Here is a 197117-nt window from a genome sequence, read left to right as displayed (position 1 = left end):
GCTATGGCACCAGGGCCAATGTGCTGCTTGGCAAGGCCGCATCCATGGCCGATCTCGGCAGGCATTTCGGATCGGATCTCTATGAGGCCGAGGTGCGCTATCTCATGCAGAACGAATGGGCCTTCACCGCCGAGGATGTCCTCTGGCGGAGAACGAAGGCCGGATTGCACATGACGACGGAACAGATGCAGACACTGGAGGAGTACATCGCCGCCCTGCCCGCGCAAATGGCCGGATAGAGCGGCATGTGGTCCCCGTCTTGAGGAGGCACGGGAGCCGGAATGCTGGAACTGCGCAATGCCGCAAAGATGGTCGGCGGTGAGTATCACATTCACCCGACCAACCTGACTTTCGAACGGGGAACGCTGAACGTCCTGCTGGGGCCGACGCTGTCAGGCAAGACGTCGCTGATGCGCCTGATGGCCGGCCTCGACAAGCCGACCAGCGGCTCCGTCTATTTTGACGGCGCCGACGTCACCGGCATGCCGGTGCAGAAGCGCCAGGTGGCGATGGTCTACCAGCAGTTCATCAATTACCCGGCGCTCTCGGTCTATGAGAATATCGCCTCGCCGATGCGAATTGCAGGTCATGACGCAAAGACCATCGACGCCGAGGTGCGCAAGGCGGCCGAGCTGATGAAGCTGACGTCCTATCTCGATCGCACCCCGCTCAATCTCTCCGGTGGCCAGCAGCAGCGCACGGCTCTGGCCCGCGCCCTCGTCAAGAATGCCAGCCTGGTGCTGCTCGACGAACCACTCGCCAACCTCGACTACAAGCTGCGCGAGGAACTGCGCGAAGAACTGCCGCGCATCTTCGCCGCATCCGGAGCGATCTTCGTCTATGCAACGACGGAGCCGTCTGAGGCGCTGCTTCTCGGCGGCAACACTGTCACCCTCAGCGAAGGCCGCGTCACCCAGTTCGGCAAGACGATCGAGGTCTACCGCCGCCCGGCCGATCTGATCACCGCAAAAACCTTCGCCGACCCGCCGCTCAACTTCATCGAGGTCACCAAGCGGGGGGCAAGCTTCCAGCACGCCAGCGGCGCGGAAATACCGGTCCCACAGCATCTCGCCGGCATGGCGGATGGCGTCGTGACCATCGCCTTCCATCCGCATCATCTGGCGCTTTCGCAGCAGACGACAGCCTCGCCGAAGCTCACGGCGCGCACGCTGATATCGGAGATCACCGGGTCGGAGAGCTTCGTCCATCTGGATTTCAACGGCGTGCGCTGGGTGATGCTGGCGCATGGCATCCACGACATCGACCCGGACACGGAGGTCTCCGTCTTTCTCGATACCCGCCATCTCATGGCCTTCGGGCCGGATGGCCGGGCGATCGCAACCGGCAACCAGGCGGCTTAGGAGGTTCACATGGCACGCATCACGCTCGACCATATCCGCCACGCCTACGGGCCGGATCCGAAATCCGACAAGGATTACGCACTGAAGGAAGTCGATCACGAATGGACCGATGGCGGCGCATATGCGCTGCTCGGCCCTTCCGGCTGCGGAAAAACCACACTTCTCAACATCATATCCGGGCTTCTTCAGCCATCGCATGGACGCATCCTGTTCGATGGCAAGGATGTCACCAACCTATCGACCCAGGCGCGCAACATCGCCCAGGTCTTCCAGTTCCCGGTCATCTACGACACGATGACTGTCTACGACAATCTGGCCTTCCCGCTGCGCAACCGCGGCGTCGCCGAGCCCGAAGTCGACAGGCGCGTCCGCGAAATCCTCGATATGATCGATCTCTCGGACTGGGCAAAGCGCAAGGCGCAGCGCCTGACGGCCGACCAGAAGCAGAAGATCTCGCTCGGCCGCGGCCTTGTTCGCAACGACGTCAACGCCATCCTGTTCGACGAGCCGCTGACCGTCATCGATCCGCATATGAAATGGGTGCTGCGCTCGCAACTGAAACGGCTGCACAAGCAGTTCGGCTTCACCATGGTCTATGTCACCCACGACCAGACCGAGGCGCTGACCTTCGCGGAAAAAGTCGTCGTCATGTATGAGGGCGAGATCGTCCAGATCGGCACGCCGGCCGAACTGTTCGAACGGCCGAGCCACACCTTTGTTGGCTATTTCATCGGCTCGCCGGGCATGAACGTCATGCCGGCCAAGGTTTCCGGAAACGCGGTCAGCGTCGGCGAACAGACCATCAATCTCGACTACGCGCCACGCACTGACGGGGCATCGAAAGTGGAGCTCGGCATCCGCCCCGAATTCGTCAGGCTCGGCCGCGAAGGCATGCCGGTAACGATCTCCAAGGTCGAGGATATCGGCCGCCAGAAGATTGTCCGCGCCCGCTTCGCCGGGCAACCGCTGGCGATTGTCGTGCCCGAGGACGGTGAAATTCCGGAGGATGCCAGGGTCAATTTCGATCCCGCAGCCATCAGCATCTACGCCAATTCCTGGCGCGTCGGCAGGGAGGCCTGATCCATGGAAAAGACCTGGAACAACAAAGCCTGGTTTCTCGTCCTGCCGGTGCTGGTGCTCGTCGCCTTCTCGGCCGTCATCCCGCTGATGACCGTCGTCAACTATTCGGTTCAGGACACGTTCGGCAACAACGAGTTCTTCTGGGCAGGCACCGACTGGTTCGTGCAGACGTTGGAATCGGACCGCTTCTGGGCGGCGCTGCAGCGCAACCTCGCCTTCTCGCTGATCATCCTGGCGATCGAAATCCCGCTCGGCATCTTCATCGCACTGAACATGCCGAAGAAGGGGCTCGGCGTCCCGGTCTGCCTGGTGCTGATGTCGCTGCCGCTGCTCATTCCGTGGAACGTCGTCGGCACCATCTGGCAGGTTTTCGGCCGTGTTGATATCGGGTTGCTCGGCCATACGCTGGAGGCGATCGGGCTCGATTACAATTACGTCCGTGACCCCGCCGATGCCTGGATCACCGTCATCGTCATGGATGTCTGGCACTGGACCAGCCTCGTCGTGCTGCTGTGCTATGCCGGCCTCGTCTCGATCCCGGACGCCTATTATCAGGCGGCGAAGATCGACGGCGCCTCGCGCTGGTCCGTCTTCCGCTACATCCAGCTGCCGAAGATGAAGCGCGTGCTTCTGATCGCCGTGCTGCTGCGCTTTATGGACAGCTTCATGATCTACACCGAACCCTTTGTCGTCACAGGCGGCGGGCCGGGTAATTCGACGACGTTCCTGTCGATCGACCTCGTGAAGACGGCGGTCGGTCAGTTCGACCTCGGCCCGGCCGCGGCCATGTCGATCATCTACTTCCTGATCATCCTGCTGCTCTCGTGGATCTTCTACACCGTGATGACCAGCAGCGACGAAAACGCCTGAGAAAGGAGAGGACCATGGCTCAGACAATGAAATACAAGCCCGCCGGAAACTTCTCCTGGGTGGTTTCGACGCTCTATATCGTCTTCCTGCTCCTGCCGATCTACTGGCTGGTCAACATGAGCTTCAAGGAGAACTCGGAAATCACCGGGGCCTTCTCGCTCTGGCCGCAGAACCCGACGCTCGCCAATTACACGGTCATCTTCACCGATCCGTCCTGGTATAACGGCTACATCAACTCGATCGTCTATGTCGCCATGAACACGGTGATTTCGGTTCTGGCGGCGCTGCCTGCGGCCTACGCCTTCTCGCGCTATCGGTTCCTCGGCGACAAGCACCTGTTCTTCTGGCTCTTGACCAACCGCATGGCGCCGCCTGCCGTTTTCGCCCTGCCCTTCTTCCAGCTCTATTCGGCCTTCGGGCTGATCGACACCCATATCGCCGTGGCGCTGGCGCATTGCCTGTTCAACGTGCCACTGGCGGTCTGGATCCTCGAAGGCTTCATGTCCGGCGTGCCGAAGGAAATCGACGAGACGGCCTATATCGACGGCTATTCCTTCCCGCGCTTCTTCGTGAAGATCTTCATGCCGCTGATCGCCAGCGGCGTGGGTGTCGCGGCCTTCTTCTGCTTCATGTTCTCGTGGGTGGAGCTGTTGCTCGCCCGGACGCTGACGACCACGGCCGCAAAGCCGATCTCGGCGATCATGACGCGAACGGTCTCGGCGGCCGGCATGGACTGGGGCGTGCTTGCGGCGGCCGGGGTGCTGACCATCGTGCCCGGCGCGCTCGTCATCTATTTCGTTCGAAACTACATCGCCAAGGGCTTTGCCCTGGGCCGCGTCTGAGGAGGAGACGGAAATGAGCTTTTCCTGGATGGCCTGGACACTACCGACGGCGCTGTTCTTCCTGACGATCCTCGTGCTGCTCGCAGGCATGAGCGTCTGGGAATATTTCGTGCCGGGGGGCTCTCCGCGCACCGGCCTGCTGCGCTTCGAGACGACGCGCGGCGACCGTCTCTTCATCTCGCTGCTGGGGGCGGCGTTCATTCATCTCGCATGGCTGGGCCTTGTCGGACCCGGCCTGTGGTGGGCTCTTGGCATCTCCGTGATCTACGCCATCGGCGTGTTCCGTTACGTGTGATGCCAAGTTTAGACAGATGGCCGGGGGTACTGGCCGCCTGAAACGTGAAGACTGCAATCGCTAACCCTGGGAGGATATTATGCGACGGCATCTATTTGCGACGACAGCAGGCATTTTGCTGGCAATGACGGGCTCTGCCTATGCCGGCATGGACGAGGCAAAAGCCTTTCTCGACAAGGAAATCGGCGATCTCTCGTCGCTTCCGCGTGCGGACCAGGAAAAGGAGATGCAGTGGTTCATCGATGCGGGCAAGCCATTTGCCGGCATGGACATCAAGGTCGTTTCCGAAACGCTGACGACCCACGAATATGAATCGAAGGTTCTGGCGCCCGCCTTCACGGCAATCACCGGCATCAAGATCACCCACGACCTGATCGGCGAAGGCGACGTCGTCGAAAAACTGCAGACGCAGATGCAGTCGGGCGAGAACATCTACGACGCCTATGTCAACGACTCGGACCTGATAGGCACCCATTGGCGCTACCAGCAGGCCCGCTCGCTGACCGACTGGATGGCCAACGAAGGCAAGGACGTTACCAATCCCGGCCTCGACATCGACGACTTCATCGGCACCAAGTTCACGACCGCTCCGGACAAGAAGCTCTATCAGCTTCCCGACCAGCAGTTCGCGAACCTCTACTGGTTCCGTTACGACTGGTTCAATGACGAGAAGAACAAGGCCGACTTCAAGGCGAAATACGGCTACGATCTCGGCGTTCCGGTCAACTGGTCGGCCTATGAGGACATCGCCGAATTCTTCACCGGCCGTGATATCGGCGGCAAGAAGGTCTTTGGCCACATGGACTACGGCAAGAAGGACCCGTCGCTCGGCTGGCGCTTCACCGACGCCTGGCTGTCGATGGCCGGCAACGGTGACAAGGGCCTGCCGAACGGTCTTCCTGTCGATGAGTGGGGCATCAAGGTCGACGAGAATTCACGTCCTGTCGGTTCGTGCGTTGCTCGTGGCGGCGACACGAACGGCCCGGCCGCCGTCTATTCGATCCAGAAATATCTGGACTGGTTGAAGGCCTATGCACCGCCGGCGGCACAGGGCATGAACTTCTCCGAATCCGGCCCGGTGCCGGCACAGGGCGAAGTGGCTCAGCAGATCTTCTGGTACACGGCCTTTACGGCTGACGCCGTCAAGCCAGGCCTGCCTGTCGTCAACGAGGACGGCACGCCGAAATGGCGCATGGCACCCAGCCCGCATGGCGTCTACTGGAAGGACGGCATGAAGCTCGGCTATCAGGACGTCGGTTCCTGGACGCTGATGAAATCAACCCCCGATGACCGCGCCAAGGCCGCATGGCTCTACGCGCAGTTCGTGACGTCGAAGACCGTGGACGTGAAGAAGAGCCATGTCGGCCTGACCTTCATCCGCGAGTCGACCATTCGCGACAAGAGCTTCACGGAGCGCGCTCCGAAGCTCGGCGGCCTGATCGAGTTCTATCGCTCGCCGGCCCGCGTTCAGTGGTCACCGACCGGCACCAACGTTCCTGATTATCCGAAGCTGGCACAGCTTTGGTGGCAGGCCGTGGGTGACGCTTCTTCCGGTGCCAAGACCGCGCAGGAAGCCATGGATTCGCTTTGCTCCGAGCAGGAAAAGGTGCTCCAGCGCCTCGAACGCGCCAAGGTGCAGGGTGATATCGGTCCGAAGCTCGCCGAAGAGCACGATCTTGAGTACTGGAACAAGGATGCCGTCGCCAAGGGCAACCTCGCTCCGCAGCTGAAGATCGAGAACGAGAAGGAAAAGCCGGTTACGGTCAATTACGACGAACTGGTCAAGAGCTGGCAGTCCAACTGATCATGACTGCAGGCAGGCCGGAAGATACGAGGCTCCCGGCCTGTTTGATTCAGCGCTGCAGGATATGCTGGCGGACCAGCGCCTTCAGGCTTTCGACATCCCCGGCCGCAATCGCATCGATCATCTGATGATGCTCGCGGCCGGATTGTTCGACCCTTGCGCGGGTGCGCCATTGCGAGACCGGCGCCGAGGAGGTCCTCTGGCGGATTTCGGTAATGAGGTCGACAAGTTCGAGATTGCCGCCGAGCGTCAGCAGCTGGCGATGGAAGGCCAGATTGGCTTCGTAGAGCTCCAGCATCGTTCCATTCAGCACCATCAGATCGAAATGATCGGCAAGCTTCCTGAGCCTTGCGATCTCGTCTGCCGCAGCATTTGAAACGATCGTTGCCGCGATCGCGGTTTCGAGAATGATGCGAATCTCGCTGACTTCCTGGGCGCGGCGGCCATCCGGCTCATAGACGTGGTAGCCGCGGTTCGGAACATGCTCGACAAGGCGCTTCTGCGCCAGGCGGTCGAGCGCGCGGCGTACTTCCGGACGCGTGCATTTGTAGCGGCGCTCAAGATCGATCTGCTTTAGCCATGTTCCGGGCAGCAGCACGCCGGCGAGAATGTCCTGCAGGATGAAGTCCGTTACGTCGCGTGCTTCTGCCGCTTCCGGCCCCTCTTCCATCACGACGTCTGCCATTCGCAATCCCCTGTTTTTCATCATCGATAGCACGCCTGTTCCAAATTCTGTAGGCGTGGCAACCGCTTGAGTTTGTCCAAAATTTATTCATGCACATGGATTGCGCAAAAAATTTTTGTAACCTAAATTGGCGCCAATTTTGGATACTATGCGAAACGAAGCCGTTTTGAAAGTCATGAAAAACATCGAAGCCGTTTGGGATATCGTCGAAGCCAAGAGCGCATCCTTCGCTGCGCTCAGTGACCGCATCTGGGATATGCCGGAGACGAATTACGAGGAATACCGCTCGGCCGACGAGCATGCGCGCCAGCTGGAAGCCGAGGGCTTCCGCGTCGAGCGCGGCATTGCCGGGTTGCCGACCGCCGTCATGGGCGAGGCTGGCGAGGGCGGACCCGTGATCGCCATTCTCGGTGAGTTCGATGCACTTCCAGGCCTCAGTCAGGTGGCCGGGCTTGCCGAAAAGCGCGAGGCCGAAGTGAACGGTCACGGCCATGGCTGCGGCCACAACATGCTGGGTGCCGGCTCCATGCTGGCAGCCTCCGCCGTCAAGGATTTCCTTGCTGCGAATGGTCTCAAGGGACGCATCCGCTATTACGGTTGCCCGGCTGAAGAGGGCGGCTCCTCCAAGGGTTTCATGGTTCGCGCCGGCGTCTTCGATGACGTCGATATCGCCATCTGCTGGCATCCGGCAGCCTTTGCCGGCGTCAACAATCCGCTGTCGCTTGCCTGCAACGAGCTGAACTTCCACTTCTCCGGCCGCGCCTCGCACGCTTCGGCCACCCCGCATCTCGGCCGCAGCGCGCTTGACGCCGTCGAGCTGATGAATGTCGGCGTCAACTACATGCGCGAGCATATGCCGTCGAGCGCCCGCATTCATTACGCAGTCACCGATACCGGTGGCTCGGCGCCGAACGTGGTTCAAGCCAAGGCGACCGTCCGTTATCTGGTCCGCGCCCGCAATCTGCCTGAACTGCTGTCGCTCGTTGCCCGCGTCAAGAAAGTTGCCGAGGGTGCTGCGCTGATGACGGAAACATCGGTGCGCAGCGAAGTGATCAGCGGCGACGCCAATCTGGTTGGCAACGTGCCGCTCGAAGATCTGATGTTTGCCAATCTCCAGCGTCTCGGCCCGCCTGTCTTCGACGATGCCGACCGCGAGACGGCCCGCAAGTTCCAGGCGACGATGAGCCCTGAGGATATCGCCTCGTCCTATGCCCGCTTCGGCCTGAAGCCGAAGAAGGATCAGCCGCTCTGCGAAGAGATCTTCCCGCTCTATGCCGGTGACAGCTCTATCGTCGGCTCCACCGATGTCGGCAGCGTCAGCTGGGTGGTACCAACCGTGCAGATGCGCGGCGCCACCTATGCGATCGGCACGCCCGGTCATTCCTGGCAACTTGTCGCCCAGGGCAAACTTCCGGCTGCCCACAAGGGCACGGAACACGCGGCTAAGGTCATGGCGAGCACCGCCATCGATCTGATCCGCAACCCTGATCTCATCGAGGCGGCCAAGGCGGACCTTAAGGCCCGCCTCGATGGGACGCCGTTCGTCAATCCGATCCCCGACGACGTGCTGCCGCCGCTTCCCGAAAGGCAGGCATGATGAACCAGCCGGGCATCCTCGAGCTTATCAGCTTCGGCCCCGACGGATGGGGCAAGGCGCTGCTTGCAGGCGCGTGGATGACCGTTCTCGTCGCGCTCGCCGGTTACTCGACCGGCGCCGTCATCGGTTCCTTCGGCGCCTGGGCGAAGATATCAGGCGGCCGCGGCCTCAGGATCGCCGCTGACACCTATACGACGGTGCTGCGCGGCATTCCCGATCTGCTCGTCATCTACCTCTTCTATTTCGGCGGCAGTGCCGCCGTGACGGCGATCGGCCAGCTCTTCGGGGCCGAAGGCTTTCTCGGGTTTCCGGGCTTCCTCGCCGGCTCGCTCGCCGTCGGCGTCACCTCGGGCGCACAGTTCACCGAAGTCTTCCGCGGCGCCTTCAGGGCCGTGCATCCAGGCGAGATTGAAGCGGCGATCGCCTGCGGCATGGGCCGCTGGCTGCGTTTCCGCCGCATCATCGCGCCGCTGACATTGCGCCACGCCCTGCCCGGTCTCGGCAATGTCTGGCAGGTGGTGCTGAAGGAATCCGCTCTGGTGTCAATCACCGGCGTCGCCGAACTCTTGCGCCAGACGCAGATCGCCGCCGGATCGACCGGCCTGCCCTTCGATTTCTACGTCATTGCCGGGGCGATCTATCTCGTCATTTCCACCGGCTCAGGCCTGTTTCTGCGGCGTGCCGAAAAGCACTTCTCGCGCGGCGTGAGGAGAGGCTGATGGACTGGCAATTTCTTTCCGAGACCTTCGTCAGCCTGATTTCGGCCATCCCGCTGACGCTGGAATTGGCAGCCACCTCGATCGCTCTTGGCGCTATTCTGGCGCTGGCGATCGCACTCTGCCGCCTGTCCGGCAACAAGGGGCTTGAGTGGTTTGCCCGCGCCTACGTCTTCGTCTTTCGCGGCACGCCGCTGCTCGTCCAGATCTTCCTGCTCTACTACGGTCTCAGCCAGTTCCCGGCCGTCCGTCACAGCGTCTTCTGGCCCTTCCTGCGCGACCCCTACTGGTGCGCGGTGCTGGCACTGACGATGAATACCGCCGCCTATGCCAGCGAGATCATCCGCGGCGGGCTCCTTTCGGTCCCCTTCGGCCAGATCGAGGCGGCGCGCGCCTGCGGCATGCCACGGCTGATGCAGTTCCGGCGCATCGTGCTGCCGCTAGCGATTCGCCAAGCTCTGCCCGGCTACAGCAACGAGATGATCTCGATGGTGAAGGCGACCTCGCTCGCCTCGATCATCACACTGATGGAAGTCACCGGCGTTGCGGCGCGCATCATCTCCGAGAGCTACCGGGCGATCGAGGTCTTCATCGTCGCCGGTGCGATCTATCTGGCGATCAACTTCCTGCTGACGCGCCTCGTCCATCTCTTCGAATACTGGCTGAGCCCGCATCTGCGCCAGCCCGTGCCCTATCATCCGGCAGACGTGTCTGCTCCCGCACTTGAAGGAGAGGCCCGATGACCCCCACCCCTTCCCCGATCGCGCTCAGCGTCAAGAAACTGCACAAGAGCTTCGGCAATGTCGAAGTGCTCAAGGGCATCTCGCTCGACGCGCACGAAGGCGACGTCGTGTCGATCCTCGGCTCGTCAGGCTCTGGAAAATCGACATTCCTGCGCTGCATCAACCTGCTGGAAACGCCGAATTCCGGCGAAGTGACCGTTGCCGGCGAAACAATCCGGATGGTCCCTGACGCCAAGGGCGCAAGCCGCCCGGCCGATCGCAAGCAGGTCGATCGCATCCGCTCGCAGCTCGGCATGGTGTTTCAGAGCTTCAATCTATGGTCCCACAAGACCGTGCTCGAAAACGTCATCGAGGCACCCGTCCATGTGCAGGGGCGCAATCGCGCCGAATGCATCGAGGAGGCCGAGGCACTGCTTGCCAAGGTCGGCATTGCCGAGAAACGCAATTTCTATCCGGCCCACCTTTCGGGTGGTCAGCAGCAGCGTGCAGCGATTGCCCGGGCGCTGGCGATGCGTCCGAAAGTGATGTTGTTCGATGAGCCGACATCGGCGCTCGATCCTGAACTGGTCGGCGAAGTTCTCCGCGTCATGCGCGCGCTCGCCGAAGAAGGTCGCACCATGCTGGTCGTAACCCACGAGATGAGCTTCGCCCGCGACGTCTCAAGCCGCGTCGTCTTCCTGCATCAGGGACTCGTCGAAGAAGACGGCAAGCCACAGAACGTTTTTGCCAATTCACGCTCGGAACGCTTCCGGCAGTTCATCAGCAAATAAATCTCAGCCCAAACCAAAAAAGGGGAGCTACAATGACAATTCTTTCGCGGGTTCTGACCGCAGCCGCTGCGACGGCGGTTATCGCTACGGCGGGCATCGCCCATGCAGAGGACAAGAAGTGGACGACGGTGACGATCGCCACCGAAGGTTCCTTCAAGCCATACAACTTCACAAAGCCTGACGGTACGCTCGACGGCTATGAGATCGAACTCACCAAGTATCTCTGCGACCACATGAAGGTCGAGTGCAAGGTCGTCGTCCAGAATTTCGATGGCATGATCCCGGCGCTGAACGCCGGCAAGTTCGACGCCATCATCTCCGGCATGTCGGCGACCGCCAAGCGCGAGGAAGTGATCGCTTTCAGCGATTCCTACGGCTCCACCGGCCAGGCCTTCGCCACCGCGAAGCAGAGCGATCTGGCAAACCTGCCGGAAAAGGGCCAAGTCTTCTCGCTCGCCAGCGATGAGGCCGGCGCCGCCGCCGAAATCGACAAGATCAAGCCTGCCCTGCAGGGCAAGACGATCGGCGTGCAGACCGCCTCCACCGCTGCCGCCTTTGTCGACAAGTACCTGAAGGGCGTCGTCGAAGTCCGCGAGTACAAGACCACCGAAGAACACGATCTCGACCTCAAGGCTGGCCGAGTCGATCTGGTCATGGCCTCGATGGCATACCTCACGACCGCTTCGCAGAAGCCGGGCAACGAAGACATGACGACGACCGGTCCGCGCTTCCAGGGCGGCTTCCTCGGCCGTGGCAGCTCGGTTGGCCTGCGCAAGGACGACACCGAACTGAAGGCGATGTTCAACGACGCGATCGCCGCCGCCAAGGCTGACGGCACGATCAAGACGCTGTCGGAAAGGTGGTTCGGCTTCGACGTCACGCCGAAGTGAGCCTCTGATCACGGTCATTCTTGAAGCCCGGCGGACAATAGCTCCGCCGGGCTTTTCGTTTTCCACCTACAAGCTGTAGTGACTTGTAAAGCAGCTCATACTATAAGGCTTCCAGCGACTCATGAAGGAGGATCGTCCGATGAGAAATTTCGGCACATTTCAACGCTGAGCAGCGGTGCCGATTTGGCGCGTCTGCTTGGCCCGCTTCCCATCCAACGATCCTGACAAATACTGCCCCGGAGGGCATTCATGTTTCGTCGCTTCTTTTCCTATTATGCCCGCTACAAGCGGTTGTTCTTCCTTGACTTCGGCTGCGCCGTTCTTGCAGGCCTGCTGGAGCTCGGCTTTCCGCTGGCCGTCAAGCTCTTCGTCGACGAGTTGCTGCCCGGCCGCGACTGGGGGCTAATCGCTGCCGTCGCCGCGGCGCTGCTCGCCATCTACGCGATCAACACGGCTCTATCGGCCGTGGTCAACTATTGGGGCCATGCGCTCGGCATCTCGATCGAGTCGGATATGCGCCGCCAGGCGTTCGATCACATCCAGAAGCTGTCGTTCCGCTATTTCGACAACAACAAGACCGGCCACCTGATCACCCACGTCACCAAGGACCTCGAAGAGGTCGGCGAGGTCGCGCATCACGGCCCCGAGGACGTGTTCATCGCCATCATGACCTTCATCGGCGCCTTCCTGCTGATGTTCTCGGTCCACTGGAAGCTGGCGCTGATCACCACTGCGATCGTGCCGTTCATGACCTGGCTCGTCAGCCGTTACGGCGCCAAGATGACGGTGACCTGGCGCAACTTGTTCCGCAAGGTCGGTGACTTCAATACCCGCGTCCAGGAAAGCGTCGGCGGTATCCGCGTCGTCAAGGCCTTCGGCAACGAAGGCTACGAAAGCGAGCTCTTTGCCCGCAACAACGAAGGCTACAAGGAAACCAAACTCAACGCCTATGCCTACATGACCGCAAGCATCGCGCTCAGCTATTTCAGCACGCGCCTGGTGCAGCTGATCATCATGGTGGCCGGCACCTGGTATGTCGTATCCGGCGAGCTGACCTATGGCGGCTTCGTCGGCTTCCTGCTGCTGGTCAATGTCTTCTTCCACCCGATCGACAAGATCACCTCAGTGCTGGAGATGTATCCGAAGGGCATTGCCGGCTTTAAGCGCTTCATTTCGCTGATCGACACCGAGCCGGATCTCGCCGACCGGCCGAATGCGATGACGGTCAACTCGCTGCGGGGCGACATCGTCTACAACGACGTCTCCTTCGGCTATTCGGACGACGGCAAGGTCTTCGAGCATCTGAACCTGAAGATATCGGCGGGCGAGACCGTCGCTTTTGTCGGCCCCTCGGGTGCGGGAAAGACCACCATCTGCTCGCTGTTGCCGCGCTTCTACGATGTCACGTCGGGCGCCATCACCATCGATGGCATTGATATCCGCGACATGACGCAGGCGTCGCTGCGCAGCCAGATCGGCATCGTCCAGCAGGATGTGTTTCTGTTTGGCTCGACCATTCGCGAGAATATCGCCTACGGCCGTCTTGGTGCGTCCGATGCCGAGATCATGGAGGCCTTGCGCCGTTCGTCGCTGGATGAATTCGTGCGCTCCCTGCCGGCAGGGCTGGATACGCCGACCGGCGAGCGTGGCGTGAAGCTCTCGGGTGGCCAGAAGCAGCGTTTGGCGATTGCCCGCATCTTCCTGAAGAACCCGCCGATCCTGATCCTCGACGAGGCCACGTCGGCGCTCGACACGGCGACCGAGTATCAGATCCAGCAGGCGCTTTCTGAACTTTCGGAGGGACGCACGACGCTCGTCGTCGCCCACCGTCTGGCCACGATCCGCAATGCCGACCGCATCGTGGTGATGGGGCGCGATGGCATCGACGAGGAAGGCACCCACAAGGAGCTTCTCTCCCGAAACGGTGCCTATGCCCGCCTGCATAACGCTCAGTTCGGCGCCGTCGCCTGACCCGCAAATATCCGACGCGCTTCAGGCCATCTGCTGCCTGAAGCGCGCCGGCGGTACTCCGCGCCTGGCCTTGAAAGCCTTGCCAAAGGCCGCCTCGGAGTCGTAGCCGACCTCGGCAGCGATATCGGCGACCGTCCGGCGCGTGCGGATCAAGAGATCGCTGGCAAGTGTCATACGGAGATCGGTGAGAAAGCCCGCCACGGTCATTCCCGACGTTTCCTTGAACTGCCTGGCATAGGTGGCGCGCGACATGGCGCTGAGCGACGCCAGCCGCTCGATCGTCCAATCTTCCGCCGGAGCGGCGATCATCGCCTTCAACGCTCGGGAGAAACGCGGATTGGCAATCAGCGCCAACAAGCCCGCGGTACCGAGCGCCGCACTGTTTCGCGACCGCAGCGCCATCGTCAGCAGTGCGAGGCAGATTGCCGTGGCAATCGTCAACGCACCGGCTTCCTGATGCATCGCCTCGTCACGCAGGATGCCGACCAGAAGCTTCAGGGTTTCCTCCGACTGCGCTCCGGCTAGCGAGGCATGGAAGACGTCAGGCAAGGTATCGAGCAGCAGCGACGATGAACCGGCTGCGGCGTCGAAGTGCCCGCAGAGCAGATCGACATCAGGCGGACCATCACCATTCGCCCTCACCGGAAGCATACCGTCATGTGAGACCCTGACGGGCGATGGCCGGGCACCGGTATCGCGGCCGACAATCAGATGCGCCTCGCCGCGCGGTAGCAGGAGGAAATCTCCTGCCACCATTTCGAAGGTTCGCCGATCAGGTAGCCGCAGACGGCAGCTACCGGAAAGGACGACATGAAACGGGATCACCCCGCGGCCAGCCGGTTCGTGGTCGATCTCGAAGGCGCCTTCGAGCCGGCAGCGAATGTCGAGACTGGTGCGCAGCCCGGCAAGATCTATAAGGCGGCTGAGGATATCCATGAGACGATCGCGCTAGAATTTGACTTTCCGAAACATTCATCGGATCGCCATAAAAGTCCATATTCCATTTCAACAGACAGCGACAAAGCTGCTGCAGATGATGGAAAGGCAAGACCATGTTGAACTGGAAAGAATACCGCAGCCAGCTGATCGCCCGGATCGGCGAATTCGGCAAGACCGTGCCTGAGACGGTGAAGGGTTACCAGACCCTCTCGACCGCCGGGCAGAAGACCAATTATCTTGATGCCAAGCAGCGCGAACTGATCGCGCTCGCCGTTGCCGTGACGGTCCGTTGCGACGGCTGTATCGCGGTCCATACGACGGAAGCCCTTAAGCAGGGGGCGACCAAGGAGGAAATCTCCGAGGCGCTCGGTGTTGCAGTGGCTATCAATGCCGGCGCCGCCATGGTCTATTCGGCCCGCGTCCTCGACGCCGCCGAGGCGATCGCCGGTTAAGTGCATTCTGCGACGCGGAAGGCGCGCAGCCTTCCGCTCCCCTGTTGAAGCGAGGTCATGGCAATGCAAGCTGCAGACATGCCGGCAAGGGCCGGTTTCCAGATGCCGCGCATCCCGGCATCCTTCTTCGGCATGGTGCTCGGCATTGCCGGGCTCGGCAACAGCTGGCGGGCGGCGGCTTCCCTATGGAGCCTGCCGGCAGCCCCCGGCGAAATCCTCAACCTGCTGGCCGTGGCCGTCTGGCTCGTCGTCAGCATCCTCTACGGGCTGAAATGGCTGAACGCCCGGAGTGAGGCGCTGGCGGAACTGGAACATGCCGTTCAATGCTGCTTCGTCGGCCTCGCCGGTGTCGCCACCATGCTGGCTGGCCTTGCTCTCCTGCCCTATTCTCGGGCGGCCACCGAAGTCCTCTTCGGTGCCGGGGTCGTCTTCACCTTCGCCTTCGCCCTGTGGCGGACAGGCGGATTGTGGCAGGGCGGCCGTGATCTGACAGCCACGACACCGGTCCTTTATCTGCCGACGGTCGCAGGCTCCTTCGTCTCCGCCATCGTTCTCGGTGCACTCGGATATCACGAACTCGGCCAGCTTGCCTTCGGCGCCGGTTTCTTCGCCTGGCTGGCAATCGACTCGGTGTTGCTGCACCGCCTGCTGACGGCGTCGGAGCTCGCCGTGCAACTGCGCCCGACGCTGGGCATCCAGCTCGCCCCTCCGGCGGTCGGCAGTGTCGCCTATCTCAGCGTCAACGGCGGGACGCCCGACATGCTGGTTCATGCGATGCTCGGCTACGCCATCCTGGAGGCGGCTGTCCTGTTGCGTCTCCTGCCCTGGATCATGAAGCAGCCCTTCGCCGGTCCCTACTGGGCCTTCACCTTCGGTGCGACGGCCCTTGCCACCGCCACGATCCGCGTTGCCAGCCGTAGCGACGACGCGGCGCTCCAAGGTCTGGCCGTGGTAATCTTCATCGCCGTCAATGCCGTGGTCGGCCTGATCGCGATCGGCACGCTATGGCTGATTGCCCGCGGCAAACTTCTGCCCACCGCACAGCCAAAGACCAGCTGAAACAGCGAACTGTCGCAGATCTGCGACAGTTACCGTGCGGCATGGAACAGGCTGCTTCCTTAAGCAGAATTGCAATGAAACGGCATTTGCCCCAGACTGCGGTCTACGTTCCGTGGGAGGAGCAGATGCACGAATTCACAGCGCATGCCGACCATGTCTACACGTGGGCGCAGCAGAACTCTGCTGCAGCCAGCTCCCCGATCGTTGCCTCCTGGCGCCGCTGCATGGACAAGCATCAGCTGACTCCTGAAGAGAAGCGCACACCCCTGCGCCTGACCGAGCAGGAATTCCGGCTTGCCCGCGAACAATCCGAACAACTGATCCGCGACGCAAGCGATGAGCTTGACCGGCTGTTCCTGACGGTCGGCAAGGCAGGCTGCTGCCTGCTTCTGACCTGCCGCGAAGGTGTCGCACTGGAGCGCCGCGGCGCCAGTGCTGACGACAAGGAGTTCAACGACCTCGGCCTCTGGACCGGATCGGTCTGGACCGAAGCGAGCGTCGGTACGAACGGCATCGGCACGGCCTTGGCCGACGAGCGCTCAGTCTCGATCTTTCGCGACCAGCACTTCCTCTCCTCGAACATCAAGCTCAGCTGCACGACCGCGCCGATCCGCGACCATCGCGGCCAGCTGGCTGCTGCGCTCGACATCTCGACCTGCCGCGACGACGTCAACGAGATGACCTTGTCGATCCTCGCGCAGGCTGTTCGCGACGCGGCAATGCGTATCGAGCTCAATATTTTCCGCAGTGCCTTTGCAGGCTCCCGTTTCCTGATGGTGCCCTCAGGCACCAATTCCGCTGCCGCCCTGCTCGCGGTCGACCGTCACGATCTGGTGCTTGGCGCCACGCGTGCCGCCCGGCTGGCGCTGAAACTCGACGACCGCCGGATCGCCGCCGGCATCCCCGCGGCCGATGCCCTGCAGGAAAGCCGCCCGGCGGATGGCGAAGAAGCGCTGATGGATGCCGAGCGAGCCGCATTGATGCGGGAGCTGACACGCACCAACGGCAATATCTCGCAGGCCGCCGCCAATCTCGGCATGAGCCGCGCCACGCTTCACCGCAAGATGAAGCGGCTCAACCTGCACTGAGCTCTCAAGCTTGTCGCAACGCTGCGACACTGTGCAGTGCGGCATTGCCCCGGGCGGGTATTTCGAAAGCCAAAAGACGCGCAGATTTCCTCCACTGGTTCGTTCCTGAACCTGGCATCATCAAGGGAGGATGACATGCTGCATCAGAAGATCGTCGAATCTCCGTTCAAGCTGAAATACGGTAACTATATCGGTGGCGAGTGGCGCGAACCGATCGGCGGGAAATATTTCGACAACATCACGCCTGTCACCGGCGGCAAGCTCTGCGAAATTCCCCGCTCCGACGAGAAGGACATCAACGCAGCGATCGACGCGGCGCATGCCGCCAAGGACAAGTGGGGCAGAATGGCGCCTGCCGAGCGCTCCAACATCCTGATGAAAATCGCCCAACGCATGGAAGACAAGCTGGAGCTTCTGGCACAGGCCGAAACCTGGGACAACGGCAAGCCGATCCGCGAAACCATGGCCGCCGATATTCCCCTGGCGATCGACCATTTCCGCTATTTCGCATCCTGCATTCGCGCCCAGGAAGGCTCCATCGGCGAGATCGACAACGACACCGTCGCCTATCATTTCCATGAACCGCTCGGCGTCGTTGGCCAGATCATTCCCTGGAACTTCCCGATCCTGATGGCCGCATGGAAGCTTGCTCCGGCGCTCGCCGCCGGCAACTGCGTCGTCATCAAGCCGGCCGAACAGACGCCTGCATCGCTGCTCGTCTGGGCGGAAATCATCGGCGATCTGCTGCCTCCTGGCGTCCTCAACATCGTCAACGGCTTTGGCCTGGAAGCAGGCAAGCCGCTCGCCACCAGCCCGCGCATCGCCAAGATCGCCTTCACCGGCGAGACCTCGACCGGCCGGCTGATCATGCAATATGCCAGCCAGAACCTCATTCCGGTGACGCTCGAGCTCGGCGGCAAGTCGCCCAACATCTTCTTTGCCGATGTTATGGCCGAGGATGACGACTTCCTCGACAAGGCGCTCGAAGGCTTTGCGATGTTTGCGCTCAACCAGGGCGAGGTCTGCACCTGCCCGAGCCGCGCGCTCATCCAGGAATCCGTCTATGACCGCTTCATGGAAAAGGCCGTCAAGCGCGTCGAGGCGATCAAGCAGGGCAACCCGCTGGACAGCGCGACGATGATTGGTGCGCAGGCATCGAGCGAGCAGCTGGAAAAGATCCTCGCCTATCTCGATATCGGCCGCCAGGAAGGCGCCGAGGTTCTGACCGGCGGCGCCCGCAACGATCTCGGTGGCGAGCTTGCGAGCGGCTACTATGTCAAGCCGACGATCTTCAAGGGTCACAACAAGATGCGCATCTTCCAGGAGGAAATCTTCGGTCCCGTGGTTTCGGTGACGACCTTCAAGGATGAGAAGGAAGCACTGGAGATCGCCAACGACACGCTCTATGGCCTCGGCGCCGGCGTCTGGACCCGCGACGGCAACCGCGCCTACCGCTTCGGCCGCGAAATCCAGGCCGGCCGTGTCTGGACGAATTGCTATCACGCCTACCCGGCGCACGCGGCCTTCGGCGGCTACAAGCAATCCGGCATCGGCCGCGAGACCCACAAGATGATGCTCGACCACTACCAGCAGACCAAGAACATGCTGGTGAGCTACAGCCCGAAGGCGCTTGGGTTCTTCTGAGAGTAGCGTTTGCGGGAGGAAGAGTCCCCTCCCCAACCCCTCCCCACAAGGGGGAGGGGCTTACCTTGAGGCACCCGCTCGTTCTTCGGCAACATCAATGCGGATGAGACGGTGTTGCGGACAGGAAGGGCGCAACAGACTAGCCCCTCCCCCTTGTGGGGAGGGGTTGGGGAGGGGTTTCCTCTCCTCACCCACGGGAGGAACCAAATGGAAGAAACAATCGAAGGCGAGCCTCGCGTGCTGGCCACAGACGCAGCTCTCGAACTGATCGGCGAAATCCGTGCCGATCATCCGAATATCCTGTTCCACCAATCCGGCGGCTGTTGCGACGGCTCGTCACCGATGTGCTATCCGGCGAACGAATTCATGATCGGCGATAACGACGTCAAGCTCGGCGAAATCGGCGGCGTGCCGGTCTATATCAGCGGCAGCCAGTTCGAAGCCTGGAAGCATACGCAGCTGATCATCGACGTCGTGCCAGGCCGCGGCGGTATGTTCTCGCTCGACAATGGACGCGAGAAACGCTTCCTCACCCGCTCGCGCATCTTCGGCGGCGGCGAAGCCTGTGCCATTCCGGATATCGGCAAACGCGCTATTTGAAAGACAGATCGAGCGCCCTGCCCTCGAACAAGCGGTCGCGCGACCCTTCGAGGTGGGTTTGCATCAGATTGCGCGCATCATCGGCGCGCCCTTCGGCGACAGCCCTGTAGATTTCGTTATGCTCTTCATAGACCTGCTCGAGACCCTGGCGCGGACCGAGCAGCGACAGGCCGTGCAGATGCATGCCGACCGCGATATGCGGCTTCAGCGCATCGAGCGAGGCAGTGTAATAGTGATTGTTCGCCGCCTCGGCAACGCAGCGGTGGAAGACGAAATCCGCATCGCTGCGGTGCAGCTGGTGGCTCGTTGCTTCGCGCAGATCCGACAGCGCCGAGGCGATCTTCTGGATCGCCGGCTCATCGCGCCGCTTGGCCGCGAAATAGGCCGCCGCAGGCTCGATCGTCAGGCGGAATTCATAGCAGCGCTGGATATCGGCGATCGTCTTGACTGGCGAGTAGGCAAGCTGCGTCGTCGGCGAGCCGTGGGCGCTGACAAAGGTGCCGGCGCCCTGGCGCGCGTAAACAGTGCCCTGCTCGCGCAGCTTCGCCAGCGCATCGCGAACGATCGGGCGCGAGACGCCGAGCATCGAGGCGAGCTCATGTTCACCAGGCAGACGCGAATCCGGCGGATAGTTGCCGGCGCGGATGCGCTCGAGGATCTGATCGAAGACGCGATCGACGAGCTTCACGGCCTTGCCGCGTTCCGGCTTTGCCGCCGGACCGTTCCCCGCATTCAGCGATGCGCCATTTGCTTCATCCACGCCCATTCTCCCCGTCGGTCTCATGCTCAAGCCGCCTGATTCCGTGGAACCAGTCTTAGCAGACTCTCGGAATTGCCGAAGCCCCCGGATTTCACCGCACACCGGAAATGCCGTCCATCAGCAGCCGCAACATCGAACCACGGCACACCGGCCTCGATCTCACCCTTCGGCATCAATGTGCGGATGCCAAGTTCGCGAAAGACCGCAAGCGCGGTGTCGCCGCCGCCAATCATCAGCATGTCGGGCTTGGTGTCGTCGATGACGGCCTTGACGCCGCCAGCGAAACGCCGGGCGACAGCAGCGCCGTCTCCGGAGATTTCGCCGCTGCAGCGGAGCAGCACGGGAAGAGCAAGGCCCTCGCCGCATTCGACGGTGCCCATCGGCGCATCAATCGTGGCGCGCAGGGTGCCGGAGGCTTCCAGCCGGTTCATCTGTGCCGACGTGATCGGGTCACGCGATCCAAAGGCAAAGAGCGTGCGGCGCGATGCTTCGAACGGTAGCGGCTGGCCACCGCTCCGGCCAAGCTTTCGGGCAAGCGCCGAGCCGAGGCCGCGTGCGCCGACTCCCAAGACCAAAGCCCAATCGTTGGCGAGCACTATATCATCGAGATCATAATCGCTTTCGGCGTCGGCAACCGAGATATCGAGTTCGCGCCCGGCGAAGAGATCCGCAACCGGAATCGGCTTTTCGACACCGCGGCCGACGACAAATCCGCGATAGGTGGTCCGGTCCTGATCGGGAATGGCGGGGGCGACAACGATCCTGGCCAAGCCGAGCGCGTCCGCAAGCGCTGCCGATTCCGCAGCGACATTGCCCTTCAGCCGCGAGTCGATCTTTTTCATCACGATACCGGGCTGCCGGGCGCTCAGCGCCTTGGCTGCAAGCCGCACACGCCCGGCCGCCTCGTCCTCGGACAGAGCGCGCGACGCCGTGTTGATGACCACAACATCCGTTCCGGCGGCAAGCGCCTCATCGGCGGTCTCGACATCGATCGCCACCGCCACCGAAAGCCCGGCATCCACGAAGGGCGTGCCGGTATCCAGCGCGCCCGTCAGGTCGTCGGCGATGATGGCGGCTTTCAACGTCATGCAGTCTGTCCCGTGTTGACGGCGTGGCAGGCGACCAGGTGACCCGGCCTGGCTTCCTTCCATTCCGGAATGACCTTCGAGCAGACGTCCATGGCCACCGGGCAGCGCGTGTGGAAACGGCAGCCGGACGGCGGGTTGAGCGGGCTCGGAACGTCGCCCTGCAGGATCTGCCGCTGGCGGGTGCGTTCATGCTCCGGATCGGTTTCCGGAACCGCCGAAAGCAGCGCCTTGGTATAGGGATGCAACGGATTGTCGAACAGTTCCTCGCGGCTCGCGAGCTCGGCCAGACGGCCGAGATACATGACGCCGACGCGAGTGCTGATGTGGCGCACAACGGCAAGGTCGTGGGCGATGAAGAGGTAGGTCAGGCCGTATTTGTCCTGCAGATCGAGCAGCAGGTTGATGATCTGCGCCTGGATCGACACGTCGAGCGCCGATATCGCTTCGTCGCAGACGATGAATTTCGGCTGGCAGGCGAGAGCGCGTGCAATGACGACGCGCTGGCGCTGACCACCGGACAGTTCGTGCGGATAGCGCTGGGCAAAGCGGGTCGGCAGGCCGACATCGGTCAGCAGCGCGGCGATCCTGTCCTTCAGCTCGGCCTTGGTGCAGAGCTTGTGGAAGAGGATCGGCTCGCCGATCGCTTCGCCGATCGTCATGCGCGGGTTGAGCGTCGAATACGGGTCTTGGAAAACGATCTGCAGGTCGCGGCGGAAGGGCCGCATCTGCTTTTCGTCGAGTGTCGCCAGATCCTGGCCCTTGTAGACCACGCGGCCTGAAGTCGCCTTGTAGAGGTTGAGAATGGTGAAGCCAGTTGTGGACTTGCCGCAGCCGGACTCTCCAACGAGGCTCAGCGTCTCGCCTTCCATGATGTCGAGGTTCACATTATCGAGCGCATAGACCGTCGCCGAGCGGTCGCCGAAGGCGCCGAGCTTGACGTGGAAATGCTTGACGAGGTTTTCGACCTTGAGAAGCGGTTGAGCACCCATCACGCAGCCTCCTGCATTTTCTGGACAACGAAACAGGCGGCGCGGTGATTTCCGGCACCGGCGACGGGCTCGAGCTTCGGCACCCGCTCGTGGCAGATGGCTTCCGCCAGCGGACAGCGCGGCGCAAACGGGCACCCCTTCGGGCGGCGGCCGGGCTCCGGTGGTGTTCCGCCAATCGAGGAAAGCCGACTCGTCGGCGCATCCGAGAGCTTCGGGATCGAGGCCAAAAGGCCACGCGTGTACGGATGGCTAGGACGGGCATAGAGCTCGTCGACGGGCGCGTCTTCAACGACGGTACCGGCATAGAGCACGGCGACGCGATCGACGAGACCGGCGATGAGCGCCAGGTCGTGGGTGATCCAGACAACCGACATGCCGAGCTTGGCGCGCAGATCCTTCACCAGATCGACGATCTGGGCCTGGATGGTGACGTCGAGCGCCGTTGTCGGTTCATCGGCGATCAGGAGCTTCGGATTGCAGGCAAGGCCGATGGCGATCATCACGCGCTGGCGCATGCCGCCGGAGAGCTCGTGAGGATAGGCCATCAGCCGCTCTTCCGGGCCGGGAATGCCGACGAGGCGCAGCAATTCGATGGCACGGGTGCGTGCTTCCGCCTTGCTCATCTTGCGATGATAGATCAGCGGCTCGCAGATCTGCGCTCCAACGCGCATGACCGGGTTCAGCGAGGTCATCGGATCCTGGAAGACGAAGCCGATATCACCGCCGCGCACCTTGCGCAGTTCGGAATTCGACATCTTCTGCAGGTCGCGGCCATCGAAGGCGGCGCTGCCCTTGGTGACCTTGATCTTGTTCGGCAACAGCCGCATCAGCGAAAGCATTGTCAGGCTCTTGCCGCAACCGGATTCGCCGACGACGCCGAGCGTCTCGCCCTTATTGACATAGAGATCGATGCCATCGACGACGACGGCCGGGCCGTTGCGGCCATCGATCTCGACGGTGAGATCGCGGACGTCGAGAAGGCGTTCTGATGTCTTCGTGTTCATCACTTGTTGCCCCGCGGGTTGAGCGCGTCGTTGAGACCGTCGCCGAGGAAGCTGAAGGCAACCGAGGCAAGGCCGAGCACGGCCGCCGGAGCGGCGAGTAGATGCGGATAATGCTGCCAGACGCGCAGACCGTCCGAGATCATGTTGCCCCAGCTGGGGGTCGGCGGATTGACGCCGACGCCGAGGAACGAGAAGGCGCTTTCCAGAACCATCGCGGTGCCGAGACCGGCGCTGACCGAAACGATCAGCGGACCGAGCGCGTTCGGGATCACGTAACGCTTGATGATGACCCAATTGGAAAGACCGAGTGCCTGCGCGGCGGTAATATAGGGCCGGCTGCGGATCGACAGCACCTGGGCGCGGACGAGGCGTGCATAGGGCGGCCAGGAAATCAGCGCCATCGAACCGAAGACCAGCAGGAAATCGACCCAGATCGTCTGGCGGTAGAAGGGATTGAGGGTCGCCTGATACTGCGCCTCCATCCAGTTGGTGATCGGCGACTTCAGCGATGCGTTGATGACGACGACCAGGAGCAGGTTGGGCACCGACATGGTGACGTCAGTCAGCCACATGATGACGCGGTCGAACGGATTGCCGAAGAAGCCCGCGACGGCGCCGAGCGTCAGCCCGATCAGCACGGCAATGAAGGTCACGACCACGGCGACAAGAAACGCCGTGCGCGTGCCGAAGACGACGCGGCTGAAGACATCGCGGCCGAGATCGTCGGTTCCGAACAGATGCGCCATGGACGGGGCGGCGTTACGCGCCTGCAGATCCTGGCTGAGATAGTCGTAAGGCGTCAGATAGGGACCGAAGATCGCGGCGAATGCCAGGATCAGGACGACAGCCAGGCCGAAAACAGCAAGCTTGTTGCGCTTCAGGCGGAACCAGGCGTCACGCCACAGGCTGACCGGCGGTTCATCGGCTGTTTCGATTGTCGAGAGAGGGATGGCGGACATGGTCAGCGGCTCCTTCTTGCGTCGTTGGCACGCGGATCAAGCATCGGATAGAGCACATCGACAAGCAGGTTCGAGACCATGACGAGGAAGGATCCGATCAGCGTGATCGCGAGAATGACGGGGTAGTCCGAGTTGGTCAGCGCCTGCACGGTCAAGCGCCCAAGGCCGGGCAGCCCGAAGACCAGCTCGACGAAGATCGCGCCGTTGACGATGGTGATCATGATCAGGCCTAGCTGGGTGACGACAGGCGTCAGGACCGGCCGCAGAATATGCTTCAGCGCCACGACCAGTTCAGGAACGCCTTTGGCCCGGGCAGTACGGACGAAATCTTCCGACAGCACCTCGATGACGGCGGCGCGTGTCTGGCGCACGATCAGCGCGATCGGCTGGAAGGACAAGACGATCAGCGGCAGGATGATGCGTACGTCGAAGACGCCACCCCAGCCATAGGGCACCTTGATCATCGGCAGGAGCACGATGAGGCCTACCATCAGCAGCGGACCGGCGACATAGGCCGGAATCGCCCAGAGGAACAGCGCCGAGCCGATGATCGTGTAGTCGATGCGGGAATTCTGGTTCAGCGCGGCGATCATCCCGAGCGGGATCGCAACAACCGCCGTCAGGATGATGGAACAGAGCGCCAGCTTGAAGGACACAGGCGCGGCAGCCGAGACCATGGCCCAGACCGAACGGCCTGAGGTCAGCGAATTGCCGAACTGGCCATGCAGCAGGTTCCAGATGTAGTAACCGAACTGCTCGATGAAGGGCTTGTTGAGGCCAGCACTTTCGCGGATGGCTTCGATGCGCTCCGGATTATAGGCGACGTCGCCCGGCGCACGAAGAAAGATCAGCTTGATCGGATCGCCGGCGCCGTAGAATGCCATCGCATAGACGGCAAGCATGACGACGAGAACCGACGGAATCCAGATGGCAAATCGCGTTAACACGTAGCGAAGCAAGGCCACCTCCCACCTGTTGTCAGGAACGTTCTCCGCAAACTGACGCGGACCGCACCTTTTCTTGAAACTTGCGCGAAGACCCTGAGGCCTTCGCGCGGTTGCTTGGGGGCTGGAGAGACCGGCTTTGCCGTCTCAATCAGCCGACCGATACGTCCCAGGGAGCGACGACCTGCCAGTCGAGGTTTTTCTCCATGCCCTTGACGTCCTTGGTTGCCCAGCGGGACATGGCCTGAGAATACCACGGAATGAACGCCCAATCGTCACGGAATGCCTTCTGGGCATCCTGGGCGAGCTTGATGCGGTCAGGATCGTCAGCAGCCTTGGTGGCCGCTTCTGCGAGAGCCGCATCCACCTTGTCGTTCTTGTAACCGCCGAGCTTGTTCTGGGCGTTGGACGAGGTGGAGGCGATGCAGCCCGAAAGATAGGACACGGCATCCGGCACGCGGGTGCCGACGTCGTCGCGGAAGATCTGGACAGAGTTCTGGTCCGGACCGGCATAGGAGTCCTGCTGCGGCTTCATGTCGACGGCGGTGATGCCGAGGTTCTGGCGCCACTGTTCGGCGATGAACTGGGCAGCGGCCTGAATGGCCGGGGCCGAGATGCCGACGAACATGATCTTCGGGAGACGGTCCGGGCCGCCGTAGCTGGATTCTGCGAGCAGCTTCTTGGCGGCCGCAGGATCGTAGGGATAGGGCTCGAAGCCGGAATTGTCGGCACCCGGGACCGAGTTCAGGATCTGGTCGGCCTTCTTGTGCGGACCATCCGGGTACGAAGCCTTGAACAGGCCGTCGCGGTCGATCGCCATGATCAGCGCCTGACGAACCTTCGGATCGTCCATCGGCGCGCGCTTGACGTTGAACCAGAAGTGCTGGCTGGTCGGGATGATCGGGCCGGCGGAGAATTCCGGGCCGAGGTCCTGGATGATGGTCGAGGTGACCAGCTCGGTATGGGCGTTGTATTCGCCCGACTTGATGAGCTGCGTTGCGGTGACGTTGTCTTCGATCGAGGCGATCTCGATGCGGGCAAGCTTCGGCTTGGTGCCGAAGAAGTTCTCGTTCGGCTCGAAGGTCAGTGTGCCGGCGTCGATGTCGAGCGCGGTCAGCTTGAACGGGCCGGAATAGACGGCGCTGTTGTCGGGCTTGTACCAGTCAGCCACTTCCTCGCCATCGCTGCCCTTGGACTGCGAAGCCTTGGTGATCGGGATGATGTGGTTGGCAAGGCGCATGAAGAAGATCGGGTCGGCTTCCGTCAGCGTGACGACGACGGTACCTTCGTCAGGCGTGGCAACGCCCGAGATCTCGGTGGCCGAACCGCCGGCGACGTCCTTGTAACCGTCGACCTTGCCCATGACCTGGTCGGCGCGCTGGCTCTTGGTGTTCGGGCGGGAAGCGACTTCCCAGGAACCCTTGACGTCGGCCGCGGTGATCTTGCTGCCGTCGGAGAACACAGCCTTCGGGTCGATCTTGAAGGTCCAGACCTTCTTGTCAGGCGACTCCCAGCTGGTGAAGACATAGGGGTTGAGCTTGCCTTCGGCGTCGAAATACATCGGCGAGGCCCACCAGAACGAATTCCAGCGGAACGTACGGCCACCGCCGCGCAGCGGCGACCAGTCCTGATCGAAGGCCGGGTTGATGGCCTTCAGCACCTGGCCGTCCTCGGCCATGACGATGCGGGCGCTCATGCCAAACAGCGTGAAGCCGACGCCGGCGGCGAGACCGAGCTTCAGCGCGTCGCGGCGCGAAACCGTGGAAGCATTCTTGTCATTGCGGTCTGTCATACATTCCTCCCATGGGCAAAACAGCGCGTACTCGAAAACCCTCCCCGAGCCGGACGCCTTACAATGCCCCTGAGATTTGCGCGATAATGTAAATCTGTCAATCCAAATTTGCCGTTTTCAACTTTCAAATCCACGCAAAAAATTTTTATCATTTAATTTCATATAGATAAAATACCAACGTCATTCTGACGCAGCTTGTAAGATTGACAACAACTTATCATTTCGAGGAAAAGTCACGCACGGCAAGTGCCAGGAGCAGCATCACGCTGCAGAGGAGGATGCTTTGAGCAATCACAAGATCACCGGCGTTTTCAGCGCCGCCACCACGCCCTTGAACGCCGACGGCAGCCCCGACGTTGCGCTCTTCACCGAGCATTGCAAGCGCCTGCTTGATGAAGGCTGCCACGGCGTTGCCCTGCTCGGCACGACAGGCGAAGCGAACTCCTTTTCGATTGCCGAGCGCCGGATGCTGCTCGAAGCCGCGCTGAAGGCCGGCATCTCGCCTGACAAGCTCCTTCCGGGCACCGGCGTTGCCGCCATTCCCGAAACGATCGAGCTGACAAAGCATGCGCTTTCGCTTGGCGTCACCAAGGTCGTGATGCTGCCGCCCTTCTACTACAAGGGCGTGACTGACGACGGTCTCTTCAACGCCTATTCGGCGATTTTCGAAGGCATCAACGACAGCCGCCTGCAGGTGATCCTTTATCACATCCCGCAGGTCTCCGGCATTCCGCTGTCCGTTCCGCTGATCGGCCGCCTGATCGAGGCTTTCCCTGACACGGTCGTCGGCATCAAGGAATCTGCAGGCGATTTCAACAACATGCAGGCGATCATCGCCGCCTATCCGGATTTTTCGGTTCTCTGCGGCGCCGATCCGCTGCTGCTGCCGCTGCTCAAGGCCGGCGGCGCCGGCTGCATCACGGCGACCTCCAACCTCGTCGCCGACTCGCTGCGCGCCGTTTACGATCACGTCCATGACGAAGCGCAGGCAGACAAGGTCGAGAAGGCCCAGGCCCGCATCAATGCCTACCGTACGCTCTCCAACTCCTACGTCCAGATCCCGACGATCAAGGCGATGGTCGGCCTGAAGACCGGCAATGCCGCCTGGAAGCGCACCCGCCCGCCGCTCGTTGCCCTCAGTGACGCCGATTACGCCGCCCTTTCCGAAGGTTACGCGCAGCTGCCGTGAGGAGGATGTCATGAGCTTTACCGCGCTCCCGCCGGAAGCCGTTCCGGCGCTGATGAACGGAAAGATCGGCCCCAATCCGGCGCAGTCCGGCCGGGCCGACGCCTACCTTCCGTCACCCTGCATCCAGAACCATGCCGCCAACCTGGCCTTTCTGCCCGATGGCACGCTGACCTGCGTCTGGTTCGGCGGAACGATGGAGGGAATGGGCGACATTTCCGTTTACATGTCGCGCCTCGCGCAGGGGTCGGATCAATGGTCGGAAGCCGAAAAACTCTCAGACGATCCGGCGAAATCCGAGCAAAACCCGCTGATTTTCAAGGCGCCCGACGGAAAAGTCTGGCTGCTTTACACGTCGCAGACATCTGGTGACCAGGATGGGTCAATTGTAAAGTGCCGCATCTCCGAAGATGGTGGCAAGACGTTCGGATCCGTCCGTGTTCTCTGCGATCTGCCCGGCACTTTCGTGCGCCAGCCCGTCATCGTCAACTCCGTGGGAACCTGGCTTCTGCCGGCATTCCGCTGTGTGAGCTTGCCCGGCCAGCGCTGGAGCGGCGATGCAGACACGGCAGGCGTTCTGGTATCGCGCGATCAGGGCGAGAGCTGGACGATGATCGACGTGCCCGACAGCCTCGGCGCCGTCCACATGAACATCATCCCGCCCAACGGAAGTAAAATGGTTGCTTTCTTCCGCAACCGCTTTTCCGAACATGTTCTCTCCTCGGCATCGGATGACAATGGCGAGAGCTGGTCAGCGCCGAAGCCGGTCAATCTGCCGAACAACAACTCGTCGATCCAGGCAACCAAGCTGGCGGACGGGCGGATTGCGATGGTCTACAACCACAGCAATGCCGAGACATCGGATGCGCGCCGCGAGTCGCTCTACGACGAGATCGAAAGCGACAAAGGCGAGGCGAAAGCCACAGAAAGCGCAGGAGAAACAAGGCGAAAGGCCGTGTGGGGCGTTCCGCGCGCACCGCTCAGCCTGGCTATCTCCACCAATGGCGGCAAGAGCTTCGATAGCCATATCGATCTCGATACCGGCGACGGCTATTGCCTCAGCAACAACTCCAAGGACTCGCTGAACCGCGAATTCTCCTATCCCTCGATCACCCAGGGGCCGGATGGAGCATTGCACATCGCCTACACCTATTATCGCCGCGCGATCAAATATGTTCGCCTGCCAAGCGATATAGCGGTTTGAGCCATCCAATCAGCCGATCCCGTGCCCTCTGGCATGGGATCGGCCTCTCTATTTACAAGTGATTTCGCGGGCACAGAGAATGGCCTTGATCTGCGACATCACTGTTGATGGCGCAGGATGGAGGCCATCAACATACTGATTTTATGGTTATTTATGCTACTTTATCGGATCCATCTCAGAACGTTTCCGCAAAACTGCTGAAAAACCATCGCCTCGCTTATTGCCAGAAACGTGCAGTTGATATAACAACTTTACATCAATAACGGCTTTGGCCGCATTTATGGAGGAGCCGTGTTCATGGTCAGTCTGGATTCGCCCATCACGGTTGTCAGGCCTGAAGTCATCGAGTTTGGCGTCGGCACCGCCGGCAAGCTCGGCAAATGGGCGGAAGGCAAGGGCTATACGCGCACGCTCGTCATCTCCGATGCGTTCAACGCGTCGCGTGTTGATGTGCTGGAACTGCCGGGCCACGTCGCCGTTTTCGCCGACGTCACCCCCGAACCTGACATTGCCAATCTCGACAAGGTACTGGCCGCCGCGAACGCGGCCAATGCCGAGCTGATCGTCGGTTTCGGCGGTGGCAGCGCCATGGACCTTGCCAAGCTCGCCGCCGTTCTCGCCGGTTCGCCGCAAACACTGCGCGAGGTTGTCGGCCCCCACAAGGTGACCGGCCCGCGCAAGGTGGCGCTAGCACAGGTTCCGACGACATCCGGCACTGGCAGTGAGGCTGGCACCCGCGCCCTCGTCACCGATCCCGCGACGCAGGCGAAGCTTGCCGTCGAAAGCCTTTACATGCTGGCCGATATTGCGGTCATCGATCCCGGTCTCACCTTCACCGTTCCTGCCCGCACGACGGCGGCAACCGGTGTCGATGCCATGGCCCATTGCGTCGAGGCCTTCACCAACCGCAAGGCCCATCCGATGATCGATATCTACGCGATCGAAGGTGCCCGCCTCGTCGGCAAGTATCTTGCCCGCGCCGTCAAGGATGGTGCCGATGCCGAAGCGCGTGCCGGTCTGTCGCTTGCCTCGCTCTATGGCGGCTTCTGCCTCGGCCCGGTCAATACCGCCGGCGGCCATGCGCTTGCCTATCCGCTCGGCACCCGCTGGCATGTCGCCCATGGCGCCGCCAACGCGCTGATCTTCCCGCATGTGCTGGCCTTCAACACGCCATCCGTTCCGGAAAAGACCCGGGCCGTGATGGCCGCCCTCGGCCACCAGACGTCCGATGACGTCGGCTCGGTCTTCGACGCGGCCTATGCCTTCTGCGCCGATCTCGGCATCGAGATGAAGCTGTCGGGCCTTGGCGTTCCTTCCGATGATCTCGATGCCATGGCGGACGATGCCTTTGCGATCCGCCGCCTGCTCGACAATAATCCCCGCGAACTCGCGCGTGACGATATCCGCGCCATTTACCGGGCTGCTTTTTAAGGGAATTTGACGATGACGAAGAATGCAAAAGTGGCGGTAACGCTCGGTGATCCCGCTGGTGTCGGCCCTGAAGTGATCGTCAAGGCCCTGGCGGCGATGCCGGCTGGCGAGCGCAAGGATTTCGTCATCGTCGGCAATACGGAAGCGCTCGTTCGCGCCGACCGCGCCACCGGCACCAACCTGCGCTTCGGCCCCACTGCCTCGGAAGACGGCTCGACAATCGCCGTCGACGAAGTGGAACTCGGTGCTCCCCTGCCTGAAATCGGCAAGGTCAGCCCGGTCGCAGGCGACGCCTCGGTGAAATACATCAGCCGCGCCGTCGATCTCGCCATGTCGGGCGAAGCCGACGTCATCGTCACCGCGCCGATCAACAAGGAAGCGATGAACCTTGCCGGTCATCATTTCGACGGCCATACCGGCCTGCTCGCGCATCTGACGGGCTCGAAGAGCTCCTTCATGCTGCTCGCCTCGGAGCGCCTGAACACCATCCACGTCTCCACCCATGTGTCGCTGCGCGGCGCCATCGAGCGCGCCAAGACCGAGCGCGTGCTGGCGACGATCGAGGCTGGCCATAATCACTTCATGCGTCTCGGGATGAAGCCGCGTATCGCCGTCGCCGGCATCAATCCGCACTGCGGCGAAAACGGCCTCTTCGGCACGGAAGATAGCGAATTCCTGGCCCCGGCCGTCGAGCTGGCGCAGGCCAAGGGCATCGATGTCGTTGGCCCGATCTCGGCCGATACCGTCTTTGCCCGCGCCTATAACGGCGCTTTCGATCTGGTCATCGCCCAGTATCACGATCAGGGCCATATCCCAATCAAGCTCGTCGCCTTCGAGACCGCCGTCAACGTATCGCTCGGGTTGCCGATCGACCGCGTTTCGGTCGATCACGGCACGGCCTTCGACATTGCCGGAACCGGCAAGGCCAATCACGTCAACATGCTCTCGGCCATCGCTTATGCCCGGCTGATGGCGCGCTCGCCGCGCAAGGCGGCGTAGCACCCGGCGGCGCAGATGAGCCGCTTTCCGGGAGGAAATGAGGAGGCAGGCATGCAGAGAACCGTTCTCGTTCTCGGAGGAGAACTCGCGCCCGAAGGCCGCGAAGTGCTGGAGAAGGAAGGCGTCAACGTCGTCCAGACCAAGCCCTATATCGACCGCGCTGCGGTGATTGCCCTGATGAAGGAGCACCGGCCCCAGGGTGCCATCATCCGCCTGCTCGCCGATGTCCTTGGCCCCGAGGAAATGACATCAGGCGGCAACCTCCGCCATATCGCCAAACACGGCGTCGGCACCAACGATATCGACGTCAAGGCGGCCGCCGAGCTCGGCATTCCCGTTTCGATGACGACAGGCAGCAATGGCATTTCTGTCGCCGAGCACGCGCTGGCGCTTATCATGGCGCTGGTGAAGGATTTTTCCCGGCAGGATGCGCTGATCCGCTCCGGCACCTGGGACAAGGGCCAGTATCAGGGACGCGAGCTGCGCGGCCAGCGCCTCGGCATCGTCGGCTTCGGCTTCATCGGCCAGACGCTGGGCAAGATGGCGAAGGCGCTCGGCATGGATGTCTCCGCCTTCGATCCGCATGCACCTGCCGAAGCCTTCGACGGCGTCACCCGCGAGACTGATCTCGATGCGCTACTCGCAAGCGCCGACATCGTCAGCCTGCACTGCCCTCTGACGCCCGAGACGCGCGACCTGATCGACGCCAGGCGGCTCGGCCTGATGAAGCGCGGCGCTTACCTCGTGAATACGGCACGTGGCGAAGTCGTCGACGAAGCGGCGTTGATTGCGGCGTTGAAGAGCGGACACCTTGCCGGCGCTGGTCTCGATAGCTTTGCCGTCGAGCCGCCGGAAAAGGACAACCTGCTCTTCTCGCTACCGAATACCGTCGTCACACCGCATGTCGCCGGCGTCACGCTCGATGCCAAGCGCGCCATGTCGGTCATCGCGGCCGGGCATGTTCTGGCGACCTTGCGCGGCGAGACCCTGCATCCGCGCTTCCTCGCCCGCTGAACAACAACGGAGGCTGACATGGCCGATACGACAGACAAACGCTATCCGGCAGAGGCGTTGCGCGCCTTCGCAACGTCGCTGTTCTCCGCCGCAGGCCTTGAGGATGACAAGGCGGACGCCGTTTCGCGCTTTCTCGTGGAAGCCGACCTGCTTGGCCATACGACACACGGTCTGGCGCTTGCAGGCTGGTATCTGCAGAGCGTTGCCGACGGTGTGATGACGGTTTCGGGCGCTCCCGATGTCATCTCGGATCGCGGTCCGGCCATTGCCTGGAAGGGCAAGCGCCTGCCCGGCGCCTGGCTGACGTCCGAAGCCGTCAAGCTCGCCAGCGATCGCGCCGCGCAATATGGAACGGCCACCGTGACGATTGCCGACAGCCATCATATCGGCTGCCTCGCCGCCTATCTGACGCTTGCTACAGACCGTGGCTATATGGTCAGCATCGCCAGTTCCAGCCCGTCGGGCGCGCAGGTCGCCCCCTTCGGCGGCACCAAAGGCGTCTATACGCCGAACCCGATCGCCCACGGCATTCCGACACCCGGCGATCCCATTCTCATCGATATCAGCGCCTCGATCACCACTGTGAACATGGCCCAGCGGCTGGTTCGTGAAGGCAGGGAGTATGAGCACGACTGGCTGCTCGACGAGAACGGCAACCCGAGCCGCGATCCCCGCGTCATCGAGCGCGGCGGCACACTTCTTCCGACCGGCGGTCTCGACCACGGCCAGAAGGGTTACGGCATGGCGCTACATGTCGAAGCCTTCACCCAGGGCCTCGCCGGCTATGGCCGCGTCGATCAGCCGAAGGGGACGAATGCGGCGGTCACCGTTCAGGTCTTCGATCCCGATGCCTTCGGCGGCCGCGACGCGTTCCTGCGCCAGGCCGGCTGGCTGGTTGACGCCTGCCACAGCAACCCGCCCCGTCCCGGCGTCGCGCGCGTCCGGCTTCCCGGCGAGAATGGCCTTGCCCGCAAGCGCAAGGCGCTCGAGGATGGCGTCGTGCTGTTCCCCGGCATCATGGAGTCGCTCAAGCCCCACGCCGAGCGGCTGGGTGTCGCGCTACCTGCCTAAAATGTCAGCTGCACCTTGCAGGCGGCACTCCTGTCGCCTGCCAGCAGGAAGGCAGCATCGGCCTGCGCAAGCGGCAGGCTGTGGCTGATGATCGGGCGGACGTCGATCGCCCGGCTTGAGATCAGCCCGACCGCCGTGGCGAATTCCTCGTGGAACCGCTGCGTCCCATGGATATGCAGCTCCTTGGCAACGATGGCATTGAGCGGCACCGGGACCTCACCCGACACACCCACCTGCACTATCGTCCCGCGCGGCTTCACCGTCGCGATCGCGCTGCGGATCGCCGGGGCCGCCGCGGAGCATTCGAAGACCAGATCGAAATAGCCCTTGCCGGCCTCGAATTCCGCGAGTGTTCCCGCACCCTGCGAGACATTGACCGCACGCGTTGCGCCCATCGCCATGGCACGCTCCAGGGCAGCATCCGCAAGGTCGGTGACGACGATCTCGGCCGCGCCATAATGTTTGACAACGGCAACCATCAGGGAGCCAATCGGCCCGGCGCCGGTGACCAGAACCCGCTTGCCCCTTATCTCTCCCGCCCGCGAGGCGGCATGCAGGCAGACGGACAAGGGTTCGCTGCAGGCGGCCTCCGCCGCACTCGTTCCCGGCCCGGCTTCGAAGCACTGCTTGGCCGGCACTACCAGCCATTCACGGAACATCCCCTGCTCGTGCGGCAACCGCATGGCACTGCCCATGAAGCGCATTTCCAGGCAATGGATCGGCATGCCCTTTTGGCAATATTCGCAATGGCCGCAGGGCTGGCTCGGATTGACCGCGACGAGCGTACCCGCCTTGAGCTCGACGCCTTCGCCCGCCTTTTCGACAATTCCCGCCGCTTCATGCCCCGGAATAATCGGCTCCCGAACCCTGACGGGGCCGAAGCCGCCGTCCTGATAGTAATGCAGGTCGGAGCCGCAGATACCTGCGGCGGCCATTTTCAGCAAAACCTCTCCCGGTCCGGGTTCAAAAACCTCAGCCGCCTCGATCCTCAAGTCACCCTTGGCATAAAGCCGTGCCAGACGCGTCTGCATTCCGATCCTCCTAGCGCAACAGGCCGAGCTGTTGCGGCAGCCAAAGAGATATAGACGGCACAAAGGTGATCAAGATCAATGCGACGAAGAGCGGCACCAGCCATGGCAGGATGGCGATCGTCGTCCGCTCCACCGAGAGCTTGGCCACGCGCGAGAGCACGAACAGCACCATGCCGAGCGGCGGATGCAACAACCCGATCATCAGGTTCAACGTCATGATCAGGCCGAACTGCACCGGATCGATCCCGAACTTGGCAACGATCGGCAGCAGGATCGGCACCAGAATGGTGATCGCCGCGATCGTATCCAGGAAGCAGCCGACGAAGAGCATCAGCAGGTTGACCAGGATCAGGAACACCCACTTGTTGTCGGTGATCGACAGGATCGCGTCCGACAGCAGTTGCGCGGCCTGACTGACGGTCAGAAGCCAGGCGAAGACAGAGGCGGCCGTGACGATGAAGAGCACCGAAGCCGTCGTCTCGATCGTATCGAAACTCGCCTTGGCCAGTGTCGAGAATGTCATCGTCCGATAGCGCACCAGACCGAGGAACAGCGACCAGAGCACGGCCGCGACGGCCGCTTCCGTCGGCGTGAACCAGCCCATGGTCATGCCGCCGATCAGGATGACGGGGGTCATCAGCGCCATGACGGCGGAGAAACCGAAATACCAGTCGAGCCCGAGCAGCGCCAAGAGCGCGATACCGGCAGCGGCATTCATCGACAGTCCGGCAAGCATCATCAGGTAGATCGACAGCGGAACCAGCAGTACGACAACGATTTCCATGCCGGCCGAAAGCAGCTGCCTGACGTCGAACGGTGCGTCGGAGCCCCAGCGTTTGACATAGGCGAAACCGGCAACGGTGACCATCATCAGCAGCGTCATGACGATGCCTGGCAGAACGCCGGCCATGAACAGCGCGCCGATAGAAACATTCGCCATCATGCCGTAGATGACGAAGGGCAGCGACGGCGGAAAGATCGGGCCGAGCGTCGCCGAGGCGGCTGTGACGCCGACAGCAGCTTCAACCGGGTAGCCATGGTCCTTCATCGCCTTGATCTCGATCGTGCCGATACCGGCGGCATCGGCGAGTGCGGTACCGGACATGCCGGAAAAGATCACCGAACCGATGATATTGACCTGCGCCAAGCCGCCCTTCATCCAGCCCACGAGGGCCACCGCGAAGGAATAGATGCGGCCGGTCACGCCTGCCGAGTTCATCAGATTGCCGGCGAGGATGAAGAAGGGAACCGCGAGCAGCGGGAAACTCTCGACGCCGGCGATCATCCGCTGCGCCACGATGATATCGGGCGCAACACCGTAGAGAACAATGTAAAGCACCGAGGCGACGGCCATCGCGATAGCAACGGGCACGCCGATCAGCATCAGCACCAGAAAAGAGCCAAGAAGCAGCAGCATTGGATCAACCCTCGACGGTCTGGAATTCTTCGGGGCGCTCGAGAACCGAGTAACCGCGGCGCATGTTGGCGATGAAGACGATCACCGCACGGATCAGCATCAGCACGAAGGCGACGAGCACGCTGTAGAAGACGATGTTGCGCGGCAGGTCGATGGTGACCATCTGCTCGTCGGCAACGACCTCCACATAGCGCCACATCAGGTGGCAGGCGTACGCGAAGAAGCCGATGCGGACGATATCGACCACGGTCGCGAGGACGCGGGCCAGGCGCGCCGGCATATAGTGATAGAAGACGTCCACCTGAATGTGGCGCGAGGTGCGCACGCACATGATTGCGCCGAGGAAAACGACGCCAATCAGGCAGTTGATGGCAATTTCCTCGGTCCAGGCGTAGCTGTCGTTCAGCACATAGCGGGTGAAGAACTGCAGAAAGACACAGCCCGCCATCAGCCAGAAGACGATCAGCGTGATCCAGTCTTCGATGGCATAGTCGGAAATGTTGGCGGTCGGCGCGTGGCCTTCGAATTCCTGACCGATCTCTTCGGCGGTCACCTGCGTATGAATTTCTTGCGTCATGAGCGGCGTTGATCCCCTGCGGAAAGAATGGACGCGGCGTCCGGAGACGCCGCGCCGCGGGTTTACTGAATCGCGCGGATCGCTTCCCAATCGGCCTTGTCGTAGCCGAAGTCCTCGAACTTCACCTTGTCCATGACGGTCTTTTCGAAATCGGCCTTGTCGATCTCGGCGACGTTCAGACCCTTCTCCTTGAAGGTGGCGATCAGGCTGTTTTCCTTGCCTTCGATCGTCTTGGTGGTGCGCTCGGCGGCTTCCTGCATGACGTCACCGAAGATTTTCTTGTCTTCGTCCGAAAGGCTCGCCCACAGCGTCCTCGAGACCACCGTGTTGAGATGGTCAACGATGTGGCCGGTCAGGATGATGTTCTTCTGAACCTCGTAGAACTTCTTCGCCTCGATCGTCGTCAGCGGGTTTTCCTGGGCCTCGACCGTACCGTTCTGCAGCGCCAGATAGACTTCCGCGAATGCGATCGGTGTCGTGTTGGCGCCGCAGGCGCGCGGCATGGCAAGATAGGCCGGCACGTCAGGCACGCGGATCTTCAACCCCGCCATGTCGGCGCATTTGGCAATCGGCTTGTTGGAGGTCGTGTGGCGGGTGCCGTAGTAGCTGACGGCGGCAATGTGGTTGCCGGTCTTGTCCTCGTAGCCCTTTGCGAGACGCTTGAACACGTCGCTCTTGGTATAGGCGATCAGGTGTTCCGGGCTGCGGAAGATATAGGGGAAATAGGTGACGCCGATCGGCTTGTAGTCACGGGCCGCGAAACTTGAGCCGGAGATGATGATATCGACTGTGCCGAGCTTCAGGCCCTGATTAATGTCGGCTTCCTTGCCGAGCTGCGAAGCCGGGAAAACGTCGATCTTGTAGCGGCCATTGGTACGCTTGTTGATCTCGCCGGCGGCCCAGACAGATTCCGTGTGGAAGGGTTCCGATGTCTCGTAGACATGGGCCCATTTCAGAACCGTCTGTGCATGTGCCATTGCCGTCGATGCCATGATCGCCGCAGCCGTGCAGACGATCGTTGCCAGTTTCATTTTCATCGCTCTCTCCTCCTGAGCTCTGTTTAAGTAACTGCAATTCCCTTTTTCGGCCCGGCCTTCTGGCCGCGCCCCTCCTCTCCCGAAAACTCCTCCCCGAAGCTTTCGGAAAATCTCTTCTGCGACATGGTCAGATGTGCGCGCATCGCAGCCTTCGCGCCCGCTGCGTCGCCAGCGGCGATCGCATCGCGTATGGCACGGTGCTCGTCCACCGCAGAGCGCCAGGTGACCGGCCCCTCGAAGTGGCTCGCCAGCTTCTCAAAATAGGGCGTCAGGCGCATGTCGAACATTTCGCCGGTGACCCGGATCAGCGTGGAATTCTGTACGATTGCGGCGATGCCGGTGTGAAAGGCACGGTCGGCGGCAAGCACCGCACTGGCATCGTTGACCACGCCGCTCATGCGCTGCAGTGTCTCATCGAGACGCTCGATATCCTCGGGCTTTGCAGTCCTGGCGGCCTCTTCGGCAATGGCGCATTCGATGATCGCGCGTGCCTGCAGCAGCTCGAAGGGTCCCTCGGCTGGCTCCCGCTCGCTACCCGTGCTGCCGACGGCATGCTGGCGCACGACATAGATGCCAGAGCCCATGCGGATGTTGACGAGACCTTCAACCTCAAGAACGATCAACGCTTCGCGCACCGTCGGCCGCGACACCGAGAGTTGTTCGGCAAGGTCGCGCTCGGCCGGCAACCGGTGCCCGACGGCAAGGTCGCCGCGGGTTATCATAAGACGAATCTGATCCGCCACCTGCCTGTAAAGGCGGCGTGACTCCACGGCCGAAAACATGGCTGCCTCCCCTGACGCGCCTCCTCAAGCGCGCAATCGGTCAAATGGCCTGACCAATTGAATCAGACGTACCATCGGCAAAGTTGTGCGTCAATCCGCCGCATGACGTCAAATAGGCGAGTTCACAGCATAGTCCGCGGCGAGCTTGCGGAAGGATGCGGCGGTCACCGGATCGATCGTGACGCCCTCGCGCCCCCGGCGCTCCGCCACCGCCCACTCCCGGTCGCCGGGTGCCATGACATTGAAGCCATCGCGCGCCGGCGAATTGCGCAACGTCTCGACATAGCGCGTCATGGCGACGTCGAAAGTTTCGATGTCGAGAAACGCCGCCGGATTGAGCGCGAGGACGAAGGCGCCAAGTCCGCGTGGCGTCGAGAAATCGGGGCCTGGCATTGGTGCGATGTCGAAACTCAGCCTCATCCCCGTGAGCACGGCGCTGAGGATTTCGGAAATGCCGGCGAGCCCGGCGCCCTTGAAGCCGAATTCACCGCCAAGCGGCGCCAGCATATCGGCGATATCGGGGTCGGTCGTATCGTGGCCGCGCTCGTCCGACGCAACACCGGATGGAAGGTCGCGGCCGAGGCTGCGATAGAGCTGCACGCGATTGTAGGGAACCGCGCTGGTCGCCATATCGAACAGCCAGGGGTTTTGTCCCTGGACCGGCACGGCGCAGGCGATGGGGTTGGTGCCGTGAAACCGCATCGCGCCATCATGCAGCCGGACAAAACTGTCGGAATTGCAGAAGGCAAAACCGATAAAACCCCGGCTTGCGGCATCCATCGCATAGGCGCCGGCCGGGCCGAAATGCGACGAGTTACGCACCGCGACGGCGCCGATGCCGAACTCGCCCGCCAGCCGGGTTGCATGCTCCATGGCGGTATAGGTCGCCAGCGCGCCATGGGCATTGTCGGCGTCCAGCGAGGCGATCGCGCCAAAGGCGCTCGCCAGTTTCAGCGCCGGATTGGGATTGAGCCGCCCTTCAGTCAATCCTTTCACGTAGTGAGCCAGCAGCCGCACGCCGTGACTGTCTATGCCGTGGCGGGTTCCGTGCATCATCGCCCTTGTGGCGGCCTCTGCCGTCGACTGGCTGGCGCCCGATGCAATCAGCACCCGCTCGCAAAATTCCGAGATGGCAGCAAGCGGCGCCGAGATATCAGTGGAAGCAATGTTGTCGCCGGCCATATCGCTCGATCCGCTCCTGAACCCTGTTCAGAAGAACTAAGCGAGCTTCCGCTGCGCGTAAAGCGGCATGCGGATCATGCGAGGCGCTAGGCGAGCTGCGCGCGTGCGCCCAGTCTTGCAATCATCGTTCGGAATTCGGCCGTCATCGCCAGCGCTGCGGAGGCAACGGCCGGAGACAGGTGCTCGCTGCGCCGCGCCGCCCGGCCGATCTTCAGCAGGCCTCTAAGTTCTGCACGTTCCCCGGAAAGCTGCGGAAACCGTTCGGCCAGAAGATGCGGCAGTGTTTCGGCATCATCCTGAGACGGCTGCGACATATCCTGATCAAGCTGCAGTAAAGAACGGAGCTCCACCTCCAGCTCCGCCGCTGCGCGGGCGATCTGCGCGATCACATCAGACATCATCCTCAACTCCTCCTTGGAAGCAGCGACGATACCGAATCGTTGCCGCTCAACCAGGGCGGGTTATGTGCTCATTTAAGCCGCAGCGATATCCCACTTTTTGGGGATATGCGCCGGTTTCGCACAGAAGAATACCACGCGTGGTTCAACCTGACGTAACGGGACGCGCAGCACCTTCGGCAAATGCCTCAAGTTCCGGATCGAAATCGATCTCCACGACGTTGTTGAAGACCGCCGTCGCCAGCATGATGCCTGCAAAGGCGACGAGATCGACGAGCACCTTTGCGGGATAGAGCTGCTTGAGCCGCTCCCAGATCGCCGCGGGGATCGCGTTCGAGTCTGCAACGATCGCGGTGCCGAAATCGGCAAGCAGGCGTTCCCTGTCTGAAAGAACCAGCGCATCCGGATCGAAGCCGGCATTCATAAGCGCACGGCGGAAGAAGGTGATGGCGATCTTCGAGTTGCAGGATTTCGAGATTGCGTGCGAGAAGATCCAGATTTCCCGGTCGCCAACAGCAGGATTGAGCTCGGCGCGCAGGGTGAACCATTCGGCATAGATGCGGTGCGCGGCAGGCGAATGCAGCAGCGTTCTCTTCATATTGGTCATCCGGCCGCGCACCCGGACTTCCTCGTCATGGGCCTGGCGGATATCGTCGGATGCGGTGTCGTAGTCGATCTGCGGGATGTGGCTCATGGCATCATTCTCGTTTCTTCCGTCGCGACGGAGATAGCAGTCCGGGCTCTCAAACTCCATCGCCGATCTCGGGTAAGTACCTCTTGCTTCGCCTGCGCTATCCCGGGCACAATTGCCGAAGAGGAGATTCACGATGAGCCATGACCACGACCATTCCGGCGATCACACGCACGGCCCTATCGATTGGCGCGAGCACGGCGTGAAGGTCATTCCGGGCAATGCGCTCGATCCGAACACGGCCCAGACGCCCGGCATGAACAGGGCAACGGCGATCAACAATGCCCGCGCTGGGGCCGAGAAAATCTGGGCAGGTACCGTGACGATCCATGCCAATGCCAAGACCGGCGCCCATCACCACGGCGATCTCGAAAGCATCATCTACGTCGTCAAGGGCAAGGCCAGAATGCGATGGGGCGAAAACCTGGAATTCGTCGCCGAGGCCGGCCCCGGCGATTTCATCTTCGTCCCGCCCTACGTTCCGCACCAGGAAATCAATGCCAGCCGCCACGAGACGCTGGAATGCGTGCTCGTCCGCTCCGGCCAGGATCCGGTGGTCGTCAATCTCGATATCGAGCCGGTCGAGAAGCCGGAGGAAGTGGCCTGGGTCGATCCGATCCACAAGGCTTAAGAACCGGCGTTAACTGGTTTTGCAATCTCGATTTTCCCGGGCTCTTGCCGGTTGGCGATCGCTCTATAGTTATGGCGATATTCATGGGCAGTTTCCCGATGGAAACGCGGGTCGGACAAGATGCATCAAGCCAGCATACACGGTCATTCCTTCCTGAAGAGAGGAAGCGAGGCCGCTGAGATCATTGCAAACTTCGACTGGTCGGCAACCTCGCTTGGGCCGATCAGCGGATGGTCGCCGACGCTGAGAAGCGTTTGCAGCCTGATCCTGAACTCCCCCGTGCCGATCGTGACGCTCTGGAACGAAGACGGCGTGATGATCTACAACGACGCCTATTCCGGTTTCGCCGGCCGCCGCCATCCCAATCTCTTTGGTTCGAAGGTTCGCGAGGGCTGGCCTGAAGTCGCCGACTTCAACGACCATGTGATGAAGGTCGTGCTGGCTGGCGGGACGCTTGTCTATGAAGACCAGGAGCTGATGCTCTATCGCCGCGGCACCAGCGAGCCGGAGCGGCTGTGGACGAAGCTCGATTATTCGCCGATCTGCGACGAGACCGGAAAACCGGTCGCGGTCATGGCGATCGTCGTCGAGACGACGGCCAAGGTGAAGGCGGAACGCCAACTCAGGGCCGAAAAGGCGCGGCTGCAGAAGATGTTCGAACAGGCGCCCGGCTTCGTGGCGACGATGAGCGGCGCGGATCACCGGTTCGAAATCGCCAATGCGGCCTATCAGCAGCTTGTCGGCCACCGCGACGTCGTCGGAAAGACGATCCGCGAAGCGCTCCCTGAAGTCGAGGAGCAGGGCTTTGTCGCCCTGCTCGATCAGGTGCGCCGCACCGGCATCCCCTATATCGGAAGCGAACAGCTGGTGAAGCTGCAGCAACGGCCGGATGCCGAACTGATCGACCGCTACCTGGATTTCATCTACCAGCCGCTGACCGGCGATGATGGCGAAATCGGCGGCATTTTCGTCCAGGGCTACGATGTCACCGAGCGCAAGGAAGCCGAGGACGCTGCGCGCGAAAGTGAATCGCGCTTCCGGCTGGTCGCCGAAAATGCCCCGGTCATGCTCTGGATGAGCGACGAGGCGATGCACTGCCTTTATCTCAACGCCTCGATGCGGCAGTTCTGGGGTGTGGCGGAGCGCGATATCTCTACATTCGATTGGAACGCCACGATCCATCCCGACGACGTCCCGCCGCTGATGGACCAGGTCACAAAAGCCGTCGCCAGGCGCGAGGCCTTTGCGGTCGAGGCGCGCTATCGCAACGACGAAGGCGAGTACCGCCTCTTGCACACCGACGCCCGGCCCCGCTTCGGCGTTCGCGGCGAATTTCTCGGCATGATCGGCGTCAACAGCGACATCACCGACGCACGGCACGAGGAGGCGCGCCGCATCGCCCTGATCGATCTCGCAGACTGCATCCGCCAAACGACCGAACCGACTGAAATTGCTTATGCCGCGGCCGAAATCCTCGGCCGGGCCATGCACGTCACCCGGGCCGGTTACGGGATCATCGATCCGGTTGCCGAAACGGTGACAATCGAGCGGGACTGGAACGTTGCCGGCAACCCGAGCATTGCAGGCACGCTGCATTTTCGCGAATACGGCACCTATATCGACGACCTCAAGCGCAACGAGACAGTGGTCTTTGCCGATGTCGACGAGGATCCGCGCACAGCTGCCACCTCCCATGCGCTGAAGGCGATCGGCGTGCACTCTGCCGTCACGGTTCCCTTGAGCGAGAACGGCCAGATTGCTGCCGTTCTCTTCCTCAATAACGCAGTGCCCCGCGAATGGCCGCAGGTGGAGCTCGATTTCATCCGTGATTTTGCCGAGCGTACCCGCACTGCCGTCGAACGCCGCCGCGCTGAAGAGGCGCTGCAGGAATTTGCCGCATCACTGGAGAAGAAAGTCGCGGAACGCAGCGCCGAACTCGACCGCGTCTGGCGCAACGCGGGTGATATTCTCGTCGTCATGCGGCCCGATGGCGAAGTGCGGGCGATCAATCCGGCATGGTCCGGGCTGCTCGGCCATCGCCGGAAGGAAGTCGCGGGTCACCGCATGTGCGAGTTTCTGGTGACCGGCGACGCAGCGGCCTTCGATACCGCCCTGAAGCAGGCCGTTTCCGGCGGCGAATTGCAGGGCGTCGAGCTGCGGTTCAACCATAAGCAAGGCGGCCAACGCACTGTTTCCTGGCGGTTTTCTTTCGAGCAGGAGATGGTCTATGCCTATGGACGCGATGTCACGGCCGAAAAGGAACAGGCCGCGGCACTGCAGGAAGCCGAGGAACTGATCCGGCAAACGCAGAAGATGGAAGCAATCGGCCAGCTAACCGGTGGCGTTGCGCATGATTTCAACAACTTGTTACAGGTTGTTGCCGGTAATCTCTATCTTTTGAGCAAGGATGTCGTCGGCAACGAGCGCGCCCAGAAGCGCATCGATCACGCGCTTGCCGGTGTCAATCGCGGCTCGAAACTTGCGAGCCAGCTGCTCGCCTTCGGTCGGCGCCAGCCGCTTGAGCCGAAGGTCGTCAATGTCGGGCGATTCGTCGCCAATATGGGCGAGATGCTGCGGCGGACCATCGGCGAAGCCATCGAGATCGAGACGATCCGCGCCGGAGGATTGTGGAACACCTTCGTCGATCCGGTGCAGATCGAAAACGCCATCCTCAATCTGGCGATCAATGCCCGCGATGCGATGGATGGAAGCGGCAAGCTGACGATCGAGGTCGGAAACGCCTTTATCGACGACGACTACGCACGCCGGCATGCCGATGTCAGCGCCGGGCAATATGTGATGCTGGCGGTCAGCGACACCGGGTCCGGCATGCCACCCGAGGTCATTGGCAAGGTGTTCGAACCGTTCTTTTCGACCAAGCCTGTCGGCAAGGGAACCGGCCTCGGCCTTTCGATGGTCTACGGCTTCGTCAAGCAATCCGGCGGCCATGTGAAGATCTATTCGGAGATCGGACAGGGCACCACCGTTCGTCTCTATCTGCCGCGCACTCTGGGCGAAGAAGATCTGCTGACTGAAGGCGACCATGGCCCGGCGACCGGTGGCCAGGAGACCATCCTTGTTGCCGAGGACGACGAGGAAGTCCGCGCCACCGTTGTGGAGATGCTTGCCGATCTCGGCTACAGCATCCTCAAGGCCAAGGATGCGGCCAGCGCGCTGACGGTGATTGAAAGCGGCATTCCGATCGATCTGCTATTCACCGACGTCGTCATGCCCGGCCCGCTGAAAAGTGCGGAATTGGCGCGCAAGGCAAAGGAGCGCCTGCCCGATGTCGCCGTGCTGTTCACATCCGGCTATACGGAAAACTCGATCGTCCACGGCGGGCGGCTGGATGCCGGCGTCGATCTCTTGTCCAAGCCCTATAGCCGTGAAGCCCTCGCCCGCAAGATCCGCCACGTTCTGAACAACCAGCGCCAACGCAATCTGGCACGCGCCGCGCAGGGCGAGCGCCGGAGCACCACGGCTGCGGCGCCGGCGGCGGCTCTGCGGATTCTCTATGTCGAGGACGACGATTTCATCCGCATGGACACGGCCGAGATGCTGCAGCAATCCGGGCACCGCGTCAGCGAAGCAGGCAGTGCCGAAGAGGCGCTCGCGAAGCTGTCACCCGATAGTTTCGACCTGCTGCTGACCGATGTAGGGCTGCCCGGCCTCTCCGGCGCCGAACTTGCGAAGAAGGCACGCGCCCTCGATCCCAAGCTCCCCGTGATCTTTGCGACGGGCAATACGTCTGTCGCAGGCTTCGAGGCAGATCAAAGCGCGCTCGTTCTTCTCAAGCCCTATAGCCAGACCGATTTGGCCGCTGCAGTCTTGAAGCAGACGCGCCCGCGTTAGCGGGCGCTGACCTGCCGATCGGCATCAGCCCTTCTGCAGTTTCCAGGTCCGGATTTCGAAGGGCATGATGTCGGCAGCACCTTTCCGCTCCATCGGTTCTTCGAGGATGTTCAACGCGCCGGATGCCTTCCATCCGGAGGGCAGCGACAGTGAAAGCTTGCCGCGGCGCCCGGCCGGCTCGTAGAGGCGCAGCACCAGCCCCTCGCCCTCCTCTGCAGGCTTCATGCCCGAGAAGGCCACCGGCGTGCCCGTAACGCCGACAGGCGACAGCGTTCCGGTTGCCAGTCCGCTTGCCTCGACCGTCATCAGCGGCTGGTTGAGATCGAGTGCCTCGTCGAGAACGCCGCCCTCATGCCAGGCGCCTTCGTGCGGCATCAGTGCATAGGTGAATTTCTGCGCGCCTTCATCGGCAAGCGGATCGGGATAAACAGGCGCGCGCACGATGCTCATGCCGATGACATTGCCGCGGGCGCTGTGGCCATACTTGGCATTGTTGAGCAGAGCCACGCCGAAGCCCGGCTCGCTGATATCGACGAAGCGGTGGGCGGCCGCTTCGAACATTGCCTGTTCCCAGGAGGTGTTCGTATGGGTCGCGCGCTCGACCACGCCATAGGCGCATTCGAACGTTGCCTGCCGGGCGCTGACGGCGACCGGGTTCAGGGTACGCAGCATCGTGCGGCGGTCGTGCCAGTCGATCTCGGTCTCGATATCGAGGCGCTTGGCATTGGCAGTCAGCACATAGGTGTTGGTGACGCGCGAATTCCTGTAGCGGTGGACGACGCGGATCGCCGCCCGAGACGGACCGCTCTCGACCAGCTCGATGCTTTCAGGCGTATCGAGGCGTATCGCCTTGGCGGTATAGTCGGCATCGACATCCCAGGCATCCCAGTTGCGTGGCTTGTCGGCCGGATAGACCCAGAGCTGATTGGCCGATCCATCGACCGCCTCGCGGCCGCTTGCCTTGTGGATCAGGCTCGTCACCGAGCCATCCGTGCCGATTGTCACAGATAGATGTTCGTTCTCGAGCGTCTGCCTGGCTGCCTTCAGGCCGCTGGCAGGCTTCAGAGCGCTGCGATCGAAAACCACGACGGAAAGCGGCGCGACGATATCGGCAGACGAGATAGCTGTTCCATCAGGCAGCGTGGCGTTCAGCTGCCGCGCCGCAAGCGACGGATTGACCACCACGAGGGCAGATGATGCCGCGCCCCTTGGCAGGACAGAGGCGAGTGCGGTCAGGCCTGTCGCCTGCTCCTGGCGGGCATTGCCGATCACGCCGTCGAGCTCATGTTCGGCGTCGGCATAGACCTCGCGGATGCTTGACCCCGGCAGGATGTCATGAAACTCATTCTTCAACACCACACGCCAATCGCTTTCGAGGCTCCTCGGCTTTTCCGCACCCAGCATATGGGCGAGCGAGGCAATGGTCTCGGCGGTGATCAGCGCACGCTCGGCCTGACGATGCTTGCGCTTGACTCCGCTCTGCGTCGTCAGCGTGGCGCGATGCAGTTCAAGATAGATTTCCCCATCCCAGACCGGCAGCTGCTTTTCCGCCGCGGTCTTGTGCGCCTGTTCGTAATAGCCTTTCACCGTGCCCCAGCGGGCCTGCGGGATCGCCGGGAAGTCGCGCAGCTGCACCTCGCGCTCGACCATTTCAGGCGTCACGCCGCCGCCGCCGTCGCCATAGCCGACGGCCAGAAGCGAGGTCTCATGCTGGGTCTTGCCGCGGAAGTTCTTCCAGGTCGGTACGAAGCAATCCGGCTGCACGAAGCCGTTATAGCCATGCATCGGATTGTCGAATGTATGGGTCAGCACCTGGCTGCCATCGAGGCCCTTCCACCAAAACAGATCGGAGGGAATATGGTTGGTCTCGCTCCAGTTGACCTTGATGGTGAAGAAGCTGTCGATGCCGCCAAGCTTGAGGATCTGCGGCAAGGCGCCTGAAAAGCCGAAGCAATCCGGCAGCCAGCAGACAGTGTGGCGGATGCCGAAAGTCTTTTCGAAATAGCGCTGGCCATAGAGAACCTGGCGGACCAGGCTCTCTCCTGTCGGCATGTTGGTATCCGGTTCGACCCACATGCCGCCGACCGTTTCCCATTTGCCCTCGGCGACCTTGGCCTTGATCCTCTCCAGCAGCGCCGGATCATCCTCTTCCATCTGCGCATAGTAATGGGCAGTGGATTGGTTGAAGCGGAAATCGCCGGAGCGCTCCATCAGCGACAGGGCGGTATTGAAGGTCCGGCGCATCTTCCGGCGCGTCTCGTTATAGGGCCACAGCCAGGCGAGATCGATATGGGCGTGGCCGGTCAGAAGCAGTTCGCCATTCGGCGGGAAGCGCTTCTGCAGTTCCTTCAGCCTGAGCGTCAGCGCATCGAAGGCCGCATGTGCCGAGGCGCTCTGCTGGTCGTCGAGCCCGGCTGGGTTATCTTGAAGTTCCGGCAATTCCCAGATCTTCTGCTGCATGACCGCTCCCGACGTGCGGGACACATAAGCGGCCGTATCCGAAGGCCAGTCGAGGCCGCGGAGCGCTTGTTCGGCCGCCTCGATGATATGCGCGACAGCTTCGTGCCCGTCGAGCACATCGACCGCCTCGATGATCTGCCGCAGCAGCAGATGCAGCCGGTGGACCGGCTCGTCCAGCCAGATCAGCCGCGCCCTATTGAGCCGCGGCGAACGGTTCGGCTCGCCGAAGGGGAAACGCGCCACACTCTCCGTCGAGATGGAAAATTCGCGGCCCCTGACCGGAAACTCCTGATGATAGGGGTCGAGCCCGAACCTCTCGGTCTCCTCACCGCCGTAGTTCAGCGTGATCAGACTTTCGCCACCGAGATCGAGCTGCAGCCGGATCTTGTCCAGTGGCCACGCGCCCGGCGCCTTTGCCGAAGCGGCGAAATGGACCGTCCCCTTGCGGTGCGGCCAATCCTGATGATGGGCAATCGGCTCGCGGTCGAAGGTCCAGCCGTCGATTTGGACGCTCTGCCTGTCGCGCCAGTGGGCGAGTTCGGCGGTGCGTGCTTTCAGGCTGTCAAGACGCTGGGCAATGGTGAGAGACATGGCGTGTCCTATCGAATGATGTCGAATGCTCGAGCGGGGAGAATGGAATGACGCGGACGAGCCGCCGGCGGCGCAGTTCCGTCTCCTCCAACAGATCGCGCGGCCCCTTTAGATTAAGTAACTTTGTTTTCACGTCAAGCACACAAGAAATCGGTTGCGAGAGTTTCGTGTCGATGTTGAGAAACCCATCCTAATCCTGGCCAACGCGGGTTAGTTTCGACCAAAACCAAAGCTAAATCTGGCCATCGCGCGATTCCCTATGATTTCGTTGGTCGAACCGAAGCGCCGCTGAGGCGTTCTTGGCCCATGACAAACAAAGCATCTGCCAACCTCCGCACTCTTCCCGCTGACTTTCGTGCCATCGTGATCGGCGCCAGCGGCGGCATTGGAGGTGCTCTGTGCGAGCAGTTGAGCCGCGAGCCCGGGCTTGGCGAATTGATCACGCTGTCGCGGAGCAACGACGGGTTCGACCTTCTGGAGGAGGCGACGGTGGCGGACCATGCCAGTCACCAGTCCGGCAAACCTATCCACCTTCTCGTGTGTGCCACAGGCGCATTGACCCTGAATGGACATTCGCCAGAGAAGTCGCTTCGTCAGCTCGATCCGGATGTCATGGCTGCCCAGTTCAGGATTAACGCCATCGGCCCGGCACTGGTAGCAAAGCATTTCCTGCCACTGCTTGATCGAAAGACCAAAACGGTAGCTGTGTTCCTGTCGGCCCGTGTAGGCTCAATCGGGGACAATCGTCTTGGCGGGTGGATCTCATATCGTTCGTCGAAGGCAGCTCTGAACCAGATTGTTCGTACCGCTTCAATTGAAGTGGCGCGAACACATCCTCGCGCGGTGGTCGCGGCACTCCACCCCGGCACCGTTCGGACGAACCTCTCGGCTCCTTATTCCACGGGGCATCGATCGAGCAGCGCAGAGGAATCTGCCTTTTCGATCTTGCAGGCGATCGATGGAGTTCAGACAACGGGCTCGTTCATTGCCTATGACGGATCGGCAATCGAATGGTAAGGCGAGTTTGTTTCGCCCGCTGAGGGTGAAGGCAGATTGGGTGCGGTCTTGAAGCCTACCTACCGATCCGGACAATCCGATTCAGAAGGTCCCGGGTTCGAAGATCCCCAAACGCATCAACTTGGTTGGCTTCGGAGGCGCATGGTCAGTCCGCCTGATCCCACCGGACGAAAATGCGTCCCAGAGGCATGATTTGTCATCATATTCGCGATAGATATGCGTCCGGCGAAAAAAACCAATTCCGTTCAAGCAAGCTCCACAGTGCCCTTTGGCAGTTCATCGAGCTGGACCAGGGCGCGGTCGAATCGGCATCCACCAACCCCCGCGCCGCGCTGATTGGTGAAATCCGCTCGAGCACCATTTCCTCGGTCGCTAATTCATCGGTTCAGGGGGTTGCTGCTTCGAGGAACCGTCGCGCCGCCCTGCGCTCCCGAAGTAAAGTCAAGCCCGATTACATCAACGCAAAGCGCCCGCAACCGAGGTGATGCCCGCAACATTCTGCTTCGCCATGCTCTTCGGATGGCTGATCATTCGGTCGACATTCCATTTCGCGACGGCGGCGTTGAAATCGGAACCGTCGTGGAAGTTCGCCCTCACTTGGATGCGTGCACCGGCCGCCAGCATGGGCGGTTGGCTGCTTGAGGGAAACAATAATTTCACACGCAACCGGCACCTTTCACCTTGCGAGCAACTCGGCCTCGCCGAATATCTCCTCAGGGCGAAAAAATCCTTTAGCCAGAACCGCATCCTTGGCCGCCACGACGTCCCCCACGAACATAACGACGGCTAGATCTCGGATGGCGCGCGAACAGCATACGTAAAATAATCGACGCGTTCGCTCGATCACCGAGTCTTTGCCTTCCGCGATATTGTCGTGGTCGGCCTTCGACAGTTCGGTGATCCCGAAATACTTTCCGTAGGAAAAGAGCGTCTGCTTCTTGCCCTCCTCATCGTCGAGAATAACCATGACCCTTTCGAATTCAGCGCCCTTGACGCCCTGCTGAGTAGCGAAAGGAGACAGGTCCTCGATGTAGACCCGGTAGTTCCAAAGTTCACTTGCCGGACAAGAGAGAAACGCCTTCATGGGAAGGTGCTCCGGATCGAGTTCGTCTGCGGGATCCAACGGGAGTGCGAGATGTCGACCCATTCGCTCATCGACGGTCATGAGCGTGGCGTCGACTGCGAACGACAAAAGCTGCCTGATGGTTGTAGCAGGATCCGAGAAAAGCCGGTTGAACTCAATGGTCGCGGCATGCAAACGCTTTAGCACCTCAATGAAGTCCCCAACTGGGTTCAAAGGAGCAAGCGGCCCCTTGTCCCGCAACAGGTTCATGATCTCGATCTCGTCCTCCGCTCTCACAGCGGCTGCCAAGGGAAGGAGAAAGTTGATGAACGGCCTCAGAGGCCATGCTGTCCCATCGACGAGTCCTTCTTTCAGGCTATCGGGAGCATCATCATTCAACGAGGCATAGAGGTTCGGGAAGCCAAGCCTTGTTGCGGCCATACGATGGACAACTACCAGCATTCGGACGTCGGCATCGTCACTATCACTTAGCCAAAGAGTATCTGCATTTGCCTTGGCAATATACTCTCGCACCTGACCGACGCGTGTCGTTCGGTGTTCGTCTGCTGGCAGTATGAAGATCCTTGCGGTACCCTCTGGACTGAAGTCGCCATCACCCTGGCCCTCAATTCGGCCTGCGATTTGTTGAAGACCATCTCCTTCAGCGCGGATTGCATTCACGACCTTCAGGACGCTCTGTGAACTACGAAAGTTTTCCGGCTTCCGAATGTCCGCCCAACCATTGCCAACGGGCACTGCGCCCGCGCCTGTGGTATAGATCTTCTGCATCGGATCACCGAAGAACCCCACGCAAAATTTATGCTTCACGGTCTCCACGACCGCGCGAAGGACATCGACGAAGGCGGGTGTTGTATCTTGGCTCTCATCGACAAAAAGAACGGGGTAACGAGCGGCAAGAAGGTCTCGGAGAAGTTGCTTTTCTGCGAGTATGGCTGGGACCATCTTAATGATATCAGAGTGTCCCAGTACTCCATGTCCGTAATCGCTGCCAGTTCCATATGTAAACCTCTCCAGTCCTCCCACTACCCCTTTCTGCAGCTGATACCTGGTGATGGCTGCCTCGATTTTTGGAAAAGATGCCGCACGCGTTCCCGGCTTCGTAAGCCTCTCGCTTTCTTTCGCAATCTTCTCATCCAGGCGGGCAAGGATCCACTCGCGAATGTCAATTTGGAAAGGCTGAACGAGCGACCATAGGAAGCTGTGGATCGTGGAGATGCGGCAAAGAGGATCGTCTCCAACATCGCTCCGAATTTCGTTTACTGCCACGTCAGTATAGGTAATGCACGCGACCTGTTGACCACGGACGCGGAACTCCTGACCTCTGGTTGTCGAAAGATGTGCCAGAGCTTTGATCAGCGATGTAGTTTTTCCGGACCCAGCTCCCGCTACCATTACGAAGTTTTTTGGGGGCTGCTTGTCGAGCGCGATACGTAGATCGACGTCCGCCTGTGTATCAGGTTTACCGATGCGGCTCGCCATCAAAGGAGTTCCTCAAAGACCAAAGCTTCCCCGCCGAGGTTACCGTTGTCACCGTCCGGATCGGGCGGGATAATTTCACTTTCAAGCCATCTGAGTCCTTTTGCTATGTAGTCAGGAACCGACCAGTGCGAAGGGTTCTGCTCCAGCAGCGCCAGTGCGAAGTCAGTCTTGTGGAAACTCGCTCCGGCGATCTTTTTGTGCAAACGCTGAGTGATGGCCGCAAGATCGAGCTTTGCCGCGCCCCGAATTCGAAGTTTGAGGTTTTTCCTATACTTATCCTGTGACCAAACAAGATTTTCGAGTGCGAAAGCCTCCTCCAAGGTCCGTCCCGCGAGCATAGCTGTCTCTTCGTTCCACTCAACATCGACGGCGGTCTGATAGGCAACCCGGACAAGTGCGGTGTTCGCACTTCGGACTTGAATGCAGTCACTTTCGTCAGCGGCAAGCAGCTCTACGATCGCCACCTTGCCGGGAAGCCACTTGATTAGGGTCTGGTTCGAAGTCACCGCGCCATCGACGGAGACCAAGCAAGCTGTTCCAGGGCCGGGCTCATCTTCCTCGCCTTCAGGTTCCTCCTCTTCATCCGCTGCGGCAACACCTGGAAAGTCTCCTTCATTTGGGGGCAGCGGTTCCGGCGCATGGGCGTCGCCAGGAATCTCGATGACCTTCTCATCCACGTCGTAATTAGGCACGGCACCAGGGAGAACACTGTCGATATCCGTTATGATCAGCGTTGTGATGCCTAGAAAGTCGACAAGACTTTTAAACCGATGCCCGAACGCACCACCGATTTCGAGAACGCTCAGATATGCTGAACGGAGGCGCGGCGCCGCACTAGCTATCATCTGGGGCAGGAGCAGGCGTTCGACGTTACCTTCGACCAGCACTGCCGCATCCGCGAAGAAAAGATCGCAATGAGTCAGCTTGAGATATCTCTCCAAGAAGTTTCGGGAAGGTGACGAAGTGTCGTGGTAAAAGGCCGATAGGTTGAGGACCTCCGACGTGTGAGAGTTTGGGTCGGCGCTGCGTCGAAAGTATCGAATGGGACGAAACCCGCGCTCATACAAGATGTGCGACGAGTGGGTCGAGATCACAAGCTGACTGGCATAGTACGGCGCATCCGCGCCTTCAATGCTCAATATATCGAGAACCTTGCGGACGAATACCTGCTGAAGCTGAACATGCAAATGTGCTTCCGGTTCCTCGATGAATACTAGGTGTAGGGGAGGCCTGCTCTCCTCCACTTCGAGCCATCGCGCGTGCAAATCGAGCAATTCAACGACCATGTAGATGAGATTTTTGAACCCAAGTCCATTGTAGCGGTCGGGCAAAGTCGGCAGGATCCCATGCTGGTTCGCATCGCCAAGCGCATAATGTACGCGCGTGCCGTCCTGAGAGTTCATAATCGTAGCGGGGTTCAAAGCCGTCTTGATGAGCAGGCGTGGATTTCCCAGACCCGGATAGCCAAGCTCCGCAAGCCTGTTGAGGGTTGGCCCAAATACCCGATCAAGATGATCATTGAGCATCGATTCCGAATCCGCCAGAGCTCTCTGGGCTTCGAAATCCGCGGACCGTTGCTCGAGATTTCGCTGATAGAACCTTCCAAGCACCCGAGACAGCTCTTCTGCGCGGGTCCCACCCGAGGAATCGGAAAGGTGACGCTGTGCGTGCAGAAAATCCACTCTAACCAACCCGGCGAGGATATCCCTCCCGCTGCGGCCCCTGTCGCCAGAAATCTGGCGGGGCACGTAGCCAGGAAGTTCGCGTAGGTCGTCGTCGAAACGAGGTCGATCCAGAACATAGTAGCGAAGCTCGAACGCTCTACGCAGTCTTATTCCGTTCTCGTCGCGCAGATAGTCGCACAAGGTTCTTGGAGACGGATGGTAGTCCGGCGCTCCGTGTTCGCCGGCGCGAGCGTTTGCAGCGGCAAGAGCGTGCGCGGCCTGAAAATCGCTCAAGAGCACAGTAGGATTCGAGGCCGCGAATTCCACTCTCATGCCGACCGTATTTCCCGTGAAGGAAAGACTTGGAAGAAGATCGACAACTCTGTGCAGGTTCGCTGGCTCCACGTTGAACCAGATGTCCATGGAAATTGCGGGAAGCACGGCCTCGGCAACGCCTTCACCGAAACGGTCGATCGCGTCCCAGCATTCCGAACTGAAGTCGTGGATAGAAAAGCGCTCACGCGAAGCCGCGGTGAAGAGCTGAAGGGCATGAGTGGCGGAGGTTTTCCCGCTGTTGTTCGCCCCCACAAAAATCGAAATGTCTGAAGCAAGATCGATGCGAACGTCTTGGAGACGGCGAAAGTTGCGAATGCGTATTGATTCGATGTGCATGAAAAATTCCGGCGGCAATACTCTCAGTAATTGCACTCTAGCCAGAGACCATGTGATTCGTAATTGCAAGAATTGCGATCGTCGTCGGAAGATCGTAACCGTCACAGACGACTGTTGCGTGTCCGCTCACGGAGCTCGAGAGGTCTATGACTGCCACCGCAATCTCGCGTTACCCGAGCATGACGGGGTCGTACTTAGTCCAGTGTCCCACACGGACTGACCGTCTTCGCCGCGCCCGCGCGACCTGTACGGTTAGAATTGCTCCTCGCGCTACGGTTCAAGCAACTTCTCCGCTTTCGCGCTCACTTTTCGAAATCCGTCGCCCTAATAGTATCTGATCGGAGCAGCCGGTCACGAAATTGCGAGATGACCTGAAAGAACAACAACGATAAAAGCCTAACTGCCCCGAGGTGAGGATCCGCCGTCATGCCGAAAACTATCAGCATCCTGATCGCATCGTCGATTGCCGCGATCGCCACCACAACAAGCGCCTACGCGCAGATGCCCCCGCAGCAGCCCGATCATAAGGCCTTCAAGATCGGTTCGCTGGACGTCATCGCCCTACACGATGCCCAGTTCGTCAGACCGAACGACGGCAAGATCTTTGGCGTCGGTCATTCGCCGCAGGAAGTGGGTGACGTCCTGAAAGCCTCCGGCGCTCCGACAGACACCATCACACTGAGTGTCGATGCGCTGTTGGTAAAGGAGCCGAAGCACGTGGTCCTGATCGACACCGGGGTCGGGGGCGCACTTCAACAATCTCTGCAGCAGGCGGGGATAAAGCCAGAAGAGGTCACGGACGTTCTCATCACGCATTCTCATCCCGATCACATGGGCGGCCTAGTTAAGGACGGCAAACTCGCCTTCCCGAACGCGACGGTCCGGATGTCATCGGCGGAATGGACCTTCGCCAAAAAGAACACCCAGCTTGCCGACGTGGTGGAGGCCATCGATTCACACGTGAAGACATTCAAGCCGGGGGCGACGGTTGTCCCACAGATCACATCAGTCAGCCTCAAGGGGCACACGCCGGGCCACGTTGGATATCAGATCGTCTCCGGCAAGGAGAAGCTTTTCGACATAGGTGACACGGTGCACAGTTCGATTATTTCGCTTGCTAAGCCCGAATGGGCTGTCGGCTTCGACACCGACGAGAAAGGTGGCGAGAAGAACCGCATCGCCACTCTTAAGAAGCTCGCCGCTGACGGAGAACTCGTCTTTACACCACACTTCCCCTTCCCCGGGATTGGCCACATCAAGGCAGAAGGTGACCATTTCGCGTGGGACCCAAGCGTTCCCGCGGCCAACTAGCGCCAACACATCATCGCCAGCTCATGGGAACGAACCGACTTATCCCTACGCTTGCTCTAAGTCAGACGGAGGCGCAGCTTCTGGTGTTATGGTCGCCGCAGACGAGTGATCCATGAAGCTCGCGACGATCCGCACAAGGCCACTAGCATCAATCTCACCATCGACAAGTCTGACCGAAAGTGCCGCGGCATCCGAAACAGGTTGCCTGACGAACTGCTTCCCCTTCAAGGATTCAAGCTGCCTTTCGAAAGTTGGGCGTGGCACTTTGCTGGTAACGAGATAGACGAGTGAATGGCCTAGCCTCACGGCAAGCGAGGCGGCGGACCAAAATTCGCCGCCTCACCTGCAGAAGCTAAACCCCGGTCTTCGCTACCCCAAAAACCAGATAGTTAAGGTTCAATGCCTTCGTCTTGTCGCCTTTGGGCAGCACTGCGCCGGACGAGGCATCCCAGACGAAATCGCCCCAGTTCCATTCTGTCTCGTCTGTCTGCACTACGACATAGGATCCGAGTTTCAGCTTTGCAGTCGTCCGGCTTTCAGAAAAGTCGAGCCCGAGAGCGAACTTGAAGACCTCGCGGTTCTTGTTGCGGTTTAGGACGGACGTCACGACACCTTCGGCAAGTTTAACGAACGGCTTGAGGACGGGCTGTGCGGTGGTCAGCAGAGACAGTCCGTCGCGGAACGTTGCATTCCCCAGGGCGTCGAGCATCATGTCGTCATCTTCGCTTCTGACGTTGACGGTGCGCCCCTCGAACGAAAGCCCGTCTTTGCCGACGTTGACACCGACGAATATCGGGTGGCCGATATGGGCGGCAAAGCTCTTGTCATTCGCGGCGACGGTCAACGCGAACCGCATCGCCTCGGATTCCTTCTGCGTCTGGTTCTTACCACTGAACTCGCAGAGGATGCGGTGCTTGCCGGTCCCTGGATAATTTTGGACGTGAAAGACGTCTAGGCTGATCTTCAGTGCCTGATCCTTCAGGGAATCGTCCGCCTGCATTCCAATGGCGTTGACGATATCGCATTCGGCTTTCTTCCCGGTCGCGGGAATGAAGCCTATTTTAGCACCGGTATAGCCCCATTCGTCGTTGATAAACGGTACTGAAAGCCGCTGCGCCCGCCCGCCGGCGGAGTGGAAGCGGTTCGCAGCCTGCTCATCTCCAATGAGCTCGAGGTAGTCCGCAATCTCATTGGGTCGGCACTTTCCGAGCATTTTCGTGGTCTGTTCGGTCATCTTCTGTCCTACTGTTGAATGCGAGCACGCGGACGGACCGCAGCTCTCAGAGCAGCACTCACGGACGCGTAGATATCTTCGCGAACGGTAGCTGCGACTTCGAGGGTTATGGCCAGCGCGTATGGGACCGGGGTTTCGCGATAGTTCGGGGAAAGCGCCCTCGCCTGGACGCCGACGAACAGGCCCGCCGAGTCCGTGAAGACCGCGCTATTTTCGCCTTCGAGGACGAAGTGGGCGACGGTTCCGCGCCGGACATCATCCGGATGCGGCTGCATGACCTTCTTCAATCCGCGCCAGAAGTCACGCTTGCCATCCCGATCGACGATGTCGAGCGCAGCACCCCGGTAGGCAATCGAGGTTGGATGGAACGGCGGCGACCACGCAAGCGTCATCACGATCCGCCTCAGTTCCTTGGAACCTATCATGCTCTCAGGGATCGGGATCCGGTATTCGTGGAGCTGCTCGTGAGACACGGCATCATCGGCAAGCAGGGTGATGCGGTTGGTATCTCCTGCCACGACACGTTCGAAGTCGGGACGGCCGTAGCCCAGGAACTTCGTGATGCTGCTTCGGCGCGCTCTCCACTGCCGTGGCGTTGCGGGCGGATAGATCTGATCCAGGATGTCCCCGTGGTCGCGCCACGCTGAGCCGTGGATGAGCAAGGCTCTGGTGGCAAGCGCGCGCCGCTCGAACGAAGTGAGTTCAAGTCCCTCTTCTTCCAGCATCTCCTCAATCGCGTCCACGACCCTGATGCCAGCACGTGTGACGAGTGCCGCGGAATTGCTTGTACCTGTGGAACGCGCAGTACGAGAAAGGCTACCTGCAATCGGATCCGGCGCGGCGGCCTTCTGTCCCAGGATTCCGGTATCACTTGGCCACAGGACATGGCCATCGGCGGTGTCTTCCGTTGCGGCGAGCTGGCGTCCACCGGCTTCAACGAGATCGGGTTTCAGCGAACGGTTGATACCGGGTCCGATAGCGCTTCCAAGGTTTGTCACGCCGAAAGAAGGGAAAGGATCCACATGCCCTGGCGGGCAGTCGCCGGCCTCATCGAGATGCAAGGCGCCAACGGTCAGGACGTTCATCGCTTCCGCGGGACTGAGAAGGCCGCGAATCCCCTTCGTCGCCTCCACCGCCAGCATAGTCGAAGCCTGGCGGTCCACCGGCGTGGCCGCAGCATAGGCCGCTTCGTCGGCGAAGCCAGTAGGGAAATCGCGGGTGATGTTCCCGGAACTCACCACAAAGAGCACGCCGTATTCCGTGCTCATCCAGTCGAGCAGCCTCGCCCAGACGCTCGGCCTGCGGACGAACGACCCCTCGGCGTCGCATACAGAGTGGTTGATCAGCACAACGTCGGGTCCGGTTGGCGGGTTGCCGTTCAAACCGGCTTTCAGGGCTAGAACCGCCCGGTAAATCATGCCTAAAGGCAGGTAATCCGTGTCGAGGCGCTCGTCAGAGAGATCCTGGGGAGCAGCAAGGATTGGAACCGCCTTGAGCTTCCTGGTAATGGGTTGCTCGCCGGCCGCAAGATCCCCGTGGATGATAAGCGAAGCTATAGCCGTGCCATGATATCGGCGTGTCACCGGCACCATGGCTGCCGTGATGTCGACCTCCTCCACATCGACCCGTCCCGCAAGCAATCGATGGTTTGCCATAGGGTAGCCGTCAAGGATTGCCGCAACGGCAGGGCGGAGATCGTCCTCATCGAATCCTTCGTCGGCAATGATCGTGTCGCCGCTGTCCGGGTTAGGATTGGAGCGGAAAAACGACTGTGGACGGATCGACATGATTTGGTCGGCCTCGGCGACCGCACCCGAGCGCGACTGCACGCCACCCGCGCCATCCGGCGGAACCTCGACGAGAGCCACCTGATAGCGGATTGGGTCAATAGTGACGAAGTCAAGGATCGTCCCGCCCACATCGTCAAGAACCTGCTGAAGACCTTCACGCGCAGTTGCGCGCAGGATTGGATCGCCTCGGTACCACAGGTCCACTTCAAGGCGCACAGGAGCGTCTGGATCCCGCTGAAGCTGTCGTCCGATAAAGGCCTGCGTGGCAGGGTCGATGCGGTCGGTGGCATTCCAGGGCCTGATTGCGGAAAGGTAGCCGAAGACCTTCCACCAATCCTGTTCGTCGGCACCGGGAGCGCGCTTTGCCGTGAACCTGTTCCACATCGCAAGCATCCGCTCGACGCCGGCAATAGTCGGTATTGTGATGTACATGAGCGACGAGACGACACCATCCTCATCGCTGTCATCCGCGGAGGTCGTGTCTTCGAGTTCCGCATTCGCGTAGTCTTCAGTGAGCCACTCGAAACCGATCTGCTGCACGGCTTCTACGAACTTCTCGACAGGCCCGATGACCTCGAAGACGAGTGCCCGATCTGGTGAGGCAAAAGCTGGATTACTGTTGCTTCCTGCAGCGATCGACTGCCGCAGCATGTCTATGCCCGGCGCTAGGCGCCGAGCCTGACTCTCAGAGGAGAGTGCCCGTGGAGGGATGAACTTTCGCCTGCCCTTTATTCTTTTTTGAAGTCTTTGGAGGCGTTGGATTCGGACTATTGGACGGCTGGCTATCGGTCGCACTCCTTACGTGCGAATTTCGCTTCTCAAGCTTAGCCAGCGCCGCGTTAATCGCTTCTTCCGGCGAAACCTTTCCTCGGGACAACACAACCTTACGTCGGATATCCAAAGTGAAAGCCTCGATATCGGAAAAGTTCATTCCGAGCAACGATTCAACGAAGATATTCTCGCTCACGTTGCAATTGCCATCAAAATCTTTTACCAGCCGGCGGAACCATTCCGCTATTTCCGGTCTGCCCGGTAGCGGCACGTCCAAACGGAGTTCGAAGCGGCGCCAGACGGCGCGGTCAAGCAGTTCCGGATGGTTGGTCGCACAGACAACCACGCAGTGGCTCGGGATCGAGTCCATCTGCAGAAGAAGCGAGCTCACCACTCGTTTTATCTCGCCCGTTTCCTGTGTGTCGCCTCGCTCCTTGCCGACTGTGTCAAACTCGTCGAAGAAGACGAGGCAGGGCTTTTGCGATATGAAATCCGTCAGCTTGCGCAACCGTGTTGCCGTCTCGCCAAGATAGCTTGCGATCAGTCCGTCATATCGAACAACAAGGAACGGAAGCTTCAGCTCGGAGGCGAGAACCTCTGCAAGGCTAGTCTTGCCCGTACCGGGAGGGCCGACGAGGAGAACCTTGTGGCGAGGTTCCAGTCCATGGGAACGCAGATGAGCGAGGTCAGAGTATTCCGCCACAAACTCGCGGATTTCCTCGCCGGTCTCATGCGGCAACACCAAATCGGTAAGGCGTCGACGCGGGGTCAGCTCAACAAGGGAACCTTCGACGGCAGCGGGAATGGTGTTTCGAGCACGGGCGCTCGCCTGCGGCATGCGCGCACCTCCGGATGCTTTATCAAGGCGCTCCGCGAATCCGAGGACCTGCTTGGCGCGAGCCTCGGCGGCAAGTGCCTGCAGGGCAGCGCGTGCCGGTCCGGTGTCGAGCACCTTATCGTCTCTCTTTCGCGCCGTCTCATTGCGTGGCATCTGCTCGGTGGTCCTCTCTGGAGCCTGTTTGGTGATCATGGGAAAACCCGTGAGTTAATATAGAGTTTCAAATTATCCATCCCTTAAAAGCAAGCGGCAACGCCCAATTTGCCACGCCCCAGGTGGATACGTCGAAGACCGACACCTTCAGTTGATCAGGACCCGGGCGAACTGACCACCCCAAAAGCATGGTTTCCAGATTCTTATTACTGAAACGTTGACTCCTGTTTGCATTAGCACGCCGGAACATGCTTTTGCGCCGCCGCCGGGCGATACGACGGTAGGTCGAACTCGAGTCGTACCTCAACTATCCTGTTGCTTCCCGGAGACTAGGTCAACCGCTGAAAATGCGGGCTCGTGGCGTGTCCTGATGACCCGCCAACAGTCGCTCCTGCGCCGAAGCGAAGACAACTGAGTTAGCAACCGACTACTGAAAACCAGTGAAAGGAAGCCGAATAAGTTTGAAGAGAGCCACGCCACCCCGTCCGCGAGGCCGCTCTTGTCCTCGACAGTGAGGGACATGAGCGGCGGCGATCAGAAAGACGCTGCGGCAGCGTGACCGAGGCGCAATTTACATACGGGATCGTGATTGGCTTCTGGAGTGCGACGGCGGGATTTATAACGTGGGAAGTTGGCCCCTGAGATTCAGGCCGAGGTCCGCGGCTTTGGCCGAAACCCGTTCAATCGCCGCGCAATCTCGCGGGTAGCGCGGTTGCGGCCGAGCCGCGCCTCCGGATCACCACGTGGTCAATCGGTGCAATTTACCGGCGTCGTGATCGTGAAAAGTTCGATGGGGTCTTCAAATCCTTTCAGACGGTGGAATTTCGTTGTCACGACGTTTTCCGCCCATATCCGCCGACGGAACGCGTCCGACATCAGAACAGATTTTCCGAGCACGCCGCAGGCGGTCTGGATGCGGCTAAGCAGGTTCACGTCGGTGCCTATCACGGTGAAGTCGAGGCGCCTTCCGGAGCCGACGTTGCCATAGCTCACCTTGCCATAGTGGAGGGCTACTGCGGCATCGATGCTCACGCCCTCCATGTCGAAGCGCGATAGTTCTTCCAGTATCTGGTCCGTCGCTAGGAGAGCCTGTTCACTGGCCATTACGGCGTCTGAACTTGGAAAGAACGCCATCGCAGCGTCGCCCATAAACTTTAGCACCTCGCCGCCCCGACTCGTAATCGCCGGAACGACGATATCGAAGTAGGCGTTTAGAAGATCGAGGACCCTCCCTTCCGGCAGCTTGTTGGAAAGCTCCGTGAAACCGCGGAGATCACACAGCAAAAGAGCGGCTTCCATGGTCTCGATCTCACCCTGTCGGATTCTGCCTGCAAGGATTCGCTGTGCGGTCATCGGCCCGATGTACACGTCGAGCAGCGAGAGTTCTGCCTGACGCATGACGCGAAGTTCGCAGGTGTTGCGCAGGGCCGGGAGAATGCGTTCGATTAAGCCGATTTCAGAGGTTGCGAACCCGCCGGGCCGCCTAGTCCCGAACACGGCAGCGCTGACCGGACCGTCGATGTTGCAGAGCGGGGCGATCACGATCTGCGCCAGGCCGCGATCCTTGAAGACATCAATATGCTGCCACGGCCACCGTGGATCGTCGGCGTCGACGATCATCGGTTCGCGGCTGTCCATCACCTTGCGAAGTGGAGTGGTTGCGAACGCTATCTCCATGCCGTGCTCGCGGTCGTGGATCTCAACCGGTTCGGACGGAGCCCATGCCAGCGTGCGTCCGAGGATTTCCGGATGTAGGGTCACGAGGTGTAGCGTAAGCCTGTCCACCGGGAGACCGATCTGGCGAAGCCTACGTCCTAATCCAGAGATCAGTCCGGCTTCGTCGATCGAGTGACAATCGTCTCCTGACAGCCATTCGAGGACGGAAAGGATCGAGCCCGTATCCATATTTCGACTCTTTTCCGCGCACCGACGGGAGATCGGCTGTTGCGTGATCGTGTTCATCGACGTGACTCTCAATTGCGGGTTAATGAGCACCAGCGCCGGAAACCTGGCCTGGCTTCTTCAGAAGAAGTGACGCAGTGAGGGCGACGAGCAGGGCGACGCCGAGCAAAAAGAACGTGTCACTGAAGGACATGATGTTTGCCTGCTTGCGGACACTCGACGCGATGGCAACGATTGCCTTGTGGGTGGCGGCTGCCTGGTCGCTCACGCCGTGGTTCATGAAATAGGTGGTCAGTTTCGCGACACGGACCCGGGTGGCCTCCTCGAAGACGCTGATGGAGTTCGTCAGGATGTTCGAGTGGAACTGTTCACGCTTCGAGAGGAAGGTCTGCAGCGAGGCAATGCCGACGGCGCCGCCTAGATTGCGCATCATGTTGAAGAGCGCGGACGCGGAACCTGCATTTTCCTGCTCAATGCCAGCCGTCGCGATGGCCGAGAGCGGAGCGAAGACGAGGGCCTGGCCAATGGCTCGCACAACGTTCGGCCAGAACAACTGGTCGCTCGCATAGTCTCCCGTCATGAACACGTTCATGAAGTTCGAGGCAGCGAACATTGCAAACCCAAAGATGATCAGCAGACGGACGTCAAATCGCTTCATCAGCCGGGGAACGAGCGGGATCAGAAGGAGCTGTGGGATGCCCGTCCAGGCGAGAACCATGCCGATCTGTTCGGAATTGTAGCCTTGGATGCGCGACAGGTAGATCGGCAGCACGAAGGCGGAGCCATAGAGCGCGATCCCGAGCAGGAAATTTGCCACGATCCCGAAGCCAAAGTTGCGGCGCATCAACAGGCGCAGGTTCAACAGCGGGTGCGCGGTCTTCAATTCGATGATCAAGAATAGGATCAACGAGACGGCGGCGATGATCGACAGGCGGACGATGAAGTCCGAACCGAACCAGTCTTCCTTGTTCCCTTCCTCGAGAACCGTCTGCAGGGCCGCGAGACCAACCGCCATGGTCACGATACCGGGGTAGTCGCCCTTTGCCAGAAGGCCAAGGTTCATCGGTGCGCGGTCGAGAGACAACCACAGCATTGCGACCATCAACGAACCGGGCACCAGGTTGACGTAGAAAATGAACTCCCAGCCGTAGTTTTCGGTGAGATAGCCGCCGATGGTCGGGCCAATGGCCGGAGCGAATGTTGCAGAGAGCGCGAAGAGCGCCAGGCCGATGGGCTGCTTGGGTTTTGGAAGAAGCGTGATGATGATGGTGAAGGCCATTGGAATCAGAACCCCGCCGGCGAAGCCTTGGATGGCTCGCAGCACGATCATCTGTTGCAGGTTGACCGCGAAGGCGCATGCGATCGAAAAGACAAGGAAGAGAATAGCGTTGACCAGAAGGTAGTTGCGGACGGAGAAAACTCGTGCCAGCCAGCCGCTGAGCGGAATTACGACGATCTCTGCAATGAGATATGAGGTCGAGATCCAGCCGCCATCGTCCTTGCCGGCGCCGATCGCACCTTGAATATCGGCAAGCGACGCATTGACGATCTGGATATTCAGGACTGCCATGAATGCGCCGAGCGTTGAGCCGACGACGGCGCACCACATCCTGAACGAGCTCATTTCGGACTTGGCAGGCTGCGCGGTGGCCACTTTGGAATGTTGATTGCTGGTAGCTGCAATCTGAAGTGTAGCCATGACTTATCTCCTTCCGGCTGATGCGGAATCTCTCATGACGATGGGTTGTCGAGATCTGAAAAGGAACGGCGGGATCATCCAGCAGGAGGGGACAATCCTCACTTGCCGTCCGAAAGCTGGGCTTCCTTGGTGTCGATCTCGGTTTCGACGGACATGCCGGAGCGCAGACGGCCCGCGAGTTCTTCGTCGTCGATGATTATCTTCACCGGAATACGCTGCACGATCTTCGTGAAGTTGCCCGTTGCGTTGTCGGGAGGCAGAAGCGAGAACTCAAGACCGCTGGCAGGCGAGATGCTGTCGACGTGGCCCTTCACTTTCAAGTCGGGAAAACTGTCGACTTTGACTTCGACCGTCTGGCCAGGTTTGACGAAGGTGAGCTGCGTTTCCTTGAAATTCGCGACCACGTAGACGGAGTGCAACGGCACCACGGCCATCAACTGTGTTCCCGACGTGACGAATTGACCGATACGAATGGAGCGCGCGCCCACAGTGCCGTCGACTGCCGATAGAATGTTGGTATAGGAGAGATTCAATTCTGCCTGCTGGGCCGCTGCCGCTGCCCGGTCTCTCTGGGCCACGGCCTGATCCCGCTGCGTCCTTAGCACAGGCACCCTATTCTGCGCCGCAACGAGGGCAGCCCGGTCGCGTTCGACGGCTGCGGACGCTTGATCCATTAGAGACTGTGTCTGTTCGGCCTTCGACTGGCTACCTGCCCCACTGAGAATGAGGCGCGCGTTTCGGGCAGCCTCGGACTTCGCAAATACGAGTGAAGCGTTCGAAGCGTCGATCGAAGCTTTGGCCTGACCTATGACCGATTGCTGGAGATCGATCTGAGCGTCGACGTTGGTGATGGCGGCTTCACCAGCCTTCACTTCGGCGTTTGCCTGGTTGAGAGCCGCCTGGAAGTCCCGGTCGTCGATCCTGGCGATCACCTGCCCTGCCTTCACGACGTCGTTGTCGTTCACAAGGACCTCTTTGATATAGCCAGCTACCTTTGGGGCGACGGTCGTGTAGTCGGCCTTCACATAGGAATCGTCCGTGGATTCGATGAAGCGGCCGACAATCCAGTAATCATGGCCGAGGTGCGCGACGTAAGCCGCACCTGCAAGCAGAGCAGCGATCAGCACACCCTTCTTGGCGATGTTCTTGCGTGGCTTCGCGACCTGAGCCGATTGTGCAACAACGGCCTGTTCGACCGGAGCCGATGGCGCGTCCATGATCTTACGATCGACGTTTGCGGAAGTTTCGAAAACTTCCTTGCGGGGTAGTTCGACCAATTCAATTCTCCTGTCATTCAGCGCGCTCCAGGCGCAGCTCTGGTTTGTTGAAGTGAAGATGTCCCGCTTTTCTTAGATTGATAATCCGCATATATCGGTAAGGATCATACGCTGAGAGCGGATAATAAAGGTGCGGTTATGGATCGGCTGACGAGTCTTTCGGTCTTCGGGAAAGTGGTGGAGTGTGGCGGGTTCACCGCAGCGGCGCGGCGGCTGAACATGTCGGTTACGATGGTGGCGACCCATGTCCAGTCGCTCGAAGAGAGGCTCGGCGTCCGCCTCCTGAACCGCACCACGCGCAAGGTAAGTCTTACCGAAACAGGCAAGTTCTATTACGATCGCTCGGCCCAGATTCTCGCCGACCTCGACGAGGCGGATCGCGCTGCTGGCGCTCTGACCACCATGCCGCGCGGCGTCCTCAAATTCAATTCCACGGCCGCCGTCGTGAGGTTCCTACTTCCTGTCATGGATGAGTTCCTACAGCTCTATCCTTCCGTTTCACTAGATCTGAGCATTGCCGAGCGAGCGGTCGATATGATCGAGGACGGGTACGACCTGTCGATCCGTACGACGCCAGCCCCGGACTCCAGTCTCGTCGCCCGAAAGCTCACTCCTTGGCGGCATATACTCGTATGCTCACCGTCCTACCTGGCTGCGCACCAGGCTCCAACGACCCTGACAGACCTCGCGGGCCACGACTGTATCCGCTACACCTACTATCCCTATGGCGACGACTGGACCTTCGAAGTCGAGGGCGGCAAGAGGAGTCATACGAAGGTCAGTGGTTCTGTCGTCACTAACAGTGCCGAGACGCTCCGCTACATGGCAATCAATGGACGCGCGGTCGCCCTCGCCCCAAGCTTTCTCGTCGCCGAGGATTTAGCCGAAGGGCGACTTATCCGCCTGCTCCCGGAATACCGGGGCGTAGAATTCGCAATCAACGCCGTTTACCCGACTAGAAGCCATCTGCCGACCAAGGTCCGTCTGTTCATCGACTTACTCGCCGAGAGGTTTGTCGAGCATCGCGTCTGGATGAGCTAGCCCTTCAGGCCCGAGGGTTCGTTCGATTGGCAAATCGTCGGCTGAGGTTCCCAGCTCTTTTGCGGGCAGTCGTGCAAATTCGCAGCATTCGATAGCAGAATGCCGCGGGAAGGATTTGAGCTAGGAGGCGCGTCTGGGTGACGCATCCTGGTCGGACTGCCTTCACCACAAGAACGGTGGAGGGGGGCGCGGTCCAGAAGAAAACTGTTCATCGGCCGGATGAATCATGCAACTCGCTATGCCTCGTCGCGGCGAAAGACAGCACGACGCTCGCACTCCTCGGCGAGCAGCGGCGGAGTCTTTTGATGGCAATAAACGGGCCTTAGAGGAAGTGCTCGATCCAAATCTCGGCGACTTCGCGTCTCGACTTCTCGTCGAGCTCCTCGAGTTGATCCTTGGCGATTAAAACTTCTCCCTGGATCAGTCTCTTGATGGCGTAGAGCTTTTCACCTTCGATGAGCTGGATGGCCGGCCCGATGACGGCACCGTGTATGAAGTTTGCGGCGTTTCCGTCTGCGATCAGAAAGAAGTGGCGGCCGCTGCCCCGATTTTCCTCATATCGCACGTAGTTCTTTTCGATTTCCGTGCGGATGTAGCCTCGCGAGAGGCTGCCGAGATCGAATTCGTCGTCGGCGGATGTCACGCTCGCGACGACGCATCCAGACTGCAGCATTCCGAACCCCCGCAGGTCGAGGGACTTGTTTCCGGTTGCACAGACGACGAGAGACGCCTGGCCCACGGCTTGGTCCAGTCTCGTATTCGCTTGAAAGCCTCGCGCCGCCGCTTCTGCGAGTTTGATAGGATCGGAGTCGTAGACTACGGTGTTGATCCCCCGGCTGCGGAGAATGCTTGCAACAGATCGCCCGACACGCCCGTAACCGATCACGGCAGCATTTCGGGTCTGAAGGATTTCAGCTTGTGCGCGTAGAACCGCTTCGATGGAAAAGACCACGCTGGATGCGACGAGATGGTCCTCCGGCAGTTTCAGCGGGCTTCTGGCGACGGTGATGACAGGTACCGAAAGCGGCAGCGCCGCTTCGTATTTTTGGACCCCGTTCTCGGTGCCCTCCATCACTCCGAGGATCTTGCCGTTGAAAAGCTTGGCGATCTCATTGATCGAGGGGGCGAAGTAGCCGCCGATGTCCACCAGCACCACCCGCTTCCGAGAGAGCCCTAGAGACTTTAGCTCGGCCACAACGGCTGCGGCATCCGCGGCCCATTCACGCGACAGCGGAGGAGTACTGTACTGTGCGGCGATCTCCGCATATTCCGATCTTTCGACCGACTTCGGCTTTGCTAGCACGGCACTCACGTGCATCATTTTGTCGAGTGCAGCGGGAACGAACACGACGGTGTTCGGAACCATGTGAGCGACCGCGACGCAATAGACGTCTGGAGCGTATCCCAGAAGACTGACGAGATGCGAGAAGAACGCGGTTGCTCTTCTCGCACCCGAAGGTTTCTCGTCGTCCAATTTTATTACGTGTCGATACCCATTTTTCTGCTCCCTTTCGGCCTCTCCAGTCTCAGCTAGAGCGGACCCCACGTTTCGTCTACGATTCATCGTGGGTCCATTCAAGCTTGTGCCCCGATTTTCCACTACTTGGATTAAGAATCTCTACCTCGAACGCAAGTCTGCTCGGACTCAATTGTTGCGGCGGAACCTTGCGTGAAACAAGTACCTCTTCCGTATCGCTCGCGAACTCGTGGCATTTGACCTCGAGTCCCCGCCAGTTTGGCACGGAAACCTTCAATTTGATGTGGTCGCGGACTCGCGACGATGGACGGACCTGAAGCATCGGCACAAAAGTGCCCTTCAAATCCTTCATCCTGTGGCGGAAGTTAACGACTGCCTGCTCACCAGGTTGGAGCGTTTTTCCAAGATCCACGACAAGGATTCGCTTGTTGCCTTCGACGATCAACGGGCCGTGAATCCTGTGCTGAGGAAAGCCCCACTCGTCGATTTCAGAGACCACTTCCGGAAGCGTCTCGCGTTCCGCGCCCGACCCGGTCCAAAAGTACTCGTGGTGGAAGAACCTGCTGGCGACAGCCGCTTCGAGAAGAAAGGTGTGTTCGGAGCGGAAAGTCATCGACCCGCGATCAACAACCTCAAGATGATGATTGGCCTTGCAGAACAGAAAGGACATAACGAATTCCGTCGAGGAAGAGGCTATCTCCTTACATGCGATTCGGGTGTTTTTCAACGCCACATGCACGGCAAGGTGGTTCACGCTACGCTTTATCGCCTTGCCCACAGGTGCCTGCGGGAAAGGCTACCGACCCATCCAGCGAAACTCGGCGATGGAAGCTCGGCCAGTCTCTTGTCGTAGAGGCAGATGAGGTTGACGCTCGTAACGCGCCCCTTTTGTCGCCCATGGAGCCCCGTAGAAGAATCGCTGCTTTCCCCGTGGCATCATCGAACACGACTGGAACTGTTGCCTCCGGGGAGTCGAGACCCGACTGACCGATGCAGGTTCCATTCGCCTTGGCAAACAGCGCTGCCCACGCTCCATCGCTGGAAGCCGCTGCCTGCTGGATTGAAGCGAGCGCCAGCGCGATAGCCATCGTGATTCTCTTCATCTCAAGGTCCTTGTTGCATTAAAGGGGCGCATCTCGCCGCCATTGCGTCGTTGAGCAGCGTCGGGTCGAAAGTTGTCAGGCAGCGTAGTCAGGCACGAACTCTGCCATCGCGGCCTCCTCCTGCCGGATGCGGATTCCTAGTGGAATGAGGTAGATCGGAAGCCCAACCAGCAGCGTCCCAGTCGCGCCCAGTGCAAGGGCGAACCCTGCGAGTTCAGGCAGTATGTTCAGAAAGTAATTCGGGTGGCGGTAGCGCGAGAAAAGTCCCGTGCGAACCACGCGATGACCACTGGCTATCATGATCTTGATTGTCCAAAGCGGACCAAGACTGCGCATGACCGAGATCAGAACGCACGCCGAGAACAAATAAACACCGACTCCGAACGCCGTTTCGAAACCCGTGCGCTCAACTCGCAGGACGGCACCTTCGGTGATGGCGCTGAGATAGAACAGCACGTGCACCAGTGCCAGCGCCACGCTGTTGGTCTGGCCCACTTCGTGAGCGCCGTCTCTCCTCAGTGCAATTTCATTCCTGATCGAGATCGCCACAGTGAGAAGACGCCAGGCGATGGCCAGGAAGACGAACAATGTAAGGTAATTTGGCATCGTCATGGCTCCGCGGTTACATGGCGCCCTCTAGCACGGCAGATTTCGTCCAGACGATCCAACGATCGTATAGGTACCCTACGCTTATCGCGCCGGTCGCAGTGTCAACAAATCAGAACACCGGAGCGACGCGACAGGACCGACCACATGCCTCGCAATCGACTGGGCGGCAGGAACGCTGCGATGCGTCGCCACGTCCATGCCGCGTCTCACCGACATCGTCCGTCGTCGCGGCAGACTTGCGCTCCAGGCATGGTAATTTGCCTGGCATCGGCACAGGCTCGCTTCTTTGGGTAGGGATCATAGGGGAACAACTCCTTGGACTTAGGGAAGGATGTTGAATCAAGATGCAAGCGACCGGTGGCGCTGCCGTTCAGGCGTAGTCAAACGCGGCACTCACGATGATTTTCACTGCGTCGCCGACGATGGGATACTTGGCGCTTACGCCGAATGCGCGCCGGCTGATCGTGGCAGAGGCCTCGAAGCCGATTGTCGGCTTCCCAGTGAGCGGGTTTTTGCTCCCGCCGATAAAGGCAATATCGAGGTCGATAGGCTTCGTGATGCCATGCAATGTGAAGTCACCGGTGAACTTCGCGCTGCCATCCGCCAATGCTCTGAGGCCTTCGCCAACGAGCGTAATCCGGGGAAACCGCTGCGCATCGAACCAGTCGGGACTGCGAAGTTCCGCGTCAAGCACCTCGCTGTTCGTCTTCACTTTCATGCTCGGCACCCCGACGCTCAGCGAAGTCTTTTCAGGACGTTCCGGATCGATCTCAAGCCAGCCGGCGGGGTCGTAGAACTCGCCCCAGTAGTTGCTGACGCCAAAGTGCACGACGTTGAAAAGCACACGTGTGTGAACCGGGTCGATGGCGTATCGACCGCCGACGATCTTCCGTGGGTCGGTCTCAACGACCAGAGCGAAATGCGAGAAGTCCGTCATGGCTGCTCCTTCAGGTCCGCACATCCCGCCTATCGGGATAACGAATTGAAGTCTGTCCGCCTGGAACTCGATCGACCAGCCAAACGATGGTTTGCGTTGACCCATGATCGGTCGCGGCTAAGTCTCGCCCGCAACCGAAGGAGCAATGACCATGACAGAGGAAATCAGAAACAACACGACGATCGGCAGGTTCGAGCTGCCCATCAAGGACGATGCTCTGGCGGCCGCATATTATCGCGACGAGGACGGCATCCTCGTGCTGGTACACACCGAGGTGCCGTTCGAATACGTCGGACAGGGATTTGCGACGCGGCTCGCAGAGGGCATGTTCTCAGTCTTTCGGACGAATGACCAGAAGGTCCGGCCGCGATGCGAATTCATGGCCCGGTATGTCTTGCAACATCCCGAGCTTGATGACTTGGTTCGTTGGTAGTCTCGGAGGATATCCTCGTCAGGCTGCACGATCCGCCAGATACTCGGACCTCGGCATCGAGGACATGGTGGCGTTGACGACCTCGTCTCGAATAGAGGGAAGCTCGAGCAGCATGGCAAGATAGCCTTCAACTGCAGGCATATCCGCCCACAGATTCTCCAGGCCGAGATACTTCAGGCGGACCAAGCTCACGCCCCAGAAGAGGTCTGCTAGTGATACATAGGGTGTACAGAGCCATGTATGCTGGCTCGCTCGAAGATCCACGTCCAGGCCGGAGAGAATTTCGCGCGTGGTGTCGCGAAGCGCCCTTTGGAATTCCTGATCGTGGCGGATCACCTTTCCACCGGTCTCCTTCGCTATCTTCGCCGCATACGCTGCGACGAGATCGTAATCCTCCGAATTTTCGGCAACCAGTGATGTCAAGGCCTCGAGCTTCTCCTCGTAGACGGACGACATGGCTTGCCTCAGCGGCTGCGGCCGCCTGTCGTCTTCCGGATGAAAGCCATACAGCAGACCCGGATGCGGAGTTCGGTCCACTGCGGCAAGCTGCCGGCGCACATTTTGAAGCTGTTCCGGATCGGCAGGAACGAGGCGCTCGGTGCCTGGCAAAACGGCATCGATGTGAACACAGATGCGAAGCGAATCCACGACGACCTCAGACGTCTCAAGATCGACAAGTGTCGGGACCGCACAGGGATCGAGTCCGGCGTCGGAAACGGAAGAAATCCCCGAATATGCCTCCACCAACCTGATCTTCAGCGACTCGCGCCCCTGCAGCCTGAGGCGGACGTAGTCGGCTCCGTAATTCTCAGCGGGAACCAGCACGCCGTCAGGGCCGCGTTTGCCTAGAATCAACATCTCGTTCGATTCAAACGATGCTGCACGATGAGCCAGAGTCGCCCTCACCTTCTGCGAGCAGAAAGACATGGCTGCGTGAAATAGGACGAACCTACCCCTTTGAACGCCTTCCGGGTTTCGAAGCACCCCGGCCCTGGATTGGTCAGCAATTGTCTCGCGCGCGAGTCCGACCATGGTTTCAAGCTTGGATCGATCCATTTCTCATCCGCCGTTAGGGGTTGCTGGCAGGGCCGTTTTTGCGCGGCCCGGCGTTGGAACGCACAAGTGGCTGCTAGGCAACCAGTCCACGGGCTGTCCAGACCTCGGGAAACGGGATCTCCTCCATGGTGGGAAGCAGCCACTGAATGGCATCGACACCATGGTACGCCGGGCGAGATCCGAAGGTTCGCCTGGTCGCCATGAGGTGGAGGTATTTCCAGTTGGTGAACTCGACGGCAATGTCCGCCAGAAGTTCCGCGAGCGTCCGCCATGGATCCGCCGGATCGTCCTTCCGGTAGATGTCTGCCCAGACCGCCTCGATTTCCTTGCTCGGAACGTAGGGAGCAGAGTAGTCGGGAGAGAGATAACCCGCAGGGATCGACTTGCCGGCACGCGAGAGTGCGGCAAGGATATCGTCGTACATGCTCGGCGAATTCAAGCGTTCCGAAAGCTGCTTGTATCGGTGCGGCTGAGGCTCGAAGTGCTCAAGCGACGGCCTGTCCTTGACTCCAAGGAGAAACACCATCTCGCGGAACGTCCATCCCTGCAAGGCCGTGTCCTTGCCGTGCCTGGCACTGAGTCCTTTCAGGATCGGCATGAGTTCGGCAGGCGTCAGCCAGGAAAGCGAGCGCCAGTTTGCGTTGAAAGCTTCCATATGGCTGACTATCCGGCGCAGCACCCGGTTGGTCGCCGGGATGTTGTCATTGCGCAGATCGCCTTGGGCCGTGACAAGTTCGCGCGTGATGAGCGCCCAATAGATCTCACTGATCTGCACGTTGGCCAGAAAAGCGGGTTCCGCCGGGCTATCGCTCACCAGATCCTGCAGCGTGTGAAGAACCTCGGTCTGGACATATCGGCTGTACGGGGTGTGGCCGTCGTTGCTCGGCTGCGGATTCATCCCAGTGTCGTTCATCGTTCCATCCTCTTTCTTGATGCCGGTCTTATGTCCCGGTCAGGCAGCGAGGGTAGGAGTAATTCTGGGGTCCGGACAGGCGGTCGTTCTTCGACTCTGCGTCCAAATCCGTGAACGACCTCCGATTGCTCATCGGAGAAGCGCAGGCGACCGAAAATCGGGGTGGCCGCCTGCAGGCTGGCTCGATGTTACTCGAGGCCAGCCTTGTCGAGGCCGAACACCTTGTCGGCAGAGCCGGGAACGGCACGGAACGCGACGCTGGCGCGGTTCCACATGTTGATCGCGCCGACCTGGAAGGTCAGGTCGGAGATTTCCTTTTCGGAGAGCTGGCCACGGACGCGCTCATAAAGATCGTCAGGCACGCCGCCTTCCGGAAGCTTCGTCAGCGCTTCCGTCCAAGCGAGCGCTGCACGTTCGCGAGGAGTGAAGAGCGCCGACTCGCGCCAGGCTGCGAGATGGTAGATCCGGAGTTCGCGCTCACCGTGGATCTTCGCTTCCTTCACATGCATGTCGAGGCAGAAGGCGCAGCCATTGAGCTGCGAGGCACGGATGTCGACCAGATCGAGGATCGACTGCTCGATCGAGCCCTTCTTGATTTCGTTGCTGAGAGCCATCAGGCTCTTGAAGAGATCGGGCGAGAGCTGTGCAAAGTTAAGCCGTTGTGTCATATCATTTTTCCAGGTTGGAATTGGTACCAAACCACTGCCAGGGAGGCCCCTTCTGTGGCCGTCGGCATCCTGTTGCATGGTGGGTATCCCTGATAGCTATACGTGCGTTGGGTTTGCGAACTCGCGCAAATATGCTTTTGCCCACCCGAACACCAATCCGGGTAGGCAAAGGCGCCGCGTTCAGGCTGCGAGCAGGCTGTCGCTATGCCATCCGGGTCATGATCTACCTCGGGGCCAGACCGGGCGAGCTGTGCTCGATCAAAGCTGTCGCGGATGCGTTTTCCATCTCACAGAACCATCTGATGAAAGTGGCCCAGGACCTAGCGGCAGAGGGCTTGATCGAGTCAGTGCGTGGACGAAGCGGTCGCATCCGGATCAGTACGCCCCTAGAGACCATCAACCTCGGGCGCCTCCTGCGGCACAGCGAAGGTTTGAGCGAGCTGCTTGAATGCTCGACATGCGTGGTGGGCCGGGCGGGCGGAATGCCGAGCATATTGTCCGAAGCAACAGCCGCTTTCGTGAAGGTGTTCGACAAGTACTCCGTCGCTGATCTCGTCCGTCGAAGAGAACAGCTTGCCGCGCTGCCGACGACCGCCGCTTAAGGTCGACGGCAACGGCCCGGCAGTCCCGCTATTTGGTTGCAGATGTAACGGAAGATTATGTTCGCCGCGACGGAAACCGAGCGAGAAGGCCAGTATAATGCGTTGTTAAATAATGTCTTTTGGCGTTTCCGGCGATGGTGCGTCAGCGCCTTCCAGGCCTTGAAGATCGCAGAATTTCACAAGCTTTGAGCAAGCTGGCGTCCCTAGCCATCGACATGCGCAGGGAATAATCGCACCGGGATGGCTTAGAATTCAGGCCAGAAGCGGATGGCGAACGAGCGATGAGAGCTCATGGTTGTCCGCACCAGAAGCCCATGTGCGCAGATCGTATTCGATTGAATTTCCGAAAGCCTCATTTTGAAAGGGTAATCGCCATGATATCCGCACTCTCGCTCGCCCGCAGCTATACCGCCCGGCTCGCGCTCGGCGTTCTCCAGAACGACAACAACTCGACGAACTCCTCTGAAAGCAACAGTCCGGCATCGAGACTGCTCAATTCCCTCGGCCTGAGCGACAGCAGCTCGACGCGCTTGGATTCCAAGACTTTATCGGTGCTGCTGCAGGCGATCCAGAACCAGAATTCGAGCGCTGCCGGCGGCGACAAGACCTCGCAGGCAGTTGCGGGGACGATCGGATCGAAGTCCTTCATGACGACGCTGAAGGATCGGCTCAGCAACACTGGCAGCGATCCAATGAGCTACGTCAACAATCAGGCAATGCTCGGCGCCCTTAAGGACGGCACTCTCAAGGTGACCAACCCGGCAACAGGCGAGACGGCCACTGCCTACGATCCCACCGATGGCAAGAAGCATAGCACGGCGACGGAGGCGTCCGATCCGAAGGCTTGGAACAAGTTTCTTCAGGATCACCTGAAGCGCAACGATGACGGGTCGTTCGCGAAGTCCGCAGACGGCTCCTACATTGATGCGAAAACGGGAGAGAATGCCTACTTCGACAAGATCGGCGGCTCGTACTACTACTTCACCTGGCCCGGAAAGATGTCCGCGAACGTCTGATAGGCTCACTACTCCGCTGAGACCATTGCCACCCCGCGATGGTCTCAGGATTGATTCGTCCGAAAGAGAGTCGACACGAACTGCGTCAGCAACTGCATCCGGCGGGGCGGCATGGTGCCTGACGCATGGATTGCCTGCAGTGGTGCGCTCTGCAATGGCATTGACGGCGCTAGAGCCAGTAGAAGGCCTCGGTCGAGATCCTCCTGAACTAGCCGCCTGATGAGATGCGCGACACCAACGCCGTTCAGCGCCGCCTCCCTGATCGCAGCCGCCGAATCCAGGGCAACCCTGCCTTCCGGCATGAACTCAGCTCCATCCGCGAACCGCACCGGATAGACGACGCCCTCCATCGCGTACTTCGCAAAGGGAAGCTCCTTCAACGCTTCAAGCGTAGCAGGGTATCCGAACTCCCTCACAAAGGCTGGCGAGGCCACCAGGACCATATTGAGATGTCCCAGCGTGCGAGTCATGAGCGTGTTCTGAGTTGCGCCACCCACGCGAAAGACGACGTCCAGGTTCTCGCGGAAAATGTCGGAGTGCCTGTCCGTCATCCTGACATCGAGGGATATCGCGGGGTGCGCTGGCAAGAATTCGGTGATGATAGGCCGAAGGATTTGCAGTCCCAGTTCTCCGGGCAAGCCGATCCGCAAGTGCCCGGAAGCCTCATCGCCCAAAGCATCAATGTCCGCAGCGCTTTCAAATTCTCGCAGGAGCGGCGCGATGCGAGCATGGAACGCTCCCCCCTCGTCTGTCAGGCTCAGTGTCCGTGTTGAGCGGCGAAGTAGCTTTGCTCCGATTTCTGCCTCGAGCCGGGACACGCTCTTCGAGGCCGCGGACGGCGTAACGCCAAGGCTCTTCGCGGCAGCGCTGAAGGACCCTGTCTGCACCGCTCGCACGAAGGCCGCCACGCCGACCATCTCATTCAGTATCCCCTTCATAGGCGTTGCTCGCGTCTAGGCGGAAATCGCTCTGCTTCGGGCATCGCTGATCGTACGAGGCGACAGTCCGAGTTCGTTCGCGAGATTTCCAAGATTGCTTGCCGAAAGAGCCTCGCACCACAGGCTATCTGCCGCGCCGAACGAGCGAGCCAGAACCGACCCCGCACCGGGTGTCTGATTGCCCAGCAGCAGGCGTTCAATGCGACGGCTCTGCTTGAACGTCGCGATGTCGCCCTCTATCGCTTCGACGATTTCAAGAAGCCGGATATCCGTTGGTTCGCGGGAGAGGCGATATCCGCCCGACATTCCTTGGGAAGATCTTACAATCCCGGCCCGCGACAATGCCTGGAGGGTCTTGGCGAGATACTCCTTCGGCATCTCGTAGAGTGCCGCCATCGACTTGGCGGATAGGGCCTCGCCGTCGCCCAATCCAATCATGAGCAGACAGCAGAGGACGGCGTGCTCGACCTGGCTTCGTAGTCTCATGCAAAAAATCCGCAGCATTGAGTTATGGCCTCGTCGCGCAATTGCCGAGACGCTGATGCGCGGATAACGTATTCGGTCTGCGGGGAAGGCGAAATGTAAACTCAAGTTGGGGGCGTTGCGCCCCCTCTCCTATTCCGATCTGGGCGTGAAAGCCGTCACTTTCGGGACCTCGGTCGCCAGAAAATCGACCAGAGAGCGGACTGCGGGAAGCAGGCCATTGCGATAGGGGATCAAAGCACTCATGCGCGCATCGGCCGCTATCCAACCCGGCAGTATCTGCTGCAGCCGACCAGCGTCGATCTCGTCACGGCACATGTATCCCGGTAGCGCGGCCACCCCGAGATTGGCGCATGCCGCCTCCTTCAGGGCGATCATGTTGTTGCTCAGGAACCTGGGATCGATCGGCACGTCCGCCTCCCGCCCGCCCGGTCCCTTCAGCTTCCACATCTCCGCGCCATGACGGTCCATCGCAAGGGTCGAATGTTCGCTCAGGCTCTGCGGATCGGTGATTTCACCCGCTCGTCTGAGATATTCGGGGCTGGCGAACAGATACCAGGGCACGCTTGCGATCCCGCGCTGCACTAGCGTCGAGTTCTGAAGGGAAGCCACGTGCCCCCTCAGCGCCAGATCGAAGCCTTCCCCAACCATGTCCACCAGCCTGTCAGTGGCTATCTCGACGATCTTCACTTTCGGGTAGCGGTTCAGAAATACAGGGATCACGTCACGCAGAGCGAACTGCGCGATCTCGACTGCCGTAGTGATCCGGATTGTTCCGCTCGGTTCGTTCAGGCGCTGCCGGACGAACTCCTCCGCAACGTCGGCGCTGTGCAACATCTGCAACGCGTACTGGTAGAATTCAGCCCCGACGTCCGTCATTCCGAACTGCCTGGAGGTTCTGTTTATAAGCCGAACACCCAGGGCATTCTCCAACTCGCGGACCCGATGGCTCAAGGTTGATTTCGGCACCCTCAGACTTTGTCCAGCAGAGGTAAAACCACCTCGATCAACGACCTGCACGAAGAAATAGACGTCTTTGAGTTCCAGCACCGGCACCTACCTTCCTGGGCGGACAGCACAAGCAAGAAAGCCATCGCGACGGTCGCGATGGCTCCGATATCGACGCCTTCAATCGTAAAACGTCAAGTTTTTCTCGAACAAAGGTTTCCTAACCAGCGAAGGTGACGAACTCGTCGATACCAAGCTTGTTATTGACCATGTTGTTCTCTGCCAGACTGTTGTCGGCCCAGCCCAGTGACAGCCCGGCCACCACCATGTCGCTTTCCGCAAATTCAAGCTCTTCTCGCAGCATCTCGTGCTGCAGCGACCAGATCTGCTGAGCGCAAGTGTCCAGGCCGCGAGCCTTTGCCGCGAGCATGACATTCTGCAGGAAACATCCGTAGCAGATGAAGCTTGCCCACTCGAGCTGGCGATCCATCGTGAAGATCATGCCGACCGGCGCCTCGAAGAACCGGAACTGACGCTCGACATCCTTCAGGCGTCCGTACTTGTCACTGCGCAGGACGCCCACCGCGTCGCCGAGCTGGCCGCGGAAGAGGTTGAACCGACTGATGAAGGGATCGTGGAGCGGCTGCGGAAAGAAGGGATATTCCGGTCCCAGCTTGTCCGGTCCGGCCCGGAAGATGTCGACGGCCTTGCTGGTTATCCGATCACGGGACTCGCCTGTCAGGACGTAACACTTCCAAGGCTGCGTATTGCTCGAGCTCGGTGCGAACCTTGCCGCGTCGAGAATGTCTCTAACTGTGTCAAGCGAAACAGGATCTTTCAGAAATCCGCGTTTTGCCCGTCTTTCAATCATGACCTGGTCAACGATCGCCGACCGGTCTGCACTGTTTTCTTCCCACTTTGCGTTGGCGTGCATGGCAGCTCCCCTTTCTTTTATATGAGCTGAGAGAGAGACTAATCGCTCATCGACATTTGAGAAGTTCGAAGGCTTGTACACATGGTCCAACGTCTCCGAACGATGAGCGGAAGGATTCAGGCAGCTTGGGCCTCCGACATCATCCAATCCCGAAGGATTCCCGTCATCTCGTCCGGACGTTCGATCGGTGGCAGGTGACCGCATTCATGAAACAGGTGGAAGCTCGACCGGGCGATGCCGCCGTGGATGAACAGAGCCTCCGCTGGCGGTGTAATCAAATCGCAATCGCCGACACCCACCAGTGTAGGGACACGGACGGTTTGCAGAACATCCCGGAAGTCTGGCCTGCTGAGAATTGCATTCTGCTGTCGCCGGAACGCAGCCTCCCCAACGCGGGCCGCCATCGAACGCACCTCCTCGGCGGCGGTCCCGCCGAGGGACACGGGATGAAGCAGCCTTGGCAGCATGCTGCGAGAAACGCCAATGAAGCGACCTGCCGGGAGACTGCGAATGGCTTCGCGGCGTTGCTCCGCCCGATCCTCGGAATCCGGCCGCGCGCTAGTGGAAAACAAGGCCAGTCGCGCAACGCGATGGGGCGCCTGCCGCATGACCTGAAGGGCGACATAGCCTCCCATCGACAGGCCAACCAGAGTGAACCTCGGCGGTGCCGCGGCGAGCACCCGTGTCGCCATTCCCTCCACCGTGTCGTCCAGGGTAAGGTCGCCCGTCATGACCTTCCCGACGTTCCCAAGCACAGATGCCTGTCGGCGCCAGAGGGCGCCATCGCAGAGAAGTCCGGGTAGAAGGACGATCGGCAGTCTCGACATGTGCGCTCCGCAATCTCGTCGGGGCTGCATGTTGGGGCCGGGCAGAAGCGCCGTCAAACTATGCGAAGGTTGGGGGTCAGGCCGCCCCGAAGGCCCGTCTCATTTCTTCGCGCAAGACTTCCCTCGGCATCCCCGATTGCACCAGAGCCCCACCGTGGATTGCTGCCGCGGCGTTGGTTTCCTTGATCCACGACGCAATGTCGTCCGATAGACTTGGCCGCTCTATCATCATCCGTGCGAAAATATCTCTTGGGATATCGAGGACATTCACGCGCGTCCTCGCCGTCGCAGCATGCAGTTCCGGCTTTCCAACGAAGAACCCCCGCAATCCCAGACAATCTCCGGGGGCGAGCCGAACGAGATCTTCGCCGCCCATGGAGAGGACGACGACGCCAGCGGCCACGACTCTGAGCTTCTCCGACACCGATCCCTCCTCGACAATGACTTGGTCTGCATCAAATGCGACAATGCTTGCATGTTCGGCAAGAAAGTCCCTTTCCTGCGGCGTAAACCGCGAGAACATCGGAACCGCCTCGATAATAGATCGGCTCCGTGAGGGCAGGACATCACGGGGAGCCGCCTCGCTTACAACCTGCCCTCCTGCAGGCCGCGCAATTTCGAGACCGTGAGCCATGCAATGGCGAAAGACCATGTCGATCACCTCGTTGCGTGCCGGCGATCGGTCCGCTGGGCTCTTCACGCGAAATAGGAGTTGCAATGCGATTGCCGTCTTGTCGATGTCCACGAGAGAAACCGACGGTGGCGGATCCTGTACGACGCCATTGCAGTTGTCGAGTGCTTCGCGCATCACCTCGGCGACCAGTTTGGGCGGCAGCGAAGGCACAATCCGGACCGGAAGCATGATTTGATGGGTCTCATCCGGGCGGCTGACATTTGTCAGGCTCTGCTTCGCGAGGACGCTGTTTGGCAGCACGACCTGATTGTGGCCGCTCGTAAGCAGATAAGTGGATCGCCAGTTGCTCGCTACGACACGCCCTTCGGTCCCGTCGGCCAGCAATATCCAGTCGCCGATGACGTACGGCCGTCCAAGGGTCAGCGCAATTCCCGAAAACACATCGCCAAGCGTGTTCTGTAGTGCAAGACCCAGAATGATGGCGAGCACCCCCGACGTCGCGACCAGCGTGCCGATGGGAACGCCGAACACGAAGGCCATCACCGAAAGGAGGACGCCAAGGTAGACGACGGCGACGAGAAGGTCCTGGATTAGGCGGGCTTCACGCGGGCGCCCATCGAGCACGATGTAGATCCGGACGAAGCCGATTGTCGCCCACGAGAGGTGGGTCCACCAGAGAATCTTTGCGGCAACAACGGCGGGGCCACTGCCATCCAGGTGAGGAGCATCAAAGTGGAACGGCATTATCTTCGCGAAGACCAGCGCGACCGTCATCAATGCGAAAAATACGATCTGGGCGATCAGTCGTTCCGTCGGCCTGCCCCTGCCCTGCAAGTGCCAAACGATAATTCCAGCGACGCCAAGGAGGTTTATGACGACTACCAATACGAACGTCTGCTGCGACATCTAAAAAAGTCCCACCTGTCCCGAGCCTTGAATGCTGCCGATCCGGGGGCGCGTGGTCATGCCACGAACGATCAGTCCGGCTCAGTAAGGCAGGCTACAGGAGAGTGCAGGCGTTCGATATTAAACGGATTGGTAGGTACTCGTCTCGAAAATTCCGAGCCAGCCGGGTTGCGCTCGCACACGGTCGAGCCAAGATTCGATGTGGGGAAACCTCGGCATGTCGAACTTTCCCTCGTGTGCCAGCGACGTATACGCGGACACGGCGAGATCAGCCACCGTGTAGCTCACTCCGGCCAGCCACTCGTGATCCGCGAGCCATCGATCAAGCTTTTCCAGGGCGATGTAACCATCGGCGTGCAGGCGCTCTACCTGCTGGGACATTTTGTCGGCCACGCCTCTAATGTGGTAGACCCGGCAAAGCGGAATTGACCGCTGGATGTCGCCTTGTTCGAAGAACAACCAACCCACGATCTGGGACCGCAGATAGGGATCGTCCGGCAAAAAGCGCGTGCCCTCGGCGAGATAGAGGAGGATCGCGGACGACTCCACGATTGTCCTCCCATCGTCTAGCTGCAGTACCGGAATCCTGCTGAAGCGATTCAGCTTGTAGAACTGGTCGGTCTTGGTCTCGCCGGACTCCAGATCGAGAGTGTGGCGCTCGAACGGAAGCTGCAGCTGATTGAGAAAGTTCCGGATCTTCCATGAATTGCCAGAGTACCGGCTGTCATAGACTTTCAACATGATCTGGCCCCTCACCAATTGATGAACGACTCGATCTTAGACTCGCAATGGCCAGTTTGGCAATTAAAACAAGGTTTTATTGCCGCGTACACTCAACCTGAGATATAGGAGCGGATGTATTCGGCCTCGACTTCGATCGCGCGGATGTGGTGACGAACAACATCGCCGATCGACACGATGCCCGTCAGGCGGCCATTGGTCTGGACGGGCAGATGGCGCGCCTTGTGACGGTTCATCGCATCCATCAGGCCATTGACGCTCGTTTCCTTGGAGCAGCAGTAGACGTTCTTCCACATCACGTGCTCAAGCGACCCCTTTAGCGCCTCCGTTCCTCTCTTTGCGATAACGGCGACCACGTCTCGCTCCGTGAAAATTCCCTGGATCTTGTTTTCACCGTCCACCACGACGACGGCGCCGATGTGGTTGGCGTGAAGCAACCTGCACGCGTCCATGACAGTCGCGTCCGGCGACGCCGTCACGACAGCGCACCCCTTTTCTTTCAGGATTCCTTGCACCGACATTTTCCTGCTCCTCTACCTTCAAGGCGCCAGCGCTATGCCCGGCGGCATCGCTTCGGGTTGTTCCATCCAGATTTCCGCGGCTGCAGCAACGGAAAGCAGGTCCTCGTCACGACCACGCTTTGCGACAATCTGCAGTCCCGTTGGAAGCCCCTCTTTCGAATGGCCCATCGGCAGCGAAATGGCCGGGAGACCAGAAAGGTTGAACGGGGCGGTATATGTCATCAGCGCCTCACGAACCGAACCAGCCCATTCGCCAATCCGCACCTCTTCCTCCCCCACGAGAGGGGCAATGCATGGGCTAGTCGGTGTAATCAGCAGGTCGAACGGCTCCATTAGGCGGTCAAGACCTTCCACAAAGCGGCGCCGAATGCGCATGCATTCCTCGTACTCGCGAAGACCGGAGGAGGCGGCGAGTTCGAGACGCAAGGCAGTCTGCCTGCCATAGCGGCTTGAAATGAATGACAGATCGTGGCGAGCAAAGTGTGCCATGCCGCCTTCGGCTAGAACAATGCCCGCGAACGCGCCGAATGCGGGCAGAAAGAGTTCGGCATCCTCGATCGCAACGAGGTCGCAATGCGCGCCAATCCTGTCGAGGGTCCGGGCGAACATCCGTTCGACTTCGGCCGAAGGCGGAACATTCCCCAATCGGCCGATCACACCTACACGGAAGCGATCCGGCGCGGCGGCGGCACCCCGCGAAATGCCCAAGGCGCTCGAGAGGCATGCGACATCGTCGACCGATCGGCCCATGACCCCGACATGGTCCAAAGACGGAGCGAGCGGAAACACGCCCTCCGCGGACAGGCGCCCGAAGGTAGGCTTGAATCCGACGACTCCGCAAAGCGCCGCTGGAATCCTGACAGATCCCCCAGTGTCTGTCCCCAGCCCGCCGCGCACTGCCCCATAGGCTATCGCCGCCGCCATGCCACCGCTCGATCCGCCGGGAATCCTCGACTGATCCCAGGGATTCAGCGTATTTCCGAAACTCTCGCTGGACGTGGTGACCCCCCAGGCAAATTCATGAGTCGTGGTCTTGCCCACGACAATGGCCCCGTTGCTCTTCAGGGCACGCACGACTTCGGCGTCGCGGGCGGGGACGTTGTGCTCGTAGGCCGGAGACCCGTAGCACGTGGGCAGATCCGCGGTGTCGATCATGTCCTTGATGCCGACGGGAATCCCGTCGAGAGCCCGTTGCTGCCCCTGTCGGTAGCGGCCTTCCGAGCGGACCGCCGCACCCATCGCGCCCTCGGCGTCGAGCGCGGAAAAGGCGCGAACCGCCGACAAGCTCTGCCGCGACGCCGACAAGGCTGCCTCCACGATCGACCCAACCTGCCGGCGGCCCGATGCCAGTTCGGCTAGAAGCTCGCTTGTGTTCGACTGTTCTCCGGAAATGCCGACCCTCATCTACCAGAGCCCTTCGAGGAGGGCGGAAAGCTTCTGATCGGCGCCGTCGCCTAGATCAGCAACTTCACGCGGATAGTTGTCCACGAGGAGCCTGGATACCGATGAGAGCTCCGCATGGTCGATGTCCAGGTCCCGCAGGCGGCTGGGGAGACCGAGGCGAACAACGACTTCCTGAATATCGGAAGCAAGCCTCCGGGCAGCTTCGCCCCCGGACGGTGCGCCATTGAAGATCCGCAGCTTGTCTCCGTAGAAGCCCGAGCAAGCCCTGATAACAGGAGCGAGGGTGACGCAAGACGTCACGCTGTGTGGCGCTCCGTATGTGCCGCCGAGGATATGACCGATCCGATGGCTCAGTCCGTAGATCACCGAGGCTGGGAAGAAATAGCTCTGCCAGGCCGCGAGCTGAAGCTGCAGCAGGTCATCGAGATCCACCGCTCCGTCCGCGATTGCATCGCTCGTCTCACCTTGCCCGGGCCAGCGGCGCAATACTTCAAGGAAACGACGGACGCCGGCTGCCGCGAGCACCGCATGCGGATGGTCCTGGTCAACCAGCCGCATGCCCTCAACGGCATGATCGATCCCTTTGATCGCCGACGACAGAAGCAGTGTTCGGGGAGTTCCCCGGATCAGTTCCGGGTCGATGACAACGGTCTTGGGCGCAGTTTCGCGAACGGCATAGCTACGCTTGAACTTCACGTCGTGATTGGTCTCGGTGACCCCGAAATAATGCGAGAATTCAGAGCCTGACAGTGTGGTCGGCAGAGCGACGATCGGAAGATATCTTCCCGTCCTCACCTCGTGAAAGTGGGATGCAGCCTTGGCGGCATCGAGGACAGATCCCCCGCCCAATGCGACGATCGCGCCTGCGCCGGAGGCGACGCATGCCTCAATGGCCCGCTCGACGGCGGTGTCGGGAACATGCGGAGGGAAGTCAAGGAATGTCCCGACACTATCCGAAAGATGCGGCGCAACGAGCGCTTTGGCCAGTTCAGCGAGAGGCTCAACCGTGAAGACGATAGGCCTCTCGATACCGTGCATGCCAAGATTGGAAAGGGCATCGGCGATGACACCCCGGCCCCATATCACCCTCTCCTGCGGGAGAAATTCGAGCTTTTGCATTCTTCAACATCCTCCAAGGGTCTATGGGGCGCGGTCCGTTCAGCGCAATACGGGGACAGGCGCCGGCCGATACGCCAGATGGCGTTCGATCGCCTGCCGATCCTTTTCCAAGGTCTCGGGAAGGCAGAGCTTCTGACCAAGGCTGGCCACATCTTCGTCGGCCGCGAACCGGTTCGGCGTCGCGAGAGCGCAGATATGTCCGTCCGGGTCCCGGAAGTGGAATTGCTTGGCGTAGACGGTGTCCTGGATCGTAGACACCTCGATGCTGAGCTTGCGGAATCTCGCATGCTCGTCGGCAAGTGCCGCATCGTTCTCGACTTCGAGCGAGAAGTGATGCGAAAGGCCGGTCCCGAGACGCCCCGCTTTGTAGCCGGGCAACCCGAAGAATGTCAGCACCGATCCCGGGGAGAGGTCTTCGTCGCAGGCATAGTAGAAATGAGTCCCTCCCCGCTCATCGAGATAGTCGGTCTTCTTGATGAGCCGAAGCCCGACCTTCTCGACGAAGAAGTTCTCGGTGCGCTCGGCATCGCTGGAGATCGACGTGATGTGGTGAAAGCCGCGCAAGGCGAAGTCCGCGGTTACTGCCGGCAGCGGCTGAGGCCAGATCTCCGCAGCGACCTGCAACTCGTCGCGGCCGCCGATGAGATTTTCCTTCGGCTGCGGCCGAAAGCCAGAACCGAGGACTTCTTCGTCATGGCCGAATCCCGGCTCCGTGGTGGCGATTTCGATGATCGCTCCGTCCGGGTCGCGGAGGTAGATGGCATGAAAGTAGTGACGGTTGTAGGGACCCGTCACGTGGACGCCGTGGTCGGCAAGTCGGCGCTTCCATTTCAGCAGCCCGTCGCGATTGGGCACGTGGAGGGCCAGATGATGGTTGGTACCCGCGCCCCATCGTCCCTTGGGGTCGCCGACGCGAGGATTGGCAACGCCATCCTGCGTCGTGTGCTGGTCGATAAAGCCCCTCTCCGGCATCATGTAGAAGATTGGGTTCCACTCGATGTAGGTGATGGACTCGCCCCTGCGGGGCTCGCCGTCGAACTGATGAAATCCGAAGGTGACAACGGGCAGCCGGGCGTCGTGATGATGCACGGTCCTTTTCACGACCGGCAGTCCGAGGACCTTGCCGTAGAATTCCTCGGTGCGCTTGATGTTGGCAGCAACGAATGTCTGGCTGCTGACGCCACGTATGATCATCTGGTTCATGTTCCACCTTCGCTTTTTCTTGGACATCGGCTGCTGGAGCTCGAATGATGCGCAGGCTAGTGCTGCGAATGGCCTAGTGAGAAGCCAGTCGACAAGAGACGTAGCGTTCAAATTCGTGGACGAAGTCCAGTCTCCAAGACGCGGAAGCACAATCCGATTGCGATGTGCTTACCCGGAAGCAGGGCTTCATTGATGCAAGTGCTATCCTTGACTGCGCCAAGTTCCGCCTCGCGGGCGCGGCAGGAAAACGATTGCCTGCACAGCGACCGCGAAGATCGTCCAAATCCTTGAACGCACGTTCCATCCCAGTCCGGCTTCTGATGAGTGATCCCGTCGTCCATTTTGCCGCCGAAGCTGGCGCACATGCCCCAGCGCAAACTCTCGCTGGAGGCAGAGATGACGAAACCCAAGGTTCTTATCGCATTCTATTCGCGTAACGGCTCGACCGACATTCTGGCGAACGCGATCGCAGAAGGTGCAATTCAGGACGGCGCCGAAGTGCGGCTTCGGCGCGCTCGCGAACTGGTTGGCGAAGATGTGATGTCGCAGGTTCCCGGCTGGCGTGAGAACGCCACTGCGATGAACGCCAAGTACGAAGCGCCGACAGAAGCAGACGCTGAATGGGCGGACGCGATCGTCTTCGGCACCCCTACTCGCTTCGGGTCCATTTCTTCCGAGCTCAAGGCGTATATCGACGGCCTGGGCGGCATCTGGTTCCAAGGCAAGCTCAACGGCAAGGTTGGCTCGGTTTTCGGATCGACGTCGTCCAAGCACGGCGGAAACGAGTCCACCCTGCTTTCGATCTACACGCCGATGGCGCATCTGGGCCTCATCATCGTTCCGCTCGGCTATGCGGATCCGGCGATGTTCAAGGCCGGAACTCCCTACGGCGCCACGCATGTTTCCGCTCTCGACAGCCTGAAGCCGGACGAGGATCACCTGGCGGTGGCCCGCTTCCAGGGCCGTCGTGTCAGCTCGGTCGCACGCGGTCTGCTGAACACAAAGATCATCGGCGCGGCAAGCTGATCGTGGATGGGAGCGCGCGAACCACGCGCTCCCTCGTTGCCGGAGACTCCCATGGCATTTCCAGAGCGCAGCGTCGCGATATGGCGCAAACAGGTTCTCACAGCTGCCGTGGCAATCTGGCGCTCGATGGCCCGGCTCGGAGAAGCCCACTGCGTCCATACCGGGCATCTGGCGGACCATCGTCCGGTGACCGGAGGGACCGAGACCGGACTTCCGTCCCATCGCAATTTGCATGAACGTTGAAACATCCGCCCGCTGAACGGGGATCGAAGAGACCCATGAACCCGACCCCGAAAATCGAACCGCATTCATCGTGTGACAAGATCGACTTGTTGTCGGCACAGATTGCCGACGCTGCCAACGAGAGCGTGATCATCTACGACGCGGAAGGACGGATCATTCACTGGAATTTTGCTTCGCAGCGCCTGTATGGGCGCAGCAACGCGGAGGTGACCGGAAAGCGCCACGAGGAGATCTTCGGTGCAGACTCCATCGGCCCGGACTGGGAAGAGTTGCGCGCTGGCGGCTCATGGCAGGGAATCGCGCAGCGGACGGGATTCGGCAACGCTCCCATCCTCGCAGACATTCGCGTGCGGTCATTGCGTGATCAAGAGGGTCACATCAGCCGCTTCGTCGAACACGGCGCGCCAGCCGACGCCAGAAATGTCGAGGGGCATGCTCCAGGTATCCAAAAGGACTGGATCGCCGTCTGGAGCATCGATGCATCCGGTGCTGCGGACATCCTGGAACACATTGAACGAATTCGAGACCAGGGTCTTTCCCACCTGACAGCAGCCGACCCTGCGGTGATCGCCGAACACCTTCGGATCAGCGACCTGAACGTGGCAGCCGCGAGACTGTTCGCAGGCGGCGTACCCGCGAGCGGACTGGTAGGAAAGAGCGCATACCGATACTGGCCCCAGAAGCATCGTGCGAAGCTTCTCGATCTGACGATCAGGGTACTCCAGGCACCGGAAGGTTCGAAGCCCTACGTGACTGCCGCAGTCGGCGACGATGTCCTCTCGGTCTGGCGCGGTACGCCGGACCATCCTCATTTGATCTCCGTGAGTGTCACTGGATCATGGAACGACCCCGATACCTACTGGGACCTCGCCGCAAGCGAACAACGCTATCGCAATCTGATCAATAACGTGCCAATTCCGGTTTGGCAGGTCGACGCACGCGTTATGAGCGACGTGATCCAGCGATTGAAGTCGTCAGGCGTCAAGAATATCGATGACCACGTGAAGGCACAGCCGGATCTCATAAGATTCGCGAGCGAGGCTGTTGTCGTCACGGACGTAAACGACAGCGCCATGCGGCTGTTCAAGGGCACGTCTCGCGATGACTTTCTCAAAAACGTTTCGTACCTGTTCTCCGGCACACCCGAAGCCGCGACACGCGTTGTCGTGGCCCACTTCAATGGTGGTCGGAACTACAGCGAGGAAATGAAGATCCGGACCTTCGACGGCGAGCTGCGTGACGTCCTGTTCTATGTCACCTTTCCCCAGACGCCCGAGAAGCTGGACAAGACACTGATTATGATGATCGATGTCACCGAGCAGCGCCGGATTGAGCGGCAGCTTCGAAAGATCGAGGCTGACTTCGCACATGCGGCGCGCATTTCCGCACTCGGGGAGCTTGTGACCTCGATCGCACACGAGGTCAGGCAGCCGCTGTCGGTTATCGTGACGGACGCTGACACTGGCCTTAGATGGCTGGGACGCGACGAGCCGAACCTTCCGAAGGTGAAGGCGATCATCTCGCGCATCATGGAGAATGCACACCGGGCAAACGAGGTCATCCGCCGGATCAAGGACATGGCGGTAAAAACCGATCCGGTACGGTCTGCTGTCGATGTAAACGATCTCGTTCGCGAGGCGGTGCTATTCGTGCATTCGGAAAGCCAGACGCACGACATCTCCATAACGACGCGCCTGGCGGGAGGACTACCAGCGATCTTCGGAGACCGGGTACAGCTTCAGCAGGTGGTCGTGAACCTCCTTATCAACAGCATCCAGGCAATATCCACGCGGCAGCGATCGAACAGACTGATTTCGATAGACACCTGCTTCGCACCGAGTACAGAGGTCACGTTTTCGGTCCGGGACACCGGCGGCGGGATCCCCGAGCAGGACCTTGAACTGATCTTTGACGGATTCTTCTCGAGCAAGCCGGATGGAATGGGCATTGGATTAGCAATATGCCGATCCATAATCACCGATCACGGCGGCACCATAACTGCCCGCAACGACGGAGTTCATGGAGCCATCTTTGCTGTGCAGCTACCGATTTCGACAAGCGTCGAAGGCACGTCGGACAATTAAGTTCCCTTTGAATAGCAGATAGATAGCAAACGTTGGTTTACTTGTCCGACGGGGTGGCTCTGGTAAGATGGTTATCGATGTGATGCCATTTGTTTTGGTTGGAGGACCAGTTATGGCCAACGCGGGGAATACACCCGACTCTTCCAATTCGCCTCGGCAAGTTGTCCATATCGTCGAGGACGACGAACAGTTTCGCCTCTCGCTTCTCGACCTTTTCCAGTCGCTCGGCATCGAGGCTGAAGCGTTCGAGGATGGCGCCCAGTTTTTCGAGCGAGCTTCTCGAGACAACGCGGGCTGTGTTCTGCTCGACGTTCAACTGCCAGGGACTAACGGCATCGACTTCCAGCAAGCCTTGGAGGCGAACGGATTCGACCTACCGGTCGTGTTCATGACAGGACACGGCGACGTGGCGACCAGCGTCAACGCGATGAAGGCCGGCGCCGTGGACTTTCTTGAGAAACCCTTGCGGACATATGAGCTGCTCGACGCAATCAAAGCCGCATTCGACCTTGATGTCGGGCAGCAGAGGCAGCGCGCACACAGACTGACGGTCAGAGCTCGCGCTGCAAGGCTGACGCGAAGGGAAACGCAGGTTCTCGGCCTCGTCGCTCGAGGCCTGATGAATAAGCAGATCGCCTTCGAGCTTGGTATAAGCGAGATCATGGTGAAGCTTCATCGTGGGAGTGTCATGCGGAAGATGCAGGCATCCTCCCTTGCCGAACTCGTCAGGCAGTTCGAGCTCCTCGACTGAGTACAGACCACCTCACAACTGAATAAGCATCGGCCGTCGGCCAGAGACACCATCTGAGGTTAAATGCACCCCTACCCACAAACGACGGTCGCCATTGTAGACGATGATCAGTTCCTGCTGGATTCACTGCATGATTTCTTTGACGCGATGGGCATACCAAGCAGGACGTACAGATCCGCGGATGCCTTCCTCCAATCCGGCGACTCAGATCATGTCCATTGCGTGCTGGCGGATCTGAATATGCCCGGAACCAGTGGCTTGCAGCTGTTGGAGACGCTTGTCAAAGATGGCGGGCCACCTGTCTGCATCATGACCTCCTTTGGCGACACGCGAACGCGAGCTGTTGCGAAGAGCTTTGGCGCGGTTGGTTTTCTCGAGAAGCCGATCAGCTCGTCGGATCTTCTCGCATTCATTTCATCGTCACGACCTAACTGACCGGAGCGGACCACGCACTAAACGCACGTATAGTTTTCAGCCTCCGTCCCCAAGCGTAAATCCCCGAGGCAGTACCATAGGGAGTGCTTTGGTGTGCTTGGTGTAATGAGATTTGTCGGTGTGATTCATCACGTAGCTTCGAAGGTCACGCGGTGGCGAGCGCGTGTGATTGGCACCGACCAGCCGAAACTCGTGAGTACGCCGATATTCGTGCCGGAGGCCTATCCCGAAGGCTTCTTTCACGCAAAGCGAGAGATAACGACTGGCGGCTCCGATGAACGTGCTCCATCTGATTTGTAGTCCTAGGGGGCACGCGTCCCATAGCGCGTCATACTCCCGCCACTTGGTTGAAATGCTTCGAGGTGGAGATAGTCGTTCGCAGGTGGCCGTCAGGTGCCTCAACGCCGTGACCATGCCGCATATAGACCGCCAGTTCTCCCTTTTCTCCAGCACCGGAGAGCCGGGTGAGTCGGACGGCGGTTCACTGGAACTTTCCAATGAGCTGATAGCCGAGATCATCGAAAGCGACGCGATCGTTCTCGCCACGCCGATGCACAACCTCTCGATCCCGTCCGCATTGAAGGCCTGGATCGACCACGTCGTGCGACCGAACATCACCTTCCGCTACAGTCAGCGAAAGACGATCGGCCTTCTCGAGGACAAGCCCGTCTTCGTGGTGTTGTCCAAAGCCGAAGATGTCTGGACGCAGGATCAACCCGATTTCCTGAGGCCTTACCTTCGGACAATGCTTGCATCGATCGGCATCAGGAGCGTCGAGTTTTTCGGGCTTGAGGGACACAAGGGCGCCGGAAGGGGGATCGTAACCGCAGCAGAGGCGACGGAGATCTTCTCGCGCTGTACACCGTCCATTGCACACCAGGCGATCTATTCGCTCTGGTCCCAATATTGGTAACCACGGGAAGTCGACGCAACGTTGGAGACTTGTATCACGTCGCCACGCCAACTTCGGAAGAGGCAGTCATGTCAAGTCAACGGCGAAGTCGCACTGCTCTGTTGAAATGGCTCTCGGAAGGCCTCAGGGAAGAGCAACAGGCTGAACGGATCTTTGTTCAGCTATGCGAGCGGTTGATCGCATGTGGAATAGATCTCAGCCGTTCTACCCTCCATTTTCGTGTCCACCACCCGCAGTGGCTGGGCACCAGAATTGTCTGGGCTCGCGGCCAGGAGGATGCATTCGTGCATACCGTGGCATACGATGTCGAGGCAACTGACGTCTTCCTGCGCAGTCCATTTCGGCTCGTGATCGCAACCGGCAGGGAAGTACGGCAGAAGATTCAGATCTGCGGCCCGCACGTTTTCCCTGTTTACGACGAGCTGCGACAACAGGGACACACTGACTACGCTGCATGGCCGTTGGACCACACGCAAGGAAGACGCCATCTCATCACATTCGCCACGGACAGGAAGGAAGGCTTCAAAGACAGCGACATTGCCCTCATTCGGCAGGTTCTGCCGCTGTTTTCGCTAGTAACCGAGATTCGACTGAAGAACCAACTGGCACGAACCCTCCTGCAGACGTACGTTGGCCCGCATGCCAGCGAGCAAATTCTCGACGGCGCGACGACGCGGGGAAGCGGTGTCACCGTAAGCGCCGCCATCATGATCTGCGATCTCCGCAACTTCACCGAACTTTCCGGCCGCCGACAGCGCGACCATGTCATCGACGTCCTGAATGACTATTTTGACATCGTCGCTGAACCGATCGAGAAATTCGGTGGAGAAATACTGAAGTTCATAGGCGACGGCCTGCTGGCAGTGTTCCCGCTCGATCGGCCAGACGCATGCCAGCGCTTGCTGGGTTCCGTTAAGGAGGCGTATGAGGCGGCAGCAAGCCGCGCGGCATCCGCGTACCCGATCAAATTTGGAACCGGGATCCACGTTGGCGAAGTCATGTACGGGAACATCGGATCGAAGCGAAGACTGGACTTCACAGTCATCGGGCCTGCGGTGAACCTCGCTTCCCGGCTGGAATCCTTGACCAAAGACTTGCGGAGACCGGTATTGGTTTCAGGAGAGTTCGTGGCAGCAGCCGGCTGCGCGGCTCAGACCGAATGCCTTGGATTTCACAGTGTCAAAGGATTCGACGATCCCTTCGAGGTACACGCCCTGAAGGTCTGATGCGTGCGGCAGCGGCGATGCCGGAGGACGCTGGTTCCGACATCGCCGCCCGCCAAGCCGTTCCAAGGAGTGTTGGAACGACGCCATTTTGTAGGTTTCCGTCGAGCCTCTCAACCTAACCCATGGTTTAGGGCGGCAGACAGCGCGGCGCATTTCGCTGAGACATCCCGAGACCGCACGTTCGCAATGCCGAGCAAGAGGCCAGAAGGGCGAGTGCGTCCCTGGTACCATTCGGAAAGCGGAAGAACGCCTAGCCTCGATCTATGCGCCGCGGCAGCGATGGCAACGTCATCTGTTCCCGGAGGTAGAAAGAGCCGCACCGACAAGGCTCCATCGGATGAACACCTTATCGATGGATGGAGTTCCCGTCGAAGCGCTCCGACAAGCATCGCCTTGCGTTCCGCATAGAGCTTCTTCATCCGACGGAGATGGCGATAGAAATGTCCACCGGACATGAACGCTTGAAGTGCCTGCTGCACGACGACCGGTCCCGCAGGTGCGAGATGACTGACGAATCCTTCATAGCGCTCCACGAGGGCAACAGGAACGACGATATACCCGATGCGCAGCCCGGGATTTAGGGTCTTGCTGAAGCTTCCTATGTGGAACACTCGTCCTTGGCCATCTGCCGCGGCGAGAGCCGGCGACGCCTGGCCCGACAGCTGAAGCTCGCCAGCATAGTCGTCCTCTATGATCCAGGCCTGAGTTTCGGCCGCCCACTTCAAGAGCGCAGCACGCCTGGTCGCTGACATCGTCATGCCCAGAGGAGCTTGTTGCCCAGGAGTGACTACCGCCAATTTTACGTCCGGGCGCCAGTGAAAATCGATCCCCTCGCTGTCTACGGGCGCAGGCACAGTTTCAATTCCGGCCTCTAGCAATGCCTGCCGCGTCCGTGGAAAGCCCGGTTCCTCGACGAAGGCTTTCTCGCCGCGCAGGCCCATTGCGTTTAGGATGATCCCCAAGGCACCCGTGAATCCGGATGTGATGAATACCTGCCTCGGCAGGCAATTGAGACCGCGCGCGCTCGCCAGGTATCCGGCGACCTCGTGCCTGAAAGCCAGAAGCCCCCGAGGATCGGGATAGATTTGGGGACGTGTCGCCTCGACCGCTATCGCTTGACGCCAGGCGCTATGCCAGGCCTTCGCGGGGAACTCGTCCTGCGCCGGGACCCCGAGTTGGAAGTACTGCGGTGCGGTTTCGAAGTCATAGAACAATCCCGATGGCGCCCGTCTCTCCTCCCCATGCTGATCTCGCGGAGCTTCTGCAACCTCGGCAACCCATGTCCCAGCGCTACCCCGTGTCTCGACGAGACCCTCGTCTTTCAGAAGATCGTAGGCACGCTTGACCGTGCCGCGCGACACCCCGAGCTGGGCGGCTAGATCCTGCCACGATGAAAGACGGCTCCCCTTCTTCATCGCGCCACTCCTGATAGAGGCACGGATCCCATGGAAGATCTGCTGCGTCATCGAGACAGTGGCCTTGCGGTCCAATTCAAGGATGGGTCGTTCACACATACGGTACAATGCCTTTCCACATTCTTGGGCCTATCGTGCATGGCGCCCATCGAACATGGTCCCCAAAAACCTCTGAAGGATTCAACATGTTCGTTCGCGCAATCGCCGTGCTGGCCACCGCATTTCTTTCTCCACAGCTTGCCCTTGCATCCGATGTGGCGAAGGGGGCCGCGAAGATTTCCGTCGTCTTCGATCAGCCGCTTCCTAACGTACCCGGGAAGAGCATGAAGGGTGTGCTGGTCGAATATGGACCCGGCGGCTCGTCGCCGGCACACACCCATCCCAACTCGGCATTTATCTATGCGACCGTCTTGGAGGGAGCAATCAAAAGCAAGGTGAATGACGGCCCCGAGAAGACTTTTCATGCGGGTGAGAATTTTTCCGAGCTTCCCGGCGATCGCCACGGAGTAAGCGCGAACGCAAGCGCCACGAAACCCGCTCGCCTCCTGGCGGTGTTCGTTGTCGATACCACCGACAACAACCTCGTCACCGATATCAAGCCCTGACGCAGGCGGCAGCACTCCACCAATCTGAACCATGACCGGACCGTGACCATCGCGGTCCGGAAGAATGCGGCGTCGAGAAGTCGACGGAGAAATGTTATGAAGCACGTCCTCGTGCTGGACAGCGATCAAACGATTGTCATGTCAGTTGCGGATTTCCTGGGGCAGCACGCGATACGGACAACGCCAGTAGCGGAAAGCCGCCAACTCAGGCGAATTCTGTCCACCGAGATCGTTGACGCCCTGCTAATCGAGGTAAACTCCCAGGATGGAATCGATGTCGTTCGCAACATGGCATCAATCACCGCAGCCCCAATCCTGATCATAAGCGGAGAACGCACTGCCGAAGACCATAAGGTCGAGGGATTAGAGGCAGGCGCTAGCGACTACATTTGCAGCCCCTTCGGAAAAAAGGAGCTTCTAGCCCGCCTCAACGTCGCGATGAGAGACAGGCCAATCGTAGAGCGGGATCGGCGCTCCTACTCGTTTTCGGGGAGCGAGCTTTTCGTCCAACAGAAGGCGCTGCGGCGCCCCGGGCTGGACGAGGTCAAGCTGACTACTGCGGAGTTCAACCTTCTCACCGCTTTTCTGGGAGCACCGCGGCAAATTTTGTCGCGTGAGCGCCTCCTGGCGGCTAGCCGCATCCATTCCGGGGAGATCTTCGACCGAAGCCTTGACGCGCTGATCCTGAGATTGCGCCGAAAGATCGAGCGAGACCCCGCGAAGCCCAATCTGATCAAAACCGTCAGGGGGTCCGGCTACCTGTTCGACAGCGACGTTTTGTATGATGATCGTCCGCGTCTGAAGCGCTAGAGCATGAGGTGGTGGCAATCTTGCAGTCCGCCTGACATGATCGCAATCTCGCCGCCATCTCAGTGGTCTACTCCATTCACGAAGCTTCCTGCATTCAAAGCTCAAAACGGCGGCACGAGCAACTTCTGGGGAAGTCTCAATCGTCCCGCTGGTATCGACTGTGCAATTGAATGCTCGAAGGCGGGCGATCGTCATCCTGCGCGGCAAAATTTGCCTGAATCTCGCTATCGACGGTCCGTGTGCTTAAAGTGTTCAAGCACCACTAAACATCAGTTCTATTGGTGAAGACGGTGATCCAGGTCAAATAGTGCATGTCATGGTTCGGCAGTTAATCCTCCGAAAGCACGACTTATCTGTTTTGATTAGGAAACCCAAAATGAGCCAAAAGAACCCCAGCAAAGCTCTCGAAGCGACCAATATAACAACCGCGATTTGCTTGGCCTGCGCCGCGTTGATGTTCACCGAGGTACCGGTGGCAGCGTGGAACGCCGTCGTTTGCGGAGCGATGATTTTAACAATTTCCATTAAAGCACTAAATAGCTATGGAGAGCGAGCTGAATGGCTCAACCTGTCTTTGGGTTGCTGGGCCGCGCTTTCTCCGTTTGTACTCGGCTTTAGCTCTTCCATGGCTGCTACTTGGACTCACGTAGTCCTGGGCGCCATTGTCGCGTGCGTTGCTGCAGCTCAGCTAGCTCTCGGAAAGCGTGCCAATAGCGGGGTCGATAACCGCTAGCGTCGGACCGTCCCGCAATTCCACCTGCTTACAGAGCGACATTGTGATTTCAAATCTGTCGCACTGTAAGCGACCTCATCCTCCACTTGGTGCCGCGCGAGCGGCCTGTCTTATGGGTTCCGGGCTACCACAACAGAAGGATCTCGACGATGCCCGTCACGTCCTACACTGGCTACTTGCGTGATCTTAAAAACATCATCGATAAAATTCGTGATCGGCCCTTCGAGTATGAGGCGGCTCTGATTCGTATGGCCATCTGCAAGAATGGCTATGGGTACAAAAGCCGGGACCTTATCAGTTCCGGAAAACTGTATTCCGAACACGATATTGGCCTTCTGACTATCCAGCGTTGGGGTCCTTAGAGGGATCCGATAGGCCGAACCGAGGTTGATGAGTTCTTTCAGCTACCGGAAATCTACGCCTACTCCGACCGCGCCCTCCATAAGAATCCACTATCGACGTGCCATTGGGGTGCGACAGTGGCGATAGTTGAGGTGACGCTAAAGCAAAGGGCGACGGTACCCCGTTGCCAGCGAATGCTGTTTGCGGGATTCGAAGACAAGACGGACGCGGAATTTTTTCTTTCCGTCGATCAGGACTTGATCGTCCATGAAAACAATCCAGGTTCGCAGCTGTTTGAATGGAAGGATGACGATGCTGGAATAGCCTGTCCGATGCTGCTCTCTGCCTCAGTCAATGGAGATTCTAGTGAATTTCCGCAACGCTGGCCGCAGCAATAGAAAGCATATATTGCGAAACCGTGAAAAACAAAACCAATGTATAGCTAAAATGAAAACAAAAATTCATCTATTTTTATTGCGTTCACGTGGGAATTTTCCATCTGAACTTACCTTTACATACTACTACTTGAACAATCAGGAGATTTACAGTGAACGATCGCTCAACAGAGGCCACGCGTCGTGGTGTGATGACGGGTACGCTGACGCTTGCGGCAACGGCGGCGGCGGCGGCAGTCAGTGTGCCCGCGGAAGCCAAGAATAGAGCTACAGCAGAAAATCAAGGCGCCGGAGGCGCATACGTGGTTTCGAAAGATGGCACCCAGATCTTCTACAAGGACTGGGGGCCCCGTGACGGCCAGCCGATCGTTTTCCATCATGGCTGGCCGCTGAGCAGCGACGACTGGGACAATCAGATGCTGTTCTTCCTGGCCAACGGATATCGCGTGATCGCACACGACCGCCGCGGCCATGGACGCTCCGCCCAAGTGAGCGAAGGTCATGACATGGATCATTATGCGGCAGACGTAGCGGCTGTTACGGAGCATCTCGATCTGCGGAACGCGATCCATGTCGGTCATTCCACCGGGGGCGGCGAGGCTGCGCACTACACTGCACGCCATGGCAAGGATCGCGTCGCGAAGCTTGTCCTGATCGGCGCCGTGCCACCCGTCATGGTCAAGACCGCCTCGAATCCTGGCGGTTTGCCGATCGAAGTCTTTGATGGCTTCCGCGCGGCACTCGCCGCAAATCGCTCGCAGTTCTACTACGACGTCGCCAGCGGTCCATTCTTCGGCTTCAATCGCGATGGCGTCAAAGCATCCGACGCGCTTATCAAGAACTGGTGGCGGCAGGGAATGACCGGAGCTGCGAACGCACATTATCTCGGAATCAAGGCGTTCTCCGAAACCGACTTCACCGAAGATCTGAAGAAGATCGAGGTTCCAACGCTCGTCCTCCACGGCGACGACGATCAGGTCGTCCCCGTCGCCGACTCGGCAGTTCTGTCCGCCAAGCTGCTGAAGAATGCGACACTGAAGATCTACAAGGGCCTGCCGCATGGCATGGCCACGACCCACGCTGAGATCATCAACGCCGACATCCTCGCGTTCATCAAATCGTAAACAGGTGAGAGGGCGTCCACAGGGCGCCCTCCACGCAAAGGAGTGCCTGCTCCGGCACAGCCGCGAAGCGCAACCGCCTGATTTCCAAATTGACGCGATGTACCTAAGTCATCGCCTCATATGCGCCCGCAGCAGCTTGGCGAGCTTTTTGATCTTCAGTTCGATGGTGGCAATCTGCCTGCTCGCCACTACCCCGGCTTTCCCCGAGGCCGACGCCTTCTAGGCCTTCGCAGTGGCAAGTTTCACGATGGAGCGACATTGTGCTGCAACTGGCACTCCGGCCGAGGGTCCTTGGGTTTACAGGGCGCCGGGCGCGGAGGTATCGGCTTGGAGAAGTCGTGAGCCTTGAAGCGCACGGTGATGGTGTTTCCGGTGGTTGCCTTCAGCTCGCCGCCCGCTGTCAGGCCCAGGCTGGATAGCCCGACGTTTACCTCCCCGTTGACATCCTTGGCCACCGTGATTCCGATTTGGAAGGTGTTTCCGTCAGACTCCGACTTCTGTATCCTGAGGCAGATATCACTGGCGTCATCGCCGCTCTGGAGCGCGGCGGCCCAGAGGTTGATCATCGACCTGGCCAGCGGAGCCGTATCGAGCATCTTCAAGTCGAATTTGTAGGAATACGGGCTCGGCACCACATCTTCGGAAATGACGAAGCTCTGCGTATCCGTCACCTCGCGCGATGCGCCGACGCTTCCTCCGACCGTTCTGATCCCACCAGATGGAATGGGCGACAAGCTTACGCCAACGCTCTGGCTTCCGACCGACGTGGAAACCAGCTCCATCTTGACCGAGGAGATGTCGAAACCAATCATGCCATTGCCGCAGACCTTCGACCGGGAAGCGGCCACGATCCGCTTGTAGCCATAATCGGACGCTTGATAGGCGGTGTAGATGCTGATTTGACGCTTAACCTCAGCAACGACCTTGTAGATGTCCGACTGCGGTATCGCGTCGAGGCGACCGAACTCCGTCGAGCATCCCGCTGGCAGCAGCAGCATTGCAGCAGTAACAACTGAAAGAAACCACTTCATCACCGTCTCCCCTCAAGATGGGATGTAGATGGACGGCAATATTAAGTTGTGTTTTACTTTACGCAACACAATTCGAAAGGAAGGCGTAAGGACTTGCTGTACGCCCGCGGACAGTGCCCTGCCCGTGATGCTCTCGAGTGTTGAATCAATCAGTGTGGAAGATGGCCGCGACGAGGTCTCTCCCGAGACCAAAGCCGCGACCGTCGGTGTTTCGTTGGGCTCGGATCCGGCCGCAGCCATCAACCAGCCAGGGATTCTGGCCCCAGGATATCAGCGTGCCGGCGGCGGCGTCGCAGTCTTCACCCACTCGGAATATACAGTATTGCCGACGCGAGCGCCGGAACCCGGCATCAACGTTTTGTCACCCAAAAGGGCGCCGAAATATGGAGTCTTGCCGTCAACGACAATTTCGCGGCCGTCACCGATCTGTCGAAGGTATTTCGTGACGGCGTCCGCGATACGGATCGGTTCGGGACCGGCAATCTCCACGATGCCGTTCACGGGCACTCCCAGAACGGCATCTGCAAGAAGGTCAGCGACATCGTCTGAATAGATCGGCTGCATCATCGCCGGAGAGAGGTGTACTTTATCGCCCTGCGCACCGGACTGAGCGATGCCAAACATAAACTCGAAAAACTGCGTCGAGTGAACCAGCGTGTAAGGAATGCCCGCTTCCTTGATAATATTCTCCTGAGCCAGCTTGGCGCGAAAGTAGCCGCTGTCCTGCAGACGTTTAGTGCCGACCACGGACAGGGCGACATGATGCTTCACGCCTGCGATCTTTTCTGCAGCGAGGAGGTTATGACCAGACTTCTGGAAGAACTCCATCACTGCCGCGTCCTCGAACGAAGGCGAGTTGGCAACGTCGACTACGATCTGGGCACCCGAGAGTACGTCGGCCAGTCCTTCACCCGTGACGGTGTTGACGCCCGATGCTGGCGATGCGGCGATGACATCGTGACCCTTCGCTTGGAGACGCTTTACAAGTTTGGACCCGATCAGGCCGGTCCCGCCAATCACAACGATTTTCATTGTTCACTCCTTTGCAAAGGTTAGGGAAGCCGCCTCGAATTCGTGACCAGGACGACCTTCGAGCACCGTAGGCGAATATCGCTCCGGGCATAGATAAACGTAGGTTTGGGGCACAGACGCCCAAACGCCTAGTCGCTTGCTATCCATATGAAAAATCGAGGATCTAAATGCCATGGGCGGTTGCGCTTGCCCGGCCGCAAAGTTCCGGATGGCGCGGCCCGTGGCGATCGTGTACGGCTGCGTCGACAGTACGACGCATGTCCGGGGGCATTGATGACGACACGTTTGGAGAAGATCCGCGCCGCGAAGGCGGCCATAGCTGCGAAAATCGGCGACATTGTCGAAGAGAACTTTGACAGCGCCGGCGCGATCCTTGAGACACCGGGCACCTTCACCGCTCTGCTCGAAGCCTACAAGGCATGCGAGATTGCCGAGCTGAGCGACACCGCCGATGAGCGTGCGAAAGATGCCGCGGACTATCGTGAGGGTGTCCTACGCAATCTGGGGGAACCCGACACTCGGTGATGTACGGTACGGCTAGGCGCTCTTCTGAAGAAGCTCGGCTTTGCGGACGAGATCCGCAAGCGATTTACTCTCCATCTTCCGCATGACGCTCATGCGGTGCAGTTTGACGGTCATCTCGCTGATTCCAAGTTCGTAGGCGACTTGCTTGTTCATCAAACCACTTACGACTTGCCACAGTACATCCTTCTCACGAGGAGTAAGCGTGTCAGCCAGACCACGTATACGGTCACCTTCGGCATCCGTTTTGCGACGCTCCGAATCCAATTGGATCGCGTGATCGACCGCCTCCAGGAGATCCTGATTGACAAACGGCTTAGTGATGAAGTCCGTGGCTCCCGCCTTCATGGCCCTCACGCTGGTGGGGATGTCAGCATATGCGGTAAGGAAAATGATCGGCATCTTGCTGCCGATCGATATGAGTTGCTTCTGCAGGTCGAGCCCGGTGCCTCCAGGCATCCGGAGATCGACTACTACGCAACCTGCGGCGTTCGTGTCTGCAGCCTGCAGGAACTCCATCCCGTTCGGAAACGCAGTCGCCCGCTTCTTCGTCACCATGAACAGATCGAGCAGTGCTCCACGCATCTCCTCGTCATCATCAACCACGTATACGATTGGTTCAGCGGACGATTCCGCTTTGACTTGTACGTTCTGCATGGCTTGCCTCAGCTCAGTCGGAGAAACCGCGGTTGGATCTGAAGGACGACCCCGCCATCGGAACCTTCTTTGTCGGACCCGTACCGGGAGTATTGTGGCCCGGCGGTCTCATTTGATATCAGCACCTTATACCATGGTTTACCCTGCCGGGACCATAAACCTTCGTTTAGGTTTTGGTGTCCAGCGATGCTTAGCGACCGAAGTGCCCGGCAATCCGACATGAAGCGTGGGACTAGCGAGCAAACCCGAAATAGAACCTCTATTTAGGGTCAATCCGGTCAACCCAACCCATCGTTTTATCGACCGCGCGGCCTAAATTCCTAGTATCGCGGGCTTTGGACCTTTCAGGGAAGCACGTGATGAAAATTGTTGTAGTCGGCGCAAGTGGAATGATGGGATCGAAGATCGTCCGCGGCTTGGAACGTGCCGGGCAGGACGTGGTCGAGGTGTCCGGGAAGTCCGGCGTCGATGTCTTGAGTGGCGAGGGTCTCGATGCGGCCTTCGCCGATGCAGAGGTCGTGATCGACGTGACCAACTCGGGGACTTTTGGCGAAGGGGACGCGCTTGCGTTCTTCAAGACGGCAGGCGTCAACCTGCTGGAAGCGGCAAAACAAGCGGGCGTACGCCATTACGTCGTTCTGTCGATTGTCGGCGTCGAGCGGCTCGTGGAGAACGACTATTTCCGTGCGAAGCTCGTACAGGAGAACCTTGTGCGCGCATCGATCGTCCCCCACACCATAATACGCTCCACCCAGTTCTTCGAGTTCTTCGGTGGCATCGTGAATTCGTCGGGGAAAAGCGGATCGGTACGCGTCGCGGATGTCCGCCTGCAGCCTATCTCCGCCGACGAGGCGGCCGCTCTGATTGCAAGACAGGCTGTCGAAGCACCGATCAACTCCATCTTGGAAATCAGCGGCCCGGGGCCGATCGACTTGCTTGAAATCGCGCACGAGCTGCTTACAGCGACAGAAGACGCTCGGCCTGTCACGAGTGATCAGGCTGTAAGCTATTTCGGCGCGTCGATTGCGCGAGAGAGCTTGCTGCCGGCGGCCACAGCAGTTTCCGGCAAGCTGTCGTTCCACGACTGGCTATCCAGAACCGTTTGATCCGTAAAGCGAGCGCAAACGCCGGACGACGTTGAGTGTCCGGCGTCTGTTCATGGGGTCAGATGCTCAGCTGGCTGACCTTTAGCGATGCCGCGGCCGAGCGCGACTGCGCGCAGGCCCAGATCGTTGCAGCGATCCCGAAGATCGCCGGAAGGCTGACTGCGGGAAAGTCCCGCGCCAGGACCGACGCCGAGCAAATGCCGACAGCTACTTCCCAAAAATGAAAGACCGCATGAGCGATGAGCCAGAGGGTCGCGGCTGCCCAGAGTTCGACGCGCCGGTCGATCCGAAAGGCTCCGATCGCAAAGGCGAGCGCGATGAAACCTTGGATGATGCCGATATCACGAATGAAGTGCTGGTTGAAAAAGCCGGTGTCTGTCACTCCAGGGACGAAATAGTACCAGCCTTCCGGGTCATAGAGCATGTGGAGGGAGAGCCATCCGGCGAGAAGGACGTTGAACCATACCATGGCGTGGACGCCGTATTTGAGCGCTTGCATTTCAGTCTCCTGCGGTTGATTAGACTGAAAAACTAGCATCATGAAGTCGTCAGAACTTCCCAAACCAAGGTTTAGGCGACCCACTGCTCCAGGATGAGAGAACATGGCCAAGTTTCTGGTCTACGTGCCGGATGGCGGATGGCACTGTCGATCATCGGGCTGCTGGCGGGCTAGAAATCAGCCGACGCAGCCGCGAATGCACTCGATCAGCTGCATGGTGTCGATAGGCTTTGCCAGAAAGCCCGCCGCGCCCGCCCGCAGTGCGGTTGCGCGCATTCCATTGTCCGCATACGCGGTCATGATCAGCACGGGCGGACAACGATCCTTGCCACCAAGCACCCGAAGTAGCTCGATCCCTGACATCCCACTCATCCTCACGTCAGCGAGAATGCAGTCCACCTCTTTGTGCCCGTTCCGGCCGATGAATTCTTCAGCGGAGGCATAGAGACGGCTTTCCAGCCCCTCCGTCTCCAGAAGATCCTGCAATGACTCCCGGAGATCCTGATCGTCGTCGATTATAGCTATGATGATTGCTGCTGGCATGGACTTAGGTGAACTCTTCCTGTTTGGCCCTTGCTGTCCCGGCCAGCTTGGCTTGAACCTACTGGTATACGTCGAAGGTCTTTGATGCCAAATCCAACTTCTTCACCAAGTCGGCGAGCGATGCGACCTGCATCTTCTTCATCATCCGGCCCCTGTGGATCTTGATCATCATCTCGCTTACACCCAGGTCATGAGCGATATGCTTGTTGAGGCGCCCCATGACGACATGCCTCATTACCTCGCGCTCACGTCCAGTAAGGTTTCGCACAGCCGACATTAAGGCGGCTTTCTCCGAGGCAGCTGCGCGCCTCTCCGCGTTGAGCTGGATGGCCTTGTCTGCGGTGGCGACTACTGTGCCGCTTTCCAAGGGCTTGAGAAGGAAATCGAAAGCGCCAAGCTTCATTGCCTGCACGCTCATTGCGACTGTTGCGCACCCGGTCATGAAGACGATTGGTTGCATGTTGCCGCTATCTGCAAGATGCCTCTGCAAGTCGAGACCGCTCATGCCGGGCATATGGATGTCCAACAGGATGCAGCCAGCGGCATCCAAGTCGGCACGGGTGAGGAAATCGTCGCCGCTTTCGTAGGGCGCCGCTGGAATCGATAGTGAATCAAACATATCCATCAGAGAAACCCTGATGGAGACGTCGTCGTCAACGATCGAAATCGTTGGGCAATCAAGAACATCTTGTCCGTCCATCGGTTGCACGTCTCGCTCCTGGCTGCTTCTTATACGAGTGAGTGCAGGGTTCGCACAATCATAACACTGCCGATATTGGTCCCTACCTATACGAACGTTCTATAAGGCGCCCCTCGACGAGCGCTTCGGGAAGTCCGGAGACCCGACGTGCCGGGCCTCCGGTAAGTTCTCAAAGGCCGGACGCAGCCTGCTCGATGATCCTGGCGACCTCGCCGGGATGCGAAATCATCACGACATGCGACGCACCCGGGATGGCAACCGTCTTCTTCGACTTCGCGCGCTCGGCCATCCATTCGAGCGTCCGCGGAGGTATGTTCTTGTCGGCATCGCCGTAGATGAACCAGGAAGGGATATTCTCCCACGCGGCCCCCGGCGCAGGTTCCGAGAGTGCGGCGTCGGTGATCGGCCGCTGCGCAACTGCCATCAGCTTGGCGGCGGCCGACGGAACATCAGCGGCGAACTGATCGGGGAACTTCGCCCGGTCGATGTAAAGATCCTTTGCACCGCCGGAAAGTTCTACCGGTGCCGCGAGTGTCGGGCCCAAGGTGCTACCCGGATACTTGCCGGAAAGCTCGATGGCGGACTCGCCTTTGGATGGCGCGAATGCAGCTACGAAGACGAGGGCCTTGACGTTCTTCGAGTCGACGCCCGCATCGCTGATAACAGAGCCGCCGTAGGAGTGGCCAACGAGAACGACTGGAGTGTCCAGTCCGCTGACCACGCGCCGGACATAGTCGCCATCGCTCTTTAGGCCACGAAGTGGGTTTGCCACGGCAACAACCTGATAGCCGTCCTTCTCGAGCAGCGCGATGACGCGGTTCCAGCTGGAGGAGTCCGCAAATGCGCCGTGAACCAGAACGATGGTCGGCTTGGCAAATGCCGCCGAACTGGACGTGACGACAGCAGCAGCGGAAATCGCACCCGCGAGTACGAGCTTTATGATCCTATGCATAGGAATTCCCTTGAATGAATTATGGCGTCCGACCCCACCGCTCCGTGACACGATCGCTCTCGGGGCCAGACTGGAGTTCGAAATTCGGACGATCTCGCATCAGGACGGTGAAGCAGTCTGCTTTTGAGGGCACCCTTTGTTCAACCCAACCATTCGTTTGCTGGCGCGCGGGAACCATCGATCCTAATGGCGAAGGCTAGCGAGGCTTCAACCGCTCGCGACGAACACCCGACCCACCAGTCAACCTGAACCCACGTTTGATATCAAGGCAGACCGGATGGACCTAGTGTTCCCAGGCCGTGCGCAGCTTGTCGTCCGACCAGCCGGAACAGGAACATTTCAATGAAGCTCTACTATGCCCCCAAGGCCTGCAGCCTTGCCGATCACATCGCTCTGCAGGAGGTCGGTGCAACATTCGACCTCGTGCGCGTCGACCTCGCAACGAAGCGCACAGCATCCGGTGTGGATTTCATCGACATCAACCCCAAGGGCTGTGTGCCGGTCCTGGAATTCGACGACGGGGAACTGCTCACCGAAAATGTTGCGATCCTTGACTGGATTGCAGCCGAGCATCCGCAACTCGGCGTGCCAGGCGAACGGGGCCGGACCCGCCTGATCGAAGCGCTCACGTTCATTTCGACAGAGTTGCACCACAGCTTTCGGCACCTCCTGGAGGCTCGCAGCCACGAGGAGGCGGACGAAGCCAAGGCCGCTATCCGCAAGCGCTTCCACTATGTTTCCGAGACCTTCAAGGGAGAGTATCTCTTCGACAACCACCCGTCTGTCGCGGATTTCTATCTCTTCGTGATGTTGCTGTGGGCCGAGCGCTTCGCGGTCAACGTCCCGACACGTCTCACGACGTTCAAGGAACGGATCAAGGTGCGTCCGGCGGTGAAAATCGCGTTCGCAGTCGAGGGTATCTGACGCGCCTGCCGTGCAGCGCTCAACTCGACCTGAGAGCTGCGCAAGCGGGACCGGCGTAAGCGTGCCGGTCCCGCTTCGCCGACGGCTATGCCAAAGACATGCCTCCATCCACCATCAGCTCCACACCGTTTACGAACGTGCCCTTTGCTGCGAGGAACAGCGCCGCCTCAGCAAGTTCTTCGGGTCGACCCATTCTTCCCGCAGGAATGAGTGACGCCATGTGAGCCTCGAATCCTGGCAGGTCGGCGTCGCTTACACCAAGCTTGCCGAGAATCTCAGTCTGCACTGGCCCCGGGGTCAGGATGTTCACCCTGATCCGGCGGTCCTTGAACTCGATCGCCCAGTTTCTCGCGAACGCCGCCAGCGCCGCCTTCGATCCCGCATAGACTGTGTGCTGAGGCAGCACCTTCGTTGCAGCCAGGGAGCTGGTGACGATGATGTTCCCGCCATTGCGGATCAGCGGAGCGATTGCCTGCACGCCGAAGAATACACCGCGTGTGTTGACGGCAAAATGCTTGTCGTACTCGGCCTCGGTCACTGTGTCGGAAGTCTCGAGATTGATGATCCCAGCGTTTGCGACATACACGTCGATGCCGCCGAACCACTGGCGGACGTCCGCAGCCAACTTTTGGTGAAAGTCATAGCTCGCTACATCGCCGCAGACGCCGATCGCACCGCTGCCGATCTCTTCCGCGGCTCTATCGAGGACGTCCTGTCTCCGTCCCGTGATGATGACCTGAGCTCCTTCACTCGCGAAGAGCTTGGCCGTAGCCTTGCCGATGCCGCTATTGCCTCCCGTGATGACCGTGACCTTGCCTTCTAGTGATTTCATTTCTTTATCTCCTTTCGAATTCTGGAGACATATGAACGAGAGCGATCCGGCATAACCTCCTGTCGCTGCACATCAGGTTTTCCTGAAACCGCGTAATCGTGATCGCCGGACTTCTCCGACGATGTTCGGCTGCAGGACGAGCGAGCGCGAATACTCCTCGGACGTCCGAACATAAACCTCGGTATAGGTTGCAAGTTTCGCGCCGCAACGTAGACGACTGCGGGTCCTTAAGACGACTCTGAACTACTCCAGCGACCAGGTGAAGAATGCAGTTTCGCGCTATGGCGATCGTCGAAGACGCGAAGTTGACTTTCCGCAGTCGCATGCAGAAGACGACCGAAGAGTCTGCCTTTTCTCACTATCTGGTGTGTCGGTATCCCGGCTGCGGAATCGCTCCACTCGGTGAAAACCTCCTCGCGACGAATTGGCCTTCTCCCCTGCTCCATTCCTATTCTCAGCTGGACATCCGAAGCGATCACCGTTGCTTCGGTGAATTCAAATCCTCGACGAAGACCCTGCGCGGCCTGAAGCTTTTTGATGCGACCATTGCGGACTTTGGCTGGACCGTCGCATTCACCTTGTTCACGGCCGCGAGGCATCAATATGCGTTCGCGATCTCTGGCCCACGTCCGGCGGCCAGCGACCAGGCCATCGGCCTGATGATACTTGAATCGATGGAGCATCTTGCCGCTTTCCAGGCGTCACTCCCAACCTTTCCGGAGATCTCCCAGAGGGAGACGGACTGCCTTTATTGGGCGGCGGCTGGCAAAAGCAGCGAGGACATCGGGGCTATCCTCTCGCTGTCCAGCCACACGGTCAACGACTACCTGAAGTCAGCGATGCGAAAGCTCCAATCGATCAACCGAACCCAGGCTGTCGCTAAGGCAATTAAGCTTGGCGTGATCTAGGATGCGCGAGACGTAGTCGCCCCAGCGATTGTCCTTGATCTTTTCGAAAAGCTCGGACGCCACCCAGCCCTGGCTGGATGCCGAGCCGCCAAACCACGAGCGGGTCCGCATAGCCCTGATCCGAGTTATCAGAAGCGCGGGAACGACGGACGAAACGGTGAAGCGCGTACGAGCACTGTTTCGACACGCTGCGGATTCGAGGAATCCTACGGGCTTGGCAGCCGTGTTTGGCGAGGCTCGTGATCTCCTGGCAGACGAGGCAGCGCGCAGAAGGGTACGCGTCCTCGTTAGCACCGAAGCGGATCTCCGGTTGGTGGTGATCGACAGGATCCAGATTCAGCAGGTACTGACGAATATGATGCGCAACGGGATGGAGGCGATGGACGCCGTCGAAGGCGAAAGGACACTTCGCATCCGTGCGCAGCGCGTCGACGGCCTCGTCCGTGTGGATGTGGCCGACGGCGGCTCCGGTGTGGAACTTCCCGAGCGCGTGTTCGAGCCATTCTTCACCACCAAGGGCGACAAGGGGATGGGAATGGGCCTCGCCATCTTCCGCTCGATCGTCGAGTCCCATGATGGTCGCCTATGGGTCGAGCAGGCATCACCTCACGGAGCGCAGTTCTCGTTCACGCTGCCTGCCGGCTAAGGCAGCTCGTCTCGTTCCGCCATTTCCAACGCCTCGCCAATCGTCTCCGCAACACCACGATATGGAGCTGCCCGGCGAGCGATGTCGTCGTAGTCCTTGCGGTCCCGCGACTGCTTCGGCGGACCTCCATCCAAACGGGCAATGATCCCGTCGAGATCGTCAAATGAAAGCTCCGAGCGGAGCTTTTTGTCCCAGCGCGTCTTCCCGTTTTCGTCCAGGTAACGCACTGAGACACGCTTGCCGACACCGTAATTGCCGAACAAGTCTGGTCCATCATGTGCCGTGATGACCTTTGCACGGCAATTGTTTCGGATAAGAGCCCTGAGGCCAAGGACCATGACTTCGTCCTTGATCTTGTCTAGGCGGCCTGCATGTCTCGACAGGACAGTGGCCACGACCTTTTCGATCGAAAACCGCTTCTCCCGAGATGAGTCTTCGATGACGCCTTCGAGAAAGGAATGAAACTCGCGTAACTCCAAATTGCTCATTCGGTCGCTCCGTAGATTTCCGCACCGAGATTTGAAGCCACTTTCGGAACAAGTCAAGAACAGAAAACAGTTTTTCACAGAAGGCAGAGAGAGTTGCCGCGCTTTTCTCGCGAATGACCGGAACTGGGCCTGCGGCTTACCTACAGGTGTTTCCTGAGCGCACGCCATTGCTATATGGATGTGATGCGTCGGCACGGCCCGGCGATATGGGAAGCGATCATGACGGAAACCCTTGGCCCCTCCTCTCCGCCTGAACTGCTGATGAAGGGGATCGAGTTCCAGGAGCGATCGGTCGCCAAGCTCTTGTCGACGTACGAGCGGAAATCGGCGATTTCCGAGTGGTTGGCTACGATCAGGTCCATCGAGGAGACGGTGAACCTGATGACGGTTGACTGGGACGAGGAGTTCAAAGCCGAGCTTTTCAGCCTTCGAATTCTTCAACTCACCTCCTCCTCCGAACCCCTGCGCCGGGTCAGGCGCGGCCTCGCGAAAAGATTCGACGACGAATTCGCCGATCGCTTCGCAAGTCTGATGATGCAACTTAGCGCATTGGGCGTGTCGTTCCGACAGAAGGGTTTCCCGCAACTCGCCTCGGCCTTCAGCACTCTGTCGACCGCCGTTGGCTACCTGCAGTCCCGGCGTCGCGCGTGTGTTGCCCTGCTGCATTGCATGCCGAACGCCTGTATCGGCAGCACGGTCGTCAGCTCCCTGGATCCGGTGTTGGTTTTCTTCCCGGTCATAGAGATTCATGCGATCCAGCTAACGACGTGCCACAACGCGCTGCTAGTCGGCGCAGCGATGAAGAAGCTCGGCATCGACGATTTTGGGATGAGCGAATTCGCAAGTTTGGATGATCAGTTTCTGGAGCCAGAACGGTCACGCATCACGGAGATGGAGTTGGACGAAAAGGGCCATGCGATTTTTGCCCGGGCGGAGAAGCTGAGAGCCGACCGCCTTTTTTCGGCTGCCGAGCTTCGAAATGACCTGCTGCTTCTTGAGGCCGCCTACGCGGAGTTCGATCTCTCCATGACAAATTTCGGGCGCGCTGCGGCACTAATCCGGAACATCTCGCGAAATTTCGTCGACCGCGACTTCTCGATCAAGATGCGCGTAAGGGAAATGGAGACGCTCTTCAAGCGGATGGATATAAGTCCGGATCTACAGAATGCACTCGTATTTCGAGGCACCTCGTATGCCGAAAGCATCCAGACATACGCGCCGTTCGTGCGCGTCGACGATACCCTCTCCTCGAGCATCACGCTTCTCAGCCGCTTCGCCTATCATTGGCGCGCGCGCAGTCTGGACCGGATCAAGCGCTTCCAGATCAGGTCCGGTTTCATATTCGAGAAGGCAGTGGCTGCTTGCCTGGAAAGGCAAGGATATGAGATCCGGGACATCAAGCGCATCGACCGTCATGAGTTCGATGTCATCGCGGCGGGCGACGGCGTGCTTTGGAACATCCAGTGCAAAAACAATTTCCTCGACCTTGCGTATCTTGAAGCCAGTCCGGCTCGGTTTGCGAGATTCAATCATCGCTTGGTTCGCTCTTACGAGCGAGCCCTGATGAAGGACAGGCGTCGAGAGCATGTGCTGTCAGGGCAGACGGAAGCTGGGGGTCAGATCGAACATGTCGTCATCGCCAGGTTCCCCGTCATCTGCGACAATCCGAGAATCCTGCCTTTCAGTCGAATCTCAGAGTTTCGATCGCGGACGAAAGATCTGAGGACTCAGTCCTAGGAGACTCGTCATAGCGCTTGATCAGACGTTGCAGCGACCGTCGGTTCAGCAGAAGCCTCCTCGACGCCAGCGACACGTTTCGACCTGACGCTGCAAAGATGGTTTCGATGTGCTGGCGCCGGACACCCTCGGTGTCCGAGACATCCTCGGAGATCCCCGAAATCAGGAAATCCGCAACGAATTCTGGATCCAGCGGCTTGGGCAGCAGATCGTCGGCCCCGGCCTTTGTAACGGCAACTGCCGCGCTCACGTCGGCATACCACGTGTGCACGATAATCCGGGCCAACGGGTTTAGAACCCTGATTGCGCGCACCAAGTCCAGCGCATCCACTCCGTCGAGCCGGAGTTCGAGCAGAGCGTAGTCAAGGCGATGGTGCGTGACGATCTCGCCAGCCTCCGCAAGCGTCCTGGCCGTCAAGACCCCGCATCCGGCCTCGTTGAGGCGAGCGGCAAGCGGCCCTGCGGTCGCTAATGCCGGGTCTGCGACCAATGCCACCATGTGGTGGCCGCCAGAGAAATTTTCGGAGATTTCATCCATGATCATCCCTGAGTCCTTTTGAGCGGAGACCTCTCTGAGTGGTCGAGGAGCGGCAACGCGTTACGGCGCCGCCCCTCGCCCACGAGCTGATCGCTGGGCGCCGTACCTGCCACAGCGCGCCCAACTCTCAACCCATTCGCGCCCGCATGCGTGCGAGCCGGGTATTGGATCAGAGACGCAACGCAGCAGCCAACCGACGCCCATAGTCAGCGTCCGCGCGCCGGCAGTTTTCGACGTGGCGCTCCCTGATGGGATCGGAAACGCCGGACATCGCGCGGACAGTGTTCTCGATGAGCGCCGACTTCTGCTCTTCCGACATCAGTCGATAGAGGTTGCCTGGCTGCTCGAAGTAGTCCTCGTCGATCCGGTGATCAAAGCGGCCGGCGGCACCTGCCAGCTCTAGGGGCGGCTCCTTGAAATCAGGCTGCTCGCTCCAGGCACCAGATGAGTTCGGCACGTAGCTCGTCTGCGCGCCATAGTTTCCATCCATGCGCATGGCGCCGTCGCGATGGTAGGAATGGTAAGGGCACCGAGGCGCGTTGACCGGAATCTGGTGGTGGTTCACGCCGAGGCGGTAGCGTGCTGCGTCTCCATAAGAGAACAGCCGTGCCTGCAGCATCTTGTCGGGCGAGAAGCCGATCCCCGGCACGACGTTCGCTGGGGTGAACGACGCCTGCTCGACTTCCGCGAAGAAGTTCTCAGGATTGCGATTGAGTTCGAGTTCTCCCACTTCGATGAGCGGATACTCGGCATGCGGCCAGACCTTGGTGAGGTCGAATGGATTGTGGCGATGTTTCCTCGCGGCGTCTTCCGACATTACCTGGATGAACATCTTCCAGCGCGGAAATTCTCCTCGCTCGATGCTGTCGAAAAGGTCCCGCTGATGGCTCTCGCGGTCGCGGCCGATGAGTTGTGCGGATTCTTCATCCGACAGGTTTTCGATGCCCTGCTGAGATTTCAGGGTGAACTTCACCCAATGGCGCTCATTGGCTGCATTGATCATGCTGAACGTGTGGCTGCCAAAGCCATGCATATGCCGAAAGGTCTTGGGGATACCCCTGTCGGACATAACGATGGTGACCTGATGCAAGGCCTCCGGCAGCAGGGTCCAGAAGTCCCAATTGTTCTCGGCGCTGCGCATCCCCGTCCGAGGATCGCGCTTGACGGCATGATTCAAGTCCGGGAACCGTAGAGGGTCGCGGAAGAAGAAAACCGGAGTGTTGTTTCCGACCAGATCCCAGTTTCCCTGCTCCGAATAGAACTTGATCGCAAACCCACGAATGTCGCGCTCCGCGTCGGCGGCGCCGCGCTCTCCGGCAACGGTCGAAAACCGGATGAATATGGGCGTCTCCTTGCCCGGAGCGGCGAACAGTGCAGCCTTGCTATATCCGGTGATGTCCCCGGTGACCTTGAAGGTTCCATATGCACCAGCCCCTTTGGCATGCATGCGGCGTTCGGGGATTACCTCGCGGTCGAAATGCGCAAGCTTCTCGATCAGCCAGATGTCCTGCAGCAGCGCTGGCCCTCTCGGTCCGGCCGTCTCAATGTTGAAGTTGTCGGGGACCGGCGCGCCAGCCGCGGTCGTGAGCTTTTTCTCGGTCATGATCCTACCGTCTCGTTTCAGTGGGCGTCAGTAGGCCACCCGACTCGCGTCGCGTACAGCTATACGCTGGTTGGGCATCCGGTCGCATTCACTGCTCACCAAAGCGCGATCCGAAGGCGCCTCAGGCACAACCAGCGCCAATTTACACACCAAAATGTTGCATATGGTTGCAGTTGTAACGCAGCGCCGCAATACTCGTTTTCGGCAAGTTTGAAGCAAGCCCACCTGCCCAGCCTGAGCGCATCCACCGCATCAACAGCAAGGAAACCGCGCTCCCATGAAAGTTGGACAGGACAACTCGATCTACAGCCTCTTCACGCCCAAGGCCCACAACAAGTCCCCGTCGGTTGCAGACGAGAAGCTGGATGTGTCGCGTGCGGCACCTCAGAAAGCGCCTGCCGTCCGCTCGGATCAGGAACTTGCCGCCGACTTCCACGCCCGGATGGCCAAACAGTCGTTGGACTGGGCTGATGCGGACAATGACGGAAAGGTGACCAAGCAGGAATTCCTCGATGGCCAGGCACGTCTCGCCGAACAGGATAACCGTCCCAACGACGCCAAGGCGAACGAGCGCAAGTGGTCCGCGATCGACGCAGAAGGAAAAGGTTGGGTCGATGAGGGTGGTCTTCGCGGCGGCCTGGAAAAGATCTTTCCCGTGAGCGTCGGCCATCTCGACCCGGATTACGCCGAGCGCCTGCGTAATCCCAACCGATAACACCAAACACCTGACCCAAGAGCACTATCAATTGGAGAATCCGAATGAGCATTTTCGGCAGCATGAAGACGGCAATTTCCGGCATGAACGCCCAGGCGAACAGGCTGAGCACCGTTGCTGACAATATCGCGAACGTAAACACTGTCGGCTACAAGAGCGCCTCGGTCGCCTTTTCAAGCCTTGTCATGCCTGGCTCTTCCGGGAACTACAACTCCGGCGGCGTCGAGAGCACGACGCGCTATTCCATTTCACAGGAAGGCAACTACGTTGCGACGACCTCTGGCAGCGATCTCTCCATCAAGGGAGATGGCTTCTTCATCGTCCAGTCGGACGATGGGACCACCGTTCTCACCCGCTCTGGTGATTTCCTTCCAGATGGCACAGGCAACCTGAAGAATTCGGCCGGCTTCACACTCATGGGCTACCCTTATACGTCAGGCGCACCTGCCGTCGTGGTGAATGGGTTCGACGGCCTCGTTCCGATCAACCTCAAGAACCTCGGCGGCTTGGTGGCAAAGCCTTCAACCTCCGGCACTTTCGAGGGCAACCTCAACTCCAATGCCAAGGTCGCGCCCACAGGCACCGATACGCTACCGAGCGACAACGACCCCTCCAACACCAGCCCCGACACGAAGAAGATGTCCGTTGTCGGATACGACAACCTTGGCAACACGGTCATGTATGACCTCTACTTCACAAAGACGTCGTCCGGCGACCCGACCGCGTCGCCTCCCGTCGACGCCAGCTGGGAAGTGGCGATGTACCGCAATGGGGATGCCGCGGCTGGCAACAGCCCGTTCCCTTATTCGACTGGCCCGGTTGCGGTGCAGACGCTGACCTTTGACAAAAACGGCAAGCAGACGAGCACTGGTGACGTTACCATCAACGATCCGACGACTGGCAACACGATTGAGATGGATTTCAGCAAGATGTCGCAGGTGGCCGCGGATTATTCGGGCAACGGCAGGCTGAACGGTCAAGCCCCGAGTGCGGTGACGGACATCAAGATCGACAAGGATGGTACGGTCTACGCGACGTACAAGTCGGGAGATCCCAAGCCGATCTACCGGATCCCGCTCGCAACAGTGCCGAGCCCGGATTTGCTCACCCCGCTCAATGGCAACGTCTATTCGGCAAACGGCGACTCCGGCGTGACGGTCACGGGCTTCCCTCAGACCAATGGGTTGGGTGTCATCAACTCCGGCTCGTTGGAAACCTCCAACGTGGATCTCGCAGACCAGCTGACCACGATGGTCGAAGCCCAGCGCAGCTACACGGCGAACTCCAAGGTTTTCCAGACCGGATCCGACATTCTGGACGTCCTCGTAAACCTTAAGCGATGACACAGCGGGCCGCGCGTGCACGTTCCCTGCGCGGCCCTCTTCTCTGCCTTTTACTGTCAGCAGCTTCTCGGCCTCGAATTGTTAAGGCTTGGCGGCGTACCGTTCTTCGCGCGAATAGTCCGGACCTTTCTCATGTTAATCCAGTACACCCCTACAATCGAAGATCAGCAACTCGTAGAGGCATTGGTTGCCTATCCGGCAGAATTGCAGCCGGCACCACCTGCAGGACTTCGTGCAAAATGGTCCGCGAAAGGCCCTGGGCCAGTCGCGCTTACTGGCGGCGAGTGGGTAAGCGGGGTATTGCTCGGACCGCAATATCGCCGTGAAGCAGCCAGCCGCGCCTGCGCTCTGGAATGGGAGTGGACGCCGGAGAAGCTCGGCGAGTGGCTCGGTCACAGCGAGGTCAGAATCCTCCTGATGGACACGGCAGTCAGATCTTCCTGGACGATCGACGTGACCGACTCCGACCGGTCAACGTTAATCTTGCCGTCGCACGTCGAGTTGTCGGCGAATTGCCTCGCACTCTTCCAGCTGAAGGCGGGTGATCGCATCGGGAAACTCCATAGTCCGCCTTATGTGAGGACTGCTGGCCTCACCATGAGATACCGCTACTAGGATGGCCCGGCGGTAGGCTTCCGCGGCGTTGCTCTCGGTCGGTGGCTTCTCGGAGGCATTGGCGCAAAGGTGAAACCACTGGGTATCCGCGTGGTTTCTCTTGAACGAGGATCTCTCAGGACGAACTGGACGGCCACCGCGCTCCGACACCCGCCGGAACTGCTCCCGAAACATGCCGAGACGATAGGATTCAACATCGAGTTCGGCAAAATGATAATCGGTCATGAACCCGGCGACCGGACAAATGCGCGCGATCGATCTTTGACATGTCGCTGAGCGCCGAGCTGCCACATCATCTGCTGCTCGGAAGCGACGCCATCACGCCATTAAGCGCGTCGGTGAAGGTGAACGTCTTCGTGCACTCGACACCGCCAAATGGCTGGCTGTCACCGAGTCCAGGAATTTCACAGACTGACGCCCGCTTCGGTGCGTATTGCGTGGCCACTCAGCTAACGAAAAAAGGGGGCCGTCTCCGCGGAAGACGGCCCACCTGGCGGACGTGGCGTCCGCAAATCCTCGGCGAGGGGGAGGAGAACCGAGGATGCTGTCAAGTCGGTATCGCTGGGAGGGGATCGCGATATCGACAGTGAGAGAATAGCGCGTTCCGCATTCTCAGATCACTATACTTGCGTTTGGGCACCTACAACGGTCGGATAGCCTCATGCGGGCGAGCCGCTCAGAACAACCCGCTTCGACCTTCTGTCGAATGCTCCCCGGCGAACACATGCTCCCTGACGCTGCCCGGGAAAACGAATGGAGGATCCTGGTTCTCGACGATGATGAACTGTGCTGCATCGGAGCGGCGAATAAGATACTCATAGAAATGGCCCTTCAGACCAGCCGTCTTCACCGCCTTCTCGTCCTCCGATAGCTCGCCATGCCGCGACCTCAGGGGATCTCGATAACTCAGCAGCGGGCTATCAAGCGTGATCACGCCCGGATGCGGCAAGCCCCGCTGCCTGCAGACATCCATCACTCCGATCTTGAAGGCGGCATTCATCAACGCCCTCACACCCTTGCCGTTGCTGTTGCGCTCCGTGCCATTGAGAAGCACATCGTGGGTGCGCTCGTTGAAAGCTATGCGAGGATTGCCCGGATAGTGCCAAGCATGGAAGATTTTCTCGACTGCCTCAGCGAGTTGGTCGCCCACGACCGTACCAACCCCGACCACGATGCTCCCCCTCGGGACCGACTTCGCCTTGAACTTTGACAGCTCTGCATGACGCAGTTTCAACCCTCGTATGCGCCGCTCGATCGACATCGCGTCCCGCAACTTGGTTCTGGCCCGATCGATGGACTCATATTCTTCGCGTACCGTGGACTCGACGAGCTTGGCAGCCCGGATATCTGCGCTCTTCGCCTCCAAGGCAGCAACCAGAATGGAAATCCGCCGTTGAAGACCCGTGCGTTCGGCAAGAAGCGAAGCGACCGCACTTCCAAGGCCCGCACTCTCCGCTCTCACTTTGCGGAGTTCGGATTGTACGGCGAACTGCGACGTCTCAACCGCTTCAAAGCCGTGATCGGCGTGTTGATGCTCTGGATCCGCGCCACATACGACGCAAGTGCGCTTGGACCCGGCGAGCAGCGCGGCGGCACCCTCCTCGAGGGCTATAAGACGCTCTATGTCGCTGGCGTAGCTGGTGGCCAGCAGCCGGAATCGATCTACGCTCAACGCTATTTCGCCTTCGCGATCGCTCAATTCGTCTCGCTCCGATGATGCCGTTCGCCACTCCTGAAGAAGCCCATCGAGCTTCGCCTGCCCGAGGGCAACCTTTTCCCGGAAAGAAGCGAGCGTCTCCTCGAGACGCTCGTTCTGAGCCTCAAGGTCAAGATCTTCAGGATCCACGCCCGGATACATCGCTAGCAGCTCGCCATAGGCCGCGTTCAGCATTTCTTCCACAATTTCGAGCTTCCCTGCGTTCGCCTGGTGCTGCTGCTTGCGATCCGGAGTCTTGATGATTGAACTGTCGTCCACCCCTGTCAGGATGAACTTGAGGACGTTCTTGTTGAAGGTGTCACTGCTCTTGGTGGATATGACGATGGGACTCGCTTCCGAAATCATCGGAGTTTCTTCAGTGAACATGTAGCTTGCGAAATGGCGTATCGTGAACGCACTCTTGTCACCAGTTATGGTGCTCGCGATCTCCTTGTTGGCAATGCCAAGTTCCGAAAGCAGGAAGTCCGACAGGCTCTCGGATTTGCTGTTTCGAGATTCGCTAAGGACTCGATTGCTCCTTACGCTGTCGGAAGGATTCACGGACCCGCCAAATATCTCGAAAGCGCCTCTCGACAGCGAGCGAGCAATGGTCATCCTTCCACTCCGCGGGAGATCCATTCCAGCCAGCATTTTTCGTAGCCGACGCTTTCCTTCAAGACTGGCAGTGGCGAGCCTCCGCCAAACATGTAGTCCAGGGCTTTGACAGTGAAGGACTTGCCAGCCTGAGAGCCACCCCAGATAACCGTGAGTCCGCCAGAGAAATCAACATCCCTCACTGCGACCTGAGGCCCGGTGAACGTCATTCGGCGCAATACGAATCTTTCGGGGATCATGCGTGGCGTCCATCGCGATGGGCAAATTGCTCGGTCCACGCCCCGATCCGTTCAACCACCAGATCCTTGAATCCTGGTTTGGTCAGGCGCTGCACCTGGTCAGCCAGCCAAGCGGCGCACTCCTTGAGATCCTCGGAATATCCCGACTCAAGCAATTCGATATAGGATGCGGCGTCGTCCGAAGCCCGCCACGCGAAGCCTTCTTCACCACCGACTTTCTCAACAAGATGGCATCGGCGCATGAGGTCGAGGCCAGCCTCGACAAGGCCACGACGAACGAGTAGCTCTCCCTTCCGATCTGGCACATTCGCATGCAATGACTTTGGACCACCGACGTCGGCAGCATGTACCACCACATGATCATAGAGGACCAAATCCGTGAGATCCGCAGTCTGAGGGCGAAGGTGTTCCAGCACGACGACCGCGCGAATCCCGGCCTCAAGCGGAGAGTTGTAAAGATTGCCAAACTGCATCGTCATGGATTCCAACTGATCTTGCCGTCGATAACGAGGTGATGGCACATTCCCTGTTTCACGGGCCCCCTTGCCGATCTTCCGAGAATATCCGCCGGCGCGGCGCCAGTGTGCAGCAAGACGGCGTTCGCTCGGTCAAACCGTGACGAATGGGTCCCGTAATAGACCTCGTACAACAAATGGTAGATGTCCTTTTTGAAGGTGTCGACCGCCGTCTGCGCGGTGTTGTCACGATGGAAGTCGCGAAACGCGCAAGCCTCATAGAATCTGGTTCTCTGGACCTTTAGGTGCTCACCGTATGTCGGGTCGGCGAAGACGTCGTCGATGGACGGGAACGTTACTCCAGCCACCTGGCCGTAGACGGCACGGAGCTGCGTGACGTAGCCCATCTCTTCCTCGGCAATGCTGGCTGGAGCCTCCCCCTCCGGCGCCTCTCCTGGAAGCTCCTTGAGAATTTGAACCAAGGCGGGCTTCGCTGCAGGATCCTTAACGATCATCGTCGCCGTCAGGTACTCGATCTGGCCAAAATCGTAAGCTTCGATGGCGGATTTAATCTCAGGAGTAAGCTCGACAACGTTTCGACGTGTTATTTTCGTGCGGCAATGCTCGTTCCATGTCGAGAGCAGATGGGCCTTTAACGTCGATGGATTGCGTAAAAGCGTAAGGAAAGGCCCTACAATGCCACGGGGCGACACGAAGACATATTTCCTCGGCAACGTGGCATAGGCACCTTCCAGGTGATGGTAGAAAAGTTTTCCCAGCTCCGCCGTTGCCTCACCCGTGCCGAGTTTCGAATTGCGGGTCTTGCGTTTGCACTGATAAAGGTCCCACTCACCTTCGTGACGCGACGACGACAGAAATCCAACAACATCCCTGCCCTTGTCATTCGCGCTTCCGAGGCGCTCGACCATGACATAGTCTTTGGACTTCTTCTCCGCCCAGATGTCGATGAAGTCTTCCAGCTGATCGTCGTCGATCTCGGTCAGCCGTATGGCTGTGCTAGTCATCGCTGCCCCCATTCCCACGCAGCATGTCACCTACAACACGTTGCGGCGACACACTAGATGCGTGTGATTAATGCGAGGTGGACGATCCCATCGAAAGCGATTCTTGCCAACGGGGAGCTGGCATCAGGCTCGTGATGGGAAAGGCTTGCCTCAGCACGGAACCGATGCTGCGAGAGCCGATTGGGCTAGCTATGTGCAAACGCGCAGCGCTTCCCCCGGACGTCCACATACCGATCACATCGAGCTCACTTCAAGAACTGCATCAACGAAGGCTTCCGGCGCTTCCTGGCGTAGATTGCGTTCGTTGGATCGGAAGTCGCGCCCTCTACGCGTCCGGCCTGATCGCATGGCGTGCTCTATTTTCGCGAACAACTATACGTGCGTTTAGCTATCCACCGGCGCGAACTGGTGAAATAAGAGTACGGAATAAACCAGTTTAATGCCAAATTAATTGAAGCTTAAGCTCATTTAATCAGTATTTCTCGGGCAGGTTAAGCTTTGTCAATCAGAGTATGCTATGTTTGTAATCGCGATACTTGACGATGGAAGTGAACGCAATCTGCTAGTCAGCAGTCTCTCGTTGGATGGCGACAAGCTGACCGCCGTTGCCGGCGGAGCCGTTCACCGCTTCTCACTCTGCGATGTCATAGACGTTGTCCCTGTCGATCAGGCTTCAGGCACTTCAGCCCAGGTGCGTCAAGTTCGCCCTATCCATCGACTGCATTGAGGCAGAGGCATCCGGCTGGCGGATACGGCACCCCAAACTTCTCACATCGATCCAACGCATGCAAAAAGGCCGCCCTCTGAAGGCGGCCCGTCTTGCATTGCGTCAGTAGTCCCAGAAAACCGGAACCCAACGGAAGGCATCGCCAGAGACAGCGACGCGACCGAGAGACGGGAACGGCAGATGGGTCGCCACCAGCAGTTCACGTGTGTCCGCGAGCTGGCGCAGTAGGTCGATGCGGACGCGAGCCGCTTCCTCGGGATCGTGCTCGAAACCGTTGTGCCAGTCAGGCTGCTCGAAGCCGACGGCGAATACCGCATCGCCCGCGAAAGTCAGCGCTTCGCTGCCGGAGGCAACACGGATGACCGCGTGTCCCGGAGTGTGCCCACCGGTGCGGCGAACGATAACGCCAGGTGCGACTTCGTACTGCTCGTCGAACGTCTTGATGTTGTCGCCGTATTCTTCCAGGAAGCGCTTGGCCGTCGCTCGGAGCGCTGCCGGGAACCCTTCAGGCATCTTGGTATGCGAGAAGTCCGGATCCTTCCAGAATTCGACTTCCAGCTTGGCCGCGTGGATTTTCAGATTGGGACGAAGCCGTTCCTTGACACCGTCGACCAGAAGCCCCCCGATGTGGTCCATATGGAGGTGGGTGAGCACGATGTCCGTCACCGAACCGAGATCGATGTCGGCGGCTGCGAGACGCTGAACGAGTTGGCCCGCACGCGGCAGGTGCAAATCCGGGTCCAGCCCGAGGCCCGCATCCAACAAGATGGTCTGGTCACCGCTGCGAACCACAACGGCATTCAACGGCCAGTCGAATGAATCCGGTGGCAGGAACATGTCCGCCATCCAGTTGGCACGAATGGTCGGATCAGCATTGTGACCCATCATCTGGGTCGGCAGCGGAAGCACGCCGTCGCTGACGACCATAACATCGATGTTGCCAATCTTCAGAGCGTAACGAGACGGCACGAGTTCAGTCTTACCGGACTTGCCCGGATGAAAGGCGTTCTCCGTGGGGATCTTGTTTTGGGGCGGGCCTGGGGTATGAGGTGTTACTTCTGACTGCGACATGACGCACTCCTGTGTTGCTTGAATTCAAAGCCGACCTCCCCGCGATGATGATGTGCATCAACACGAGCACAGCGTTCGATGGCATCGTCCGACGACTGCCGGATTGAGCGCATGTGGCGGGTGACGGCTCCCGAAAAACTTATCGCCACGCCGCGGCGATCGTAATCCAAACGAAGGTTTGGGGGGCCGTCAGCTGTCGAAGGGCGCATTCATCACAGAGTCAGCGGACGATGGCGGAGAATATCCTGCGACGTAGCGCGTTCCGAAATCGCGAAGAAACAATCGCTGCGTTGCAGATGCCCCTTATGTCCTGCCCATCGGTCAGCTCGCCAATGCAGAGCCCCAATCGAAGAAAGCTCCGCTCTTCCTGTCATCATAGTCAACGACCGCAATATCGAGTGCAGTGAGCAACTGTCTCGCCGCAATGCCCAGCCCCTTTGGGAGGATGAGGATTTTCCGGTATTCAGCCTTGAGCGTCTTTTCGTAAACGATCAGTTGGCCAACCGCCTTCATGTAGTCTGACGCGCTGTAGGCCGTCTTGATCTCGATGAGGTATCGCTTGCCGCCCCCCACTGTATAGAGATCAGGACCCAATGAGCCCACTCTTTGATTGGCAACTTTGAATCCCTTAGCCTCAAGGTCCTTTCGCACAGCATGCCAAATCCGAGCATGAACGCGCTCGATCGTCTTGGGACCTTGCGCGGGGACGCTGGTGAACCCTAGAGATTCCTCCAGCAAGAGTGCCTTGCTATGAGCGTCTATAAAGTCAGGACTATCGGCGTCCGTCACACGGGTGCGTATCTTCGCGCAGACGTGCATGAACCGAGAAGACTGTGTCGCCACCGCATAGGGATCGTCAGTAAGCTCGGCGACGACGTAGTAGGGGTAGATGGCTCCATCAGAGAAGCGCACCAGCTTTCGCGGGAATGGCAAATCAAGTGCGTCGGAGAGCTGTATCCTGGTTCCGCCGACATTCATCTCACCGGAATGGAGTATCCAAACGGTGCCGTCCTCGCTCTTGGCAGTGAGACCCTGCCAGCGTCTAGGTGGCCCACTGGCGGGAGGATTGACCTCGACAACGAGGTTTCTCGAATTCTTACTCCCCAATCGGTCTCCGAGGCCTGTCCAGTACCGGTGCTCGCCGTCCCGCTCCCACCCGCCGATCGCCAGCCAGATACCTAGCTCTTCGACCCAGATTGTGCTCGGTGAAAAACCGTGGTCGGTACGGCCTACTTTTGTGAACGCTCGGCGCCAAGCGTTCATGGCAGTCGCCGTTCCGGAGCGCGTTTGAATGGCCTTGAGCGGCCTTACGTCACCACCCTCCATCTTTTTCAGTAAGGCCGAAATCTGCGGTTCAACATCCGACAGGTCGACGCTCGTTCTGCGAAACCCAAGTGCCTCTCGCAAGACTTTCGGTAGCGTCTGCCGAGAAACGGGAATTCCGGTGAAGAGCCGAATGACAGAGCGGCGCAAAACCGTGTCGGTGTTGGCCCCTTCTGGATCAGCGTACGGATCGCCTGCGATTTGGGCGAAATATATGCGATCACCATCGGGGATGAGGACAATGTCGCCGATCGCGAACTCGCGAATGAAGCGCCATGTATGGGCTAGAGCATTTGGGATATCCAAATCGGGGTACGTATCACTGAGTATCTCGCGAAATGCGTCTCTTGAAAGCCTGCGGTTCAGCAACGTCGGCGTATCACTCCAGCCGATGGCTACGATGTTCTGTTCGAGCAGCTCCTGTGTTCGATCTTCCCCGCTCGGCCGAAGTCGAAGTCCCCAATATCTCATATGCACCCCCAACGATTCGTCCGTAATCCTCGCTCGTCATGACGTCCTGTCAATGGAATGTGCTACCGAGTGTTGAATATTAAAATGCAGCAACTGGCGGGGGCTAAAACGCAACTCTGTCTGCCCAAATCATCGAAGCGATGGCGGATGGAAACCTAAAGGGCGCTGTTCGAGAAGAACGGGAAGGGAAGCGAAGCGGAGTCGGATACGAGGCATTCGCGGCAAGGCAGCACACTTCGCTTACATGGCCCGTGATGATATGGAGGGACTCAGGTGATCGATCGAGGGCTGAGTTATCGACCGAACCGAGTTGCAATTTCCTCATTTTCCGCGACCAAGGGCTCTACAGCAGATGCTCTCGCTGAGGATACTGGACGCGTGACGTCCGGATCTGCCGGGCGCCGCTTCCAAGCAGCTTGGGAATCCATCAACGCATTGAGCTCGTCTTCCGATCTCACGTGATCCTCAAAGGATGACGCGGCCTCGAAACGAATCATTGCGACGTATTCGTCGGTCGTAAAGCCCATTGCAAAGATTTCTCGAAGAGTGAACTGCGTGACACCGACCTCATCCACTCGATTGAAACCGTAGTGGATTTCACCCGTGTGCGGATCGCGAAGGCGGGGAAGAAGCCCGAACCGGTCATCCACGTCGGATGTGATAGCCCCGCGCACTTCAAAGCCAATTACTTCATACGTCGCGTCGTCGGTTCTTTTGATGCGGTTCATCGTTCTCTCCCTGGTTCGAGAGAATGGTGGGCGGTGCGCTTGCAAGGAAGAAGGACCTCGTGAGATCCTGCAGGCTAACCGCGAGGGCAGAAACCGAAATAGGATCCGTCACGTAAATCGTAGGACAGCAGGACCTCGGCCCAGCCGCTCTATTGACGCCCGGCCGCACTTTGACGATTTATCAAGTTGAAACCTGCCAAGTACCATTGCCCTCACACTTGTAATCGATCCCGAAAGCATCAATGCCCGCCCCCTATTTTATGAAATCCGTCTGGCCTGAGTATGCTCACGGTGAAAACAAATTCGGCTTTGGTCACCTTGCTGAAAGCTACATGGTCGCTTCGGACTCGGTGGGCGTGAACCGGAATATTATCGTCATCTACCAGGACCACGTCTTCACGCGCGACCCAGTCGAAGGTGATAGTCCGTCAGATGCCTTTCCGGACGCGAGGAGGGAGCCCTACGGAGTGTTCTGCCCCGATAGATACCGATGGTCGCTAGTGCTCCCACAGATTGTCAGTCAGCTTCCGGGCGAACGGATTTGGAATTTGCGAAAAGACGATCGGTACGCGCATGTCCCAGTGGTGACTGAGAACGGGGACACCATCCTCTATTCAATCGTTTTCAGCCTGGAGGCAGTTCGGAAAAACATTCCGTACGAGTTCCTCTTGCGAGTGCGAACCGCGTATCCGTGTACAGATGCGCCTCCGGACACATTCGGAGACGTCAGATTCAGCCATCTTCTAATGGTTCGCGCGCAGGGTACACATACGCACAGGAATTACACGTCACATCGAAAAATGCCAAAGATGCCGGAGTAGAAAAACTAACGGCCCCTTTCGGGGCCGCAGCAATCACAGAGTGATTTGGGGGCAAAACTCTTCGGTTTCCCTATCCTCGCCTCGCGCGAAGACCAGACGTACGCCTGGCGGTGTTGGCTGTCTCACGCCCAAAGTCCAACGATCTGCATCAATAACTAACACTCGCGCCCGCAAAGTCAATGGGAATTTGACGAGTTCTCCATCAGCTTTACTCGCCTACTACCCCCCACAATTGGTCGTAAGATCGCTGATTTTCAAGTGTTTGACGTTCATGTGCTTCATCGTTGGACCAGAAGCCCGCTGGTTAGGGATAGGCCCGGGAATTCGGAGGCATGAGCGCCTGCAGCTCCTCTTCGCTCTGGATTGGTTCGATATTGTTTCCTTCATGCTCGATCATCACTCGGTACTCTTGAGCGTTGAAGCCAAGCGTGACGACATCTCGGAGCGGCATCCCGTAAATCCCGTAAGCAGCGAGGCCATAATCAAAAAAGATCGCACCAGATTTTTCGTCCACCCACGCATAACGCGAATTGAAACGATCGATGACCGTGGGCAGCGGGTTTCCTTTGTCATCCACCCATGAAGTCACATGAATTCTGTCGACCAGCGTTTCTCGGGCTTGCCTCTTGGTAGTATCCGCGCCCTGTTCGAGCTGGAAATGTCGATTCAGCTCGGCTTCACTTTTGATCGGGGAGCCGCTCTTCTCCTCCTGCTTCAACATAACGCGGTACTCCGCGGTGGCGAACCCAAGAGCGACGACCCGGCTCAACTCCATATCGGAAACACCCTCGTCACCAACAGTCAGATCGCTAACGCGACGCTCCCCGGTCATTTCATCCGTGTATGTGTAAAGCCTGGTGAAGCGATCGTCCACGCCCGCAAGAAGTTCGCCGTCGAACCCGATCCACACTACTTCCTCAACCGCGCGTCTTCCATTGACTGACATATGACATCTCCTTGTTGCTGAGATCGTCGCAGTCGGCGTTGCAAGCAAGAACACTCCAGGCGACCCCGGTAAGACGAGTGAATCGAACTGCCGTACGTCATCGGTGGGGTCGTGTCCGGGCGGTTGAGATGGTCGTGACCAAGTGCTCATGACCTCCCCGATCGTCAAACCATAGATCCCTGTCGCAGTGAGAGACCGTCCGCTCGCCACTTAACCCCCGCTCAGAGCGGTCCGACCATCCGGCCATCGAGCCGATGCTTCCGCTATGCGGTTGCGCTATGACATCTATGTTCTCGCTGGAGGATCGCAAAATCCAGTGATCTTTGCACGGCTGATTGAAGCCTTTGAACTCGCCTCGCATCCATTTCATATTGGTCGCGCCATGACACGGATGGAGATGTCGGGCGGCTTGTACGTGATGTATGCCACGTGAGACGATGCCAAATGAAGCGCAAGAAAATGCGAATATTTTCAATTGGTTATTTTTAGGTCATTTTTGGGGCCAGTGCCTGCCCGGCGGCCTTTATTCTCCCTTTGATGGTGCATAGGGCCAATGTTGGTGGCCGGAATCACGCACCCTTTGTCACCTTAGCTCCTGGTGAAACAGGGCCCCGATAAACGACGTCGCTAGCCAAGCATATGCGGAATTGTAAAAATGAACTTTGCTCCTTGTGGCAGGTTGCTGTCCACCCACAAGCGTCCCCCATGGGATTCGACGATTGTTCTGCAAATGGCCAACCCCATTCCCATTCCTCGGGTTTTGGTCGAGAAGAACGGCTCGAATATTTGAGCCGGAGCTTGAATGCCGGGCCCAGTGTCGATGACCTCGATTTGTATCAGCTCCGACGAGTTGCTCGCACGAACAATAAGCTTCTTGGGAGCCTCTACTAAATCCATAGCTTCGAGCCCATTACGTATGAGGTTGATCAACACCTGCTGAATTTGAACACTGTCGATGTATGCCGATGGAAGATCTTTCTCGATCTCGACTCCCAACTGGACGCGCCGCCGAGCGGCATCGTCGCTCATGACGCTGGCGGCCTCCTCTATGACTCTGGCGAGGGACACATGATCTCTAGCCTCTTGGGAATGTCTGAATAGTGCTCGTACGCGGCTCACCACATCGGTGGCTGAATGCGCGCTGGAAACCACTCGCTTGATGGCAATTCGTGCGCGTTCCACGTTTGGCGGTGTCGCTGATAGCCAACGGTCGCAAACATCGGAACTGGACATTATCGATGAGAGCGGCTGTCCAATTTCATGAGCGATCGACGCGGACAATTCCGCCAAGCTCGCGGCCTGACTGGCTCGGGATAGCTCCTCCTGCATCAGCCGGAGTTCTTCATCGGCGTGAACCTGGTCCTCTATGTCGAGGCAAATTCCGTTCCATTGAACAATCTTATCATCGCTATCTCGCATGGCTTCGGCACGCGTCTCTACCCATCGATAGACGCCATCGTGTCTGCGCATGCGATGTCTCATTAGATAAGGTTCCCCGGTTCGAAGTGCGTGGGAGTACCGCTCTTTCACCGTCGCCAGGTCTTCAGGGTGAATGATTTCATCTATAGTGCTCTGCAAACGAGACTTGTCGGGCTGGTCCAAATCTTCGAGCCCAAACCCGAGATACTCTCGAAGTTTTCGGCTTCGATATACAGGTTTCCCATCCGGCAAGGCGCAGTAAATGAGTGCGGGCAGCGCGCCTACAAGCTGCTCAAGCTGTCGTTCTCTCGCAACGAGCGCCTCTTCAGTCTTTTTGTACACGTCGATATCGAACGACGTGCCATACCACCCCGTGATCCGGCCTTGACTATCATATGTGGGTCTTGCCGCACTTCTAGCCCAAGCGTAGACACCTGTTGCGCGCCGGATATGAAATTCAGCGCTGAACAACTCACCGGTTTGCAGCGACCTTCGCCACCTAGCAGCGATATCCTCATACTCGTCCGGATGAAGAAGCTGCTTCCAACTTACATCTCCCTCGTCAATCGAGGAGTTGATCTGATCTGGCGTAAGGCCCAAAGTCTGCTGAGCGAACGCGGGAAGATAGATAACCCTTCCGTCAGCACCGTTTGCCCACCCGTTACCAAAAAGGTTTTCGATTATTTTCGCTGCTCTGATCGCCTCGGAGCCGACGACGTCGGGTGTTTCGGAGGACGCGGCCTCCACCCGGATCTTGGGGTTCAAATCCTCCATTTCGACTTTCGCCTCATAATCGGGCTTTAATCGCGTTTCCGACAAGACATAAGTTCCATCGGGCTGACGCTGTCGCAGATGCATGAGTTGCGGAACCCCGGTCCAGAACGCTCGGGCGATCGCGTGCGCGGCGGCTGGCCTATCAGTTGGATGAATCGACCTCAAAGAGGGAGGGCCACCCGATCGAGCGAGTTCTTCTGAGGTGGTGACTGGTGCTCGGGCCTCACCCCGGACGGCGCGCTGGCTGACAAGAAGCCCAACGCATACCGCAATCGCGAACAAGCATGCCAAGGACAACACAACGTCCCGCGCGACGTTAACGAGCACAAACGACAGACCAATGCAGAGACAGCAAACGACTGCAGACGCGAAGTTGAAAACATGCAAAGTGCGCTCCCGCGCGATTAGCATTATCGCAACGAGCGAACCCAGCAACCCCAACGGAGACTTTGTCAGCCACCAAGTCGCGACGCCAAGGATAAGTGTCAAAACGATGAGCGAAGTCACTCTCAGAGACGTCGCCGTCATACGAACTCCCCTTGGAAAGACCAACAACAGTCGGTAATCTGCAAATGTCTTCACTTAACAGGTTGTCCTGCCGTTTTGCCAGCACTTGGAAAAGCTACCGACACGAATAGTCAACCGCTGGCGGCTGCCCCCTGTTCACCGTTGTCGTCACCTGTCAATCGAGCGGCAAGCGTCATCGACGAGAGAACCGCATTTTCGCGTCTTTATCTCTATCTGCCATTCGATTGCTGATTCCGACATGCATGCTGCCTCTGGTTCGGCTGGCCTTCGACAAAACCGTTACAACCTCAACACCCTCATCTATTTGCCCGGCACCGCCCATCCGCGATACGCGAGTTTGCTTCCAATTTGTCAGATTTGACTCGCGTTCTGCGCGAAATATGCTTCAATACGGCAATCTCATAGAGGGGTATGGGAAATGTGGGGAACCGTTCTTAGGTCGCTTCTGGCAGCGACAGCGCTCATTGCGTTCGACGCGGGTGCGGCTGAATTGAAACTCGCAAGCTGGAACCTTGGAAATCTTGCCAGTGGGCCGGGCGTCGCCCTTCGAGGGCACGAACGAAACGCAGCCGAATATCAGCACATCCGCGATATCGTCGGAAAGCTTAGTCCGGACATCATCGCCCTCCAGGAAATGGGTAGCATTGCGAGTGCCAAAGCCATTCTCGGGGAAGGCTACACCGTTGTCTTCGAGAAGCGCTGCCTGGAGAACAGTGCGAGATGCGAGTCGGACGTCGAAGACATCTTCACCGCCATCGCATTCAGAAACGGTGCCGGCGAATTCACGGAAGTCCAGCTGCCTGAACTGTCGATCCTTCACACCAGCGAGTGCGCGAACGAGACACCGCGACCAGTCCGGGGCGGCGTGGGCCTGGAATTTCAGAATGGTGGTGAGAAGATTGTGATCCTCTCCGTTCATTTGAAAGCGTCGTGCAAGCGCAATGACAACGAAGGCGAAGGCGATCAAGCCGACGATTGTGCCACGTTGATGAAGCAGGCCGACATCCTCGCGGACTGGATCAAGACACAGCGCCAAGCTGGCAAGAAGGTCATCGTTGCAGGCGACTTTAACAGGCAACTGCTGGACCCTGGCGACCATGTGGCTGCCAAACTGAAGGCGGTGGCGCCGGATGCGAAATTCGTTCCAACTGCAAGGGAGTGCTGGGCTTCATTCCCTAATCGCGGCGGCGCGATTATTGCCGCTGCGAACCAGAAATTCCCCGAGATCGCGGCAAGCGGAGGAAGTCCTCTGCCCTACAGCCCGCGATCGAACGCCAAGATTGATTACTTCGTGGTCAGTGGCCCGGCGCTCCAAAGCGACATCGTGGCGGAGCAATATCCGATGGGCGGCGAAGCGAAGACATCTGAGTTCGCGACGGACTACCTGAAAACCTGCGAGGGGAAGCCGAACAAGTTTGAAGACGGAAAGGTTCTGACGTTCTCAGAGGTCGAGCCGAGCGATCACTGCCCCATCTCGATGACGCTCAAGTAAATTCGACAGCAGGGTCGCCATTAGTTCTCGGACGGCGGTGAGGACGATTATCTTGTCCTAATCCTGTCTTTCGGTAGCCGGCGACCATCCCCGTGAGATGCCCTTGCTGAGGAATGACCGGGCGATTTCGAGTTGCTCCGGGTATTCGTCACGAATGGTTGAAAGGTTAGTTTCAGGCCATGTGACGATTGGTAATTCAGGAAAATCTTCCTGGCACGCGAGCAACCCCTGGCTCGAGTGACTGAAGCGGCATCCGGCGGGAACGTCCCACCTCCGCCGAAAGACCATGAAGCGGTGTCCCGCTTCGCCCGGCTGACGTCTTGGGTCGCCGTCCGGGTCGGGATTTCCCCGACGATCTTCGCGCTGCAAGCGCCTTCTGGTGGTACTCCTTGTTCAGCACGTTCCACTCTGTCCATACATGCCTCGCGCCGACGCCGCTTGCGGCCCCGGGGTCTTTCCTTGCGGGTGGTGCGACGGTGACATGGACAGAGCCGTTCGTCGCCACGGTGATCGTGCCATCGGAGGAACGGGGCAGTTCCTCGGAGAATCCCATCGCCCGACGGGCGGTGGCAACGGATGCGGCAACATGGACGCTCAAGCCATAGCGACGAGTAAACTTCACGCGACCGATGATCGAGGTGTAGGCAGGATTGACGCGGACATGCGCCACGCTACCTCTGCAGCATGCCGACGCAAGCGCCGCGTCGAAAGCCGAATAGGCGAATGACGAGAGCATCCGGGCGTACCGCGGATCGTCGGAATTCTTCAGTGTCACCTTCTTCTTGGCGAAGTCGAGCTTTACAGAGCAGCACGTCCTGCGACTGAAGGCCTTCAATGGATGACGATCGTCCGGCGATGTGCCTGCCTTCTTAGGAACTTGCGTTTCGGTAGAGTGACTTGGTCCAATCAAGCAGTCGGTTCCAGTCCCTCTGGAAGTCTTCGAACGCTCCCATGCACCACCAATAAACAACCCAGTCGATTGCGGACACATCCGGTTCCCGTGGGGTGGATCCCGGAGTATTGAACCTGTATCCGAAATCGCCGCGGCTGTCGCTGAACACGTCCGTACCGATACTTCCACTGCCAGTCATGGTCGAGGCATATGCGATAGATCTCGCTACCCAAATATCCTCGACGCGATCAGCAATCCAATCGTCTTCAATGTCACTAAGGTCGCCCTCGTGATTGTTCCAGAAATTGCGAAGAAGGTGAGCGGACGGCCAACATGCGTTAAAAAGCGCCGCCATTTCGGGCTCGTCCTCTTCCGTGAGATTTTGGAGTTTTTGCCAGATTTCCTCAAACGTTATGGTCTACCCTCGGTTACGAGAGGGTAAGTGCCACAACTAACGTTTATGCGACCTTACGATCGGAAATCGAGTCATCAGATTGAGCAAGCCGTCAGTTCGAATTGTTGCAGGATCGGGAGGAGAGACACTTCGTTTCTCAAAGTGTTTGGCAATCACGTATGCTTTGTGTCGCTCGATGCGAACCGTTAGTTCGTCTCGTATGACTCGCAGAAGTTTTTGTCTATCAGCCTTGCCAGTCGGAATTTCAAAACCATCGACATCGATCTCGTTCCAGTCGATGTTCCCGAAGTCGCAAGTGGCGCTGGTGGGAAATTGGTCGGCACTAATGACTTTGTCGCTCAAAATGGCGCCTCCTCTGCATCTTTCAGCTTGATAGGTCCGGTCACCGGCTGCAATCCGTGCCCCTTCCGATTGATTTTGAACATCTGTTTTCAGGAACGCTTTACCCCGCCCACAACTTTACGAACGGGGGCGCTCGAAAATCACAACCCATTAATTTCCGGTGCCTAGTGGATGGATCAAACAAACAACGCAGGCAGCTCAATATGTTCGCATTCGGCACTCCGATCCTTCTCGAATCCTTCCCCCTCAGCGAGTACCCAAACGGGGTTCACCCGTCCGACGAGGACGTCGCCGAATTGGTGGACATAATGGATGCGTTCCGGTTCGAGCTACTGACTGCGACGCCGAAGACGATGTACGATATCCTTTGGATCAACTGCACCCACGACGCCCTTAAATGGGGCGGTCTCCAAGAAGATGAAAGCCGCGACGGAATTTCCCCGCCTCCGACTGCTTGGATCGACTTCAACGACGTCGGGTCTGGAAACATCGGTGGCGCCACCCCGGCGGGCTTGCACATGATAGTGTTCGAGCAAAAAGTCCTAGACCAGCTTGTAGTCCAGCCGTTGTTTATGGCCCTGCACTAGCGAAGTTACCCTTTTGCAGGGAGTTTCCGGCAGGATGAGCAACCTGCAACGTGATTGAGCCGACGCCGTTGGGACATTGGGAAGACACGCGCCGTCTTGTTCTCGCGCGCGATGGATACAAATGCGTTTCGTGCTCGACGAAGGTCCGCTCGAGAGATGCCGACGTCCACCATCTGCTTCCGAGATCCATGGGAGGCTCCGACGAGCTTTCCAATCTGGTGACCCTTTGCGACGGCTGCCACGCCGCCCACCATCCCAACCTTGCAGGAGGCCTAGCAAAGCACGCGATCGAGCGATGGGCGATGCGGCTGGCACGCTGGCTCGACCGGGATGCACGAGGGCTCGAGGCCGGAATGAATTTCGGTCCCGTGTTACGCCTCTTCGGCGTCTCGCATTTCCGCAACGGGCAGCTTCCGATCGTCTTGGCCGCGCTCGCCGGAAAGTCCGTGCTCGTCGTCAGTCCTACGGGATCCGGCAAGTCTTTGTGTTTCCAAATCCCCGCCCTGCTGCGTCGCGGCTGCACCTTCGTCGTCAGTCCCTTGAAGACGCTGATGAGCGACCAGGTCTCCGGCCTGTTGCGGAAGAAGATTCCCGCGACCTTCGTGAACAGTGCACTCGGCGCTGCCGAGAAGGAACTGCGCTACGACATGCTCGGGGTCAACGCGCTGAAGTTCTTGTATCTGGCGCCCGAGCGCTTCTTCGTAAAAAGTAATGCCGAGCGAAAGGCACTCGCCGAAAGCGAACCGGAATTTTTGGTCGTGGACGAAGCGCATTGCGTCGATGCCTGGGGACGAGATTTTCGTCCGGAGTATGGCCGCCTCGCCGAAGTCCGGGTAAAGCTTGGTTCACCGCCGATCCTCGCATTCACTGCCACCGCGGGTCAGGCCATGCAGAAACGCATTCTGGCATCGCTAGGGATAGAGGATGCCGAGGTTTTCGTTCGCGGCGTCGATCGACCGAACATCGCTCTGGTCCGCTGGAAGGCATCGCCGTCCGCAAGACATCACGAGATCGCGGCGTTGCTGCGATTGCCGATCATTCGGGATCGGAAAACGATGATCTTTGTCCCGACGGCGCGGATCGGACAGGAACTTCAGGCCGATCTCAGGAGCAACGGCTCGGACATCCCCTTCTACCATTCCAAGCTTGGCACGGAATGGGAGCGCCAGGAACTCCTCAAGCGCTTTCAAGGCGAGAGCCGCCCCGTCGTGAACCATATCATATGCACGAATGCCTTCGGGATGGGCTTGGACGTGCCGGACGTTCGCCTCGTGATCCATTGGCAGCAACCCGCCTCTGTCGAAGACTACCTGCAGGAGTTCGGACGTGCTGGACGCGACGGCAGGCAGTCCGTTGCCGTGACTTTCACAGAGGGCGGAGGAGGTCCAAGCCGCGATGTCGGCCTGCTTCGCTTCATGGCCGACAAGACCGCGAACGGCTCCGGCCTCAACGAGTTGGCGGCACGCTCGATGCTCCAGCAGCGGCTGGCTCAGATTGAAGACCTGACAACTCTGCTTGCATCCAGGGAGTGCTTCCGAGAGCAACTTGTTGAATACTTCGAAGGCCCGAAAGTACACGTCCGCCAAAGCCTTGGCATGAAGATTCTCAACTGGACGTTCAGCAAGAGCGCGCCCACGAAACGTTTTCGCTACTGCTGCGACGCCTGCGCGAATTTGGATCAAAGGCAGGAGAAGCTCGCCGATCACGTTACAGGCGCTTTCGCCAAGCACGCCGCCAGGTGACGAATCCGACCCCAACGAGTAGGACGCGCGTACCTATTCCGCTTGACCGAGAACACCATGTCCAAAGACCTCAGCAAATTTCTCAGCCTCATCCTCCGACACGAGCCAGCTAAGTTCGGCGTCGTACTCGACAGCGGCGGCTGGACCCCGATCGACGTTCTGATTGAAAGGATCCGGGCATCCGGCTTCCGTGATCTCGACCGAGCGATGCTCGACGCAGTCGTCGAGAACAACAATAAGAAGCGGTTCACGGTTTCCGGCGACGGCTTGCGGATCCGGGCTGCGCAGGGGCACTCCGTCGAGGTCGATCTCGGCCTAACGCCAAATCAGCCCCCTGCCGTGCTGTATCATGGAACCGCGGTCACCAATCTCGAGTCTATCAAGAATAAGGGCCTGTTGCCGGGCAACCGCCAGCACGTGCACCTGTCGTCAGACCGAGACACGGCAGTCAGCGTGGGTACGAGGTATGGGAAGCCGATCGTTCTTTCTGTGGCCGCGGGCAGCATGTTTGAAGACGGCATCCAGTTCTTCCAAGCTGAGAACGGCGTCTGGCTCACGGACAGCGTGGCTTCCAAGTACATGGACGTCGATCAGATGGAAAAACCCGACTAGCAAGAAGGCGTCAAGGCGATCTCGACGCCACTAGCGACCACGATCCTCAACGTCCGAACCATATCAGCAGTTTCAAGCAGCGCCCTCGCCCACTCGCGAGGCGTACGGCGTTCAGCATCAGACCCATGACGGCATCCTCCGGGGTGCCGCTGCCTGGGATCCCGACCCGCGGGCCGCTTGCATTCGAAAACACATGCCAGCCGTTTAGTTCCTGTCTGAGACAGGACGGTGCCGTCTTGGAGCGGCGTTTCCTGTCGCCGCATGACCTTGTCAATGTTCTTCTTTTGTTTCATATCTCCGGAATGGAAGACCGGACAGAATTTTGGCGGACGGGTATACGATGGCTTTCGTTTTATCGGGACCATTCTGTCGTGGTTCGCTGTCCGGGCTGCGCGCTTCGGAAAGTCCTACGAGTGAATAGCATCCTCGACCGCATCGGCGACGTAAGTATCCATTCCGCACATGTGGCTGTGGCTCGCGCGCTTAAATGCAACCGTGTTGATCTCGGTGGCTACAATCGGTGCCGCCTGGCGATACCACTAAGCGCCTATGAGCCGCTCGACAAACTACCGTCCCGGATGGAATTCCTCCGGTTTCCACCAGATGCACATCGTCTGGCAGATACGGAGCTTGGGAACGTGCCGGAGTGGTATGTCCTATCCGGGTTCTGCAAGTGTGGCTATTTCCGAAACGTCGACATCAATGACCTGCGAAAAGCCCATCCACCCGCTACCAGGACAGACGATCTTGCACGCTGTCTTCGGTGCAAGCGATGCGGCAACACGAAAGGGAATTTCTTCATCTATCAAAAGATGCTGCGCTAGCCGCCGACACCATTCCTCGACCTAGCAATCCGGAGAAACATTTGCCCAAACGTAGACCGAAGCCCGACAACGACGGTGGTCCGACGCTGCGGGACATCCGCATCCCACAGATCGAAGTCGAGTGCTCGATTTGTGATCGGCGCCAGAGCTACGAGCGGAAGGCTCTCGTCGAGAAATTTGGTACCGGTGCATCTTTTGCACTGCTTCGACGTCGCATGGCCATGGGATGCGAGCGCATGAACACGCCTAAGGGCGACCGCTGCGAAACACGCTTTCCGTGCCTGGGACCGTAACGGAGCGTAGCGAACGCACGGCATTGGCAGTCGAATTCCGTTGCGTTACCGTGCGGCTCCGCGAACTGAGGATAGCCTGCGCATGTGTAATCTCTACAGGATGGAAGATCGAGATTGGGTGTCGAAGTGGGCTTAAGACGTCGAGAGCCTGATCAACGTCATGCCCGCCTACCAGATGAATCCTGACCAAGCTGGCCCCATCGTTCGCAATACCGCCGATGGCAACAGACAGCTCGTCCACGCTCGTTGGGGTTTGCCCTCTCCGATTTTCGTCCAGAAAAAGGCGGCCGAGAGCCGCGCTGCCAAGTTAGTCGCCAAGGGCAAGCCCGTGAACATGGACGAATTGATCAAGATGGAACCGGATCGCGGGGTGACCAATGTTCGCAAGCTCAACCTGCCGCACTGGCGCCGGTGGTTTGGGATCGAGCACCGCTGCATAGTGCCGGTGACAACCTTCGCAGAGCCGGATCCGCTCAGCCAAGAACCGGACGGCAAGACGCCGAATGCATGGTTCGGCCGAAATGAGGGCAAGGAGCTGATGTTCTTCGCCGGGATCCACGTTCCCGGGTGGCAAAGCGTTCGGAAGGTCAAAGACGGCATCACGACCGATGATCTCTATGGATTCATCACTACCGATCCAAACGAGGTCGTCGCCCCGGTCCATGAAAAGGCGATGCCGGTTCTGCTGCTGACGAAAGAGGAAACCGACATCTGGATGCGCGCTCCCTGGGAGGAAGCTCAGCATCTCGCGCGGCCGGCGCCGAACGATGCGATCCGGATTGTCTCGAGGGAGCCGTACGGTTCCACTATCATCGACAAGGCGGGCGAGATGTTGGAAGAGCCGGACCTCTTCGGCTAGGGCAAGGTCTAAAGGCTCCGCGACATTCGATGATGGGGCGGTAGGGTCCGGTATCGGCCCTTAGCGGTCATTCCAACGGCAAGCGGCGCTCCACAATCGATATGAAATAATCTACGCCGAAGGGAATTGCGGCATCGTTGAAGTCATACCGTGCGTCGTGAACGGATGGGCCGTCGCCGTTACCGATGAGCATGATGTTTCCTGGGCGAGCCTCAAGCATAAACGCAAAGTCTTCTGACCCCATCAACGGTTCCATAGACCCGTTGACGTTTTCCATTCCTACCCGCGATCTCGCCACATCGACTGCGAAGGCTGTTTCATTTGCATGATTCACCGTTGGCGGAAACATCCGCTTGTAAGTAACGGTCGCTTTCGCACCATAAGCTTCGGCCACATACGAGGCGATTTCTGTTACCCGCTTCTCAATCAAGTCCCGTGTTGCCGGATCAAAGGTCCGAGTCGTTCCTCCCATTTCGGCCGACTGGGGAATTACGTTTCCAGCTTTACCGCCACCCATCCAGCCTACTGTGACAACAGCGCACTGGCGCGGGTGAACGTTGCGCGACACTATCGTCTGGAGCGCCAGAAGAATATTCGCGCCGACGACGAGCGGATCGACGCTGGCATGGGGCGATGCCCCATGCGCGCCTTTGCCGTCGATTTTTATCCGAAAGCCATCCGCAGATGCAGCTAGGGGGCCACTCGCAGTACTGAACTGGCCGATTGGCAATCCTGGCTCCGTGTGCATGGCGTAGACCTCGTTGATTTCGAAGCGATCCATCAAACCGTCATCAACCATTGCCTTGCCTCCACCGCCACCTTCCTCGGCGGGCTGGAAGATTACTATCGCCGTGCCGTCAAACGCGCGTGTTCGGGTGAGAGCACGGGCGGCACCCAATAGCATGGCTGTATGTCCATCATGCCCGCACGCATGCATGACACCCTTGTTGGTGGATGCCCAACTGGCTCCGGTCTCTTCCTCGATTGGCAAAGCATCCATATCAGCACGCAAGCCGATAACCCTTCCGCTGGTCTGCTGCCGCCCACGGATAACCCCCACGACGCCCGTCTTGCCGATACCTGTCACTACCTCGTCGCATCCGAACTCTTTCAGCTTCGAGGCAACCAACTCGGCTGTTCTGTGGACTTCGAACTGAAGCTCTGGATGGGCGTGGATATCACGTCGCCATTCGACGACATCAGCGTAATCGCCGTCTATTTCAGGCATAGGTCGATCCTCTGTCTGATCTCGGAAGTAAGGGCGAGAATAGGAGATTTCCCGTAACGCGCAATGGCAGCTATTGGCGCGTAGCCACCCACCCGATGATGAGGGGGCGGTGGGGTCCTGGCTAACAAAATATCAAATACTTGAAAGCCAGCCGGGTCGATCTCCGCTAGCCTTCCATTGCTCCCCCAATTTCGTAGCAAGGGAGCCCCGATTGGTACCGGGTGCAAGAGCCGCCGTCCGTGCTTAGTAACAGGGACGGCGGTTTCGGGAAGTTAGGGCGGTGGGGTCCACTTTCGGCCCATTGCGGACCTCCACCGCACGTGCGAATTTGCGTCATGACAGTTGAACAGAACTCAGCGCCGGACACTGCGCAAATCCAACTCACGCCAGATGAATCAATCGTGCTCTTCGAGCTACTTTCCCGGTGGTGCGAAGACGGCAAGTCGCCAACACCGGAGGCCTCTTGTTTCGAAAGCACTGCCGAGGGCGCTGTGTTGCATGGGCTGTTGGCCGACCTTGCAAAACAATTAATCGCCCCTTCCAAAGCTGACTATGACAGCTTGTTAAATGGAGCTCGCGATCGATTGAAAGGAAACTGGGACTTTCCGACATTGAGAGGCTGATCACTCGATAAGTTTAGATTCGGGCGGTAGGGCTAGGCAAAAGGTTGCCCAAGCGCGTTAAGCTTCACTCAAGCTATATTAGACAATCTTCATGTGTGTCGGGGGACGCACCGGAGGATCAAATGACGAAGCCACTTGTTGATCACCTTACCGTCTGTGCCAAGCTTGCCCGCACTAACGGAAACGCGCTGATCGAGTACTTGATACGTATGGCCCTTTTGGAAGCTAGACCAAAAGGGAACCCAGAGCAGAGCGGGAAGTGATACACCCGCAATGCCGCCACACTTGGCGCGGCCCGATAGCTCACCCTGTCGGGCAATTTTCAGTGGAGCTTGCGGCGTAGTCTATCCGACTCTGACTTTCAAGTATCCGCCTTCCAGCTTCAGTCGCTTGAAAATCCGGGCCAACAAGTCCCAGTTCCTCTAAAGTCACAAGGCAAGCCGTCGCATTGGGCATGTGCCGGAGTTTGTTTGTGTCTGCCAACATCGCCAGCAGCTCAAGCTGCTCCTTGGTAAGATTTTTCACGTTTGCCTCTGCGGTTCATTCCCAGCGAAGCAAGGTCTTGCACGCAATTGATGAACGCATACCTCATCAACCTCCTAAAATCTCGTGATACGTCTCATCACAGGCGCGAGTATTCTCTAACCGTCGTCCTGATGCGTCTTGGCGGATACGAAGGTCGGCAGAGGGCTTGCGAACTGCAAGCCCTCGTTTAATTTAAACCGTCAGATGCGGCGGAGCTTTAGCCAGCCGGCAGCAGCGGGGCTGTCACGGCCCAATAAAAGCCACATCGGTTTGGCCGATTATAGTCGGCAGGAAGGTTTGAAACTGGCCCCCTATCCAGCGTTAGACCCGCAGCCCATCCAGGCGCGGGTCTTTTGCGTTGTAGCTGATCCGGCCTCACAAAAGCCACAGGCGCGGTTTTTCCCCGCCTTCAAGGAATAAACGACCCACTCAATTGTAAGGGGCAGTTACATGTCCGCTGCTCGCCCCTTTGTTGCCGTCAATGTTGCAGCTAGCTTTCGGAACAGCCTCATCGTGCTTGGTCGTTATGCGAGGAAAATACCGCTTACGATTGAACGTGGTCCGCGATGGCGCGGTACCACAAATGGCACTGAAGTTTCGCACACCTGTCGGTAGTGCCGCATTTCATCTTTAATGGTTTCCATCTACATCGGCACCGCTGATTTAATGAGGGCAATATCAAGTGAGCTATCCGAAGATTGTTGGTGTCGACGTGGCAAAGGATGTTTTTCAGGTCCATGGAGTAGACGCCCTCGGCGCTACGCTTTTCAATCGAAGGATAAAACGGGCCGAGGTTCTTGGGTTCTTCAGCGACCTTTCACCTTGCCTCGTGGCAATGGAGGCCTGCGGGACATCGTTCTACTGGGCTAGGCAAATCGCTGCCCGTGGCCATGACGTGAAGCTCATTCCCGCGCAACTGGTTACGGCCTTCGTGCCGCGCGGAAAGACCGATGCTAACGATGCAGTTGCGGTGACCGAAACTCTCAAGCGGACAAATATTCGCTTCGTTCCCATCAAAACGTCTGAACAACAGGGTTTGGCGGTTTTGCATCGTGTGAGAAATCTATTGGTGCGGCAGAGGACTAGGATCGTCAACGCGGCGCGCAGTCACTTGGCGGAGTTCGGCTTGGCCACCAAGCTCGGTCGTCAAGATGTTGAGATGATGATCGAGCTAGTCCGAGACAAGCCCGACATTGAGCTGCCAGCAATTGCTCGCGTTGCGCTCGACGAACTCGGCGAGGAAATCGCGACGATCAACGCTCGTCTCGGGCGAATTGATAAATTGCTGAATAAAGCGGTAAAAGCAGATTCCGAGCTGCAGCGTCTCATGACCATACCTGGAGTTGGTGTTCAAACCGCTCTTGCCATTAAAGCGTTCGTATCCGACCCCAACGCGTTCAGGTCCGGTCGGCAGTTTGCAGCATGGCTTGGCCTTACTCCCAAAGCGTATTCAAGTGGGGGTACGACACAAAGTCGAGGCATCTCCAAAATGGGGAATTCCAATCTTCGAGCGTTGCTTTTCACGGGTGCCACCGCGGCAATTGCAGCGGCTCGGGTCACTGGAAGAATGGATGACTGGTTGCGGCGTTTGATTGAACGAAAGCCGAAGAAGGTAGCAACTATTGCGTTTTGCAACAAAATGGCACGGATGATCTGGGCCCTTCTAACTAAGGGCGGTGTTTACCAAGGGGCGTCCTCACTCAGACCCGGTTCGTCCTAAAACCATGGACGCAAGCCCGAAAGAATCGTTTGTTGCAACGCATAGTAAGTAGATTAGGCCGCATTGAAGCTTGCGATAGTGAACGCGTTCGATTGTTTAAGCCAGCTGCTTTCCGAGTTAAAAATGGGCCAATCGCACAGCGATAAAGGCCGAAGTGTAGTATGGGCGTTGTAGAAAATACTATCGGGAATAGCGTTCTACGGGCGGCCGGTCTAACCGGCCGTCCAACCCTCTCAGGCAGCGTTTGTCCAAAACGAACCGGTAGCCAGCACCCGTTCAATTGGCTAATGCTTTAGGCCGCAAAATGAAAGCAGGGAAAATGGTGGATGTCTCCGACTATGTAGCTGATCACGGTCTGGTACCGGTCGACGATCCGAAGTCGGGCAGACTGACCTTTCGGCGCAAGAGTTTCAACGCCGTGGCCGGGCAAGAACAGATGGACCAAGCAATCTCCAAGGCTGCTCGGCGCCAACGCACTGCAGCAAATTTGTCCCGCGCGGAGCTTGCTGTGCTGTTGGGTTCGTTGGAGCAGGTCTACGGCAGATACGAGCGTGCGCTGACGAAGTTTCATGCCACCCAAATCCTGCACATGTGCGAATTGCTTAGGGTTTTTCCAGATGACTTCCTGTTCGATGCAGCTCCGCATTTGTGGGGAGCAACGCCCGAAGAGGCAAACGAACGACGGCGCGTGATCCAACTGATCCAGAGGCTGCCGGCAGAGCAAATGAAACTTGTAGCTCGTATTTTGGATTCGATCCTTGCTTTTGAAAGTGCGTCCTAGCGAGAGGTGGCGGTTAGCTATTGTCTTGCGTCGTACAATAAAGATCTCGTGCTGCTGAAGCCTCTTCTGCCGCTAAGCCGCCTTGCGGCCCCAAAGCCCGTTCGTTGGCATCACATTGTAACGTCAGGGTATAGCTGCTTGTTACATGCGCCGTATCGCATAAGCCAGGATTTGTGCGGCGAACCATCTCGTGGAAGGGCAACTCCGGCCTATAGTGGCTTTCGGAAGAACACGACGCGCTGTGTCTCCTCAAATCCTAATGCGGTATGGAGCGCATGGCTGGTGGAATTCTCTATCGGCGTGTCAGAGCCAAACTCAACACACCCAAGCGACCTAGCCCAATCGGCAACGGCATTGCAAAGCAGGCGTGCGATACCCTTCCGCCTGTCAACGGGCCTGATATAAATTCCTTCGAGGAATAGAACGGGCGAACTGCTGCATCCATTCACATAATCACGTCGCAAAGTGGCCTCAGCAAACCCGACAGTTTCATTTGCAGAATTTCGAGCGATGAACGCGACGGCGTCTCCACTTTCTGAAAGAAATGCCCGGCTCAATTCAGTGCGATGATCTTCAAGGGAGTGATGCGGCCACAACAACGCGGAGTTCCGCCCACGGCTCAACATCTTTTATGGTCCCAATCGCGATAATCGATTCCATAGTGAGGTTCTCTTTTTTGTCGCGAAATCCCCGATTAAAGCGGCAGTTGTTTTCCTGACTTTTGCAACGTCGCAAAATAGACGGTTTTGCGATGCCCGCAATGTCCGCAATTGGCGCGTAGCCACCCACCCGATGATGTTAGGGCGGTGGGGGCGAGGATTGGTGGCCTGCATCTTCTCCAGTCATTGCGAGTTACTAAAACCGCCGTATGCTTGCTCAAAAGAATCAATGGAAATTGATTTGGGCGCGGACTATCACTTGGCAATTCATCAAGCGGACTGGCCGACAATTGCCGATGTCAACCTCTGCCTAACCGGCTTGGACTATCCCGTGCGCGTTGTGGCGAGACCGCCATCAGAGCCAGACAAGACACTGCGGGTCTCTGGCGATGTTCTTAATTTGCTTTACCAGGGCGCGCCCGTCGAGGTGGAAACTTCAATCATCCAGCTGAGTGCCAAGGAGTCCTTCGCATACGCTGTAAAAGAGGAAAATGGACAGACAGTCCTCCCCAATGACATGAATGACCTCATACCCCTAGATTGAACACCGAGCTCCGAAAAATGGGAATGAAGGCTCCAGGTTTCGAGTATGGCGACTTTGTCATTAGCTTGACGTTTCGATCGTCAGTCGCGGAATGGAAGGCCGGTTTTCTTCTGATGGGAGGGCTGATCCGCTGCACGCGTGGTATCGGTTTTGAATTCAGCGAGGGCGCTTTCGGCGGCACCGGGCTTGCTGACAAGCTGGTGCGGGAAGCGTCGGAAATGAAGTAGGTGGCGTCTCGTCACTATTACAGGGAAAGCACGAGATATTGGAAAACATTGCGCACCTCATCGCTTACGACGAAAGCGGGGAATTGTCATCTTTAGAGCCGTTATCGGATGAACAAGTAGCAGTAATCGCCGTGCAGCATCCTGGAATCTCAAATCAATATCTTGAGTTCGTTCGAAAGATTGGCATCGGCTCGACAACGCGCGGTTTCAATGTATATGATCCAGAGCCTGCATCAAGCGCCGAAACTCAAACATCCTTCCAAGCTTATCAATCCTTGAGTTATAGGACGCTAACTGGACGCCCCCAGCCGCCAGTGAACCCGTTTCCGGCCGACGCGGTCGCCGTCGCAGACAGCGGGGCGTCATGGCGCTATTGCCTTTGCCCATCGTTAGGCCCCGGAGTTTTCTGTTTGGACATGAGTGGCCCGAGCTTCGAGCCGGAGTGCGATGATTTCTTTTCGTTCGCGGCGAGCACCCTGATTTTAGGCAGACGTTCGCATCAGTAGTCTCTTCCTGCCCTGGCTAACGCCGATCATCGAACCAGCGGTACTGGGCGGCTACTTGCGGTCACCCACCGCCCCACCATCGGGCGATGGCAGCCCTCTTCTTCTTACTCCTCTCCCGTGTCGAGGCCAACGAGCTATAATCAGCCCGCCATCATCCCAAGGAGGAGAAAATGGAACGGGTTAGCACGATTGGTCTGGACCTCGCCAAACAGGTCTTCCAGGTCCACGGAATGAACAAGGACGGCGACAAGGTTTTCAGCCACAAGCTGGCGAGAGCGGAATTGCCAGGTTTCTTCAAGAAGCAGCGTGGATGCGTTGTCGCAATGGAAGCAACCGGCGGCGCTCATTATTGGGCTAGAGAAATTGAGAGGTTGGGGCACACGCCGCTGCTTATACCCGCGCAATACGTCAAGCCATTCGTTAAACGGGAGAAATCCGACGCTCTCGACGCCGAGGCTATTGCCAATGCCGCGACGCAGCCAGGAATGCGGTTCGTCGCCATCAAAAGCTCCGAACAGCAGACGATCACCACCCTGATGAAAACGCGAACGCTATTCATTCGCCAGCGCACGTCCGCCATCAATGCGTTGCGCGGCCTGTTGGCTGAATTCGGACTTGTAGTCCCGTCTAGGGCCGTCAACGTTGTCAAACTCAAGCAGATCTTGAGCTCTGACAAGAGCCACCTACCAGAGACCGCGCGCACCGTGCTGAGTGGTGTCTACCAGCACATCGACGCTATCAACAAGCACATCAGCGGGATCGAAAAGTTGATCGATGTCCAGGTCAAGAAAGATGCCGCAATACAGCGGCTCATGACCATTCCAGGTGTGGGGAAAATCACAGCTGCCTCGATCAGTGCATTCGTACCTGACGCAACTCTCTTCAAGAGCGCCCGGCACTTTGCTTCGTGGCTGGCATTACGCCCCGGTCGTTTTCGTCTGGCGGCAAGCAGAGTTACGGCCGGATCTCGAAAAGGGGAAATGCGGAGCTCCGCAAGCTGCTAGTCATTGGAGCCTTTCCGATTGTCGCCCGCGCAAGAATGCGCGGGGGGCCGAATGACTGGCTGCTTTCACTTGTAAAACGAAAGCCCTACAAGGTGGCAGCAGTCGCGATTGCCAACAGAACCGCGCGTATTGTATGGGCACTTCTGACCAAAGGCGGGGTCTACAGTTCCACCAATGGCTTTCCGCAAACCGAGCTAGCATGACCCATTCGACTATCAACGGTTGACGATAGATCGAAACGCAGACTTGCCCAAACTGTGGAAAAGGTCGCAGATTGAATTGACCCTCAAAATCGCAGATTTTTCTGACCATCCACAACGTCAGGCGATTTGGCACATCAAGTGATGCCGTTATACTTCATGAAGGCAAGTGTGGCCGATTGATTTAGCGTCTGCGGGTCGTTCTTGTCGGAACGACCCGCTCCACCGACATAGTCAAAATTTCCGCTCGTATATCGGCTCCGAAAGTTCCGACAGAGCCACGAGGGTATCATTGGTGCCAAATCCGACGACCTTTTCCACATCGATTGCCATCTTGTCCGCGCCCCTTGTCCTACTTCGATCAACCAGCCGTACCGCCATCGCCTCGAACCCGCGGACACATCATCACCTGAACACCCATCGCAACCTCCCTATGCATACTATATTCGATGCTAGATCGTCGGCTGTCCTCGCACAACCAAAGGCGCTCGCGACGACAGTGGCTGGGTACGCCACTCGCTGAGAGATGGCGTGGTCACAGCCGAATTCGAACACTGTCCGCGACAACTTCAACCTCATCGACTGCAAAGCCAGATGGTGCGAGGCTCGCGATCGGAAACCGCTGTTGCATGAGCTGATCCTCCGGTGAATCAGCAGAATTTTCATCCGAGACAGCAGCAAAACTGAGTCAGAGCCAATTCTCGGTGGAAACGCCGGGTCAGTTCTCAGTGGCAATCAACAGACTTGAGATCCATAGTAATCAGTTCATTGACCACCACCGCCGTCCTTGCAGGATGGAGCTATTTCTTCGCAGACGATCCATCGCATCTATCGATCTTTACGAACGACCAAGGCTACGCCCAACCACTTCAAACGATCCTTGCCGAAGGTGCCCGGCAACACGACAAGGTTTCCTTCTCATTCGAGCCGGACGCGTTGCGCTCAGTCTACGTATGCGAATTCGCACAGGTACAGGGCGTCTCAGCATCGCAGATGATGCTGAGCTACATCTCGAAGTATCCTTCCTGCTTCAATGTCAGCCAGACCGACGAGAACGCGTACAGGATTTGGCGGAACACAAGGTCCGGCGATATCGAAGTGAGGAACGGTCAGTATCTTTGCCGATGCGGATCCTGAAATTCCAAACTCCCAATACGGCCATCGGCGATCAGCTGGCTTCACTCCCCTCCGCACGACGGATCGGAGCCACAATCCCTGCCAGCATCCCTCCGTCGACAGGCAATTCGACCCCGGTTATCAGCCGCGAGGCGTCAGAGCTCAGAAATGCGATGGCCTCGGCGATGTCGAGCGGAACTGGTAGCTTCCGCATCGGTACGGCGCCACTTAGAGCGGCATATGCGATCTCGCGTCCCCCTACTTCGACGCCGAAGCTGTCTAGCATCTCTGAATCGACGTAGGTCGGGTGCACTGAATTGCAGCGTATAGGCAGTCCGTTCGCCGCGCAGTAGAGTGCCACGCCCTTTGTGAGAAGACGGACAGCGCCTTTGCTGGCGGCATAGGCCACAGCATCGTCCGCAGCAATATTCCCATAAACGGAGGAGATGTTCACGATCGCTCCGGTGTTTCCTTTGGACTTCATCGCGCCCACTGCCGTTCGGCACCCGAGAAACGTTCCGGTGGCATTGACTTCCATCGTGCGCTGCCAGTCCGCAAGCGAACACGTCACGAAGTCACCATCGCTCCAGATGCCAGCCGAGTTCACGAGGATGTCGAGCTTCGACGCAATATTAAGCACCGTGTTGATGACGCTTTCCCAGGATCGTTCGCTCGTCACGTCCAGCTTGACGAAATGTGAACCTTCGCCGATTTCCCGTGCCGCCAGCGCACCGCGCTCAATGTCGATGTCAGCAAGGAAAACCGTGGCTCCCTCGCTCGCCAGCAGACGAGCTGTCGCGCGCCCGATCCCGGACCCCGCACCCGTGATCAGTGCAGTCTTTGAAGAAAAACGTGTCATTGAAGGAGACCTCTCTCCCGCCAGCGAGAACAATGACTGGGTGAGCCGAGCACGCTCCTGCCAAGCAGTTCCGTGCTCGGACTGCGAACTCAGCTACCCAGCGCACCTTTGATAACCGGAAGTGCAGGCTTGCCGTCGAATGTGGTGACGCCAGCAAGCCACTTGTCGAGCATCTGCGGGTTGAGACGCATCATCTCGCGTGCAGCAACTGGAGCGTCCTGCCCCTGGTCGATGATCATCTGCATCCCGTGGTTCTCATACTCGAGATTGAATACGAGATTGGAAAACAGTTTCGCTACATTCGGGCAGGCCTTTGCGTATCCTTTCCGGGCGATCGTCCGCACTGTGGCGCCGCCGAAATTGGGACCGAACTCGACGTCGCCGCCCGTCAGATAGCTCATGTCATAATCCAGGTTCATCGGATGGGGTTCCCACCCGAGGAAGACGATCCATTGCTTGCGCGCAATCGCCCTTTTCACCTGCGTTAGCATCCCGGCTTCGCTGGATTCAACCACCTTCCACTGCCCGAGTTCATGGCGATTGGCGGCAATCATGTCCAGGAGAACCGTGTTTGATCCAGGCTCGAGCGCATAGATCTGTTTCTCGAACTGGTCACCGTGGCTAGCCAGATCGCCGAAGTCCTTGATTCCTGCGTCGGCCACGTATTTCGGCACAGCGAGTGTGAATTTTGCGCCCTCAAGGTTTGTGCCCAGGACCTCGACAGATCTCTGATCGAAGAACGGCTTGTACTGCGCGTCCTGGAACGGCCGCCAGTTACCCTGGAAGACGTCCATCTCGCCGTTTTTCAGGCTCATGTAGGTGACATCCATGCCGAGCAGCGTCTGAGTGGCCTCGTAGCCCAGTGCATCGAGGATGAATTCGGCAGTGTTGTTCGTCAGCATGATATCAGTCCAGCCGAGGTCGGCGATCCGGACTTTCTTACATTCCGGTGCATCCTGGGCATGGGCGGACGAGCAGCCCAGTATAGCGAAGAACATTGCAGCAATTTTCGTACGCATCTGGTTTCACTCCTATGGAAGGAATTTCGAGCACCACAGCCGGACATTTGAGAACCGGGCTGGCATCAGATCAAATCAGCGCGACAACTCTCCACCATCGACAACAATGTTCGATCCGTTCACGTAGGAGAACAGGCTCGAGCAAATCGCCACCGCAACTGAAGCAATTTCCCCCGGGCGCGCGAAACGCCCCATCGGTATCGCCGCCTCGTACCGGGCGCGCACGCTTTCCTGGTCGCTTCCCGTCTGTCGCGCGACGTCGGCTATTGTCGTAGAGATCATGTCGGTCTCGACGCTTCCGGGCGAAATCGAATTGACTCGGATACCGCGAGGCGCGAGTTCCTCTGTAAGACTATCGGCAAGCCGAAGGACGCCTGCCTTTGAGGCGCAGTAAGCACCCCATAAGCCCCATGCCTTGAGACCGCCCTGCGAAGCAATGAACAGCAGGTTGCCGCCCGCCTGCAGATAGCGCGCAGCCTCACGACTGACCAGAAACGAACCCTTGAGATTTACATCTATCTGGCGGGTGAAATCCGCCGCGGACATGTCTTCTACCGACGAGACAACGGCGATGGCCGCTGCATGAACGATGTCATCGATGGCACCTGCTTCGGCGATCGCCTTGAAAGTCCGCCTGACGGACTCTTCGTTCGAGACGTCGCATGCGATGACATTTTCATCCCCTTTGACATCCAGCCGAACCACCGAGGCGCCCGCTTCTTCGAACGCGTCTGCAATCGCTTTGCCCATGCCCCGTGCTGCGCCCGTTACCACCGCACGACGCCCGACCAAAATCGGAGGTAATGCTTTCGGTTGCGTGCCCGACGCTAGGATGGAGGCTGGCGCGGCTGAGGTCATCGAAGGCTCCGTATCAACAAGCGATGACATTTCGTATCAACTGAACGCTCTCACCGACAATAGTGCCGAAGGTCACCATCCCTCAGGGTGCGACGCCCTGAATATATCGCATGTGCATCAAGAAGAGCTCGCGTTCGGTCGTAATATCGAGCTTCTGATAAAGACGAAGCCGATGGTTCTTCACCGTACCGCACTGCAGACCGAGCCGCTTCGCGATGCTCGCGATCGGGTGCCCCTCCAGAGTGAGGATCACGATCTCTCGCTCGCGCTGGGTAAGAGCTTCAAGCCAGCCGAATGACGACCTAGACGACGAGGGCGTCGACGCGATTTCGATCTCGTCACACATCCCCTCGGGAGCCGCGCCGAAATCCGCAGCAAGGTTGGATCGCGTCAGAGTCCTTCCATCCGGCAACTGAACTTTAAATGCGCCTTCGCGAACTCGATGGCGGAGCACGTCGGCTAGGCCGCTTTGCGGATCAGCAATCAGTTCACGCCATGCATCGTTGGCAGCAAGTTCCCGACCGCATCGGTCCAGCATTCGGAACGGCTTCTCATTGGCGCGATGTGTGACACCCTTGCTGATGATGGCTTCGATGTGTGCATTGTGAAGACTGGCGACAAGCGGATAGACACTTCTTACCCGCGCGACCTCTGCCTCTGTGAATGTGCCCGTCGCGCGGTCGAGTATGAGTGTCGGACTAGCCCCGCCTATGGGTGGAAGAAACAACGCAATCTCGTCACTGACATCGGCGGCCCGAAGGAAGTCGAGAGCGTAGCTGCTCTCCCATAGCTCCGCCGGGGCCAAGTTTCTCAGGCTCGCAACAGTGGGTTCGGCGAGCGCCAGCCAATAGTGATGGAAGGGATCAAGCTTGTAGAGCCCTCCGTTGTAGGACTGTTCGACATCAATCCGGTTTTCTCGTGGGATGATCAGGTCCGGAGCACCGAAGCTGGAGTACCTGACAAGCGCGAGGAGATCGGATCTGACAAGCGCACCCAGTATGTCCAGGAGCCTGTCGTAGAAGGTGCCGGACCCCACGCTGACAGTCGCGCTGGCAACGGCCTCCCAAAGGCCCAAACTGGGCCAATCGGCGTTCCCATCCGATCCAGCCGAACTTGCGCCGGGACGAATGTCGGTTGCGATCACCCCAGCGGAATGATGAGAAAAAGTAGCAGCGTGCGCCGTCATCGCACCCTCCAATTGTCTCTGTGTTCGAAAAATTGACCAGCGGGACAATTCTTGACCCAACCGTTCAATTCTGTCAAGTTTTGGCTCATGAAGCTCACAAAGATCAGCTCTATTCGCCGCCGGGAACTGAGGCAGGTCGCCTACGAGGTCCTTCAGACAGAAGGAATGGCAGGAGCAACCATCGAGAAGGTCGCGCTCAAGGCGGGCTCGTCTAAGGGCATAGTGCTTCACTACTTCAAGTCGAAGCAGCAGCTGTTCGAGCATGCGATGCGCCATTCAAACGCTCTGTTGCGTGACGAGGTTGTTTGGCGCATGCGCCAATCCGAGGGTGCAGACGGGCGTCTGTGGGCGATTATTGAAGGGAACTTCAGTGGAGCATTTTTCACCCGGCCAATATGTCATGCCTGGCTATCGCTGTGCGCCGAGGTGCCAAGGGAACCCCAGCTCGCCCGAATCCAGTATGTCGTTCATGCGAGGATGCGTTCGAACCTTCTGAGTGCACTCCGGTTCCTGCTTCCGGCGGAAGACCGCGAGAGCGCCGCACTGGGTATCACCTCGCTGATTGACGGGCTGTGGCTGCAGCTGGGGTTGCGACCCGATGGGATCTCAGCATCGGTCGCCCTCGCGCAAATGGCTGACTATCTCCAACACAGGATTCCCGGCGTGGACTGGCAAGACCATCTGAGCCAATCGGTGGAATTGGGTCAGCCTGCGGCCTGAGCGAGTCGGGGCCTTGAGGATCCCGGCCGCGCCATCTCCAGCAGCCGCTCCTTGATTGCATCGAGATCGAGCGATGCGCCGTTCGTCGTATCGAGCATGCAGGACAGCCAAGCGCCGTCCGCGGCCCACCGAACGACATGAAGGTTGGCGTCGCAATCGGTCGATCTATGGTAGTCAAGCCTAGCGTCGAGCCATCGGCTCCAGTGGTGCCGAAGGGATGGTCCAGTGATCACGGCCATCAGCAGCTTCGAAGTCACTGCATCCAGCCCGGAAGTCACCCCGCCAAAGGCAGCCTGGACGTACGCGCGGGTAAATCGTCCATAGGGGATGCTGTCGGATGCAAGAAGGGCGTCGATCTCAGCGTCAACGCGCTTGAGCAGATTGGCTACCGTCTCGTCGAGGAACGACTGCTTCGTGGGAAAATGGTGGAGAAGCGCCCCTTTGCTCACTCCCGCCGCCGCAGCGACCGCCTCGTGGGTCACAATTCCAATCCCCTGGTCACCGAGTAGTCGAGCCGTCTGATCAAGAAGCGCGCACCTGATTGCCTCCGGCCGTCGGCGTGTCGTATTCATGCCCTCAATGTCCAGTGGCACCAGAGAACAGCTGGATGATTAGAACGCCGCCCACGATCAGGCAGATTCCCAAGACCGCAGGCCAATCTAGTGTTTGCTGAAAGAAGATGGTGGCGGAAGCGACAGTCAGGATGATGCCTATGCCAGCCCAAAGCGCATAGGCTATGCTAAGGGGCATCGACTTGATGGCGTGGCTGAGCAGGTAGAAGGAGCCCGCGTAGAGACCAACGGTGCCAAGACTGGGCCATAGGCGACTGAACTGCTCAGTCCTTTGCAAGAGCATGGAACCAGCCACTTCGAGGATGATCGCAAGGCTGAGGGCGGAGTATGCTGCTAAGTTTGCTTTCATCACGCACCTAGATCGAGAACTTGGCTATGGGTTCGGCAATCCCCCGAGTGTCTAGTTCGAGCGCGTATACCGCGCCTGCGCCCTCGTCCAATACCCGGAGGTGATCTTCGGGGTTCCACCCGGTCGTGACGAACAACGTCTGCATGTCGGAGCCGCCGATGCATATGCTTGTCGCATACGCCGCCGGAACCCGCAGGCTGCGTCTCACGGTACCATCCCCGCCGAGGCAGACCACGCGCGCCGCTCCGTACAGAGCGCACCATACCGACCCCTCGCTGTCGACCGTAAGTCCATCCGGAATTCCATCCCCGTCGGAAAAACGATGGAAGACCTCTTTGTTTGAAAGATTGCCATCCGACGCGAGATCGTAGCGCAGAAGCTGTCGGCTCATCGAGTCACTGAAATAGAGAGTTTGGTTGTCCGGCGAGAATGCTGGACCGTTGCAGATCTTAAAACCGTCGTCCGCGAGGTAAGAGCTCCCATCATGCGCAACCCGGTAGAAGCCCGCATGTGCCGCCTCCTCGTCAAGACAGAGGGTCCCCACCCAGTAACGGCCCGAGCGATCGACTTTCCCGTCGTTATAGGCTTGCGTCGGCCTTCCGCGTTTTGGATCACAGAGTGGCGCGTTGGTTTGCGTTTCCTTGTCGAACAGCCAGAGCCCATGGGCCATGGCAGCCACGATCCCGTGCTCCGCGAAGGCGATCGAGCCCAGGGTTTCGCCACTGCCAAGTTTCCACGTTTCGACTTGACCACCTGCGGTCGCCTGGCGATGGATGAGGGCACCATAGTAGTCGATCCAATAAAGAGCCTTCTCCACCGGATGCCATAGAATGCTTTCGCCCAACCTGTCGCGGGTGTTCGCGACCAACCTCCAATCGGGATTCTCAAGCTCCATAAGGGTCAATTTCCGATATGAAAAGTCTCGGTATGGCCATCCACGGCAATCGCCTGGCCGCTCACCATTCGAGATGCGGGTGACGAGAGGAAGACGCACATGTCCGCGATTTCCTCAGGCTTCACAAACCGCTTGATCGACTGCGACTGCACATATTCCTGGTGGACGACCTCCACCGGAACATTGCGGCTCTCCGCTTCCGCTCTTGCAACGCGGTCCATACGCACGCCATCGACAGAACCCGGGCAGATGGCATTCGCGCGGACGCCATACGGGCCCAGCTCGATAGCGAGCGACTTCGTGAAGCCGATCACGGCCCACTTCGCCGCAGCATAGGGAGTGCGAAGCCCGTAGCCATAAAGTCCCGCAGTCGAGGATATGTTGATGATACTGCCAGAGCCCTGCTTCTTCATCACCGGGACCGCGCGCCTTGCGCACAGAAACTGAGCGTCAAGGCACACCCCGATGCAGGCCTGCCAATCGCCGAGCTTCACGTCTTCGACATAAGCTGTGGGGCCTTTGGTTCCGGCATTGTTGACCAGTACGTCGAGCCCACCGAGGTCTTCGAGTGCCCTATCGAACCAGCGGTCAACCGCATTCTCGTTGGCAACATCGACCCGAGTGGCGACCAATCCGGGTTGGTCTTGTGCAGCTTTCTCGACCACCTGATCGTCCACATCACAGATATGGACACGCGCGCCACTCTCGATGAATGCCTTTGCGATCGCGAGACCGATGCCAGACCCTCCTGCGGTGATCATCACGCGTTGAACCATAGGATACCTCCGAGTTGAATTGAACCGGTCATGGATGTTCAAGCGGCTGATGAAGGCGCATCCACCATGGCCAGCCTTGGAACGGGAGGGCGGGAGCTGCTGAAGCCCATTGCGCGGGCTCGTTTTTTGCCCTGGCGCATCTCGCGGTCCAGTTCGGCGAAGTAGATGTCCTGGTCGAGCTGCATCGTGTGCCGGGCCGACTTGTAGTAGCGGGACATGTGCCGCTCCTCGTCGACCACGATCGTGCGTTCCTGCTCCTCGACACTGGGAAGCTGATATTCCCCGGCAAGATATGCCGCGATCCATTTTGCCTGGCGGTTCGCAATGGCGAAGAGCGTTACGCTCGGCTGCGCCAATCCGACGAAGAAGAGGTTCGGGATACCAGGCTTGATTACGCGCTTGAACAGAGGAAGCCTGTTGCCCGGGGCGGAAATGAATTGATGGTCGAAGAAAGGAAAGCTGATGCGGTATCCGGTCGACCAGATAATCACGTCGATCGTTTCACGGCGGCCATCTTCGAACACGACCGCGGTCCCGTCCAACCGTTTGATGCCTGAGCGCATTGTGATATCGCCGGCAGCTACATATGACGGGAAGGTATCCGACGTTGTCCCGTGCGATTCAAAGAGAAGATGGTCGGGCTTCGGAAGGCCGTAATCCTCCATCCGTCCGACGGCGAATTTGTAGATCACGCGGCCGACCGTCCGCTGAAGAGATAGTGGGAGCCAAGGATACAGCTTGCCCTTGTCAGCGGGTTTGCCAAGAAGGTAGCGGGGAAAGATGTGCTGGCCGCGCCGGGTGCTGACGAAAAGCTTCTGCGCGATGTGGCGGGGGCACAGCTCGCTCGCGATGTCCATTGCCGAATTTCCCATCCCGACGACGAGCACTCGCTTGTTGCGGAGGTCGTGCGGAGTGAACGGATCGCGATAGGAATGGGCGTGGATCTGCTCGCCATCGAAGTGACCGGGATAGGCGGGCTCGGGCCACCTTGGATCCCAGTGATGCCCGTTGCATACGCACAGTGCATCATATGTGCGCGTCTCGCCGGACGCCAGCCGGATCCGCCAAGTGCCGTTTTCGTCACGCGTTGCCTTCACGACTTCGGCGCCCAGGCTCACCTTCCCAGCGAGACCGAAGTGTGCGACGTACGATTCAAGGTAGGCCAGAACCTGCGTGTGATGAGGATAGGTCGGCGTGCCTGCAGGCATCGGAAAGTCAGGAAACTCCAGCTGGCCCTTCGATGTGTCGATGTGGAGCGAGCGGTACGCCGCAGATCTGCCATTTGGATTCTCGAACGCCCAGACGCCACCGATACGGTCGCTCATTTCAAACCAATCGAAGGGAACGCCGCGTTCGGCGAGCGCCTTGGCGGTGACGATACCGCTCATTCCGGCGCCGATGATGCAGCATCTTGGAAGGGCGTGGGACGTCATGGGTGGCTCCATTGCGTTGCGTCTGATGGAGCTTCAGTTATCAACGAGGTCCGGTTGCGGACAATGGTGCCGAAGGTCACTGGTCTGTTCGAGAGAGCGGCGGCGCTGCTTGCCTCGCAACATCCCGCAGTGCCAAGCGCAGCCACCGTGTAAATTCGCTGAGCTTTGTTCTGTCCAGCCAGGCGACTATGTTTAGGGTCGACGGAAATGAGATCGGAGAGTTCAGATGTGCGAATGGCTCATCGATGGGACTAGCGGCGTTAGAACTCTCGTTCATGTGGCGATGGCAGCGGCAGTGGTCGCACCGCTGATCATGGCTGTATACCTCATCCTCTAAGCCCAGGGCAGAACGCCCGGATGAGCGATTTCGGACTTTCTGCATATCGTTTCGCTGGCCATTGCTAGAAGCTAGGCTCGATGCGTCACCGTGCAGAATGGAAATCATCGTTCAACAACTGCGGCTAGGTTGGTATCGCGATCGGTTGGCATCCCCTCCCCGGCCAACTTCACCCTAGATCGCTGCACCGGTGCTAGACGGCACGCCGACCCATGACCGCCCGGCGTGCCGTCTCTTTTCGTGGAGGTCAGGATGACTTCACATTGCCCTAAACAAGTTCAATCCTTCGAGCGGATGACCACATCGTCCGGCAAAAGGAAATCGGCAATGTACGGCCGCGAGACCTTCGCCTTGGCAAGGATTGCCTTCGCCGTGTCAACGATCACGAGCCAGGCACCTGAAAGAATGACCGTGTCCTTTAGGACGAGGCGGCCAGCGCCAGAGAGATACGGGAACCCATGCTGAGCGTCACCGAGTGCTGGCACCCATGCTTCCGGTGTCGTGATCAGAAAGGAAAGCGTGACGAACGGCGTCGCGAATGCGAGCAGCGCTCCGGCAAGACCACCCCATCTGGAGAAGAAGCCGGAAAGGGTGAGGAAGCCAATGATCAGCTCTACCGTTCCCAGACCGTCCGAGAAGTCATAGGTACGGTTCGCCGACTGCCATTCACGTTGAGCGGGAGCGAGCTCGCCTTCCTTGGTAAGATGAGGCTTGTATTCTTCCGGATGGGCATAAAAGAACGACATGACCGGGCTGTTGGCGACGAACGGGGTGATGCTGTCTGCCTCATAAGGTACGAACTTCAGAAGCCCGATCCAGATGAAAATGATCGCGATTGCAATACGCGTCGCGCCGATCCCGACCCGGTTGGATCGTGGACTGGCGACCAGGCTCAGGGCATTGTGCAGGTGGATGTTCATATCAGTATCCTTGGCATTCGATTTCGGGGTCAGGGCACAAAGCCCTTATGTCTCCATCATGCCGCCGACCTGCGATATTTTGAACGCTCGCGCGTCGCAGCTTTTGGCTCCATCGTATCAAAGCGGAAACTCGCGAAGGTCTGGAATGGACGTCTTAAGTGAATTGATCGAACTCGCGCACCTGCGCCCAGCCCTGGACGTCCACTGCCTGCTGGGCGGCAAGTTCCTCGTCGGCCATGACGCCACGCAGCCAGGCATGCTTCCATTTCATCTCGTACTGGGTGGCGAGTGCGTCGTCGAACTGGACGGCGGCCGCAAGGTGGCGCTCCGATCGGGCGACATGCTCCTTCTGCCACGGGGAAGTGCGCACTCCATAGTAAACCGACGTCCGAGCGAATCCGCGGCAGAGCTCGTGATCGACAGTGGTTCGCTAAAGCAACGCCGGACCGATGGCGTCGCCGCAGATGTAGATCTGCTCTGCGGCCACTTCGAGTACGATCCCAAAGCCAGTGGCCTGCTACTGGACGCGCTGCCAGACATCGTCCAGGTCTCTCTTCTCGGGCAGCACTCCGACGCCCGTCTTGCGGCACTCGTGGGCATTCTCAAGGACGAGACTGCAAAGGACATGTCCGGCTCGCTCACGATCATGGCTTCGATGTCGCTCGCGCTTCTGGCCATGGCGCTGCGAAATACCGGTCCGAACGTCACCGGACTTCCCGGCCTGATGCGGGATGTCAGGCTTTCGAAGGCAGTCAAGGCGATGCTTCAGGATGCGTCGAGACCTTGGACGATCGAGGAACTAGCAGAGATCTCCGCGACTTCGCGCGCGACATTCGCGCGACACTTCCGGAGCGCGTCTGGCATGACGGTTGGCGAGTTCCTCACCGAATTCCGGATGACAAAGGCGGGCGACTTGCTTCAGCGAGGCTATTGTCCCGTTGCCGAAGTCGCCGAAGCGGTCGGGTACGATTCCGAGGCGGCGTTCGGGCGCGCGTTCCGTCGAAGCCGCGGCATGACCCCAAGCAAATTCAGGCAGCAGGCGCTTCATCCCATCTCGCATCAATGATTAGGAGGCGAACATGAGCAATCAAATCAACATCCACGAACTGGCCGTGCCTCGCCCCTTCTGCGATGTCCGGCGCGAGGTCCATGACATTTTGAAGTCGGCAGGCATGACGATCTTCGCCGAGATCGATCATGCCGTGGCGGCAAAAGACGTCGGTCTGGAGCTTCCGGCAACGGTCGTGATCGTCTACGGGAATCCGAAAGGCGGCACGCCTGTCATGCAGGAGTTTCCAAATGCGGCGCTCGATCTGCCGCTGCGTGTCCTTTTGCGGGAGACCTCACCGTCGGCGACGGTCGTCGCTCTGCACCCGATAGCGGATACCCTCAAAGCTGCAGGCGCCCCGCCGGAGCTCGCGGAGCGCCTGTCGCCGGGCCAGAGGCTTTTGCTGGATCGCCTTCAGCCCTCAGTGACAGGGAAAGCCGAGTAGGTGACGGCCGTCGTGGACGAACTCGTGCACGTACATGCCCGAGACGAGTGAAGTCGCGCCTTCCTCCGCGCCAATGAAGTAGATGGCCATCAAAAGAAGCAGGCCGCCGAAAATCGCCCATGGCAGCAGCTCGCCTAGCGGGATCGGTTCGGCCGCTACGGGAATGGCGATCGTGCGAATAGTGGTCATGGCTCAATCCTCGCGTTTTAGAACAGGGTGCCGGAATGAAATAACGGCGCTGGACTTTCCATGCCCCTTCGCGCCGCCGGCAGCCGAAGTCGGGTGGTGAGAGTCCTGGCGCGGATAGCATATCGAGATCAGAAGAAACGCAACGAAACCGCCTAGCAGCTCGGCGGGAACGTACATCGCGACCGTGGCCTGCGACAGCGACACGGGCCCGTTGGCGACGAGGCATCCGATCGCGATTGCGGGATTGGCGACGGATCCCGACGGAAGCGCGATGATGGCGGCCGTAAGCCACGCGCCGACGCCAAACGGTCCGCTTTCCGGGCGACCACTACGGGCGCAGCCGAACACGACTGTCATCAGCCCGCAGCCCGCGATCACCTCGCTCCAGACCATGGAGTTCGTGGCGACTGCGGCTTCAGTCGCGCCAGTGGGAAACAGCGAATTCGCAAGCAGCGATCCAATGACCGCTCCCACGATCTGCCCGCAGACATAGGAGATCGTGCACTGAGGCGAGCGGTCGCCCCACATCCACTGTAAGATGGTGATGATCGGATTGAAATGGCCGCCGGAGACAGCGCCGAACGCGAGGATGAGCCCGACGAGGCTGGCGGAGACCGCGATTGCTCCTGCGACCGTGCCAATGGCGCCACCCGCCCCGAGACGCTGGCAGCTCAGCGCACTGGCGGCGACCGCTAGCATCAGGAGTGTGGTACCCACTGTTTCGACCACGACGCGGCGGGGGAGTGCAAGCGAGCCATCGCGCTCGTAGAAGCAGGGCGTGTCGGTCATGGGCTCAGACTTTCCACCTGCATGCCCTCGCTCTTCAGCCGGGCCGCGACCTCGTCCATTTTCGTCGCCAACTGCTCGGGCGTAAGAATCTTCTTCTGGAAGGAAAGATTGGCAAAAGTGACGATCCACCGCTCGTAGTAGGTGAGCTTGCCGACCACGTCGCTTCCCAGGGATTCGACGCCGCGGCGCTTCTCCTCGGTGTTGATGATCTTGTGGAAATCGAGAACGTCGGCCAGCGCGTGGCAGCGTTTTTCCCACGGGAGCAGTTCATGGTCCACCTTCTCGATGGCGCCTGCAGGCAGGCCGCCGATGTCGTTCGGCAGCCGGGATACGAGGTTGGCCGTGTCAGTCATGGGCGTGCTCCTTGCTTGGTCGCCTGAACGACGCCGATCATGGTGTCACGGGTCACGAGCGATGCGAGCTGTTCCTCGTCGTATCCGTCCGTCCCAGCGGGCCGCATCGGCAGGACGAGATAGCGGACGATCGCTGTGGAATCGCTGACGCGGACTTCGACGTCGTCGGGAATGTGGGTGCCGAATTCTGCGAGTACCGCCCGCGGCTCGGAGACGGCACGGGCTCGATAGGGCTTCAGCTTGTACCAGTCCGGCGGCAGGCCGAGCACGGGGCGCGGATAGCAGGAGCACAGGGTACAGACGATGAGGTTGTGAACCGTCTCCGTGTTCTCCAGCACAATGAGCTGGGTGTCGTCGTAGAAGCTGATACCGAATTCCTCGCAGCCCGTCCGGCCGTTGGCGAGAAGCCTCGCCTTGAAGGCGGGATCGGTCCAGGCGCGCGCGACGACCTTGGCGCCGAGCGCCGGAGTACGGGAGTCGAGTACCTCGATCTGGCGGCGGATTTCGTCGGGGCCGATGAGCTTCCTTTCGACGAGAAGTTCGCGGACGGCGATCTCCATGACCTCGTAGTAGCTGACAGCGGCTTCGGTCGTTATGGGCGTGTGGGCTTGGTCGTGCGGATGATCGTGGTCATGATGATGGTCGTGGTGTCCGGTTCCGGGGGAGGTCATGGTCACGCCCTTTCCAGCCAGGTCTCGTAGACCTCGATTGCGAGTGCGTCGCGGCTTGACCCCGCGTAGCCCGGCCAGATGTTCCTGAGCGGAACGACAACGCGATAGTAGTGGAGGCGCGATCCGGCGTTACGCCCATATGCCTCCTCCTCGTTGTCCACCGCGGCGGGATCGACAATGGCCTCGACTGTCCCCTCCTTTCCGCGGAGATAGCGGGGAACGCGGTAGTGCCCGATCGGCGAGCGAGCGAGAATGCGCACCCTTTCTCCAACGGAAAAGATAGGGATCTCGCCAAGGGCGAACACGATTGGGTTCGTGGTGCTGGCGTCTGCATTGGCCGCGTGCATAGGGAAGCCTCTCTATTTGTGCATGGGATCTGGATCCCTGATTTCGCACCAACGCTAGGCTTCCCTATGCACATGGTCTTTCGAGAAAGCACGCGGAGCCGGAAGCATCCGCATGCAGCGTCAGTCGATCGGCGGGCCGACGAATTCGATGCCATTCTGATTGCAAAGCACGCCGAGCTTTTGCTGATCTTCGGGCGTGAACGGCGCCTGTGGCGGGATTTCCGGGCGCTCGGCAGGAACCGATGCCGCCATTACCATCTTCTCGAACGTGCCGTTGGTGATCGTCAGGAAGCGCGCGGTCGGCGACAGGACCTTGAAGGCGTGCGTCTTACCACCGGGCACGTGCAGGGAGTCACCTTCACCGCGTTCGAAGATTTCGCCTTCGAGCATGAAGCGGACCCTTCCATCCAGCACGTAAAAGGTCTCATCCTCGGTGTGGTGGACGTGCGGCGACACGAAGAACCCTTCGAGCATGTGGTGCTCGATGAAAGATACGCCTGCGGCGCTCTCGCTCTGCGGCAGGAGGATGTTTAGATAGGCGTTCATGAACCAGCGACCGTTTGCGGACATGGTCTTCTCCATAGGATTACGCTCGCTCGGAGCGTCGATTGATCTTGGGTTTCATCCGCGATGTCGGCCGCCACCGCTTGGATGACGGCGTTGTAGCCTTCTCTGCTGGAGATGATAAGAAGCATGATCGAACATCAATGTTTGGATAGTCGATCATGAAGACCCTTGATCCTTTGGCAGGCGTCGCAGCGTTCCTGAGCGTCGCTGAAACTCTCAGCTTCTCCAGGACGGGCAAGCTCCTTTCGATGTCGCGGGCCACGGTCAGCGCTCAGGTTGTCGAACTCGAGAAGCGCCTCGGCATTCGACTCCTTCAGCGGAGCACGAGGACGGTGACGCTGACCGAGGCGGGTGCGGCTTATGTCCAGGCGATGAGCGGCGTACTCCCACAGGTGCGTGAAGCCGAACGTGCGGCGACATCCTTCCAGAAGGATGCGGTCGGGCGCATCCGGATTTCGTCAGCTCCCGATCTTGGCCCCGACCACCTCGTTCCCGCGATCGCGAAGTTCCTCGACCTCAACCCCGGCATCTCGATCGAACTCGATCTTTCTCTGGACACCGTCAACCTGATTGACGAAAAGTTCGACCTCGCAATTCGCGGAACCATCTCGGTCGACCCGAACGTGATCACCCGTCAGCTTGGGACGTCGCCCGTCGTGGTCTGCGCATCGCCCGCCTACATCGAACGGCACGGCGCTCCTGATCACCCGGACGCCCTTTCAAGCCATTCCTGCCTTCATTTCTCCAAACTCCGCTGGGGGCGGCTCTGGCGCTTCACGCGGGAGGGCGTCGACGCCCACGTGCCCATCGAGCCGAAGCTCGAATGTAACGACGGGCGCAGCCTGCTCGCCGCTGCCGTCGCAGGAATGGGTATCGCGCTGGAGCCGACGTTCGTGGTAGGCCCGGCTATCCGAGAAGAAAAGCTCGTGCGGGTGTTGGAAGACTGGGAAATCACAACCGTTCCGGTCCACGCCGTCTATCCAGCGAACCGCCATATCGCAGTCAAGGTCAAAACTTTCGTCTCGTTCCTGGCTGCTCATCTTGCAGACCATCCGGACCTGCGGCAGACCTCGGCTTAACACCCGCCGACGCGACCCCAACAAATCTTAACACTACTTCACTCACGGTCATTTCGACCGGGGCCTACCCTTCGATGAAAGTCAAAGGGGAGTCTGTCATGCAAGCCCAGCTAGTGACCGAACGGAACGACGCATTCCTTTTTCCATTCAACGACGACGCCGTCGAACGAAACCCGATGATCGAGCCTCCGCAGGCGCGCGGCGATGGGCCGATCAAGATCGCCCGTTGGACAAGCGGCCAGATGCACCGCCGGACGTCGATCATCGATACTCCGAGACACTGCTTCACGATCATGATCGCAGTTCGGCCGATCGAGGTCGACATCTCCTCATGCGGGGAAACGATCCTTCAGGGTGCGATGCCATCCGGGACAGCCTTCGTTGCGTCGCCGGGTGCTGTGGCAACGCTGAACTTCCACTCCTCGTTCGATCTCGTCTGCCTCCAGGTTGCGGCACGCTTCGCCGAGAAGAACGGCATCGGTACCGATCTGCGATCTGAGATTCCGAGGATATTCCGCGACATGGTCGTGGAGACCTTTGTTCGAGCACTGGTCGACGACGGAGACCGCTGCGGCTTCTTCATGCAGAGCGTGTCGCATGCACTTGCTGCGCGTTGCCTGAATCCCGAAGAGACGGATGAGCGCGGAACGCCGCTCCCGAAGTGGCGGCTGGCCAAGTTCGAGCGCTTCATATCCAGCCGACTGCACGAGTCGGTATCGCTGGAGCAGATGGCTGAAGCCGTCGATCTGTCGCGGATGCACTTTGCGAAGTCATTCCGGCTGGCAACGGGCTTCACACCGCATGAATACCTGCTGTTTCGCCGGATCGAGTGGGCCAAAAGCGCCATGCTGACATCAAGGATGAACCTGTGCGAGATTGCTCTCGAGGCCGGATTCCAGGCTCAGGCGCACTTCTCCACGGTGTTCAAGCGCTTTACCGGGGCGACGCCCGCTCAATGGAAAATTGAGAACCAACGCCCCGCTTGATCAATTCCGAAGCCGCGAGAGCAGCGCTTTCGCGGTTACCAGATCCTGCGTCTCGAAGCCTTCTGTGAACTTGCCGTACGCGGTGGCCAAAGTGTGGATCGCCTGCTCCGTATGCCCCGCGACTTCCAGCACAGCGGCCTTGGAAGTGGCAGCTCGAAGTTCCCAGGAGAGAGCGCCCTGGGAGCGGGCAAGGTTGACAGCTTTATCGAGCAATCGGATTGCATCGTCGGCAGCAAGGCCGATCGATTTCGCCCGTAGCGCTTCAGCCAGCGCCCAACCGGACTGACGTGTTTCACAGAGTGCCAGAACAGAGGGCGAAGCCATGTCGGGATGCGTGGATGCGAACAGCTCAAGCTGATTTGCAAGAAACCGCGCATCGGCCTCCCGCGGAAGCGTTTGTCCCGCGGGAACAATGGGCTCTCGTCCTATCCGAGACAGCGCGAGACGATACCCTTCGGCTAGACCGCCCCAGAATCCTAGCGAATGCAGGTAGGAAAGCTTCTCTAGCTGGTCAATCCAAGTTTCGGCGAGAGGTTTGGCACCGCACCAAAGCGCCACCGGACAAGCCGCGAAACCCAGGAAGTAGGTCAGCGACATGTCGTGGAGCGTCTCCGCGTGCGCGACCCCTTTCGTCACCGTCTGGAGAGACTGGTCAGGAAATCCGCGAAGCCAAGATATGCGTGCGTTGAGGGTCATGTGACCAAGAACCTGATCGCCGCGGTGACAGATCCGTCGAATGTCCCTGAACGTCTGCTGCGAATATGCGCTTATTCGCACCTGGTAGTTCCAGGCTTCCCGCTGGTTGCCCTCGTAGTGATGGTCTAGTGCGATCAGCCGCAGCGCTGCAAGGCGTGCCACGGCGTCGGACGAGGTCTCAGCAACCCGGTTCGCCTTCTCCATGACGCTCTCCTCGCCTGCGCCGAAAACAGTCCGCTGGTCCCAAAGCAACCAGAGCGCCTCCACGATTTCGGCGGAATTTTCTATCGACTCCGCTAGAGGTATTGCGTCGCGGGCGATCTGTACCAATCTGGGCGTCGGCCCCTGGGTAATCCACGAGCTCTTCGCCCACTCGAGCCTTAGGCGAAGGGATAGGCCGCTTTCCAGTCCCCCGCCGCTACAGCACCGCTTCAGCGCATCGTCGAGCCTGTTGCGGTATTCTGCGACCAGACCAAGCTCCGTCCATAGCGGTGCGGTAATCGTCAGAAGCTCGGCACCCAGTGCGAGCGACCCCGGCGCCGCCATCGCCCAGTCGATCGCTGCGCGCAACTCGACGAGCTTTCCGGCGTAGTGTGCTCGCCACTCTTTCTGGGGCAGGAGGTTCCAGTCGGCCTCAGCCTCGACAAAATAATCCCGGAAGAACTCCGCGTGGCGAAGTGCAAGATCATCGAAGTGTCCTTCGTCCCGGAGCTTTCCGATCACGTAGAGCTTCGTGGTCTCCAGCAACCGATATTGAATTTCGTCCTGGCCGAGATCCGCGGATAGAAGCGATTTCGTGTGTAGCGAATATATGGCATCGACCGCATCGTCGGACGATACCAGACTCCGGGCTAGAAACGATGAGGCAGTCTGGAAGTCCACCGCACCCTGGAATAACCCCAACGACTTAAGCACCTCCCGTTCCAGATCGGAAAGTGTTTCGTAGCTCCAGTCGAGAACAGCTGTCAGCGACTGGTGTCGTGCTGTTGCTGTCCGAGGTGCTTTCAAGATGACCGAGTATCGGTTCTCGATGTTGCTCGCCACGGTCCGCAGGCCGAACGTTGAGACCCCGGCGGCCACCAGCTCAATCGCAAGAGGGAGACCATCGAGCTTCCTACAGAGCGCTGCCGCGACCACCACGTCTTCGTTTCTAAGCTGGAAGCTCTCGTTATTGGCGACGGTCCGCTCAACGAGCAGCTCAAGCGCGGAGTATCCATCGATCTCGTCGGCAGCGACGAGTTCGTCGTCTTTCGGGCAGTCGAGCGGGGCCAACCGATGAACATGCTCAGCGTCCGCCCTCAGCGGCTCCCGGCTCGTGGCCAGGACGTCGAGCGACGGAACCTGCTCGTACAACATCTGGGCGGCCTCGGCCGCGCTTTCCACCATATGCTCGCAGTTGTCGAGTATGACTAGGCATCGCCGCCCTATGAGCGCAGCGACGACGGCCTTCGAGACGTGCTCGTTAACGGTGACGACGTGGGCGGCGGCGGCGATCGTCGTCCAGAGCAGTCGCGGATCGGACATCGTCGCGAGGTCAACAAAGGCGATACCACCAGTATATTCGCCGCCGGCGACTTCTGCCAAGGAGACGGCCACCGACGTCTTTCCGATACCCCCGGGACCTACGATGGACAAGAGCCGGACGTGCCTTAGCCTCGCAAGCAGATTAGCGACGTCGTCGTCGCGGCCAATCAGACGCTTTCCGGCCAAAGGCAGGTTTCTTTTTGAAAATGGCGCGCGCGCGACCAACACCCCTGCTTCGGGCTCGCCCGAGCGACCCTCGATCGGAATCGTGAAAGTATATCCACGCCCCGAGATGTTGGAGATTGGCGAACGTCCTCCATTGCCGGGCAGAAGCGCCTTTCTGAGAGAGGACAGATGAACACGAAGCGCTACTTGATCGACGACGGCATGAGGCCAGACGAGCCGCAGAAGCTCCGAATTCGAAACGATCTCGCCGCCCCGCTCGACAAGAACGGCCAGAAGATCGAAGGCCCGAGGCCCAAGCTTGAGCGGAGTTCCGGCCTCCAAAAGAAGGCGCCGCTCTGGAAAAAGCTCGAAGGCACCGAATGTATAGTGTGGTTCCGACATGGGCCGACCTCCTGAAAGAAGTATCCGCCGGATCGGAAAACCGTCAATTGTGACGATGGTCACTGATGTGACTAGCCGCTGACGATGCCCATCTGCTTCAGGAGCGTCAGGTTGTCCTCGATGTGCCAGTTGTCGCTCACGCGACTGTTCGTGACCTTGAGGAGATCGGTGGCAATGAACTCGATCGTCTGCCCACTTCCCTTTACCTTCGCGAACTCGCCCGTGAAGTGGCCGCGGAAGACCATGTGCACCGTGACGTAGTCGCCGGAGAAGACCATCTTCCTGACTTCGACCGAAAGGTCTGGCACGGCCGCGCGGAATGCCTTCGACGCGAACGCAGGTCCGCCCGGCCCCTGGGGCCTGCCGGGCGGAAGGGTGCGATCGACGAAGTTTGGCGAGATCGCCATCTTCAGACTTGCCTCGTCGCCCGTGTTCCAGAACTCGTAGAAATGCATCGCAGCCTTCTCAGCCGCAGTCTCGCGAGCGGACCGCTTTGACGAATGGACGATCTCATCGACCTTCAACGGAGCTGCAAGCGCCGCCGAACCGCATGCCAGAATGATTGATGCGGCGGCCGATGCCGCCATCAAGCAAGGTACTCTCATTTTCGCTCTCCCTCGAAACAGGCTTCTCATCCGATCGTCGCTCCGCCGTCGACCCGGATGGTCGATCCGGTAGCGAACAGCGTCGTCATGGCGAACAGTACGGCGTTTGCAATGTCGGTCGGCTGCCCCACGGCTTTCGCAGGCAGACTGGCCGCCGCGCGTTCGAACATCGCGTTGCGCGCAGCCGGATCGAGCTTCGACCAGAGTGGCGTGTCGATCATGCCTGGCGACACGACGTTGACGCGGACCGGGGACAGTTCGAGCGCCAGCCCCCGGCCAAGCGCCTCCAACGCGGCATTGATCGCGCCCTGGAGGACAGCGTTTGCCGACGGACGCTCGCTCAGGAAGCCGGAAATGAAGGTCAGGGATGCGCGCTCTGACAGCCGGGCGAACCTTGCGATCCGGTAGGCTCCCCAAAACTTGCTGTCCATCGCGGATCGCGCCTGCTCGAGCGGAAGCTGCCGAAGCGGGCCGCTGGGGGTCTGCGCCGCGGAAACAACGACATGGTCGAAGGCTTCATGGTCGCGGAAGAAGGCCGCCACCCCGTCTTCGTCCGCGGTGTCGAGCACCGCTGTCCGGGCTGTCGAGCCAAGGCTCCTGACGGCTTCCGCGAGCTTCGATTGCGACCGGGATGCAATGGTGACCTTTGCTCCGGCACCGACGCAGGCGCAGGCGACCGCAAGGCCGATACCGGAACTCCCGCCCACGACCAGAACTCGGGAATCTGCAAGCAGTGCCATGAGCAATCCTTTCGCGGCGTCGGACAGATGATGGCTGAGTTTGCCGGGCGCCGCTCTATCGGTCTTCCGAGTTTGCACGCCTGCAGCCGAACGCTTGACGCGCCTGCGAAACCGCGCCTAACGTCCCAGAAAAATGGGAATTCCGGCTTGGCCGAGGTGCACTACACTTTCGGGGGCTTCGAACTCTATCCGGAGCGAAGGCTTCTAAGACACTCGGGCACTGCGGTGCGTCTCGGGCCGCGAGCGTTCGACCTCCTGGTGGCGCTCGCCGAGCATGGCGGCGACGTGGTTCCGCAGGCCGAGCTGATGAAGCGAGCATGGCCGCATGCCTCTGTCGACGAAGTCGCTCTCCGCGTCCACCTTTCGTCCTTGAGGAAGGCGCTTAGAACGGAAAGCCCGGACCACTCGCCGATATCCAACGTGAGTGGCAGAGGCTATCAGCTCGCATTCCCAGTCCACCGGACGGAAGCCGCGTCGCCACGTTCCGCGGTTCTCGACGCGGACGATCGTCCTTCTCCGCAACAATCTGGCAAGCGGCTGATCGGCAGGGACGAGGTGGTCGCGATGCTGCCGGGGAAACTTCGGGAGACGCGCTTCCTGTCGATCGTCGGCCCCGGCGGGATGGGCAAGACTTCGGTCGCGCAGCAGGTCGTCGAAAGGACGCTCGCGGTTTACCCCGATGGACAGGTCTGGGTGGACCTGACGACCATCAGCGATCCCTCGCTCGTCTGGAGCGCCATCGCCAACGCGATGCGTCTCGACACGAGAACGGACGATCTGGCGCCAGCCGTGATCGCCGCCCTACGCGGCAGGCGCTTCCTGATGGTCCTCGACAACTGCGAGCACGTCGTGGAGACGGCGGCAGCCGCTGCAGAGCGGCTGTGGCATGATCTGCCGATGCTGGATATCCTGACGACAAGCCGCGAACCGCTCCGCTCCACCGGAGAATGGGTCCACAGATTGGAGCCTCTCGGCATCCCTGCCGAGGGCGCGGATCTGGCGGGACAGGACATCAGGGCGTTTCCAGCGATACGATTGCTGGTGGAACGGGCGACGGCCAACAGCGATAGCTTCACGCTGGGCGACGGTGAGCTTGGGATCGCCGCCGATCTCTGCCGCCGTCTGGACGGCATGCCGCTGGCGATCGAGCTGGTGGCATCGAGTATAGAGGCGTTCGGTCTCCGCCATCTCGCCGCCCGCTTCGACGATCGCTTCTTCAGCCTGCTGCGCGGCAAGCGGACGGCGATGCCACGCCACCAGACGCTGAACGCCGTCCTCGACTGGAGCTACGAGAACCTTCCCGACACCGAGAAGAACGTCTTCATGCGCCTTGGCGTCTTTCCCGCGGGAATAGACCTTCATCACATCGTGGCCGTGACGACAGACGACGATGTCGACGGCACGCAGGTGATGGACGCTGTCTTCGGCCTCCACGAGAAGTCTCTTCTGTCGTCGGATCTCGATGGGGCCGAGATCGAGTATCGGCTGCTCGAGACGACGCGGATCTACGCGCTCGACAAACTCAGACGCAGCGGAGACTACGACCGCGTCGCGGGACGATATGCCGAAGTCGTCGCCGTTTCCCTGGCGAACGCGGAGCCGGACTGGGACACGCTTTCGCAGCCGGAGTTCGTCAACCGATACGGCCCTCGCGTCGCGGATCTCAGGCGTGCACTCGCATTGATGGCGCCAGATCCCTCGCAGGCCATGCAGCGGGCGAAGCTGCTGACCGACACGTCGCCGATCTGGTTCGAACTCGGGCTGTCGGCCGAATACAGGAACCGTCTGCAAGCTCTTCTTGAAGAGACGTCCGGCGGAGCCGATCTTCCGCCGGGACTGAGGATACGCGTGAAGCTGGCGTGGGCGCAGCACACGTGGTTCGTCAGCGGTGCGTCTCCCAAAATGCTGGAGGCCGCGGAGGAGGCACTGGAGCTTGCCGAGCAGCTCGACAACCCCGTCCGGCAGATGCAGGCGCTGTGGCTGCTCTGGGATTGGCGAAACATCTATGGCGGCGAGGAATACGCGGTCGCAGACAAGTTCCGGCGCCTGCTCGATACGTCCTCCGACCCCGTCATACAGCTCGCCGCGCTCCGTGGACTTTCCATAAGCCTGCATTATCTCGGGGATCAGAAGGCCGCTTGGGACTGTCAGGATCGCATGAACCGATACTCCGATGCGACCTTCCGATCGATCAGGAAGATCGCCCATCGCGGCGACCAGAAACTGGCGCATATCACTCTTCGTGTTCGAATGCTCTGGCTCCGCGGCTTCCCCGACCAGGCGCTGTCCGAGGCCGAAGCGGGCGTCGCCTATGCCGTCTCCCTGAACAACTCGGCGAACCTCGCCTACTACCTCGGGATCGCCGCCTGCCCAGTGGCGCTCTGGTGTGGCCAAATGGAAAAGGCCCGCGCGTGGACCCGGATGCTCAACGACATATCCGAGCGGAACTCCTTTGCGTTCTGGGGATCGCTCGGCGACGTCTATGTCAAGGCAACCGTTGAACCCGCCGACCTGGACTCGCTATCTCCGGGCTCACTCCTTCCGTCAGATCCCGACAAGCATTATCTCGTCAACCAGCTCGAACTGTTCGCCACCCTTCGTCCGGGGTTCGCGTCGCCAGACCTGCTGCGGGACTGCACCGGACGCACGCAAGGCTGGTGTCTCCCCGAACTGCTCAGGATTCGGGCGCGCTCCGAAAGCAGCCTGTTGGAGCGCGAGCGTCTGCTGCGGCAATCGATCGACATCGCGCGGCGGCAGGGCGCGCTCTCGTGGGAGCTTCGGGCGGCCACCGATCTCGCAGAACTGTTGGCTGCCCACGGTCGCATCACGGATGCCGCTGAAATCCTTCGAACCGCCACTGTCCTCTTTACCGAGGGATCCGAAACGCGCGATCTTTTCGTCGCACGCTCGCTGCTCGACTGGATCTCAGGCGACCTCAATTGAGGGCGGGCGGCTCTCGGCCCATTTAATGAGCTGGTCGAGCGCCGGGCAGAGCGATTGACCCCAGTCGGTCAGGCCATATTCCACCTTTGGCGGCACCTGGTGGTAAACGATCCTGCGAACGATCCCATCGGCTTCCATCTGGCGAAGCTGCTGGATCAGCATTTTCTGTGAGACCGAGGGGATCGCCTTCTCTAGCTCCGAGAAGCGCTTGAGCTTGCCGCCAAAGAGATGGAAGAATGACCATCTTCCAGCGACCTTCGAGAAGTCGGAAAGCGTGCTCGACGCGATCGGCTGCAGTTACGGGCGTATGCGCCATGCTTACCTCCGGGTAAGTACCCTACTTTTTCGTGCGTTCTTGCGATTTCGAAAGCCTACCGCCAAGTTCCGTTCTAGGCAAATCGGCTAACCGAAAAAGGAGAACGCGATGACTGATCTGGATCTGAAAGGAAAGCGGGCGCTGGTCACTGGCGGAAGCAAGGGCATCGGCAGGGCAGTGGTCGAGGCCCTACATGCGGCCGGAGCGATTGTCATTTTCACTTCGCGGTCGCGTCCGGACGATATCCGCGACGGCCAGCACTACGTGCAAGCAGACGTCTCGACCGTAGAAGGAACATCCGCAGTCGTGAAAGCCGTCAACGACGAACTGGGCGGCGCCGACATCGTCGTCCACGTCGTCGGCGGATCGTCCGCGCCCGCAGGCGGTTTCAAGGTTTTGGACGACTATCAATGGGAGAAGGCGCTCGACCAGAACCTAATGGCCGCCGTTCGGGTGGACCGCGGGCTTCTGCCCGGCATGATCGACCGCGGCTCCGGCGTGGTGATCCACATCACTTCCATCCAGCGCCGCCTGCCCCTGCCCGAAGCGACGATCGCTTATGCTGCCGCGAAGGCCGCGCTTGCGAACTACAGCAAGGCGCTTTCGAAGGAAGTTAGTCCAAAGGGTGTCCGCGTCGTCCAGGTTGCTCCCGGCTGGGTGAGGACCGATGGGGCGCAGGGCCTTATCGAGGAGATCGCTTCCAAGAACGGAACCGACGAGGACGGTGCTCGGAAGATCATCATGGATTCGCTTGGTGGCATCCCTCTTGGGCGGCCCGCCGAACCAAAGGAGGTTGCCGATCTCGTGGCCTTCCTGGTGTCGCCGCGGGCTGGTTCGATCACCGGGGCGGAATACGTCATCGACGGCGGCACCGTGCCGACGTCCTGATATTTTGAAAGACGCTGCGTTCGTATTCGCGTGACCTGTTGGCATCGTCCGGCTCACGGGCCGGGCATCCAACCCACGGAGGACACGATGACGACCGAACAGCGACCGATCCCTTCCGGGCACGGCCCCAGGACCACTGCCGACGAGCTTCTTGGCGACCGCGACCTCTCGGGGATGACCGCCGTCGTTACTGGCGGCTATTCCGGTCTCGGATTGGAAACGACGCGCGTACTCACCGAGCGCGGCATGCGTGTCGTGATCCCTGCCCGCGATCCCCTCAAGGCGAAGCGCAGCACCGAAAAGCTGAAAGGCGTCGAACTCCACCAGCTCGACCTCCTCGATCCTGCCTCCATCGACGCCTTTTCCGACAAGCTCCTCAGAAGCGGCCGCCAGATCGACGTTCTCATAAACTCGGCCGGGATCATGGCACCGCCGCTCTCCCGCGACGCCCGTGGCCACGAAAGCCAGTTCTCGGCAAATCATCTCGGACACTTCCAGCTCACGGCGCGCCTGTGGCCGCTACTCAAGAAGGCAGGCAAGGCACGCGTCGTGGCCCTGTCCTCCGGCGGCCATCGGTTTTCCCGCGTCGACTTCCGCGATCCCGACTTCCGCCAGCGTCCCTACGAGAAGTGGGTGGCGTACGGCCAGTCGAAGACCGCCAACGCCCTGTTCGCGGTCGCGTTGGACAAGCGCGGTGCGGCCCACGGTATTCGCGCGTTCTCGGTCCATCCCGGCGCGATCCTGACAGACCTGTCGCGCCACTTGACCTCCGACGACTTGGCGGCCTTCGGCGTCCAGCGGCGGGGCAACGGTACGATGGTGGTGAACGAGGAAGCCAAGGGCTTCTTCAAGACTGTCGGCGAAGGGGCTGCCACGACGATCTGGTGCGGGTTCGATGTCCAGCTCGAAGGAAAGGGTGGCGTCTATTGCGAGGACTGCGACATCGCTCAGGCGGTCCCATGCGAAGACAAGGGGTTCGGTGGAGTGTGCCCTTGGGCGATCGACGCCGGTGCGGCGGAGAGGCTATGGAAGTTGAGCGAGAAGATGACCGGTGTGATGTTCCAGGGATGAGTTTCCGGCGTGAAAGCCGTCTTTTGGCTTCGGTGGGTATTCTGGCCGACGCCACGGTGGCACCCCATTTCAATATCACTTGAACGGCTGCGCTCAATTGCTCAATATCGGCCAACTTAGCGACCCTCTGAATTCGGCCGGGACATGAAAAAGAGACGACAGAACCAGCTGCCAGATATCGCTGCCATCCGCTCGTACATTGGCGGTTGGCCTATATCGACCGCAGGGTTGTCAAACACCTCGCGCGGTCTGAGCTTTGACGTGAGGGAAGCCAGTCACGGCATCGAGATGCTGGTGCCAGCCTGCGATCATCACGCAATTGTTGTCGCCTTGGGATCTTCCAGGCAGTTTCGTTTCTACACACAGGTTGCCTCGCGCGAAGTCTCTTGCCGGGCGGGCGACCTTATCGTCGTTCCCGCTGGTAGCCCTGCACGGCTTGGCGGTGCGATTCCGGCCATGCTCCGGATAGGCATTGATCCCGAGCAACTAAGCGACACCTCGAGTCTTAACGCGTCCATTAATGGCAAGGACGATCAGACCGGATCGATCCTGTACGCGAACGATCCATTCGCACTACACATCGCCGGCGCCATTCTCGAAGAAATGAGGAAGCCTAACGCGGATTGGCGGGTCGAACTCATTCGCCATTTGACCGAGGCGCTGACGGTACATTTCGTGACGACCTACGGGGTCCGCACCGTTTCAGAACACACGGGCGAAATCAGCGATCGCGAGGCGATCCAGCGGATCGTGGAACAACTCTCGCGGACATCATGCAATTTCCCTAATCTGGAAACGCTAGCCAAGAAGTCGGGTCTCAGTCGATTCCATTTCATCCGGGTCTTCAAATCCGAAATCGGGACGACGCCCGCGCGCTACGTCGAACGTTGCAAAATCGAGCAGGCAAAAGCGATGATCGAAGCGGCAGATCGCTCTCTCTCCGATATCGCGGACATTCTGGGCTTCGCGGACCAAAGCCATCTGACTCGTCGTTTCAAAGTTATTGTGGGGAGCACCCCGGCGGTGTTCGCAAGAACCCATAACCGCAGGGTGACGGCAAGAAGCAGCAACTAAATACCTTAATAGCAATAATATACCAATTTTACGCGAAAAAGTTTCGTAATTCATGCAAATGAGCAATATTCTTCCAAATATAGCAACGCCAGACCATGCGTTGGTCTCGGCCGCACTGTATAAAAGCAATCACAGGAATTGCAGCGGGCACGAGGAAATAGAGATGAAAGTCAGGAACATCATCCTCGTCCACGGGTACTTTCTGGATGGCAGCGCTTGGCGCAAAGCAATACCGCTACTCGTTGAGAACGGCTATCATGCGGTGGCGGTGCAGCTCACTCTGAACTCGCTTCCGGACGACGTATCAATCGTTCGGCGAGCAGTGGAGATGCAAGACGGTCCCGTCATTCTCGTGGGGCAGTCCTACGGTGGAGCGGTGATCACCGAAGCAGGCAATCACGAACAGGTTGCCGCCCTGGTCTACGTTGCAGGCGCCTCGCCGGACAGCGGTCAATCGGTGGACGACTGGTGGAGTGGTTACGCCACCGCCGCTGTCGTCGACGAACTCCGGCCATGGGGCGATACACATCTTACGCTTTCCCTGGAAGGCGTGCGGAACTACCTCGGTCAGGACCTGCCTACCGACGAGGCAGACAGCGTATACGCAACCCAAGGGCCGTTGGGGAAAGCGACGACGCTTGAGAAGATATCGCATGCCGCGTGGCGCACGAAACCGTCCTGGTACGTCGTGACGACACTGGACCACACGGTTCCCCCAGCGATCCAACAGGATTCCGCTGAACGAATGGGGGCTGAAGTCCTGGTAATCCAAGCCAGCCACTTGCCAATGCTGTCGCAGCCGGAAGCCGTCGTGCGCTTTATCGCAAACGCCGCCGCCTCCTTCGACTGAGTACCAGTCCGGTCCATACCAACGTCCGATCCGACTTCTTACCGCTGTGAAAGCAGCGGCCGACGGACTGCATCCTAGATACATTTGACCGAGCCGCGCTCGGTCACACGCTCTTCGAAAGAAGCCGTTGGCGCCCCAACGGACACATCATGTCAACCAACAAGGAACATCGTCATGTCTACAATCAAGAAACCCACAATCGTCTTCTGCCACGGCATCTGGGCCGACGGATCCTGCTTCAGCAAGGTCATCCCTGCCCTGCAATCAGACGGGCACGAAGTTATTGCAGTCCAATACGGTCTCGACTCTTACGACGAGGATATCGCAGCAGTGAAGCGCACGCTCAATCGTGTAGGAAGCCCGGTCATTCTCGTCGGCCATTCCTACGGAGGTGCCACGATCACAGCTGCTGGAACCGACGACCGCGTTGTCGGCCTGGTGTTCATCGCCGCTGTAGCGCCGGATGTAGGCGAGACGGTGCAAGACCAACTCAACAAGTATCCGTCGGATATATTCGGCCACGTCGAGGCTGCTGACAATCGCGCCTGGATGCTGCCGAGCGGCGTGCAACACTTCGCTGGTGACCTTCCGGAAGCGGAGCAGAAGCTGGTATGGGCGACCCACTATGCTCCGGTCGCGGACCTTTTCCTTCAGCAGAAGCTCGCCGACGGGGAAGTTGCGTGGAAGTCGAAGCCCAGCTGGTACGTGCTTGCCACCCAGGATCACACAGTTCATCCTGATCTTCAGCGCTGGGTTTCGAAGCGCATGAATGCCACGGTGACCGAACTCGGCAGCAGCCACGTCCCGATGCTCTCTCAGCCGGAGGCTGTCATTGAAGTTATCCGGAAAGCAGCTGCATCTGTCTAGGTGCCGAAATTCGCAAATGGAGACCGTGGCAACGCGGCCTCCATTTCGTATCTTGTTGCTCTCGTCACAATTGATCCAGGAGAGTTCTTTGCGAACCAACCACAACCCAGGGGGCCGCGAGCCCTCAACATATACACACGGCGTCGAGGTCCGCGGAGAAGCGAGGACACTCTACGTCAGCGGCCAGATCGGCACCGCAGCCGATGGCGCTTTCCTCCAAGGAATTTCTGATCAATCCAACGCTGTGTTCGAAAATCTGAAGGCGGTCTTGAAAGAAGCTGGCATGGGCTTCGAACATCTGGTGAAGACGACGGTGTTTCTGACGAGCCGCGAGGATTTCCCTGCGTTCGCCGAAGTACGGAAAGCGCACCTCGGAGCCTACAAACCCGCTTCAACCCTGGTGATCGTTTCCGGCCTCGTGCATCCGGATGTGCTTGTCGAGGTCGAGGCAATAGCCGTCGCGAGTCCCTAACCCTCGCTTCCCATTAAGACTAGGAGAAACGAGCGCGGCCCTTGCTGTCACGGCTTGACCTGCACCTGGACGACGCCGCTTGGCTTTCCGTCCTTGGACTCCGCCACCACGAGATAGCGCCGCTCGTCCTTCCGCGTGGATTCGACAAGCTGGCGGATTGGCCCCACCGCAGTGACAAGCGCGGCGCCTGCCGGGTTCGTCATGAAGTTCGCCAGTCCTTGGAGCTCCCCGCCTCCGTCGGCCTTTGACGACAATGCGACCACGTAAGGCTTCTTCGGCTCAAGACCCGTCACTGCCGCCTGAACGACCTGCGTGAGGCCTTGATTGAATAGCGTGACGCTTGCCGAGCCCGGCGATGTCTTGTCAACGCTCGCAAGGTTCAGGTGGACAGCATCGCCCGCCAGCCCCAGAGGCGTTACGTTCTGCAGCCCGTTACCATCGGGAACAGCTTCCGGCACGTACGCGACGGCCTGCGGGCCCTGCCCGATCGGAATCGTCGCCGTCACCTTGTTCGTAAGCGTGTCAATGACGGCGAAGGCGTCGGCGTTCTCAAGCCCGACATAGACCCGCGTCCCGTCGCCGGACGGCCATATGCCATGCGGGAGGTTACCGACGGGAATGGCGGCGACCTGCTCAAACGTATCGGTCCGGAAGACCTTCACCTGATTGAGGCCGCCGACCGTGACATAGGCGAAGGTGCCGTTTTTGTTAGTCACGAGGTTGACGTGGTTGGTGATGGGTCCCGTGTCCATGGTCCGGATGACGGCGAAGGGCGGCCGGGCGTCAAACACTTCGGTTCGTCCGATGTCCTTCAGGGTGAACCAAACCTGCTCTCCGTCGGGCGACGCCGCAATGTTCGGGCAGAACGGGCTGTCCTGCTTAACGTGACCGACGATGGTGTGATCCGAGACCTGGACGACGACGATCTCCGGATTGAAGGACGAGCATACGTAGCCAAGCTTTCCGTCGGGCGAGAAGATCGACATGCCCGGACCAGCAGGCACCTTGATGCGCGTCTTCTCCTCGAAGGATTCAGCGTCGATCACGGATATGTAGTCTTCCCCGCGAACGGTGACCCAGACCTCTTTTCCATCTGGCGTGAAGAACGCCTCGTGCGGCGATCTGCCGACATAGGTGGTGTGCTTGACCGCATTGGCCGAAGTGTCGATGAAGGTGACGGCATTGGATCCGATGGACACGATGGCGAGCGTCTTGTGATCGGGCGAGAAGCCCATGCCATGGACGAGCACCTGCCCCTTGTAGAGCGGACTGAGATTGCCGGGCTGCGGGTCTCCGAGACGGATCACGCCGAGCAGTTTGTTATCGGCCGGATCGATTACCGACACAGTGTTGGAGAACTGCTCGGCAGCGTAGACGCGATCCTGGTGGCTGATCGGGATGTCGGGCACAGATGCCGACGTCGGCACTTGTCCGGATACGGCTGCGATGGGCAAAAGCATGGTGGCTGCGAAAAGGATTCGAGCGAGAGATCTTGAGCGCATCTGACGCCTCCGGGCTACATCTTCATGTTGGGGTCCATCCGCTGCATCGCGGGAGCGGACGACGGTTCGGAATAGGACTGCGTCGGAGCTGCCGACTGCTGCGGCATGGGCTCGCCCACCGCCATTTTCATGGCAATGATCTCTTGCTGCTGATCGACGATGATCTCTTGGGCGATACGCCGGAGCTGCTCGTTCCTGCCGAACTTCAGGTACGAGACCGCCATGTCGATGGCGCCCTGGTGATGCGGAACCATCATCACGACGAAGTCACGGTCGATGTCGCCTGTCGGCTGCGCCGCCACTCCTTGCATCATCGTGGTCATGGCCGCGTCGTTCTCGGCCAGGTATTCGGCTTCCTCCGTGGCGCCTCGCGCGAGCTTCGGGGCCGATGCGCTCGAGGCAACCGCGATGCCGCCGCAGAACGCTAGCCCGGCCAACATCACGAAAGCGACGCGGCGCTTGCGGTCACGTGTCATTTGCGATCTCCACGATTAGCTTGCCGCAGCTCTTTCCCGTCTCCATCGCGTTGAAGGCCGCCTCTGCGTCGGCGAGCTGGAAGCGCCGAGGATCAAGCTTGGGAACCAATTTTCCGGCTTCCGCAAGCCTCGTCGCCTCGCGAAGTATTTCGCCATGATGCCTCTTTCCCATGGCGGTCAGCAGCGGAAGCAGAGTGAACACGCCGGAATAGCTAGCTGCCTTGAAGGACAGCGGAGCGAGCGCGTGGGTGCCCCAGCCAAGGCAGGATACAACGTGGCCAAAGCGGCGGACGGCAAGGAACGACTTGTCCAGCGTCTCGCCACCGACAGTGTCATACACGAGGTCGAATCCCCTGCCGTCGGTATGCTGGTCGACATATTCCTCGACTGAGGAATCCTTGTAGTCGATCGGCGTCGCCCCCAGAGCGCGGATATATTCGAGGCTGTCACGCGCTCCCGTGGCAAACACTTCGGCGCCAAAGGACTTGGCGATCTGGATGGCCACGTGACCCACGCCGCCCGCGCCGCCATGGACGAGCACCTTCTGCCCGGACGCGACGGAGGCCCGATCGACGAGTCCTTCCCAAGCCGTGATGAAGATGAGCGGCAGAGCCGCGATCTCGCGCATCGGCATGTTGGTGGGAGCGATAGCGATCAACTCGGCGTCCACCGCGGCATATTCCGCGAGCGAGCCCTGCAGTCCGCCGACGCCCCCGGTCATGCCGAAGACGCGGTCGCCTGGTCGAAATCCCATCACGCTGTCGCCGACGGCCTCGACCACTCCGGCGAGATCGATGCCCAGGATCGCTGGCAGCGGCTGGCGGGCATGGGCTGCATTGCCAGCACGGATCTTGCCGTCGAGAGGGTTGATCGCCGCCGCCTTCACCCCGACCAGCACGTGACCGGGCCTCACCGTAGGACGGGCGACGGTCGATTTCCGAAGCACGCCTGACTGCGCCTCTGCAATCACCGCCGACATCGTATCGTTGCTCATGAGTGTCTCCTGCAATGGGTGTGGCTAGGAATGCAGCTTGCGTTGCAGGAATTCACGGATATATCCCGCGATCTGCGTGGCGTGGGTTTCAAGTGCAAAATGCCCGGTGTCGAGCATGTGGATTTCTGCGTCGGGAATGTCCCTGCGGTAAGCCGCGGCGCCGGGCGGGATGAAGGCGGGATCGAACTTGCCCCAGACAGCCAACAGCGGCGGCTGATGTCTGCGGAAATACGCTTGGAACGCCGGATATTTCTGAGGATTGGTGCGGTAATCGAGCACGAGATCGAGCTGGATCTCCTCCGCGCCGGGGCGGGCCATGTAGGCGATGTCGAGCGTATAGCCATCGGGCGACAGCAGCTCTGGCGGAGCGCCAGTCCCGTACTGCCAGTTCTTTATAGTTTCGGCGCTGAGAGACGGCCTGCAGGCCTCGCGGTTCTCCGGCGTGGGATCCCGCCAGTACTTTTCCCACGGCCCCCATTCGTCGCTGAAACCGTCGACGTAGGCATTGCCGTTTTGGGTAATGACGGCCGTCACGCTTTCGGGTCTCGCCAGGGCCAGCCGGAAGCCAGTCGGCGCGCCATAGTCGAAGACGTAGAGAGCATACTTCGACAGACCGATGGCATCGACGAAACCCTCTACGATACGCGCGAGGTTGTCGAAGGTGTAGTCGAAGCGACCGCGTGGCGGAGACTTCGTGTTGCCGAATCCCGGAAGATCGGGCGCGATCAGGCGATACCGGTCCTGCAGCAACGGCATGAGATCGCGGAACATGTGGCTGGACGTCGGGAAGCCGTGGAGCAGAAGGATGACGGGCGCTCCGACAGGCCCCGCCTCGCGGTAGAAGACTTCGACGTCGCCAACCGCGACCGTCTTGTAGGACACGCTCATCGCAACCTCCGGCCTAGCTGGAAACAGCTTCGGCCGCGTCCATGACGCGGGCCGAGTAGACGAGCGCGGCGCCCGCGTTCATGGCTATGGCGACACCGAGCGCCTCTGCGATCTCCTCGTTCGTCGCGCCCAGCTTCTTAGCTTCGGTGGTATGAACGACGATGCAGCCGTCGCAACGCAGCGTGACGGCCACTGCCAGCGAGATCAACTCGCGCATCTTGGCGTCGAGCTGATTGGTCTTGCCACCCGCCGTCGACAGGGTCTGGTATCCCTTCACCGTTTCCGGGGTGAGCTTCGAGAGATTGCCGATGCGACCCAGAAGCTGAGTTCGGTATTCTTTCCAGTTCAGCATGATTGCCTCCGTTAAATTCGAGAGGATCATGTGCCTTCGGGAAATCGATGGCTTTCAGAAACGCATTGCGACGCGCTGTTCAGACCGGGAACCGGATGGTAGACGGGGGCGTCTCCAAGGAAGGCTAGAAATGCACCTCCTTCTTCTCCCCGGCTTCATGACCGATGCTTCCCTATGGAACGATGTCCTGCCAGCACTCAGGTCGATCGCCGACGTGTCGACAGTAGACGTCGGCGCAGGCGGTTCGATCCCCGAGATGGCAGCCATCGCCCTCGCGAACGCTCCCGACAGGTTCGTCGTGGTCGGTTTCTCGATGGGTGGCTATGTCGCACGCGAGCTGGTCCGTCTCGCTCCCGGACGTATCGAGGGGCTTGTTCTCGTGGCCACGTCGGCGAGAGGAGACAACGCGCAGCATCTCAAGACGAAGACTCTTTCCGTGCGGCTTGTCGATCCGGAACGCTTCCATGGCCTCAGCCGGGGTGCCGTTACGAGCTCCCTGCATCCCGACCGGGCGTCCGACGAAGACATGATCGAGCGCGTCAGGGCGATGAGCGAACGTGTCGGCGGAGAGGTTTTCGTCCGCCATGCCAGCCACACCCGCGAGAGCGATCTCGACCGACTTGCTGTGATCCGGTGCCCGACGCTGGTGATCGCTGCCGACGGCGATGGTCTTAGGTCGGTTCAGGAATCGGAAGAACTGCGCGACGGCATCGAGAGTGCCGAATTCAATGTGATCGAAGGATCGGGGCACATGATCCCGATCGAGGCGCCTGAGGCGCTGCTCGAGATCATGTTGCCGTGGCTGCAGAAAATGCTGCGTCAATAAGAGGCGTCAAACGCCTTCATAGACGATCCGCGTGAAGAAGTCGGGCGAGATGACCCACTTGCCGAAGACCGTATCCCATTTCCCGGTGGGCTTGGCCGCCACCGTATCGTCGACCGAGCGCCCGTCCTTCTTCAGCTTGGCAACCTTGTCGCGGACGCCGACCAGCATCTCGTGCCAGGCGACGAGGTCCTTGCGGTTGCCGATTTCGCCGTGGCCGGGCACGACGATCGTCTTGGCGTCCGCCATCTTCACGTTGGCTTCGGCCGCCTTGATCTGGCCGTCGATACTGCCGCCCGTGGAATAGTCGACGAACGGATAGACGCCGTTCCAGAAGGTGTCGCCCGTGTGCAGGACGTTGGCCTCGTGGAAGAACACGGAGATGTCGCCGTCCGTGTGGGCGGGGCCATAGTATTTAAGCGAGATCGTTTCCCCGTTGAGCTTCAATGTCTCCTTGTCGCGCTTCATCACCTGGGTCGGGAGCGCGCTCTTCGGCCATGCCGGGAAGTCAAAATTCCAGTCCTCGACACGGGTCGCGGTGGACAGATGCTTGAGCGTGTTGGCGTGCGCCAGGATGGCGGCGCCGTCCGAGTTAAGCCATTCGTTGCCATCGGTGTGATCGAAATGCCAGTGGGTATTCACGAGATGGGTGATCGGCTGCGGCCCGAGATCCGCGAGTGCCTTTTCGATCCGCGGACGGGTCGCGGTGATCCCGGCATCAATGAGTAGCTTGCCATCGTTTCCTGCGAGGACAGCAATGTTGCCGCCGGAGCCGGACAGCGCGCTAACGCCACCGCGCAGCTTCGACGTGGAGATCTCGGCGCCTGCGGCCGCCTCTCGGATCTGGTCGACGAGGTTCTTGGCGGCAGCGAAGCTCTCTTTCGGCGACAGGAAACCGCCCGTGGCTGCAAAGGTGGCGCCACCGAGGCAGCAAAGGCAGAATCCCCGTCTTGATAGCGCGAAGTCGTGATTGGTCATTGTCCGGCTCCATTCATGGAAGGTTGTCGCCGGACGATCTCACCGCATCTGCACGCGGGCTTTCAAAATCGCAGTTCGATGAAATCAGTTCAGATGCTCGCCATCGCCAGCCGTAGCGGCGGGAACGACGATGCCGGAGCAGAAAATCGGGTTCGAGGACTTGTCGTAGAAGGAGCGGGCGAACGCGGTCACGGCCACGTATCTGCCTTCGGCGTTGGGCACGCGATAGGTCACCTGCTGCGGGATGTCCTGAACGATGCCCTGCCCGATGATCTTCGCCAGCCGTGGACGGTCCTCCGGGTGGACTCGCTCGAGGAACTTCTCGATCGGCTGGCCGCTTGCCGCCACCACCGGATCGAAGCCATAGATCTCGGCGAGTGCCGAATCCACGTAGAGAAGGTTGCTCGCGATATCCCATGTGAAAATCCCGGCATCTCCATAGGAAACCTCGACGATCTCCGGCTGCCTGTCTGCTTGAACGGCTTGCGCCATGGGTTCCTCCAGCGATTTTCGCTGAGACTAACTGGTGGGCAAACGTCTTCAAGACCCCGCCGCGCGGACCCACCGCTTTTTGAAGCGGCGTGGCCGTGCGGTTTGGAAAGAACTCGGGGTCTGAGCGACTAAGCTAAACTCGCGGGAACCCCCGGCCATCGGGAATGGTGACCGCCGCAAAGACGCCCGGCAGCCATCCCGTTGCCGGGCACAACAATGATCACAGCTCGTAGCGAACGGAAAGCTGCCCCTTCTTGTCCTTGGCGCTGACGATCCGGACCTTGCCGACATCGGCAGTGGAGACGACATGGGTTCCACCACAGGCGTACGCAGGAAGATCACCCCAGGTCACGGTGCGGCGTCCGTCTTCTGTCTTCTGGACCCGAGCGAGACCGGAACCGACCAGCTCTGCGACAGCGACTTCCACATCAGCCTCGGCGGGAACCGCGAGCTCTCCATCCCGCTCGAAGACGACGCGCGCTTCGCCGGGTCGGTGGTCGCCCTTCACCGCACGCCATCCCGTGCGTTCGACGACGACGCTGATCAAATGTCCGGCAGAATGATAGCGCGTGTTGCGACGACGGTTTTCCGCATCGACGAGAAGAGTGACCGCTCCCACGACAGGCGCGTCGGTGAGATGGACGACCTCGCTCTCCTCGACAGTGGCCTTCAGCATCGCGGCTTCGCCGATCGTTCCGATGTCTGTGAGCTGCCCGCCGCCCTGCGGATGGAAGAGCGTGCGGGAGAGCACGACGCGATACTTTCTGTCCTCCTGCTGGGTGCAACTGACGACCTCCGCAGTCGTCTCGAGTTCGTCGCTGTCGAAATAGGTTCGCTCGGTCATTTCATTCTTCCATCATGTTGTATGCCACGACTGGGGATCCGGAAGGGCTTGTGGAAACTCGTATCAATTGGTGGCTGGGGCCGCGTGTCTTCCGAGTTGGCATGCTCACGGGCGTCGTCAGGCAGCAAGGCTCGACTTGGCGATCATCGCATCCCGCGAGCCAAGATCCATGGAGAGCCTCTTCCGGTATTCGCTTGGGGCGATGCCCATCACCTTACGGAACGCCTTGGTGAACGCGGCCTCGGACAGATAGCCGACGCTGCGCGAGATCGCCGCGACCTTCTCGTCTCCGCTTTCGATCAGCCTTGCCGACTGGAAAATCCGCCACTCCGTCAGGTAGGCGAGCGGCGCCTGGCCGACGACCTCCTTGAACCGGGCCGCGAATGCCGACCGCGACATACCGGACTTGCGCGCCAGCATCTCGACCGTCCAGGCAGTCTTCAGATCGCCATGGATCGCCTCGACCGCGGCGGCCAGCCCCTTGTCGGACACGGCTGCCAGCCAGCCCTTCTTCGGTGTCGAAAGCTGGTCGGCGAAGGCGCGCACTGCGTGGACGAACAGAAGTTCGAACAGTCTCCGCACGACGGCATCGGATCCAAGACCCGGAGCGTCCGCTTCGGCGGCGAGCAACTCGAGCACGCTCTGGAAGGAGCGCGTCCTGTTGTGCTCCGACTTCAGAAGAATGAGCTTCGGCAGCACGCTGAGAAGCGGCTGGGCGTCGAGACTGTCGACCTCGAAGTAGCCGCTGACGAAGGTGGTCGTCGCTCCACCCCCACCGAACTCGATCCTGTTCTGAATCCGCGTGCTGTCGACGCCGAAGCAGTCGACCATCGGCGAGCTTTCGTGGTCGTATACCTCGTACGGCTCGGGACCGAACATGATGAAGACGTCGCCCGCCCTCAGCGCCACAGCATCCGGATGCTCCTGGGTGCGCAGCATGCCTGAACCCCGAACCACAAGAATGAACTTTATCGACGGGTCGCCGGACGACGCGATGCCCCACGGAGCGGTCGCGTCGACCGCCGTAAACTTCGCCGTCTTCACACGCATAGACGAGAAGATGTCCGAGAGGGGATCCATAGCTACTCTTCCAATTTGGACGAATGAGCCAGAGGTTTGGACGATTCAGACTTAAGGCTCTTTCAGATCATCATTACATGGGGCATCGAAAAGGAGATTGCAATGAAAAACACCTTTGAGATCGCGCAGGAGATCGGCCAGTTGAAAGCGCGATACTGCCGCTATGTCGATACCAAGGATTGGGCGGCATTTGCCAACTTGTTCGCGCAGAACCCCGAGCTTCGTTTCTATGACGAGAACGGCGGACTGGTGGCGGGGTTCGACGCCGCCGAGGAATTCGTCGCGCTGACGAAGGCATATCTGACCGGAACCAAGACCATCCATCAGGTCCACAACGCCGAGATCGATGTCGTCTCCGAAAGGGAAGTACGCGCGATCTGGTCAATGGAAGACTACCTGCTTTTCCCCGAGGGCGACGACGGCCGTCCGGCCTCGATGCGAGGCTTTGGCCACTATCACGAGACGTGGAAGCTGGAAGCAGGCGAATGGAAGATCGCAAAGATCGAACTCCGCCGGACCATCCTCGAAATCAAGCCAAAGGAAAACGCAGCATGACCCGCAAACCGATCAACGTTGGCCTCGTCGGTGTTCACCCGGACAAGGGCTGGGCCACGACAGCTCATATCCCCGCACTTCAGGTTCTGTCCGATTTCCGGATCGCCGCTGTCAGCCACCACAATGCGGATACCGCGCGCGCGGCCGCTGAGAAGTTCGGCGTCGAAAATGCGTATGGTTCGACCGACGAACTCGTAAACGACCCGGACGTCGAACTCGTCGTCGTGACCGTGAAAGTGCCGCACCACCTCGAAATGGTGACGAAGGCGCTGAGTGCCGGAAAGGCGGTCTTCTCCGAATGGCCGCTCGGCATGAAGCTGACCGATGCCGGGAAGATGGCAGCGCTCGCGAAGGAAAAGAATGCGTTCACCGCGATCGGGCTGCAGACGCGCTCGGTTCCCGCGATCAACTACGTGCGCGATCTTGTCAGGGATGGCTACGTCGGCGACGTGCTATCGGTCTCGATCATCGGCTCCGGCATCATCTGGGGCGAAGAAATGAGTGAGGCCTACCTCTATACGCTCGACATGAACAACGGGGCATCCATGCTCCACGTCCCCTTCGCCCACACTCTCGACGCGGTCCTGTATGCGATCGGGTCGAAGCTGAAGTCCGTCAGCGGAGTGCTCTCGAACAGCCGTCCTCTGGTAAAAATCACCGAGACCGGGGGCACTGCTGCCTTCACCGCTCCTGACCAGATCGTCGCAGGTGGCCTGCTCGAGAATGGCGCCGCCCTCAGCGCACACTTCCGCGGAGGACTGTCGCGCGGGACAAACTTCCATATAGAGATCAACGGTTCGAAGGGCGATCTTATTCTCACGAGCCCTGTAGGCTACGTCGGCATCGGCGGCTTCACGCTTCGGGGCGCGCAGGGTGCAGACCAGCTTCATGATCTTCCCGTGCCGCGGACCTACGAGACGCTCGGCTTCGAGGAGGGCCTCACCCAGAGCATCGCAGTCGCATACTCCCGCATTGCCTCCGACATGCGCGATGGAAGCAGGTTCAGCCCGAGCTTCGACGACGCAGTCACCCTTCATCGCGTGCTCGAAGCCATCACGCTCAGCGATGGAGCGCGCACGGATGTCTGACAAGATGCGAGCGCTGGTCGTCACGGAGCCGGGCGGTCCGGAAGTCCTGAAGCTGCGTGAGGTGGACCGCCCTGACCTACGCGACGAAAACGACGTCGTCGTTCGTGTCATGGCTGCCGGGATCAATCCGGCCGACTGGCAGAACCGAAAAAGCCGGGCCGTTTACGACAGCAGCGGCGTCGATGCGCAGACGACGATCCTCGGTATCGACGGCGTCGGTGTTGTCGTCCAGGCGGGTAGCTCGGTCACGAACGTGAAGCTGGGTGATGAGGTCTGGTACATTGACGGTGGCTACACCGGAAATCCCGGCAGCTACGCCGAATACAAGGTCGTGCGCGGATCGTACGTCACCGCCAAGCCGTCGTCGCTCGACTTCGTACAGGCGGCCGCACTTCCGGTTGTCGGCCTGACAGCGTGGGAAGCGGTCTTCGACAAGGGCCGGGTGGAACGGGGCGACCATGTATTGGTGCATGGCGGCGCCGGCGGCCTCGGACATATCGCGATCCAGTATCTGACATCGCTCGGCGCAAGGATCGCAACGACGATCTCCAACGACGCGAAGGCACGGCTCGTCGCGGAACTCGGCGCCGAACTGGCGATCAACTATCGTGAGCAGAACGTCGAAGAGGCCATCGAAGCCTGGCGCGGGGCGCCGGGTGCGGAGACTGTCTTCGACTTCGTGGGTCATGGAAACTTCGCCGAAAGCTTCAAGCACGTCGCAGGCTACGGCCGGATCGTCAACACCGTCGTCTCCGAATGGCCCGAAGGTGGCAACGGCGTCGCCGAGTGGAAGAACCTGGACGTCAGCTTCGTCAACATCGGGCTGCCGCAGATTGGACGTGACCATGCGCATCGCCTCCGGCAGACCGACATCCTTCGCCAGATCGCAGAGCTTGTCGACCGCGGCGGATTGCGGGCGCACATGGACAGGGTCGTGGAATTCGATGGCGTCGGCGAGGCGCAGCGCGCACTCGAGGCCGGAGAGACGCTAGGACGTCTCGTGCTGTCGATCGGAGCCACGAAATGATGAAACGGTGGGAATTCCGACCCGACCAGGGAGGCCTCGTCTCTACGGACGCAAAGGTGCCGAAACCTGGTCCCCGCGAGGTCATGGTCAAGGTCAGCGCGGTGTCGTTGAACTATCGCGATGCCGCAATGCTCGACGGCGCGATGGACGTGGCGCCGGGCGACGTGCTGGTGCCCGGCTCGGACATGTCGGGCGAAGTCGTGGCTGCGGGCGCCGACACGACGCGATTCAAGCGCGGGGACGCAGTTATATCGGCCGACACCATGAACTGGATCGATGGCCCCGCCCCTCCGTACGAGACCAACAGCGTGCCAATCATCGGCAGGCTGGCCGAGTACGTCTGCGTCCACGAAGAGCAGCTGGTCAGCCCTCCCCAGTCGCTGACGCACGCCGAGTCAAGCACGCTGCCCGTGGCGGGCCTGACGGCGTGGTTCGCTATGGTGGAGCTTGCCCGCGTCAGGGCTGGCCAGACGGTCGTCGTCCAAGGCACTGGCGGCGTTTCCCTATTCGCTGTCCAGTTCGCCGCAGCACACGGCGCGCGCGTCATCGTGGTCACCAGCAGCGCCGACAAAATCGAGCGCGCGAAGGCGCTTGGCGCCGCCGATGGCGTCGATCGGCAAACGACGCCGGACTGGGATCAGGCGGTGCTCGCCATGACCGGAGGACTTGGCGCCCACCAAATCGTCGAGATGTCAGGTGGCGACAATGTCGCGCGATCTGTACAAGCGTTGGCCTTGGGCGGCCGGATTTCGCTTGTCGGCCTTATGGGTAGCACGGAAATGCGCGCTCCGATCATCCCGATGCTCTTCAAGCGCGCCGAGATCGTCGCCATCGGCGTCGGGCATCGCCGGGCGCAGGAAGACATGGTGGCGGCAATCGATCGTCTGGGCCTCAAGCCTGTGATCGACGGAACCTATTCCTTCGAGCAGGTTCCGGACGCCATCGCGCATCTTCGCCGGGGTCCCTTCGGCAAGGTGGTCGTGACCTTCTGAGGGACGTTTGCCCGCAGCGTTACGAGGCCGTTGCGGGCATACTCGAAAGACGGCAGTCGCAAAGCGTTGTAACACATCCGGCTCCGACATCATCTACATGGAACGAACGCATGATCCCCGTGGATACCCTTCTCACCTTCGTCGCCGCCGCCACCCTTCTGGCCTTCGTGCCCGGCCCCGACAACCTGTTCGTGCTGGCTCAGTCTGCGCTCTTCGGGCCGCGCGTCGGCATCTCGGTGACGGCGGGCCTGTGTGCCGGGCTTATAGTTCACACGCTCGCGGTTTCGCTTGGTGTCGCAGCAATCTTCCAGACCTCGCAGGTCGCCTTCGACGCCCTCAAGTCCATCGGCGCGGCGTACCTCATCTTCCTCGCCTACAAGTCTTTCACTGCGAAACCGGACGAGATCGGATCTGGCCGCGAAGCATTGAAGCCTGCATGGCAGATGTTTGCTCGTGGCATCGTCATGAACGTCACCAATCCGAAGGTCGCGATCTTCTTCCTGGCTTTCCTGCCGCAGTTTACCAGTCCGTATCGCGGCAGCGTCGTCCTCCAGATGCTGATGCTGGGCGGCCTGTTTATCGTCTGCGCGTTCCTGTACTTCGGCGCGATCTCGCTCGTCGCAGGATCCTTGAGCCAGTGGCTGCGGCGGTCTCCGGCTAGTCAGGTCTGGCTGAACCGCGTCGCTGGAACTGTGTTCGTCGGGCTGGCGCTGAAGCTCGCGACGACCCACCGCTAACTGACCATTCCATTGAGATCACCCGTTCGCGGGCGTGACACGAAGGAGCACACAATGCCTCTTGCCGTCTATGCTTTGACTATCGGCGCCTTTGGGATCGGCGTGACCGAGTTCGTCCTCATGGGCCTGCTCGTCCAAGTGGGGAAATCGCTGGGCGTCTCGATCTCGACGGCGGGAATGCTGATCTCAGGATATGCGATCGGCGTGGCTGTCGGCGCTCCGGTGCTGACGATCGCCCTGTCCGGCTGGTCGAGGAAGAGTGTTCTGCTGGCGCTGATGGTCATCTTCACGATCGGCAACGCCGCCTGCGCGCTCGCTCCCAACTACTGGATCCTGCTGCTCGCGCGGATTGTCACCGCCCTCGCCCATGGCACGTTCTTCGGCGTTGGTTCCGTTGTGGCTACGTCGCTCGTCCGGAAGGACCGCAAGGCATCGGCGCTCGCGGTGATGTTTACCGGACTCACGGCGGCCAACATCCTGGGCGTTCCCTTTGGCACGTGGCTCGGTCTCCAGCTTGGGTGGCGTGCGACCTTCTGGGCTGTCGCTGTCATCGGCGTGATCGCCCTGCTGGTCATCCTCGAATTCGTCCCCGAGGACCGCAACCTTCGCCCGAAGAGCGAATGGCGCCATGATCTCCGGGCGATGACGAATCCTGCCATCCTCAATGGGCTTCTGGTGACCGCGCTCGGCTTCGCGGGTCTCTTCACCGTCTTCACATACATCGCGCCCGTCCTCACCGAGGTGACTGGCTTCACCGAAGACGCGGTCTCGCCCATCCTTCTGGTATTCGGCGGCGGTCTTGTGATCGGCAATATTCTTGGTGGCCGCCTTGCAGACCGATGGCTGATGGCGACGGTCGCCGGGACGCTGGTGCTGCTCGCCGTGGTGCTCGCCGCATTCGGCCTCTTTCTCGGCAGCAGGACGGCGACCATCGCCATGGTGTTCCTTCTGGGAGCAGCCTCGTTCGCAACAGTCGCGCCGCTTCAGATGTGGGTGATGCGCAAGGCCCGCGGCGTCGGCGAGAGCTTGGCCTCCAGCTTGAACATCGCCGCGTTCAACGTTGGCAACGCCTTCGGCGCCTGGCTGGGCGGGTTCGTCGTCGCCCACGGATACGGCTTCGCCGACCTTCCCTATGTCGCCGCCCTCGTCCCAGCCGTCGCACTTGTCTTCGTGCTGCGGGGTCTCACGGGATCGGACGCGGAGCCCACCTGCTCGCAAGGTTGAGCAACAATTCTTTTGCCGGGGGGCAGTAACGCCCGGCGCTTTTCCGGCGGTGATGACCATGGCTGCGTGCAGCCGAATCTCGAACTACCCGCATAAAGGTGAATAGCATGACCACGACTACCGAGATCCAGATCGAACTCCATACCTCGCCCACTTCGCAACCTGACCTTAATCGCCTGATGGAGGCCCCCGGCTTCGGCAAGGTCTTCACGGATCACATGGTGCTGGCGCGTTGGACGACGGACAAGGGCTGGCACGACGCCAAGGTCACGGCCCGCCGCCCCTTGCTGATCGATCCCGCCGCCTCCGTGCTTCACTATGCGCAGGAAGTCTTCGAAGGGATGAAGGCCTATCGCGCCACCGACGACAGGATCCTGTTGTTTCGACCGGAGGAGAACGCTCGACGGTTCAACGCCTCCGCGGATCGGCTGGCCATGCCTCGAATTCCTGAGGAACTCTTTCTAAAAGCCGTCGAGCAGCTCGTGCGTATCGACAGGGATTGGATCCCGAGCGGTGATGGCAGCCTCTATCTCCGTCCGTTCATGTATGCGAACGAGCCGTTCCTTGGCGTCCGCGCGGCGGAGGACTATGTGTTCTGCGTCATCGCCTCTCCCGTCGGCGCTTACTTCAAGGGCGGAGCGAAGGCCGTTTCGCTCTGGGTCGAGACCGGGTACGCGCGCGCTGCGGCAGGCGGGACAGGCGCGGCCAAGTGCGGAGGCAACTACGCCGCTAGCCTCGCTGCACAGGCGGAGGCGTCCAGACGCGGCTGCGACCAGGTAGTGTTCCTCGACGCCGCCGAACACAAGTGGGTCGAGGAACTCGGGGGGATGAACGTCTTCTTCGTGATGGGCTACGGATCGCTTGTGACCCCTCCGCTCGGCGGCACGATCCTGCCCGGCATCACGCGAGCATCGATCATAACGCTCGCCGGAGAACGCGGTCTGCGTGTCGAGGAACGACCCTATTCCTTCGATGAGTGGCGGCAAGACGCCGCGTCCGGGAAGCTCGTAGAGGCATTTGCGTGCGGGACTGCAGCGGTGTTGGCTGGCATCGGCCTCGTCCGGCACGCAGATGGCGAATTCGTCGTCGGAGACGGAGAAACGGGAAAGCTAACGGCAGAGCTTCGACGTGAGCTTGTCGGCATTCAGAAGGGCCTCGCCGAAGACAAGCGCGACTGGGCACGCTGGATCGCAAGTGACTGAGTCCCGCATCTGGACACGGGCCGCGATTGCGCCCGTAGTGTCGTTCCCTGAACTGCAACATTGAAAGTTCGACCCCGACGGTCCACGCGGGGTCATTTTCGACAGGAAATCTATGATGAAAATTCTAATTGCTGGCGCAGGCATCGCCGGACTGGCCACCGCCCGTGCCCTTCAAACGAAAGGCTTCGACTGCGAGGTCGTCGAACGTCGCCCGGATGCGCCAACCGAGGGTGCGGGAATATTCCTTTTGGGCAACGCATCGCGTGCGCTGGGCGATCTTGAGTTACTCGATGATGTCAAGTCGGCCGCCTACCCGATCATGCGCCAAACGATCCTCTCGTCGTCTGGCACGGTTTTAAACGATGTCTGGACTGAAGACGTGTGGAAGGGCTGCGGGCCTTGTCTGGCGTTACCTCGGAGATCGTTGATCGAAATTCTTCAAAAATCACTCGCTCCCGAGACCGTAAGGTACGGCGTTGAGGCCGTCACGACATCAGTTGTGGGCGACAAGAGGATGGTGCGCTTTTCGGATGGCCAGGAACGCACCTATGATCTCGTTATCGGGGCAGCAGGGGTCAACTCGCCGCTACGGAACGCTGTGTTTGGTCCGGAGGCTCCCCGCCAAATAGGCATCTCGTGCTGGCGGCTGGTTGTCCCGAACAACGGGGAGATCGAGGGTTGGACTGCGATGCTCGGCAAGGGCCGCACCTTGCTAGGCATTCCGCTCAGCACCGATGAAACCTACATCTATGCAGATTGTCAGACTCCGGAATTCGCAGATGGTTCCATAGCTAACCTGAAGGAGCTGTTCAGGGACTTCGGCGGCGCACTGGGGCCAGTGGTCGCGGGGTTGAGAAATGACACGCAGGTCCATCGAGCCGCGCTTCAGGAGGTGCCAGCACGACGTTGGATAGCCGACCGCCTCGTTCTGATCGGTGACGCAGCACATGCTACGTCTCCAAGCGTGGCGCAGGGAGCGGCAATGGCGATCGAGGACGGGGTGGTGCTTGCGAGCATCCTCTGTTCCGGGAAACCCGTCCACCAAGCGTTGGAGCAATTCCACACCGTTCGCTCCCCTAGGATCGGGTTGGTGCAGGAGAAATCGCGGCAGAGAGACAGGTTGCGGACGGGATCTGAGTTGGTCCGGAATTCGATGCTCAGGATGCTAGGCAACCACATCTACCGGAAAACCTACCAATCGCTTACCGGGCCTGTCATTTGATCGGATTCTGATACCCCGACACCAAGGTCCTGCGCGGCGCGTTGGACCTTGGCTCCTGTCTCCGATGTTCGACCCGTCTGTCGCCTGGCGTCTTGCGTTCAATCCACCTCAACCTGCATTGCTATTGTAAAAACAAAAAAGGCCGGGGCGAAACCGCACCGACCTTCCTCATCATCGCCTTCCTACCAGTGCCAGTACATCCGTAGTCAAAAGCATTTCAGCGATGCGGCATTGCGAGCAGCGAATTTCAGCGCTCATCAGCAATGCCTACATATAGTCAGTACATGCGAAATGTGTTTGCAACAAGTCTCAACCTTGAATTCCTAGACGTCGTATTTTAATCGATGCCGACGCTGTTCGTGGCTCGCCTCGCGTTGGCGACAAGCTTAGCCAACCCTTCCAACTCAGCATCTGGAATACCGTGGACCCGCAACGCCTTGGCAGTCTCGAAAAGGTAATCAGCTGAGGAACCCCAGCTTCCACTCGCCGTGGCCAGGCGCTCGACGCGTTCCAGAATCGACATTTCTCCGGTGAAGTGATGATGCTGCCTGTCGATCACGAATGTGAGGGCCGAGCCGAACCGATGGCTGTCCGCTCCAATGACGTCCACCCATAGTGGTCGATACCCGCCGAGCAACATCTCCCGGTTCCAGAGTATTTCGAGCTCGGTCGGAACGTCCGTTTCGGCAATCCGGTAGGCTATCCCCTCGCACTCGCCACCCCGATCGAGGCCGAGCGCCAAGCCAGGCTTGCACGGTGTGCCGCGGCCAGCTGTCATGGAAAGGCAGAAAGAGCGATGCCAATCCTTGATGGTTGCGATCCGTGACTCAACAGCTCTCAGTGCGGGGTTCCAGATTAAAGAGCCATAGGCGAAAACCCAGAGGTCACCACAGGGTCTCGACGAGAGAAACATCGCAAGCGAAGACATGCGGTCCGTGGCTGTCGGCAAGCGCATATCCGGCGCATCTTCAAGAGCCAGGGCGATTGCGTGCCCGGATGCCAATAGCTCGCGACTGAGCACGTGTTGAGTGCCGCGTACATGTTTGTCCAAGGGTTCGTCCTCCGTTTCTGGCCGCGGCCAACCGCAGCGTTGGAGGGAAAATCGGCGACGGAGGCGCAGTCCGCACTCCGGTTCCTGCCCTGCAATCGGTTCGAGGAAAAACCGACGGAGGGTCCTGCTCTTCCAATTGCAGAGCAAGATTCGGAGTTTTCGGAAGATGGCCGTCGCCTAGCTCTTGGCGCGGTCATCGAACCTTTCGGTGACTTGTCAGTGAGAAATCAAAAGGAAGATTCTGATGAGCAAGGAAGAGGACAACAAGGCAGTTGTCGTGCGGTGGTTCACCGAATTCTGGGGCAAGGATGTTAATCTGGCGGTAGTCGACGAAATCGCCTCGCCCGACATGCTGCTCAAGTATTCATTGCACGAGCCACGTCGCGGTCATGACGACATCAAGGCATTCATGAGCGATTTCCGGGCGGCATTCCCGGACCTCAACTTCTCGGGGACGGCCGATCTGATCGCCGAAGGTGACTATGTGGTTGGCCAATGGGAGGGCGGCGGTACGCATAGCGGAGCGGCATTCAGCGACTTCCTCGCTGGGAGTCTTCCCGCCGCGAGCGGCCGCCGGATGCACTTCACGGGCACAACGGTTCTGAAGGTCATGGACGGCCGGATCGTCGAGGAAGTTGGCCTCGACGATGGCGTAGCCGCCCTCACGCAGCTCGGCCTTGTCAAGACTGCCTGATCCTGTGTGGCGCGACGGGCTAGCTAGTGTCGTCGCGCTGCCACAGGCCCGGCTTCTCGGGCGTCATTTGCTTTGCCAGCTGATCAGGCTACTCGCGTTGCAGGAAACGGGTGGAGAGCAATTGGATTTGAAAGCAAGGTCCGGAGTGAACTGGAAGCGGATGGCCAACATCATGGTGTCCGTATCAAGGAGCATTGAAGACAATGAATGCGATCTCGACTCCACTAAGAAATATCGCGGCACCTGCCGTCATTGACGATCCAAGATGGGCTCGAATTGTCACGCGCGACAAGTCCGCGGACGGCCAATTCTGGTTTTCAGTTCTCACGACCGGAGTCTACTGCCGACCTTCATGCCCATCGAGAGCAGCCAATCCCAGTAACGTCCAGATCCACGGAACACTGGAAAGCGCACGTGCAACAGGATTCAGAGCTTGCAAGCGCTGCAGCCCGGACAGCCCCAATTCTGCGGACGGAAACACTGCCCTGGTCGCCAAAGCTTGCCGTATCATCGAGGAAAGCCAGGAAGAGCCTTCTCTCGAAACCCTCGCAGCGGCGGTCGATCGCAGCTCGAGCTATTTCCACCGTCTGTTCAAGGCTGCCACCGGGGTAACGCCCAAGGAATATGCCGCTGCCCACCGGGCAAAGAGAGTGCGCGAAGGATTGGCCTCCGCGAGCAGCGTTACCGAAGCGATCTATGACGCGGGCTTCAATTCCAGTGGGCGATTTTACGAAAAATCGACTGGCTTGCTCGGGATGACACCGTCGCAGTATCGCGCTGGCGGGGAAAACGAAGAGATCAGGTTCGCTATCGGTCAGACATCTCTTGGGTCGATCCTCGTGGCATCGAGTAGAAAAGGGGTTGCGTCGATCCTATTGGGCGACGACCCGGATACGCTGGCGCGCGACCTTCAAGACTGCTTTCCGAAAGCGCGGCTGATTGGAGCCGACCCGGACTATGAAGCCGTTGTTGCTCAAGTTGTCGGTTTCGTCGAGACGCCCCACGTCGGCCTGAATCTCCCCCTCGATGTGCGCGGGACGGCGTTTCAACAACGCGTCTGGCAGGCACTGCAAGGAGTTCCGGTTGGCGAAACCGTGTCATACGCAGATGTTGCCCGCCGTATCGGATCCCCGAAAGCGGTGCGGGCAGTCGCAAGCGCCTGCGCCTCCAACAAGCTTGCGGTGGCGATACCCTGCCATCGCGTCGTTCGCACTGGCGGAGATCTCGCCGGCTATCGGTGGGGCGTGGAGCGCAAGCGCGAATTCATCAGAAGGGAAGCGACTGCATGACACCCCGTACATCCGCGATACCAAGCTTTGGGATAGCCTCCGCAACATCGAGAGTAGAGGCTTACGATTGGCAGGAGCTTCTTTCGGAACTGGACGGGTTCGGCTGCGTGGTATTGCCGAAGCTTATCTCGGCAGAGGATTGCGTCAGGATCGCATCGCTATACGCGGATGAACGCCATTTTCGCAGCCACATCCACATGGCCCGGCACGGATTTGGGAAAGGCGAATATCGCTATTTCCAGTATCCACTTCCGGATCTTCTTCAGGGATTGCGTACGGCGCTCTATCCGCAGCTGGCAGCACTAGCCAATCAATGGAACGAGCGAATGCAGATCGACCAGCGATATCCGGATACTCATACCGCCTTTCTTGAAGAATGCCATCGAGGCGGACAGACGCGACCGACGCCTCTTCTCCTGCAGTACGTTCCGGGCGACTTCAATTGCCTGCATCAGGATCTGTATGGTGATCTGGCGTTCCCAATCCAGGTGGCGATCCTTCTTTCTGAGCCTGGCTTGGATTTCGCGGGTGGCGAATTCGTCCTGACCGAGCAGCGGCCGCGTATGCAGAGCCGCGCCGAAGTTGTGCCGCTCCGGAAGGGTGATGCCGTTGCATTCGCGGTCCACAATCGTCCTGTGCAGGGTTCGAAGGGCAACTACAGGGTCAACCTGCGCCACGGCGTGAGCCGGATACGATCCGGAATGCGCCACACCGTCGGTATTATCTTCCATGACGCTACCTGAGGCGATGCGAAATTCGCCTGCTGCGTATCGACAACGAACCCGGTCCGTCCGTTCGCCTAGTGGGCAGCTTTCGGCCTCGTCATGGGCGACGGTCCGGTGCCAACGAAAGGCCCCAGGCACGAACCGAGTAGCACCGAGCAAGGCCTTCAACAGTCAGAAACGCAACGTGTCCGCTTTTACCATCGCGAATCCTTAGGCCCCGCAACCCAACCATCCACGCTTCTTGCAAGCGTCGCGATAGTAAAGCACCGCCAAGAGGGCATCGCACAGGATATATCCCTCTATTTTATTTAATCTAATCGGCCCTCCGAACAATCTTAGATTGACGACTCTGATTATTTTGGCAAATTGGCGAAATCGAGTATTCGGTCGCGCGCCATGACGACGGGATGGAGGGATTTTGGAACTCTTGTCAAAGTATCTGGAAGTAGTCACGGGCGTGATTGGCTTCCTCTTGGGGAGTGGCATTACGCTAACGGTGCAAAAATTCCGCCAGGGCAGCAATGCAAGCTACTCCGATCAGAGGAATTCGCGAGTGGGCGGCGATCAGGCAGGCCGGGATATCAATAAATCGTGAGCCTAGTTAGTACCAGTGACCTCAGTAAGTCGCACGTCAGCGGCGACCAAGCTGGGAACAACATCACTAAGATTACGAACTACAACCAGATTGACGGCGCAAAGCCATCACAAGTCAATCGACTCCTTAAGCTGCTTTCCGACCAGATCTCAAAAGACGAGTCCATGGTCGGGTTCGTGGACGATCTGCAGTTCTTCATCGACAACCGAGACGGCGAGGCTGTGGTTGGGTTGAAAGACAAGCTCGAGGTCTGCGGACGCGGCGCGGCTTTCAATGATGCCAAGAAGAAGAAAGAGCTATTCGCGAAGCTTTTGATGAGATTCGAACGGTTCTCAAGCGCGCAACAGCTCTTCGCCTATATCATGGCGGCGATACATGAGACGTTTGACACGAAGATCATTCCATCGACCTCTTCGCTCACCGCGGTGGAAATCGATGCAATGATCGAGTCAGAGATCGTGGACAAGGTAATGGCCGAGATCGGCGAAGGTTCAGACCACATGACGCTGAACAGGACGCATATTAAAGGCATGATATACTGGTTGGCAGACAAGTGTTACGTCAGGTGGCACTGTGATTAACATCACCTACCTACCTGCGAACGATCCGTTCCATGCCGTTTTCCGCATGTTCGTTCTCTTTCCTGTGCCTGAGACAACCTCGTGCTCCTACGAGTCGGCTCGAATCTTAGATTTCTACGTGTGCTTTCCCGTGCTGATTTCAGAATTCAAATGCCCAAGGCCCTTGGTTAAGCTCCATAACGCCTTAAAGCGTAAGTATATCCCGAACACCTATCAGGTAACGCCAAAGCCAGCTGTCCTATTCAACAGAATGCGTGCAGCCCAGACCGCAGCAGTGGGCAGCCTACAATCCTATGGTTTCATTGAGCCGAAGGCGTTCAGGGAGGGGACGATCTTCCGGACCAAAAGAGAGCTGCCCGACCGTGTATCCGCTACGGTAGAGGAACACCGTAAGGAGCATGCCGAACTGATCATGTTTTTGGGGGAGCTCAAGACATACAGCGCTTATGGGCCCAACGGCCTCCGTGCGAGAAGCGAACTTGAGGAGTACCGCTATGACGATGTTTAGACCGAACATTCGTGTTGAGCGTCTTCAAGTCGCGGCCAAGGGCAAGCTGGTCTACAACGAGCGCTTTCATTCCGGACTGAACATCATTCGAGGTGAGAATAGCTCGGGAAAGTCCACGCTCATGGACTTCATCTTCTATGCGTTAGGAGGAGATCTCAGCGACTGGCGGGAGAGTGCTATTCGTTGTGACACCGTTATCTTGCAGGTGGCATTGAACGGGAAATCCGCGACGTTTTCCCGAGACATCAGCGATCAGGTCGGTCGCCCCATGCGCATATTCCTTGGAACGATCGACCAAGCGTCAACCGCCGGCCAGGAGCAATGGCAGGTATACCCTTACGCTCGCGGTTCAAAGGACAGCTTCTCCCAAGTGGTCTTCAGGTTTCTTGGCTTGCCAGAAGTCCAGTACGCGGAAACCGAAACGAAAATCACGATCAATCAAGTCTTGCGCCTCCTATATGGGGACCAGTTAAGCCCGGTTGAGAAGCTTTTCAGGCCACAACGGTTCGATGACGCTATTACTCGCCAAACCGTCGGCGAGCTGCTTTGCGGCGCCTTCAGCGCTCGTTACTACAATGCGCAGATTCGTTTGAGCCAAGCGAGTAAAGAACTTGATTGTCAATCGGCTCGCAATGTTGACCCCTTATCGGCGTCCAATATTCACCCCCCTATAGGCGATCAGCGCTTGGCCTGCCCGGCGCTGGCCGGGGTTGCAAAGGGAAGGCCAAGTGCGGGTGATGGGTATCTTTGGCTTTAGCTTTGAGA

Annotated in this window: 189 protein-coding genes and 2 pseudogenes; 92 read left to right on the top strand and 99 right to left on the bottom strand. The window is 59.4% G+C overall.

Annotation, left to right across the window (positions count from 1 at the left end; genetic code table 11):
• The 7 genes from AB4Z25_RS25465 to AB4Z25_RS25435 form a co-directional block, all read left to right on the top strand.
• The coding region (locus AB4Z25_RS25465; RefSeq protein ID WP_442209994.1) for a glycerol-3-phosphate dehydrogenase C-terminal domain-containing protein at positions 1 to 239 on the top strand (239 nt) is incomplete at its 5' end.
• Positions 240 to 281: 42 nt separating this feature from the next.
• On the top strand, positions 282 to 1361 hold the full coding sequence (locus AB4Z25_RS25460; protein ID WP_442209992.1) for an ABC transporter ATP-binding protein: 1080 nt from the start codon (positions 282 to 284) through the stop codon (positions 1359 to 1361).
• A 9-nt stretch (positions 1362 to 1370) separates the two neighbouring features.
• Positions 1371 to 2441, top strand: coding sequence for an ABC transporter ATP-binding protein (locus AB4Z25_RS25455; RefSeq protein ID WP_442209990.1), 1071 nt, complete (start codon positions 1371 to 1373; stop codon positions 2439 to 2441).
• A gap of 3 nt (positions 2442 to 2444) precedes the next feature.
• Positions 2445 to 3311, top strand: a complete 867-nt coding sequence (locus AB4Z25_RS25450; protein WP_112514888.1) for a carbohydrate ABC transporter permease — start codon at positions 2445 to 2447, stop codon at positions 3309 to 3311.
• Between the two features lie 14 nt (positions 3312 to 3325).
• Positions 3326 to 4153 (top strand): carbohydrate ABC transporter permease, encoded by an 828-nt coding sequence (locus AB4Z25_RS25445; protein WP_442209988.1) that lies wholly within the window; start codon positions 3326 to 3328, stop codon positions 4151 to 4153.
• 13 nt (positions 4154 to 4166) lie between these two features.
• Positions 4167 to 4448 (top strand): DUF2160 domain-containing protein, encoded by a 282-nt coding sequence (locus AB4Z25_RS25440; RefSeq protein WP_112388236.1) that lies wholly within the window; start codon positions 4167 to 4169, stop codon positions 4446 to 4448.
• Positions 4449 to 4527: 79 nt separating this feature from the next.
• Positions 4528 to 6252 carry an ABC transporter substrate-binding protein gene (locus AB4Z25_RS25435; protein WP_112388237.1) on the top strand — a complete coding sequence of 575 codons (1725 nt, stop codon included), beginning with the start codon at positions 4528 to 4530 and terminating at the stop codon, positions 6250 to 6252.
• Positions 6253 to 6301: 49 nt separating this feature from the next.
• Here AB4Z25_RS25435 and AB4Z25_RS25430 read toward each other — a convergent pair whose 3' ends face one another.
• Positions 6302 to 6937, bottom strand: a complete 636-nt coding sequence (locus AB4Z25_RS25430; protein WP_442209985.1) for a GntR family transcriptional regulator — start codon at positions 6935 to 6937, stop codon at positions 6302 to 6304.
• A gap of 175 nt (positions 6938 to 7112) precedes the next feature.
• Between AB4Z25_RS25430 and AB4Z25_RS25425 the strand changes: the two genes are divergently transcribed.
• The 6 genes from AB4Z25_RS25425 (at position 7113) to AB4Z25_RS25400 (ending at position 13624) form a co-directional block, all read left to right on the top strand.
• A complete protein-coding gene (locus AB4Z25_RS25425; protein WP_442209984.1) occupies positions 7113 to 8534 on the top strand; it encodes a M20 family metallopeptidase in 1422 nt (473 codons plus the stop codon).
• Positions 8534 to 9253: an ABC transporter permease gene (locus AB4Z25_RS25420; protein ID WP_442210009.1), complete on the top strand. Its 720-nt coding sequence runs from the start codon at positions 8534 to 8536 to the stop codon at positions 9251 to 9253. The genes AB4Z25_RS25425 and AB4Z25_RS25420 overlap by 1 nt, the downstream gene beginning before the upstream one ends.
• Complete coding sequence (locus AB4Z25_RS25415) at positions 9253 to 9993, top strand: ABC transporter permease (protein ID WP_442209982.1); 741 nt, start codon at positions 9253 to 9255, stop codon at positions 9991 to 9993. The genes AB4Z25_RS25420 and AB4Z25_RS25415 overlap by 1 nt, the downstream gene beginning before the upstream one ends.
• Positions 9990 to 10763, top strand: coding sequence for an ABC transporter ATP-binding protein (locus tag AB4Z25_RS25410; RefSeq protein WP_442209980.1), 774 nt, complete (start codon positions 9990 to 9992; stop codon positions 10761 to 10763). Before AB4Z25_RS25415 ends, AB4Z25_RS25410 begins: the two co-directional genes overlap by 4 nt.
• Before the next feature lie 32 nt (positions 10764 to 10795).
• Complete coding sequence (locus tag AB4Z25_RS25405) at positions 10796 to 11653, top strand: transporter substrate-binding domain-containing protein (protein WP_442209978.1); 858 nt, start codon at positions 10796 to 10798, stop codon at positions 11651 to 11653.
• Between the two features lie 249 nt (positions 11654 to 11902).
• On the top strand, positions 11903 to 13624 hold the full coding sequence (locus AB4Z25_RS25400; protein ID WP_442209976.1) for an ABC transporter ATP-binding protein: 1722 nt from the start codon (positions 11903 to 11905) through the stop codon (positions 13622 to 13624).
• 21 nt (positions 13625 to 13645) lie between these two features.
• On the opposite strand, the gene AB4Z25_RS25395 is transcribed toward AB4Z25_RS25400, so the two are convergent.
• A complete protein-coding gene (locus tag AB4Z25_RS25395; RefSeq protein ID WP_442209974.1) occupies positions 13646 to 14560 on the bottom strand; it encodes an AraC family transcriptional regulator in 915 nt (304 codons plus the stop codon).
• 116 nt (positions 14561 to 14676) lie between these two features.
• Between AB4Z25_RS25395 and AB4Z25_RS25390 the strand changes: the two genes are divergently transcribed.
• The 5 genes from AB4Z25_RS25390 (at position 14677) to AB4Z25_RS25370 (ending at position 19406) form a co-directional block, all read left to right on the top strand.
• On the top strand, positions 14677 to 15015 hold the full coding sequence (locus AB4Z25_RS25390; RefSeq protein ID WP_112388245.1) for a carboxymuconolactone decarboxylase family protein: 339 nt from the start codon (positions 14677 to 14679) through the stop codon (positions 15013 to 15015).
• A gap of 57 nt (positions 15016 to 15072) precedes the next feature.
• Positions 15073 to 16074: a dicarboxylate transporter/tellurite-resistance protein TehA gene (gene tehA / locus AB4Z25_RS25385; RefSeq protein WP_442209973.1), complete on the top strand. Its 1002-nt coding sequence runs from the start codon at positions 15073 to 15075 to the stop codon at positions 16072 to 16074.
• 125 nt (positions 16075 to 16199) lie between these two features.
• A complete protein-coding gene (locus AB4Z25_RS25380; protein WP_442209971.1) occupies positions 16200 to 17162 on the top strand; it encodes a helix-turn-helix domain-containing protein in 963 nt (320 codons plus the stop codon).
• A gap of 135 nt (positions 17163 to 17297) precedes the next feature.
• Entirely contained in the window at positions 17298 to 18806 is a 1509-nt protein-coding gene (gene adh / locus AB4Z25_RS25375) for an aldehyde dehydrogenase (RefSeq protein ID WP_442209969.1), read from the top strand.
• A gap of 207 nt (positions 18807 to 19013) precedes the next feature.
• Complete coding sequence (locus tag AB4Z25_RS25370; RefSeq protein ID WP_442209967.1) at positions 19014 to 19406, top strand: DUF779 domain-containing protein; 393 nt, start codon at positions 19014 to 19016, stop codon at positions 19404 to 19406.
• Here AB4Z25_RS25370 and AB4Z25_RS25365 read toward each other — a convergent pair.
• The 7 genes from AB4Z25_RS25365 to AB4Z25_RS25335 form a co-directional block, all read right to left on the bottom strand.
• A complete protein-coding gene (locus AB4Z25_RS25365) occupies positions 19399 to 20166 on the bottom strand; it encodes a FadR/GntR family transcriptional regulator (RefSeq protein WP_310291159.1) in 768 nt (255 codons plus the stop codon). The two genes, AB4Z25_RS25370 and AB4Z25_RS25365, sit on opposite strands and share 8 nt — an antisense overlap.
• Before the next feature lie 26 nt (positions 20167 to 20192).
• On the bottom strand, positions 20193 to 21254 hold the full coding sequence (locus AB4Z25_RS25360) for a four-carbon acid sugar kinase family protein (RefSeq protein WP_442209965.1): 1062 nt from the start codon (positions 21252 to 21254) through the stop codon (positions 20193 to 20195).
• Positions 21251 to 22243 (bottom strand): ABC transporter ATP-binding protein, encoded by a 993-nt coding sequence (locus AB4Z25_RS25355; RefSeq protein ID WP_442209963.1) that lies wholly within the window; start codon positions 22241 to 22243, stop codon positions 21251 to 21253. Before AB4Z25_RS25355 ends, AB4Z25_RS25360 begins: the two co-directional genes overlap by 4 nt.
• Positions 22243 to 23247 carry an ABC transporter ATP-binding protein gene (locus tag AB4Z25_RS25350; protein ID WP_112388253.1) on the bottom strand — a complete coding sequence of 335 codons (1005 nt, stop codon included), beginning with the start codon at positions 23245 to 23247 and terminating at the stop codon, positions 22243 to 22245. Before AB4Z25_RS25350 ends, AB4Z25_RS25355 begins: the two co-directional genes overlap by 1 nt.
• Positions 23247 to 24206 carry an ABC transporter permease gene (locus AB4Z25_RS25345; protein ID WP_112388254.1) on the bottom strand — a complete coding sequence of 320 codons (960 nt, stop codon included), beginning with the start codon at positions 24204 to 24206 and terminating at the stop codon, positions 23247 to 23249. Before AB4Z25_RS25345 ends, AB4Z25_RS25350 begins: the two co-directional genes overlap by 1 nt.
• Positions 24207 to 24208: 2 nt before the next feature.
• The gene (locus tag AB4Z25_RS25340) at positions 24209 to 25165 is read right to left on the bottom strand and encodes an ABC transporter permease (RefSeq protein ID WP_112388991.1); all 957 of its coding nucleotides are present in this window, start codon (positions 25163 to 25165) and stop codon (positions 24209 to 24211) included.
• A gap of 136 nt (positions 25166 to 25301) precedes the next feature.
• Positions 25302 to 26942 carry an ABC transporter substrate-binding protein gene (locus AB4Z25_RS25335; protein ID WP_442209960.1) on the bottom strand — a complete coding sequence of 547 codons (1641 nt, stop codon included), beginning with the start codon at positions 26940 to 26942 and terminating at the stop codon, positions 25302 to 25304.
• A gap of 283 nt (positions 26943 to 27225) precedes the next feature.
• On the opposite strand from AB4Z25_RS25335, the gene AB4Z25_RS25330 reads away from it, so the two are divergent.
• From AB4Z25_RS25330 to AB4Z25_RS25305, 6 genes are all read left to right on the top strand, one after another.
• On the top strand, positions 27226 to 28131 hold the full coding sequence (locus AB4Z25_RS25330) for a dihydrodipicolinate synthase family protein (protein WP_442209958.1): 906 nt from the start codon (positions 27226 to 27228) through the stop codon (positions 28129 to 28131).
• 10 nt (positions 28132 to 28141) lie between these two features.
• The gene (locus tag AB4Z25_RS25325; protein ID WP_442209956.1) at positions 28142 to 29332 is read left to right on the top strand and encodes a sialidase family protein; all 1191 of its coding nucleotides are present in this window, start codon (positions 28142 to 28144) and stop codon (positions 29330 to 29332) included.
• Between the two features lie 297 nt (positions 29333 to 29629).
• Positions 29630 to 30763: an iron-containing alcohol dehydrogenase gene (locus tag AB4Z25_RS25320; RefSeq protein ID WP_442209954.1), complete on the top strand. Its 1134-nt coding sequence runs from the start codon at positions 29630 to 29632 to the stop codon at positions 30761 to 30763.
• Positions 30764 to 30775: 12 nt separating this feature from the next.
• The gene (pdxA, locus tag AB4Z25_RS25315) at positions 30776 to 31762 is read left to right on the top strand and encodes a 4-hydroxythreonine-4-phosphate dehydrogenase PdxA (RefSeq protein ID WP_442209952.1); all 987 of its coding nucleotides are present in this window, start codon (positions 30776 to 30778) and stop codon (positions 31760 to 31762) included.
• A 51-nt stretch (positions 31763 to 31813) separates the two neighbouring features.
• On the top strand, positions 31814 to 32776 hold the full coding sequence (locus tag AB4Z25_RS25310) for a hydroxyacid dehydrogenase (RefSeq protein ID WP_442209951.1): 963 nt from the start codon (positions 31814 to 31816) through the stop codon (positions 32774 to 32776).
• An 18-nt stretch (positions 32777 to 32794) separates the two neighbouring features.
• Complete coding sequence (locus AB4Z25_RS25305; RefSeq protein ID WP_442209949.1) at positions 32795 to 33847, top strand: Ldh family oxidoreductase; 1053 nt, start codon at positions 32795 to 32797, stop codon at positions 33845 to 33847.
• Here AB4Z25_RS25305 and AB4Z25_RS25300 read toward each other — a convergent pair.
• The 8 genes from AB4Z25_RS25300 to AB4Z25_RS25265 all read right to left on the bottom strand — a co-directional run bounded on the left by AB4Z25_RS25300 (position 33844) and on the right by AB4Z25_RS25265 (position 40965).
• The gene (locus AB4Z25_RS25300) at positions 33844 to 34878 is read right to left on the bottom strand and encodes an L-idonate 5-dehydrogenase (RefSeq protein WP_442209947.1); all 1035 of its coding nucleotides are present in this window, start codon (positions 34876 to 34878) and stop codon (positions 33844 to 33846) included. The two genes, AB4Z25_RS25305 and AB4Z25_RS25300, sit on opposite strands and share 4 nt — an antisense overlap.
• Before the next feature lie 10 nt (positions 34879 to 34888).
• Entirely contained in the window at positions 34889 to 36295 is a 1407-nt protein-coding gene (locus tag AB4Z25_RS25295; RefSeq protein WP_442209945.1) for a TRAP transporter large permease, read from the bottom strand.
• 4 nt (positions 36296 to 36299) lie between these two features.
• Positions 36300 to 36872 carry a TRAP transporter small permease gene (locus tag AB4Z25_RS25290; RefSeq protein WP_112514858.1) on the bottom strand — a complete coding sequence of 191 codons (573 nt, stop codon included), beginning with the start codon at positions 36870 to 36872 and terminating at the stop codon, positions 36300 to 36302.
• Positions 36873 to 36934: 62 nt separating this feature from the next.
• A complete protein-coding gene (locus AB4Z25_RS25285; RefSeq protein WP_442209943.1) occupies positions 36935 to 37909 on the bottom strand; it encodes a sialic acid TRAP transporter substrate-binding protein SiaP in 975 nt (324 codons plus the stop codon).
• Between the two features lie 23 nt (positions 37910 to 37932).
• The gene (locus tag AB4Z25_RS25280) at positions 37933 to 38691 is read right to left on the bottom strand and encodes a FadR/GntR family transcriptional regulator (RefSeq protein ID WP_442209941.1); all 759 of its coding nucleotides are present in this window, start codon (positions 38689 to 38691) and stop codon (positions 37933 to 37935) included.
• Between the two features lie 108 nt (positions 38692 to 38799).
• A complete protein-coding gene (locus AB4Z25_RS25275) occupies positions 38800 to 39873 on the bottom strand; it encodes an Ldh family oxidoreductase (RefSeq protein ID WP_442209940.1) in 1074 nt (357 codons plus the stop codon).
• 86 nt (positions 39874 to 39959) lie between these two features.
• Positions 39960 to 40274 (bottom strand): hypothetical protein, encoded by a 315-nt coding sequence (locus AB4Z25_RS25270; RefSeq protein ID WP_442209938.1) that lies wholly within the window; start codon positions 40272 to 40274, stop codon positions 39960 to 39962.
• A 142-nt stretch (positions 40275 to 40416) separates the two neighbouring features.
• Entirely contained in the window at positions 40417 to 40965 is a 549-nt protein-coding gene (locus AB4Z25_RS25265) for a hypothetical protein (protein ID WP_442209937.1), read from the bottom strand.
• A 133-nt stretch (positions 40966 to 41098) separates the two neighbouring features.
• Between AB4Z25_RS25265 and AB4Z25_RS25260 the strand changes: the two genes are divergently transcribed.
• Positions 41099 to 41593, top strand: coding sequence for a cupin domain-containing protein (locus AB4Z25_RS25260; RefSeq protein WP_442209935.1), 495 nt, complete (start codon positions 41099 to 41101; stop codon positions 41591 to 41593).
• Positions 41594 to 41713: 120 nt separating this feature from the next.
• Complete coding sequence (locus AB4Z25_RS25255; RefSeq protein ID WP_442209933.1) at positions 41714 to 45445, top strand: PAS domain-containing protein; 3732 nt, start codon at positions 41714 to 41716, stop codon at positions 45443 to 45445.
• Positions 45446 to 45469: 24 nt separating this feature from the next.
• On the opposite strand, the gene AB4Z25_RS25250 is transcribed toward AB4Z25_RS25255, so the two are convergent.
• Entirely contained in the window at positions 45470 to 48496 is a 3027-nt protein-coding gene (locus AB4Z25_RS25250; protein WP_442209932.1) for an alpha-mannosidase, read from the bottom strand.
• Between the two features lie 306 nt (positions 48497 to 48802).
• Here AB4Z25_RS25250 and AB4Z25_RS25245 point away from each other — a divergent pair, with 306 nt between their 5' ends.
• Entirely contained in the window at positions 48803 to 49513 is a 711-nt protein-coding gene (locus tag AB4Z25_RS25245; protein WP_442209930.1) for an SDR family NAD(P)-dependent oxidoreductase, read from the top strand.
• A 456-nt stretch (positions 49514 to 49969) separates the two neighbouring features.
• Here AB4Z25_RS25245 and AB4Z25_RS25240 read toward each other — a convergent pair whose 3' ends face one another.
• The 3 genes from AB4Z25_RS25240 to AB4Z25_RS25230 are packed head-to-tail and all read right to left on the bottom strand — an operon-like array spanning position 49970 to position 54412.
• Positions 49970 to 50137, bottom strand: a complete 168-nt coding sequence (locus tag AB4Z25_RS25240; protein ID WP_442209928.1) for a hypothetical protein — start codon at positions 50135 to 50137, stop codon at positions 49970 to 49972.
• A gap of 52 nt (positions 50138 to 50189) precedes the next feature.
• Positions 50190 to 52076, bottom strand: a complete 1887-nt coding sequence (locus tag AB4Z25_RS25235; RefSeq protein ID WP_442209926.1) for a UvrD-helicase domain-containing protein — start codon at positions 52074 to 52076, stop codon at positions 50190 to 50192.
• Positions 52076 to 54412, bottom strand: coding sequence for an ATP-dependent nuclease (locus AB4Z25_RS25230; RefSeq protein WP_442209924.1), 2337 nt, complete (start codon positions 54410 to 54412; stop codon positions 52076 to 52078). The genes AB4Z25_RS25235 and AB4Z25_RS25230 overlap by 1 nt, the downstream gene beginning before the upstream one ends.
• A 426-nt stretch (positions 54413 to 54838) precedes the next feature.
• On the opposite strand from AB4Z25_RS25230, the gene AB4Z25_RS25225 reads away from it, so the two are divergent.
• The gene (locus tag AB4Z25_RS25225; protein ID WP_442209922.1) at positions 54839 to 55723 is read left to right on the top strand and encodes an MBL fold metallo-hydrolase; all 885 of its coding nucleotides are present in this window, start codon (positions 54839 to 54841) and stop codon (positions 55721 to 55723) included.
• A 352-nt stretch (positions 55724 to 56075) separates the two neighbouring features.
• On the opposite strand, the gene AB4Z25_RS25220 is transcribed toward AB4Z25_RS25225, so the two are convergent.
• The 6 genes from AB4Z25_RS25220 to AB4Z25_RS25195 all read right to left on the bottom strand — a co-directional run bounded on the left by AB4Z25_RS25220 (position 56076) and on the right by AB4Z25_RS25195 (position 65387).
• Positions 56076 to 56957 (bottom strand): hypothetical protein, encoded by an 882-nt coding sequence (locus AB4Z25_RS25220; RefSeq protein WP_442209921.1) that lies wholly within the window; start codon positions 56955 to 56957, stop codon positions 56076 to 56078.
• An 8-nt stretch (positions 56958 to 56965) separates the two neighbouring features.
• Entirely contained in the window at positions 56966 to 59398 is a 2433-nt protein-coding gene (locus AB4Z25_RS25215; RefSeq protein WP_442209919.1) for a S8 family serine peptidase, read from the bottom strand.
• 34 nt (positions 59399 to 59432) lie between these two features.
• On the bottom strand, positions 59433 to 60548 hold the full coding sequence (locus tag AB4Z25_RS25210) for an AAA family ATPase (protein WP_442209917.1): 1116 nt from the start codon (positions 60546 to 60548) through the stop codon (positions 59433 to 59435).
• A 708-nt stretch (positions 60549 to 61256) separates the two neighbouring features.
• Positions 61257 to 62471: an adenylate/guanylate cyclase domain-containing protein gene (locus AB4Z25_RS25205; protein ID WP_442209915.1), complete on the bottom strand. Its 1215-nt coding sequence runs from the start codon at positions 62469 to 62471 to the stop codon at positions 61257 to 61259.
• Between the two features lie 22 nt (positions 62472 to 62493).
• On the bottom strand, positions 62494 to 64110 hold the full coding sequence (locus AB4Z25_RS25200) for an MDR family MFS transporter (RefSeq protein ID WP_442209913.1): 1617 nt from the start codon (positions 64108 to 64110) through the stop codon (positions 62494 to 62496).
• A 98-nt stretch (positions 64111 to 64208) separates the two neighbouring features.
• Complete coding sequence (locus AB4Z25_RS25195; RefSeq protein WP_442209911.1) at positions 64209 to 65387, bottom strand: HlyD family secretion protein; 1179 nt, start codon at positions 65385 to 65387, stop codon at positions 64209 to 64211.
• 138 nt (positions 65388 to 65525) lie between these two features.
• On the opposite strand from AB4Z25_RS25195, the gene AB4Z25_RS25190 reads away from it, so the two are divergent.
• Complete coding sequence (locus tag AB4Z25_RS25190) at positions 65526 to 66428, top strand: LysR family transcriptional regulator (protein WP_442209909.1); 903 nt, start codon at positions 65526 to 65528, stop codon at positions 66426 to 66428.
• 322 nt (positions 66429 to 66750) lie between these two features.
• Here AB4Z25_RS25190 and AB4Z25_RS25185 read toward each other — a convergent pair whose 3' ends face one another.
• The 4 genes from AB4Z25_RS25185 to AB4Z25_RS25170 form a co-directional block, all read right to left on the bottom strand.
• Entirely contained in the window at positions 66751 to 67902 is a 1152-nt protein-coding gene (locus tag AB4Z25_RS25185; protein WP_442209907.1) for an adenosylhomocysteinase, read from the bottom strand.
• A 79-nt stretch (positions 67903 to 67981) separates the two neighbouring features.
• Positions 67982 to 68575: a hypothetical protein gene (locus tag AB4Z25_RS25180; protein ID WP_442209905.1), complete on the bottom strand. Its 594-nt coding sequence runs from the start codon at positions 68573 to 68575 to the stop codon at positions 67982 to 67984.
• 508 nt (positions 68576 to 69083) lie between these two features.
• On the bottom strand, positions 69084 to 69614 hold the full coding sequence (locus AB4Z25_RS25175; protein WP_442209903.1) for an isoprenylcysteine carboxylmethyltransferase family protein: 531 nt from the start codon (positions 69612 to 69614) through the stop codon (positions 69084 to 69086).
• Positions 69615 to 69987: 373 nt separating this feature from the next.
• Complete coding sequence (locus tag AB4Z25_RS25170) at positions 69988 to 70554, bottom strand: YceI family protein (RefSeq protein WP_442209901.1); 567 nt, start codon at positions 70552 to 70554, stop codon at positions 69988 to 69990.
• A gap of 151 nt (positions 70555 to 70705) precedes the next feature.
• Between AB4Z25_RS25170 and AB4Z25_RS25165 the strand changes: the two genes are divergently transcribed.
• Complete coding sequence (locus AB4Z25_RS25165; RefSeq protein WP_442209899.1) at positions 70706 to 70987, top strand: GNAT family N-acetyltransferase; 282 nt, start codon at positions 70706 to 70708, stop codon at positions 70985 to 70987.
• Positions 70988 to 71005: 18 nt separating this feature from the next.
• Here AB4Z25_RS25165 and AB4Z25_RS25160 read toward each other — a convergent pair whose 3' ends face one another.
• From AB4Z25_RS25160 to AB4Z25_RS25150, 3 genes are all read right to left on the bottom strand, one after another.
• The gene (locus tag AB4Z25_RS25160; RefSeq protein WP_442209897.1) at positions 71006 to 72043 is read right to left on the bottom strand and encodes a glutathione S-transferase family protein; all 1038 of its coding nucleotides are present in this window, start codon (positions 72041 to 72043) and stop codon (positions 71006 to 71008) included.
• Positions 72044 to 72116: 73 nt separating this feature from the next.
• Positions 72117 to 72956: a tryptophan 2,3-dioxygenase gene (locus AB4Z25_RS25155; RefSeq protein ID WP_442209895.1), complete on the bottom strand. Its 840-nt coding sequence runs from the start codon at positions 72954 to 72956 to the stop codon at positions 72117 to 72119.
• A 188-nt stretch (positions 72957 to 73144) separates the two neighbouring features.
• Positions 73145 to 73624 (bottom strand): carboxymuconolactone decarboxylase family protein, encoded by a 480-nt coding sequence (locus AB4Z25_RS25150; protein ID WP_442209893.1) that lies wholly within the window; start codon positions 73622 to 73624, stop codon positions 73145 to 73147.
• 131 nt (positions 73625 to 73755) lie between these two features.
• Between AB4Z25_RS25150 and AB4Z25_RS25145 the strand changes: the two genes are divergently transcribed.
• Positions 73756 to 74226 (top strand): RrF2 family transcriptional regulator, encoded by a 471-nt coding sequence (locus tag AB4Z25_RS25145; protein ID WP_442209891.1) that lies wholly within the window; start codon positions 73756 to 73758, stop codon positions 74224 to 74226.
• A gap of 374 nt (positions 74227 to 74600) precedes the next feature.
• Positions 74601 to 75242 (top strand): hypothetical protein, encoded by a 642-nt coding sequence (locus AB4Z25_RS25140; protein WP_442209890.1) that lies wholly within the window; start codon positions 74601 to 74603, stop codon positions 75240 to 75242.
• Positions 75243 to 75286: 44 nt separating this feature from the next.
• Here the strand turns inward: AB4Z25_RS25140 and AB4Z25_RS25135 are convergent, their stop codons facing one another.
• From AB4Z25_RS25135 to AB4Z25_RS25085, 11 genes are all read right to left on the bottom strand, one after another.
• On the bottom strand, positions 75287 to 76180 hold the full coding sequence (locus AB4Z25_RS25135) for a LysR family transcriptional regulator (protein ID WP_442209888.1): 894 nt from the start codon (positions 76178 to 76180) through the stop codon (positions 75287 to 75289).
• Between the two features lie 15 nt (positions 76181 to 76195).
• Complete coding sequence (locus AB4Z25_RS25130) at positions 76196 to 76684, bottom strand: RrF2 family transcriptional regulator (RefSeq protein ID WP_442209887.1); 489 nt, start codon at positions 76682 to 76684, stop codon at positions 76196 to 76198.
• A 111-nt stretch (positions 76685 to 76795) separates the two neighbouring features.
• Positions 76796 to 77719, bottom strand: coding sequence for a LysR substrate-binding domain-containing protein (locus AB4Z25_RS25125; RefSeq protein WP_442209885.1), 924 nt, complete (start codon positions 77717 to 77719; stop codon positions 76796 to 76798).
• Positions 77720 to 77831: 112 nt separating this feature from the next.
• Positions 77832 to 78626: a nitroreductase gene (locus AB4Z25_RS25120; RefSeq protein WP_442209884.1), complete on the bottom strand. Its 795-nt coding sequence runs from the start codon at positions 78624 to 78626 to the stop codon at positions 77832 to 77834.
• A gap of 35 nt (positions 78627 to 78661) precedes the next feature.
• Positions 78662 to 79276, bottom strand: coding sequence for an alpha/beta fold hydrolase (locus tag AB4Z25_RS25115; RefSeq protein WP_442209882.1), 615 nt, complete (start codon positions 79274 to 79276; stop codon positions 78662 to 78664).
• Between the two features lie 172 nt (positions 79277 to 79448).
• Positions 79449 to 80912, bottom strand: a complete 1464-nt coding sequence (locus tag AB4Z25_RS25110) for a mechanosensitive ion channel domain-containing protein (RefSeq protein WP_442209880.1) — start codon at positions 80910 to 80912, stop codon at positions 79449 to 79451.
• 120 nt (positions 80913 to 81032) lie between these two features.
• Complete coding sequence (locus AB4Z25_RS25105) at positions 81033 to 81653, bottom strand: glutathione S-transferase family protein (protein WP_442209879.1); 621 nt, start codon at positions 81651 to 81653, stop codon at positions 81033 to 81035.
• 92 nt (positions 81654 to 81745) lie between these two features.
• Complete coding sequence (locus AB4Z25_RS25100) at positions 81746 to 82174, bottom strand: CBS domain-containing protein (protein ID WP_442209877.1); 429 nt, start codon at positions 82172 to 82174, stop codon at positions 81746 to 81748.
• Between the two features lie 18 nt (positions 82175 to 82192).
• Positions 82193 to 83578: an amidase gene (locus AB4Z25_RS25095; protein WP_442209875.1), complete on the bottom strand. Its 1386-nt coding sequence runs from the start codon at positions 83576 to 83578 to the stop codon at positions 82193 to 82195.
• The gene (locus AB4Z25_RS25090) at positions 83579 to 84697 is read right to left on the bottom strand and encodes an iron-containing alcohol dehydrogenase (RefSeq protein WP_442209873.1); all 1119 of its coding nucleotides are present in this window, start codon (positions 84695 to 84697) and stop codon (positions 83579 to 83581) included.
• 39 nt (positions 84698 to 84736) lie between these two features.
• Positions 84737 to 85900: a VOC family protein gene (locus AB4Z25_RS25085; RefSeq protein ID WP_442209871.1), complete on the bottom strand. Its 1164-nt coding sequence runs from the start codon at positions 85898 to 85900 to the stop codon at positions 84737 to 84739.
• Between the two features lie 396 nt (positions 85901 to 86296).
• Here AB4Z25_RS25085 and wrbA point away from each other — a divergent pair, with 396 nt between their 5' ends.
• The 6 genes from wrbA to AB4Z25_RS25055 all read left to right on the top strand — a co-directional run bounded on the left by wrbA (position 86297) and on the right by AB4Z25_RS25055 (position 92578).
• Positions 86297 to 86926, top strand: coding sequence for an NAD(P)H:quinone oxidoreductase (gene wrbA / locus AB4Z25_RS25080; RefSeq protein WP_442209869.1), 630 nt, complete (start codon positions 86297 to 86299; stop codon positions 86924 to 86926).
• A 278-nt stretch (positions 86927 to 87204) separates the two neighbouring features.
• On the top strand, positions 87205 to 89253 hold the full coding sequence (locus AB4Z25_RS25075; RefSeq protein WP_442209867.1) for an ATP-binding protein: 2049 nt from the start codon (positions 87205 to 87207) through the stop codon (positions 89251 to 89253).
• Between the two features lie 112 nt (positions 89254 to 89365).
• Positions 89366 to 90004: a response regulator transcription factor gene (locus tag AB4Z25_RS25070; RefSeq protein ID WP_442209865.1), complete on the top strand. Its 639-nt coding sequence runs from the start codon at positions 89366 to 89368 to the stop codon at positions 90002 to 90004.
• Positions 90005 to 90067: 63 nt separating this feature from the next.
• On the top strand, positions 90068 to 90439 hold the full coding sequence (locus AB4Z25_RS25065) for a response regulator transcription factor (RefSeq protein ID WP_442209863.1): 372 nt from the start codon (positions 90068 to 90070) through the stop codon (positions 90437 to 90439).
• 274 nt (positions 90440 to 90713) lie between these two features.
• The gene (locus tag AB4Z25_RS25060; RefSeq protein WP_442209861.1) at positions 90714 to 91352 is read left to right on the top strand and encodes an FMN-dependent NADH-azoreductase; all 639 of its coding nucleotides are present in this window, start codon (positions 90714 to 90716) and stop codon (positions 91350 to 91352) included.
• On the top strand, positions 91343 to 92578 hold the full coding sequence (locus AB4Z25_RS25055) for an adenylate/guanylate cyclase domain-containing protein (RefSeq protein ID WP_442210007.1): 1236 nt from the start codon (positions 91343 to 91345) through the stop codon (positions 92576 to 92578). The genes AB4Z25_RS25060 and AB4Z25_RS25055 overlap by 10 nt, the downstream gene beginning before the upstream one ends.
• Positions 92579 to 92688: 110 nt before the next feature.
• Here AB4Z25_RS25055 and pdxR read toward each other — a convergent pair whose 3' ends face one another.
• Positions 92689 to 94044 carry a MocR-like pyridoxine biosynthesis transcription factor PdxR gene (gene pdxR, locus AB4Z25_RS25050; RefSeq protein ID WP_442209860.1) on the bottom strand — a complete coding sequence of 452 codons (1356 nt, stop codon included), beginning with the start codon at positions 94042 to 94044 and terminating at the stop codon, positions 92689 to 92691.
• A 134-nt stretch (positions 94045 to 94178) separates the two neighbouring features.
• Here pdxR and AB4Z25_RS25045 point away from each other — a divergent pair, with 134 nt between their 5' ends.
• The 5 genes from AB4Z25_RS25045 (at position 94179) to AB4Z25_RS25025 (ending at position 98002) form a co-directional block, all read left to right on the top strand.
• Entirely contained in the window at positions 94179 to 94598 is a 420-nt protein-coding gene (locus AB4Z25_RS25045; RefSeq protein ID WP_442209859.1) for a cupin domain-containing protein, read from the top strand.
• A 96-nt stretch (positions 94599 to 94694) separates the two neighbouring features.
• A complete protein-coding gene (locus tag AB4Z25_RS25040) occupies positions 94695 to 95408 on the top strand; it encodes a winged helix-turn-helix domain-containing protein (protein ID WP_442209857.1) in 714 nt (237 codons plus the stop codon).
• 376 nt (positions 95409 to 95784) lie between these two features.
• Positions 95785 to 96141: an SPW repeat protein gene (locus tag AB4Z25_RS25035; protein ID WP_442209856.1), complete on the top strand. Its 357-nt coding sequence runs from the start codon at positions 95785 to 95787 to the stop codon at positions 96139 to 96141.
• Between the two features lie 479 nt (positions 96142 to 96620).
• Positions 96621 to 96881, top strand: coding sequence for a hypothetical protein (locus AB4Z25_RS25030; RefSeq protein WP_442209854.1), 261 nt, complete (start codon positions 96621 to 96623; stop codon positions 96879 to 96881).
• Positions 96882 to 97030: 149 nt separating this feature from the next.
• Positions 97031 to 98002, top strand: a complete 972-nt coding sequence (locus AB4Z25_RS25025) for an alpha/beta fold hydrolase (RefSeq protein ID WP_442209852.1) — start codon at positions 97031 to 97033, stop codon at positions 98000 to 98002.
• Positions 98003 to 98244: 242 nt separating this feature from the next.
• Here the strand turns inward: AB4Z25_RS25025 and AB4Z25_RS25020 are convergent, their stop codons facing one another.
• Together AB4Z25_RS25020 and AB4Z25_RS25015 are read right to left on the bottom strand one after the other, a co-directional pair.
• The gene (locus AB4Z25_RS25020; protein ID WP_442209850.1) at positions 98245 to 99033 is read right to left on the bottom strand and encodes a hypothetical protein; all 789 of its coding nucleotides are present in this window, start codon (positions 99031 to 99033) and stop codon (positions 98245 to 98247) included.
• 270 nt (positions 99034 to 99303) lie between these two features.
• Positions 99304 to 100065 carry an SDR family oxidoreductase gene (locus AB4Z25_RS25015; RefSeq protein WP_442209848.1) on the bottom strand — a complete coding sequence of 254 codons (762 nt, stop codon included), beginning with the start codon at positions 100063 to 100065 and terminating at the stop codon, positions 99304 to 99306.
• Positions 100066 to 100338: 273 nt separating this feature from the next.
• Between AB4Z25_RS25015 and AB4Z25_RS25010 the strand changes: the two genes are divergently transcribed.
• The gene (locus tag AB4Z25_RS25010) at positions 100339 to 100590 is read left to right on the top strand and encodes a hypothetical protein (protein WP_442209847.1); all 252 of its coding nucleotides are present in this window, start codon (positions 100339 to 100341) and stop codon (positions 100588 to 100590) included.
• 12 nt (positions 100591 to 100602) lie between these two features.
• Here the strand turns inward: AB4Z25_RS25010 and AB4Z25_RS25005 are convergent, their stop codons facing one another.
• Positions 100603 to 101244: a response regulator transcription factor gene (locus AB4Z25_RS25005; RefSeq protein WP_442209845.1), complete on the bottom strand. Its 642-nt coding sequence runs from the start codon at positions 101242 to 101244 to the stop codon at positions 100603 to 100605.
• Between the two features lie 359 nt (positions 101245 to 101603).
• On the opposite strand from AB4Z25_RS25005, the gene AB4Z25_RS25000 reads away from it, so the two are divergent.
• Positions 101604 to 102350, top strand: a complete 747-nt coding sequence (locus AB4Z25_RS25000; RefSeq protein ID WP_442209842.1) for an SDR family oxidoreductase — start codon at positions 101604 to 101606, stop codon at positions 102348 to 102350.
• Positions 102351 to 102408: 58 nt separating this feature from the next.
• Here the strand turns inward: AB4Z25_RS25000 and AB4Z25_RS24995 are convergent, their stop codons facing one another.
• The 4 genes from AB4Z25_RS24995 to AB4Z25_RS24980 form a co-directional block, all read right to left on the bottom strand.
• Positions 102409 to 102954, bottom strand: a complete 546-nt coding sequence (locus AB4Z25_RS24995) for a hypothetical protein (RefSeq protein ID WP_442209840.1) — start codon at positions 102952 to 102954, stop codon at positions 102409 to 102411.
• A gap of 72 nt (positions 102955 to 103026) precedes the next feature.
• The gene (locus AB4Z25_RS24990) at positions 103027 to 103392 is read right to left on the bottom strand and encodes a response regulator transcription factor (protein ID WP_442209839.1); all 366 of its coding nucleotides are present in this window, start codon (positions 103390 to 103392) and stop codon (positions 103027 to 103029) included.
• A gap of 58 nt (positions 103393 to 103450) precedes the next feature.
• The gene (locus tag AB4Z25_RS24985; RefSeq protein ID WP_442210005.1) at positions 103451 to 104092 is read right to left on the bottom strand and encodes a response regulator transcription factor; all 642 of its coding nucleotides are present in this window, start codon (positions 104090 to 104092) and stop codon (positions 103451 to 103453) included.
• Between the two features lie 169 nt (positions 104093 to 104261).
• Positions 104262 to 105044, bottom strand: a complete 783-nt coding sequence (locus AB4Z25_RS24980; RefSeq protein ID WP_442209837.1) for an alpha/beta fold hydrolase — start codon at positions 105042 to 105044, stop codon at positions 104262 to 104264.
• A 342-nt stretch (positions 105045 to 105386) separates the two neighbouring features.
• Between AB4Z25_RS24980 and AB4Z25_RS24975 the strand changes: the two genes are divergently transcribed.
• A complete protein-coding gene (locus AB4Z25_RS24975; protein WP_442209835.1) occupies positions 105387 to 105968 on the top strand; it encodes a glutathione binding-like protein in 582 nt (193 codons plus the stop codon).
• A gap of 85 nt (positions 105969 to 106053) precedes the next feature.
• Here AB4Z25_RS24975 and AB4Z25_RS24970 read toward each other — a convergent pair whose 3' ends face one another.
• On the bottom strand, positions 106054 to 106800 hold the full coding sequence (locus AB4Z25_RS24970; protein ID WP_442209833.1) for an SDR family oxidoreductase: 747 nt from the start codon (positions 106798 to 106800) through the stop codon (positions 106054 to 106056).
• A gap of 281 nt (positions 106801 to 107081) precedes the next feature.
• Here AB4Z25_RS24970 and AB4Z25_RS24965 point away from each other — a divergent pair, with 281 nt between their 5' ends.
• Both AB4Z25_RS24965 and AB4Z25_RS24960 read left to right on the top strand, forming a co-directional pair.
• Positions 107082 to 107708, top strand: coding sequence for a response regulator transcription factor (locus tag AB4Z25_RS24965; protein ID WP_442209832.1), 627 nt, complete (start codon positions 107082 to 107084; stop codon positions 107706 to 107708).
• Between the two features lie 313 nt (positions 107709 to 108021).
• Complete coding sequence (locus AB4Z25_RS24960) at positions 108022 to 108354, top strand: sensor histidine kinase (RefSeq protein WP_442210004.1); 333 nt, start codon at positions 108022 to 108024, stop codon at positions 108352 to 108354.
• On the opposite strand, the gene AB4Z25_RS24955 is transcribed toward AB4Z25_RS24960, so the two are convergent.
• Positions 108351 to 108842, bottom strand: coding sequence for a hypothetical protein (locus AB4Z25_RS24955; RefSeq protein ID WP_442209830.1), 492 nt, complete (start codon positions 108840 to 108842; stop codon positions 108351 to 108353). The genes AB4Z25_RS24960 and AB4Z25_RS24955 overlap by 4 nt on opposite strands.
• A 219-nt stretch (positions 108843 to 109061) precedes the next feature.
• Between AB4Z25_RS24955 and AB4Z25_RS24950 the strand changes: the two genes are divergently transcribed.
• Positions 109062 to 110579, top strand: a complete 1518-nt coding sequence (locus tag AB4Z25_RS24950) for a hypothetical protein (RefSeq protein ID WP_442209828.1) — start codon at positions 109062 to 109064, stop codon at positions 110577 to 110579.
• Here the strand turns inward: AB4Z25_RS24950 and AB4Z25_RS24945 are convergent.
• Positions 110524 to 111123 (bottom strand): response regulator, encoded by a 600-nt coding sequence (locus tag AB4Z25_RS24945; protein ID WP_442209826.1) that lies wholly within the window; start codon positions 111121 to 111123, stop codon positions 110524 to 110526. The two genes, AB4Z25_RS24950 and AB4Z25_RS24945, sit on opposite strands and share 56 nt — an antisense overlap.
• 163 nt (positions 111124 to 111286) lie before the next feature.
• A complete protein-coding gene (locus AB4Z25_RS24940) occupies positions 111287 to 112720 on the bottom strand; it encodes a catalase (protein WP_442209824.1) in 1434 nt (477 codons plus the stop codon).
• Positions 112721 to 112997: 277 nt separating this feature from the next.
• Here AB4Z25_RS24940 and AB4Z25_RS24935 point away from each other — a divergent pair, with 277 nt between their 5' ends.
• Both AB4Z25_RS24935 and AB4Z25_RS24930 read left to right on the top strand, forming a co-directional pair.
• Positions 112998 to 113435: an EF-hand domain-containing protein gene (locus AB4Z25_RS24935; protein ID WP_442209822.1), complete on the top strand. Its 438-nt coding sequence runs from the start codon at positions 112998 to 113000 to the stop codon at positions 113433 to 113435.
• 44 nt (positions 113436 to 113479) lie between these two features.
• Positions 113480 to 114778: a flagellar hook protein FlgE gene (locus AB4Z25_RS24930; RefSeq protein ID WP_442209820.1), complete on the top strand. Its 1299-nt coding sequence runs from the start codon at positions 113480 to 113482 to the stop codon at positions 114776 to 114778.
• Positions 114779 to 115255: 477 nt separating this feature from the next.
• On the opposite strand, the gene AB4Z25_RS24925 is transcribed toward AB4Z25_RS24930, so the two are convergent.
• From AB4Z25_RS24925 to AB4Z25_RS24890, 8 genes are all read right to left on the bottom strand, one after another.
• Complete coding sequence (locus AB4Z25_RS24925) at positions 115256 to 115618, bottom strand: hypothetical protein (RefSeq protein WP_442209818.1); 363 nt, start codon at positions 115616 to 115618, stop codon at positions 115256 to 115258.
• A 451-nt stretch (positions 115619 to 116069) separates the two neighbouring features.
• A complete protein-coding gene (locus tag AB4Z25_RS24920; protein ID WP_442209816.1) occupies positions 116070 to 117704 on the bottom strand; it encodes a hypothetical protein in 1635 nt (544 codons plus the stop codon).
• Between the two features lie 235 nt (positions 117705 to 117939).
• A complete protein-coding gene (locus tag AB4Z25_RS24915; protein ID WP_442209814.1) occupies positions 117940 to 118422 on the bottom strand; it encodes an ABC-three component system middle component 2 in 483 nt (160 codons plus the stop codon).
• Positions 118419 to 119423: an ABC-three component system protein gene (locus AB4Z25_RS24910; protein ID WP_442209812.1), complete on the bottom strand. Its 1005-nt coding sequence runs from the start codon at positions 119421 to 119423 to the stop codon at positions 118419 to 118421. The genes AB4Z25_RS24915 and AB4Z25_RS24910 overlap by 4 nt, the downstream gene beginning before the upstream one ends.
• Positions 119424 to 120252: 829 nt before the next feature.
• Positions 120253 to 121221, bottom strand: a complete 969-nt coding sequence (locus AB4Z25_RS24905; protein WP_442209810.1) for an MBL fold metallo-hydrolase — start codon at positions 121219 to 121221, stop codon at positions 120253 to 120255.
• A gap of 321 nt (positions 121222 to 121542) precedes the next feature.
• Complete coding sequence (locus tag AB4Z25_RS24900) at positions 121543 to 123015, bottom strand: hypothetical protein (protein ID WP_442209808.1); 1473 nt, start codon at positions 123013 to 123015, stop codon at positions 121543 to 121545.
• A gap of 293 nt (positions 123016 to 123308) precedes the next feature.
• Positions 123309 to 123743 carry a hypothetical protein gene (locus AB4Z25_RS24895; RefSeq protein WP_442209806.1) on the bottom strand — a complete coding sequence of 145 codons (435 nt, stop codon included), beginning with the start codon at positions 123741 to 123743 and terminating at the stop codon, positions 123309 to 123311.
• A 1125-nt stretch (positions 123744 to 124868) separates the two neighbouring features.
• Positions 124869 to 125510: a hypothetical protein gene (locus AB4Z25_RS24890; protein WP_442209804.1), complete on the bottom strand. Its 642-nt coding sequence runs from the start codon at positions 125508 to 125510 to the stop codon at positions 124869 to 124871.
• Between the two features lie 265 nt (positions 125511 to 125775).
• Between AB4Z25_RS24890 and AB4Z25_RS24885 the strand changes: the two genes are divergently transcribed.
• The gene (locus AB4Z25_RS24885; protein WP_442209802.1) at positions 125776 to 125943 is read left to right on the top strand and encodes a hypothetical protein; all 168 of its coding nucleotides are present in this window, start codon (positions 125776 to 125778) and stop codon (positions 125941 to 125943) included.
• 194 nt (positions 125944 to 126137) lie between these two features.
• On the opposite strand, the gene AB4Z25_RS24880 is transcribed toward AB4Z25_RS24885, so the two are convergent.
• Entirely contained in the window at positions 126138 to 127787 is a 1650-nt protein-coding gene (locus AB4Z25_RS24880) for a PAS domain-containing sensor histidine kinase (RefSeq protein ID WP_442209800.1), read from the bottom strand.
• An 862-nt stretch (positions 127788 to 128649) separates the two neighbouring features.
• Between AB4Z25_RS24880 and AB4Z25_RS24875 the strand changes: the two genes are divergently transcribed.
• The gene (locus AB4Z25_RS24875) at positions 128650 to 129723 is read left to right on the top strand and encodes an endonuclease/exonuclease/phosphatase family protein (RefSeq protein WP_442209798.1); all 1074 of its coding nucleotides are present in this window, start codon (positions 128650 to 128652) and stop codon (positions 129721 to 129723) included.
• Positions 129724 to 131066: 1343 nt separating this feature from the next.
• On the opposite strand, the gene AB4Z25_RS24870 is transcribed toward AB4Z25_RS24875, so the two are convergent.
• Positions 131067 to 131372 carry a hypothetical protein gene (locus AB4Z25_RS24870; protein ID WP_442209796.1) on the bottom strand — a complete coding sequence of 102 codons (306 nt, stop codon included), beginning with the start codon at positions 131370 to 131372 and terminating at the stop codon, positions 131067 to 131069.
• 203 nt (positions 131373 to 131575) lie between these two features.
• Between AB4Z25_RS24870 and AB4Z25_RS24865 the strand changes: the two genes are divergently transcribed.
• From AB4Z25_RS24865 to AB4Z25_RS24845, 5 genes are all read left to right on the top strand, one after another.
• The gene (locus tag AB4Z25_RS24865; protein WP_442209794.1) at positions 131576 to 131959 is read left to right on the top strand and encodes a hypothetical protein; all 384 of its coding nucleotides are present in this window, start codon (positions 131576 to 131578) and stop codon (positions 131957 to 131959) included.
• 50 nt (positions 131960 to 132009) lie between these two features.
• The gene (locus tag AB4Z25_RS24860) at positions 132010 to 133701 is read left to right on the top strand and encodes a RecQ family ATP-dependent DNA helicase (RefSeq protein WP_442209792.1); all 1692 of its coding nucleotides are present in this window, start codon (positions 132010 to 132012) and stop codon (positions 133699 to 133701) included.
• A gap of 57 nt (positions 133702 to 133758) precedes the next feature.
• A complete protein-coding gene (locus tag AB4Z25_RS24855; RefSeq protein WP_442209790.1) occupies positions 133759 to 134313 on the top strand; it encodes an RNA 2'-phosphotransferase in 555 nt (184 codons plus the stop codon).
• 865 nt (positions 134314 to 135178) lie between these two features.
• Positions 135179 to 135430, top strand: a complete 252-nt coding sequence (locus AB4Z25_RS24850) for a hypothetical protein (RefSeq protein ID WP_442209788.1) — start codon at positions 135179 to 135181, stop codon at positions 135428 to 135430.
• A 160-nt stretch (positions 135431 to 135590) separates the two neighbouring features.
• Positions 135591 to 136289, top strand: a complete 699-nt coding sequence (locus AB4Z25_RS24845; RefSeq protein WP_442209786.1) for an SOS response-associated peptidase family protein — start codon at positions 135591 to 135593, stop codon at positions 136287 to 136289.
• A 67-nt stretch (positions 136290 to 136356) separates the two neighbouring features.
• Here the strand turns inward: AB4Z25_RS24845 and AB4Z25_RS24840 are convergent, their stop codons facing one another.
• Entirely contained in the window at positions 136357 to 137517 is a 1161-nt protein-coding gene (locus tag AB4Z25_RS24840) for a M20 aminoacylase family protein (RefSeq protein WP_442209784.1), read from the bottom strand.
• Positions 137518 to 137852: 335 nt separating this feature from the next.
• On the opposite strand from AB4Z25_RS24840, the gene AB4Z25_RS24835 reads away from it, so the two are divergent.
• The 3 genes from AB4Z25_RS24835 (at position 137853) to AB4Z25_RS24825 (ending at position 141166) form a co-directional block, all read left to right on the top strand.
• Entirely contained in the window at positions 137853 to 138140 is a 288-nt protein-coding gene (locus AB4Z25_RS24835; protein WP_442209782.1) for a hypothetical protein, read from the top strand.
• A 1207-nt stretch (positions 138141 to 139347) separates the two neighbouring features.
• On the top strand, positions 139348 to 140385 hold the full coding sequence (locus AB4Z25_RS24830) for an IS110 family transposase (RefSeq protein ID WP_442209780.1): 1038 nt from the start codon (positions 139348 to 139350) through the stop codon (positions 140383 to 140385).
• Between the two features lie 319 nt (positions 140386 to 140704).
• Positions 140705 to 141166, top strand: coding sequence for a helix-turn-helix domain-containing protein (locus AB4Z25_RS24825; protein WP_442209778.1), 462 nt, complete (start codon positions 140705 to 140707; stop codon positions 141164 to 141166).
• Between the two features lie 209 nt (positions 141167 to 141375).
• Here AB4Z25_RS24825 and aac(6') read toward each other — a convergent pair whose 3' ends face one another.
• Positions 141376 to 141792 (bottom strand): aminoglycoside 6'-N-acetyltransferase, encoded by a 417-nt coding sequence (gene aac(6'), locus AB4Z25_RS24820; RefSeq protein WP_442209776.1) that lies wholly within the window; start codon positions 141790 to 141792, stop codon positions 141376 to 141378.
• A 262-nt stretch (positions 141793 to 142054) separates the two neighbouring features.
• Here aac(6') and AB4Z25_RS24815 point away from each other — a divergent pair, with 262 nt between their 5' ends.
• The 4 genes and pseudogenes from AB4Z25_RS24815 to AB4Z25_RS24800 all read left to right on the top strand — a co-directional run bounded on the left by AB4Z25_RS24815 (position 142055) and on the right by AB4Z25_RS24800 (position 144309).
• Positions 142055 to 142369 (top strand): hypothetical protein, encoded by a 315-nt coding sequence (locus tag AB4Z25_RS24815; protein WP_442209774.1) that lies wholly within the window; start codon positions 142055 to 142057, stop codon positions 142367 to 142369.
• A 23-nt stretch (positions 142370 to 142392) separates the two neighbouring features.
• Entirely contained in the window at positions 142393 to 142596 is a 204-nt protein-coding gene (locus tag AB4Z25_RS24810) for a hypothetical protein (RefSeq protein ID WP_442209772.1), read from the top strand.
• A 38-nt stretch (positions 142597 to 142634) separates the two neighbouring features.
• Complete coding sequence (locus tag AB4Z25_RS24805) at positions 142635 to 143102, top strand: hypothetical protein (RefSeq protein ID WP_442209770.1); 468 nt, start codon at positions 142635 to 142637, stop codon at positions 143100 to 143102.
• A gap of 170 nt (positions 143103 to 143272) precedes the next feature.
• Positions 143273 to 144309, top strand: a pseudogene (locus AB4Z25_RS24800) (IS110 family transposase).
• 1165 nt (positions 144310 to 145474) lie between these two features.
• Here AB4Z25_RS24800 and AB4Z25_RS24795 read toward each other — a convergent pair.
• The 4 genes from AB4Z25_RS24795 to AB4Z25_RS24780 all read right to left on the bottom strand — a co-directional run bounded on the left by AB4Z25_RS24795 (position 145475) and on the right by AB4Z25_RS24780 (position 149344).
• A complete protein-coding gene (locus AB4Z25_RS24795; protein WP_442209768.1) occupies positions 145475 to 146281 on the bottom strand; it encodes an SDR family oxidoreductase in 807 nt (268 codons plus the stop codon).
• An 89-nt stretch (positions 146282 to 146370) separates the two neighbouring features.
• Complete coding sequence (choX, locus tag AB4Z25_RS24790) at positions 146371 to 147300, bottom strand: choline ABC transporter substrate-binding protein (protein WP_442209766.1); 930 nt, start codon at positions 147298 to 147300, stop codon at positions 146371 to 146373.
• A gap of 75 nt (positions 147301 to 147375) precedes the next feature.
• Complete coding sequence (locus AB4Z25_RS24785) at positions 147376 to 148158, bottom strand: SDR family NAD(P)-dependent oxidoreductase (protein ID WP_442209764.1); 783 nt, start codon at positions 148156 to 148158, stop codon at positions 147376 to 147378.
• Between the two features lie 82 nt (positions 148159 to 148240).
• On the bottom strand, positions 148241 to 149344 hold the full coding sequence (locus AB4Z25_RS24780) for a helix-turn-helix transcriptional regulator (RefSeq protein ID WP_442209762.1): 1104 nt from the start codon (positions 149342 to 149344) through the stop codon (positions 148241 to 148243).
• Positions 149345 to 149431: 87 nt separating this feature from the next.
• Here AB4Z25_RS24780 and betI point away from each other — a divergent pair, with 87 nt between their 5' ends.
• Positions 149432 to 150064, top strand: coding sequence for a choline-binding transcriptional repressor BetI (gene betI / locus AB4Z25_RS24775; protein WP_442210002.1), 633 nt, complete (start codon positions 149432 to 149434; stop codon positions 150062 to 150064).
• Here the strand turns inward: betI and AB4Z25_RS24770 are convergent.
• The 6 genes from AB4Z25_RS24770 to rclC all read right to left on the bottom strand — a co-directional run bounded on the left by AB4Z25_RS24770 (position 150049) and on the right by rclC (position 155346).
• Positions 150049 to 150636, bottom strand: a complete 588-nt coding sequence (locus tag AB4Z25_RS24770; protein ID WP_442209760.1) for a TetR/AcrR family transcriptional regulator — start codon at positions 150634 to 150636, stop codon at positions 150049 to 150051. The genes betI and AB4Z25_RS24770 overlap by 16 nt on opposite strands.
• Positions 150637 to 150640: 4 nt before the next feature.
• Positions 150641 to 150985: a DMT family transporter gene (locus AB4Z25_RS24765; RefSeq protein ID WP_442210000.1), complete on the bottom strand. Its 345-nt coding sequence runs from the start codon at positions 150983 to 150985 to the stop codon at positions 150641 to 150643.
• A 7-nt stretch (positions 150986 to 150992) separates the two neighbouring features.
• The gene (locus AB4Z25_RS24760; RefSeq protein WP_442209758.1) at positions 150993 to 151880 is read right to left on the bottom strand and encodes an SMP-30/gluconolactonase/LRE family protein; all 888 of its coding nucleotides are present in this window, start codon (positions 151878 to 151880) and stop codon (positions 150993 to 150995) included.
• A 5-nt stretch (positions 151881 to 151885) separates the two neighbouring features.
• A complete protein-coding gene (locus tag AB4Z25_RS24755; protein WP_442209756.1) occupies positions 151886 to 152656 on the bottom strand; it encodes an SDR family oxidoreductase in 771 nt (256 codons plus the stop codon).
• Between the two features lie 38 nt (positions 152657 to 152694).
• Positions 152695 to 154089 carry a flavin-containing monooxygenase gene (locus tag AB4Z25_RS24750; RefSeq protein ID WP_442209754.1) on the bottom strand — a complete coding sequence of 465 codons (1395 nt, stop codon included), beginning with the start codon at positions 154087 to 154089 and terminating at the stop codon, positions 152695 to 152697.
• 615 nt (positions 154090 to 154704) lie between these two features.
• Positions 154705 to 155346, bottom strand: coding sequence for a reactive chlorine resistance membrane protein RclC (gene rclC / locus AB4Z25_RS24745; RefSeq protein ID WP_442209752.1), 642 nt, complete (start codon positions 155344 to 155346; stop codon positions 154705 to 154707).
• Here rclC and AB4Z25_RS24740 point away from each other — a divergent pair.
• On the top strand, positions 155246 to 156412 hold the full coding sequence (locus tag AB4Z25_RS24740) for an AraC family transcriptional regulator (protein WP_442209750.1): 1167 nt from the start codon (positions 155246 to 155248) through the stop codon (positions 156410 to 156412). The two genes, rclC and AB4Z25_RS24740, sit on opposite strands and share 101 nt — an antisense overlap.
• Positions 156413 to 156425: 13 nt before the next feature.
• Entirely contained in the window at positions 156426 to 156839 is a 414-nt protein-coding gene (locus AB4Z25_RS24735) for a DUF302 domain-containing protein (protein WP_442209748.1), read from the top strand.
• On the opposite strand, the gene AB4Z25_RS24730 is transcribed toward AB4Z25_RS24735, so the two are convergent.
• From AB4Z25_RS24730 to AB4Z25_RS24705, 6 genes are all read right to left on the bottom strand, one after another.
• Complete coding sequence (locus AB4Z25_RS24730; RefSeq protein ID WP_442209746.1) at positions 156816 to 157028, bottom strand: CbtB domain-containing protein; 213 nt, start codon at positions 157026 to 157028, stop codon at positions 156816 to 156818. The genes AB4Z25_RS24735 and AB4Z25_RS24730 overlap by 24 nt on opposite strands.
• 3 nt (positions 157029 to 157031) lie before the next feature.
• Positions 157032 to 157817 (bottom strand): aquaporin, encoded by a 786-nt coding sequence (locus tag AB4Z25_RS24725; protein WP_442209744.1) that lies wholly within the window; start codon positions 157815 to 157817, stop codon positions 157032 to 157034.
• Positions 157814 to 158170: a nitrile hydratase gene (locus tag AB4Z25_RS24720; RefSeq protein ID WP_442209742.1), complete on the bottom strand. Its 357-nt coding sequence runs from the start codon at positions 158168 to 158170 to the stop codon at positions 157814 to 157816. Before AB4Z25_RS24720 ends, AB4Z25_RS24725 begins: the two co-directional genes overlap by 4 nt.
• Positions 158167 to 158841, bottom strand: coding sequence for a nitrile hydratase subunit alpha (locus AB4Z25_RS24715; RefSeq protein ID WP_442209998.1), 675 nt, complete (start codon positions 158839 to 158841; stop codon positions 158167 to 158169). Before AB4Z25_RS24715 ends, AB4Z25_RS24720 begins: the two co-directional genes overlap by 4 nt.
• 2 nt (positions 158842 to 158843) lie before the next feature.
• Entirely contained in the window at positions 158844 to 159188 is a 345-nt protein-coding gene (locus AB4Z25_RS24710; protein WP_442209740.1) for an SH3-like domain-containing protein, read from the bottom strand.
• Between the two features lie 120 nt (positions 159189 to 159308).
• Entirely contained in the window at positions 159309 to 159758 is a 450-nt protein-coding gene (locus AB4Z25_RS24705) for a cupin domain-containing protein (RefSeq protein ID WP_442209739.1), read from the bottom strand.
• Between the two features lie 155 nt (positions 159759 to 159913).
• Between AB4Z25_RS24705 and AB4Z25_RS24700 the strand changes: the two genes are divergently transcribed.
• Together AB4Z25_RS24700 and AB4Z25_RS24695 are read left to right on the top strand one after the other, a co-directional pair.
• A complete protein-coding gene (locus tag AB4Z25_RS24700) occupies positions 159914 to 160834 on the top strand; it encodes a LysR substrate-binding domain-containing protein (protein ID WP_442209737.1) in 921 nt (306 codons plus the stop codon).
• 74 nt (positions 160835 to 160908) lie between these two features.
• Positions 160909 to 161820, top strand: coding sequence for a helix-turn-helix domain-containing protein (locus tag AB4Z25_RS24695; protein ID WP_442209735.1), 912 nt, complete (start codon positions 160909 to 160911; stop codon positions 161818 to 161820).
• Here AB4Z25_RS24695 and AB4Z25_RS24690 read toward each other — a convergent pair whose 3' ends face one another.
• From AB4Z25_RS24690 to AB4Z25_RS24680, 3 genes are all read right to left on the bottom strand, one after another.
• Positions 161821 to 164607, bottom strand: coding sequence for an ATP-binding protein (locus AB4Z25_RS24690; protein WP_442209733.1), 2787 nt, complete (start codon positions 164605 to 164607; stop codon positions 161821 to 161823).
• 71 nt (positions 164608 to 164678) lie between these two features.
• A complete protein-coding gene (locus AB4Z25_RS24685; RefSeq protein WP_442209732.1) occupies positions 164679 to 165212 on the bottom strand; it encodes an ester cyclase in 534 nt (177 codons plus the stop codon).
• Between the two features lie 26 nt (positions 165213 to 165238).
• Positions 165239 to 165952: an SDR family oxidoreductase gene (locus tag AB4Z25_RS24680; protein WP_442209731.1), complete on the bottom strand. Its 714-nt coding sequence runs from the start codon at positions 165950 to 165952 to the stop codon at positions 165239 to 165241.
• A gap of 156 nt (positions 165953 to 166108) precedes the next feature.
• Here AB4Z25_RS24680 and AB4Z25_RS24675 point away from each other — a divergent pair, with 156 nt between their 5' ends.
• Positions 166109 to 168895: an ATP-binding protein gene (locus AB4Z25_RS24675; RefSeq protein ID WP_442209996.1), complete on the top strand. Its 2787-nt coding sequence runs from the start codon at positions 166109 to 166111 to the stop codon at positions 168893 to 168895.
• On the opposite strand, the pseudogene AB4Z25_RS24670 reads toward AB4Z25_RS24675, so the two are convergent.
• Positions 168878 to 169257, bottom strand: a pseudogene (locus AB4Z25_RS24670) (winged helix-turn-helix transcriptional regulator). The gene AB4Z25_RS24675 and the pseudogene AB4Z25_RS24670 sit on opposite strands and share 18 nt — an antisense overlap.
• A gap of 62 nt (positions 169258 to 169319) precedes the next feature.
• Here AB4Z25_RS24670 and AB4Z25_RS24665 point away from each other — a divergent pair.
• The 6 genes from AB4Z25_RS24665 (at position 169320) to AB4Z25_RS24640 (ending at position 174433) form a co-directional block, all read left to right on the top strand.
• Positions 169320 to 170099: an SDR family oxidoreductase gene (locus AB4Z25_RS24665; protein WP_442209729.1), complete on the top strand. Its 780-nt coding sequence runs from the start codon at positions 169320 to 169322 to the stop codon at positions 170097 to 170099.
• 87 nt (positions 170100 to 170186) lie between these two features.
• A complete protein-coding gene (locus tag AB4Z25_RS24660; RefSeq protein WP_442209728.1) occupies positions 170187 to 171170 on the top strand; it encodes an SDR family NAD(P)-dependent oxidoreductase in 984 nt (327 codons plus the stop codon).
• A gap of 144 nt (positions 171171 to 171314) precedes the next feature.
• Positions 171315 to 172244, top strand: a complete 930-nt coding sequence (locus AB4Z25_RS24655) for a helix-turn-helix domain-containing protein (protein WP_442209727.1) — start codon at positions 171315 to 171317, stop codon at positions 172242 to 172244.
• A gap of 163 nt (positions 172245 to 172407) precedes the next feature.
• On the top strand, positions 172408 to 173094 hold the full coding sequence (locus AB4Z25_RS24650; RefSeq protein ID WP_442209725.1) for an alpha/beta fold hydrolase: 687 nt from the start codon (positions 172408 to 172410) through the stop codon (positions 173092 to 173094).
• Positions 173095 to 173268: 174 nt separating this feature from the next.
• Entirely contained in the window at positions 173269 to 173961 is a 693-nt protein-coding gene (locus AB4Z25_RS24645; protein ID WP_442209723.1) for an alpha/beta fold hydrolase, read from the top strand.
• Between the two features lie 88 nt (positions 173962 to 174049).
• Positions 174050 to 174433 carry a RidA family protein gene (locus AB4Z25_RS24640; RefSeq protein WP_442209721.1) on the top strand — a complete coding sequence of 128 codons (384 nt, stop codon included), beginning with the start codon at positions 174050 to 174052 and terminating at the stop codon, positions 174431 to 174433.
• A 47-nt stretch (positions 174434 to 174480) separates the two neighbouring features.
• Here AB4Z25_RS24640 and AB4Z25_RS24635 read toward each other — a convergent pair whose 3' ends face one another.
• Genes AB4Z25_RS24635 through AB4Z25_RS24615 form a run of 5 tightly spaced genes read right to left on the bottom strand, consistent with a single transcriptional unit; the run spans position 174481 to position 178645 of the window.
• Positions 174481 to 175935: a YncE family protein gene (locus AB4Z25_RS24635; RefSeq protein WP_442209718.1), complete on the bottom strand. Its 1455-nt coding sequence runs from the start codon at positions 175933 to 175935 to the stop codon at positions 174481 to 174483.
• Between the two features lie 14 nt (positions 175936 to 175949).
• A complete protein-coding gene (locus tag AB4Z25_RS24630; RefSeq protein ID WP_442209716.1) occupies positions 175950 to 176411 on the bottom strand; it encodes a DUF305 domain-containing protein in 462 nt (153 codons plus the stop codon).
• A complete protein-coding gene (locus tag AB4Z25_RS24625; protein ID WP_442209714.1) occupies positions 176401 to 177405 on the bottom strand; it encodes a zinc-dependent alcohol dehydrogenase family protein in 1005 nt (334 codons plus the stop codon). The genes AB4Z25_RS24630 and AB4Z25_RS24625 overlap by 11 nt, the downstream gene beginning before the upstream one ends.
• A 24-nt stretch (positions 177406 to 177429) precedes the next feature.
• Complete coding sequence (locus AB4Z25_RS24620) at positions 177430 to 178293, bottom strand: alpha/beta fold hydrolase (protein WP_442209713.1); 864 nt, start codon at positions 178291 to 178293, stop codon at positions 177430 to 177432.
• A 13-nt stretch (positions 178294 to 178306) separates the two neighbouring features.
• On the bottom strand, positions 178307 to 178645 hold the full coding sequence (locus AB4Z25_RS24615; protein WP_442209712.1) for a carboxymuconolactone decarboxylase family protein: 339 nt from the start codon (positions 178643 to 178645) through the stop codon (positions 178307 to 178309).
• A 130-nt stretch (positions 178646 to 178775) separates the two neighbouring features.
• Here AB4Z25_RS24615 and AB4Z25_RS24610 point away from each other — a divergent pair, with 130 nt between their 5' ends.
• Entirely contained in the window at positions 178776 to 179471 is a 696-nt protein-coding gene (locus tag AB4Z25_RS24610) for an alpha/beta fold hydrolase (RefSeq protein WP_442209710.1), read from the top strand.
• A gap of 6 nt (positions 179472 to 179477) precedes the next feature.
• On the opposite strand, the gene AB4Z25_RS24605 is transcribed toward AB4Z25_RS24610, so the two are convergent.
• From AB4Z25_RS24605 to AB4Z25_RS24590, 4 genes are all read right to left on the bottom strand, one after another.
• Positions 179478 to 180446, bottom strand: coding sequence for an MBL fold metallo-hydrolase (locus AB4Z25_RS24605; protein WP_442209708.1), 969 nt, complete (start codon positions 180444 to 180446; stop codon positions 179478 to 179480).
• A gap of 84 nt (positions 180447 to 180530) precedes the next feature.
• On the bottom strand, positions 180531 to 180938 hold the full coding sequence (locus tag AB4Z25_RS24600; RefSeq protein WP_442209706.1) for a PAS domain-containing protein: 408 nt from the start codon (positions 180936 to 180938) through the stop codon (positions 180531 to 180533).
• 220 nt (positions 180939 to 181158) lie between these two features.
• Entirely contained in the window at positions 181159 to 181782 is a 624-nt protein-coding gene (locus AB4Z25_RS24595) for a hypothetical protein (RefSeq protein ID WP_442209704.1), read from the bottom strand.
• Between the two features lie 117 nt (positions 181783 to 181899).
• On the bottom strand, positions 181900 to 182862 hold the full coding sequence (locus tag AB4Z25_RS24590; RefSeq protein ID WP_442209703.1) for an AraC family transcriptional regulator: 963 nt from the start codon (positions 182860 to 182862) through the stop codon (positions 181900 to 181902).
• A gap of 102 nt (positions 182863 to 182964) precedes the next feature.
• On the opposite strand from AB4Z25_RS24590, the gene AB4Z25_RS24585 reads away from it, so the two are divergent.
• The 8 genes from AB4Z25_RS24585 (at position 182965) to AB4Z25_RS24550 (ending at position 190909) form a co-directional block, all read left to right on the top strand.
• A complete protein-coding gene (locus tag AB4Z25_RS24585) occupies positions 182965 to 183417 on the top strand; it encodes a nuclear transport factor 2 family protein (RefSeq protein WP_442209701.1) in 453 nt (150 codons plus the stop codon).
• Entirely contained in the window at positions 183414 to 184505 is a 1092-nt protein-coding gene (locus AB4Z25_RS24580; protein WP_442209699.1) for a Gfo/Idh/MocA family protein, read from the top strand. Before AB4Z25_RS24585 ends, AB4Z25_RS24580 begins: the two co-directional genes overlap by 4 nt.
• Positions 184498 to 185532 carry a zinc-binding dehydrogenase gene (locus AB4Z25_RS24575; RefSeq protein WP_442209697.1) on the top strand — a complete coding sequence of 345 codons (1035 nt, stop codon included), beginning with the start codon at positions 184498 to 184500 and terminating at the stop codon, positions 185530 to 185532. Before AB4Z25_RS24580 ends, AB4Z25_RS24575 begins: the two co-directional genes overlap by 8 nt.
• Before the next feature lie 56 nt (positions 185533 to 185588).
• Positions 185589 to 186524: a zinc-dependent alcohol dehydrogenase family protein gene (locus AB4Z25_RS24570; RefSeq protein ID WP_442209696.1), complete on the top strand. Its 936-nt coding sequence runs from the start codon at positions 185589 to 185591 to the stop codon at positions 186522 to 186524.
• 110 nt (positions 186525 to 186634) lie between these two features.
• Positions 186635 to 187261 (top strand): LysE family translocator, encoded by a 627-nt coding sequence (locus tag AB4Z25_RS24565; protein WP_442209694.1) that lies wholly within the window; start codon positions 186635 to 186637, stop codon positions 187259 to 187261.
• A gap of 54 nt (positions 187262 to 187315) precedes the next feature.
• Positions 187316 to 188485 (top strand): MFS transporter, encoded by a 1170-nt coding sequence (locus tag AB4Z25_RS24560; protein ID WP_442209692.1) that lies wholly within the window; start codon positions 187316 to 187318, stop codon positions 188483 to 188485.
• Between the two features lie 107 nt (positions 188486 to 188592).
• Complete coding sequence (locus AB4Z25_RS24555) at positions 188593 to 189687, top strand: branched-chain amino acid aminotransferase (RefSeq protein ID WP_442209690.1); 1095 nt, start codon at positions 188593 to 188595, stop codon at positions 189685 to 189687.
• A gap of 115 nt (positions 189688 to 189802) precedes the next feature.
• Complete coding sequence (locus AB4Z25_RS24550) at positions 189803 to 190909, top strand: FAD-dependent monooxygenase (protein WP_442209688.1); 1107 nt, start codon at positions 189803 to 189805, stop codon at positions 190907 to 190909.
• Positions 190910 to 191246: 337 nt separating this feature from the next.
• Here the strand turns inward: AB4Z25_RS24550 and AB4Z25_RS24545 are convergent, their stop codons facing one another.
• The gene (locus AB4Z25_RS24545; RefSeq protein ID WP_442209687.1) at positions 191247 to 191960 is read right to left on the bottom strand and encodes a gamma-glutamylcyclotransferase; all 714 of its coding nucleotides are present in this window, start codon (positions 191958 to 191960) and stop codon (positions 191247 to 191249) included.
• A 244-nt stretch (positions 191961 to 192204) separates the two neighbouring features.
• Between AB4Z25_RS24545 and AB4Z25_RS24540 the strand changes: the two genes are divergently transcribed.
• The 6 genes from AB4Z25_RS24540 (at position 192205) to AB4Z25_RS24515 (ending at position 197109) form a co-directional block, all read left to right on the top strand.
• On the top strand, positions 192205 to 192654 hold the full coding sequence (locus tag AB4Z25_RS24540; protein ID WP_442209685.1) for an ester cyclase: 450 nt from the start codon (positions 192205 to 192207) through the stop codon (positions 192652 to 192654).
• Between the two features lie 203 nt (positions 192655 to 192857).
• The gene (gene ada / locus AB4Z25_RS24535) at positions 192858 to 193943 is read left to right on the top strand and encodes a bifunctional DNA-binding transcriptional regulator/O6-methylguanine-DNA methyltransferase Ada (protein WP_442209683.1); all 1086 of its coding nucleotides are present in this window, start codon (positions 192858 to 192860) and stop codon (positions 193941 to 193943) included.
• On the top strand, positions 193940 to 194686 hold the full coding sequence (locus tag AB4Z25_RS24530; RefSeq protein WP_442209682.1) for a 2OG-Fe(II) oxygenase: 747 nt from the start codon (positions 193940 to 193942) through the stop codon (positions 194684 to 194686). The genes ada and AB4Z25_RS24530 overlap by 4 nt, the downstream gene beginning before the upstream one ends.
• Before the next feature lie 573 nt (positions 194687 to 195259).
• Entirely contained in the window at positions 195260 to 195844 is a 585-nt protein-coding gene (locus AB4Z25_RS24525; protein ID WP_442209681.1) for an ABC-three component system protein, read from the top strand.
• A complete protein-coding gene (locus AB4Z25_RS24520; protein ID WP_442209680.1) occupies positions 195837 to 196352 on the top strand; it encodes an ABC-three component system middle component 5 in 516 nt (171 codons plus the stop codon). The genes AB4Z25_RS24525 and AB4Z25_RS24520 overlap by 8 nt, the downstream gene beginning before the upstream one ends.
• Entirely contained in the window at positions 196339 to 197109 is a 771-nt protein-coding gene (locus tag AB4Z25_RS24515) for an ATP-binding protein (protein WP_442209678.1), read from the top strand. Before AB4Z25_RS24520 ends, AB4Z25_RS24515 begins: the two co-directional genes overlap by 14 nt.
• Positions 197110 to 197117: the final 8 nt, after the last annotated feature.

This window comes from Rhizobium sp. RAF36 (assembly GCF_052114105.1).
Taxonomy (GTDB): domain Bacteria; phylum Pseudomonadota; class Alphaproteobacteria; order Rhizobiales; family Rhizobiaceae; genus Rhizobium.
The sequence above is the reverse complement of the archived record's forward strand: the minus strand, read 5'-3'. Positions and strand labels throughout refer to the sequence as shown.

Excerpts from the sequence above, each read along its gene's own strand:
- AB4Z25_RS25460 (WP_442209992.1), top strand. The coding sequence starts at position 282 with ATGCTGGAACTGCGCAATGCCGCAAAGATGGTCGGCGGTGAGTATCAC.
- AB4Z25_RS25455 (WP_442209990.1), top strand. The coding sequence starts at position 1,371 with ATGGCACGCATCACGCTCGACCATATCCGCCACGCCTACGGGCCGGAT.
- AB4Z25_RS25450 (WP_112514888.1), top strand. The coding sequence starts at position 2,445 with ATGGAAAAGACCTGGAACAACAAAGCCTGGTTTCTCGTCCTGCCGGTG.
- AB4Z25_RS25445 (WP_442209988.1), top strand. The coding sequence starts at position 3,326 with ATGGCTCAGACAATGAAATACAAGCCCGCCGGAAACTTCTCCTGGGTG.
- AB4Z25_RS25440 (WP_112388236.1), top strand. The coding sequence starts at position 4,167 with ATGAGCTTTTCCTGGATGGCCTGGACACTACCGACGGCGCTGTTCTTC.
- AB4Z25_RS25435 (WP_112388237.1), top strand. The coding sequence starts at position 4,528 with ATGCGACGGCATCTATTTGCGACGACAGCAGGCATTTTGCTGGCAATG.
- AB4Z25_RS25430 (WP_442209985.1), bottom strand. The coding sequence starts at position 6,937 with ATGGCAGACGTCGTGATGGAAGAGGGGCCGGAAGCGGCAGAAGCACGC.
- AB4Z25_RS25425 (WP_442209984.1), top strand. The coding sequence starts at position 7,113 with ATGAAAAACATCGAAGCCGTTTGGGATATCGTCGAAGCCAAGAGCGCA.
- AB4Z25_RS25420 (WP_442210009.1), top strand. The coding sequence starts at position 8,534 with ATGAACCAGCCGGGCATCCTCGAGCTTATCAGCTTCGGCCCCGACGGA.
- AB4Z25_RS25415 (WP_442209982.1), top strand. The coding sequence starts at position 9,253 with ATGGACTGGCAATTTCTTTCCGAGACCTTCGTCAGCCTGATTTCGGCC.
- AB4Z25_RS25410 (WP_442209980.1), top strand. The coding sequence starts at position 9,990 with ATGACCCCCACCCCTTCCCCGATCGCGCTCAGCGTCAAGAAACTGCAC.
- AB4Z25_RS25405 (WP_442209978.1), top strand. The coding sequence starts at position 10,796 with ATGACAATTCTTTCGCGGGTTCTGACCGCAGCCGCTGCGACGGCGGTT.
- AB4Z25_RS25400 (WP_442209976.1), top strand. The coding sequence starts at position 11,903 with ATGTTTCGTCGCTTCTTTTCCTATTATGCCCGCTACAAGCGGTTGTTC.
- AB4Z25_RS25395 (WP_442209974.1), bottom strand. The coding sequence starts at position 14,560 with ATGGATATCCTCAGCCGCCTTATAGATCTTGCCGGGCTGCGCACCAGT.
- AB4Z25_RS25390 (WP_112388245.1), top strand. The coding sequence starts at position 14,677 with ATGTTGAACTGGAAAGAATACCGCAGCCAGCTGATCGCCCGGATCGGC.
- tehA (WP_442209973.1), top strand. The coding sequence starts at position 15,073 with ATGGCAATGCAAGCTGCAGACATGCCGGCAAGGGCCGGTTTCCAGATG.
- AB4Z25_RS25380 (WP_442209971.1), top strand. The coding sequence starts at position 16,200 with ATGCACGAATTCACAGCGCATGCCGACCATGTCTACACGTGGGCGCAG.
- adh (WP_442209969.1), top strand. The coding sequence starts at position 17,298 with ATGCTGCATCAGAAGATCGTCGAATCTCCGTTCAAGCTGAAATACGGT.
- AB4Z25_RS25370 (WP_442209967.1), top strand. The coding sequence starts at position 19,014 with ATGGAAGAAACAATCGAAGGCGAGCCTCGCGTGCTGGCCACAGACGCA.
- AB4Z25_RS25360 (WP_442209965.1), bottom strand. The coding sequence starts at position 21,254 with ATGACGTTGAAAGCCGCCATCATCGCCGACGACCTGACGGGCGCGCTG.
- AB4Z25_RS25355 (WP_442209963.1), bottom strand. The coding sequence starts at position 22,243 with ATGGGTGCTCAACCGCTTCTCAAGGTCGAAAACCTCGTCAAGCATTTC.
- AB4Z25_RS25350 (WP_112388253.1), bottom strand. The coding sequence starts at position 23,247 with ATGAACACGAAGACATCAGAACGCCTTCTCGACGTCCGCGATCTCACC.
- AB4Z25_RS25345 (WP_112388254.1), bottom strand. The coding sequence starts at position 24,206 with ATGTCCGCCATCCCTCTCTCGACAATCGAAACAGCCGATGAACCGCCG.
- AB4Z25_RS25335 (WP_442209960.1), bottom strand. The coding sequence starts at position 26,942 with ATGACAGACCGCAATGACAAGAATGCTTCCACGGTTTCGCGCCGCGAC.
- AB4Z25_RS25325 (WP_442209956.1), top strand. The coding sequence starts at position 28,142 with ATGAGCTTTACCGCGCTCCCGCCGGAAGCCGTTCCGGCGCTGATGAAC.
- AB4Z25_RS25320 (WP_442209954.1), top strand. The coding sequence starts at position 29,630 with ATGGTCAGTCTGGATTCGCCCATCACGGTTGTCAGGCCTGAAGTCATC.
- pdxA (WP_442209952.1), top strand. The coding sequence starts at position 30,776 with ATGACGAAGAATGCAAAAGTGGCGGTAACGCTCGGTGATCCCGCTGGT.
- AB4Z25_RS25310 (WP_442209951.1), top strand. The coding sequence starts at position 31,814 with ATGCAGAGAACCGTTCTCGTTCTCGGAGGAGAACTCGCGCCCGAAGGC.
- AB4Z25_RS25305 (WP_442209949.1), top strand. The coding sequence starts at position 32,795 with ATGGCCGATACGACAGACAAACGCTATCCGGCAGAGGCGTTGCGCGCC.
- AB4Z25_RS25300 (WP_442209947.1), bottom strand. The coding sequence starts at position 34,878 with ATGCAGACGCGTCTGGCACGGCTTTATGCCAAGGGTGACTTGAGGATC.
- AB4Z25_RS25295 (WP_442209945.1), bottom strand. The coding sequence starts at position 36,295 with ATGCTGCTGCTTCTTGGCTCTTTTCTGGTGCTGATGCTGATCGGCGTG.
- AB4Z25_RS25290 (WP_112514858.1), bottom strand. The coding sequence starts at position 36,872 with ATGACGCAAGAAATTCATACGCAGGTGACCGCCGAAGAGATCGGTCAG.
- AB4Z25_RS25285 (WP_442209943.1), bottom strand. The coding sequence starts at position 37,909 with ATGAAAATGAAACTGGCAACGATCGTCTGCACGGCTGCGGCGATCATG.
- AB4Z25_RS25280 (WP_442209941.1), bottom strand. The coding sequence starts at position 38,691 with ATGTTTTCGGCCGTGGAGTCACGCCGCCTTTACAGGCAGGTGGCGGAT.
- AB4Z25_RS25275 (WP_442209940.1), bottom strand. The coding sequence starts at position 39,873 with ATGGCCGGCGACAACATTGCTTCCACTGATATCTCGGCGCCGCTTGCT.
- AB4Z25_RS25270 (WP_442209938.1), bottom strand. The coding sequence starts at position 40,274 with ATGATGTCTGATGTGATCGCGCAGATCGCCCGCGCAGCGGCGGAGCTG.
- AB4Z25_RS25265 (WP_442209937.1), bottom strand. The coding sequence starts at position 40,965 with ATGAGCCACATCCCGCAGATCGACTACGACACCGCATCCGACGATATC.
- AB4Z25_RS25260 (WP_442209935.1), top strand. The coding sequence starts at position 41,099 with ATGAGCCATGACCACGACCATTCCGGCGATCACACGCACGGCCCTATC.
- AB4Z25_RS25255 (WP_442209933.1), top strand. The coding sequence starts at position 41,714 with ATGCATCAAGCCAGCATACACGGTCATTCCTTCCTGAAGAGAGGAAGC.
- AB4Z25_RS25250 (WP_442209932.1), bottom strand. The coding sequence starts at position 48,496 with ATGTCTCTCACCATTGCCCAGCGTCTTGACAGCCTGAAAGCACGCACC.
- AB4Z25_RS25245 (WP_442209930.1), top strand. The coding sequence starts at position 48,803 with ATGACAAACAAAGCATCTGCCAACCTCCGCACTCTTCCCGCTGACTTT.
- AB4Z25_RS25240 (WP_442209928.1), bottom strand. The coding sequence starts at position 50,137 with ATGCTGGCGGCCGGTGCACGCATCCAAGTGAGGGCGAACTTCCACGAC.
- AB4Z25_RS25235 (WP_442209926.1), bottom strand. The coding sequence starts at position 52,076 with ATGGCGAGCCGCATCGGTAAACCTGATACACAGGCGGACGTCGATCTA.
- AB4Z25_RS25230 (WP_442209924.1), bottom strand. The coding sequence starts at position 54,412 with ATGCACATCGAATCAATACGCATTCGCAACTTTCGCCGTCTCCAAGAC.
- AB4Z25_RS25225 (WP_442209922.1), top strand. The coding sequence starts at position 54,839 with ATGCCGAAAACTATCAGCATCCTGATCGCATCGTCGATTGCCGCGATC.
- AB4Z25_RS25220 (WP_442209921.1), bottom strand. The coding sequence starts at position 56,957 with ATGACCGAACAGACCACGAAAATGCTCGGAAAGTGCCGACCCAATGAG.
- AB4Z25_RS25215 (WP_442209919.1), bottom strand. The coding sequence starts at position 59,398 with ATGCTGCGGCAGTCGATCGCTGCAGGAAGCAACAGTAATCCAGCTTTT.
- AB4Z25_RS25210 (WP_442209917.1), bottom strand. The coding sequence starts at position 60,548 with ATGATCACCAAACAGGCTCCAGAGAGGACCACCGAGCAGATGCCACGC.
- AB4Z25_RS25205 (WP_442209915.1), bottom strand. The coding sequence starts at position 62,471 with ATGAACACGATCACGCAACAGCCGATCTCCCGTCGGTGCGCGGAAAAG.
- AB4Z25_RS25200 (WP_442209913.1), bottom strand. The coding sequence starts at position 64,110 with ATGGCTACACTTCAGATTGCAGCTACCAGCAATCAACATTCCAAAGTG.
- AB4Z25_RS25190 (WP_442209909.1), top strand. The coding sequence starts at position 65,526 with ATGGATCGGCTGACGAGTCTTTCGGTCTTCGGGAAAGTGGTGGAGTGT.
- AB4Z25_RS25180 (WP_442209905.1), bottom strand. The coding sequence starts at position 68,575 with ATGTCCTTTCTGTTCTGCAAGGCCAATCATCATCTTGAGGTTGTTGAT.
- AB4Z25_RS25175 (WP_442209903.1), bottom strand. The coding sequence starts at position 69,614 with ATGCCAAATTACCTTACATTGTTCGTCTTCCTGGCCATCGCCTGGCGT.
- AB4Z25_RS25170 (WP_442209901.1), bottom strand. The coding sequence starts at position 70,554 with ATGACGGACTTCTCGCATTTCGCTCTGGTCGTTGAGACCGACCCACGG.
- AB4Z25_RS25165 (WP_442209899.1), top strand. The coding sequence starts at position 70,706 with ATGACAGAGGAAATCAGAAACAACACGACGATCGGCAGGTTCGAGCTG.
- AB4Z25_RS25160 (WP_442209897.1), bottom strand. The coding sequence starts at position 72,043 with ATGGATCGATCCAAGCTTGAAACCATGGTCGGACTCGCGCGCGAGACA.
- AB4Z25_RS25155 (WP_442209895.1), bottom strand. The coding sequence starts at position 72,956 with ATGAACGACACTGGGATGAATCCGCAGCCGAGCAACGACGGCCACACC.
- AB4Z25_RS25150 (WP_442209893.1), bottom strand. The coding sequence starts at position 73,624 with ATGACACAACGGCTTAACTTTGCACAGCTCTCGCCCGATCTCTTCAAG.
- AB4Z25_RS25145 (WP_442209891.1), top strand. The coding sequence starts at position 73,756 with ATGCTTTTGCCCACCCGAACACCAATCCGGGTAGGCAAAGGCGCCGCG.
- AB4Z25_RS25140 (WP_442209890.1), top strand. The coding sequence starts at position 74,601 with ATGATATCCGCACTCTCGCTCGCCCGCAGCTATACCGCCCGGCTCGCG.
- AB4Z25_RS25135 (WP_442209888.1), bottom strand. The coding sequence starts at position 76,180 with ATGAAGGGGATACTGAATGAGATGGTCGGCGTGGCGGCCTTCGTGCGA.
- AB4Z25_RS25130 (WP_442209887.1), bottom strand. The coding sequence starts at position 76,684 with ATGCTGCGGATTTTTTGCATGAGACTACGAAGCCAGGTCGAGCACGCC.
- AB4Z25_RS25115 (WP_442209882.1), bottom strand. The coding sequence starts at position 79,276 with ATGACGGGCGACCTTACCCTGGACGACACGGTGGAGGGAATGGCGACA.
- AB4Z25_RS25110 (WP_442209880.1), bottom strand. The coding sequence starts at position 80,912 with ATGTCGCAGCAGACGTTCGTATTGGTAGTCGTCATAAACCTCCTTGGC.
- AB4Z25_RS25105 (WP_442209879.1), bottom strand. The coding sequence starts at position 81,653 with ATGTTGAAAGTCTATGACAGCCGGTACTCTGGCAATTCATGGAAGATC.
- AB4Z25_RS25100 (WP_442209877.1), bottom strand. The coding sequence starts at position 82,174 with ATGTCGGTGCAAGGAATCCTGAAAGAAAAGGGGTGCGCTGTCGTGACG.
- AB4Z25_RS25095 (WP_442209875.1), bottom strand. The coding sequence starts at position 83,578 with ATGAGGGTCGGCATTTCCGGAGAACAGTCGAACACAAGCGAGCTTCTA.
- AB4Z25_RS25090 (WP_442209873.1), bottom strand. The coding sequence starts at position 84,697 with ATGCAAAAGCTCGAATTTCTCCCGCAGGAGAGGGTGATATGGGGCCGG.
- AB4Z25_RS25085 (WP_442209871.1), bottom strand. The coding sequence starts at position 85,900 with ATGAACCAGATGATCATACGTGGCGTCAGCAGCCAGACATTCGTTGCT.
- wrbA (WP_442209869.1), top strand. The coding sequence starts at position 86,297 with ATGACGAAACCCAAGGTTCTTATCGCATTCTATTCGCGTAACGGCTCG.
- AB4Z25_RS25075 (WP_442209867.1), top strand. The coding sequence starts at position 87,205 with ATGAACCCGACCCCGAAAATCGAACCGCATTCATCGTGTGACAAGATC.
- AB4Z25_RS25070 (WP_442209865.1), top strand. The coding sequence starts at position 89,366 with ATGGCCAACGCGGGGAATACACCCGACTCTTCCAATTCGCCTCGGCAA.
- AB4Z25_RS25065 (WP_442209863.1), top strand. The coding sequence starts at position 90,068 with ATGCACCCCTACCCACAAACGACGGTCGCCATTGTAGACGATGATCAG.
- AB4Z25_RS25060 (WP_442209861.1), top strand. The coding sequence starts at position 90,714 with ATGAACGTGCTCCATCTGATTTGTAGTCCTAGGGGGCACGCGTCCCAT.
- pdxR (WP_442209860.1), bottom strand. The coding sequence starts at position 94,044 with ATGACGCAGCAGATCTTCCATGGGATCCGTGCCTCTATCAGGAGTGGC.
- AB4Z25_RS25045 (WP_442209859.1), top strand. The coding sequence starts at position 94,179 with ATGTTCGTTCGCGCAATCGCCGTGCTGGCCACCGCATTTCTTTCTCCA.
- AB4Z25_RS25040 (WP_442209857.1), top strand. The coding sequence starts at position 94,695 with ATGAAGCACGTCCTCGTGCTGGACAGCGATCAAACGATTGTCATGTCA.
- AB4Z25_RS25035 (WP_442209856.1), top strand. The coding sequence starts at position 95,785 with ATGAGCCAAAAGAACCCCAGCAAAGCTCTCGAAGCGACCAATATAACA.
- AB4Z25_RS25020 (WP_442209850.1), bottom strand. The coding sequence starts at position 99,033 with ATGAAGTGGTTTCTTTCAGTTGTTACTGCTGCAATGCTGCTGCTGCCA.
- AB4Z25_RS25015 (WP_442209848.1), bottom strand. The coding sequence starts at position 100,065 with ATGAAAATCGTTGTGATTGGCGGGACCGGCCTGATCGGGTCCAAACTT.
- AB4Z25_RS25010 (WP_442209847.1), top strand. The coding sequence starts at position 100,339 with ATGACGACACGTTTGGAGAAGATCCGCGCCGCGAAGGCGGCCATAGCT.
- AB4Z25_RS25005 (WP_442209845.1), bottom strand. The coding sequence starts at position 101,244 with ATGCAGAACGTACAAGTCAAAGCGGAATCGTCCGCTGAACCAATCGTA.
- AB4Z25_RS25000 (WP_442209842.1), top strand. The coding sequence starts at position 101,604 with ATGAAAATTGTTGTAGTCGGCGCAAGTGGAATGATGGGATCGAAGATC.
- AB4Z25_RS24995 (WP_442209840.1), bottom strand. The coding sequence starts at position 102,954 with ATGTTCTCTCATCCTGGAGCAGTGGGTCGCCTAAACCTTGGTTTGGGA.
- AB4Z25_RS24990 (WP_442209839.1), bottom strand. The coding sequence starts at position 103,392 with ATGCCAGCAGCAATCATCATAGCTATAATCGACGACGATCAGGATCTC.
- AB4Z25_RS24985 (WP_442210005.1), bottom strand. The coding sequence starts at position 104,092 with ATGGACGGACAAGATGTTCTTGATTGCCCAACGATTTCGATCGTTGAC.
- AB4Z25_RS24980 (WP_442209837.1), bottom strand. The coding sequence starts at position 105,044 with ATGCATAGGATCATAAAGCTCGTACTCGCGGGTGCGATTTCCGCTGCT.
- AB4Z25_RS24975 (WP_442209835.1), top strand. The coding sequence starts at position 105,387 with ATGAAGCTCTACTATGCCCCCAAGGCCTGCAGCCTTGCCGATCACATC.
- AB4Z25_RS24970 (WP_442209833.1), bottom strand. The coding sequence starts at position 106,800 with ATGAAATCACTAGAAGGCAAGGTCACGGTCATCACGGGAGGCAATAGC.
- AB4Z25_RS24965 (WP_442209832.1), top strand. The coding sequence starts at position 107,082 with ATGGCGATCGTCGAAGACGCGAAGTTGACTTTCCGCAGTCGCATGCAG.
- AB4Z25_RS24955 (WP_442209830.1), bottom strand. The coding sequence starts at position 108,842 with ATGAGCAATTTGGAGTTACGCGAGTTTCATTCCTTTCTCGAAGGCGTC.
- AB4Z25_RS24950 (WP_442209828.1), top strand. The coding sequence starts at position 109,062 with ATGACGGAAACCCTTGGCCCCTCCTCTCCGCCTGAACTGCTGATGAAG.
- AB4Z25_RS24945 (WP_442209826.1), bottom strand. The coding sequence starts at position 111,123 with ATGATCATGGATGAAATCTCCGAAAATTTCTCTGGCGGCCACCACATG.
- AB4Z25_RS24940 (WP_442209824.1), bottom strand. The coding sequence starts at position 112,720 with ATGACCGAGAAAAAGCTCACGACCGCGGCTGGCGCGCCGGTCCCCGAC.
- AB4Z25_RS24935 (WP_442209822.1), top strand. The coding sequence starts at position 112,998 with ATGAAAGTTGGACAGGACAACTCGATCTACAGCCTCTTCACGCCCAAG.
- AB4Z25_RS24930 (WP_442209820.1), top strand. The coding sequence starts at position 113,480 with ATGAGCATTTTCGGCAGCATGAAGACGGCAATTTCCGGCATGAACGCC.
- AB4Z25_RS24925 (WP_442209818.1), bottom strand. The coding sequence starts at position 115,618 with ATGACCGATTATCATTTTGCCGAACTCGATGTTGAATCCTATCGTCTC.
- AB4Z25_RS24920 (WP_442209816.1), bottom strand. The coding sequence starts at position 117,704 with ATGACCATTGCTCGCTCGCTGTCGAGAGGCGCTTTCGAGATATTTGGC.
- AB4Z25_RS24915 (WP_442209814.1), bottom strand. The coding sequence starts at position 118,422 with ATGACGATGCAGTTTGGCAATCTTTACAACTCTCCGCTTGAGGCCGGG.
- AB4Z25_RS24910 (WP_442209812.1), bottom strand. The coding sequence starts at position 119,423 with ATGACTAGCACAGCCATACGGCTGACCGAGATCGACGACGATCAGCTG.
- AB4Z25_RS24905 (WP_442209810.1), bottom strand. The coding sequence starts at position 121,221 with ATGTCGCAGTCAGAAGTAACACCTCATACCCCAGGCCCGCCCCAAAAC.
- AB4Z25_RS24900 (WP_442209808.1), bottom strand. The coding sequence starts at position 123,015 with ATGAGATATTGGGGACTTCGACTTCGGCCGAGCGGGGAAGATCGAACA.
- AB4Z25_RS24895 (WP_442209806.1), bottom strand. The coding sequence starts at position 123,743 with ATGAACCGCATCAAAAGAACCGACGACGCGACGTATGAAGTAATTGGC.
- AB4Z25_RS24890 (WP_442209804.1), bottom strand. The coding sequence starts at position 125,510 with ATGTCAGTCAATGGAAGACGCGCGGTTGAGGAAGTAGTGTGGATCGGG.
- AB4Z25_RS24885 (WP_442209802.1), top strand. The coding sequence starts at position 125,776 with ATGCGGTTGCGCTATGACATCTATGTTCTCGCTGGAGGATCGCAAAAT.
- AB4Z25_RS24880 (WP_442209800.1), bottom strand. The coding sequence starts at position 127,787 with ATGCATCTGCGACAGCGTCAGCCCGATGGAACTTATGTCTTGTCGGAA.
- AB4Z25_RS24875 (WP_442209798.1), top strand. The coding sequence starts at position 128,650 with ATGTGGGGAACCGTTCTTAGGTCGCTTCTGGCAGCGACAGCGCTCATT.
- AB4Z25_RS24865 (WP_442209794.1), top strand. The coding sequence starts at position 131,576 with ATGTTCGCATTCGGCACTCCGATCCTTCTCGAATCCTTCCCCCTCAGC.
- AB4Z25_RS24855 (WP_442209790.1), top strand. The coding sequence starts at position 133,759 with ATGTCCAAAGACCTCAGCAAATTTCTCAGCCTCATCCTCCGACACGAG.
- AB4Z25_RS24845 (WP_442209786.1), top strand. The coding sequence starts at position 135,591 with ATGCCCGCCTACCAGATGAATCCTGACCAAGCTGGCCCCATCGTTCGC.
- AB4Z25_RS24840 (WP_442209784.1), bottom strand. The coding sequence starts at position 137,517 with ATGCCTGAAATAGACGGCGATTACGCTGATGTCGTCGAATGGCGACGT.
- AB4Z25_RS24835 (WP_442209782.1), top strand. The coding sequence starts at position 137,853 with ATGACAGTTGAACAGAACTCAGCGCCGGACACTGCGCAAATCCAACTC.
- AB4Z25_RS24825 (WP_442209778.1), top strand. The coding sequence starts at position 140,705 with ATGGTGGATGTCTCCGACTATGTAGCTGATCACGGTCTGGTACCGGTC.
- AB4Z25_RS24815 (WP_442209774.1), top strand. The coding sequence starts at position 142,055 with ATGGAAATTGATTTGGGCGCGGACTATCACTTGGCAATTCATCAAGCG.
- AB4Z25_RS24810 (WP_442209772.1), top strand. The coding sequence starts at position 142,393 with ATGAAGGCTCCAGGTTTCGAGTATGGCGACTTTGTCATTAGCTTGACG.
- AB4Z25_RS24795 (WP_442209768.1), bottom strand. The coding sequence starts at position 146,281 with ATGACACGTTTTTCTTCAAAGACTGCACTGATCACGGGTGCGGGGTCC.
- choX (WP_442209766.1), bottom strand. The coding sequence starts at position 147,300 with ATGCGTACGAAAATTGCTGCAATGTTCTTCGCTATACTGGGCTGCTCG.
- AB4Z25_RS24785 (WP_442209764.1), bottom strand. The coding sequence starts at position 148,158 with ATGACCTCAGCCGCGCCAGCCTCCATCCTAGCGTCGGGCACGCAACCG.
- AB4Z25_RS24780 (WP_442209762.1), bottom strand. The coding sequence starts at position 149,344 with ATGACGGCGCACGCTGCTACTTTTTCTCATCATTCCGCTGGGGTGATC.
- betI (WP_442210002.1), top strand. The coding sequence starts at position 149,432 with ATGAAGCTCACAAAGATCAGCTCTATTCGCCGCCGGGAACTGAGGCAG.
- AB4Z25_RS24770 (WP_442209760.1), bottom strand. The coding sequence starts at position 150,636 with ATGAATACGACACGCCGACGGCCGGAGGCAATCAGGTGCGCGCTTCTT.
- AB4Z25_RS24765 (WP_442210000.1), bottom strand. The coding sequence starts at position 150,985 with ATGAAAGCAAACTTAGCAGCATACTCCGCCCTCAGCCTTGCGATCATC.
- AB4Z25_RS24760 (WP_442209758.1), bottom strand. The coding sequence starts at position 151,880 with ATGGAGCTTGAGAATCCCGATTGGAGGTTGGTCGCGAACACCCGCGAC.
- AB4Z25_RS24755 (WP_442209756.1), bottom strand. The coding sequence starts at position 152,656 with ATGGTTCAACGCGTGATGATCACCGCAGGAGGGTCTGGCATCGGTCTC.
- AB4Z25_RS24750 (WP_442209754.1), bottom strand. The coding sequence starts at position 154,089 with ATGACGTCCCACGCCCTTCCAAGATGCTGCATCATCGGCGCCGGAATG.
- AB4Z25_RS24740 (WP_442209750.1), top strand. The coding sequence starts at position 155,246 with ATGAAAATGATCGCGATTGCAATACGCGTCGCGCCGATCCCGACCCGG.
- rclC (WP_442209752.1), bottom strand. The coding sequence starts at position 155,346 with ATGAACATCCACCTGCACAATGCCCTGAGCCTGGTCGCCAGTCCACGA.
- AB4Z25_RS24735 (WP_442209748.1), top strand. The coding sequence starts at position 156,426 with ATGAGCAATCAAATCAACATCCACGAACTGGCCGTGCCTCGCCCCTTC.
- AB4Z25_RS24730 (WP_442209746.1), bottom strand. The coding sequence starts at position 157,028 with ATGACCACTATTCGCACGATCGCCATTCCCGTAGCGGCCGAACCGATC.
- AB4Z25_RS24725 (WP_442209744.1), bottom strand. The coding sequence starts at position 157,817 with ATGACCGACACGCCCTGCTTCTACGAGCGCGATGGCTCGCTTGCACTC.
- AB4Z25_RS24720 (WP_442209742.1), bottom strand. The coding sequence starts at position 158,170 with ATGACTGACACGGCCAACCTCGTATCCCGGCTGCCGAACGACATCGGC.
- AB4Z25_RS24715 (WP_442209998.1), bottom strand. The coding sequence starts at position 158,841 with ATGACCTCCCCCGGAACCGGACACCACGACCATCATCATGACCACGAT.
- AB4Z25_RS24710 (WP_442209740.1), bottom strand. The coding sequence starts at position 159,188 with ATGCACGCGGCCAATGCAGACGCCAGCACCACGAACCCAATCGTGTTC.
- AB4Z25_RS24705 (WP_442209739.1), bottom strand. The coding sequence starts at position 159,758 with ATGTCCGCAAACGGTCGCTGGTTCATGAACGCCTATCTAAACATCCTC.
- AB4Z25_RS24700 (WP_442209737.1), top strand. The coding sequence starts at position 159,914 with ATGAAGACCCTTGATCCTTTGGCAGGCGTCGCAGCGTTCCTGAGCGTC.
- AB4Z25_RS24695 (WP_442209735.1), top strand. The coding sequence starts at position 160,909 with ATGAAAGTCAAAGGGGAGTCTGTCATGCAAGCCCAGCTAGTGACCGAA.
- AB4Z25_RS24690 (WP_442209733.1), bottom strand. The coding sequence starts at position 164,607 with ATGTCGGAACCACACTATACATTCGGTGCCTTCGAGCTTTTTCCAGAG.
- AB4Z25_RS24685 (WP_442209732.1), bottom strand. The coding sequence starts at position 165,212 with ATGAGAGTACCTTGCTTGATGGCGGCATCGGCCGCCGCATCAATCATT.
- AB4Z25_RS24680 (WP_442209731.1), bottom strand. The coding sequence starts at position 165,952 with ATGGCACTGCTTGCAGATTCCCGAGTTCTGGTCGTGGGCGGGAGTTCC.
- AB4Z25_RS24665 (WP_442209729.1), top strand. The coding sequence starts at position 169,320 with ATGACTGATCTGGATCTGAAAGGAAAGCGGGCGCTGGTCACTGGCGGA.
- AB4Z25_RS24660 (WP_442209728.1), top strand. The coding sequence starts at position 170,187 with ATGACGACCGAACAGCGACCGATCCCTTCCGGGCACGGCCCCAGGACC.
- AB4Z25_RS24655 (WP_442209727.1), top strand. The coding sequence starts at position 171,315 with ATGAAAAAGAGACGACAGAACCAGCTGCCAGATATCGCTGCCATCCGC.
- AB4Z25_RS24650 (WP_442209725.1), top strand. The coding sequence starts at position 172,408 with ATGAAAGTCAGGAACATCATCCTCGTCCACGGGTACTTTCTGGATGGC.
- AB4Z25_RS24645 (WP_442209723.1), top strand. The coding sequence starts at position 173,269 with ATGTCTACAATCAAGAAACCCACAATCGTCTTCTGCCACGGCATCTGG.
- AB4Z25_RS24635 (WP_442209718.1), bottom strand. The coding sequence starts at position 175,935 with ATGCGCTCAAGATCTCTCGCTCGAATCCTTTTCGCAGCCACCATGCTT.
- AB4Z25_RS24630 (WP_442209716.1), bottom strand. The coding sequence starts at position 176,411 with ATGACACGTGACCGCAAGCGCCGCGTCGCTTTCGTGATGTTGGCCGGG.
- AB4Z25_RS24625 (WP_442209714.1), bottom strand. The coding sequence starts at position 177,405 with ATGAGCAACGATACGATGTCGGCGGTGATTGCAGAGGCGCAGTCAGGC.
- AB4Z25_RS24620 (WP_442209713.1), bottom strand. The coding sequence starts at position 178,293 with ATGAGCGTGTCCTACAAGACGGTCGCGGTTGGCGACGTCGAAGTCTTC.
- AB4Z25_RS24615 (WP_442209712.1), bottom strand. The coding sequence starts at position 178,645 with ATGCTGAACTGGAAAGAATACCGAACTCAGCTTCTGGGTCGCATCGGC.
- AB4Z25_RS24610 (WP_442209710.1), top strand. The coding sequence starts at position 178,776 with ATGCACCTCCTTCTTCTCCCCGGCTTCATGACCGATGCTTCCCTATGG.
- AB4Z25_RS24605 (WP_442209708.1), bottom strand. The coding sequence starts at position 180,446 with ATGACCAATCACGACTTCGCGCTATCAAGACGGGGATTCTGCCTTTGC.
- AB4Z25_RS24600 (WP_442209706.1), bottom strand. The coding sequence starts at position 180,938 with ATGGCGCAAGCCGTTCAAGCAGACAGGCAGCCGGAGATCGTCGAGGTT.
- AB4Z25_RS24595 (WP_442209704.1), bottom strand. The coding sequence starts at position 181,782 with ATGACCGAGCGAACCTATTTCGACAGCGACGAACTCGAGACGACTGCG.
- AB4Z25_RS24590 (WP_442209703.1), bottom strand. The coding sequence starts at position 182,862 with ATGGATCCCCTCTCGGACATCTTCTCGTCTATGCGTGTGAAGACGGCG.
- AB4Z25_RS24585 (WP_442209701.1), top strand. The coding sequence starts at position 182,965 with ATGAAAAACACCTTTGAGATCGCGCAGGAGATCGGCCAGTTGAAAGCG.
- AB4Z25_RS24580 (WP_442209699.1), top strand. The coding sequence starts at position 183,414 with ATGACCCGCAAACCGATCAACGTTGGCCTCGTCGGTGTTCACCCGGAC.
- AB4Z25_RS24575 (WP_442209697.1), top strand. The coding sequence starts at position 184,498 with ATGTCTGACAAGATGCGAGCGCTGGTCGTCACGGAGCCGGGCGGTCCG.
- AB4Z25_RS24565 (WP_442209694.1), top strand. The coding sequence starts at position 186,635 with ATGATCCCCGTGGATACCCTTCTCACCTTCGTCGCCGCCGCCACCCTT.
- AB4Z25_RS24560 (WP_442209692.1), top strand. The coding sequence starts at position 187,316 with ATGCCTCTTGCCGTCTATGCTTTGACTATCGGCGCCTTTGGGATCGGC.
- AB4Z25_RS24555 (WP_442209690.1), top strand. The coding sequence starts at position 188,593 with ATGACCACGACTACCGAGATCCAGATCGAACTCCATACCTCGCCCACT.
- AB4Z25_RS24550 (WP_442209688.1), top strand. The coding sequence starts at position 189,803 with ATGAAAATTCTAATTGCTGGCGCAGGCATCGCCGGACTGGCCACCGCC.
- AB4Z25_RS24540 (WP_442209685.1), top strand. The coding sequence starts at position 192,205 with ATGAGCAAGGAAGAGGACAACAAGGCAGTTGTCGTGCGGTGGTTCACC.
- ada (WP_442209683.1), top strand. The coding sequence starts at position 192,858 with ATGAATGCGATCTCGACTCCACTAAGAAATATCGCGGCACCTGCCGTC.
- AB4Z25_RS24530 (WP_442209682.1), top strand. The coding sequence starts at position 193,940 with ATGACACCCCGTACATCCGCGATACCAAGCTTTGGGATAGCCTCCGCA.
- AB4Z25_RS24515 (WP_442209678.1), top strand. The coding sequence starts at position 196,339 with ATGACGATGTTTAGACCGAACATTCGTGTTGAGCGTCTTCAAGTCGCG.